A 226,637-nucleotide genomic window follows, 5' to 3' on the forward strand; every position below is an offset into this window, starting at 1 on the left:
CAAGGTCCACGTCGGGCGGGGATACAGCGAAAAGGCCAGAAGACCCGCGATAGTGCCGGCACTGCCAGCGAGGGCGAAGGGCAGGCCGTACCCCTGCGTCCACCCTGAGCCCATCATGCACATGAGTCCGGCGACGGCGACGCCGAGGATGAGGGCCGTCAAGCTCGCCCGAGCCTCCGTGCGGTACATTGACGCAGCGAGTTGACTATGTCCGGCGCCGGCGATTGCTCCGTCCCACGAGTTGACGGGTGCAAAACCGATCACTCGGCGCAGCACCATCCCGACCGCGGCGGCCAGCAGGGCCAGGGCGAGTAGTGCGACCACTATCCATATCGATCTCACGGGCCCCCCAGATTCTTATGTAATTTCTGCAATACAAGCGTGGGCAGGTTGTTGTGTCAAGACCTGAATACAAGAGCCTTGGAGCCGGGCTGACCTGCAACCCGTTCCGACGTCGCACGAAGTTGTCGACGGTCCGTGCAACTTTCCGGGTCTGGCTGGACTCCGCGGTGCGTGAAGTGTGGAGTGATCACTCCGGCGACAATACTCCGAGCCCTGTCCAGGACGAGGAGGCAGTGGTGGCGAACTGGGACTGAAGCCGGCGAACGTGCCCTAGGTTCGCTTCACGTGCTCGCCGGGGCTGCTCCGGATGCGCGCGGTGATCCCGGCGCAGGCGACGACGGCCAATCCTCCGAGAATGGTGGCAGCCGTAAGGCCTTCGCCGAGCAGCAGTGCCGCCCACGAGATGCTCAGGACCGGTTGGACGAGTTGGATCTGGCTGACCTGCGCTATGGGGCCGATGGCCAGGCCGCGGTACCAGGCGAAGAATCCGAGAAACATGCTCACGACGCCCAAATAGACGAAAGAGGCCCACTGCAGGGGAGTTCCGGCAGGAGGGTGCTGGAGGACCGACACGGTCGTCAGGGCCAACATGAGGGGCGCGGCCAGCACCAGCGCCCAGGACACGGTCTGCCAAGGGCCCAGCTCACGTGCCAACATGCCCCCTTCGGCGTACCCGATGGCGGCGCTGGCCACCGCGCCCATCAACAGCACGTCCGCCCACTGAAGGTGCCCGAATCCACCGGACTGGACGAATGCGAAGGACAGAGCTGCCGCAGCGCCGACCCCGGTGGCGGCCCAAAACGCTGGCCGGGTCTGCTCCCGTCCCCGCAGGACGCTCGCAGCTGCTGTGGCCGCGGGCAGGAGTGCGATGACGACCGCGCCGTGACTGGCCTCGGCGGTGGTCAGTGCGAAGGAGGTCAGCAGCGGGAACCCGACGACGACACCGCCGGCGACGACGGCGAGCCGGCTCCACTGGACTTTCCTCGGAAGCTGTTGCCGCGTCAGCAGGAGGGCGGCGGCGGCCAGCGCTGCGGCAAGCACTGCACGGCCCGAGCCGATAAACATTGGCGACATGCCCCCTACGGCCACCCGGGTCAGGGGCCCGGTGAGGGAAAAGGCGGCCACCCCCCACAGGGCCCACCCGAGCCCGGACGGCGCGAGGGGTAGCGGTAGGCGGGAAGGAAGAGTAGCGCTACTATATGGCTTCATGACCAACGATAGCAGTAAGGTGCTCGCGGCCCACTTGCGGAAGTGGATCGCGGGCGCCGCGCCCGGAGCACGCCTGCCCTCCACGCGGGAATTGGTGGCCGAACACCGGGTCAGCCCGGTGACAGTACAGAAGGCTCTGAGCGCGCTCGCCATCCAGGGGCTGATAGACAGCCGACCAGGGGTGGGCACCTTCGTGCGGGCGGCGCGTACGGTACGGCCCCCGGACTACGGGTGGCAGAGCGCCGCACTGGCGTCCCCGTCGTCGCCCCTGCTCCCGGCCCCGGCGGCGCTGCGCATGGCCCCCAACGATGTCATCGCCTTCCACTCGGGCTACCCGGACCGCGGCCTCCTCCCGGAGCGGCTGGTACGCGGGGCACTGGCTAGGGCCGCCCGGGGCGACGCAGCGGTTTCCCGGGCGGCGGCGGCGGGTCTTCCGGAACTGCAGTCCTGGTTCGCCCACGAGCTGGGAGCAGCAACGCCGGCCGGGATCACACCGCCGACGGCGGGGGAGGTGATTATCACCCCGGGAAGCCAGAGCGGGTTGAGCTCCATATTCCGGGCCTTGGTCGGCCGTGGCCGACCAATCCTGATGGAGTCGCCGACCTATTGGGGGGCGATCCGCGCCGCGTTCCAGGCCGGGGTGGTCATTGTCCCGGTGCCCAGTGGCCCACAGGGGCCGGACCCCGAAGGACTGGCCCGGGCGTTCCGGGAAACCGGGGCCCGGGTGTTTTACGCCCAACCCAACTACGCCAATCCCACCGGTGCCCAATGGTCCGCTCAGCGCGGCGAGCAGGTCCTGGAGGTGGTGCGCAACCACGGCGCCTTCCTCATCGAGGACGACTGGGCGCACGACTTCGGCATTACCACGACCCCGGTTCCCTTGGCAGCGGGAGAGGACTCCGGACATGTCATCTACCTGCGCTCGTTGACCAAGAGCGTCTCCCCGGCCCTGCGCGTGGCGGCGGTCATAGCCCGCGGCCCGGCCCGGGAGAGGATCCTCACCGACCGGGGAGCCGAGTCCATGTACGTCAGCGGCATCACCCAGGCTGCGGCCCTCGATGTCGTCACTCAACCGGCCTGGCAGGCTCACCTCCGGGGGCTGCGTCACCAGTTGCATTCCCGCCGGGACCTGCTGGCCACCAGCCTTCGGAAGCACGCACCGCAGATCCATGTCGCCCACCTGCCCACAGGGGGTCTGAACCTCTGGGGCCGACTGCCCGATGGAACCGATTCCGACCGGTATACCCGCGACTGCGAAAAAGGCGGCGTCATCATCGCTTCGGGCGCGGACTGGTTTCCCGCCGAACCGGCGGGGCCCTACCTCCGGCTGAACTTTGCCGGCCCCAACCCCGCGGCCTTCGAGGAAGGCGCACGCATCCTGGGCCAGATCCTCGAAGGCAGCACCCATTAGCCGGTCAGAGTGTCGTCATCCGAGCACGTCAGCGCGGGTTGGAAAAAGCCGGCAGACGTCGCTCCCAGCCCACGGCAGAGAAGGATCGTTTCCGTGGCGCCCTAAAGCCGATTCTCCATTCCCCCCGCCCGTCATGGCCGTCGCGCTGATCGTCGGATGCATGCCTACGGACTACTGGTACACCTGCCCCGCCCATCCCGGCCACGTTCCCGGTGTGGCGTCAAGGTCGATGCCGCGTAAGCGGATCAAGCAGAGCTCTTCTGATCCGGAAGCTCGGGCCACGGCCCACAGGCTGTGGGAGCGTCCGCGGGATCGCGAGGGTATCCACTGGAGCACTTCATCGAGATCAGCCTTAGAAAGCTCCCACTCTTCCTTTCCGCTTCCGTCGTCAGCCCAGAAGTAGACCCGGTACCTCGGATCAGGCACTTCCAGTACCGCATCGCGCGGGTCTATCCTCCTGGCTTCCATGGGCCGACCGTAGCGCTCGGCACCGGTTTCGTCACGCCCGGTGTCGCGGGTCCCGACTCCCCAGGGAGTGCCCGGGAGCATGAGGGGTTCTGCCCCACGTGGTCGAGAGGCGCAGGACGACCAGACCAATAACACCCCGGGATGCTGCAGGCAGCCCGGTATCCCGCGGAATGGCACCCTTCCGGAACGCTAGCCGGCGCCCCGGAGGCGTTCAGCGATGTCCAGTGGTGTGCAGATATTCGGCATGCTGTTGGCGGTGCATAGCCGGTATGGTCCGGGGCGGATGCTGTCCGGGATGAGGAGGGTGTCTGGACCCGGCCCGGCGATCCCTATGGCCTCCCAGCCTCTGTCCTCGCCGTCGTCGACCGACCACCGGATTGGGGAGCCGGAGCCGTTGTAGGCCCCGGTCGTAGCGCTCAGGTAGTAGCGGGCATGCCAGATGTCGCCGTCCCGCTCCTCAAAAACCCAGGCGATGCCGCGACCAGTTTCCTGAGGGAACCGGATCGGGATGGTTCGTCCTGCGTCGACCGGGGAAGTGGAGATGTCGAGAAGTTCAGGGCGCATCTGCGCTGCGGGGTCATGCGCCCCGGGCCGGGCCGCAACCGGCCACCAGTACACCGAGGGCAATTCCAGCGGCAGCTGGAAGCAACTGCTTCACTCGCGGTCTGGCAGGATATCCGAGCACGGAATCGACCTCCTTGGCAGGAATGCTAACCGCGCCGACGAATAACCGACGGCTTCAGGGGATAACAATCGGCACCTGTCCAATCGAGACCGTCTGAGTTCCGACCACGCGGGAATTAGCAACAGGGCGAACAAAGCAGCCCCGGCCGCCGCCATGGTCCAACGGGTTGCCTACTGGGGTACACGGGCGGGGGCGTCATTTTGAAGCCAACCCATTACCCATCGCCTCAAGGCGAAGGCGGCAGGAACGAGGGCGAGGGAGAAAAGAAGCCCGAACAGCATCGCCGGCCCGCCGACGCGCGCAACGGACCCGGCGTGTACGGAGACTCCCGCGCCGATCAGAGCCGTGACCATGAGAGATGCCGCCATGATGCCGGCCCATCGTGTGGACCGGCTAATCATCGCCCTGCCCGCCACCACAGCCGAGACCAGTTTCCAGGCTGCCAGCAATGCCAGCTCGAGAGCGATGAATGCAGCCACAAGTGCCGTGACGTAGGGCGGCGCCAATTGCGCAACCTTCGGATATGCACGGGCGTAGCTGGCACCGGCGCCTGGAATAGCGACGAGTTGAACCAGCACGGCCGCGAGCACGAGCACTCCCAGGAAGAAGCGGAGGGGTAGGGCTTCCTGCGTGGTCATATCGCCCCCAGCCTCCTTCGGTCGTTGAGCTTGCGCCTCGAACCTACGTTCCGATCATCGTCTTGGACAGAACCTGGGTCACGGCAGCACTACTTTGTAGCTGTACCCAAACAAATATCGAACGCCCGTTAGCCGGCATACCTCATCGGGTCAGTGCCTGAATCTGGTCCTTCGACAAGGACCGATCAGCGTACAAGAGCATTGTCGCCGTCGGGTCGGGGTCATGGTTGTCCTGTCCCTGCCACACCTGATGGAGACCCGCTCGCTCGACTGCCTTCCGCGATCGTGTATTGCGCGTCGCCACGACAGCCGTAATAGGCAGATCGGGTCGTAGTGCCCGCGCCTGCTCCATGCCTGCTGCGGCAATCTCCTGGGCGTATCCGCGGCCCCAGCCCTGTGGGTGCAGGCTGAAGGACAGGTTCCAGGCGGTGTTGGCCCAAAAGTTGCAGCCGCCGATTCCGACCAGTTCCCCCGCTGAAGATCCATGCAGGTGCCGTACCACCCACAGTCCTTGCCCGTGCTCGTGCCACTCGGCGATCCGCCGCTGGAGAACTGCCCTGGTATACGCAATCGAGGGGTGGGCAAGCATGGGGTCGGCCTCCGCGAGGCGGGGGTCCGAGTACATCGAGTACAGCTCGTCAGCATCGTCAGGAGTGGGACTGCACAATGCCAGCCGGCCGCTTAGGGATTGTGCACTCTGGACACGGGATCGCGCGGTGCTTTTTGCCCCGGCCGCTTCGTCGAACATTGGTTCAGTATTGCAGCTAGACACAAGCGATCAGTGAGACGTACAACGGCGCGATGCGGTGTCGAAGGGGCTTACCTCCCGGAGGGCTGGGTTTCGCAGCTCCGTTGCAGTTCGGGCGCGAGGACCCGGATGACGACCGCAGCGCCGATCAGGGTGGTCCCCATGGGAATCATCGCCCAGCGGATCAGTCCTGTGAGGAGATCCACTGCTCCGACACCGATAGCTGTCGAAGGACCAGTGGCTTCGGCAAGGAGTCCGAGCAACTGTGGGAGCAGCACGAGTACGAATCCACCGGCGACAATCAGGGCAATTCCCCACTGAATGCACTTCTTTGCTGCTGATTCCATTGTTCCCCCAATAAAAAGCAATTGTATTGTTTGCCGAGTGTAGTCATCGAACGGGTGACGGCGCGACCACCACCATTAGGCCGAGACCATCCTGATCGACATTGAAGACCGGACCGACTTTGCACGACGGCCGGGGGGTGCGTCCCTGATTGGTCGGGATCGTTACAAACCTGCTGTGCCGCCATCACCGCGCGGAAGCAAGGATGCTTCGCGCCCTGGCGCGGTCGGGTACCCGTTCGGAGGGCGCCGAGGGACCTCCGCAGTTCGGCTAGCCGCTTCTTACATCGTCAATCAACCAACGGACAGCGTCTGGTCCGAGCCCCTCGTCTGGGTAATCGCCCGTCTGGTAGGCCTCCATCACCCTCAGCCAAACCGCCCATCGGACCCATTCGACGACGTCTTTCGTCTCGGCATACGTAATCCACAGACGATCTTCAGTGCTGCCGGGAAGCCAAACGCGAGCTCCATAACGAAGGCAAGGACTACCTTCGAGGTTTTCGAACTGCGCGATCAGGAAACCATGAGTCACCTCGGCTGTGATCAGTCTTAACCCAGAGAGGTTGGGTTCAAATCCGAACACTTCGCGGATTGCATTGAGGTAGTCCTCCGCTCGAGGCCCGATCGGCGAGATAGTCACTGACGCATTGTCGCCCAGAACGGGCCTGTTGTGGGGCGGCGCTTTCGACCAAGAGGTACGCCGCATCAGGATCCCTCACCTCGACGGCGGATCCTGCTCGCCCTCTTGATTCTTGCGGGGATGCGAAGTCGCCGTGAATCTCGCTGAGGCTAGCTGTGGCAGTGGCCTCCCGAAGCCGGCGCGTTCGGTGGGACATCAAGGACAGGACTGCGGTCGAAGAAGCCCTCCGGACGAAGCTTGAAGCCAACGGTGTCCACCGGCATGATGGGCCAGTCCTCCATGCGGGGAAAATGCGTCAGACCGAAGGTGTGCCACACTACGAGGTCCTGCCCGTCGATGTCGCGATCCTGGGCCACATAGGCCGGCAGCCCGGCCCCGCCGACATGCTGGTTGACGAAGTCGCCGGTGGGGTAGCGCTCATCCTCCGCGAACCGGGTTACCCAGAGGTCCTTGGTGGCGAAAGCCGCACGCCGGGCAATCGAAGAATCCGGGTCGGCAAGGAGGGTGGGCTGCCCCTGCGCGTGCAACTTGTAGGCGACGGGTTCCCCCAACCGGTTGTGGGACTCCGGGTTGGAGATCACCCAGGTGCGGCCGTTTCGGGAGTCTGCTTCACGCACGCTCTCCGACTCTCTCGTGAGGGCAGTCCGTTTCCGGGAGAATGCGTTGCCGCGCGGATTGTCGGGCCCGACGGGTTGCCGGACAACGTCTTCTTCCTCAACCCGGTTGGTGAAGCCGTCGATCGCCATATCGAGGCGGGCGCTGAAGAGGTGCTGATGGAACGGGGCCCCCAGGCCGGGCGCGAGCTGCGACATGTTGGCGGATGCACCCTCGGTGTACGCACTGGTGAAAACGACGCCGGTGGCTTTCGCCTCGAACTCGATGGTGCCGTCCAAGTAGAGGTACCAGTAGAACCCGTAGTCGTAGTTGCCCACGGTGGTGAAAAAGGATATGACGAGGCGTCGGTTGCGACGGGTGTAGTTGATTCCGGACCAGAGGTCGCTGTGCTTGGCGAGAATGCCCCAGTCCTCCTCATGCATGCAGATTGCGTTGCGAATCTCGCGTGGGTTTCCGAAGGCGTCGCTGATCACCGGACTGAGGTAGGTGATGTCGCCCAGGCAGTCGCAACCAAGCTCCAGTGAATTGGCGTACTGACCCACGAGATATTCTCCGGTGTCGAAGTAGTTCTGCCAGGACCGGACGGGCGACGGGTCTCCGTACGGAACCACCATTTCCGCGATGGAGGCTCGCTTGATGATGGGCCGATCCTGCCCCTTGTCATTGAACGAGAGATTATGCAGCACCACCCCCTCCCGAACATCGAAGCCGACATCGACGCTCCAGTTCTCCCACTCGACGTGGTTGCCGTTCGTTACGGCGAAGCTGGGTCCGTCGGGCTGGGTGATACTGATTGGTTTCTGGCTGGTGCGCAGCGGCCCCGTCAGCTCGGGGTCCGTATAGTTTCCGTGCTCCTGCGGCACGGGCATAGGACCCAGGTCCAGGATCTGGGTGACCTCTCTACTGACGACGTCGACGTAGGCAACCAGCCCGTCAATCGGGTGCGCCCACGCGCTGTCCGTCTCGTGCTCCTGGACAAACGCGAGCCCGCGGAGGATTCGGCGACCCTTTTCTTCTGCGTATTCGTACACCCCCGCGGAGAGCGGTGCGACACGGACCTTGGAGATGTCGAGATTTCTCTCGGCGAGGGCGGCCAGCCATCGGTCATCGGTGGACAGCAGCTCCTCCACGACCGCGAACTCCTCCTCGAGTACGGGGAGTTCGCCGGTGGTCGATGTGTCCAGCTCAACCGTGGAAAGGACCTGACCGGTGGTTGTCGAGACGACCACATCCAGTGGCGCCGAGCCAGAGATGTCGTGAATAAAGACTCGGAAGCGGCGGCCGTCCTCGCCTGCAACCGATGCGCGGCCTGGATCAACCAGTCCGAGGTACGCAATCCTCCTGGTTGACGCGAGGAGGCCGTGGTCCCTAAGGATCTTCTGTGCCGTGAGGATCTCTTCGGCTGTGGCCAGCGTGTAAGAATTGGCGGTCGCTGTGGGGGACGTAGTCATGGCAATCCTCAGTCTGGGAGTTTTTCTATCTCCGTAGAATATGCGCCCTGTAGTGTGGATCACAAGGGTTCAGAGCAGGGAGAAAAGCAAGTGCCGAAGATAGTCGACCATGACCAGCGCCGGTTGGAGCTCGTCGATGCCACCTGGCGGATCATCGCCCGGCGGGGGATGGAGGGCGCGACGATGCGCGACATTGCGGTTGAAGCCGGCTTTTCCAATGGGGCACTCAAGCCCTACTTTCCCACCAAGGACGACCTGCTCACCTTCGCCTTTCGCCACGTCTTCAACCGCACCAACCAGCGGATCGCCTTGTCCACCTTCAATCAGACCGGCACAACCGCCATTCGGGCCCTAGGTTTAGAGGTACTGCCGGTGGATGAGGAAAAAGTCAGCGAAGCCCGCATCGTCATTCCGTTCTGGCAGAAGGCCATCACCGATTCGCACAAGATGGCCATCCACCGGGAGTCGATGGCGCAATGGCGACTCGCACTGATGCGCCACCTCGGGGAGGCGCGGCAGGCGGGGGCCATCACGACCGGTGTCCCGGATGACGTTGTCCGGGAGCAGCTCATGAACTTGTTTCTGGGCGCACAGATCACAGCCGCCCTAACGGGACCGGAGGAGAGCCTTCCGTCCTATGCCCATCAACTGGACGGCTTCCTGGCGAACCTGTGACGACTTAAATTCGACCGTTGTGGAAAATCCCAGTCGGGTCTACTCTGTAGCAAATGTGTCCCAGGACACATCCGCCTACGAAGTGGAGAACCATGGAAACCTACGACGCGCTTCTTGCCTCGATCACTCGGGATTCGGGCCCTACCCGCACCATTCTGGATCCGGCGACCGGTGAGGCCGTCGGCGAGGCACCCGTCCACACCGTCGAAAATCTTGAAGCCGCGATCTCCGCGGCCGAGGCCGCCCAGCCCGCATGGGCAGCGCTCGGACACGAAGCGCGCAGCGAGGCCCTGCTGAAGGCCGCCGATGCCATCGACCGCTCCGCTGAGGAACTGGCCAACCTTCTCTCCCGCGAGCAGGGCAAACCCCTCAACGGGCCCAACGCCCGTTTCGAGGTCGGCGCGTGCTCGGCGTGGCTGCGCGCCGCGGCCACCACGGAACTGGAGCCCCAGACCGTAGCCGACGACGGCGAAACCTTCGCCCAGGTCCACTACCGGCCCATTGGTGTAATCGGGGCAATCGGACCCTGGAACTGGCCGATGATGATCACCATCTGGCAGATTGGTCCCGCGCTCCGGATGGGAAACGCCGTCGTCGTCAAGCCGTCGGAGTACACGCCCCTGAGTGTCCTTGCACTGGCGCAGGTGATCAATCAGGAGCTGCCGGCCGGCCTCCTGACCGTGGTCTCCGGAGATCGCGAGGTGGGCGCCCGCATGGCAGAGCACCCGGCGATCGGGAAAATCATGTTTACGGGATCCACGACGACGGGCAAGGCAATCATTAAGTCCTCGGCCGACAGCATCAAGCGCCTGACGCTCGAACTGGGCGGGAATGACGCCGGCATCGTCCTGCCGGATGCCGACCCTACGGCGATCGCAGAAGGACTTTTCTGGGGCGCATTCATCAACACTGGCCAGACCTGTGCCGCGTTGAAGCGCCTCTATGTGCACGAGGACATTTATGACGACGTTTGTGAGGCGCTGACCGCCATCGCTGAGGTGATGCCAATGGGCGTCGGGCTTGATGAAAGGAACGTCCTCGGGCCGCTGCAGAACAAAGCCCAGTTCGACATCGTGACCCGCCTGGTGGACTCCGCAAAGGACTCGGGGGCACGCGTTCTCATTGGCGGCAACCCGAATCCGGACCAGCCAGGGTACTTCTACCCGACGACTCTGGTTGCCGACATTGACAACGAGAACCCATTGGTCGCCGAGGAACAGTTCGGCCCGGTCCTGCCGATCATTCGCTATAGCACTGTCGACGAGGCCATCACCAAGGCGAATGCCCTGGAGGTGGGCCTGGGCGCATCAGTTTGGTCCTCCGATGTGTCGGCCGCACGCGAGGTGGCTGCGCGAATCGAGGCCGGCACTGTGTGGATCAACAAGCACGGCGCAGTCGATCCCCGCGTCCCGTTCGGCGGCATCAAGCAGTCCGGCTACGGTCTGGAGTTCGGTGTTGAGGGCCTGAAGGCCGTGGCAGTCCCGCAGGTAATCAACGGATAAGAGCTCCACAAGCAAGAAAGCACGGAAGCGACGCGGAGCGGAGACGCAGAGCACCATCACGGTGCTTTGCGTGTCCGTCCCGGGCTCTCCATCGGCGGAGCGCGGGCCGGCCGACGTGACGGCGACCGATGTCCGTCCGTCATGCTCCGTCAAGCCATTCGTAGGCCGATATCCATCACCACACCAACTATCCGAGGATTGTTGCGCCTTTCACAACGTCATCGGGAAGGCTTATCGAGGAGACAGTTCATGGACAGAACCGAAACGATCGCCTCCGGTGGATCGAGCCCTACCAATGAATCAAGGACGACGCTGCGACGGGGGCGGCTTGGCGTCATCGGCGTTGTCTTCTTCGTCGTAGCCGCTGCGGCGCCTTTGGTCGGCATGACCGGGGCAGTGCCGATCGCCATCGTACTGGGAAACGGCGCGGCTGCCCCGGGCGCCTACCTGGTCGTCGGGCTGACCCTTCTACTGTTCAGCGTCGGCTACTCCGCGATGAGTCAGCGCGTTACCAATGCCGGTGCTTTCTTCGCCTACATCGGCCGAGGCATGGGAACCCACCTCGGTCTCGGCTCCGCGTTCGTGTCGCTGATCGCCTACGTCGCCATTCAGCTGGCTATCTTCGGGTTCTTCGGCGGATTGATGGCCGGGCAAATCGGTGCTCTCGGCCTTGACCTGCCGTGGTGGTTTTGGACACTGATCGCATGGGCGGTCATAACCGTCCTATCGCTGGCAAGCGTCGATGTCGGAGCGAAAGTCCTTGGAGCGCTGATGCTGCTGGAGGTTCTCTCGCTCGCGATCACCGCCGCCGCAATTCTTATTGACGGTGGTCCCGAGGGTTATGACTTCGCGGCTTCCTTCTCGCCGCAGGCCATCCTCGCAGGCGGACTGGCCGGTTCGGCCGGAATCGCGTTTGCCTTTGCGTTTGCCTCCTTCATCGGATTTGAAGCCACAGCCATCTATGGCGAGGAATCAAAAGATCCGAAGCGAATCGTCCCGCGGGCCACCTACCTGGCGGTTGTGCTGATAACGGCTTTGTTTGCTGTCACTGCTTTCGCGCTTGTGACGGGCATGGGAGCGTCCAGGGCAGTCGAGGCCACGGTGACTTACTCGACGGTGGACGCAGTTCCGCTTGCCGATCCCGCCGCGGTCCTGTTCACCCTGGCCTCCGAATACGTTGGCGGATGGATGGCCACGCTTATGGGCATTCTTGTGCTCTCAAGCCTGTTTGCCGGACTCCTGGCATTCCAGAATGCAGCGAGCCGTTACGTCTTTGCTCTAGGGCGTGGCGGGGTGCTTCCCAGCGGGTTGGCAAGGGTCAATGCCAAGGGCGCTCCCCAGAGTGCTTCGCTTTCGACTTCCGCCGTCACAGGCGTGGTTATCCTGCTCTTCATGCTTTTCCAGCTGGAGCCGATCCTCAACATGTTTTACTGGTTCAGCGGCCTGGCAGTGGTGGCGATCGTGCTGATCGAGGCGCTGGTCTGTCTCGCCGTTATCGCCTACTTCCGAAAGAACAAGGGTAAGGAAGGCATCTTCACTACAGTAATCGCGCCGGTCGTGGCATTTGTCGGGCTCATGATAGGTGAATATCTCCTCATGTCGCGCTTTGGGCTGTTGGCCGGCACAACCGCAGAAGGCGTGGATCCCTCGGTGGAGCCGTGGGGACTAAGCCCGCTGGGCTGGGTCCTGATCGCACTACCATTCGTCGTCCTACTTGCTGGCTATCTCTTCTCACGCATCACCGGACCCGAGAATGAAGAGTTTGTTCGTGACGAGCTGTCCTGAACGACGGCGGCGGTGTTAAGGGCGGGCCCGTATCCTGCAAAGAGGACCGCCGCCGATGATCAGACGGGCCTACTGCCATGGCCCGTATCGAGAAGTACACGTCGCTGCCGATAATTGCCACCGCGCATCAGAACCCGGCCCGCAAGCCTCTAAGCGGTTCTTCAGGCCGCGTTGAGGGGTGGAACCAGCGCCGTCACGACCTAAATTCCAGGCTCATTCCTTCAGCAGCACCATGAATATCGCTCGCCGAGTCCAACCGGGGCCCCCGGAATATCCTGGAACGGTGCGACCAACCTGTCACGCTGACCAGCATCTTGTCGAGGTGTGAGGGCAGTTCGGCGGATCCCAAGACTGAGCATTATCAGCGTTGACAATGTTCTCACGGGCGATAATGTGGACACATGACCGCTCTGACCCCGCAAGAACGGACACCCACGGCTTCGGAGGTCGGCACGGGGCAAGCTTGCATGCGTGGCATGTCCGCGCTGCATCAACTGCGGCCACTTCAGGCGCCCACAGGGGCAGGAGAATGATGGGCCTGCCTAAAGGGGAGGGGCACGGCGACGCGTCCCGAAGTATTGGTCTCCCGTTGCTCCGGCCGAACCCAGGCACTCCTCTGGCAGGGTCCCCGCGATCGTCGCAGGACGCCCTGTCCGCCACCGTGGCCGGCCCCGACGATGCACCGGCGTGCATCCTCCTGCACGGAGTCGGCACGACGAGCTGGATGTGGCGGGGCCTAGTTGATCGACTCGAGGGAGCTGTCCGCCTGATCATGGTCGACTTACCCGGTCATGGCCACAACGCCTCCCGGCCGTGGGTGTCGATCGACGACACGGTCGTCGCCCTGACCCAGCTCATCGACGAGACGACGGCTGACGGTACCGCGCACGTCGTGGGGCTGTCGCTGGGCGGTTACCTCGCCCTCGAGATCACAGCCACGCATCCGGAGAGGGTGGAGAGTGCCTTGGTCAGTGGCGTCAACGTACTTCCTTTTCCGCGCCCCAGGCTGATGCGGGCCACCGCTCACCTAGTGGCACCCTTCGTACGCAGCGGGGTCATGCTGCGCGCCAATGCGCGGTCGCTGGCTATACCCCCAGAGGACTACCAGGGATACGTCGCCGCCGCCCGGTCCATGGCCAGGGGCACATTCACCGCGATCGGCGAGGAACTCATGAACTATCGGCTTCCGGCCACCTCAGGCACCTGTCCCACGCGGGTCCTCGCCGCCGCCGGGGCGAACGAGCACCCCCTTATCCTTGGGTCACTCACCAAAATTGCGGCCGCTTTCCCCAGCGCTCAAGCACGAATCGCACCCGCGGTCGGACACGCCTGGAACGGCCAAAACCCGGACCTATTCGCCCGGACCGTCTTGGCACACATCACCGCCCAGCCGCTGCCAATGGAACTTGCAGCCGCACACTGACCAACCAAGGAAGCCGCGCCCGCCTAGACTTTCCTCGCGCCACCCGACTGCACTGCACTGCAATCTGGTCGACCGCCACGAGATGTTCCTTGGGTACCACCCCTCATAGAAGCCCCTCCCGGTCCTGCGGTCGAGGGCGCTCACCTGGTCAACGAACTGCTGTCGCTCCGAGGGTGGGAGGTACGCGAGCACGGCGCTGTGGAAGATGACAAAGGTGGCCTTGGGCGGTGCCTGCCGTGCCAGCCGTCCGAGTTCCTCGTTCAGGTCACCGGCTACGAGCAGGGGAGGGTCGGCGGCGATCACGGCCGCGGCCGCGCGGAGGCGCCGGCGACGGGCTTCGTGCTCGGGCCAGATCAGGGTGTCGAGCCACCGCAGGCTTTCCGGATCGGTGACGTCGATGGGATTCAGGTCGATTCCGGCGCGCCAGACCACGTCGGGAAACCGGGCCGGGGCGGTGGCACCGCCGCGCAGGTCGCACTCGAGCACCACCTCCCCGGGCCGCCGAGGACCCAGCCGGACCGCTCCGTTCGCCCGCTGGTAGGTGTAGCTGTAGTGGTCGGGGTAGACGCAGAGTCCGGCGGAGGCCCCGACTTCGAGGTCAGCGAATCGCCGGTAATTCTCCGCGATGGTCATGGCCGCCCATGCACCTCGGCGGCCCTGCCTGGTTGACCGGCATGACGGCGGCGGCGACGCAGAGGAGCACAACCGCACCCAGTGTGGTGCCAAAAGCGACCAGTATCGCCCCTACCATCCACAGGCCAGTCACATCACCGACGGCGGCCGTGCCGATCCACGCGAGGGTGAAGGAAGCGGGAAGGACCAGCGCCGCGACACCAAAGCGCAGAAGCCGGTGGGCGAACCCCGCCACCACCATGCCGCACAAGAACGCTCCCACTCCCTGCCATATTGCGTACGGTCCGGCCATTTCGCCGGTGGACGGGTCGAACTGGTACTCGGTATCCCAGGCGAACCAGCCAACCCAGAGTCCCGCGGACAGGAGTGCGATCAGGACGACGGACGCCCATTGCCGTGCTTGCGACTGATGGTCGTTCCGGGTCAGGTGCATGCCTCACTGTAAGACACCACGCCCGCTCGTCAGGGTGCACACCGCCGAAAGCTAGCGCGAACGGCACTGGTCGACCCGCCAGACGCATGCCGGTCGGCACTATAGCGGCCCGGTGATCCTTGGAACGGTCGCTGACGCACTCGCCTAGGCGTTCGGGTCGTGCTCCAGCGGATGATTCACCAGCTTCGCGGCGACGCCGTCATGGACGAGCCGTTGAGCCGCAGTGGCGGGCTTCCGCGAAGCTTGGTCCGTCACGCGCGCGGTGAATTCTTCCGCGAGCGTGAGTCGAGGATAAGTGGAGAGGACCTCTTGCACGAAGTCCCGGGGAAGGACGTCGGCTCGGGAGCCACTGATGTCCAGGCCCGTCGCGACCTCCAGTAGGTATCCCTCCACGTCAACCGCGGGATCGACCGACGGCCAGTTGTGCCGCACGATCACATCGAGTGCGCGCTGTCGTCGCTCGGGCGGCCAGCCGGCGCCAGCGGTGAGCGCGACCGCCACATGCCCGCCGGCTTCCTCGTAGGAGAGCGCAACGTTGTCGAAAGCGGGGACGATGCCGATGTCGTGCAGCATTGCCGAGGTGTACAGCAGCTCATGATCCACGTCGCGCCGTTCCTCAAGCAGAGCGAATGCCTCCGCCCACAGCCATGATCGGATTACGTGGTTGAGTAGCGCGGGCGAATGATACGAAGCTGCCAATTCGGAAGCGGCCCGGGCTGCCTGGGTGCTTGGAGCGGTGAAGTCGTGCAGACGCATAGAGACATCGTCGCAGACGAACGCAAGCGACACGGGGAAGTCAGGATGGCTTCGGAATCGGGATCAGTCTGTGCCCAGCGCCGCTTCCAGTCCGTCCAGGATCACCTCGAGGCCGTACTCGAATTCCTCGGCGTAGTCGTAGCCGGGCTTTAAAACGTGGGTATTCACGAATTCCGCCAGGTTCGGATACTCGTTGGCAGGGAAGGGCTCAAACATGTGCTGCGCCATTGCGTCCATCTCTGCCTCGCTATCGAACGGCATGTTCATCCGGGTCAGGGCGAAGCCGTAGATGTAGCCGTCCAGCAAGGAGTACGCGTGGGCCACCATGGCGATGTCAAAACCGGCCGAGCGGAGTTTGCCGATTACGGCGTCGTGGTGCCGCAGGTTTGCCGGCCCGGGCCGCATGCGGGACTCCATCAGCCCGATCGCCCACCGGTGGCGTACAAGCGCCTCGCGGAGGGAGAGGGCCCGATCCCGCATTGCCGGTTTCCAGGCGGCCCCACCGAGGGGGAGTGGGATCTCGCCGAAGACGACGTCGATCATCGCATCGATGAGGTCCTCCCTGTTCGCCACGTGGCGGTAGAGAGCCATCGGGGCAACATTCAGCGCCTTCGCGACATGGCGCATCGTGAGCCCCTCCAGCCCGGCAACGTCGGCATGCTGAACCGCGGCGTGCACGGCCCGTTCCCTGGTCAAGGGCACTCGGACGCCCTCGGTATTGGCCGCCGCTGCTGACATCGACGCTCCTTTCCCGATCGGCAGTCGGTTCTTTAGCCGCTGCGCTTATGCTGTGTACTATGTACGCTAGCAGATGTACGCTGTACGCACTGCTTGGATCCAGCCGCGTTTTCACAGGGAAGGGATCAGCCATGACGTCTCCGAACGGAATATTCTCCGAGGCTCCGGGAAGGCTGCCGCTGGCCTCCCTTAAACGCCTGGCGCGGACCGCGGGCGTGTTTTACCTGGCGGTGGGAATCCCTGGGGGCTTCTCCGCGGGCTTCGTCGATCCCTCCCTGCACGTGGCAAGGGACGCGGCGGCTACCACCGGGAACGAAATGGCCAACCCAGGGCTCGTACGGCTGGGCGTCGCCGTCGGGGTGCGTACTCCACGCCCTGCCCATCCATCACCCGCGCAGTTCGCTCCCGTCCCCGCATGAAGGCGATCACCAGCCGCGCCTATGGCGCTCCAGCGACCGTGCGCGTCGAAGATGTTCCCACCCCCGTCCCGAAAGAGGGCGAGGTATTGATCCGCACCTTTGCCACCGTCGTTTCCGGCGCCGAATGCACCGCCCGGGCCGGCCGGGACCCCTTGGCCCGGCTCTACTTCGGCCTGGTGCGGCCGCGTTTCCCGGTCCTGGGAACCGGATTCGCCGGCGAAGTGCGGGCCGTCGGAAGTGCTGTGGAGAAGTACCATATCGGCGACCGGGTCATGGGGTCGATGGGTCCGAGGCTGGGAGCTCATGCCGAGTACGTCACCGTGTCCGAAGACGGCGTCATTGCCTTGATGCCCGGGGGCCTGGCGCCTGCGGACGCCGTGGCAGTCCTTGACGGCGCCCTCACAGCGCTGCCATTCCTCCGGGACGCCGCCGGGCTGAAGGCCGGACAGTCCATTTTGATCAACGGTGCCTCCGGTGCGGTGGGTACGGCGGCAATACAGCTCGCAAGGCATTTTGGAGCAGCGGTCACCGCGGTCTGCAGCACCGCGAACCTTGAATTGGTGAAATCGCTCGGCGCCGACCACGTCATCGACTACACGGTGGAGGATTTCACACAGACCACCCGGGCGTACGACGTCGTCTTCGACGCGGTGGGCAAGAGTTCCTACGCCCGAAGCCGGCGGCTCCTGAAGCCCGGCGGCAGCTACCTGACGACGGTGCCCTCTTTGCCCATCCTGATGTGGGCTCTGACGACTCGGATTGTCGGCAGGACCAGGGCGGGTATCGCGTTCACGGGGCTTCGAAGGGCCCCGGCCATGGCGCGGGACGTCAGGTTCGTGGGCGATCTGGCGGCTTCCGGATGCTTCGTCCCGGTCATTGACCGGATCTACGGGCTGGACGACGCCGCCTCCGCGCACGCCCACGTGGAGACCGGTCACAAAAAGGGCAGTGTCGTCGTCTCCCTGCAAACTCCGGGGAGTAGGCTGCCTCAACGGCGGCAGGGGGGAACCGAGCAGCAGCACCAAGCGCCAGTACACCCACCGGATAGGGACGAATCATGAACAGTAATCGGCAGGCTCTGGTCTTCGGTGCCGCCGGCTTCATCGGGCGGTGGCTCGTCAAGGAGCTGCTCGACCAGGGCATTCCCACTACCGCCGCCGTCCGGACGGTCGCCCGGTTCGAACCCCTGCGCGATTGGCTGGCCGCCCATGGGGCCGACGTCGGATTGCTGGGCGTGGTGGAGGCGGACCTCGCCGCCGATGGAATCGGGCTGAACAGCGACACCTTCGTCCATCTCAGTGAGATCTATAACGTTGCCGGCGCGTACGCCTTCGGAATGGGCGCGGATGAGGCCCGTGCCGCGAACGTCGACACGTCACGGTCCGTGGTCGAGTTCGCGGCCGCCGTTCCGGGCGATGTCCGTCTCATCCACCTGTCCGGCTACCGGGTCGGCGGGCAGGAAGCCGCCTCGGTTCCGTGGTCGGAGCAGAAGCGCAGGCACGAGTACAAGCGCCTGGGCGCGTACGAGGCGTCCAAGGTCGAAAGCGACGCCGTCGTCCAGGCCGCAGCGCAAAAACTCGACGTGGCGCTGACCACCGCCAACCCGGCGTCCGTCATCGGCCACTCGGTCACCGGTGAGTCGGACCAGATCCTGGGCCTGGCGACCACCGTCCGTGACCTGATCGCCGGCAGACTGCCCGCCATACCCGGCGGCTCGAGAACGTTCGTGCCCGTCGTCACCGTGGACTATCTGGCCCGGTTCCTGACACTGTTGCCGGTGGATGAGGAGACCCGCGGCAAGTCCTATTGGATTCTCGACGACGAAACTCCGGTCCTCCCCGAATTGCTGCAGCTGATCGGCCGGCACCATGGGGTGCGGGTGCCCAGGCTGCGCATTCCCGTCGGAATTGTGAAGCGGCTGCCTCGAGCTATCACCCACGCCGACCCCGAGACACTGAGCTTCCTCTCGCCGGATAGGTACCCCACCGGTCCGGCCAAGCGGCTGGCGGAGCAGCACGGCCTCGCGCAGCCGGACATCACCGCGGCCCTGACCCGCTGGAGCGACTACCTGGTCGCCACTAGATTCGGGCAGGCGTCGGTCACCTCGGCGCCCAGGGGGACCTAGCACCCGGACGCGGCCGGCGCGGTGGCAGCAGGGCATCACAGGTTGCCAGGCCGACGGCTCCGGCGCCGAAGACGACATGCAGTTCCGCGCTCATGCCGCCGCCTTCGCAGTGAGCACCGGGCCGGCGGCTGCGCGGGTGGCCGGGCGGTGGGGGAGAAGCCTGTGGAGGAGGAGTCCGGAGACCGCCGCGAAAACCAAGGCACCGCTGGAGCCGAAGACAATGAACTGCGCACCGACCCGGACGCCGATCAGAGCGGTGACACCCCACCCCGGCGCCCACAGTGCGGGCAGCGCCCCGGCCCACGCCCAGCGGTAGCGCACGCCGCGGGGCAGGGCCATGGCCTGGGCGGCTGATCAAATTCTTTGTCCGGTAGCAGTCGACCGGGTTGCGGTAGGAGCCGTGAAAGCGAGGGCGGCCGGGTCGGCGACTGCCCTCGCCGGGCGGCGCAGGATGCAGACGCCCAGGGCGGCCACCCACAGTCCCCACCCGGTGCTGCCGAGAAGACCGGCCGGTTCCCACACCGGGAAGCCTGGGACGGCGGTGGCGAGGATGTCGCCCTGGTTCAGCAGGTAGATGACGCTCACGATGATCCCCGCGGAGCCGAGCCAGCGCGGCAGGACCCGCGTGCGCAGGATGACCAGGCTCAGGGCGATCGACCAGCCAACGACGAGCAGCTGGCCGAGATGTTCGCCCAGCAGAGCCCCGCCGAATTGGTGCTGGGCGGTATACGCCGCCTCAACGGCCGCCTGCGTCTGTGCATCGCCGGCGCCGTAGCTGCGGGCGAGTTGGGGCACGACGAACACCCAGCGCAGGAAACCGATCAGGGACAGCAGCACCGATGCGGCCCCCGCATAGGTCGCCGCCCGCATTAGGGAATGATTCCTCAGGCCCAGCGCGGCCGGGAGCAGAAGAACCGGTACGGCCAGCAGGGCATAGGTCCAGGCCGTCGCAAACCAGATCCAGACCAGGGCGGGCCCGCCGGCAGTGAAGGCCGGCAGGACCACGCTCGGCGGTTCGCGCAGCACATCAGGCCAGTCGAACGTAATCGACAGGATCGTTGCGGCGGCCCCGAAGGCAAGGGCGCTCCCCACCAACATCCATCCTGTCAACCGAAGAACGCTTCTGTCCTGGGTGCTGGGGTTCATGGCCGTCCGCCTGATACGAGAAGTTGCTGTACGATGTACAAATACTGTACGACGTACAGAGAGAAAGTCAACAGGCAGAAGATGAACCATGACGACAACGGCCAAGACCTCCCGCCGGGGCCCCCGTAGAGCTTTGACCGGGGACGAAATCCTTGAGGCGGCGCTGAGTCTTCTCGACGAGGGCGGCCCGGCAGCGGCGTCTATCCGCGGAATCGCCGCAAAGGTCGGGGTCGCCCCGAATGCGGTGTACACGTACTTTCCCGATAAGGCCGCTGTGGTTCAGGCCGTGGTCGAACACCTGCTGGGGCAGGTCAACCACGCCATCGCGGCGGATGAGAACCTGCCCTGGACTCAAAGAATCGAGCACCTCGCGCTTGACTTGCGCGAACGGCTGTCGGCTCATCCCGGCGCTGTGAGCCTGATGATCGGCGGACCCATGGATGGGGCAAACGCCCTCGCCCTGAACGAGCGGTTGATGGAAATTCTGGTGGATTCTGGACTCCACCCCCCGGATGCGGCCCGGGCGTCCTACCTGCTCATCGTCTACGTCTTCGGCTCAATTGCCTTGGAAGTGGCGGAACTGGGGGAGGCACGTCAGGCGCGGCCGGAAGCAGATCGCATCTCAGAACGCCGGGCGGGGTTCTCCGCCATCCCCGCGGGCCGCTATCCGTTGTCCGCGGCGGCGGCGTCGACCATGGCAGCCTATGTCTCCACCGAACAGTACGTATGGGGACTGCACAGAGTCCTCGCGGGAATCGGCGGTCCGCCCAATCCCGCCGGGCCGCCACCACACCGCTGAGGTGCTCAGCACCCTCCCGTCCTTATCGGCTGCATCCGGTGCGCGAGCGGGGTGACCGGCACCGGGAAGGCCTAGGACTCGTCCGGGTCCTGAAGCTTCCGTCTGGGCAGCCTGGTGCTCAGGTACAGGCAGAGCACCCACTGAGGGGACCTGCCAGCCGCCTAGACATTGCAGGTGTAGGTGATGCCGTTCCGCTCGTGGACTCCGTCGCCAAGTTCGGCACAGGTTTGAATGACGCTCGTGATACCGACGGTCAGGAGGGTGATCCCGGCGACGGAGAGGGCAGCTCCAATGATGATCCCGGCAAGGGCAAAACCGTTTTTCATTCCCGCTCTCCTTGACTGGACGAAGGCGATAATACTGAGGATCAGCCCGATGACGCTCAATGGCCCCAGAATCGACAGGACGAATCCAGTGATACCGAGGGACCTGCCGGGATTGGTGCGCTCCTCACCTTTCGTTGATGGTGACTGCTGGTAGCCCTGAGTCATGCAAATTCCCCCATGTAGTGATCATTCTTCGCTTTTCAATTTCGAAATAGTGCCTGCTTTTCCAGGAATTTACGGCGAGCTATCCCCAGTCCGGCGCCGGCGTTCCGCGCGCCACCTCAGCACGCCGCCAGCAACGAACACGGCGCCCCCAAGAAGGAAGACAACCGCCCCTCGAGGAATTCCCGGCAGGGTCAGCCACCACAACCCAATGAGGACGAAGACAAGCCCCAGACACACCACCCAGAAGCCTTGCCTGTCGATTTTCAAATGGTCCTCCTAATCGAGACAGGATGAAACGGGCGGAATGACTTGCACTAAATCCCCGGATAAGTTTGGTGCGCATCACGGTACGCCCAGACACTAGTCGTGGAAAGAGGAAATTCGCCGCAACACTTAATCGAGTGTTCTTTGCGGGGAAACAGGTACCGGGCGTGGAGTTCTGGCGGGAGCAGACCCAAAAAACCAGAGAAAGTCATGGCACGGATTTCGACGCCGTGTGTTCGACGTCGACGGAGTCCTGATGAAACTGCCGGGCGGCCGTCACTCCTCGGGCGTTGCACCGTCCAGGAGCTGCGCAAGGTGAATGCCCTTCCGATCGCTGAGGTCGGTCAGCTGGGTCCGGCACGAGTAGCCATCGGCGAGGATGACCGTTTCGGCGTCGGCTGAACGCACGGCGGGGAGCAGCTGCTGCTCCGCGACCGCGACCGACACCTCGTAGTGGCCACGTTCCACCCCGAAGTTGCCGGCGAGGCCGCAGCACCCGCCCAGCTCCTTGACTTGGGCGCCCGCGCGTCTGAGCAGCTGCGCGTCCGGGCTCCAACCCATGACGGCGTGGTGGTGGCAGTGGGGCTGGGCCACGACGGACGTGCCCTCCATCGGGGGCGGCGTCCAGCCGGAGACTGTCGCCAGCAGTTCGGCCAGTGTGTGGGTGGCCTTCGCGACGGCGCCGGCGTTGTCCTCGCCGAGGAGCTCCAGGGCCTCGGAGCGCAGCACCCCCGTGCAGGAGGGTTCAAGCCCGACGATGGGAATGCCGGCGTCGGCGAATCGCCCGAGTTCGGCGACCGTATCGCCCAGGATCCGCCGTGCCGCATCAAGTTGGCCGGTGGAGATCCACGTGAGCCCGCAGCACAGCGCCTTTTCCGGAAGCCGCACCTCGAAGCCTGCCTTCTCCAGGACCCGCACGGCCGCCTGCGCAACCTCGGGCGTGAAGTAGTTGGTGAAGGTATCGGCCCACAGCAGCACCGGGGGCCGTGGGGTGGCGGCCTGAGCCTCGTGGGCTCCTCCTTCGGGCAGCCGCGCCCCGGAACCGGGAGCGGGCGCCGGCCGGGTGCGGAACCAGGAGGAGAAGGTCTGGGGCGCGAAGGCGGGTATGGTGCGCCGGGAATCCACCCCGGCCAGGCGAAGCCCGGCCCGGTCGATCCCCGGGAGCCGGGTGAGGGCGTTGACCAGCCGGGGCGCGGTGGAGGCAAGGCGCGCCCACCGCGGCAGCCACCCCAGTGAGTAGTGTGAGGCGGGCCGGGGCCGTCCGCGGTAGCTCTGGTGAAGCATCTCGGCCTTGTAGGACGCCATGTCGACACCGGTCGGGCAGTCCGAGACACATCCCTTGCAGGACAGGCACAGGTCAAGTGCGTCATGGACCTCGGGGGAGCGCCAGCCGGCACCTCCCTTGTTGATCATTTCCTGGAGGACCCGCGCCCGGCCGCGGGTCGTGTCCTTCTCCTCCCGGGTGGCGAGGTAGGACGGGCACATGACGCCAGTGCCGTCGGTGTGCTCCGCACGGCACTTGCCCACCCCGGTGCAGCGGTGGACGGCCTGGCTGAAGTCGCCGCCGTCGTGCAGGTAGCGGAAGCCGAGGTGGGAGCGCAGCGGTTTGGCCTCGGCGATCCGGATGTCGGCGTCGAGCGGCCGGGGATCGACGATGACGCCCGGGTTGAGAAGGTTGTCCGGGTCGAGCAGCGCCTTGGCCTTGCCGAAGAGCCCGATGGCGGCGGGGGAGTACATGTAGGGCAGCAGTTCGCTGCGGGCCCGCCCGTCACCGTGCTCACCCGAGAGGGACCCGCCATAGCGGGCCACCAGTATGGCGGCGTCGGTCATGAAACTCCGGAAGAGGGCGCTGCCATTGGGTCGGTCAAACGGCACATCGAGGCGGATATGCACGCAGCCGTCCCCGAAGTGACCGTACGGAAAGCCCATGAGGTGGTGCTCGAGGAGCAGGGCGTCGAAGTCCCGAAGGTAGTCCCCGAGGCGCTCCGGGGGCACGGCCGCGTCCTCCCAGCCGGAATGGGCAGGCATGTTCGCAGGGGAGCGGCCCGCCAGGCCCGCCCCGTCCTCGCGGATCTTCCACAGCGCCGCAGCGTCGGCGGGATCCGTGATCACCCGCGCCGGGAGGGCCGCCGCCCGGCTGAGGCGCCGGGCGCGGTCCGCGACCTCCATGGCGTCGTCGCCGGCGATCTCGACGAAAAGCCAGGCGGCGCCCGCTGGCAGTTCCGGGACCGCATGGCCACCCCTGCGGCTACGGACGACGTCGACGATGCGCGAGTCCAGCCCCTCGCAGGCGGTGGGGCGGAAGGGCATGACGTCCATCACCGCGTCCCCCGCGGAGCCGATGTCGGCGAAGCCTAGGACCACCAGAGTGCGGTGTGCCGGGTCCGTGACGAGGCGCACCCCTGCTTCGAGTACCACCGCCAGGGTGCCTTCGCTTCCGACCAGCGCGCGGAGCAGGTCAAACCGATGCTCGGGCAGCAGATGCTCGAGCGCGTAGCCGGAGACCTGGCGTCCGAACCGGCCGAGTTCGGTCCGGATGGTGCCAAGTTCGTCCTGTACGAGGGCGCGGAGCGCATCGGTCTCCGGCGTTGAGGGTGTTCCATCGGGGCCCAGCATCAGTCGGGTTCCGGACCCGGTGACGACGTCGAGGTGCGTCACGTTGTCCACGGTGCGCCCGTAGGCCAGTGTGCGTGAGCCGCACGCATTGTTGCCGATCATCCCCCCGATGGTGCAGCGGTTGTGGGTCGAGGGGTCCGGTCCGAACCGCAGCCCCTGAGCCAGCGCCCTGCGCTGCAGGGCGGCGTGCACGGCGCCGGGCTGCACGACGGCCATGCGGGCTTCCGGATCGAGGTCGAGAACCTGGTTCATGTACCGGCTGAACTCGAGGACCACCCCGCTGCCCACGGCATTGCCGGCCACCGACGTCCCGGCCCCGCGGGAAGTCACTGACACCCCGCGCTCACGGCACACCTCCAGGGTGGCGAGGACATCGTCGGCGTCCCGGGGAAAGACGACGACGGACGGCCTCACCCGGTACAGGGACCCATCGCTCGAGTAGGCGGAGCGCGTGGTTTCGTCGTCACGGACGTCAGAGATACCCCGGCCGCGCAGGGCGCCGGCCAGGGAGCTCGGCAAGGCCAGCACTGTCATGAACAGCATGCTATCTGTTGCGGTGCGGCACCGGCCGTGGGAGTTTCCTTCCCGCACGTCCCAGTGGCGGCACTCCGTTCAAGACCGGGTGGCAGGAGTCCGGCGAACCCGGGGGATCATGGAAGGCCCCGATGACAAGAGGACGGAACCACCCAGCCGCTGGGTGACGGCCGAGCGGCGGGCGGCCGGGGTCCGCGACAACGGCATGGGCGAGGCGCTCCGGACCTACTACACCCGGTATTTTCCCGTGGGGGCATCAGGGGCACCGGCGTAGACCCAGGCATGGATCCCGGACTCCAACTGCAGCAGCACCCGCTCGTACTCGCCCACCTCATAGAGATCGGCCGCGGCGAGCTCCTCGTCGGAGACCTCAAAGACCGTCCCTTCAACGAAGTCGGCTGAAGTTGCCGAGTAGCGCAGGATGGGGTGGGAATCGGTTCCGCTCGTGGCAATCACCTGGGGGTCGGTGATGCGGAGCCACTCGATCCGGTGATGGGGCAGGCGGTCCTCCATGCCAGTGAGGAGGCGGCCGAAATGGGCGAGTTGGACGGCGGGCAGCCGGAGCGTTCCGTAGGAAAACAGCCGCTGAACCATGCCTCCCCGTTCCATCAAGATCGCGTGCGATCAGCCTGTGGAACCGCACGACCATCTTATCGGCCGAGGTTCCCGCGGCCGATCCTGTGGGAACCTATCGGCCGGGCAGGAGGCCTGCCGGTCCGGCTGACAGGGGAACCGCCTCAGCGAAGGTCGCCGTGACCGCGGTTCCGGCCCCCGGTGCGGAGCGGACCTCAAGGGTTCCGCCGGCCTGCTGAATCGTGTCCCGGAGGATCCGCAGCCCAAAATGGCCTTCGGGACAGGGGTCGCCCGGATTGAATCCGAGTCCGTCATCCAGGACCGTGACCGAGGTGCGGGGGCCGGCCCGCCGGACCCGGATGGCCACCGACTGCGCCGAAGCATGCTTCGTGGTGTTAACGAGGGCTTCACGCGCCACCCGGTACACCAGGACCGCGCTGTCCCGGTCAAGTACGAGCCCGTCCGGCAGGTCGATGCTCAGGGCGATTCCGCGCTTCACCAGCGGCGCTTCGAGCCGCATGAGGGATGCCTTCAGGCCGAGCTCTTCGAGGTCGGGCGGATACAGTTCGCTGGTCATGGCCCGTAACGTGCGGATGGTGTCCTGAAGCAGGGTTCGCGCGTTCGCAAATATCGGCCCTTGCTCAGGCGGGCCGCAGCGCTCTTCCGATTCCAAAGCATAAGCCAGCCCGGACAAGTCCTGGATCACCTCGTCGTGGAGTTCACTGGCGATTCGTCGACGCTCCTGATCCGATGCCTCGATGGCGCAGTGCAGCAATGCATTGCGGGTTGCCTGGTGCCTGCGGATCCTTCGCGCGAGGCGGACGGCCGGGACCAGCTGAGCCAGCTGTAGCACCGCCAAAGACAGCAGCATCGGCGGAACCATTCCCATCAGCACCGCGTGCTGGTCGCGGCGGACGGCCTCGCCCGATGCATACGTCTCGAAGATCATGGGCTCGCCGCTCTGGGAAACGGAGCGGACGTAAACCTCCACGAGTTCCCCGGAGTGTGCCTCGTACTCGTTTTCCTTTGCGGTCTGGGTCTCGAGGGTCGCCGTCGCCGGCCCGCCGTCCAGGAGCAGCCGAGCCCATTCCTCCTGTTCGAACTCCTGCCCAATGAGGGACTCAGCATCCGAGTACACCACGCTGCCGTGCTCGTCCCACACCTTGATCCGGGTCAGATTCCCATTGGCCAGCCACGGCGCCACTTGCTGGTCGAGTCGCTCAAGCGCCGCGGGATCGCGCGCAAGGAGACGGTCCGTGATCAATGGGCCAACCACATTGTCGGCCAGGCGTTGGGTGATATCACGCGCATTGGCCAGGGCCTGGCGTTCCGCTTCGGCCCACATCCAGGTGGCGACCGGGAGGGCAACCAAGCCGAGGGCGACGAGGCCGGCAGTGAGGAAACGGGCGACGGCGGATCTCACCGCGCGCCGCTCGGCGGCATCAGGGCCGGCGTCGCCCGGGGCGCTGGCGCCTCCCGCTTGAAATGCTGGCACGGCGGTCCTGCCTCGTCACTTTGCCGGAAGGCCGGCGGCCGATGCGGACGTGCCGCCTAATTTTGCCACCAGCGCCGGGTGCACGATCAGGTTGCCGGCTCGGGCATGCCTCAGGGTGTCCAACATGAGCCCCAGCGCACCATCCTTTGGGAGGAATCCGCAGATTCCCATCCGGGCGGCCTCCCGAAGCGCCGCAGGCGACGGATCGCCGGTCAGCATGACGATGCGGACCTCGGGTGTCTCCGAAAGGATCCGCTCTGCGGCATTGAGTCCGGATCCGTCGGGAAGGTGGAGGTCCATGAGGACGACGTCGGGTCGCGTTTCCTTGAACATGGTCACTGCCGAGGCCACCGACTTCGCAGCTCCTACACTCCTTAGATCCGGTTCCCGGTCAAGAGCTCCGGCCAAGAGGTCGGCAAAGGTGGTGTGGTCATCGACGATCAGAATACGCAGGCGCTCTGTCTTTTCCCTCGCCGCCAGGGGTGCCGGAAAACATTCTTCTCCGGTGACCTGCACCGCGGCCCGGGTTGCGAATGGCTTGTGCGTCGCCGCGGTATTCGCGAGCAATCTGTGTTGCGCTTCCTGCAGCGCCATACTCGGCAGGCAGCCCATTTCCTCGGCCATTATCCTCCGGCAGCGGTCGAAAGCCCGCAGGGCTTCGGTATTTTCTCCGTTTCGCTCGAGCCCGAGAATCAAAGCCGTCCACGCCCGTTCATTGAGGGGGTCTTCCTTTGCGGCAGCGTCTGCCCAGGCAACGGCCTGGGCAATGTTTCCCACGGCGAGTGCGGTTTCTGCGGCCAGAACCCGGGCGGATCCGACCCGCGAGGCGTGGAGGATCCGTTCCTCCTCGGCCCAGGCCGGGAGGAGTTCATCGCCGAGCAGCGGCGCGGAGGCCAGCTCAAGAGCTTCAGTGAGCATTGCCAGTGCCGCGTGGGGCACGGCCTGGCTGGCCCTCTTGACCAGCCGATCGAAGCGGTCGAGGTCCAGCTCCACCAGCGTACGGTCGATTGCATAACCGCCATTGACCGTACGGAGTGGGCCTGAGCGGCCGGTCCCTGGCTGCAGATGGCGTCGCAGGACGCTGACGTAGCTCTCTAGGGTCGGGAGTGCAACGGCTGGGTGGTTTCCACTCCACAGCAGGTCCATGATGCGGCTCTTGGAAACTGCTGATCCAAAACTCAGGAGGAGAATTTCAAGAACCTGGCGGGGCTTGGGTCCGCCGAGTTGGTTCGCGCTGAGCTCCGTTTCTCCACGGTGGACCGTCAACGGGCCAAAGACCGAAATTCGAAGCGTTGGTGTATGTCCAGACGCCTCCAACATTATTGGTGTGGCGGGCGTTCCGCTTGCGACGTCCAAAGTAAACACTGAATTTTTGTCCTCAATTTTCCGGTGCCGTGTGTCACCCATTGAAGCCCGGGGTATACAAGCGAACAACAGTGCCCGCTACTCGAAGACGATGAAGATTACTCGCCTGCCCCCTACATTTCCGCTGGGTGTTTAGGCAGCAGCGGGAAAGTACACGGGAGGTATTCAGCGTGAGCCGGAAGGAATGCGGGAATGACTGCGTGCAGCTACTTCCAGTCCGTCACCACAGTGCCTTGGATTGCGTCCAAGGACACGGCCCCGAAGTCCCTCGAATCGATGGACACACCGCGGTTGTCCCCAAGCACGAAGACGCTTCCGGCTGGCACAATCTCGGGTCCGAAATAGGTTGCGTCGATGCGGTCGTGGTCAACAAAGGGCTCAGGAACGGCGACGTCGTCGACGTACAGTTTCGAATCGCGGATCGCAACCGTCTGCCCCTCACCGGCAACGACGCGTTTGATGATCTTCCTTCCGTCAACGGGGCTGGTAAAGGCAACCACCGCACCGGCAGGAATGCGGTCCGCAGCGGCAGCAGGCTTGTAGACGAGGACGACGGACCCCGCGGGGATGGTGGGTTCCATGCTGTCCGATGAAACGGTGAGCGATTCCACCAACCAGCCGCGGATCAACAGAAGAACGAGAACAGGAAGCAATGCCGCCGCGAGGAGTCGCGGCCGGAGAACGCGCGGCGGCCGGCCTCGAGGCCACCGCATCCGGCGCTGGAGCAGCGGCGGCCTGCGGTCGCGGGTACCCCGCTCCGTCGTCAACCTGCCACGTCGTCCCAGACAGGCCTGGCCGCCGTCATGGGATCGTTCGGGTCCACGTCGGATTCCCGAAGGCCCACCCGAAACTGCACCATCATGTCGTGATCCTCGTGCGGCAGATTATGGCAGTGCATCATGTAGACGCCCTTGTGGGGGGTGAACTTCATCAGGAGTCGGACGGTCTCCCGTTCACCGATATACACAGTGTCCTTCGGGCCACGCTCCCAGGCGAAGGGTCCACGTCCGTTGCGGCCGATGATCTGGAAGTCGACCAGGTGGATATGGAGCGGATGGAACCAGCCGCCGGAACTGTTCTCGATCTGCCAGATCTCTACCGAGTTGAGCGCGGGGTTGGCGACCGCCCTTTTGTAGCCGCTGGCGATGACGTCCCGCCAGCTGTCATCGTTGATGGTCCACATGTTGGTCGCGTCGTTCCGCTTGGTCCGAAAGTACCGCGTTTTGATGGACTGGCCGGTCTGCAGCGACATGGTTTCACTGCCGGCCAGCACCGTGGGGATCCGGTTCCAGGTCGGATCCGAAGTGTCCACCGGTTCATCGGTCACATCGAAGGCCATGATTTTATGAGTGAAGTCGTAATCCACATTGTTTTCGTTGGACAGGTTCCGAAGCTCGATCCGCTGTCCCGTACTGTATTTCCGGAAGTCCACGAGGACCTCATACCGCTCCGCGCCGGCGTGTCGATAGTTCGACACGCTCTGCGCCGCCGGCATCAAGCCGCCATCGGTTGCGACAATCACCAGCGGATCGCCGGTGCTTAGGACCGGCCGCAGGGCCCGGGAGATCGAGGCGTTCAGGATCCGGAGGCGATAGACACGCTTCTGCACCTTCATGACGGGCCAGGGCTTGCCGTTGACCAAGATTACGTCACCCCAGAGACCCGAGTGGTCGTTGTCGTCGTAGCCGAGGGAACCGTCTGCCGCGAACATCGCATCGCTGATGGTCAGTGCGACGTCGTACCGGCCCTGGGGTAGCAGCCGCCGCTCGATGGGATCGTGCACGTGGTACTGCGCCGCGAGGCCGGAATAGGCGTTCAGCGAGGTGAAGTGGACCCCGTGGTCGTGGTACCACAGGGTCCGGGCCGGCTGGGCGTTGGCGTAGCGGTAGTCCTTATAGAATCCGGGGTGGGTGATGTCGCTGGCATAGCCGTCGTATTGGGGGAGGGACGCCGACCCGTGCAGGTGGGTGGACGTAGAAAGCGCGTGCCCATCCAATGCATGTCGGGCCGGCAGCTGATTGCGCACCCTCACTACGGACTTCGTGCCCCTATCGAGGCTGATTGTGGGGCCTGGAAACAGCCCGTTGTAGCCGAGGACCGGCGTGCCCAGACGCGGCAGGATATTTGCCACGGCTGCCTTCTCGGTCACACGGTAGTAGTTGACCGGCAGCCCGTCGGCTGGATCAGTGCCGGTGGCGTAGGGCGGGAGGATGGGGGCTTGGACAAAAGGTACCCGGAACGGCCGCGGCATCTGGTCGGAGCTGAGCCGGCTCACCGACTTCGCCTCAATCGATCCCGTCGGCCACATTGCCGCACCTGCACCGAGGACTCCCAGCCCTCCAATCAGCAGAACCTGTCGCCTTGTCGTTGACATTGACCGCCTCCTTCTTTCGATGCTTAGACCGTGACGCGCGCTGCTTGGGAATTTCCTGCATCCATCGCCGGGACCTTGGAAAAACCTTGAGAGTCGCTGCGGGGTCCGGCCACATCGCCGTCCCGCTACCTTCCGCTTCGATGGTGTCCAGCTCCGAGTGACAGTCCCGCTCCTCCTGGAAGATCCAGGGTCAGGTCGATGGCCCGGTCGGGGAGTTCGAAGACAAGGACGGCGTCGATGCTTTCCCCCTGGCGTGCCACCGCGGAACCCGGGGAAAACCAGACCGCTTCCCAGGTTCCTTCGCCCAGGGCGGACACCGAATAGTCGGACGAGTTGAAGGACAGCCCGTCCTCCTCCATCGCAGTCAACTCCAGCAGAATGCGGACACGGTGAACGCCCTCGCCGGGCGGGACGGCGAGCGCGGCTGCAGGTGTGGGAGGCGCCCATCCGTCGGCTTCTGTGGGAATCACGCCGTGGAGGCGTGCGAGCCCGCCGTTGAGCGGGGCTGAGGCGCCCAGCGGGACGGGAGTCGTCCGCGGGGGAGAGGTCAGGACGATCGCGAGCAGGGCCGCAACGAGTGCGAGCAATACTGCCGGCACGAGAATCCTGGTGCGGGTGGTCGGGGTTGTCGATGCCATGCCGGCCAGTGTGCCGCCGGCTCCTAGGGAATCCCTTGGAACCGGCGGTTCTGTGCACCCCGCACCTCGGGCCTAAGTTTCTCCAAGGTTTTCACGAGGGGCAGGAAACACGCTGGCGGTGTTCCATCCCTCCTAGCGGCAGGTGTGCCATGAAACTCTCAGCCCGGAAGTCCGAAAGTGCTGCGAATCCACCCGGATCAGCAGCCCCACCCGATTCACCCTCAGACCACGGGGAACAGCGCAGACGCAGAACGGCGCCGGCCCCGTTCCGACGAATCGCTGCGGTGACCACCCTCATGATGCCGCTGTCCCTGGGACTCCCAGTGGTAGCCGCGAACGCGGTTCAGGCTCCGGTGGGAGAAGGATTCACGGTCACGGTCTCCGATCTGTCCTACATCCTCAAGCAGATCAAGATTGCTGAGAACCATGTGGCGAATACAACTCCGGCGACCGGCCCCTGCGGCGCACTCATCGGGACGGGACCGAACCAGCTCTCCAGCCCGCTCCTCTCGCGCGGTCTGCGAACCGTGGACGGTAGCTGCAACAACCTCCAGCCCGGCCAAGGGCATTACGGCTCCGCGGACCAGGTGTTCCCGCGCCTGACGAAGGCGACCTACGGCCCCGCCGAGGCGAACATGTTCGCGCCCCCAGGCGGGCCGGCATCCAGCTATGGCCAGACGTCCGGTGACGTCTTCGACTCCGAGCCGCGGGTCATCAGCAACCTGATCGTGGATCAGACCTCCGCCAACCCCGCAGCTGTTGCCGCCGCCGGCCACCCGGTCCGCACCCAGGGCAACAAGGGGCTGGTGCCCTGCACCACCGATCCCCAGCCCAACGCCGACCCGCCGGTCGCCGGCGTGCCGGCGGACTGCGTTCCCAAATACGACACGATGTTCATTCCGAATGTCACGACCGATGTCGGGCTTTCACCGCCGTACAACTCGATGTTCACGCTGTTCGGTCAGTTCTTCGACCACGGTGTTGACCAGACGGTCAAGGGTGGCGGCACTGTCTACATTCCAATGAAGGCCGACGACCCCCTGATTGCCGGTCCTGACCATATCAAGGGCAACGCTGACGACCTTCCGGCACACCTGCGGTTCATGGTCATGACGCGCGGACAGAACCAGCCGGGGGAGGACGGCGTCTTGGGCACCGCCGACGACGTCAAGGACGCCCTCAATACGGACTCGCCCTGGGTGGACCAGAGCCAGACCTACAGCTCACACTCCTCACATCAGGTCTTCCTGCGCGAGTATGAAAATGCTGAAGGCCGGCCCGTCTCGACCGGCAAGCTGCTCGGCGGGACGGGCGCCAATGCCGACGGCATGGCGACTTGGGCCAGCACCAAGGCCCAGGCCGCTTCGCTCCTCGGCATCCAGCTGCTGGATAAGGATGTGCTCAACGTTCCGATGCTCGCCGCGGACGCGTACGGCAACTTCCTGCCCGGCCCTGCCCGCGGCCTGCCGCAGTTCGTCACCGAGTCTGGCCTGGTCGAAGCAGACCGCGCCGCGAACGCCGGCAAGGGAACGCTGGTCCCGGCCGACGTGAAGTACTTCAACACGCCCTTCCTGACGGACATTGCGCACAATGCCGATCCGTCGCCCAAAGACACCGATCACAACCCTCGGACGCCCGCGGTGGCTCCCGTCCCGGATGACAACACCACGGCGTCGGCCGACTTCGCCAGCCAGGCACCGGGAACTTATGACGATGAAATGCTGAACGAGCACTTCATCGCCGGTGATGGCCGCGTCAACGAAAACATCGGCCTCACCGCCATTCACCAGGTATTCCACTCCGAGCACGACCGCCTGGTCGATGACATCAAGGAGACCCTGGCGGCGAACCCCTCGGTGCTCGCCCAGTATCAGGCCGCCGGAACCTTCGACTTCGGGGAGCGGGTGTTCCAGGCCGCGCGCTTCGTCACGGAGATGGAGTACCAGCACATCGTCTTCGAGGACTTTGCCCGCAAGGTCCAGCCCGGCATCAATCCCTTCGAGCCCTTCGCCTTCACCGATACGGACGTCAACCCCGCTGTTACCGCGGAGTTTGCGCACGCGGTCTACCGCTTCGGCCACTCGATGCTGACGGACACCATCTCCCGCAAGAACGAATTCAAGCCCGGCGCTGACGGCGAGTACGGGACCGCGGACGACATCGTGGGAAGTTCGAACGATGTTTCCCTGCTCGAAGGTTTCCTTAACCCGCCGGCCTACTACGACGGCGGCGACGCCGGAGTGCTCTCACCCAAACAGGCAGCCGGCAGCGTGGTGATGGGTATGGCGGACCAGGTCGGCAACGAGCTGGACGAATTCGTCACCGATACCCTGCGCAACAATCTCCTCGGACTGCCGCTGGACCTCGCCACGGTCAACATCACCCGTGCCCGTTCCGAGGGCATCCCGTCGTTGAACAACCTGCGCAAGGAACTGCACGCCGAAACCAACGACGGACAGCTCAAGCCATACGTGAACTGGATCGACTTCGGCGAAAACCTCAAGCACCCGGAGTCATTGGTGAACTTCGTGGCGGCCTACGGCACCCATCCGAGCATCACGGGTGCGACCACGGTGGAGAGCAAGCGTGCTGCGGCACAACTGCTCGTCAAGCCGGCCACCATTGACGGCGTGACCGCAGAGGCCCCGGCCGACGCGGCGGCATTCCTGAACAGCACCGGTGAATGGGCCGCCAAGTCAACCGGCCTGAACGACGTCGACCTCTGGGTCGGCGGGCTTGCGGAACGCACCAACATGTTCGGCGGCCTGCTCGGCAGCACGTTCAATTACGTGTTCGAGCAGCAGATGACCAACCTTCAGAACGCTGACCGGCTCTACTACCTCGCCCGCACCCCCGGCATGAACCTGAGGGCCCAGCTCGAAGGCAACTCCTTCGCCGAGCTGGTCATGCGCAACACGAATGCCCAGGCCCTCAAGGCCGACGCGTTCGCGACCGCTGACTGCGAGTTCGAACTGAAGAACCTCAATGGAACCCCGGCGGGATTCGATGCTTCGGGCAACACCGTGGCCAACGATGCGGCAACCGACTGTGACGAGACGGCGCTCCTGCTCCGGATGCCCGACGGCACCATCAAGTACCGGGCGGTCAACAGTGTCGATCCTTCCGGCATCAACGGGCAGAGCGTCTACAACGGGACCGCCAACGCTGACCGCGTCTACGGCGGCAACGACAACGACACCTTCTGGGGCGGCAACGGCAACGACATCATCGAAGGTGGAGACGGTGCTGACGTCGCCCTCGGCGGCAACGGGAACGACATCATCACCGATCTCAACGGTGACGACGTGCCCAAGGGCGGACCAGGCAATGACGCCATCGATGGGGGGCCGGGCCTCGACATCCTGATGGGTGGCGACGGCAGTGACTTCACCAACGGCGGCGAGAACGCCAATGAGACGTTCCTCGGTGAGGGTGACGACCTCGCCATCGGAGGCAAGGGGATCGACGCGGTCTTCGGCGACGGCGGGAACGACTGGATTGAGGGCGGGGAAAGCCCGGATCTGCTGATCGGCGACTCCAGCAACCTCTTCTTCCAGGACGACTCGCAGAAACCCGGTCACGATGTACTGATCGGCCAGGGCGGTGACGACGACTACGACATGGAAGGCGGCAATGACGTCGGCCTCGCCGGCCCCGGCATCGAGAAGGTCGCAGGCGCCTCCGGCTACGACTTCGAAATCGGCCTGGCCGATCCGCAGAAGCAGGACGCGGACCTCGCCCTGCCCATCCTTGGACTGGATGTCCTCCAGGTCGGCGTGCGGGACAGGTACAACGAGGTGGAGGCCCTCTCCGGCGGAACCCTCGATGACACCCTGCGGGGCGATGACATCGTCCCTAAGGAGGTCGGCGGCGGCGGCTTCATCGGCTGCGACGTCCTCGACGCGGACGGCGTGGCCATGGTGGACGGCCTCGATGAGTTGATCACTTCCCTGCCGACTCCACTGGCGGAGGTCGCGGCCCGGACCGAATCCGGAGAATGCCAACTCCTCAAGGGCAATGTGTGGGGCGAAGGCAACATCCTGCTCGGCGGTGGCGGCAGTGACCTCATCGAGGGGCGTGGCGCCGACGACATCATCGACGGCGACCGCTACTACAACGTGCGTCTTAGCGTCCGGGACGCGGCCGACAGGTCCATTGAAATCGGCAGCGCCACCGGGATGACCGCGAAGTATCTCAAGGTCGACGGAGCGCTCACCGGGCAGACCCTTCAGGAGGCTGTCTTCGCCGGCAAGGTTGATCCGGGAAACATCGTGGTGGTGCGGGAGATTCTCACCGCTGCGGGCGGCTCTGACACGGCAGTATTTTCCGACGTCGAGGCGAACTACACCGTGTTGACGACACCTGCCGGTGCGGAACTGGGCTCGCCGGGCTCAGTCACCACGGTGACGCACGACGACGCCGGCGCAGACGGCACCGACACACTCCGGAACGTCGAGAACCTGCGGTTCTCGGACTCGACGACGACTCCGCCGCCGACCGCTCCGGCTCCGGGTGTCCCCGCACTGGGGGCGGTCACCGCCGGCGATGGTCGGGCAACGGTCACGTTCTCCGCATCGGCAACCGGAGGTACACCGACCGGCTTCACCGTGCGGGTGGTGGACTCGGCCAACGCCCAGGTCGGTGCCCTGCGCACAGCGCCCGCCGGTGCCACCAGCCTAGTCATCGATGGCCTGACGAACGGCGCGGCCTACCGTTTCCAGGTTCGGGCGACCAACGACGCCGGCGCCAGCGCCTACACGGCGCTGTCCGCGCCTGTCACTCCGGTCGTACCCCAGCTGACCACCGCCGTCCCGTCCATCACCGGGATAGCACAAGTGGGCTCAGTCCTGTCGGCCAACACCGGCACCTGGGGCCCGGCGCCCGTTTCCTTTACCTATCAGTGGTTGAGCGGCGGTGTGGCCATCAGCGGGGCCACCTCCGATACCTACACACCGACGGCCGCCGATGCTGGAAAGGCCATCACGGTTCGGGTCACCGGCACCAAGACGGGCTATGCGCCGGCAACGACGACATCCGCAGCGATGACTGTCGCGCCGGTGACCCCGCCCGCCAATACCAAGCAGCGCGATTTCAACGGTGACGGCCGGGGCGATATTGTGGCCCGGGACTCCAGCGGCGTCCTCTGGACGTACCTGGGCAACGGGGCGGGCGCCTTCCCGACCCGGGTCCGGGTCGGTGGAGGCTGGGGATCCCTAACGGCCATCAGTGCGGCCGGGGACCTGACCGGCGACGGCAAGGCCGACCTGGTGGCACGCGATGCCAGCGGCGTCCTCTGGACGTACCAGGGCAACGGGGCGGGCGCCTTCGCGAACCGTCTCCGGATCAGTGGAGGCTGGGGATCCATGACGGCCATCAGCTGAACACGGGGCGCCGCCCGTACCCCCGACAGGGATGCAGGCGGCGCCCTACACCCCGGCACACGATCCGGCTCCGGCAGATGGCGGCCGCGGTGTGCACCCCCAATCACCCCGTCCGGGCCTCCGCTGCAGCCGCTTGCAGTGGGAGGGCCGGATGTGGGCGTTAATGGGGTTCACCCTGCACCTTCGGAAGGCGCTGAAACAGGCGCGGGCCGCGGCGCAATACACTGGACGTTCGAGCAGCCGGCCTGTCCTGCCACAGGTTGCAGCATCTACTTCAGCCTTTGAGGACCCCGCGCATGACGACGCAGACAGCACACCAGACCAGCAGGCTCCTCTTCGGCGCCATGGGCCTCGGCGGAAACTGGACGGATGAGCCTTACGGGGAATCGGATATCGATCAGGCGGAGACCGCCATAAGGGCCGCGGCGGAGGCCGGCATCACGGTGTTTGATCACGCAGACATCTACCGCCGCGGCAAGTCCGAAGCCGTTTTCGGCGAAGTCATACGCAGAAACCCCGGCCTGCTAAACGGGGCGACGGTGCAGACCAAATGCGGCATCGTCCTGCCTTCCGGCGACCGGGGCGGATACTACGACCTCAGCGGCGAAAGCGTCTTGGCCGGCCTCGAGGGATCCCTCCAGCGGCTGCAGCTTGAGGCCGTCGATATTCTGCTGCTGCACCGCCCCGACCCGCTGCTCGACCCCCGGACCCTGAAGCCGGCGCTTCACCACCTCCTGCAGGAGGGGAAAATCAGGGCGCTCGGCGTCTCGAACATGTCGGCCGCGCAGATGGATTACCTGCAGACCGAACTGGACATCCCGATCGCTGTAAATCAGCTCGAGATGAGTTTGTCCAAGCGCGACTGGGTGGAAAGCACAGTGCTGGTGAACCATCCCGCCGGCGCGGGAACCAACTTTCCGCACGGAACAATCGAATGGTGCCGGCGTAACGGCACACGGCTCCAGGCCTGGGGCGCCTTGGCACAGGGCCTGTACTCACAGCCCCGGGAATCGCACACACCGGCCGAAGGGCACGCAACGGATCTCGTGCGGCAGCTAGCCGCCGAGCGCAGCACCAGCCCCGAGGCAATCGTCCTCGCGTGGCTCCTGAAGCACCCTGCCCGCATCGAGGCCGTGATCGGATCGACCAATCCGGAACGGATTCGGGCGTCGGCTGACGCTTCACGACAGGCTGAGCTGATGACGACCAGCGAATGGTATGCGCTGTGGACCGCTGCCCGGGGAACCCCCCTCCCATAGCTCCACCGACCTCCGGCAGGCGATGTCCCGGCAGCCGGCAGGGGAGTGGCGAGCCAGACCGTACCCGGCTCCATTCCATGCTGATTGAGCCGTCGGTGGAATGGGCACTGCTGCGGTTGCGTCAAACCCTGGTTGTGGATCGGGCAAGAATCCAGTCGCCCACGGTGTCGACCACCTGCTTGTCCGTATCCTGCTTGAGGAGTTTTTTGTAGGAGGCGAAGCTCGCAGGCTTTGGGTCGGACCGGAGCAGATGCGTGAGATCCGCGGGCCGCTGGGTTTCGACCGGGCCGCTGACGGACTCCGCGATGATCTTCAAATCATCAGGATTCACCTGAAGATCTTTCCCGCCGGTGATCGCCAGAACCGGCGCCGTAATACGGCGGAGGAGCGTTGCCGGGTCGAAGTCGAGCAGGTCACGCTGCCAGCGCGCATTGATGGTCCGGCCCTGAATGCGCACTGTATCCGTGTCGGTGGAGCGCAGCTTTGCCACTGACTTCCGCTGCTGCTTGGCGAGATCGATGCGGAGCAGTTTGATGATGGCGCCCGCGACCGGTGGCAAAGCCCGCGCCACCTGATGGGTCTGCCATTCCATGGCTTCCGCACCAGTGGTCCCGGGGGAAGCCAGGAGGATGACACCGGCCAACCGGTCGTCATCGGCGGCCAGGAGTTGGGCGATCATTGCGCCTTCGCTGTGTCCAACAAGGAAGGTCGGCAGCCCGGCCGTCGGAGTTGAGCTACGGAGCCATTGGAGCGCCGCTGAGGCATCGGCGTGGTTTTCGGCGAACCCTGTGTGGAGGTAGGAACCGGAGGAGCGCCCGACGCCGCGCTTGTCGTAACGCACCGAGGCGATGCCCCGCGCGGCAAGGGCATGAGCGAGGTGGCGGCTGGCCGAGAGGGGGAACCGGCGGTGGTCGGCGTCGCGGTTGATGTCTCCGGATCCGGGCAGCAGCAGTACCTGGGCCACGGTTGGTCCGGCCGGCTGCGTGTAGGTTCCGGCCAGAACCACGTCACCGGAGGCGAACGTGACGTCTGATTCCAGATGTTCGATGTTGGGAGCGACGGCAAGCAGTTCGACCGCGAGTTCAGGTGCGGTGTCGGTTCCGACGACCAGGCCGGAGTAGGCTTCCCCGTGCAGTCCCAGCACGATCGCCCGTTCATTGTTTCTCGCAGCGACCAGCAGTTTGCGCCCACGGGACCTCCACGTGCCTACTCGGACGAGGCGGGGAATGGCCAGCCCCGGCGCACGGATTCCCTTAGCGGCCGCGAAAGGGTCATCTGTTACGGCGATCGACGTGATTGACGCGATGGGCACAACGATGTCGTTGACCAGGCCGAGGACCTTGTCTGCTGTGTCGAAAGCCAGAATGAGGGTGTCGGTGCCGAGAGTTAGCGATGCCACGTGGCGTTCTCCTAGGTGAGCACTCCGGGCCATCCGGATACGCTAACGTTATCAAACGTGATAATGATGTCAATATGGAGAACGCTCGCTATGCGGAGGGCATGACAATCGACGTGATGAGGCGGCGTGTGCGCTCCGGAGATGCTGGATTGTCCGCATATGGGAGGATCGCGCTCCGGAAACCTTCGGCCAGCTTTCCAAACTCCTCATCGGTGAGCCAAACAGCGGTTTGCCGGTAGCCCACGCCGTCCCGGACAAGGTCTACGCCGTCGGCTTGCTCCACATAGCGGTCGAAGTTCCTGAGAAGGCCGGCCACGAATGAGGTGAAGGCTTGTCTGTGCTGTTCTTCCGTCATCGAGTTCAGCTCTTCGGGGGAGAGCTCGCTGGCTTCAATCCGCAGGGCGTACGTCCGCTCAACCGCCCCCCGAATGCGCTGCTGGCCTACGACCTCGAGGATTCCCGCCTGTGTGAGCGTGGAGATGTGGCGATAGAGGGTGGCCGGCGTAACCTCTGGTAGTTCTTCGGCAATCTGGGCGGTCGTTAGTCGACGTCCACCCAGGAGACCCTGGATGATGCCTAATCGGACGGGGTGGAGAACCATGTCCGCGGTGTTGGAGGGCTTATTCATAGCGTAATGCTTTCATACCTGCGAATAGTCGCAAGCTCCGCAGCCGGGGACATTCAACTTCGCGTGCCATGGGCTGAAACTGGACGACGTCCGGTCGTCGGGGGAGCCTCTTCTGTTGGTGAGTTGACATAATGTAGATTATCGGCGAACTAGTTCTACTGCAGAAGGGGCTCAGAATCCACGGCACTGCGCGGTACGCCGCGGGAGGCGGACACCGTTTTCTTCAGCACGGTTCCTAGTCCCGGAGGTTGTCCATCAGATAGCCGGCGCCCCATTCCTGGAGCTGGCCGGCGCTCCAGCCGGGTGCCGCGTTCATAGCGCAGCCACGAGGGACTGGCCGCGGTGTCGGACTGCCCGGTTTCCGCCGTCCGCACTGTCAATAAACTGTTTCACCCAGCGCCAGAGCGGGAATCAGGCTTTCAACCTTCCCGTCAAGGTCCACGGAATCCACTGAGCGCCCGGCCAGGAGCTGGGTGAGATGCTCCAGCGCCTGCGGCCGCTCGTCGAGGAACTCGGCCAGCGCCGCGGCCGCCTCCTGCTTCTTCATCTTCGCCTAAGACCTCATGGACAAGGGATAACACAGGTGGTGCTACTCCCCCGGCACCGCAGGTCGCGTCCGGTCCCCCGGGTCGTCCCGCGCCGCCTGCCACGAGGGCGATTTCGAGTCTTACCTCCTGACGCCCGCCCGGTGGCGGCGTCGCGGCGGAGGATCTCCGCTCAGGCGCCGACGTAGGCCGCCAGATGCTCGCCGGTGAGGGTCGGGCGCCGGGCGACGAGGTCCGCCGGCGTGCCCTCGAAGACAATCCGGCCGCCGTCGTGCCCGGCGCCCGGACCGAGGTCGATGATCCAGTCGGCATGGGCCATGACCGCCTGGTGATGCTCGATGACGATGACCGACTTGCCGGAATCGACAAGCCGGTCCAGAAGGCCCAGCAGGTTCTCGACGTCGGCCAAGTGAAGGCCGGTGGTCGGCTCGTCGAGGACGTAGATCCCGCCCTTGTCGGCCATCTGGGTGGCCAGCTTGAGCCGCTGCCGCTCGCCGCCCGAGAGCGTGGTGAGCGGCTGGCCCAGGCTGAGGTAGCCCAGGCCGACGTCGGCGAGCCGGGAAAGGATCGCGTGAGCGGCCGGTGTGCGCGCCTCCCCGGCGCCGAAGAACTCCGCGGCCTCGCTCACCGGCATGGCCAGCACCTCGCTGATGTTCTTCCCTCCGAGGTGGTATTCGAGCACCGACGCCTGGAACCGCTTGCCCTCGCATTCCTCGCAGGTGGTGGCGACGCCGGCCATCATTGCCAGGTCGGTGTAGATGACTCCGGCGCCGTTGCAGGTCGGGCAGGCGCCCTCGGAATTGGCGCTGAACAGCGCGGGCTTGACCCCGTTCGCCTTGGCGAAGGCCTTGCGGATGGGTTCGAGCAGCCCGGTGTAGGTGGCGGGGTTGCTGCGCCGCGAGCCCCGGATCGCCGCCTGGTCAACGGAGACCACCCCGTCCCGCCCGGACACCGACCCGGCGATCAGCGAGCTCTTGCCCGAGCCGGCGACCCCGGTGACGACCACGAGGACCCCCAGCGGAATGTCGACGTCGACCCCGCGCAGGTTGTGCGCGGTGGCGCCCCGGATCTCCAATGCCCCGTTCGATGCCCGGACCGACTCCTTGAGGGCGGCCCGGTCGTCGAAGTGGCGGCCGGTGAGGGTGTCGCTTACCCGCAGCCCCTCCACGGTGCCCTCGAAGCAGACGTTGCCGCCCGCGGTGCCGGCGCCGGGGCCGAGGTCCACGACATGGTCGGCAACGACGATTGCCTCCGGCTTGTGCTCAACCACCAGCACGGTGTTGCCCTTGTCGCGCAGGCGCAGCAGCAGGGCGTTCATGCGCTGGATGTCGTGCGGGTGGAGTCCGATGGTCGGCTCGTCAAAGACATAGGTGACATCCGTCAGCGAGGACCCCAGGTGGCGGATCATCTTGGTCCGCTGCGACTCGCCTCCGGACAGCGTCCCGGTCGACCGGTCGAGGCTGAGGTAGCCAAGGCCGATCTCGACGAACGAGTCGAGGGTCTCCCCCAGGGCCGTCAGCAGCGGGGCCACCGAGGGCTCATCCAGCCCCCGCACCCATTCGGCGAGGTCACTGATCTGCAGGGCGCAGGCGTCGGCGATGCTGATCCCCCGGATCTTCGACGACCGGGCGGCCCCGCTGAGCCGGGTGCCGTCGCACTCTGGACAGGTGGTGAAGGTCACCGCACGGTCCACGAAGGCCCGGATGTGCGGCTGCATGGCCTCCCGGTCCTTGGCGAGCAGGGACTTCTGGATCTTCGGGATCAGGCCCTCGTACGTGAGGTTGATGTTGTCGACCTTGATCTTGGTCGGCTCCTTGTAGAGCAGGTCGTGCAGCTCGCGCTTCGTGAACTTCCGGATCGGCTTGTCCGCGTCGAAGAAACCGGAACTGCTGAAGATGCGGCCGTACCACCCGTCCACGCTGTACCCGGGGATGGTCAGTGCGCCCCCGCTGAGCGACTTGCTGTCGTCGTAGAGCTGCGTCAGGTCGAAGTCGGTGACCGATCCCATCCCCTCGCAGCGCGGGCACATACCGCCGGTGACGCTGAAGCTCCGCCGCTCCTTCATGGTCGTTCCACCGCGCTCAAGTGTCACGGCACCCGATCCGCTGATCGAGGCGACATTGAAGGAGAACGCCTGCGGCGAGCCGATGTGCGGCTGCCCGAGGCGGCTGAAGACAATGCGCAGCATCGCATTGACATCGGTGGCCGTCCCGACGGTGGAGCGGGGATTGGCGCCCATCCGCTCCTGGTCGACGATGATGGCCGTGGTCAGTCCGTCGAGCACGTCGACGTCGGGTCGGGCGAGGGTCGGCATGAACCCCTGCACGAACGCGCTGTAGGTCTCATTGATCATGCGCTGGGACTCCGCCGCAATGGTGCCGAACACCAGGGAGCTCTTGCCCGAGCCGGAAATACCTGTAAATACCGTCAGCCGGCGCTTCGGGATGTCGATGCTGAGATTCTTGAGGTTGTTCTCCCGCGCGCCCCGGACACGGATCACATCGTGGCGGTCTGCCTGGTGGAGCGGCTGCGCGTCGGTGTTCGCCATGCTCATGCTGATTCTCCGTCTGTAAAGCGGGCCGTTGGAACGGTCTCCGGCGTCGTCTGGGTCAATCTAACCAGCCTGCTGAAGTGGGCCGGGCACCACGGGCCGGCCCTGCCGACCGGTGCCGGGCGGGTCTCCCGGGCCATCGATGCACGGGGTCAGGGGCGGACGAGCACCTTGAGCGCCTCCCGCTCCGCCATGGCCCGGTAGCCTTCAGCAATATTGTCAAGTTTCACGGTGCGGTCGAACACCCGACCGGGCTGGATCCTGCCGTCGAGCACCTCCGGAAGGAGTTCCTCAATGTAGGCACGCGCCGGTGCGACGCCGCCGGTCAGGGAGACGTTCCGCATGAATACCGACGGCATCGGCACGTCCCTGTACTGAGGCACCCCGACCCGGCTGACTGAGCCGCCGTCGCGCACCGCGGCGAAGGCCGTCTCGATGGCCGGCAGGGTGCCGACGCACTCGAGGACGGCATGGGTGCCGTCTTCCCCGGTCAGTTCCTTTACCCGGGCGGCACCTTCCTCGCCCCGTTCGGACACAATCTCGGTGGCTCCAAAGTCCCTTCCCAGATCGGTCCGCGCCTGATGGCGGCCCATCAGGATAATCTGCTCGGCACCGAGCCGCTTGGCCGCGATGACGGCGGACAGCCCCACCGCTCCATCGCCGATCACGGTCACAGTGGATCCCTTCCCGACCTTCGCCGTCACCGCACTGTGATGGCCGGTGCACATCACGTCCGAAAGCGTCAGGAGCGCCGGGAGGAGGTCCGAGTCCTCGGGGACCGGCACCTTCACGAGGGTTCCGTCGGCCTGCGGAATCCGGGCCGCCTCCCCCTGGCCGGCGTCGGGATTGCCCCAGTTGCCTCCGTGCCGGCAGGAGGTCTGCAGGCCCGCCTGGCAGAAGTCGCATGTGCCGTCCGACCACACGAACGGTGCGATCACCACGTCCCCGCGCTTGACCGAGGCAACGTCGCGGCCGGCGTCCTCTACGACCCCGATGAACTCGTGCCCCATCCGGTGGCCGGCAGTATTGGGCTTCATCGAGCCGTACGGCCAGAGGTCGCTGCCGCAGATACACGAGACCAGCACGCGGACGACGGCGTCGGTGCTCTTCTCCAGGGTCGCGTCGGGAACATTCTCCACCCGGACATCTCCGGCTCCGTACATCAAGGTTGCGCGCATGGTTTCCTTTCCGGGGCTGCCCGGCGGCGGCAGCTTCCCTTTCCTGTCTGCGGGGCCCTCGGCTGCCTGCACCTGCCGGGTGCCTGTCAAAAAGTGGGGCTTCGGTGGGGCGGACGAGGAGGCGCGTGCCCTGCCGCCGGCCGGCACGGACCGGACTGCCGGGCCGCCTCCCCGAGACTACCCGGCCGAACAGGTGGGGAACAGCCCCGCCCGCCGGAGTGGGTCGGCCAATGTGCAGCTGGTTAGGCCGTCCCGCGGCAGGCGGCGGAGGACCCTCACTCGGCCCGGTACGGCGCCGCCGGTCCCGCCTTTCGGGGTTCCGCCTTTCCTGATTCGGGAAGCGGCAGGGGGAGCCGTACACCGTCGACGGGGTGGCCGGAACGCGGGCGCCAGTGGACGCGTGCACGGGCCCACGACAGCATCGCGGTCCCGCGGGCCGCAGGCAACGCCGTCAGAAGGGCGGCCGCCGCGTGCGCGTACACCATGGAGTGAAGATCCTGCCCCGGCACCACTAATGCAGTGGACTGACCGTCCGCCCCGCCGACGGCACCGTGACCGTGGGCGGGCACAACGACGGCCGATCCGCCAACGAACGCGCTGAAGGCAAAATGCAGAAGCTGCTGGGTCAGCCCGCACAGCACCAGAATCAACCCCCCGGGCAGCTGCAGCCGCGACAGCATTGAAGCCGCGAGGCCCAGCAGGGCCGTGAGGGTCAGCAGCAGGGCCAGCGCCGGCGCCTGGCTGCCGGAGGCAGCATGCGCCGCGAGCCCGGCGGCCACGGCCAACGGACCGGATAGCCACGCGAGGAAGACCGGCGCGTTCGTTCCGCTCGTGCCCACTGCCATCCCCTCCTCAACACGTCCCGGCGGGCGGGCCCGCCGGGACGTTAGAACAGCCGCGCGGGCATCCGGACCGTCCGGAGTCCCGATCCTTCCCTCCTTGCTACCGGCACCGCACGCCGGTGGCAAGTCCGGCGCCTGCGGCACCGGGCCTTGGCTCCCCCGTGACATATACGCCCCCGATGTGCCGCTGGCACCGCAGGTCGGATAGAAAGGAACGATGTCCACCCCGCCAGGAGAAGCAGCAAACCGTCAACCACTTCGGGCGACACGGCTCATGAAGCAGCGGCAGCTGACCATGATGGGCCTCGGAAGCGCCATCGGCGCGGGGCTCTTCCTCGGGTCCGGGGCCGGAGTCCAGGCAGCCGGCCCCGCCGTCCTGATCTCGTACCTCGTGGCCGGCACGCTGATCATCCTGGTGATGTGGGCCCTCGGTGAGATGGCCGCCGCCCATCCCAGCAGGGGTGCGTTCTCGGTCTACGCGGAAAAGGCGATGGGCCCGACCGTAGGGTCGACCATCGGCTGGCTGTGGTGGTTCCAGCTCGTGGTGGTGATCGCAGCCGAAGCCCTTGGCGCGGCCGCCCTGCTCTCGACGATCTGGCCGGCCCTGCCGGTCTGGGCGATGGCCCTGGTGTTCATGATCCTCTTCACGGCCATCAACCTCACCGGCGTGCGCAACTTCGGCGGGTTCGAATACTGGTTCGCAATCTTCAAGGTCGCGGCGATTGTCGTCTTCCTCGCCATCGGCGCCGCCCTAGTCCTGAACCTGCTTCCCGGGGTGCGGTCACCGGGACTGTCCAACCTCACCACCGATTTCGCCCCCGCCGGGCTCGAGGGCGTCGCTACAGCCTTGTTCATCGTCATCTTCGCCTTCGGCGGCACGGAGATCGTCAGCGTCGCCGCAGCCGAGACCGAAAACCCCTCCCGGAGCATCGGTCGGGCCGTCCGGACCGTGGTGTGGCGCATTCTCGTGTTCTATGTCGGTTCCGTCCTGGTGATCATTCTCGTGTTGCCCGCCACCTCGCCGGCATTGGCCTCGCCGTTCAACGGGGTCCTCGACGCTGCGCGGATCCCGGGGGCGGGCACCGCCATCACCATCGTGGCGGTCCTGGCGCTGCTCTCGGCCCTCAACGCGAACCTCTACGGAGCCTCGCGGATGATCTACTCCCTGGCGGAGCGCGAGCAGGCACCCCGGTACATCCAGCATCTGAGCCCTGCCCGGGTGCCACGGCGGGCGGTGACTGTTTCGGTGGTCTTCGGTTTCGCCGCAACCGTCCTCGAACTGTTGTTCCCGGAACGCATCCTGCCTGCCCTTTTTCAGCTCCTGGGGTCAACCTGCCTTGTCGTGTGGGGTTCCGCCCTCGTGTCGCAGATCATCCTTCGGCGGCGGGCGGACCGCGCCGGCACACCCCTGCCGGTGCGGATGAGGGGGTTCCCCTGGCTCACCGGCGTCGCGCTGATCATCCTGGCCGCGATCTTCGCCGTCGGGCTCAGCGCCGAAACGAGCCGCACCCAGCTGATCAGCACCGCCCTCCTCATTGCCGCAATCGCCGCCGCGAGCACCCTGTTCCGCAGGGCCCGTTCGCGCCAGCCGGCGGCCTAGGGGCAGCAGCCGTTGTGCCCGCACCGGCCTTGCCCGTCAGTAAGACACCGGCCTATAGTGGCGGATCATTCAGGCCGCCGGGCAGGAGAGCTGACATGGCCGAGATCCTTCTGTTCCACCATGCCCAGGGGATGACCGCCGGACTGAAAGAGTTTGCCGGCACCCTCCGGGCCGCGGGCCATACCGTCCACGCGCCGGACCTGTTCGACGGCCGGATCTTCGACTCCCTCGACGACGGCCTGGACTACGCAGGCACGCTGGGCTTCGACACCGTTCTGCGCCGGGGCGCCGAGGCTGCGGCCGATCTCCCTGCCGGGCTGGTCTACCTCGGCTTTTCCCTTGGGGTGATGCCGGCGCAGCGGTTGGCCCAGACCCGCGGAGGCGCCCGGGGCGCCATCCTCCTGCACTCCTGCCTCCCGGTCGGCGAGTTCGGTGGATGGCCTGCGGGGGTGCCGGTCCAGGTCCACGCCATGGAGCAGGACCCGTTCTTCGCCGGCGGGGGTGACCTCGACGCAGCCCGGGCCCTCACCAGCGCAGCGGCCGACGCCGGCCTTTTCCTCTATCCCGGCGCCGAGCACCTCTTCGCCGACAGTTCACTGCCCTCCTACGACACCGCCGCAGCCGCACTGCTCACCCGCCGGGTGCTCGGCTTCCTCGCCGTGGCCTAGACGGCAGGGGCTTTGGTGATCCGGGACTGCGGCACACGCCCGGCTGCCAGCGGCACGGAGGTCTTCAGCTCCGGAGGGCCGACCGTTGGGAGGGCCAGACGAGGTGTACCCAGCACCGGCACAGCTTCATGGCGCATCCTAGGAGGGAACACCGCGAAGAATCCGGGACGCCCGGCTCGCCATCCCCGCCCGCGCGTCCCTGAAAGGACCCCCATGATCCTGGTGCTGATCGGCATCGACGGCGCGGGAAAAACGACGGCCGCGCACGCACTGGCCGCGCACGTGCCGCCGGGCACCGACGTCCTGGTGCTGGGCAACTACTCGGGGCGGAAGACGTTGAGCCGATGGACCCGGCGGTTCGGCGTGCAGCCGCCGGCCCGGCTGATGGACGCCGCCGAGACGGTGGTGCGCCTGCTCAACGTGCTGCTGAACTCCGTGAAGGCCGCACGCTTCGACGGCCTGGTGATTATGGACCGGCACCTTCACTGCCAGCTCGCCCTCAGGGCCGCCCGGGGCCTGCACCGCGGCGCCCTCCTGCGGGTCGTGCTGAGGCTGCTGCCACGCCCCGACGCCGTCGTGCTCCTCGACCTGCCCGCCGAACAGGCCCAGCTTCGCATCGCAGCGCGCGGTACGGACAGCGAAAACCTCGACGAACTGCAGGCGTACCGCTCGGCGTACCTGGCCCAGGCGCGGGAGGCCGGGCACCCGGTGATCGACGCCGGACGGGCACCCGAGGCCGTCGTGGCGGACCTGCGGGGCGTCCTGGCCGGACTCCGCGCTGGTGCCTCCCCGGGACCGGCCGGAACGCTTTCGCCGCCGAGCGGTGCGGGACCGGAGCTCCCCGGATGAGTTCCTCGTACGATGAGTCCATGGAGACACCGTCCGCGCCCGCTGCCAGCTACTCACCCTCCCAGCTCCACGACCTGGTGCACTCAATCCTGGGCCAGGAGCTGCCGCCGATCGTCCGGGCCGGGCACCCGGTGCTGCGGATGCAGGCGCAGGCCTTCGACGGCCAGCTGGGCGACGCGGACCTCGCGGCCCTGATCACCCTGATGCGCCGGGTGATGCACCACGCCCCCGGCGTGGGACTCGCCGCTCCGCAGCTGGGTATCCCCCTGAGCATCGCCGTCGTGGAGGACAAGGGGGTGGAGGACGACGCCGTCGCCATCGAACGCGGCCGCACTCCCCTGCCGTTCTTTGCCATGATCAACCCCCGCTATTCCGCGGCGGGCGCGGCCACCGCATCCTTCTACGAGGGGTGCCTGTCGGTCCCCGGCTACCAGGCCGTGGTGGAGCGGCACCGGGAGGTCTCGCTGGAGTACACCACGCCGGACGGCCGGGGCGTGACGACCCGCCTGGGCGGCTGGCCGGCGCGCATCGTGCAGCACGAGACGGACCACCTCAACGGCATTCTGTACCTGGACCGGGCGGAGACCCGCTCCCTGGCCGACAACCTCGAGTACACGCGCCGCTGGGCCCAGCCGTCGGTGGAAGAGGCCCGCCGGGGCCTCGGCTTCTAGGACCGGGCGGCTGCTCCCGCCGGTTTACCGCTCCGGGCCCGAGTCCGCCGGCTGGTTCCGCCCGCTGGGGAGCCAGTTTGCCCACCATCGAAGGATGTGTTCGAACCGCTGGCGGCGGTGCCAGGGGGTGCCGGAGCGGGAGAGCTCGTGGTTTTCCCCCGGGAACAGGAGGAGTTCGGTCGGTACGCCCTGTTTCCTGAGCGCCGTGTAGTAGCGCTGGGCCTGCTCGACCGGGCACCGCAGGTCCTCCTCGGAATGGATCACGAAGGTCGGTGTGTTCACAGAGCCGATCTGGGCGAAGGGGTTCTGGCCCCGCACCTTCTCGGGGTCGGTGCCCGTGTACTCGTCGGAGAAGAACCAGCCGATGTCCGAGGAGCCGATGAACGACGACGGGTCGAGATATCCCCGCTCCACGATGGCGGCGGTAAACCGGTGGTCCTGGGAGATGGTCCAGGCGGTGAGGTAGCCGCCGTAGGAGCCGCCCATAATGCCGACCCGGCTGCCGTCCATCGCGGCGTACTTGCCGAGGGCGCCCTCGAGGAACGCCAGGACGTCCTGGAGGTCGAGGGTCCCCATCGCCTCCTTGATGACCCGCCCGTGTTCCTGCCCGTATCCGGCCGACCCCCGCGGATTGCACATCAGCACGGCGTAGCCGGCGCGGGCGTAAACCTGGGCTTCGTCGAAGTAGCCCCAGCCGTACTGGGAGAAGGGGCCCCCGTGGATATTCAGCAGCACCGGGTGGGGGCCCTCCCCCTCGGGCAGGATCACCCACCCGTGCACCTGGGCCCCATCGGGCGCCGGGAAGATCTCTTCAACCGCGGGTGAGACCGTCGTGGCGCCGCGCAGTTCGGCGGAGAAATCGGTGAGGGGCCGCAGCCCGTCCGGGTCCACCAGCGCCGCATCGCCGGCCGTGCCGGGGCCCGTGTAGCTTACGAGGACGCGGCCGTCGGCGGAGGCAGCGCCGGTCACCACGACCGGTCCATCGACGAGGGTGGAGGCCGTGCCGTCCGCGCCGACCTCAAGCAGCCCGCAGGCGCCACGGGTGCGGTGAATGACCAGGACCGACGAGTCCCCGTGCGGGACCACCTCGAGGACTTCGCCGAGGTCAACGGTCTCGGCGTCCGTCAGCCGGCGGGCTTCCCCCGGTGAGTCCATCGGAGCGGCATACAGTCCGGTATTGCGCGCCACGAAGTCGAGGCCGGTGGCGGAGAGCTCACCGGCGAGGTAGAAGAGCCATCGGCCGTCCCTGCTCTGGACCGGCGCCGCGCAGTCGAGCCGCCGGGCCGCTGAGAGCCCCGACAGCTGCTCCCTGCCGGTGCCGTCCCGGCGGACCGAATACACCTCGCTGGACAGGGTCGAATCGGCGTCCGGGCTGAGGGCGGCGGTGAACAGGATCCGGGTGCCGTCGGCGGTGAACCGGGGGCTGTTGTGGTCCGCCGGGTCCGAGGTGAGCTGGACGGGCCCGGGCAGAGGGCCGGGACGGTCCGCACCCGCGTCCCTGGCGGCCCGGCCCACGGGCTCGATGAAGGGTTCTGCCTCGAGGCTTGGGACATCGACCAGGAAGAGCTGGGCGCGCTTGTCGGCCGTGTAGCCGAGCCCGTTGGCGCGGTACTGGAAGGTGGTGATCCGCCGCGGGTCCTCGGCCGAAGCGCCGACTCCCTCGACGGTGCCGTAGCGGCCGGCCTCGGGCACGCGGGCGACGAACACGATCGACCGCGAATCGGGGGCGAAGCGGAAGTCCTCAACGCCGAGGGGCTGGTCGGTGACCTGCAACGGCTCACCGCCGCGGGCGTCCATGAGGTGCAGCTGCGGCTTATCGCCCGGACGGGACCGCAGGAAGCCCAGCAGCGAGCCGTCCGGAGAGAACTGGGGGGCGGTGTCGCGGAAGCCGCGGCTGAGGCGGCGGTGCGAGCCCGACTCCGTCTGCAGTTCCCACAACTGGCCCACGTACGCGTCGGCGTCGAAATCGGGGCGGGTTACGGCGAACACCGCCCGTCCGCCGTCGGGATGGAGCGTCGGGGTGCCGACGGAGTGCAGGAGGTTCAGCTGATCAGGTTCCATCAACCCGAGACTAATGCGTCGAAGTCCGCTCCGCCTAGGATGGTGGGATGCCCGCCGCGCCCGAGACCCTGCTCCTGTGCCCCGTGTGCGGATCCTTCCTCCGGCCGGACGGGCGCGGCCTTGCCTGCGCTTCAGGGCACCGGTTCGACGCCGCCCGGCAGGGCTATGTCAACCTGCTGACCGGCAGGGGGACGCCGTTCGAAGCCGACAGCGCCGCGATGGTCGAGGCGCGGGCGAGGTTCCTCGCCGCTGGACACTACGCGCCCCTGAGGGACGCGATCGCCGGGGCGGCACAGCGGCACGCGCCCGAACCCGGCGTGATCGTTGACGCCGGCGCCGGGACCGGCTACTACCTGCGCGGCCTGGCCGACCGCTTCCCCGGAGCGCTGCCGGTCGCACTCGATATCTCGAAGTTCGCGTTGCGCAGGGCCGCCCGCGAGCTGCCCGGCGGCATCGCGCTCGTGTGGGACCTGTGGCGGCCGCTCCCCCTGTCCTCAGGCAGCGCGGACCTGCTCCTCAATATCTTCGCGCCCCGCAATGTCGACGAGTTCGTCCGTGTGCTCTCCCCGGGAGGGCTGCTGGTGGTGGCGACACCGCTGCCCGGTCACCTTGGCGAGGCCGCCCGACTGGTCCCGATGCTCGAGGTCCCGGCCGATAAGGCACAGGACCTCGCCGGGTCCCTGGAGGGGCGCCTGACCGAAGTGGAGCGCCGGGAGGTCGTCCATGAGATGCGGCTGTCCCCGGAGGAGCTCGCGGACGTGGCCGCCATGGGCCCGGCGGCACGCCACCTCGAACCCCGGCAGCTTGCGGCCCTGCTCGAGGGGCTGGACCGGGAGGTCCCGGTGACCGCCCGCTTCACCGTCCAGGCGTTCCGCCACTCCTCACCGGCCCAGCGGACCGCCGGGCCCGCCCGCTAGGCCTTCCCACCGGAGCTGCCGCGCAGTGGAACATGAAGCGCCCGCAGGGCCTGTTGCACGAGCGGACCGATGGCCAACGCGAAAACGACGGTGCCGAGCCCCACGACGCCGCCCAGCAGGAACCCCACGACGACGACCGCGAGTTCGATCGATCCCCGGACCGTCCACACGGGCCAGCCCGTCAGTCGGACCAGGCCGGTCATCAGGCCGTCCCGGGGGCCGGGCCCCATACCTGCGCCGATATACAGCGCCGTCGCAACGGCGAGCAGCACCAGGCCGGCGGTGAACATGAGCCCCTGAAGGACCAGATGGTCCGGAGCGGTGAGCAGCCGGAGGACGACGTCGGCGGCAAGGCCAACGAGGACCGTATTGGCGATCGTCCCCCAGCCGGGACGCTGGCGGATGGGAATCCACAGCAGCAGCACCCCGATGCTGATCACCACGGTCGCGATACCGAAACTCAGGCCCGTGCTCCGTGCGAGTCCCTGCCCGAAGACATCCCAGGGCGAGGCGCCCAGGTTTGCACGGACCATGAGCGCGATCGAGGCACCGTAAAGGAACAATCCGAGGTACAGCCGGAGGTGGCGCAGCAGCAGGTTTGGAGAGGTGAGGAGGCGAAGGAGCACGTTCAAGTGTCCCACCGCGCCCGCCAACACTCTCAAATCGATAACGACCGGACCGCGCGGGGCTCCGGGCCTAGGTATTGCCCGCCCACTTTGGCACAATGAGCAGCACATCCGACAGCAGCCCTGCCGCCGGAGCCGCCCGCCGTTCCGGGAGGGGAAGCGATGTTTGGTTGGCTGGTGGAGAACCCCTGGATTCTCTGGCTCGTCCTGTTCCTCGGTCTCGCTGCGGTCGAGACGCTCACGCTGGACCTGATGTTCCTCATGCTGTCGGTCGGGGCGCTCGCGGCCCTGATCGCCACCTTCGTAACCGGTTCCTTCTTCCTGCAGGGCCTGGCGTTCTGCGTCGTGGCGCTCATGATGGTCCTGCTGGTCCGCCCCATCGCCCTGAGGCACCTTCGGGCAGCCACCGGTGACCAGCGCTCCAACATCGAGCGCCTCATCGGCGAACCGGCGCTCGCCCTCGAGACCGTCACCTCCTCGTCCGGGACCGTCAAGATCGGCGGGGACACCTGGTCCGCCCGCACCCTGGACGGGATCTCGGTGCCCGCCGGTGCGCGGCTCGCCGTGGCGCGCATCGAAGGGGCCACCGCCGTCGTGGAGCCGGCGGCGGAGAGCCCCGATTCGAACGCCGACCACCTGTAATCTTCAAGCGGGCCCACCGCGGTCCCGCAGTCCACTCGATCAAAGGGGATCCATGAACGGCGACACCGGGACCATCGGACTGACAATCATCCTGATCGTCCTTGTCCTTTTCGTTCTCATCGTGCTGGTGAAATCGGTGCGGATCATCCCGCAGGCCCGGGCGGGAGTGGTGGAGCGACTCGGCAAGTACCAGCGCACCCTGCTGCCGGGACTGACCATCCTGATTCCCTTCGTTGACCGGCTGCTGCCACTGCTCGACCTGCGGGAACAGGTCGTTTCCTTTCCTCCGCAGCCGGTGATCACGGAGGACAACCTGGTGGTCTCCATCGACACCGTCGTGTACTTCCAGGTGACCGATGCGCGGGCGGCGACTTACGAGATCGCGAACTACATTCAGGCGGTCGAACAGCTGACCACGACCACCCTGCGCAACGTCGTCGGCGGGCTGAACCTCGAGCAGGCGCTGACCTCCCGGGACCAGATCAACGGGCAGCTGCGTGGCGTCCTCGATGAGGCGACGGGCAAGTGGGGCATCCGGGTGTCACGGGTTGAGCTGAAGGCCATCGATCCGCCCCACTCCATCCAGGATTCAATGGAGAAGCAAATGCGGGCCGAGCGCGACCGCCGCGCCGCGATCCTCACCGCCGAGGGCACGAAGCAGTCCGCGATCCTCACCGCCGAAGGTCAGCGGCAGGCCGCCATCCTGGCCGCGGAGGGCGACGCGAAGGCGGCGATCCTGCGCGCCGACGGCGAGGCCCAGGCCATCCAGAAGGTGTTCGATGCGATCCACCTGGGCAACCCGACACCGAAGCTGCTCGCCTACCAGTACCTGCAGACCCTGCCGAAGCTCGCCGATGGTTCCTCCAACAAGCTGTGGATCATCCCCAGCGAGATCGGTGACGCGCTGAAGGGACTTGGCAGCGTTCTCGGAACGACGACGTCGGACTCCCCCAACGGCCAGGCGGCCGACCAAAATGCGCAGATACGTGACGCCTGACGCAGGATCCGGGTATAGTTGGTGGTTTGCCGGAATTTCTCATCCCCGGCAGGAACATTCCCGCTTGATGCGGAGTTATACAGTATGCGTACTATCTCGGCCTCATGCTGCCTTCACCGGCGGTCGGGCCGTGGTGCACGCAGATCGGTGCCGGCCCAGCCGGAAGCCACTCGTTGAGTAGGAGAAAATATGAGCGATCGCAGCCTGCGCGGAATGCGCCTCGGAGCGCAAAGCATGGAAACCGAATCGGGCGTGGAGCCCGCTCCGCGCCAACGGGTTGAGTACCGCTGCGAGGACGGGGAGCGCGTCTTCGTGACGTTCGCCGCCGAAGCGGAAATCCCACCGGTGTGGGTTTCCAAGACCGGCAAGGAAGCGCTCCTGGTGGACGGGGAGCGCCCCGACACCTCTAACGACAAGCCGGTGCGTACGCACTGGGACATGCTGCTTGAGCGCCGCTCCGTCGACGAACTCGAGCAGATCCTCCAGGACCGCCTGACGATCCTGCGTGAGCGCCGCGGCGAACGCCGGTCCGCCTAACGCCGGTCCGTCCAACGCCAGGGTCCTTCCCGGCCGATGCCGGTGACGCCACCTTCGGGTGGGGTCACCGGCATTTTTTGTGCCCGGGCGACGGCCTAGCCGTCGCGGCGGGTCAGCTTCCGCCACCGGGCCGCCAGGCCCCACCGAGTGACGTTGACAATCGCCTCAAGCACGATATTGCCGCTCATCTTCGAGGCGCCCAGCTCCCGCTCCACGAACGTGATGGGCACCTCGGCGATCCGCAGGCCGAGGCGGGCCACCCGAAACGTCATGTCCACCTGGAAGCCGTACCCGACCGAGTCGACCGCCGACAGGTCGAGCTTCTCAAGGGTTCCGCGGCGGAAGGCCCGGAAGCCGGCGGTGATGTCCCGCACGGAGAGGCCGAGCATGAGGCGGGAGTAGGTGCTGCCCGCCCGGGACAGGAGCTTGCGGTGTGCCGGCCAGTTGACGACGCTGCCGCCGGGAACCCAGCGCGAACCGATCACCAGGTCAGCACCGTCGACGGCGTCGAGCAGGCTCTGCAGCTGCTCCGGCCGGTGGGAGCCATCGGCGTCCATCTCGACCAGGACGTCATAGCCGCGTTCGAGGCCCCAGCGGAACCCTGCGATGTAGGCCGCCCCCAGCCCCACCTTGCCGGTGCGGTGCAGCACGAACACCTGGGGATCCGCCGCCGCCGCCTCATCCGCGAGACCTCCGGTGCCGTCCGGGCTGTTGTCGTCCACGATCAGCACGTCGGAGGCGGGCACTGCCTCCCGTAGCCGTCCCAGTGTCAGCGGGAGGGATTCGATCTCGTTGAAGGTTGGAATGATGGTGAGAACGCGCAAGCGAGGGGGGCCTTTCCGGGGGGAGACGCAGGACCGCTGGTGCCTGCCAGGTCAAACGGCAAGTATAGGCGACCGACCTGTACGGCCCGGCGGGCGGAGGCTGCGCGGAGCCCCTTCCATCGAGCAGGCCCGCCCGCCTTCGTACCAGAAACGGTGAACCGGATCTGTTCTCTGATGGCGTGCGGGCCTGCTCTTGATGAATGCCGTCACCGCCCCACCAATGCGGCGGTTGAGCCGAACGGGAGGTGTGTTGCGCCGGTGGTCGGCCAGGTCAGTCCTCGAGGAGTTGCTCCAACCCGTAGGAACTCAGCTTACGTGCTGGGGGCGGGGTGTCAATGTGCCTCTGACCTGCGCAAACATCTTTCGGTGCAGGTCAGCGTCCGGTCCGGAGAATGGGCATTTTCGGTTTGCGGTCATCTCTTGACTGACGGGCTCGGGGCGCCTAGGCGGCGCCTCCGCCGCCCTCGGAGAACAGGGTCCGGCCGTAGTGGACGGTCTCGATGCAGCGCGGCGGATTCTCGGTGTCCAGCGCCGGCAGCAGCGGGGTCCCCGCCCGGGGATCCGTGCTCCAGGACTGCACCCGGTTGTCGGGTGTCTGAACCATGAGTTCGTCGACCCGCCAGACGGCGAAGGAGGCCGGCGAGCCCGGCGCGAGCTGGCCCAGCATCGGGTTCACCTCACCCGCCGCCCGCCAGCCGGCCCGGGTATGGGCAATAAAGGCCGCCCGCGCCGAAACCGCCTCGGCCGGGTTGCTGTGGTCGATGCAGGCCCGCACCGAGGCCCACGGGTCAAGGGGCGTGACGGGGCTGTCCGAGCCCATGGAGACCGGCACCCCGGCCGCCAGCAGGGACCCAAAGCGGTTCATGCCGACCCGGCGTCTCTCGCCGAGGCGCTGCTCATACAGCCCCTCCGGGTGCCCCCAGAGGGCGTCGAACACCGGCTGGGCGCTGACCGTCACCCCGAAGTGGACCAGGGCGGCGATGGCGGCGTCGTCGGCCATCTCGACATGCTCGAGCCGGTGGCGGGAGCGGCGCACCGCCTCGATGCCCAGGCTCCGCTCGGCCTCCCCCAGGCCGGCGAGGACGACGTCGAGCCCGGCGTCGCCGATTACGTGGAAGCCTGCCTGCACCCCCTCGGTGGTCGCGGCGGTGAGGTGCGCCCCGACCGCCGGCGCATCGAGGAAGACGTGCCCGCGGTTGCCCGGGTCGTCGCTGTAGGGATCCCGCAGCGCCGCGGTGCGCGAGCCGATCGAGCCGTCGACATTGAGGTCCCCTGCGAGCCCCGCCAGGCGGCCATCGAAGGAGGCGAGCAGGCTCCGAACCTCCTCCGGGGAGGAGACGGCCTCGGCCCAGTAGGGAATCACCCCAGGCAGGTCCGCGCCGCCGTCCGCGGTGGCGAGGGCGAGCAGGCCCTCAAGGTCCTCCCGGGGGGAGATGTGCGGAGCGGCCATTTCAACGACGGCGACGATGCCGCGGGAGGCGGCATGGGCAAGGGCCGCGCGCTGCAGGGCGGCCCGGTCGGCGGGGGCGAGGGCACGGGTGGCCAGCCGGGCCGCCGTGTGGGCGGCGCGCACCAGGAAGCCGTCGTTCCAGCCGTCGAGGGCCGCGAGGCCCAGGGAGGCCGCCAGGGTCCCGGACACAACGGCAGAATGCACATCCGCCCGGGTGAGGTAGACAGAGCGCCCGCCGGAGGCGGAATCCAGCTCGCCGGCCGTCGGCACGCGCCGCTCGGGCCAGCGTGACTCGTCCCAGCCATGGCCGAACACCGGGCCCTCGTGGGCCGCGGCCGCGGCGTGGACGCGCTCGAGCAGGTCCGCAAGGCTGGTGCAGGCGGACAGGTCGATCGAGCTAAGTCCCAGACCGGTCTCGGTGGTATGGAAGTGGGAGTCGACGAAGCCAGGGGCGATGAGTGCACCGTCGAGGTCGACGGTGCGGACGCCGGGCCCTCCGAGGTTCTCCGCGGCATGCTCACCGCCGATCCAGGCGACTGTCCCCCCGTCGACGAGCATGGCGGTGGCAAAGGGATCGGCTGGGCTGTAGACGGAGCCGTTGCGGTACAGGACGGGGCGCTGGGAATCCATGGAGTGGTAACGGGGCTTTCGCTAGGAGGCGGGAGATCGTGGGGGTGGTGCGGGCTATTCGGTGATGTTGGAGTAGGCGACGACGCCGCGGCGGATCAGGGCGATGGCCTTGACGCAGCGCCCGTGAAGGCCTTCGGGCAGGTCCCGGACCTTGGCCAGCTGATCGAGCAGGTCGATGACCTGCTTGGCCCAGCGGACGAAGTCGCCCGCGGCGAGCTCCGTGCCGCTCAGGGCGGCCTGCAGCGGGCGGCCCTGAGCCCACTTGTACATGGGCCAGACGAGTCCGAGTTCGGGCTCCCCTGTCACGGGCAGGCGGTGCTGCTCCTCGCTGTCGGTCAGGCGGGACCATTCACGGATGATGATGTCCACCGAGTTTTCGAGCCCGAAGCTCGGCAGAATCGGGCGCAGTCCCCGCTCCTCGCGCTTGGCCTGGTACACCAGCACCGAGGCGACCGCGGCGAGCTCGGCGGCGTCGAGTTCGTCGAAGGCCCCGTTTTCGACCGAAAGGGCGATGAGGAGGTCCTTCTCCCCGTAGATGCGGCGCAGTTTCTGCCCTTCGGGGGTGATCTTCAGGCCGGTTTCGGCGTCCGGTGCCACGTAGCCGTAACCGGCCAGCACCTCGGAGACCCGGTCGAAGGTCTTCGCGATGGTGTTGGTCCTGCCGCGGATCTGCCCGGCGAGGCGGTCGGTCTCCTTGCGCAGCTTCAGCCAGCGCTCGGACCAGCGGGCGTGCTGTTCCCGCTCGCTGCAGCCGTGGCAGGGGTGGGCGCGCAGGCGCCGGCGCAGGTCGGTGATGGCCCGCTCCTCGGCGGCGGCGGTCGAGGAGTGGAGCCCGTTCCCGCGGCCGGCGCCACGTCGAGGCGGCCGCTTCTCCTGCAGGGCGTTGCGCAGGGAGGAGGTGAGGTCGCGGCGGTCCTTCGGGCTGCGGGCGCTGAAGCTCTTGGGGATCCGGATCCGGGAGAGGATTTCGATGGGCCCGTCAAGGTCCTGGACGCCGACCCGCCGGATCTGCGTGTCGATGGTCAGCACGGTGGGACGCGGCTCGCGGGAAGGGTCGCTGTCGAGCACCACGGCGTACCCCTGGCTGCGGCCGCCGGGCACATCGATCACGTCGCCCGGGCGCAGCGCTTCAAGTGACGCCTCGGCCGCCGACCGCGCGGAGCGGGACCGGTCACGGGAGGCGCGCTGTTCGAGGTCGGTCAGCTCCCGCCGCAGGCTGGCGTATTCGCGGAAGTCCCCGAGGTGGCAGGTCATCGACTTCTCATAGCCGCGCAGGGACTCCTCCCGGCTGCGCAGTTGTTTGGCCAGGCCGACGACGGAGCGGTCGGCCTGGAACTGGGCGAAGGAGGTCTCGAGGATCTCCCGCGCGCGTTCCTGGCCGAACTGGGCGATGAGGTTGATGCTCATGTTGTAGGTCGGGCGGAAGCTCGAGTTCAGCGGATAGGTGCGGCGGGAGGCGAGCCCGGCGACGGCCCCGGGGTCGGTGCCCGGCTGCCACAGCACTACGGCGTGGCCCTCGACGTCGATGCCGCGGCGCCCGGCCCGGCCGGTGAGCTGGGTGTACTCCCCCGCAGTGACGTTGACGTGGGCCTCGCCGTTGAACTTGTCGAGCTTCTCCAGCACCACCGAGCGCGCGGGCATGTTCACGCCCAGGGCGAGGGTTTCGGTGGCGAAGACGGCCTTGACCAGGCCCGCGGCGAACAGTTTCTCGACGACCTCCTTGAAGGTCGGCAGCATGCCGGCGTGGTGGGCGGAGAAGCCGCGGATCAGGCCTTCGCGCCAGGTCCAGAAGCCGAGGATCTCCAGGTCGTCCCGCGGAATCTCCTGCGTGGCTTCGTCGATGGTTTCGCTGATGGTCCGGCGTTCGTCCTCGGTGGTGAGCCACAGGCCGGCGTGCAGGCACTGGGTGACGGCGGCCTCGCAGCCGTTGCGGGAGAAGATGAACGTGATGGCCGGCAGGAGGGCGGCGCGGTCGAGCGCGGTGATGACCTGCGGCCGGCTTGCCCGGCGCACGAGGGTTTCCTGCGGCCGGCGCGCGGGCGCCCGTCCCCGGCGTCCGGAGCCCCAGCCTGCGCGCTGGTTCAGCCGGACCTCGTTGCTGGCCAGTTCGAGCAGTTCGGGGTTGACCTCGTAGAAGTCCCGGGCCCCGCCGTCCGGGCCGGACGGCGCCGCCTCGTCGAAGGCCACGTCACCGGCGAAGAGGTCAAGCAGGTTCGACCCGACCATCACGTGCTGCCACAACGGCACCGGCCGGTGCTCGGAGACCACGACGTCCGTGTCCCCCCGGACCGTGTCGAGCCAGGCTCCGAATTCCTCGGCATTGGAGACAGTGGCGCTGAGGGAGACGAGTTTCACCTCGGTCGGCAGGTGGATGATCACTTCCTCCCAGACGGCGCCACGGAACCGGTCGGCGAGGTAGTGGACCTCGTCCATGACGACGTAGCCGAGGTCGTCGAGCGTTTCGGAGTTGGCGTAGAGCATGTTCCGCAGCACTTCTGTGGTCATGACGACGACGTCCGCGTCGGGGTTGATCGTCGTGTCCCCGGTGAGCAGGCCCACCCGCTCCGGGCCGTGCACCGCGGCCAGTTCGGAGTACTTCTGGTTGCTGAGGGCCTTGATCGGTGTGGTGTAGAAGGCCTTGAGGCCTTGCTGCAGCGCGAGGTAGACGGCGAACTCCCCCACGACGGTCTTCCCGGCACCGGTGGGCGCGGCGACGAGGACCCCTTTGCCGGCCTCAAGGGAGGTGCAGGCGTCGTGCTGGAAGGGATCGAGTTCGAACGAGAGCGTGTTCTTGAACGCGAAAAGCTGGGTCTTTGCCATCGCATTGCGGGTCTTGGCCGCCTGATAACGCTCTGCCGGGGTGCTCATCCTTCAACCCTAAACGCTGGGCCGGGGGGCGGCACGCATCGCCGGCGTCCGGGCGTCTGTTAGAGCCCTTCGATGGTGGAGGCCGAGTCGGCGGTGGCGTCCAATTCGGCCTCGCGGGCGGCGTTGCGCCGGGCGCGGCGCTTGTCGTTGAGCAGGCACAGGCCGATGGCGGCGAAGAAGAGCACGAGCATCGGCACGGCGAGGTAGAACATGCTCACCGCGTCGGCGCCGGGTGCGGCCATCGCGGCGAAGAGGCAGACCAGGAACACGGTGATTCGCCAGGCCTTGAGGATCTGGCGTCCGGAGATCAGCCCCACGAGGTTCAGCCCGAACAGCACCACCGGGAGCAGGAACGCGATGCCGAAGGCGAGCATCAAGCGCAGGATGAAGGTGATGAACACCGACACCGTGATGATGTTGGTGAACCCGCCCGGGGTGAAGTCCGTGAGGACCCGCACCGCGTTGGGCAGCACCAGCCAGGCCAGGTAGATGCCGGCCAGGAACAGGGGCACGGCCACCGCGATGAAGGACAGGGAGATGCGCCGTTCCTTGGCGTGCAGCCCGGGGGTGATGAACGCCCACAGCTGGTACAGCCAGACCGGGCTGGAGATGATCAGCCCCAGGAAGACCGAGACTTGGATGAGCAGGTCGAACGGGGAGGCCACTGCGTCGAAGTTCAGGGCCGCGCTGCGGCCCTCGCGCTCGTTGAGCTCCTGGATGGGCGCCGCAAGAGCTTCAAGGACGGGGTTGTAGATGAAGAAGCCGACCACCGTGCCGGCGACCACCGCCACGGAGGACTTGACCAACCGGATGCGGGCTTCGCGCAGGTGTTCCTTGAGGGCCATCCGCCCTTCGGGGTTGGCCTTGCGCCCTCGGGTCCGTGCCATGGTGCCTAAGGGGTGGAGCCCGGCGTTCCGCCCGGTGCCGGATGGGAGCCACCGGCCGTTCCGGGGGGATTGTGCGGGCCGGCCGCCGGCTCGCTCGTCGTGCCGTGGGTCGGTGCGTCGGGGCCGGAGGCGACGATATTTCCCTCGACGGGCGCGGCCGCGGTGCCGCTACCGGTGTTGTTCTCATCCTTCATCTGCTTGACTTCGGACTTGAAGATGCGCAGCGACTGGCCGGCGCTGCGCGCCAGTCCGGGGAGCTTGGGCGCACCGAAAAGTAGGATCGCGATCACGATAATAATGACGATCTGCCAGCCATCGAGCCTCATGCCAGGTTCCTCTCCTAGGTCCTCTTCAGTTTAGGTCATAGATCGGGGGCGCCGTGCAGCAGCCGGGGCTGCCGGGCGCCGGTCAGGCTCCCAGACCGCGGGATGCATGGACCGGGGCGGAACCCCTTCGTCCGGCGTCATCCGCAAGTTCATTCAATCTTCAAGCCCTTGCCATCTGGAGGCGGCTCAGAGGTGCGGAAGGTCGCGCAGCAGCTGGGGCCGCCGGTTCTCGGCACGGCGCCGGATCCGCCGCTCGCGTCGCCGCCCCTGGCGCAGCAGCCGGGCTTCGTGGTTGGCCTGGCGTACCTGGGCGGGCTGGGCAAAAACCGCGGGGACGGGGGACCCGGAGGCCTCCACCACGGCGGCACCGGAAGCATGGGCGGGGGGCGCGGCATCGAGAAGCGATGATGCCTCCCCGAACTCGTCAAGCGTCGCCATCGCCTTCCGGAACATCCGGAAGCCCACGGCAAGCAGGAACAGGGCGCTGACCGCCACCAGGGCGATCCACAGAACCAACCACATCCACCATGACATTGCTTCAGTCTAAGCCGCGGTCGACGCCAGGGCCGCCTCGAGCCAGCGCAGGACCTCCGCGCGCAGGTCCCGCGGCCCTGCCACCGCCGCCGCCCCGCCAAGCCCGGCGATGAGGCCGGGGAGCCAGGCCACCGAACCGACCCGCAGCTCCGCGGCGAGGGAGCCGTCGCCCAGTGCCTCGGTCCGCACGGCGCTGTACTGGGCCGCGATCCACCGGGCGGATTCCTTCAGCACCAGCACAACGCTCCGGTCATCCGGCGAGGGGATGTAGAGCCCCGTGGAGGGCGCAGCCTCGTGGGACGGTCCGGTCTCGCCGCCCCGGGTGACGGGCCGGTCCGTGAGGCGGACGTCCTGGATGCGGTCGAGCCGGAAGTTCCTGAATCCTGCGGAACTGGTGCACCAGGCCTCCACATACCAGCGGTCGTCCTGGGAGAAGGCACGGACCGGTTCGATGACCCGCTCTGTGATCTGGTCGCGGGCCGGCACGAGGTAGGACATCTCCACCTGGACGCCGCGCCGGAGGGCCTCCTGGAACAGCTCAAGGTGGGGCTGCACCTCATCCTCGCTGAGCCGGGTGGCGACGACAGTCCCCATCCGGGCTGCGTCCCCGGCCGCCGCGGTGAGCTTGGCCTGGGCCGTGGCCAGCGCCGGATGGGCGGCGATGCCGGGCAGGTCCCGCAGCGCCTGGAGGCCGACAATGAGGGTGCACGCCTCGTCCATCGCCAGGCGCACCGGCTGGGAGAGGTTGCGGGCGTTGCTCAGGTAGATCCTGCCGCCCTCGACGTCCACATCCATCAATCCGTCGGGGTAGTGGCGCGGACCGCTGACGAACAGCAGGTCGAGGTCCCGGGTCAGCTGCGCCTCGGTGACCTCGAACCGCTGCGCCGTCTCCTTCAGGTCGGCCCCGGGGTGCGCCAGCAGGTATGGCACCAGGTCGAGCAGGCGCAGCAGATGGTCCTGCGCCGAGGATTTCCGGCGCGGCAGCGTTCCCTGCGCTCCGGTGAGTTCGACTTCCGGGGCGGTGCGGGCGGCGTCGAGGGCACCGGTGAGCAGCTCCCGCACCCGGGCACCGAGCTCGGCGGGTTCGACGACGGAGGCGTTCGCACCGAAGCCGGCGACCTCCGCGGCAAGGGCCGGCAGTCCGGTATAGGGGACGCGGAGGCGGTCCCATTCCTCGCCGTGCTCGACGAGGGCTGAACCCCGGCGCACCCGCAGGATGTTGCAGGTGCCCGGGCGTACGAGCAGTTCGGCGGTCCCCTCGGTGTCCCGCCGGGTCAGGGAGGCCAGCGCGGCGTTGATGTCGAAGGATTCGGGCGGCTCGAAGCCGCCTTCGCGCAGGGCCGGCGGGGAGGTCATCCGGGACAGGCGGAAGAACCGTTCGGCCTGCCGGTCCGCGTCGAACCCGACAAGGTACCAGTGCCCGAACCGCGAGCCCATCCCCCACGGCCGCACCGTGCGTTTTTCCTCGCGTCCGGTGCTGGCGGCCCGATAGGTGAAGGTGATGGTCCGGCGGGCGGCCATGGCGCGCCAGACCTCGTCCCAGTACGGTTCGCTGGTGCGGATCCGCGGCTGGACCGGCAGCGGAGCGGGCGGCTCGGAGCCCGGGGTCCGCAGGCTGAGCTTCCGCATGGCCCGTGAGGGGGCGGAGTCGAGCGAGGCGGGGTCCCACATCCCTGCCGCGAGGCTGAGGAAGGTGTATTCCTCGGCGGTGAAGGTCACCCCGGTGAGCTGGTATTCCTCGGCGTTGATGCGGTAGCGCTGCACCGTGTTGTCGGTCTCGAAGAGGGGATCCTCGCTGAAGGACTCAAGCGGAATGCCCTGTTCCCGCAGCATCGCCTTGTCCCGGTCGAAGAGCTTCTCCCGGGCAGCCGGCGTGGGCGCCTCACGGTACAGTTCGATTTCCTCGAACAGTTCCTCCTTGCTGAATCCGCGTTTGCTGGACAGCAGCAGGATCACCAGGGTCAGGAGTCGTTCGGTTCGTTTTGCGGACACGGGAGTTACCTTACCTGCCTGCGAACCGCCGCCGGACCAGCCCTTTGCCTGCCCGGAAACAGCGCTGCCGCCCGGCGCCGGGGCGCGGGGCGGCAGCTGCCGGGGTGGTGAGGCTCAGCGCACGTCGAGCAGGTCGACGACGAAGATCAACGATTCATTCGGGCCGATCGCCGAGCCGGCGCCGCGGGCGCCGTAGGCAAGCTCGGAGGGAATCTCAAGCCGGCGGCGGCCGCCGACCTTCATGCCGAGCAGGCCCTGGTCCCAGCCCTGAATGACCTGGCCGATGCCGACCTTGAAGTCGAGCGGTGCACCGCGGTTCCAGGACGCGTCGAACTCCTCGCCGGTGGAAAACGCGACGCCGACGTAGTGGGTGGAGACGGTGTCCCCGGCCGTGGCCGCCTTGCCGTTGCCTTCGATGAGGTCTTCGATGACGAGTTCGGTGGGTGCGCCGTGGCTCGGAAAATCGATCTCCGGCTTGGACCGGTCGAATTCACGCTGTCCAAATGACATGGTTCTCCTTCGCAGGTGGGGGTGTTCGGGTGGTGCGGTTACTTGGCGGCTGACTTGCCCGTGATCTCCACGAAGAACACGAGCGTGCCGGAGGGGCGGCCCTCGGGTGCCGGGTCGCCGTAGCCCCAGGCGCCGGGGATGACCAGCAGCACCTGCGAGCCGACCTTCTGGCCGGCCAGGCCCTTCGTCCAGCCCTCGATGACGCCGGTCAGCGGGAATTCGGCGGGTTCGCCACGCTCGAAGCTCGAGTCGAACTGCTCGCCGTCCTCCCAGCGCCAGCCGCTGTAGTTGGCGGTGATCGTGTCGGACTCGGCGACGACTTCGCCGTCGCCCTCCTTGAGGACCTTCACCACGAGGTCCTTGGACGGCTCGTTGTCGGGGATGGTGACCTCGGGTGCGCCGTCTTTGGCGAACTTGAACGTGGGCAGCTTGCCCTCGTCGTCAAGCGTGCTGACGTCCTCAGGGGAAAGGATCTTGGGCTCCGGCGCGGGGTCCTTGGCGGAGATGATCTTCAGTACCACGAGCTGCTGCGGAGTGGCCTCCTGGCCTTCGGCAGGTTCTTCGACCGGGCGGGTGTACCCGACCTGGGCTCCGACCTTCGTGCCCACCAGGACCTCGTACAGCTCGGCGTCCTGCTCCTTGAGGGTGTCGTCAACGGGCAGCGGCTGCGGCTGGCCGCCCTCGTAGGTGTCGCCGAGCTTGCTTCCGTCTTCGGCATTGAAGAACGCGGCGTTGAAGGTGATCTGCTGGCCTGCCTTAATGGCCTTGCCGTCGCCCTCGACGAGGGTCTTCACGGCGGGAGCGGTGACCTTCAGGGGCGTGTCGAACTCGACCTTGGGGGCCTTCTTATCGCTGCCGCCGCTGACGGTGACCGACTCGAAGACGTCGGCATCACCGGCCGACTTCCCGGTCGACGCGCCGCCGCATGCGGTGAGCACGAGCAGCAGGGGCAGGAGGAACAAAAGTATCCGTCGCACAGAACTTCTTTCGCAGGAGTTGTCGGTAGTTCAGGCAGCGCCCATCCGGACGGGCATCTTCAAGCCTAACGGTTTCCGGGCGGCGTTTTCTCCCCCGGCCCGCGCCCCACGGTAGGCGCCGGTGTGGTTAGAGGTGCTCGAGGAGGGCCTCGACCCGCTCATCGACCGCTTTGAAGGGGTCCTTGCAGAGGATGGTCTGCTGGGCCCGGTCGTTGAGTTTCAGGTGGACCCAGTCCACCGTGTAGTCGCGGTTGGCTTCCTTGGCCCGCCGCACGAATTCGCCGCGCAGCCGGGCCCGGGTGGTCTGCGGCGGGGTGTCGACGGCTTCCTTGACGACGACGTCGTCGACCACCCGCAGCGCCTCCCCCCGGGCCTGGAGCAGGAAGAACAGGCCCCGGCTGCGGGAGATGTCGTGGTAGGTCAGATCGAGCTGCGATACCCGGGCGGAGTCTAGTTCGACCCCGTTGCGTTCCATGTACCGGTCGACGAGCTTCTTCTTGATCGCCCAGTCCACCTCCCGGTCGATCGCCGAGGTGTCCCCCGACTCGATGGCGTTCAGGGTCCGCTCCCACAGGCTCAGCACCGCTGGGACGTGCGCGTGGTGCGCGCCGTTGGCGTCGACGAAGGCGCGGGCCCGGGTGAGGTACTCCCGCTGCATGTCCAGGGCGGTGATGGAGCGCCCGTTGGCGAGCTTCAGCTGCTGCCGGCCCGAGAGGTCGTGGGAGATCTCCCGGATGCTGCGGATCGGGTTCTCGAGGCGGAAGTCACGCATCATTGCCCCGGCCTCGACCATGCGCAGGATCAGGTCCACGGAGCCGATCTTCAGGCGGGTCGTCGTCTCGGACATGTTCGAGTCCCCGGCGATGATGTGAAGACGGCGGAAGAACTCGGCGTCGGCGTGCGGTTCATCGCGGGTGTTGATGATCGGCCGCGACCGGGTGGTGGCCGAGGAGATCCCCTCCCAGAGGTGGTCCGCGCGCTGTGAGAACGCGTACAGCGAGCCATTCTGGGTCCGGAGCACCTTGCCGGCACCGACGAGGAGCTGCCGGGTGACGAGGAACGGGATGAGGATGTCGGCGAGCCGGCCGAATTCGAGCTTGCGCGGAATGAGGTAGTTCTCGTGGCTGCCGTAGGAGTTTCCGGCCGAATCGGTGTTGTTCTTGAACAGGTAAATATTGCCGTTGTAGCCCTCCTGGCCGAGCTTGCGCTGGGCTTCGACCACAAGGTCCTCGAGGATCAGCTCGCCGGCGCGGTCCTGGGCGATCAGCTGCGCGAGGTCGTCGCATTCGGCCGTCGCGTACTCCGGGTGGGATCCTACGTCGAGGTAGAGCCGTGAACCGTTGGTGAGGAACACATTGGAGGACCGCCCCCAGCTGACGACCTTCCGGAAGAGATACCTGGCCACCTCCTCGGGCGAGAGGGGCCGGGAGTTGGGCCCCGAGTAGGAGATGCCGAATTCAGTTTCGATTCCGAAGATACGCCGGTCCATCAGACAGGGCTTTCCCGAGAGGTGAGCATGGTTTCGAGTTCAGGGATGCCGACGCGCCGGAACGCCCGGTGGGTGCCCCGGGCCACCTCCGGGTCGCGGTCGAGCACCGCCACTTCAAGCGATTCCGGCCCAAGCTGGGGACCGGCGCCCGTTGTGCCGTCCTGCCGCAGCGAGTGCACTGCGGCGCGGACGGCCTCCGGGAAGTCGAGGTCCTCGGAGAAGCTGCTGCGCAGCACCTCCACCACGGCCTCCGCCGCGCCGCCCATCACCACGAACCCCTTTTCGTCGGCGATCGAGCCGTCGAAGGTGAGGCGGTACAGGTGGTCCGCGGCGGGATGCTCCCCCACCTCGGCGACCACCAGTTCGACCTCGAACGGCTTGCTCTCGGCGGTGAAGACGGCGCCAAGGCTCTGCGCGTACACGCTGGCCAGGCCGCGGGCGGTGACGTCTTCGCGGTCGTAGGAATAACCCCGGACGTCGGCGTAGCGGATGCCCGCCTGCCTCAGGCTCTCGAACTCGTTGTACTTCCCCACGGCGGCGAAGGCGATGCGGTCGTAGATCTCACCGAGCTTGTGCAGCGACGGCGACGGGTTCTCGGCGACGAGGGCGATGCCGTCGCGGCAGCTGAGCACGATGACCGAACGGCCGCGGCCGATCCCCTTCCGCGCGAAGTCGGCGCGGTCCCGCATGAGCTGCTCGGGTGATACGTAGAACTGCTGGGTCATGGTCTAGGCCTCCCGTCCTGCAATGGAGCGGCTCGCGATGACATTCCGCGCCGTCGTCTCAAGATCCCGGTCCGGAATCCGCCGCGTGCCCGCACTGTTCACGGTATACACGACCGGCCACAGCTCGCGGACCACGTCGGGCCCGCCGGTGGCCGAGTCGTCGTCGGCGGCGTCGTAGAGGGCCTCGACCGCCACCTGCACCGCGGAGGCTTCGTCGAGGTTGGGCTTCCACAGCTTTTTCAAGGATCCGCGGGCAAACGCCGAGCCCGAGCCGACGCTGTGGTGCTCCTGTTCCTCGTACCGCCCGCCGGTGACGTCGAAGGAGAAGAGCCGTCCCTCACGGCGGCTGGTATCGTAGCCGGCGAAGAGGGGCACTACGGCGAGCCCCTGCAGCGCCATGGGAAGGTTCTGCCGGACCATGGCGGCCAAGCGGTTGGCCTTCCCGTCAAGGCTCATGCGGGTGCCTTCGATCTTCTCGTAGTGCTCGAGTTCGACCTGGAACAGGCGGGTCAGGTCAAGTGCGATCCCGGCGGTGCCGGCGATGCCGAGCACCGAGAACATATCCGCGGGGAAGACCTTCTCAATGTGCCGGCTGGCGATGACGTTGCCCATGGTGGCCCGGCGGTCCCCCGCCATCAGCACGCCGCCGGCGAAGGTCAGCGACACGATGGTCGTTGCGTGAGGGGCGAGGGCGGGACCGGCCCCCTGGGCCGGGAAGTCAACGCGGCTGCGCGAAGCGAGCAGGTCGGGGTGATGGCGCCCCAGATGGTCCGAGAACGACGTCGATGCCGCCCGGGCGACCGATGCTGCAGCTTCTTCCGGCATCATTGCCTTTACTGCCCGCCCTTCTGGACGAAGCCCCTGACGAACTCCTCGGCGTTGGACTCAAGCACCCCGTCAATCTCGTCGAGCAGGTCGTCGACGCCCTGGGTTTCTCCGGTGTCCGAGGCGGAGGCGGGAGCGGCGGGAGGCTCCGCCGGGGTCTCTTCCTGCTCCTCGGTGCGTGCGCCTGTGGCCTTGTGATCCTGTGTTGCCATGATGAGCCCCCTTCGGTTTCGGTTCTGCTGCTTCTATGGTGCCACGCGCTGTTCCGGCCCGCTCAACAATCGGGTGAGGAAGTCTTCAGCGGTGGCGGATTCCTGAAAAAGCCGCTCGGTGAGCCGCGCGGTGCCGCGCAGCGGCTCCCGTGTCTGGACCCGCTGCAGCCGGTTCTGCGAGGGTATTTCGAAGATGATCGAGTCCCAGCTGGCCCCGACCACCTCCGCGGGGAAGTTGGCGATGCACTTGCCCCGGAAGTAGGCGCGGGTGTCCCGCGGCGGCTCGGCAACCGCCCGCTCCACCTGCGCCGGGGTGACCAGCAGTTCGACCTGTCCGCGCTGGGCCAACCGGTGGTAAATTCCCTTGCTGGGCCGCAGGTCGGCGTACTGCAGGTCGACCAGGGCGAGCCGGTGGTTGTCCCAGCCGACCGAGTCGCGGTCGCGGTAGGCCTGCAGGATCTTCAGCTTCGCGACCCAGTCGACGGAGGCGGCGGCGTCCATCGGGTCGTGCCGGAGCACCCCGATCAGCGACCCCCACCGGTCCAGCACGTCCTGCGTCTGGGCGTCGGCGCCGCCGGCGCAGGCCGCGGCGGCGGCGTCGTAGTACATCTCCTGAAGATCGAGCGCCGTCACCTGCCGGCCGTCGGCGAGCCGCACCGTGCTCTGAAGCGACGGGTCGTGGCTGATGTCCTGGAGGGCGTGGACGGGCTCGGCGAGCTCGGGCACCGGGCACAGGTCGCGTTCGATGAGGGAGAGCACCAGGGAAGTGGTGCCCAGCTTCAGGTAGTTCGACACCTCATTCAGGTTCGCGTCGCCGATGATGACATGGAGCCTCCGGTACTTCTCCGCCACGGCGTGGGGTTCGTCGCGGGTGTTGATGATGGGCCGGCGCACCGTGGTCTCCAGCCCGATCTCGTTCTCGAAAAAGTCGGCCCGCTGGCTGACCTGGAAGCCGGGCCGCTGGTGGGTGGCGCCGATGCCGACCCGGCCCGCCCCGCACAGCACCTGCCGGGAAACGAAGAAGGGGATCAGCGCCGCGGCAAGGTTTCCGAAGGGGACGCTGCGGGGCACGAGGTAGTTCTCGTGCGAGCCGTAGGAGACGCCCTTGTTGTCGGTGTTGTTCTTGTAGAGATGCACGGGTGAGAAGCCCGGGGTGGCGGCTATGCGTTCCATGGCCGCCAGCGCCACCCGGTCCCCCGCCCGGTCCCACAGCACGGCGTCGAGGGGGTTGGTCACCTCCGGGCTCGAGTACTCGGGGTGTGCATGGTCCACGTACAGCCGGGCGCCGTTGTTGAGCACCAGGTTCATCAGCACCGCGGTGTCCTGCGGGTCGCCGCCCTCCGCCAGCGCCACCTGCTCCGCCGTAAGCACGGGCGGCTCATCCGTCAGCTGGGACGGGTGGGCCGACCCCCGGTCAACGAGCCAGCCCCGGGCGTCGGTCAGGGGTGCTTCGTCGGTGTAGTCCCACCTCGTGCCGGCCAGGTTCCCGAGGCCCTCGCGCAGCGTCGCCGCGTAGGCGTTGACCACCTGGGAGGAGAGCATCGTGGGGTTCGCCGCGGGCAGCCCAGGGGCGATAATGCCGTATTCGGTTTCCGTACCCATGACCCGGTGCACCGACACCTCTGCCGTGGCGTCCGGCCCGACGGGGACCGTCCGATCCAATCCTCCGGTTGGGATCATAGATACTGGCCGGTGTTCGCCGCTGTCTCGATGGCCTTGCCCGGTTCCTGCCCGGCCTTGCCCTGGACGATGGTGCGGATGTACGTGATCCGCTCCCCCTTCTTGCCCGAGATCCTCGCCCAGTCGTCGGGGTTGGTGGTGTTCGGCATGTCCTCGTGCTCGCGGAATTCGTCGACGACCGCACGCATGAAGTGTTCGATGCGCAGGCCCTTGCTGCCTTCGAGCAGCAGGTCCTTGATCGCGTACTTCTTGGCCCGGTCGACGACGTTCTGGATGACCGCCCCGGAGTTGAAGTCCTTGAAGTACAGCATCTCGGTGTCGCCGTTGGCATAGGTCACCTCGAGGTACTCGTTCGACTTCTCGGTCGAGTACATCTTCTCCACGGTGCGCCGGATCATCTCCTGCACGGTGACGGCGGCGTTCCCGCCGTGTTCGGCTAGGTCGTCGGCGTGCAGCGGCAGGTCTTCGGTAATGTATTTCCCGAAGATCTCCGCGGCGCCCTCGGCGTCCGGGCGGTGGATCTTGATCTTCACATCGAGCCGGCCCGGCCGCAGGATCGCCGGGTCGATCATGTCTTCCCGGTTCGAGGCACCGATCACGATGACGTTCTCGAGCTTTTCCACCCCGTCGATCTCGCTGAGCAGCTGCGGGACGATGGTCGTCTCCACGTCGGAGGACACCCCGGTGCCGCGGGTACGGAACAGGGAGTCCATCTCGTCGAAGAACACCACCACCGGACTGCCGTCGGAGGCCTTTTCGCGGGCGCGGGCGAAGATCAGCCGGATATGGCGCTCGGTCTCCCCCACGTACTTGTCGAGCAGCTCGGGGCCCTTGATGTTGAGGAAGTAGCTGCGGACCTGCTCGGTGCCGGCGCGTTCCGCGGCGCGGGCGGCAAGCGAGCTGGCCACCGCCTTGGCGATCAGGGTTTTGCCGCAGCCGGGAGGCCCGTACAGCAGGATCCCCTTGGGTGGCTTCAGCCCGTGCTCGCGGTAGAGGTCGGGGTGGAGGAAGGGCAGCTCGACGGCGTCGCGGATCTGCTCGATCTGCGGCCCAAGCCCGCCGATGTCCTCATAGCCGATGTCCGGAACTTCCTCGAGCACGAGGTTCTCCACTTCGCTTCGGGCCACCTTTTCCAGCCCGTAGCCGGACTTGGTGTCCACCGCGACGGCGTCGCCGACGCGGATGCGCTGGGACTGCAGCGGCCCGCTCAGCCGGATGACCCGCTCGTCGTCGGTGCGGCCCACGACGAGTGCGCGGTCCTTGCCGAGGAGCTCCTTCACCGTGACGATCTCCCCGGCCCGCTCGTAGCCGAGGGCGGCGACGATGGTCAGGGACTCGTTGAGGAGCACCTCCTGGCCCGGGGAGAGCTGGCGCACGTTGATCAGCGGGCTCACCGTCACCCGGAGCTTCCGGCCGGACTGCAGGATGTCGGCGGTGTCCTGCACCGTGGCCTGGGTCGTGGTGCCCGGCTCGGCGGGCTGCTGGACGTTCACCTGGATCACCGTGGCGAAGCTGAAGGGCGCTGCGCCCTCCTTCTCGAGGGCGGCCTTCAGCCGCACGATCTCGGTACGCGCCGCCTCGAGCGCGCCAACGAGGCGGGCATTGTTCTGCGTGGCCGTCGCCAACTGCCTGTCGACGTAACGCAGCTTGTCCCGCAGCACGTTGAGCTGACGCTGAACAACTGAGTTCTCCGCAGCCGCGGCGGAGTGGTGCTGGCCGGTCCGGTCGGGTTGGGAAGCGTAGTCTTCAGAGTCCGACATATCGTGTCGCCACCTTCACTCGGCATTGAACTATAGTTCGACCATAGCGCAGGACCGGCGGCAAATGCCCGCATCGTTGCCTAATTGTGGCGGGCGCAGGAACCCCTTATAGGTCTGCCCGGCGACGGCTCCGGTGTCCTCCTAGGTGTCCTTTTCCGTGTCCTTTTCTGCTTCGCGGCGGGCCTGCGCCTCCTCCGGCGGGAGCGCCCCGCGCTGGATGGTGGAGGAGGCGTCCCGGGCGACCCGGCGCAGCCTCTTGTCGGAAACCTCCCGCTCCCCCACTGCCTGCGGGGTCCAGGCGTTGAGATCCTCGTCGCTGAAGTCGGTCTTGGACGGCCGCCGCTTCTGGACCAGGCCGGTGGCGCCGTCAGCCAGGCGCCGGGCGGTGAGCAGGAATCCTGTATGCGCCACCATGCGGTGGTCGGGTCGCACGGCGAGGCCCTCAAGGTGCCAGCCGCGCACCATGGATTCCCAGGCCTCCGGCTCGGTGAACCGCCCGTCGGCGCGGATGGCTTCCGCGGTGCGGGAGAGCTGGGTGACCGTCGCGACGTAGTTGATCCAGACACCGCCGGGGGCCAGCACTGTGGCGACCGCGTCGAGACATTCCCAGGGTGCCAGCATGTCGAGCACCACCCGGTCGACGCTTCCGGGCTCCTCTTCGACGAGCACCTGCTCCTGGAAGTCGCCCAGCGAGACGCGCCAGGCGGGGTGCGGCCCGCCGAAGATCGTCTCTACGTTGCCCTTGGCGATTTCGGCGAACTCCGGCCGGCGCTCGAAGGAGTGGAGGTACCCTGCGTCCCCGACGGCACGCAGCAGAGAGATGGACAGCGCGCCGGATCCGACGCCGGCCTCGACCACGCGGGCCCCCGGGAAGATGTCGCCCATGGTGACGATCTGCGCGGCGTCCTTGGGGTAGACCACCGCGGCGCCGCGGGGCATGGAGAGCACGAAGTCCGAAAGCAGCGGCCGGAGCGTCTGGTACAGCTGGCCGGTGGTGTTGGGGAGGACCGTGCCCTCGGGCTGACCGATGATGGTGTCATGCAGCAGGAAGCCCTTGTGCGTGTGGAACGCCCCGCCGGGGGTGAGGGTGACCGTGTTCATTCGGCCCTTCTCGTCGGTCAGCTGCACCCTTTCGCCCGGCCGGAAGGGGCCCCGTCGGCTCGCTGCGCCATGCGGCGGGTTTTCGGCAGGGCTGGAGGCGGGGTTGTTCATTCAGGAAGTCCTTTGGTCAATGTCAGTCGGGGTCAATGTCGGGCGGAGTCGATGTCAGGCGGTGCCGGGCGTGCGTTTGCCGGTGAGCGCGTCGATGACGGCCAGCCGGTGGAGGACCCCGGTCACGGTGCCCTGTGCATTGGTGACGGGGAATTCGAAGCCGTCCGAGGAGTCGAGGAGCTTCAGCAGTTCCGTCCCGGAGGCGGACTCGTCGATTCCGGCCGTTGAGGCGAGGGGACGGACCGAGGTGCTGGCCCGGGTGGTGCCGGCCGCTTCCTCGGGAACGTCGGCCAGGGCGCCGAAGTCGACGACGAACTCGGGCCGTCCCTCAGCGTCCAGGAGCACCGCGGCCAGGCCGGGCCGGCCGGCGGCCAGCCGGCGGAGTTCGCTGACGGTGCTCGCGGACGGGAGGCCGATGGCGGGCTGCTTGAGCATGCCCGCGGTGAGACCGGGGATCCGCAGCCGGATGCGGGCCGTCCGGATGGCCTCGCCGGCTCCGGCCCACATGAAGGTGGCGACCAGGACGCTGATGATGACGAGCGTGTACTGGGGTGCGCGGCCGGCGAGCAGCGGCAGGCCGAGCACCAGACCGACGAACAGCAGAACGAGGACCCGTCCGGCCCAGCCGGCCGCGATGGTGCCCCGATCTTGGCTTCCGGTGGCCTTCCACACGGCGGACTCCACGATCCGGCCGCCGTCAAGGGGCAGCCCGGGCAGGACGTTGAAGACGGCGAGGATCAGGTTTGCCCAAAAGAGGGTGTTGGCCAGCAGGTCCACCACGGTGCCCTGCTCGGAGACGAGGATGATGGCCCAGCTCACCAGGGCCAGGAGGAAGTTCGAGGCCGGCCCGGCCAGCGCGACGGCCAGCGAGCGGCCCGGGGTAGAGCTGAAGTGCTCGAACTGGGTGTGCCCGCCCCACAGGTTGAGTACGATCCGCCGGGTGGGCCAGCCGAAGGCCCGCGCCGAGAGGGCGTGGGCGAATTCGTGGATCAGCACCGACAGGGCAAGGAGCAGGGCATAGCCAAGGGCGACGACGTAGGCGCCGACGCCGATGCCGGGGAAGTTCGCCTCGACCCTCGGCCCGAAGAAGACAGCGATAATCACCGTGACCAGGAACCAGGGCCAGGTCAGGATGACCGGGATGCCGGCGATCCGGCCCAGCGAGACCCCCAGACGGCGCTCCCTCGGCCCGGCGCCGGGAGCAGCGGCCGGTCCGCTCATCGTCCGCGTACGGCCGTGTCGCGCACCACGGCGTTCAGGTCCTCAAGGGTCCTGCCCTCGAGGGTGGTCCAGTCGGTCCGGGCGGGATCCTTGGGCAGCGGGACGAAATGGGGGACGGCGAGGGTCACCACGCCGGCGGCAAGGGCCGAGGTGACCCCGGGGAGGGAGTCCTCGACGGCGACCACCCGGGCCGGGGAGAGGCCGGGACGGTCCTCGGCCAGCCGGTCGAAGGCGGTGCGGTAGGCCTCGGGGTCGGGCTTTCCGTGCTCGACCATGTCCCCGGTGACGAGGAACTCGAAGGTCCCTTCGGGGAGCTGGGCGGCGATCTCCGTAGCGAGGAGGCGTTCGGACATGGTGACCATCGCGCACGGGATGCCGTTGGACCGGAGCTCCTCGAGGAGCTCGCGGGCGCCCGGACGCCAGGGAACATCGACCCGGACCTTCTCGACGACCCGGGAGATGAGATGGTCGATGATCTCCCGCTCGGTCAACCCGACCCCGGCTTCCTGGAGGAGACGGGCGGAGAAGGACAGTGCCTGGCCGACCAGGGCGCTGGCCTGGCCTTCGGACCAGGTTCCGCCATGATCCTTCACGAGCTGGGTTTCGGCTTCAATCCAGTAGGGCTCGGTGTCAACGATCGTGCCGTCCATGTCCCACAGGACAGCCTGGACCCCATCGCCCGGCGAGACGTCCCCGGCCGGGTTGGAGGTGGACGGAGTCTGGAGAGCGCGGGTTGCCATGGTCCAAGTCTACGGTGGCCCGGCCCGGCGTCCGCCCGCCTCCGCTGTGCGCGAAGCGCCTTCGGCGGTGACTGACAGGTTCGCGGGGGGAGGTTTAGGGTGAAGAAGTGAACACCTTCGACGAGAGCCAGCCACGCGGCGTCCGTGACCTCTTCCAGGATGCCTCGGATCCGACCCGGCGGGTCACCATCATGCTCGCCGCTTTCGAGGGCTGGAACGATGCCGGCGAGGCGGCCAGTGACGCGCTCCGGTTCGTTGGCAGGTATCTCGGCAGCGAGAAGATCTCAACGATCGATGCCGATGAGTTCTACGACTTCCAGTTCACCCGCCCGCTGATCAAGCGCAACGCCGCGGGCCAGCGGCGGATCAAGTGGCCGACGACGAAGATCAGCCGGGCCTCGATCCCGAACTCGAACATCGACCTGATCCTTGTGCACGGCGTCGAGCCGTCCTATAAGTGGCGGGCCTACACAGCCGAGCTCGTCGCCTCGGCGAAGGAGCTCAAGGTCGACTGCATCGTCCTGGTCGGGGCGCTGCTGGCCGACGTGCCGCACTCGCGGCCCATCCCGGTGACCGTGACCTCCGACGACGACCTCGTCCGCGAGAGCCTCGACGTCGAGCCCTCGACCTACGAGGGGCCGATCGGGATCGTCGGCGTGCTTGCGGAGGTCGGACTCCTGGCGGACATTCCCACCCTGTCCCTGTGGGCGGCCGTGCCCCATTATGTGGGCCAGTCCCCCTCGCCGAAGGCACAGCTGGCCCTGCTGAACCGGCTCGAGGAGCTGCTGCAGGTGAGCCTTGAGACGCAGCTGCTCAGCGAGGAGTCCGAGGCGTGGGAGCGCGGGGTGGACGAGCTGGCCACCGAGGACCCCGAGGTGGCCGCCTATGTGCGCCAGCTTGAGGAAGCCAAGGACACCGTCGACCTGCCCGAGGCAAGCGGCGAGTCGATCGCCCGCGAGTTCGAGCGCTACCTCAAGAAGCGCCGGCGCGAGCAGTAGCCCCGGCCGGGGCCGTCACCGGCGCCGGGCTGCGCAGGCCTGCCCGCCCGGCGCCGGCCTCCCTCAGAGGCGGATGCCGAGCAGTGCGTCCAGCGCGGCCGTGACCTGCGCGGCGCCGGCAGGAGTGCCTTCGCCGGCGGTTCGGGCCTTTTCGGCCCAGCGGTCCACGGCGGCAACCGCACCGGGGGCGTCGAGGTCACGGGCCAGGGCCGCCCGGATCTCGGCAATCAGGGCGGAGGCGGACTCCTCGTCCGCCCGCGGCAGGGCAGCCCGCCAGGACTCGAGCTGCGCCGTGGCGCGGGCGAGCACTCCGGAGGTCCAGGACCAGTCGCTGCGGTAGTGGTGGTTGAGGATGCCCAGCCGGATCGCCGCCGGGTCCACCCCCTCCCTGCGGAGGACGGAGACGAGCACGAGGTTTCCCTTGGACTTGCTCATCTTCTCGCCCTCGAGGCCGACCATCCCGGCGTGGGCGTAGTGCCGGGCCAGGGGTGCGCCGCTTCCGGCCCAGGCGTGGCCGGCACTCATTTCGTGATGGGGAAAGACCAGGTCGCTGCCGCCGCCCTGCACCGTAAGCGGCGCAGGCAGGAAACGCTGGGCGATGACCGAACACTCGATGTGCCAGCCCGGGCGTCCCTCGCCGAGGGACCCGCCCTCCCAGTGCGGCTCACCCTCGCGGGCGACCCGCCACAACAGGGGGTCGAGCCGGTGTTTCTTCCCGGGGCGTTCGGGATCCCCCCCGCGCTCGGCGAAGAGCTCGGCCATCTGGTCCTCGGACAGGTGGGACACCAGGCCAAGCGCCCAGCGGGACGGGTTCTCCGGATTGAGGGCGGAGGCGGCTTCAACCGAGAAGTACACATCGCCGTCAGGGGCTCCGTCGGTGCCCGCCACACGGTAGGCCAGGCCCTCCTCCAGCAGGGACTCGATCTCGGGAACGATCCATTCGATGGACTCGACGGCACCGACGTAGTGGTCCGGGGCAAGGACGTTCAGCGCCTCCATGTCGGTGCGGAAAAGCTGGATCTGGTCCGCGGCAAGCTGCTGCCAGTCCACTCCGGTGGCGGTGGCCCGCTCCAGGAGCGGATCGTCGACGTCGGTGACGTTCTGGACGTAGTTTACGCGCGCGCCGGTGTCGCGCCAGACCCGGTTCAGCAGGTCGAAGGCGACGTAGGTCGAGGCGTGCCCGAGGTGGGTCGCATCATACGGGGTGATGCCGCAGACATACAGGCTTGGATTTTCCTCGGGGGCGAGTTCGACGACGCGGCCCTGTGCCGTGTCGAACAGTTCGACGCCGGACTGCCGGCCGGGAAGGTTTGGGACAGGGCTGGAGTTCCACGCAATCACACCTTCTACCATACGGTCTTGGCGGAGCGGTTCCGGCCGAATCCGTGCGCCGGAGGGTTAGGCGCTGATCACACCGAAGCCCAGCAGGACATACAAAACCATGCCCAGCAGGATCCGGTACCAGACGAAAACGCCGTAGCTGCGGGTGGAGACAAATTTTAGGAACCAGCCGATGATGGCGAAGCCGACCGCGAAGGCGATGACCGTCGCCAATGCCGTCTCCCCGGCACCGTAGGGCCCCTCGGTGTCCAGGCTTTTCACCAGCTGGAACACGCCGCTCCCGAACACGGCCGGGATTGCCAGCAGGAAGGAGTACCGGGCGGCGGCCTCCCTGGTGTAACCCATCAGCAGACCGGCGGTAATGGTCCCGCCGGAGCGGGACACGCCGGGGATGAGGGCTAAGGCCTGGGCGAATCCATAGAGAATGCCGTGGCGGTACGTGAGCCGGTCCAGGGTGCGCGCCTGCTTACCCACGGCGTCGGCGATGGCCAGGAACAGGCCGAAAACCACGAGCATCGTTGCGACCAGCCACATGCTGCGGAAGGTCGATTCGATCTGGTCCTGGAACAGCAGGCCAAGAATCACGATCGGCAGGCTGCCCAGAATCACCAGCCACCCCATGCGCGCATCGGGGTCATTGCGCGGAACTTTCCCGCTCAGGGAGCCGAACCACGCCCGGATGATGCGGACGATGTCCCGCCAGAAGAAGACGACGACCGCCGTCTCGGTGCCGAGCTGCGTGATGGCGGTGAAGGCCGCCCCCGGGTCCTGGGCGTTGGGTAGGAGCTCCCCCGCGATGCGCAGATGGGCACTCGAGGAGATGGGGAGGAACTCCGTTAGTCCCTGAACAAGGCCCAGGATGGCAGCTTCGAACCAATTCACATGTTAAGACCCTAAGGCACCATTCGACTTCGAGGCTTTAGGCTGGGCCTATGCATCGGCGAAACGTGGGGACGAGCGGCCTTGCCGTGTCGGTATTGGGGCTCGGCACCATGTCCTGGGGGCAGGAGGTCGACGACGAGGCGGCGCGCGAGCAGTTGCGGATCTTCGCCGACGCCGGCGGCACCCTGGTGGAGACCGCCGGGGGCTATGGGGCAGGGCGGGCCGAGGCGATGCTCGGCAGTTTTCTGGGCGACACCGTGGCGCGGTCCGAACTGGTGCTGGCAGTCCAGGCCGGCGCCGTGCGCGCGGGGACGCACCGAGCCGATGTCTCCCGCCGGGGACTCCTCGATTCGCTCGACGCGTCGCTCTCCCGCCTCGGCACGGACCACGTGGACCTGTGGCTCGCCCCGGCGCCGGATCCGCTGGTTCCACTTGCTGAAACCCTCAGTGCGCTCGAGGCGGCCTACGCCTCGGGCCGGGCCAGGTACGTCGGCGTGGCCAACCACGCCGGCTGGGAGTTCGCGCGCGCCGCAGCCACCGCCGGCGTTCCGCTGATCGCCAACGAGATTGAATATTCGCTGCTCAACCGGGGAGCCGAACGCGGCGCTGTGCCTGCCGCGACCGCCATGGGTGCCGGAGTGCTGGCCTGGGCTCCCCTGGGCCGCGGGGTGTTGACCGGCAAGTACAGGGTCTCCACCCCCGCCGATTCCCGCCGCGCCTCCGACGTGTGGGCCCCGTACGTCGAAACCTATCTCGAGGGAAGGCCGCTGCGGGTTGTGGACGCGCTCTGCACGGCCGCTCGAGGCCTCGACCTGCAGCCGCACGACCTCGCCCTGCGGTGGCTGCTGGGCCGCCCGGGGGTTGCCGCCGCCGTCGTGGGTGCCAGGACCCCTCAGCAGCTCAAGGAACTCCTGGGCACAACCCCCGATCCGGTCGCCGCCCAGATTGCCGAGGCCCTCAGTGAGGTCTCGGCGCCCCTGGTCTAGGGACTGCCCGCTCCGGCGGTTGCTTCGACCGCCCGCTTCGACTGACAGTTCCGGCGGTTGCTGGGGACGCCTCCTGCGGGCGCCACCGGTCATGCCGGGTGGGTTGGTCCCGGCTATGTCGGTCCCCGGTTATGTCAGCGACAGGCAGGTCACTCGCGGGTGGCGTTGACGTCGTCCGTCTCGGCGTCGGCGTCGTCATCGACTTCGTCGAGGTCGTCGTCCTCAAGATCGGCGTCCTCGTCGGACTCCTCGTAGATCTCCAGCGGGGTCACCTCGCCGTGGGCGTCGTAGAGGGCTTCCTCATAGGCCTCGAAGGCATCCGCGATGGCGAGATAGGCGGCTTCTACCGCGGGATCGTCGTCCATCCTGCGCGTAGCGGATGCCGCAAGGTGCTCTTCGAGAGCGGTGACAAGGGCCTGGAGCGCGACACGCGGATCTATGCTCATGAGTTAGACGTTATCGGTAAAGTGGTCGAAATTGGAGGAATATGAGAGAGCAATTTCTGAACTCAACCGCTGTCCGTAAACGGGATTTCGGCCGCCAATACGAGTACCTCGTGCTCACCGTCAACGCCGGTGAACCAGTGGGCGCGGCACGGAAGGTCCTCACTGAACACGCCGAGTACGGCAAGTGGGAACTCGAGCGCAGCTGCATCTACCTCGGCGGCAGCCGGCGCTACTGGCTGCGCCGCAAGGTGCTGCGGGTGGAGCGCACCGCCTAGCTCTCCAGCGGGCCAAGCCACGCGGTGGCCACCGTGTTGTGCGCGGAATCCTCGTTTGAGGGATGGAACTGTCCGGCGAGGGCGTCCCGGTACAGCCGCGCGATCTCGCTCGATGCCGCATATCCCGACCCGCCGGAGACCTGCAGCCCCGTCTCGGTGAGACCGCGCGCGGTGTCGACGGCCGCCGTCTTCAGGCCGACGAGCTTCGCGAACCAGAACGGGCCGTGGTCGGTCCCCGCGTCCAGGTCGGCCGTCACGGCCCTCAGCTGCGCGTCGAGCGCGTCCACCCGCATGGCCCCGGCAGCGATGCGGTGGCGCATCACCGGGTCCTGGGCCGCGCTGACGCCGCGCACCCGGGAGGTACGCCGGCGCGCGGCCTCCACCGATAACTCGAGGGCCCGGTCGGCCATGCCGGCGTAAACGGCGGAGATCAGGGTCTCGAAGGCGGCAAAGACGGCGAACACGAACGGGTCGGCGTTCGGTCCTACCGGGAGCCTGCGGAAAATTGCGCCGGAAGGCACCCGCACCCCTTCGAGCCGCGTCGTGTTGGACTGGCTGGCGCGCATGCCAAGAGGGTTCCAGTCCTCGATGATGGAGACGCCCGGAGTGCCCCGCGGAACGAAGGCGTGGACGAGTTGGCCCTCTCCGTCGACGCCGGCTCCGGAATCCTTCCCGAACACTCCGAGGCGCGTCCACGCCGGGGAAAGGCTCGTGAAGATCTTGGTGCCGGTGAAGGTGAGCGAGCCGTCCGGGCCGGGCTCTGCGGCGGTCGTGGAGTCGAAGAGGACCGCGTCGTTTCCGGGTTCCGAAAGGCCGAAGGCGAAGACCTCCCCCGCGGCCGCCTCGGAGAGGATGAAGCCGAGCGAGTCGTCCCCGCGGTCTCTCAGCAGCACGGCGATTGCCGTCCAGACCAGGTGCATATTGATGCCAAGGGCCGTCGCCGGCGCGGCGGCGGCCAGCCGCCGCTGGGCGGCGGCCGCCTGCCGCATTCCCGCGCCGGATCCGCCGTCGTCGACGGCGCAGAACAGCCGGAGGTAGCCGGCCGCCTTGAGGTCGGCCAGATCCTCCGTGAAGAAGGTGTTCTCGGCGTCGTACCGTGGGGCGCGCTCCCTGAAGCGTTCAAGCAGGGCGTCGGTCAGCAGGTCGGCGGCTTCCACGGCGGCCCTAGTAGGTGCTCAGGAGCCGGGTGAGCACCCGCGAACCGAAGCGCAGCGAGTCGGCCGGGACGCGCTCGTCGACGCCGTGGAACATGCCGGTGAAGTCCAGCTCGTCGGGCAGCTGCAGGGGCGCGAAGCCGTACCCGGTGATGCCCAGGCGGCTCAGCGACTTGTTGTCGGTGCCGCCCGAGAGGGTATAGGGCAGGACCTTCGCTCCGGGGTCCTCGCCGTGCAGGGCATCGATCATCGAATCCACGAGGTTGCCCGAGAAGGGCACCTCGAGGGACACATCCTGGTGCGCATAGGACACCTCGACGCCGGCGCCGGCGAGGTCGCGGACGATCTCCAGCACCTTCTCCTGCTGCCCGGGGAGGGTGCGCACGTCAATGAGGGCCTCGGCGGTGCCCGGGATGACGTTGTGCTTGTACCCGCTCTTCAGCATCGTGGGGTTTGCGGTGTTTTGCAGCGTCGCGCCAACGAAGCGCGCCACGGTGCCGAGCTCGGCCAGCAGCTGCTCGGGATTGTCCGGGTCGAATTCGACTCCGGTGAGTTCGGTGACGCCGTCGAGGAACTGGCGGGTGGTGGGCGTCAGTTCGATCGGCCAGGTGTACTCCCCGATCCGGGTCACGGCGCGCGCCAGCCGGGTCACCGCATTGTCCGTGTTGATCTGGGAACCGTGTCCCGCCCTCCCGTGGGCGAGCAGCCGCAGCCAGGATATGCCCTTCTCGGCTGTCTGCAGGAGGTAGGTGCGCTGACCGCCGATGGTGGCGGAGAAACCGCCGACCTCCGAGATCGCTTCGGTGGCTCCGTCGAAGACTCCGGGCTTGTTGTCAACGAGCCAGGACGCGCCGTACTTGCCGCCGGCTTCCTCATCGGCGAAGAACCCGAAGATGAGGTCCCGCCGCGGACGGGCGCCTGTGCGCTGGAGATGGCGCAGCACCGAGAGGATCATCGCGTCCATGTCCTTCATGTCGACGGCACCGCGGCCCCAGATGAGCCCGTCGCGTTCCTCGCCGCTGAACGGGTCGACGCTCCAGTCCCCCTTCTGGGCCGGCACGACGTCGAGGTGGCCGTGAACCACGAGGGCCGGCAGGGATGAGTCAGTCCCCTCCATGCGGGCGATGACCGACGCGCGCCCCGGGGCGGCTTCGAAGATTTCCGTCGCCAGCCCGACCTCTTCGATCAGCCCCGCCGTGTACTCGGCGGCTGCCCTCTCCCCCGGGCCGGCGTTGTCGCCGAAGTTTGAGGTGTCGATCTGGATGAGCTCCTGGCAGATGCGTACAACTTCGTCTTCGGGCGTGATCGCCATCGCTGGGTCCTCCTCGGGTGCGGTTGGTCCCAGCCTACCGAGGTGCCCGGTGTGCTGGTCCAACCTGCAACGGTCCGCCGCACTGTGCCGCCGCCCTGTGGTGCTCGAAATCCCCGGAAAACCGGGCCCCGGAGGGCCCACCGATCCCCCGATTCAACTTCTGGGCCGATGTCGTGTTAGAGTTTTTTTCGCCGCTTTCGAAGGTTTTCAACCGGAAAAAGCCCACCCGCGCGGGTGGCGGAATGGCAGACGCGCTAGCTTGAGGTGCTAGTCCTCTTATTGAGGGTGGGGGTTCAAGTCCCCCTCCGCGCACAGCGAAGGCCCCGGCCAGAGAAATCTGGCGGGGGCCTTTTTGTTTAACCGAACCGGACCGGACCGGACGCACAGGCGTCCCGCAGCCCGCTAGGGTGATCGTGGATCTCCTTACGATGAAGGGTGTGGAATGAGCCGCAAGACACTCGTTGACACGGTCGCCGATCAGCTGCTCGAGCAGATCATCGACGGACGGTATGCGGTGGGGGACGCGCTGCCCGCCGAAGCGGAGATCGCAGGCGAAGCCGGGGTATCACGCCTCACCGTCAGGGAGGCCCTCAAGGCCCTCCGTGCCCAGAATGTTGTCCGGGTCACCCGCGGCCGCGGCACCTACGTCAATCCTCCCGAGTCATGGACCTCGCTCGAAGCCATGGTGAAGGCATCGGACAAGTCCCAGGGGAAGGGTGCCACCTCGACACAGCTCCTTGAAGTGCGGCGGATGATTGAAACGGGAGCGGCGGCCCTCGCTGCGTCCCGCATGACCGAGCGTGACCTGGCCGGGCTGGGCCGTCATCTGCGGAACATGGAGGAGGCCGCGGCGCGCAACGAGGTCGACGCGTTCGTCGCCGCCGATATAGCCTTCCACGATGTGATCCTCCGGGCCTCGGGGAATATCTTGCTTCCCGCCCTGTACGAACCGCTCGGCCGGCTGCTCAGCGCCGCACGACGGGAAACCTCCGCGGTGCCCGACATCCAGCAGCATGCGATCCGGATGCACCGTGAGGTGATGGAGGCCCTCGCAACAGGGGATCCCGAGCTCTCCCGCGCAGCCATGGACCGCCACATGGACCAGACCTCCGACGACCTGCGCGAGTATGTCCTGAACCAACAGTAGAAATCCCTTGTATGTAACGAAGATCACCTTTAGACTCAGATATCAGACATCTGATTACAAAGGAGTTCTCGTTGCTGATCGATTCCGCCCTTGCCCCATTTCCCGCCCCCGTCGAGGTGGCCCCGGGTGACCTCGCCGCTTCCCTGCCGCGCTCGGTCTTCGTCGTCCTCGATGACGACCCCACCGGAACCCAGTCCGTCGCCGATCTCCCTGTCCTCACCTCCTGGGAGGAGGCCGACATCACCTGGGCGCTGGAGCAGTCCCCTCCGGCCTTCTATGTGCTCACCAACACCCGCAGCCTCAGCGAGGCAGACGCCGAGGCCCGCAACCGCACGATCGCCGAAAACTCCCTCCGGGCTGCCGCCCGGCTTGGCCGGGAGCTGGTCTTTGTCTCCCGCGGCGACTCCACGCTGCGCGGCCACTTTCCGCTGGAGACGGACGTCCTGGCCCGCGCCATCGTTGCGGAGACCGGCACGGCCATCGATGGGGTGATCATCGCTCCGGCCTTCCCCGATGCGGGGCGGGTGACCATCGGATCCGTACACTACATGCGCGACGGCGGGAACCTGGTTCCCGTCGCGGAGACCGAGTTCGCCCGCGACGCGACCTTCGGCTACCGCTCCTCGGATCTCCGGGACTATGTCAGCGAGAAAACCCGGGGCCGCTGGCAGGCCCAGGACGTGCTGCCTCTGAACCTCGCCACCCTTCGGGCAGGAGCGGCGGCGATTGCGGACGCGTTGGACACGGCCACCTCCTCTGCTCCCGTCGTCGCCGACGCCGTCACCGAGGACGATCTCCGGCTCCTGGCCCTCGGGTGCCGGGAGGCACAGCGCCGCGGCAAGCACTTCCTCTTCCGCGTCGGCCCGCCTTTTGTACGGGCCGCCATCGGCCAGCTCCCCCACCCTCCCCTGACCCGGCCGGAGATCTACGCCGGCCCCGGGGAGAACAACCGCGGCGGGCTCATCATCGTCGGCTCCCACGTCGGTGTCACGGGCCGCCAGCTCGAGCATCTCAAGGGCAGGTTTCCCAGCGTCCATACCGGGGTGATCGACGTCGGCCTCGTCGTCGGGGAGGAAACCCGCGAAGCACACCTGTCCCCGCTCGTTCAGGCCGCAGCCGCGGCGCTGGAGGAGGGAAACGTCATCATCCATACAAGCCGCCAGCTTGTCAGCGCGGCGACAGGAGAGGAAAGCCTGGCCATCTCCCGGCGGGTCTCTGCCGCGGTCGTCGACGTCGTCGGCCGGATCCTCGCAGCAACCCCGCCACGTTTCGTCGTAGCCAAAGGAGGAATTACCTCCTCCGATGTGGCCGTCCACGCGCTGAAGATCCGCCGCGCGATGGTCCGCGGCCCCATGCTGCCGGGAATCGTCTCCCTCTGGGAACCCACCGACGGGCCTGCGCAGGGAATCCCCTACGTCGTCTTCGCAGGAAACGTCGGATCCGACACTTCGCTCTCCGAGGTCGTAGCAACCCTGACGGCCGAGTCCCCCACCCTCACGACAGCAAAGGAAACGCAATGACCGAATCTCCCTACACGGCCGCCGTCCTGGGTCTCGGCGCCATGGGTCTGCCCATGGCGACGCGGCTCGCGGAAAAGCTTGTAGTGCACGGCTTCGACATAGCCGCCGAACGCCTCGACCTTGCGTCGCAGGCCGGCATCACCACCTTCGACTCGGCTGCAACGGCGGTCAAGGGCGTCGATGCGGTGCTCCTGGCCGTGCGCAGCGGGGACCAGCTCGTCGACGTGCTGTTCGGAACGAAGGGCATCGCAACGGCCCTTCAGCGCGGCTCGGTCGTCATTATGGCGAGCACCGTCGGCGTAGAAGCCGTCGTCCAGGTCGCAGACCGCCTGGCGGAGCTCGGCGTCGACCTCGTCGACGCACCCCTCTCCGGAGGCCCCGTCCGCGCCGGCCAGGGTGACCTGCTCATCGTTGTGGGAGCCTCGCCCCAGGCGCGTGAGACCGCAGCACCCGTTCTGGACCAGCTCGCATCGACGCTGACGGTCGTCGGCGACAAGCCAGGTGACGGCCAGGCGCTGAAGACGGTCAACCAGCTGTTGTGCGGCATCCATATCGCTGCGGCGGCCGAGGCACTGGCCCTTGCCCACGCGATGGGCCTCGAGCCGGAAAAAACCCTCGAAGCGCTGCAGGCAGGTGCTGCCGCGTCCTTCATGCTGGGCAACCGCGGTCCCCGAATCCTCCAGGCATGGGACGAGGAGGGCGCCGAAGTGCTCAGCAGGCTCGACATCTTCGTCAAGGACCTCGGCATCGTCACCAAGGCCGCCCGCGCCGTCTCGCTGCCCACCCCGCTGGCCTCCGCCGCCGAACAGCTCTTCCTGCTCGGGCAGGCCCAAGGCCACGGCGCGGCCGACGACTCCGCGGTCATCACCGTCATCGCACCGGAAAAACCCTCACCCCAACCCTGAACCCACGATCTGTCCCTCGGTTAAAGGAGACTGGCAATGAGCACCTTCCTTCTACTCCTCACGGCGGTTGCAGCCGTGGCGCTGCTCCTCGTGGCGGTCATTCGATTCAAGATTCCCGCCTTCCTGGCGCTGCTCCTGGTCAGCGTCCTCACGGCCCTTGTCACCGGCATTCCGATCGGCGACATCATCGCGACGGTCATCGAGGGGATGGGCGGGACCCTCGGCTCCGTCGCCATCCTCGTCGGGCTGGGCGCGATGCTCGGCAAGATGATCGAAGTCTCCGGCGGCGCCGAAGCGCTTGCGGGCAGATTCACCTCCATCCTCGGGCCGAAACGGGTCATCGCGGCCCTGACGGCAGCGGCCTTCGTGCTGGCCATTCCCGTGTTCTTCGATGTCGGGTTCATCATCCTTGTGCCGATCATTTACGGCTTCGCCAAGGCCGCCGGCGTCAGTCCGGTCAAATTCGGGCTGCCAGTCGGCGGCATCATGCTGGCCATCCACGTGGTCGTGCCTCCGCACCCCGGCATCGTCGGAGGCGCCGGAGTGCTTGGCGCCGACATCGGCTGGATCACCATCCTCGGCCTCGCCATCTGTGTCCCGGTGGGGGTCCTCGGCTATTTCGTCGCGAAGCGCCTCAACCGCAGGGACTTCTCAATGCTTCCGGCCACGGCCGAGCAGTTCCGGCTCTTCGGCACCGGAACCTCCGACGTCGAGCGCGAAGCGGCGGCAACAGGCGGTTCCCCGGATCCCGCGGCAGGTGCGTCCGCCGCGGGCCGCAGCACGGCCGTCAAGGTCAAGGCGCCCTCGGCCGGGATGATCATCGCCCTCATCGTCCTTCCCATCGCCATGATCATGCTCGGAACAGTGGGCAGCGTCCTCCTGCCCGAGGAGAGCGGCGCCCGGGCCGTGCTCTCGTTCATCGGCGCACCGATCTTCGCCCTGCTGGTCACCCTCTCCCTCACCTACTACTTCTTGGGCGTCCGGCGGGGCTGGTCCTCCGAGCGGACAGGAGAGGTCATGGACTCCGCGCTGGCCCCCACGGCCATCGTGATCCTTGTCACCGGTGCGGGCGGCGTCTTCGCCAAGGTGCTGACCACCTCGGGCATCGGCACCGCCCTCGCCGACACCCTCAGTGCCGCAGGACTGCCGGTCCTGCTCCTCGGATTCGTGCTGGCCGCGGTGCTGCGCGCCTCCCAGGGGTCGGCAACGGTCGCCATCATTACCACGGCGGGCCTGCTTGCGGCCTCGGTGACCGGCGGCGGATTCACGACCGTGCAGGTCGCGCTCATCGCCATCGCCATCGGGTTCGGCGCCCTCGGACTCTCGCACATCAATGATTCCGGCTTCTGGATCGTCACCCGCTTCCTTGGCCTGTCCGTGGCTGACGGCCTGCGCACCTGGACTGTCCTGACCACCGTCCTGGGCCTGGCCGGTTTCCTCCTCACGGGCCTCGCGTGGATCCTCGTGTCGGCGGTCGGCCTCTAGGCTCCAACCCTGTCGGAACCCGAGGTTAGGCTGGGACTATGCTGCCGTCCGCCACGACCCCGCCCGACCCCATCAGGGTCGACATCGTCTCTAACGGCACCCCGTGGTGGGAGGTGGTCAGCTCGTTCGGGCCGCTGGCCATCCTCCTGACGGCGGTCATCACTGGAGTGTTCGCGTGGCGGAACGTCCGGGACCGCCGGGAGGCGGACCAGCGCTCCCAGTGGTGGGCCCGGGCCGAATGGGCGCTTGACGCGGCCATGTCCGAGGACCCTCCGCGCCAGGAGATCGGCCTGGGCGTCCTGGACAGCCTCGCCGCCAGCGACCTCGCCGGCCCCGAGGAGGTGGCGATCCTCGAGGTCGCGTGGGCGCGGTTCCTCCCGTCGGAAGTGGACGGGGTTGACGGCGTGGGAGAGAATGGAGCAGCAGGGGAACCGATCGTGGAGGAGGCAGGGCAATGAGCGCAACCGCAAGCCGCAATGTGAACGCGGGACGCCGCCAGCCCGCCGACCACCCCGCCCAGGGCGACGAGCAGCGGGTCCGGATCCGTGCAGCACGCCTGCGGCTGACCACCGACCGGAAGCTGGGCAAGGAAACGCCCTCCTGGGTGAAGCAGCTGGCGAAAAAGCCGTTGTAGGACGCACCCCGGGCGGACCGGGCAGCACGTCGTCTGTGCTTGGATGATTCAATGGCTTTCACACCCCTGACACTCACCGGTTCCCGGGTTGTCCTCGAACCCCTCGCCCACCGTCATTACCAAGGGCTGATTAATGCCGTCCGTGACGGTGAGCTGTGGAATCTCTGGTACACGAGCATTCCCTCCCCCGAAGGCATGGCGGAGGAAATCGACCGCCGGCTTGCGCGTCAGGCGGAAGGAGAGATGCTTCCTTTCACGACCTTGGACGCGCGGACCGGCGAGGTGCTGGGGATGACGACCTTTTGCGACATCGACAGGGCGACGCCACGCGTGGAGATTGGCTACACCTGGAACCGGCTGTCGACCCAGCGGACCGGAACCAACGCCGAAAGCAAGCTCCTGCTGCTGACCCACGCCTTCGAAACCGAGGGCTGTGCCTCCGTGACCTTCACGACCCACTGGCACAACCTCCAGTCGCGGGAGGCCATCGCCCGGCTTGGGGCCCGCCAGGACGGTGTGCTCCGCGCCCACAGCCGCATGGCCGACGGCACCCTGCGGGACACCGTTGTCTTTTCGATCACTGCCCCCGAGTGGCCTGCGGTCGCATCCGGTCTTCGTCACCGCCTCGATCGGGCCCGCTGACACTCTTCTGGACCCGAAGGCTGTCCGCCGGCTCCATCGTCACCGCCCTGGGAATCCCGTGGCTGCGTTTGACGGGGCCGTCCAGCTCGCGTTTCACGAATTCCCGGCCACCGCACAACTGGGCGTTGAGCCCCGAGTTCAACGCTTCTTGCCCCCGACACCCGGAACGGATGCGACCTGTTGCATCCACGCCGCGATCTGCCGTTCATCGAGGTCATCCACGGATTCAAGCTCCACGCCCCGCGTCGACTTGCCCATTCCCACCGGCGTCACCGGCGGTACAGGCTTCAGCGCCGCGCCACCGATGAACATGAGCTTGACGTGGTCGGCGAAGCCACCGCAGCTGAAGCACCAGCCGTCGCCGACGCCGTAATACGCCATGCCCCACTTCACTGAGCGCTGGAGGTCGGGCAGCGTCTTGGCAGCCAGCGCATCCACTGCTGCGGCGATGCCACGCTGCGGCTGGGGAAGACTGGCGATGTACGCGTGGACCGGCTTGTCCCCGATCGCCGCTTTTGCCGGGCTTGCCCGGCCTGTCATGGCTTCCGGCAGGGCCCAAACGGCGTCGCCGGGTGCCGAAGCGCCCGTGGCCAATTTCCGAACATCGCTCTCCCCGATCTCCTGGCCGTCCATGGCGAGATGCTAGTCCTTTCAGTTCGCGGATGGGGCGGCGCAACCGGCGCAACTGGCGACGCACGTTCGCGTCGTCGGCGGTGTACCGTCCTGGGACTCGAACAGCAGCGCATCGAAGCCGCTACTGGCGACTTTGGCAAGCCGCAACGTGAACGCGGGGCACCGCCAGTCGGCCGACCACCCCACCGGGCTCGCGTGGATCACGGAACCTGCGCCCGGCTTCAGCTGCGTGCGGTAAGCCTCTGGCGGAGCCAGCCGAGGACGGCATCCCCCTGCTGCCGCTGAAAGGTCCGCAGCGTGGGCAGTCCGGCCGGTGGCGGCTGGCGGGCGGCGTCGGTGAAGTAGGCGCCGAACCCCGAAAGGACACCGTCGATGCTCTGCGGCGCAACCCCGCCGAAGATCGGGTGGCTCCCCAAAATGGGCTCCACCTCGAAGGCCGGATCGAAGACCCGGATGTTGATCAGGACGCTCAGCGCGTCGAACCACCCGGCACCGACACACGCCCAAGGCCAATCCACAAGCACCGCCGCGTCGGCCGGGGTGATCAGGATGTTGTCGGCCCGCAGATCGGTATGTACGAGGCACTCGCCCCGGAGGTCCTCCACGCCGCGTGCCGCCAGCCGTTCGAGGAAGTCCAGATTCTCCAGAACCCAGCCGTCGGCGTCCTGCGGCGGATCGGCCCGTACGCGCTCCCAGCCGGCGAACTCGGGGCCGACTTCCGAGGCCAGGTCGGGAAGGTGGCCCAGCGCCGGGAGGACCGGTGTCCAGGCCACCGTCAGCAAGGCATCGAGGACCAGTCCCACCTCGTCGGACTGCCAGGGAAGGTGGGGGTGGCGTCCATCCACGTCGGTGAGCACGAGGGCAATCCATTCGCCGTCGTCGAACGCGCCAATCAGGGACGCCGTGGGCAGGTTCCCGGGCAGGACGGCGGCGACAGCAGCTTCCTTCCGGTGAATGCCCGGTGAGGCGGCGTTCAGGGCAGGGCCCACCGCCTTGACGAACGCCCGCCGGCCGGTGGCGGTCACCACCCGGTCCGCGCTGCCGGGGGAGAATCCTCCCTGCTGGCCGGCAAACTCGGCCACGGGTTCCCCAAGGACTCCTTCGACGCCGGCCCGGACGTGCGCGGGCAGGTCGTTCCAGCCGATCCGGGGACTCCACTGTGGCTGCATGGGCCTCATTATGCCTGCCGGTTCTTGGCGGGTGGGCACTGTCGACGCGTAGCATCACCGCGAGCCCACCGAAAGGGGCTAGGTTGTGCCAATGAGATTCGAAGCGGGGGCGGACTCGATCCAAGGGTGCGGTCAGCCCTGGACGCCGCTCTGCCTCCGGCGCGGCCGAAACACCGGGCTGGCTCCGGCGGAACGGGCGCGTCGGAGTGATGCCGGTCAGGGCGCAAATGTTAGGGGATCCGGGACCGGAAGGGCAGCGATGGCCTCGACCTCCACCAGCTGGTCCGGGTATCCGAGTACCGCGACGCCGAGAAGCGTACTCGGCACGTCCCGGTCCCCCATCCTTGCCCGAACGACGTTCCAGACCCCGGCCAGGTCCTCACGGTCGCTCGATGCCACGAGGACGGTCGTCTTAACGAGATGGGAGAAGTCGGCGCCGCCGGCGGCGAGCGCCAGGTGAAGGTTGTCCATCACCTTGGCCGCCTGCCCGCGGTAGTCGCCGAGGGCGGCCGTCGATCCGTCAGGATTCAGCGGACACGCCCCGGCCGTGAAGATAAGGTGCTCCCCGGTGGGCACTCGTGCCGCCGCCGCATACTGGGCTCCCGTATAAAGCAGAGGGCTGCGCAGGAAGGTCGTTTCGCTCATCGCCCTACAGTACAAGTGCCTGCGGAACGGCCCGACGTCCCCGCCTCCTCACATGAGGGAGAGGACGAAGGACAGCAGGAAGCCCGCGGCGGTGCTCAGCGCCACGGCGGGCCCGCCGTTCTCATAGGCCTCGGGCATCAGGGTGTCGGCCAGGGAAGCGATCACCGCGCCGGCGGCAAAAGCAAGCGGAATGGAGATGGTCTCGGGGTCGCTGCCCGACAGCGGTCCGGCCCCGATGAGGACGGCGATCACCAGCAGCGCGGCACATCCCACCCACAGGCCGACGATCGCAGCCGAGGACCTCCCCTGGTCGCGCATCGAAGACGCGCCCACCAGGGCCTCCGGGAAGTTCGACACGAAGATGGCGGCAAGCAGAGCCAGCCCGCCGGTCCCCTCCCCCAGGGCGACGCCCAGGGCCACGTTCTCGGGGACGCCGTCGAGGGTCACCGCCGCCAGCAGCGCCAGGCCCGCTGCCCCCTTGGTCGAGGCCTTCGAGGGCGCATGGCCCTGGGCGGCGGAGTCGGTGTCGAGCTTGGCGCTGCCCTGGTATTCGTCCGCCGGGGTATCCTGCGACCCGGCCTGGGCCCAGCGGTCGAGCAGCGCGCTCAGGACAGTGAAGACGATGGCCCCTGCGGCGAGCCCGATCGCGGCCCGCCAGATCCCGCCGTGCTCGAACGCGTCCTCGAACAGTTCGAAGGCCAGTGCAGTGATCAGCGAACCGGCGGCGAAGGACAGGAGGATGGCCAGCAGCCGCTTGGGGAGGTTGAAACGCACTCCGATGAGCGCCCCGATGACCAGGGCGCTCGATGCCACGACACCGAACAGCAGCGACATTGCCACACCGAAAGTATAGAAGCCGCCCGCAGAAGCGGTAGGACGCACACCTATTGACTTCCGGGGAAGATCCGGGTTACTGGACTTCGCCTCGGACGGCCCCGGCGTGCCCCGGAAGGCCCGGGAAGCAATGGATGCAATGAAGGCGCGCCCCACCGCGCCGCCCTGAGAAGAGGACGGTGCAGGAGCACGCCCTGCTGGGTGTAGTGTCAACGCACGGAACCCCACGGTTCCTCCTAGGGAGCAACGATGATCCAGACCTGCCCACACTCGGTTTCACCGATGCCCTGCACTCCGTCCCCACCGGGAACGCGGGAGCCTGCGCCTGCGGCCTCCGCCGGAACCGGGAGGGCGTGAACCATGACGAAACTGCGCCTTGGTGTCCTTTCCCTCTCGAGCAAGCCTGACGAACGACGGCTTCCCCTCCACCCTCGCCACTTCGAGCGGATCGACGCCGAGATCCGAGGGCGGATGCGCGTTGAGCAGGGCTACGGTGTCCAGTTCGGTCTCTCCGATGCGCAGTTGGAGCCGCTGGTCGGGCCCCTGCTGAGGCGCGAGGAGATCATTGCCTCCTCCGACGTCGTTCTGCTTCCCAAGCCGCAGGCGTCCGACCTCGTCTCCCTGGCTGACGGCCAGGTGCTCTGGGGATGGCCCCACTGCGTCCAGGATCATGAGATCACCCAGTTGGCCATCGACAAGCGGCTCACGCTGATTGCCTTCGAGGCAATGAACCACTGGACAGAGGACGGCGGGTTCTCCCTCCATGTCTTCCACAAGAACAACGAGCTGGCCGGGTACTGCTCGGTCCTGCACGCGCTGCAGCTCTCCGGCCTCACCGGGGACTACGGCCGCAGGCTCACCGCGGCGGTCATCGGCTTCGGTGCAACCGCCCGGGGCGCCGTCACCGCCCTGAACGCCCACGGCGTCAGCGACGTGCAGATCCTGACGAACCGGGGCGTGGCGGCCGTCGGTTCACCCATCCACTCGGCCCGCATCGCCCAGATCGAAGCCACCGCCGGGGAGCCGCAGCTGAGCGAGGTCCTGACTGAGGATGGCCGGGTGCCCCTGGCCCCCTACCTGGCCCGTTATGACCTGGTGGTGAACTGCACCCTGCAGAATCCCAACGCGCCGCTGATGTACCTCCAGGAAGCCGACCTTCCCCTGTTCTCCGCTGGCAGCCTCATTATCGATGTCTCCTGTGACCGGGGCATGGGCTTCAGCTGGGCCCGGCCCACCTCGTTCGCCGAACCGGTGTTCGAGGTCGGGGACCACGTCCGCTACTACGCCGTCGACCACACCCCGTCCTACCTGTGGGACTCGGCCACCTGGGAGATCAGCGAGGCGCTGCTGCCGTTCCTCGGCCCGGTTCTGGAGGGGCCGGCGGCCTGGGATGCCAACGAGACGCTGAGGCGCGCCATCGAAATCCGAGACGGAGCGGTAATCAACCCGGCCATCCTCGACTTTCAGGGCCGCGGGGCGCAGTACCCGCATCAGGTCCTTGCGGGACGTGGCTGACCCGGGGCAGGAGCCCGGGCGCGGCTAGACCTCGAAGTGGGTTTTCGGCGTGGACTTCCCGGTCGAGGCCACGATGGCGGTGGCGACGTCGCGCAGCTTCATGTTCCGCGTGTTTGAGGCCGACTGGAGGATTCCGAACGCCTCATCCTGGCCGCAGCGGTTCTGGCCCATGATGATCCCCACGGCGAGGTCGATGGTGGTCCGGGATTCCATCGCGGCCTTGAGGTCGTTGGCGGATTCGGTCAGCCGGGCGATGCGCACGGCCAGCCGCAGGGCCTTCGACGCTTCGTCCGCGAAGGTTTCGGCCGCAGCGATGGCGTCGTCATCGAACGCGTCGACGTGGTCCGAATAGAGGTTCAGCCCCGCGTTTGCGTCACCGTCAAGGAGGATCGGAACTCCGAGGATCGAGCGGATGCCGTGCTCGGCGATGGCGTCCCGGTACTCCGGGAACCGGCTGTCCTGGGTGATGTCCGGGACGTGGACCAGCTTCTCCTCCCGGGCGGCGCGCAGGCACGGCCCATCCTCGAAGTTGTACTGGATTTCGTCCATGTTCCGGGCGTGCTCGCTGCTGCTGGCCACGGTGCCCGCCCGTTTGGGACGCAGAAGGGTCACACCGCACAGCATCTCCCCGTGCCGCCCCTCGAACGTTGCGGCCGCGAGCTTCACCAGTTCCGTCAGGAACTCCTCGACATCGGTGCTGTCGAGCACCATGTCCTGGAGCAGGGTACCTACCCGCTGGGTGGATGGATCGCCCACGTCCTCAGCCATGCCCTTGCCTCCACTTGTCCGCACTGATCAGCCGCCCCCTTCAGGGCGCCCGGCGCCGGTCCGGGCAATAGCCCCACAATAGTCCGTGTAGGTCAACGAACGACAGGCCCGGCCCTTTTCGCACCCATTTTGTCGGCGATGGCGAGGATCCCGACCAATGTCTCCTCGAATGTCGTGGTCAGCGGGGACAGGCCCAGCCGGATGCCCGAGGGGTTCCGGTAATCGGGGATGATGCCCTGCTCCCAGAGGCCGGGCACCATGGTGGCGAACTTCGGATGGTCAATGGTGATGTGGCCGCCGCGCTCACCCGGCACACGCGGCGAGGCCACCACCACTCCGGCCGGGCCCAGGAGGGCGTCGACGGCCTCGATGGTGAAACCGGTCAGGGCCACCGACTTCTCCCTCACCGCCCCGATGCCGGCCTTCTCCAGCACATCGAGCATGTCCTGCAGCGCGAGCATGCCGAGGATGGGCGGAGTGCCGGACACGATCCTGCGGATCCCCGGCGCCGGTTCGTAAGACCCGCCCATGGCGAAGGGATCGGCGCTGCCGAGCCAGCCCTGGATGGGCTGGTCGAAGGAATCCAGGTGCCGTGCGGCGACGTACGCCCACGCCGGGGCGCCGGGGCCGCCATTGAGGTACTTGTAGCTGCAGCCGGCCGCGTAATCGACTCCCCAGGCGTCGAGTTCGAGGGGCACCGAACCCACCGAGTGGCTCAGGTCCCACAACACCAGGGCCCCGGCGTCGTGGACCACCGAGGTGATGCCGGGAACGTCGGCCGCGTGGGCGGACCGGTACGCCACGTGGCTCAGCACCACGAGGGCGGTCGAGGGCCCGACGACGCCGGTGACGGCCTCGGCGCTCGCCCCGCCGTCGTAGGGAACCTCAAGCCACCGAACGGTGAGGCCGCGCTCGCGGGCGATGGACTCCATCAGAAACCGGTCGGTGGGGAAATTGTCACGGTCGATCACAATTTCGGTGCGGCCAGGCCTGGCGGAGACCGCGGCGCGCCCCAGTTTGTACAGCAGCACGCTCGTGGAGTCGGCGACGATGCACTGCCCGGGGGCCGCGCCCAGGACAATGCTCCCCAGCCGGTCACCGATCCGTTCGGGCAGTTCGAGCCAGCCCTCATCCCAGCCGCGGATCAGGCGGGATCCCCATTGGTGCCGAACGAAATCGGCAAGGCTCTGTTCGGTTGCCGCGAGGGGGCGGCCGAGGGAGTTTCCGTCGAGGTACGCGGCAATGCCGTCGGCGTCGTCCGAGATGAAGAGGTCACGGTACCCGGCCAGCGGGTCCTTGTCGTCGAGTTCGCGGGCGCGCTGCATGAGCGGATCGTCAACCATGGGCCTAGTCTAGGGCGACGCCGGGTCCACCGCCTGCGCAGTGACCCATCCGGTGAAGGACGGCCGCTTCGCTCCTGGCGTCCAGCCGATGACCTCGGTGCGCCCGACGGATCCGCCGGAGGCCTCCCCGGGACGGACGGCGACGGCGAGCGTGCCCGGGAGGAGGGCCGGGGACAGGAAGTTCACGCGCCACGACAGCGCGTCCGGCGCCGCCGGCTCCGCCAGTTCCACCATGCGCGCGGCAAGATATACACCGTGTGCGATGGCGCGCTTCATTCCCAGCAGCCGTGCCGAGGGCGCGCTCAGGTGGATCGGATTCCAGTCCCCGGACACGGCGGCGTAGGCCCGGCCGGTGTCGGAGGCCAGGTGCCACTGTGCCGTGGGCACCGGCGGGGTGAAGGTGTCCCCGCTCCCCGGCAGGGCCGCGTCCCGACTGTCGGCACCCGCCGCCGGGCCCGCCCCCGGGGATCCGTCCGGTGCGGGCGCCGGATGTTCCTCCCGGCCGGAGACGGTCCGGACGCCGCGGGCGAGATAGACCGAGCGGCCCGTCCAGATCCGTTCGCCGTCCACCGACACCTCGGTGACGAGCTCCACCGTGGTTCCGGACCGGTGTGGGCTCAGCTTTTCGGCGTAGGCCACCGATTCGAAATTCTCCCCGACGCGCAGCGCCCGGGTCTGCACCACCGTATTGCTCAGGTGGACCATTCCCAACAGCGGGAGCGGGAAGTCCGGGCGGGCCATGACGCTCATGGCGACGGGGAAGGCAAGCGTGTGGACGTGGGCCGAGGGGACGACGTCGCGCGCCGCCTGTCCGACAAGATGCTGGAAGGCGGTGAGCCGCTCCCGGTCCACGGGGCCGCCGGAGGCACGGTGGCGGACTCCCGGCAGCGCCGACGCGGGGCTGCGCCGGCCGGCCCGCCGCAGCACCGAGCCGAGGGCCGCCTGCCGGTAAAGGCCCGCCAGCGCCGGCATGGCCGGCAGGACGACCTCGTTCATGCTCCCACCAGGTTCTGTCCGCAGACCCGGATGACCTGGCCGTTGATGCCGCCGGCCGGGCCGGAGGCAAGGAACGCGATGGTCTCGGCCACATCCACCGGCTGCCCGCCCTGCTGCAGGCTGCTGAGCCTGCGGGCCGCCTCACGGGTGAGCACCGGCATCTTCGCGGTCATGTCGGTTTCGATGAACCCGGGGGCGACGGCGTTGATCGTGCGGCTCGACCCATCGAACGAGGCGGCGGTGGCACGGACCATGCCGATCACCGCGGCCTTGGAGGCAGCGTAGTTGCTCTGTCCGCGGTTTCCCGCGATGCCGCTGGTCGAGGCGAGGCTGATGATCCGGCCCTCGGGTGAGAACACCGGGGAGGCAAGCAGCTCGTCGTTGATGCGCAGCTGCGAGGAGATGTTGACGGCGATGACCGCGTTCCACCGTGCCGGGTCCATATTGGCGAGGAGCTTGTCGCGGGTGATGCCCGCGTTGTGCACGAAGATGTCGAGGGTGCCGTGGCGCTCCTTCACGTGGGCCAGGATCCGGGCGGCGGCGTCGGCGGCGGTGATGTCCGCTTGGAGTGCCGTTCCCCCGACCCGGTTGGCGACCGCCGCAAGCTGCTCACCTGCCGCGGGCACGTCGACGACGACGACCTTCGCCCCGTCCCGGTGCAGGACCTCGGCGATCTTCGCCCCGATGCCCCGCGCAGCGCCGGTCACCACGGCGGTCCTGCCGGCCAGCGGAGCACCGGCGTCGGCCGGCTCCTCCGGCGCGGGCACAGCGGAGACCCGCAGGAACTGGCCGTCGACGTAGGCGCTGCGGCCGGAGAGCAGGAACCGCAGGGCCCCCAGGGCACCTGGGCTGTCCGCCGCCGCCCCGTCCCTAAGCACGATCCCGTTGGCGGTGGCACCGGCCCGCAGCTCCTTGGCAACCGAACGCACGGCGCCGTCCACCCCCTGGCGGGCGGCGGCGGTGGCCGGGTCCCCGGCTTCCTCCGCCGGCCGGGCAAGGGAGACGACCCGCCCGCCGGGCAGCAGGGCGCGGACCGCCTGGCCGAGCTCGAGCAGGGGCGCACCCAGGTCCTCCGGACGCGACACCGCATCGAGGGCCACGACCACCGCTCCGAGCTTCTCCCCCGGGCGCAGGTGCCGGCGGACGTCCTGGTCCCAGCCGAGCAGGGCCTCCGCGAGGGTGTCGGCACCCGGGCCGCTGCCCAGGATCAGCACCGGGCCGGGGACGAGCGGGCCGCCGGGGGTGTAGCGGCGCAGCACCGCCGGGCGCGGCAGCCCCAGCGTCTTGGCCAGCTTGCCCGGCAGCGGCGTGTTGACGAGGCCGAGGTAGGTATCCGCCACCTCAGCGCGCCTCGAGAATGGCAACGACACCCTGCCCGCCGGCGGCGCACACGGAGATCAGGCCGCGGCCCGAGCCCTTCTCAGCCAGCGCCTTGGCCAGGGAGGCCACGATCCGCCCGCCGGTGGCGGCGAAGGGGTGGCCGGCGGCCAGTGAGGAACCGTTGACGTTGAGCTTGGATCGATCGATCTTGCCGAGCGCTCCGTCGAGGCCGAGCCGGGTCCGGCAGAACTCCTCGCTCTCCCACGCGGCGATGGAGCTGAGCACCGTTGAGGCGAAGGCCTCATGGATCTCGAAGAAGTCGAAGTCGTCGAAGTGCAGCCCGTTGCGCTGGAGCAGCCGCGGCATCGCGTAGACGGGGGCCATCAGCAGGCCCTCCTGGCCGCTCACGAAGTCCACGGCGGCGGCTTCGGCGTCGACGACATTCGCGAGCATCGGCAGGTTGTTGGCCCGGGCGTAGTCCTCCGAGCCGAGCAGGACGACGGCGGCGCCGTCGGTCAGGGGCGTGGAGTTGCCTGCCGTCATGGTGGCCGGCGTATCGAGCCCGGCGCCGAATACGGGCTTCAGCTTCGCCAGCTTCTCGAGCGACGTGTCGGCGCGCAGGTTCGCGTCCCTGGTGAGCCCGCGGTAGGGGGTCATCAGGTCTTCGAAAAACCCGCGCTCGTAGGCCGCGGCGAGGTTGGCATGGCTGGCAAAGGCCAGCTCGTCCTGGGCCTCGCGGGTGATACCCCAGGCCGCGGTGGTCAGCGCCTGGTGTTCGCCCATCGAGAGCCCCGTGCGGGGTTCACCGGTGGTGGGGGCGTTCGGTGCAAGGTCCCGGGGGCGCAGCCTGCTGACCGCGGCGAGCTTCTGCTTGGGCGTGCGGGCCCGGGAGAGGTCGAGAAGCACCCGGCGCAGGCCCTCACTGACCACGATCGGCGCGTCGGAGGCCGAATCGACGCCGCCGGCGATGCCTGAGTCGATCTGGCCCAGCTTGATCTTGTTGGCGAGGCCCACAACGGTCTCAAGGCCGGTGGCGCAGGCCTGCTGAAGGTCGTAGGCAGGGGTGTGCGCGGAGAGGGCGGAGCCCAGCACCGCCTCGCGGGTGAGGTTGAAGTCCCGGGAATGCTTGAGGACGGCGCCTGCTGCCACTTCGCCGACGCGTTCGCCCTGCAGGCCGAACCGCGCGACGAGGCCGTCGAGGGCCGCAATGAGCATGTCCTTGTTCGACGAATGGGCGTAGGCCCCGCCCGAGCGCGCAAAGGGAATGCGGTTGCCGCCGATGACGACGGCGTTGCGGACGGTGGTGGTGCCCGCGCCTGCTCCTGGCTGGTTCGACATGAGGGATCTCCTGGTGGTGGTGGTGGATTACCGATACCCAGCGTACCTGATACGCTGAGTATCATGAACACTTCGTCAACGGTTTCCGCCGTGCCCGCCGGAACGGGGACGGTGCCCGACGGGCGGTCCAGCCGGTGGGAGGAACACCGTGCCGAGCGCCGGCGCGCGCTGATCAGCACCGCCCGCCGCGCCGTCGACACCCTCGGCCACGGTGCGTCCATGGAGGACATCGCGGCGGCGGCCGACACCTCCAAGTCCGTGTACTACCGCTACTTCGGTGACAAGACCGGCCTGCAGCAGGCCATGGCCGAGGTCGTCACGGGCCAGATGCAGCAGAAGATCCTTGCGGCGGCACGGCAGGCCCAGACGCCGCGCGAGGGCCTGCGCGCCATGATCTCCGTCTACCTGCAGATGGCGCAGACCTCACCGAACGTGTACGCGTTCGTCACACGGGTCGGTCCGGCAGACCTCGCCGCCGGCCCTGCCGATGAGGCCCGGCCCGCCGACCCCCTGACCCATTTCCTCGAGGCTGTCACCGAGATGCTGGCCCGCCCCATGCGGGCCTACCTGCGGTCTTCTCCCCACCTGAGCGGCCCCGCCGACCCAAGGCTCGTGTACTGGCCCCGGGCCGCCATCGGCATGGTCCGCTCCGCCGGTGAGCTGTGGCTCGCGACCCCCGCCGGCCCGGGCAAGCCCGGTGTGGAGCAGCTCGCCGACCAGCTGACCGACTGGCTCTTCGAAGGCATCAGCCACCAGGTGCCGACCGGGCAACCGTCCCGCCCGGCACCGGACTCCACCACCTCCCCTGCAAAGGACAACTCATGACGCAGACAGCAGCCGCCCTCCGGCGCGAGGTTCCCGCAGCGGGCACCATCACCGACAACGACGCCGCCGTCCTCGACCCCGCCGTGCTCGGGGAGCTGCTCCTCGGGAAATGGGCGTCGGTACGCCGGACCGCCCGGGAGCTCGCCGGGCGCCCCGAAGTGCACAAGATCGAAGGGCTCACCTCGGCCGAGCACCGCAGCCGCTGCTTCGACCAGCTCCACTACCTGGTGAAGAACCAGGCGGTGCACAGGGCCTTCCCGACCTCGCTCGGCGGGCACGACGACCACGGCGGCAACGTCGCAGGGTTCGAGGAACTCGTGGTCGCCGATCCCTCCCTGCAGATCAAGGCCGGCGTCCAGTGGGGCCTGTTCGGCGCCGCGGTGCTCCACCTGGGCACCGAGGAGCACCACGAGGCGTGGCTGCCCGGCATCATGAACATGGAGATCCCGGGCTGCTTCGCCATGACGGAGACCGGGCACGGCTCGGACGTGGCAAGCATCGCCACGACCGCCGTCTACTCCCCCGAGGATGAATCCTTCACCCTGAACACCCCCTTCCGCGCGGCGTGGAAGGACTACATCGGCAACGCCGCCGTCGACGGCCGCGCCGCCGTCGTCTTCGCCCAGCTCATCACCCTGGGAGTCAATCACGGGGTGCATGCCTTTTACGTCGAACTGCGCGACGCCGACGGCGCCTTCCTGCCCGGGATCGGCGGCGAGGACGACGGCCTCAAGGGCGGCCTGAACGGCATCGACAACGGCCGGCTCCACTTCGAGAATGTCCGGGTGCCCCGGACGCACCTGCTGAACCGGTACGGCAGCGTCGCCCCCGACGGCACCTACAGCTCACCCATCGCCTCGCCGGGCCGCCGCTTCTTCACCATGCTCGGCACACTCGTTCAGGGCCGCGTGTCCCTGGACGGCGCGGCTGTCGCGGTGAGCAAGCTCGCGCTGAAGACCGCCATCACCTACGCCTCAGAGCGGCGCCAGTTCAACGCGTCCTCGGACCTCTCCGAAGAGGTCATCCTCGACTACCAGCGCCACCAGCGGCGCCTCCTGCCGCGCCTGGCCGCCACCTACGCGGCGTCGTTCGCCCATGAGGAGCTGCTTGAGAAGTTCGATGGCGTGTTCTCGGGCACCTCCGACACCGACGCCGACCGTCAGGACCTCGAGACCCTCGCCGCAGCCTACAAGCCGCTGTCCACCTGGCTGGCCCTTGACACGCTGCAGGAGTGCCGGGAGGCCTGCGGCGGCGCCGGGTTCCTCACGGAGAACCGCTTCACCTCGCTGCGGGCGGACATGGATGTCTACGCCACCTTCGAAGGTGACAACAACGTCCTGCTCCAGCTCGTCGCCAAGCGCCTGCTGACGGACTATGCCCGCGAGTTCAAGGGCATGGACTTCGGCGTCCTCGCGCGCTATGCGGTCTCCCAGGCCGCGGGGCGGACGGTGCACCGCTCCGGGCTCCGCCGTGTGGTGCAGACCGTCGTGGACACCGGCTCCGAAAAGAAGTCGGCGATCGCCCTGCGCGACGAGGCAACCCAGCACGGGCTGCTCTCGGACCGGGTCGGCACCATGGTGGCCGAACTCGCCGGCGCCCTGCGGGGGGCCGGGACTCTGCCGCAGGCCAAGGCTGCCGCCCTGTTCAATGAACACCAGCACGAACTGATCGAAACGGCCCGCGCGCACGCCGAGCTGCTGCAGTGGGAGGCGTTCACGGCGGCGCTGCACCGGGTCGAGGAGCCCGGAACCCGGCAGGTGCTGACCTGGCTGCGCGACCTGTTCGGGCTGTGCCTGCTGGAGCGGAACCTCGCCTGGTACCTGATGAACGGCCGGCTCTCCTCGCAGCGGGCCCGGACCCTCACGCCCTACATCAACCGGCTGCTCGCCAAACTCCGCCCGCACGCCCTGGACCTGGTCGAGGCCTTCGGCTACGGACCCGAACACCTCCGCGCCGCAATCGCCACCGGAGCCGAGAAGCAGCGCCAGGACGAGGCCGACGCGCACGCGCGGGCGGTGCGGGCAAGCAGCGGTTCCCCGATCGAAGAGAAGACCCTGCTGGCCCGGCAGGCGGAGCAGGCCAAGACGCGGGGCAAGAGCTCACCGCGCAAGGCACGGCAGGTGCCGGAGAAGTCCTCAGCCTGACCGGCCGGTTCCGCCGGAAGTCGAAAAGCCCCTGTCCGCCCGGCGGACAGGGGCTTTTCGACTTCACAGCACGCTGCGGTACACCTCGAGGGTCGCCTCGGCGATGGAATTCCACGCGAAGTGCTGCTCGGCGCGGGTCCGGCCGGCCTCGCCCATCCGGCGCGCCGTCACCGGGTCGGCGACCAGCGCGGTCAGCGCGGCGGCGAAGTCCGACACAAAGCGTTCGGGGTCAAGGGGCGTCCCGGTGCCGTCGGAGACCTGTTCGAGCGGAACGAGGGTCCCGGTGACGCCGTCCTCGACCACCTCGGGGATTCCGCCGGTGGCGCTGGCCACGACGGCCGCGCCGCAGGCCATCGCCTCGAGGTTCACGATGCCCAGCGGCTCGTAGATGGACGGGCACGCGAACACCGTGGCATGGCTCAGGATTTGGACCACTTCGCGCCTCGGCAGCATCCGCTCGATGAGCACCACCGAGCCGCGCCGGTCCCGGAGTTCGTTGATCAGCTTCTCTGTCTCGGCCGCGAGCTCCGGAGTGTCGGCCGCGCCGAGGACCAGGACCAGCTGCACGTCCGCAGGCAGCTGTGCGGCCGCCCGGAGCAGGTAGGGCACGCCCTTCTGGCGGGTATTGCGCCCCACGAAGACCACGCTCGGACGGTCCGGGTCGATGCCGAAGGCCCGCACGGCGTCGTCGTCCTCGTCGCGCACCCACTCGGAGACGTCGATGCCGTTGTGCACCACGTGCACCTTCGACGGGTCGACGGCGGGATAGCTGCGCAGGATGTCGGCGCGCATCCCCGCCGACACGGCGATCACCGCCGCGGCGGCCTCATACGAGGTCTTTTCCGCCCAGGAGGACAGCGCGTACCCACCGGCGAGCTGCTCGGCCTTCCAGGGCCGCAGCGGCTCAAGACTGTGGGCGCTGAGCACATGCGGGATGCCGTGGAGCAGGGAGGCGAGGTGCCCGGCCATGTTCGCGTACCAGGTGTGGGAGTGGACGAGGTCGGCGCCGCCGATGTTCCCGAGCATCTCCAGGTCCGTTCCGAGGGTCTGCACGGCGGCGTTCGCCCCGGCCAGCCCCGGGGGCACGCCGTAGGTGCGCACCCGCGCCCCGTGGTAGTCGGAGGGCCGTTCCGCGCCGAAACAGTGGACGTTCAGATTCACCTGTCCGGCCAGCACGCGGCTCAGTTCCGCAACGTGGACACCTGCCCCGCCATAGATTTCTGGGGGGAATTCCTTGGAGACAATATCTACTCGCACTCCCCCAACGTAGTGCAGGAGGCCGCAGTCCTCTAGTGTGAACAGAATTGGACCGACACGTTGGAATACTCAAAGGGGGTTACCCGTGGCACTTAAGAAAGTTCTGGCGGTTGTACTGGCAGGTGGCGAGGGCAAACGCCTGATGCCCCTCACTGCGGACCGGGCCAAGCCGGCCGTGCCGTTCGCCGGGAGCTACCGGCTGATCGACTTTGCCCTCTCGAACCTGGTGAACTCCGGCTACCTGCAGATTGTGGTGCTCACGCAGTACAAGTCGCACAGCCTCGACCGGCACGTCTCCGAGACGTGGCGGATGTCAACCCAGCTCCAGCAGTACATCGCCTCGGTGCCGGCGCAGCAGCGCCGCGGCAAGAGCTGGTTCCTCGGCAGTGCCAACGCGATCTACCAGTCCCTCAACCTCATCCACGACGCCCAGCCAGACATTGTCGTGGTCATCGGCGCCGACCACGTGTACCGCATGGACTTCGAGCAGATGGTCAACGCACACGTCGAATCCGGAGCCTCCGTCAGCGTCGCCGCGGTGCGCCAGCCCATGAACCTCGTGGACCAGTTCGGCGTCATCGAGGTCGACCAGCAGGATCCGACCCGCATCGCCGCGTTCGTCGAGAAGCCGAAGACCACCCCGGGCCTGCCCGATGACCCCAACAGCTTCCTCGCCTCGATGGGCAACTACGTCTTCACCGCCGACGCGCTGGTCAAAGCCCTCGAGGAGGACGCCGCCCGGCTCGACACCAAGCACGACATGGGCGGGGACATCATTCCCCACTTCGTCGACCGCAACGACGCCGCCGTCTACGACTTCACCACCAACCTCATCCCGGGTTCGACCGACCGGGACCGCCAGTACTGGCGTGACGTGGGGACGATGGATTCCTACTACGAGGCCAATATGGACCTGATCTCTCCGCTGCCCCTGTTCAACCTGTACAACCTGCAGTGGCCGATCTACACCCGCCAGAGCGTGTCGCCTCCGGCGAAGTTCGTGCGCAGCGCCACCGGCCGGTCCGGGGCTGCCCACGACTCGATCGTCTCGGCAGGCGTCGTCATCTCGGGCGGCACCGTTCAGGGTTCGATCCTCGCCACCGACGTCTTCGTGGAGGAGAACGCGGAGGTGAGCGATTCGGTGCTGATGGACAAGGTGAGCATCGGCCCAGGCGCCATCGTTCGCCGCGCGATCATCGACAAGAACGTGAAGATCCCGGCCGGGGCACGCATCGGCGTGGACCGTGAACTCGACCTCAGCCGCGGCTTCGCCGTGACCGAGTCCGGGCTGACCATCCTGAGCAAGGGCCAGATCATCCCCGCGGACTGAGCCGCGGACCACGCAGTTCCCCGGGGCCGGTCAGCTGTTCCGGCCCCGGGCGGCGACCACCCAGCGGTCGATGACCGCGCCGTCCCGGACCACCTGCACCTCGTCCACCAGGTTCACCGGCAGGCAGACGTGGTTGGGGACCACGCGCAGCCGGGTGCCGCGGGCCGGCAGGGGCTCACCGGCCGGCCACTGCACCGTGGCGTGGTGCTCGGAGAGGGCGACGATCCGGGCCTCCGGGTGCTCCAGCAGCCTGCCGTAGCCGGTGGCCCAGGCCGCCCGGTCGCTGCCGAGGACCTTGCTGCCGGCATCGAGCAGGAGGTGCCCCGGCTCCCCCGGGGTACGCCGGTGGTGGCTGACCACGGTGGCCGCCACGGTGAGCGCGATGTCGCCGGGGCCGGTCGTGCCGAGCTCCCACTGCTGCGCATCGCCGAACACGTAGACCCCCGGGCGCAGCTCGGTGGCGGTGCCTCCTCCCATCAGTGCCGAGGGGGTCGAGCCGCCGCTCAGCTCCGCGGCGGCGAAGCCCTCGGCACGGAGCCCGGCGGCCGCCACGCCCAACGCCGCGTCCTCGTCCCGTGCCGCCGTGAGGGGCATTCCGGGGGCATAGCTGTGGCCGGGGAAGGTGAAGGCTCCGGTCACCTCGAGTCCGGCGTCCGCGGCGGCCACGGCCACGGTAGCGGCGTCCCCGGGCGCCACGCCGCTGCGGTGGTGGCCGCTGTCGACCTCAACGCGCACGGCGACGGCGCCGACGGCCGAACCGAGGCTGCGTGCCAGGGCGGTGGCGCTTTCGGCGGAATCCACGCCCACGGTGATCCGCGCCGCCGACGCGAGCCGGCGCAGCCGGTCGCCCTTCGCCTGGTCAACCCACAGCGGATAGGCGATGAAGAGATCCTCCACCCCGGCCCCGGCGAAGACCTCCGCCTCGCCGACGGTGGCCACGGTGAGCCCGACGGCGCCCGCCGCCAGCTGGAGCGCGGCGATCTCGGCGATCTTATGTGTCTTGGCGTGGGGACGCAGCGCCACCCCGCGGGCCCGCGTGGCCGAGGCCATGGCGGTGATGTTCGCCTCCAGGCGGTCGGCGTCGATCTGCACGCTCGGAGTGGGTTCGTCCCCGGGAATTGTGGTGTCCATGCGTCGATTCCACCACGACCCGCCGTGCCTGCCGGTGCGCGGCGCGTGATTGAATAACCGGATGCGCAACGAGAACCTGCTCCGTGACGAGGCCGCCGCCCGCTCCCAGCTGATCCGGGTCGAACGCTACGAGGTGAGGCTCGACCTCAGCGGCGCCGAAGACCCCGCGGTGGAGGGGTTTCCCAGCGAGTCCACCGTGGTGTTCCGCTGTGGCACCCCGGGCGCGTCCACGTTCCTCGACTTCATCCACGGCGGCGTCAACGAAGTGCTCCTCAACGGGAGGACCCTCGACGTGGCCGCCGCCGTCGACGGTTCACGCATCCACCTTCCGGACCTGCTCGAGACGAACACCGTCACCGTGCGCGGCACCGCGCTCTACAGCCGCAGTGGCGAGGGGATGCACCGTTTCGTCGACCCCGCCGACGGCCGGACCTACCTCTACACCCAGTACGAGCCCGCCGACGCCCGCCGGGTCTTCGCCAACTTCGAGCAGCCCGACCTGAAGGCCGCCTTCACCTTCACCGTGACGGCGCCGGAGGCCTGGACGGTCGCCTCCAACGCCCCGGCGGTGGGTGCCCCCGCCCCGGTGTCCGCTGGGGCGCTGCGCTGGGAGTTCGCGCCCACGGAGCGCATTTCGACCTACATCACCACGGTGCTCGCCGGCCCCTACCACCACGTCGCCGGATCCTGGACCGGCGCGGACGGCACCGGCTCGCCCGAAATTGCGCTCGGGCTCTACTGCCGCCGGTCGCTGGCGTCCGCCTTCGACCCCGAGGCGATCTTCGACACCACGCGCCGCGGGCTGGACTTCTTCCACGGCCTCTTTGACTACCCCTATCCATTCGGCAAGTACGACCAGGCCTTCGTTCCCGAGTACAACCTCGGGGCGATGGAGAACCCGGGCCTGGTGACCTTCACCGAGAACTACGTGTTCCGCTCCGCGGCCACGGCCGCCCAGTACGAGGCGCGGGCGAACACCATCCTGCATGAGATGGCGCACATGTGGTTCGGCGACCTCGTCACCATGACCTGGTGGGACGACCTGTGGCTCAAGGAGTCCTTCGCCGACTACATGGGTGCCCTCGGCGTGGCCGAGGCCACCGAGTGGAAGACCTCGTGGGTGAGCTTCGCGAACAAGCGCAAGGCCTGGGCGTACGTTCAGGACCAGCTTCCGACGACCCACCCCATCGTGGCGGACATCCCCAACCTGGAGGCGGCGAAGCAGAACTTCGACGGCATCACCTACGCCAAGGGCGCCTCGGTGCTCAAGCAGCTGGTCGCCTACGTCGGCTTCGACGCCTTCACCGAGGCGGCCAGGAAGTACTTCCGGGCGCATGCCTTCGGCAACACCACCCTGGCGGACCTGCTCGGCGCCCTCAGCGAGGCCTCGGGGCAGGACATGACGGCCTGGGCCCGGCAGTGGCTGCAGACCTCCGGGGTGCCCGCGCTCACCGCGGAGGTATCCGTCGTGGACGGCGTCTACACCGCCGCGGCGATCCAGCAGGACGCGCTCGACCCCATCACCGGGGTGCCCGAGCCCCGCCCCCACTCCCTGCGCGTCGGCTTCTACAGCTACGACGGCGACGGCTCACTGGTCCGCACCGAGTCGCACGCCGTCGAGGTGACGGGCGCTTCGGCCCCGCTGGACGGGCTCATGGGCCGGACCCAGCCGGACCTGCTGCTGGTCAACGACGAGGACCTCACCTACGCCAAGCTGCGCTTCGACCCCCGCTCCCTGGCCACGCTGCTGCGGTCGGTGGACCGGATCTCCGACCCGCTGGCCCGCGCCATCTGCCTCTCCGCCCTCTGGTCGAGCACCCGGGATGCCGACCTGGCCGCCGCCGACTACCTCGGCGCCGTCGAACTGGCCGCACCGGCCGAACCGGGCGTCGGGGTGCTGCAGGTGCTGCTGCAGAACGCCGGCACCGCCGTCGAACGCTACACCGCACCCGACGGACGGGCGGCGCTGCGCGAACGCTACGCCCGCTTCCTGGAGCAGGGCCTGCGGGACGCCGCGGAGGGCTCGGACCTGCAGCTGGCGTGGGCGCGGGCCCTCGCCGCGGCCGGGCGGAGCACCGGCTCCGCTGCTGCCGTGCTGCGCGGCCTGCTCGACGGCACCGACAGCGTCCCGGGGCTGGTCCTTGATGACGAACTGCGCTGGATGTTCTTTGCCGCACTGGCCGCGCAGGGCCTTGCGCCCGTCGACGAGCTGGAGGCCGAGCTGGCCCGCGACAAGACGGCGTCGGGCAAGGCGGCGTTCACGCTGGCCTGCTCGGCCGTGCCGGACGCCGCGGTGAAGGACCTCGCCTGGCGCGAGGCGGTGTTCGGGACCCGGCTGTCGAACGAACTGCTCAGTGCCACCATCGAGGGATTCACCCTCGGCGGGCCGGAGCTGACGGCTCCCTACAACGGACCGTACTTCGAGGCGCTCAGGGAGGTATGGGAGGCCCGGGGCATCGAGATGGCCACCCGCGTGGTGCGCGGCCTCTACCCCGGCCGCCAGGACCTCCAGGGGCGCCCGGAGGAGCACCCGGTGCTGCTGGCCACGGACGGCTGGCTCTCTGCCAACCCGGACGCCCCGGGTGCGCTCCGGCGCATCCTGGTGGAGGAGCGCGACCACCTGCTGCGCTCCCTGACCGCCCAGGCCTACGGCACCCGGTAGAGCCACTCCTCGGTGCCGAACTTCTCCTCGACAAGTTCGGCACCGCGCCGCAGCTCGTCCTCGCTCAGGCCGGCGTCGACGGCGCCGAAGCGGCGGCGGAAGGTTTCGATCATCACTGCGATGATCTCCTCGCGGGCCAGCCCGGTCTGGCGCCGGAGCGGGTCGACGCGCTTCTTGGCGCTCTTGGTGCCCTTGTCGGAAAGCTTTTCCTTGCCGATGCGCAGCACCTCGAGCATCTTGTCGGCGTCGATGTCGTAGCTCATCGTGACATGGTGCAGCATCCCGCCGTTGGCGAGCCGCTTCTGCGCCGCCCCGCCGATCTTGCCCAGGTCGGTGGCGATATCGTTGAGCGGCTGGTACCAGGCCTTAATGCCGAGGGTGGCCAGGGCCTCCATCACCCAGGCGTCGAGGAACGGGTACGAATCAGCGAAGCTCATGCCGTCGACAAGCGTCTGCGGGATGTACAGCGAATAGGTGATGGCGTTGCCGTGCTCCATGAACATGGCGCCGCCGCCGCTGATCCTGCGCACCACGCTCACCCCGTGGCGCGCGACGCCGTCGGGGTCAACCTCGTTGCGCACCGACTGGAAGCTGCCGATCACGACCGAGGGCGACTCCCACTCCCAGAACCGCAGGGTGGGGTTGCGGCGCCCGTCCCCGACGTCGCGGGTGAGCACTTCGTCCATGGCGACGTGCATGGCGGTGCTCAGCGGCGTCGGTGGGACGATCTCCCACGTGTGGTCGGCAATGCCCGTGGAGCGTCCCAGAGCGCGGCGCACGGCGGTGGCCACGGCCTCCGGGGAGAACCCGAAGAGCCGGGCCGAGGGGTCGAGCCCGGCCCGGACGGCCTCCGCCAGTTCGGACGGGGGCGTGTCGACCGGCAGGCCCTCGAGGGCGGCGTTGATGTCGTCGAGGGCCTCGTCCGGCTCGAGGAAGAAGTCGCCGTTCACCGACACCTGGGCCAGGCGCCCGTCCACCACCGCGAGGTCGACGGCGGTCAGCTTGCCCCCCGGCGTCTTGTACTCGCCGTGTCGGCGGCCTCCGCCGGTCGTGTCCTGACCCTGTCCCATCGCGGGTTCCTCCTGCTTGGTTGGCTTAACGCAGTGAAGCCACGGCGTCGTGCGCGCGTGGCTTCACTGTCGAAACTGAGGTGCTGAGAAGAGCCGGAACTACTTCTTGCCGAAGCCCTTGAAGCGGGCGTTGAAGCGCTCCACGCGGCCGGCGGAGTCCATGATCCGCTGCTTGCCGGTGTAGAACGGGTGGGACTCCGAGGAGATTTCCACCTCGATCAGCGGGTAGGTGTTTCCGTCTTCCCATTCGATGGTCTTCTTGGACGTGGCCGTCGACTTCGTCAGGAACGACTTATCGGAGGCGAGGTCGCGGAAAACGACGGCGTGGTACTGGGGGTGGATATCAGACTTCACAGGAATACCTTCTCTGGTTGCCTGGATTTTGCCAGGCACTGGGATTGAAAGCGGAAACGGTCCATCGGGACCAGCTAGTAATCCTAGCGCAAACCGCCCAGCTGCGCTAAAGCGGGGGGCGTAACGACCTGGGGGGTGCCCCATTTGGAGAATCCGACCTCCACCGAGGTGAGGATCTCGTGTTCGAAGCCGCTGACGCTCAGGTGCGCCGGGCGCATCAGTTCGTCGAGTTCTATGTCCAGGGTGGCCATCTTGACGCCCTGCAGTTCGGGCCCGGACACGGCCGAAAGCCGGGTGTAGAGCATGCCGTCCCTTTCGCTGCGCGGCGTCACCAGGAACTCTCCGGAGTCCGCCAGCAGGGCGCCGACGGCTGCGGGGTCGGCGGTGGCCGAGGCCGCCTCCACCAGGACCGCGGCGAAGCGCTCCTCCGGCCCGCCCTCGGGGTCGGCCGGTGTTCCGCCCTTCGGGGTGAGCAGGTACCCCTCGCCGCCGCTGACGATGACCTCCACCCCATGCTCCTCGTTGCGCAGGTGCAGGCCGAACTCGGGCGCCGTGCTCAGTGCCGCGGTGTGTTCTCCGGCGGGAAGGCCGGTGGCACGGGTCGACAGGCTCTGCAGTGCACCGGTGCCGGCCCGCATCGAGGCTTCGACGCAGGCACCCGCCTCCGCGGCGGGCAGCCGTTCCGGGAGCGTGCCGGTCAGCATGCTGCCGCAGGCCTTCACCACCTCGGCCGGCAGGGACTGCTGGCTCTGGGTCAGGGAAAGCTCGGGGGCCTTGGTCGGCACCGGCGTCGGCGGGGGTGCCGGAGCCGACGACGGTGCGGCTGCGGACGTCGCCGGCACCGGCGACGGCGACGGCACCACCGGAGCGGTGGCCAGCGGGCCGGCGGCGGGAGCGGTCGGGGGCTGGGATTCCGCGGCGTCGATCTGTTCGGCGAGCCGGCCGCATCCGCTCAGCGCAACGGCCGCGCCGAGGAGGAGCGCTGCGGCCACGGGGACGGTCCGTGCGCCGGGAGCCTTGATGCGGGCCGGTGGAGCGGTCACCCTCCCAGTGTTCCATCGCGTACCGGTGCCCGCTACTGCCGTTTTCCGGCGCCTCCCTCCGCTAGGGGTTGCGGTAGCGGCACTCCCAGAAGGCGACGGCGGCCGCCGCCGCCACGTTGAGCGAATCGACCCCGGCATGCATGGGGATCTGAAGCGACAGGTCGGCCTCGGCGAGGGCACCGGCGGAGAGGCCCTCGCCTTCGGTGCCAAGCACCAGCGCCAGCCGCTCGTGACCCGCCGTTCCAACGTCCTGGACGGGCACCGAGTCCGGCCCCAGCGCCAGCGCCCCCACGGTGAACCCCGCCTTCCGGAGGGCCGCCAGCTGCCCGGGCCAGTCCGTAAGGCGGACCCAGGGCACCTGGAAGACGCTGCCCATGCTCACGCGGATCGCCCGGCGGTAGAGCGGGTCGGCGCACCGGGGGCTGATAAGGACCGCGTCGATGCCCAGCGCCGCGGCGGAGCGGAACAGCGCCCCCAGGTTGGTGTGGTCGACCATGTCCTCGAGCACCGCGACCCTGCGGGCGCCGGCGAGGACCTCGTCGAGGGTCTTCGGGGCCGGGCGGTTCATGGCGGCCAGGGCGCCCCGGTGGAGGTGGAAGCCGGTGATCTCCTCGAGCGTGGCCTCGTCGCCGATGAACGCCGGAACCTCCGGGAACCGGTTCAGGACATCCGAAAGGCCCGGCAGCCACTTTTCGGCGAGGAAGAAGGACCGGGGTGAATGTCCGGCATCGATGGCGCGCCGCAGCACCTTGGAACTCTCGGCGATATAGAGGCCATTGGCCGGTTCGAGGCGGCGGCGGAGCTGGGTGTCGGTGAGGTTGCGGTAGTCCGAGGTGCGCGGGTCCCCCGGGCCCTCAAGGTGGATCAGGCCCACGCGCCCGCTCCCGGCGGAGCCGTGCGGTGCTGCGCCCCGGCCTCCCGCCTACGCGGAGCGGGCGACAGCACTGTAGCGGCCGTCAGCGCGGCTGACCTTCAGCGGCAGGCCGAACGCCTCGGACAGGTGTTCCTCGGTGAGGACGTCCCCAAGCGGTCCGGCGGCGACGATTCCGCCGTCGCGCATCAGCATCGCGTGGGTGAACCCGGGAGGAACCTCCTCCAAGTGGTGGGTGACCAGGACGGTGGCGGGGGCCTCCTCATCCTGGGCGAGTTCGGTCAGCCGGCGGATGAGGTCCTCACGTCCGGCCAGATCGAGGCCGGCGGCCGGCTCGTCGAGCAGCAGCAGTTCGGGATCGGTCATCAGCGCCCGCGCGATCTGCACCCGCTTCCGTTCGCCCTCGCTGAGTGAGGCGAAGGGTCGGTTCAGGAAGGTCGACATGCCCCAGGTGTGGAGCAGCCGGAAGGCGCGGCGCTCGTCGAGCTTCTCGTACTGCTCGCGCCAGCGGCCCGTGACACCGTAGGAGGCGGTGACGACGACGTTGAGGACCGTTTCGTGCTCGGGGATCTGCGAGGCCAGGGCCGCCGAGGCGAGTCCGATCCGGGGGCGCAGGTCGAAAACGTCGACGGCGCCCATCACTTCGTCGAGGATCCCTGCCACGCCTGTGGTGGGGTGCAGGCGCGCTCCGGCGATCTGGAGGAGTGTCGTTTTCCCGGCTCCGTTGGGGCCCATGATGACCCAGCGTTCGCCCTCCTTGACCTGCCAGTCGACGCTGTTCAGCAGCGTTTTTCCACTCCGAACGAGGCTCACCCCGGCCAATTCAAGAACGTCACTCATAGCACTAGACACTAGGCTAAGACCGGGCTCGTTGGCGAAATCAGCACCGCCGTCCGGCCCCGCCCGTGGCACCCGTCCCGGCCCACCGGGCACCCCTGCATCCCCTGGAGGTTTAATGACCGCGCCGTTCCGAGTCGTCAGCTACGGTCTGGACGAGTCCGACGCAGGCTTCCGGGTCGTCGAGGACGCCGTCCGTGCCGCCGGCGCGGGCATCCTGGCGGCTGGCGACGGCGGTGACTCCCGGTACCGGGTGCGGACGCTCACGGTGACGTACCCCGGTCCGGCAGCGGACCTGCGCGCTGCCCTGCCGGGAGCGGGCGATTCCGCCGCCGGAACGCCGGTGCGGTCCGTCGGGACCGCGGTGGTCCCCGCTGCGGTTTGCGGCCCGGGGCCCAAGCTGCTGGTGCTCGATGTCGACTCGACGCTGATCAAGCAGGAGGTCATCGAACTGCTGGCCGCTTATGCGGGCCGCGAGGCGGAGGTCGCCGCGGTCACGGAGGCCGCGATGCGCGGTGAACTGGACTTCGCCCGGAGCCTTCATGCCCGCGTCGCCGTACTGGCGGGACTCCCCGAGGCGGTGCTGGACAAGGTCGGTGCCCAGATCGAGCTGAGCGAGGGTGCCGAGGTGATGGTGGAGGCGTTCCTCGGGGCAGGCCACCTTGTGGCGGTGGTCTCCGGCGGGTTCAGCCAGATCCTCGACCCGTTGGCCGCGCGACTGCGACTGACCCACGCCAAAGCGAACCTGCTGGAGATCCGCGACGGCCTCCTCACTGGTCGGGTGTCGGGCCCGGTCATCGACCGGGCGGAGAAGGAGCGCTCCCTGCGGCGGTGGGCGCAGGACGCCGGCATTCCGCTTGAGCGGACCATCGCGGTGGGCGACGGCGCGAACGACCTCGACATGCTCGGTGCCGCCGGGCTCGGGGTAGCGTTCAACGCGAAGCCCGCCGTGCGGGCCGCTGCGGACGCCGCCATCGACCTGCCCTACCTCGATATCGTGCGGCACTTCGCAGGGATCTGAAGCCCGGACCGGCACCGTTCCGGGGATGCGCGCGGCGGCGCGCAAATGGTCCTGGCGGCGCGGCGACAGTGTCGGTGCCGGTCACTACACTGGGACGCATGACCGGCCACGAACCGGCCCAGCCCCGGGCCGCTGCGGATCCCCTCGACGGCACGCGCGTGGACGCAGCCGCCCCCTCCCCGCTGGTCGGGGAGGATGTTGCTTCGCCGCCCGCGGACGGCGATGCCATCGACACCTCGCTTCGCACCCCGGCGGAGCGGTCCCGCACCTTCGCCGGGATCCTGGTCAACACCGCCCTCGCCAACATCACCACCAGCTACCTGTGGTTCGCGCTGACGTTCTGGGTGTACCTGGAGACCCGCAACGTGATCGCCACCGGTGTGGTGGGTGGGGTGTACATGCTGCTCATCGCCCTCTCCAGCATCAGCTTCGGCACCTACGTGGACCGCTACCGCAAGCTTTCCGTCATGCGCTTCGCCGCCGGCTTCACCCTCGGGATGTTCGTGCTGTCAGGGGTGATGTTCGCACTGACGCCCACGCCCGCGCTGCTTGACCTGACCAGGCCCTGGTTCTGGATCTTCACCCTGATCATCCTGATCGGTGCGGTGGTGGAAAACCTGCGCAACATTGCCCTCTCCACGACGGTCACCATCCTCATCGAGCCGGACCGGCGGGCCAATGCCAACGGACTGGTGGGCATGGTGCAGGGCCTGATGTTCATCGTCACCTCGGTGCTGTCCGGGCTGTCGGTGGGGCTGCTGGGCATGGGCTGGACGATCGTCGTCGCCCTGGTGCTCACCGCGCTGGCCTTCGCGCACCTGCTGACGCTGCGCATGCCCGAGGAGGTGCGTGCTGCGGCCACCGACGCGCACGGCGGCTTCGACTTCCGCGGCTCCCTGGCCGCCGTGCTCGCCGTCGCGGGCCTGTTCGCGCTGATTCTGTTCTCCACCTTCAACAACTTCGTCGGCGGCGTCTATCTGGCGCTGATGGATCCCTACGGCCTTGAGCTTTTCCCCGTGGAGCTGTGGGGCACCTGGTTCGCGGTCGGTGCCACCGGGTTCATCGTGGGCGGCGCGCTGATCGGCAAGTTCGGGCTGGGAGCCAACCCGCTGCGCACCATGCTCCTCGCGGTGATCCTGATGGGGGTCCTCGGCGCGGTGTTCACCCTGCGGGAATGGGCGTGGCTGTACGTCGCGGGCATCTGGGCGTATCTGGTCCTCGTGCCCTTCGTCGAGGCGGCCGAACAGACGGTCATCCAGCAGGTGGTGCCCCTGCAGCGCCAGGGGCGGGTGTTCGGATTCGCCATGGCGTTCGAGTCCGCGGCCGCGCCGGTCACCGCGTTCCTCATCGCACCAATCGCCCAGTTCTGGATCATCCCGTACGCGCGGTCCGAGGAGGGCGCCGCCCAGTTGGCCCCGCTGCTGGGTGAGGGCACCTCCCGCGGCATCGCCCTGGTGTTCCTCATCGCCGGAATCATTCTGATCCTCGCCGCGCTGGCGGCCTTCCTGACCCCGGTCTACCGCCGGATTTCGGCCTCCTATGCGCAGACTGCCGCGGAGGCGGAGGCGAAGGCGGCCGCGGACAACACCTCCCCGGCCTCCCGGTAAGCGGGGAGCCACGCTTGTTGAATGTCCCCCATCCGGTGAGGGTGGCCAATAGCGCGGTCGACGGAAAGGCCCGCTGCCGGTGATCCGACAGCGGGCCTGGGGCAGCTTTGGAGACGATTGTGCGGTCAGCCCTGCGGCACGAAGCCGCGTGCTCCTCCGACCAGTTCGGTGTGGCCGGTCGGCACGTCGGCGGTGACCATCTTCACGATCTCCGCGGCGAACTCCGCCACCGAGTAGAGCTTGCCCGCCTCGCTGCGCCGGGCCTCGATCGCACCGGGCGCGGCACGGTCAAGCAGTGTTGCCGTCACTGTGCCCTCGATCATGTCGCCGGAGACGACGACGAGGCGGATGCCCTTGTTCTCGAGCATCGGGATGAGGTCGCGCAGGGCGTCCTCGCCGGCGCGCTTGCTGCGGGCTACGGGCTCATAGGCGTCCATGGTGGGCACGGTGTCGATGAAGTGCGCCTGGTGGCTGGTGACGAACACCACGCGGGAGCCGGCGGGCATGACCTCGGCAGCGGCCTTGAGCATATTGACCTGGGCGTCCCGGTTGAGCTTCAGGGCGTAGTCCTCGCCGACGCCGCTCTCCATCCCGCCCGAGGCGTTCAGCACCAGCAGGCCGAGCCCGCCGAAGTTGCTCACCGCGGCGTCGACCAGGGCGGCCGGGCCCTCGGGGGTGGTCAGGTCCGCGCCCACGGCGACGGCGCGGCCGCCGGCGGCCTCGATCCCGGCGGCCACCTTGTTGGCCCGGGGGGCCTTCTGCCGGTAGTTCACCACGACGGCCGCGCCTTCGGCGGCGAGCAGCTGGGCCACATCGGCCCCGATGCCCCGTGATGATCCGGTGACGATTGCTCCAATGCCGTCCAAAGCACCCATGACTACTCCTTCTTGGCGCGGGCTGGTTCCCGCGCATCGTGACTTCGCGTTTCCGGTCCGGCGGCAGCGGACGCTGCCGCCGGAATGCTGATAGGGATTAGTGGCCCATGCCGAGGCCGCCGTCGACCGGGATGACGGCGCCGGAGATGTAGCCTGCCTCCTCGCTGGCGACCCAGCGCACCACCTTGGCCACCTCGTCCGGGGACGCGAAGCGCCCGGCGGGGATGGTGGCGAGGTAGCTCTTGCGGGTGTCCTCGGGAAGCTCGGCCGTCATGTCCGTGTCGATGAAGCCTGGCGCGATGACGTTCGCGGTGATGCCGCGGGAGCCCAGTTCGCGGGTGAGCGAGCGGGCAATCCCGACCAGCCCGGCCTTGGAGGCGGAGTAGTTGATCTGGCCGGGGGCGCCGTAGAGGCCGGTCACCGAGGAGATCAGCACGACGCGCCCGCGGCGCAGCCGGATCATGCCCTTGGAGGCGCGCTTGATCACCCGGAACGCGCCGGTGAGGTTCGTGTCGATGACGTCGGTGAAGTCGGTTTCGCTCATGCGCAGCAGCAGCGTGTCGCGGGTGATGCCGGCGTTGGCGACGAGCACCTCGACGGGCCCGTGGGCGGCCTCGACCTCGGTGAAGGCCGCGTCGAGCTGCTCCTCGCTCGTCACGTCGGCCTTCACGCCCAGCAGACCCTCGGGAACCTCGCCGCTGCGGTAGGTGATTGCCACCTTGTCCCCGTTGGCAAGGAACGCATTCGCGATGGCAAGCCCGATGCCCCGGTTGCCGCCTGTGACGAGGACGCTGCGTCCGGGCTTGTCTTCATCGCTGGGATTAGTTGCCTGCACAGGGATCCTCCGCTTTCAGTTACGCGTTCTAACTAGACGAGCTATGTCAAAGTGTCCCGTCGATCCTAGCCGTGAGGCAGCCAAGTTTAACAACGGGCAGTGGGATGAGATAATGGACGAAGCCCCTTGGGAGTGGAATGAGCAAGCAGACCAGGCACAGCAGGCACGACACCGACGTTCACAGCATTTCCGACGCCCGGGAGTCCCACACCGACGAAATGCGCTCGCGCATGATCAAGTACTCGATCTCAATGGGCATTAGGATGGTCTGCCTCATCCTCGTCTTCTTCGTCGAAGGGTGGATGATGTGGGTCGTGATTGCAGGGGCGGTGCTCCTGCCCTACTTCGCCGTCATCCTCGCCAACGGGGGCAGTGACACCAGCGACATCCGCCACACCGACGCCCTGCTCGACCGCGCGCCGGTGCGCGAGATTGAAGCCCCGACCGCCCCGGTGGAGACAGAGGCGCCCGGTCCGGACATCCTGGCCGGGGAGATCATCGAGGAGGAGCGTTTGGCACCCACCGATGACAACAATGAAAACGACGATCCGCTGCGCGGAAGGACGGACACCGCCGCGTGAGCACACCCGGATTCAACATCTTCGACTCCCTCACGGGCGCCCCTCAGCAGGCGGCCGAATCGACGGTCTGCTCCCGGAAGGGCTGCCGCGAGGCCGCCGAGTGGCAGCTGCTGTGGAACAACCCCCGCATCCACACCCCTGAGCGCCGCAAGGCGTGGGCCGCCTGCTCCGCCCATGTCGACTGGCTGCAGGACTACCTCCAGGTCCGCGGGCTCTGGAAAGAGACAGTAACGCTGGCCGGCGGTGCGTCCTAGGTGTACCGGTTCCTGATCTCCCGCCGCTGGCTCGCCTGGTTCGCGCTGGTGACGGCGCTGGCGGCGGCCTGCGCCTCGCTGGGCATGTGGCAGCTGGAGCGGCGCAATGCCGTGGTGTCCGACATCGGACGCATCAAGGCGAACTACGAGCAGTCCCCCGTGCCCTACGAAGAAGGCACAATCGACTTCGCCACCTACGATCCCCTGCAGGAATGGACTCCGGTGAAGCTCACCGGGGAATACGACACCGCGGGGCAGGTCGTGGTGCGGAACCGCCCAATGAACGGCCAGCCCGGCTACGAGGTGCTCACTCCCCTGCGCCTGGCCGACGGCTCGGCGGTCATCATCGACCGGGGCTGGCTGCCCATCGGCAATGACAAGGCGGGGCGGCCGGATTCCATTCCCGCGCCACCGGGGGGAACCGTCACGGTCACCGCGCGCATCAAACCGGGCGAGCCGGCGGTGAACCGGGGCGCCCCCGCGGGCCAGGTCGCCTCGATCGACCTCGAGGGGTACGCCGCGAAGCTCGGCTACCCGGTACAGACGGGTGCGTACGGGCTGATGGCTGCCGAGGATCCCGCGCCGGCCGTGGCCCCCGCGCAGTTCCCCAAGCCGTCACTGAATGAGGGACCGCACCTTTCCTACTCCCTGCAGTGGTTCGCCTTCGGCGTGCTCCTCTTCGTCGGGCTCGGCTATGCCGCCCGGCAGCAGGCCCGCCTCGACCGCGAGGAAGCGGGAGGCCGGCCGGAGGCCGCTCGGCGTCCCGGGCGGCGCCCAACGGCCGAGGAGGCCGAGGACGCGCTCCTGGACGCCCAGGGGTACCGCTGAGCCGCTAGGCCAGCGTCACGAGGTCGAGGTAGTCCTCGTTCCAGAGGTCCTCGACGCCGTCCGGCAGCAGCACGACCCGCTCGGGCTTGAGTGCTTCGACGGCCCCCTCGTCGTGGCTGACCATGACGACGGCGCCGGTGTAGTTGGCCAGTGCCCCGAGGATCTCCGCCCGGCTGGCGGGGTCGAGGTTGTTGGTCGGTTCGTCGAGCAGCAGGACGTTCGCCGAGGACGCAACGATGGTCGCCAGCGCCAGGCGTGTCTTCTCACCGCCGGACAGCACCCCGGCGGGTTTTTCGACGTCGTCGCCCGAGAACAGGAACGACCCCAGGATGCCGCGCACCTCGGCGTCCTTCATGTCCGGTGCCGCGCTCTTCATGTTCTCGAGAACCGTCCGCTCGGTGTCGAGCGTCTCGTGTTCCTGCGCGTAGTAGCCGACCTTGAGGCCGTGGCCCGGGATCACCCGGCCCGTGTCGGGGGTGTCGACTCCGGCGAGCATCCGCAGCAGGGTCGTCTTTCCCGCACCGTTGAGCCCGAGGATGACCACCTTGGATCCGCGGTCGATCGCCAGGTCCACGTCGGTGAAGATCTCGAGGGACCCGAAGGACTTGCTGAGGCCCTCGGCGGTCATCGGCGTCTTGCCCGAGGGTGAGGGGTCAGGGAACCGCAGCGCCGCGACGCGGTCGTTGGCGCGGACCGCGTCGAGGCCGCCCAGCAGCCGCTCGGCGCGCTTGGCCATGTTCTGGGCCGCAACCGCCTTCGTGGCCTTGGCGCGCATTTTATTGGCCTGGTCCATCAAGACCTGGGCCTTCTTCTCGGCGTTGGCGCGCTCCCGCTTACGGGCGCGCTCGTCGGTCTCACGCTGCTGCTGGTACCGCTTCCAGCCCATGTTGTAGATGTCGATGGTGGCCCGGTTCGCGTCAAGGTGGAACACCTTGTTCACCGTGGCCTCGAGCAGATCGACGTCGTGGCTGATTACGATCAGCCCGCCCTGGTGGGTGCGCAGGAATTCGCGCAGCCAGGTGATGGAATCGGCGTCGAGGTGGTTCGTCGGTTCGTCAAGGAGCATCGTCTCGGCGCCCGAGTACAGGATGCGGGCCAGTTCCACACGGCGGCGCTGGCCGCCGGAGAGCGTGCGCAGCGGCTGGTTCAGGATGCGTTCGGGCAGGGCGAGGTTGGAGGAGATCGCCGCGGCCTCGGCCTCGGCGGCGTAGCCGCCGCCGGCGAGGAACGCCGCCTCGATCCGGTCATAGCGGTTCATCGCCTTGGAACGGACCGAGGTGTTCTCGCTGGCCATGTCCTCCTGGGCCTGTCGGAGGTCGCGGACTACGGTGTCGAGGTTGCGCGCCGAGAGGATCCGGTCGCGGGCAAGCTGGTCCATGTCGGGTGTGCGGGGGTCCTGCGGCAGGTAGCCGATCTCCCCGCTGCGTGAGACCGAGCCGGCCGCCGGCAGGGATTCGCCGGCGAGGACCTTGGTCATGGTGGTCTTGCCGGCGCCGTTCCGGCCGACGAGGCCGATCTTGTCGCCGCGGTCCACGCGGAAGGACACCGACTCCATCAGCAGCCGGGCTCCTGCTCGCAGCTCCAGGTTCGATACGGTAATCAATTCCGTGGCCTTTCGGTGTCCCTGTGCGCTGCACAGGGACATTTTTGTCGATAATCTACAAAGGAATGTTGCGGGTGCGGGGCTATTCTCAGGATGAAACGCAATGCGGTTGTCGCATTGCCACAAGGCCGCATCCATTCCGGATGCTGCCTCGATCCGATACCGCGAGGAAGAAACCCATGAGCCAGGCCCACCCGAGTTCCTCCGGGGCAGCTGTCGCATCCCGTCGGCGCGCCCGGAAGCGGTGGAATTCCACCGATCTGTCGTTGATCGCAGTCTTCGCCGCGCTTATTGCCGCCCTCGCAATCGTACCCGGTATCCCGGTCGGCGCGCTCGGGGTGCCGATCACACTGCAGACGCTCGGGGTGATGCTCGCCGGGGTGGTCCTCGGTCCCGGCCGGGGTGGAGCCGCCGTCGGGCTGTATGTCCTGGCGGGGCTGGCCGGCCTGCCGATCTTCAGCGGCTTCCGCGGCGGCCTTGCCGTCCTCGCGGGACCGTCCGCCGGCTACCTGATCGCTTTCCCGCTGGCCGCGATGCTCGCCGGTTTCCTCGCCGCCGCGCTTCTCCGCCGGACCCGCAGGTTCCGTGTGGGTGTGCTGTTCCTTGCCTGCTTCACGGCGAGCCTCCTTCTCATTCACCCGCTCGGAATCACCGGGCTGGTGGTGAACGGCGGGTTGAGCGGAAGAGATGCGATCGCCGCCGACGCCGTGTTCCTGCCGGGAGACGTTATCAAGAACCTGCTCGCGGCCGGTATTGCGGCTGCGGTGCACAGGGCGTTCCCCCGGCTGCTGCCGCGGGCAGGCGCCGAGGGAGCCACACGCACGGCATGATCCGTTTCACCGACGCGTCAGTCACCGCCCCCGGGGAGGACGGCGGCAGCCGAACCATCCTGCACCCGACTACCCTCGAGCTGGGCGAGCACCGCATCTCGGTGATCGGCGCCAACGGCTCGGGGAAATCGACGCTGCTCAAACTGATCAACGGGCTGACGCTGCCCACCTCGGGCGGCGTCAGCGTGAACGGCCTCGACACCGCCCGGCGTGGCAGGGAGGTCCGTCGCAAAGTCGGCTTCGTATTCACCGATCCCCTGTCACAGCTGGTCATGCCCACGGGCCGCGAGGACGTCGAGCTGTCCCTGCGCGGCCGGATCCGGCGCGCGGATGAGCGCCGGGCCGCCGGCATGCGGGTGCTTGAGTCCTACGGCATCGGCCACCTTGCGGACCGCTCCATCTACGATCTCTCCGGCGGTGAGCGCCAGCTCCTGGCGATCGCGGTGGTCGCGGCCGTCGAGCCTGCGGTGCTCGTCGCCGATGAGCCAACCACTCTGCTCGACCTCCGCAACGAGCAGACCATCCGCGCCGTCCTCCGCGCACTCCCCCAGCAGGTTCTCTTCACCACCCACAACCTGTCCTTCGCCCAGGACAGCGACCGCACGCTCGTGCTCGACGGCGGCCGCGTGGAGTTCGACGGCGATCCGGCCGAGGCCGTCGCCTTTTACCAGGAACTGTGCCTCCGGTGAGGGGCCATGGCCAGCTTCTCGGGCTCTACGTTCCCGGGCAGTCGCTGCTCCACCGGACTCCGCTGGTGCTCAAGGCCCTTCTCTGCGTGGGGGCCAGCACTCCGGTGGTGCTGATCCGCCAGCCGCTCGCCACCGGCGCCGGGCTCGTTCTCTTCCTGCTTCTGATGACCCTTGGCGCCCGGCTGCCGCTGCGAAAAGTGCTCGGCGCCCTGGTGCCCGCCCTGCCCGTGCTGGCCCTGCTCGCTCTCTATTCCGGGTTCACGCGCGGCGTGGAGGCGGCCTTCGTGGTGCCCGGTGGCATCGCCGTGTGCATCCTTGCGGCGAGGCTGCTGACCGTCACCACACCGGGGCAGGAACTGCTCGACGGGCTGGTTCGCCTCGTGCGCCCGCTGCGGCGGCTGGGGGCCGACCCCGAACGCTTCGCCCTCGCCCTGTCGATCATGGTGCGCAGCATCCCCTACCTGGTGGGTTCGCTGTCGGATCTGCGGGACGCCGCGAAGGCCCGCGGCCTCCAGCGCAGCCCGCGGGCCGTGGTGGTCCCGGTGGCGGTCAACGCCGTCGCCTACGCCCAGGCCACCGGACAGGCCCTGGCCGCCCGCGGCCTCGGCGAGCATCAGCACGGGGAAGACGATAAGGAGGACGGGCCCGACGCCGTGGGCCAGGGCCGGGCCTGAGCCGGCGCGGACCGCCTCCTTGGCTCCTTCGTGGAGCCCGTAACGGCCGGAACTCATAACAGCCGGTACGCAGCAGGGTCAGGACGCAGAAAAGGGGCGGCTCCATGGGAGCCGCCCCTTCTTGCCAGTCTGCGCATTCTGCGCTGGCACTACCGCGTGAACTAGATGTTGAACCCGAGGGCGCGCATCTGGTCGCGGCCGTCCTCGGTAATCTTCTCCGGGCCCCACGGCGGCATCCATACCCAGTTCAGCCGCCAGTCATCCACGACGCCGTCGAGGGCCTGGCCGACCTGCTCCTCGAGCACATCGGTCAGGGGGCACGCGGCCGTGGTGAGCGTCAGGTCGATCAGCAGGGCACCGTCCTCGGCATACTTCAGCCCGTACAGCAGGCCCAGGTCAACGACGTTCACCCCGAGCTCGGGGTCGATGACATCCTTCAACGCCTCTTCGACGTCTTCGAGCGCTGTCTGCGCTGCTTCTACTTCACTCATCGCATTTTCCTTTCCCGGGCGCGGACGACAGGTCCTACGCTTCGACTGCTGGGGTGGCCGCGGCGAAGCGGTCGTAGCCCTCTTCCTCCAGCCGGTCGGCCAGCTCGGGGCCGCCCTCCTCGGCGATGCGCCCGTCGACGAACACGTGCACGAAGTCGGGCTTGATGTAGCGGAGGATGCGCGTGTAGTGGGTGATCAGGAGCGTACCCATCTCGCCCTTGGCGTGCTCCCGGTTGACGCCCTCGGAGACGACCTTGAGGGCGTCGACGTCGAGGCCTGAGTCGGTCTCGTCGAGGATCGCGAAGCGGGGGCGGAACAGTTCGAGCTGGAGGATCTCCACGCGCTTCTTCTCGCCACCGGAGAAGCCCTCGTTGACGTTGCGCTGGGCGAAGTCGGCGTCGATGCGCAGCTGGGACATCGCCTGCTTGACGTCCTTGGTCCAGTGGCGCAGGCTCGGAGCCTTTCCGTCAAGGGCCGTCTTGGCGGTGCGCAGGAAGTTGGTCATGGTCACTCCGGGCACCTCGACCGGGTACTGCATGGCCAGGAAGAGCCCGGCGCGGGCGCGCTCGTCGACGCTCATGGCAAGGACATCTTCGCCGTCGAGGGTGATGGAGCCGCTGTCGACGGTGTACCGGGGGTGGCCGGCGATGGTCGAGGCCAGGGTGGACTTGCCCGAGCCGTTGGGGCCCATGATCGCGTGGGTCTCGCCCGTGTTAATGGTGAGGCTGACGCCTTTGAGGATCTGCTTGGAGCCCTGCTCCGTCACGATGCTGACGTAGAGGTCCTTGATTTCAAGGGTGGACATCTGTTTTCCGTTCTCCTTTGCCCTGGCGGCCAGGGCGTCGTCTAAGTGTGCTGGTGCCGGGCCGGTCAGCCGAGCTGGGGGGTGGGTGCTCCGTTGGTGACCGTGGTGATGTCCACGTACACATTGTTATCGCGGATCTCCAGGGCGAACACCGGAACCGGTTCATAGGCCGGCAGCTGCAGGGGGGCGCCGCTGCGCAGGTCGAACTGGGAGCCGTGGCCCCAGCATTCGATGGCGCAGCCTTCGACGTCGCCCTCAGCGAGGGAGATGTCGGCGTGGGAGCAGGTGTCCCCCAGGGCGTGGATGTCGCCCATGGAGTCCCGCACGATCGCGACGGGGTAGTCATCGATGAGCACGCGCAGGGCCTGCTTGACCTCGATGTCGTCGACGCTGCAGATCAGTTCGCCCCGCGGGGCGGCCTCCGCGCTCACAGGTTGCCTGCCGCGAGCTCGTTCTCGAGGGCCAGCGCGAGGCGCTCCTCAAGGGCGGGGACCCGAATCTGCTGGATGACCTCGGTGAGGAAGCCGCGCACGACGAGGCGGCGGGCGTCCTGCTCGGGGATACCGCGGGCCATCAGGTAGAACAGGTGCTCGTCGTCGAACCGGCCGGTGGCACTGGCGTGGCCGGCACCCTCGATCAGGCCAGTCTCGATCTCGAGGTTGGGCACCGAATCCGAGCGCGTCCCGTCGGTCAGGAGCAGGTTCCGGTTCACCTCGTAGGTGTCGGTGCCTTCGGCTTCCTTGCGGATCAGGACGTCGCCGACCCAGACGGTGTGGGCACCCTGTCCCTGGAGCGCGCCCTTGTAGGTCACGCGGGACTTGCAGTTGGGCACCGCGTGGTCCACCAGGAGGCGCTGCTCGAGGTGCTGGCCTGCGTCGGCGAAGTACAGTCCGTACATCTCGACCTCGGCGCCCGGCGCGGTGAACACCGAGGACGGGGTGAGGCGGACGAGGTCCCCGCCGAGGCTGACGACGACGTGCTTGAAGCGGGCGTCGCGTCCGATCTTCGCCTGCTGCGAGGAGACGTGGACGGCGTCGTCGTCCCACTCCTGCACGCTGACGACGGTGAGCTGGGCGCCGTCGCCGACGACGATCTCGATGTTCTGCGCGAGCGTCACCGAACCGGAGTGGTCAAGGACCACCACGGCGGTGGAGAACGCCCCCGCCTCAATGATCAGGTGCTGGGCCGCCGGTGCCTTGTCGGCGCCCAGGACCGTGACGGTCACCTCGGCGTCGGCCACGGTGTTGGCGGGGATGGTGACGACGGTGGCGCCGTCGGCCGCGGCCCAGGCCGCCGCCGAGATGCGGTCTTCAGGGGTGGCAGCGGAGCCGATCCGGGCGTCGGACCCCCCAACGGTCTCCACCTGGATGTTGGAGGCGCCGGAGACCTGCACGGAGGGGCCGGTCCCGGTGAGGGGTTCGGTATGGAGCCCGCGCAGGCGGTTCAGCGGGGTGAACCGCCAGTCCTCCTCGCGTCCGGTGAGCGGGGCGAAGTCCGAAAGGTTGTAGGACTTCAGCCGCTCCCCGCGGGAGGCCTCCGGGACGACCGGGGCGTTGCCGTGGCTGTGCTTCTTCAGGCCGTGCTGAATGGAGCCCGTGTTCAGCTCCGAGAGGCTCTCGCCCTCCTCGCTGAAGCCCGCGATCGCTGCGGGAGCCGAGGAGGGGGCGCCGATCCGGGCCTTTTCGTCGGCTGCGGCGCCGGCCGGTCCTGTCGTTGACGCTTCGTGGTTCATCTTGGTCGCTTCAGCCATTGCTAGCCTACGGCCCCTTCCATCTGGAGTTCGATCAGGCGGTTCAGTTCGAGCGCGTACTCCATGGGGAGCTCGCGGGCGATCGGCTCGATGAATCCGCGCACGATCATGGCCATGGCCTCGTCCTCGGGCATGCCCCGCGACATCAGGTAGAACAGCTGCTCTTCGCTGACCTTGGACACCGTGGCCTCGTGGCCCATCGTGACGTCGTCCTCGCGGATATCGACGTACGGGTAGGTATCCGAACGGGAGATGGTGTCCACCAGCAGCGCGTCGCAGCGGACCGTGTTGGCCGAGTTCTTTGCACCCTCACGCACCTGGACCAGGCCGCGGTAGGCGGCCCGGCCGCCGCCGCGGGCCACCGACTTCGAGATGATCGAGGACTTGGTGTTGGGGGCGATGTGGACCATCTTCGACCCGGTGTCCTGGTGCTGACCCTCACCGGCGAACGCGATGGACAGTGTCTCGCCCTTGGCGTGCTCGCCGACGAGGTAGACCGCCGGGTACTTCATGGTGACCTTGGAGCCGATGTTGCCGTCGATCCACTCCATGGTGGCACCCTCGTGGGCCACGGCCCGCTTGGTGACGAGGTTGTACACGTTGTTCGACCAGTTCTGGATGGTCGTGTACCGGACGCGGGCGTTCTTCTTCACGACGATCTCGACCACGGCCGAGTGAAGCGAGTCGGAGGTGTAGATCGGGGCGGTGCAGCCCTCGATGTAGTGAACGTAGGAGCCCTCGTCCGCGATGATCAGGGTCCGCTCGAACTGGCCCATGTTCTCGGTGTTGATCCGGAAGTAGGCCTGCAGCGGGATCTCGACGTGGACGCCCTTGGGCACATACACGAAGGAACCGCCCGACCAGACAGCGGTGTTCAGCGACGCGAACTTGTTGTCGCCCACCGGGATGATCGAGCCGAAGTACTCCTTGAAGATCTCCGGGTGCTCGCGCAGCGCGGTGTCGGTGTCGAGGAAGATGACGCCCTGGCGCTCGAGGTCCTCGCGGAGCTGGTGGTACACCACCTCGGACTCGTACTGGGCCGCGACGCCGGAGACCAGGCGGGCACGCTCCGCTTCGGGGATGCCGAGCTTCTCGTACGTGTTGCGGATGTCCTCGGGGAGGTCCTCCCACGTGTTGGCCTGCTTCTCGGTGGAGCGCACGAAGTACTTGATGTTGTCGAAGTCGATCCCGGAAAGATCCGCGCCCCAGGAGGGCATGGGCTTCCGGTCGAAGTACTTCAGGCCTTTCAGGCGCAGGTCGAGCATCCACTCGGGCTCGTTCTTCTTCGCCGAGATGTCGCGGACGACCTCTTCGCTCAGGCCGCGGCGGGCGTTGGCGCTCGCCTCGTTCTTATCGGCCCAGCCGTACTGGTAGGTGCCGATGCCCTCGAGTTCCGGGTTCTTTTCCAGGATGTCGCTGATGACCGACTCCGGGACGGGGGTCGGGGTCAGTGGCTTCTGGTCTACTTGATCCGTCATCACGGCCTTCCTTGCTGATGGTTTGGCAAATTCGAGGAGCGGGGTGCGGCGCCGGGTTCTGCGCGGGAGGCACCCGCCGGGGGCGCGGCTGTTGTGCGCCCGAGGGGAATGTGGGTGGTGCAGACATGGCCGCCGCTGGCCAGGGTGGAGAGCCTGCGCACGTCGACGCCGAGCAGCCGTGAGAACGCTGCCGTCTCCTGGTCGCAGAACGCGGGAAAATCGGCGGCGAGCTGCTGCACCGGGCAGTGGCCCTGGCAGAGCTGGACACTGAGCATGGTGCCGCGCGGGGCCGATCCCCCGGCGGCCGGCCGGCCGGGGCCGGCCGAGCCGACGACCCGGGCCGAGCCGACGAATCCATCGGTGCTCAGTGCCTCGGCCAGCGCGCGTGCGCGGGCCTCGAGGTCGGGCCCGGCGGCCTCGATCAGCGGGCGGTAGCGCTCCTCCATACCGGCGAAGCGGGACCGGGCGAACTCCGCCACCGCGTCGGGGCCGGCGGCCGCGCCCAGCTGCTGAAGGGCGGCGCGGGCGATGTCGAGGTAGTCGTTGCCGAGCCGGCTCTGCCCGCGCTGGCTGAGCACGTACCGCCGCGCGGGCCGTCCGGCGCCCGTCGCGGTGCTTCCGCCGCGCTTGACTTCGATGAGCCCGTCACGGGAAAGGGCGTCGAGGTGGCGCCGGACGGCGGCCGGGGTGAAGCCGAGCCCGCTGCCCAGTTCCGCGGCGCTGACCGGTCCGCGCTCGAGCACGGCCGACAGGACCCGGTCGCGGGTGCGCTCGTCGGTATCGCCCGCGTTGGGGGAAAGCCCCGCCCGCCCGGCGGTATGGTCAACCACACTCATGGCGTCGTCCCTCCCGCCCGCGTTAAAAAATACACAACACAATCATGACGTAATGTGCACTCCGGTGCCAGTAAGGGCAGGCTTCCCCCGCCGTCGACCTCTACAAGGGCGGTTACTACGTACCGTAGAATAGCCGGGTGCACCATACAGCCGCCGCCCTGGTGATCGAGGGCCTCACCAAGGATTTCGGGCCGGTCCCCTCGCTCGACGGCCGGATGGTCCGGGTGCTCGACGGGGTCCACCTCGAGGCGGCGATGGGCAGCGTCACCGCGATCCTCGGCGCAAACGGGGCCGGCAAGACCACGACGCTCGAATGCGCGCAGGGCCTACAGCGCCCCACCGCCGGCACGGTCCGGCTACTCGGCGAGAACCCGCACCACGCGAGTCCCCGACTGCGCGCCCGTGTCGGCGTCATGCTGCAGGACGGCGGGCTGCCTCCTTCGGTGAAGCCGATGGCACTGCTGCGCCATGTCGCCTCCATGTACGCGGACCCGCGGCCGGTCGACGAGCTCGCCGGACGGCTGGGCATCGACGACTTCGGGGGCACGGCCATCCGCCGCCTCTCCGGCGGCCAGAAGCAGCGGCTCGCCCTCGCCTGCGCCTTGATCGGACGGCCCGAGGTACTCTTTCTGGATGAGCCCAGCGCCGGGCTCGACCCCCAGTCACGCACCATCGTGTTCGAACTGATTCAGGAACTGCGCGCCGCGGGACTCGCGATCATCCTCACCACCCACCTGCTCGACGACGCCCAGAAGCTTGCAGACTACGTCTACATCATGGAGGGCGGCCGCACCGTGGCCGAGGGCACTGTGGCCGACCTGACAGCCGGAGCCGCCCCGGAGAACTTCCGCGAACTGCGCTTCCAGACCGTGCCCGGCCTCGAGATTCCGCCCGGGCTGCTGCCTCACCTTCACCGCGCGGAACCGGAGCCGGGCCAGTACCTGGTCAGCGGCGCCCTCACCGCGGGCGACTTCGCGGCACTGGCCCAGTGGTGGGACGCCGAGGGCATCCTGCCCGTATCCGTCACCATGGCCCCCCGGTCCCTCGAAGACGTTTTCCTCGACATCGCCGGACGGAGCATCCGATGACCTCTGCCGCCCCACTCGCCCGCAGGGTGCTGCGTCACGGCGGTTACGAGGCCGCCGCGATGCTCCGCAACGGCGAACAGCTCGTGCTCGCCGTCGCCCTGCCCCTGCTGGCCCTGGCCGGTCTCGTCGCCACGCCCCTCCTTGACGGCTTCGGTCCCAGCAGGATCGACACCGCGGCCCCGGGAGTGCTCGCGCTGTGCGTCATGTCGACGGCATTCACCGGCCAAGGCATCGCAACCGGCTTCGACCGCAGGTACGGGGTGCTCCGGTTCCTCTCGACCACCCCGCTGGGCCGCTCCGGCCTGGTCTTCGGCAAGGCCGCGGCCGTAGCCGTGGTGCTCGCCCTGCAGGTGGTGCTCATCGGCGGCGCCGCGGTGCTGATGGGCTGGCGCCCGGACCTGGCAGGGCTGCCCTGGGCGGTCCTTACCTTCGCCCTCGGCGCGGCGGCCTTCACCGCCCTCGGCCTCCTCGTGGCCGGGACGCTGCGCCCGGAGGCGACCCTGGCGGTGACGAACCTGCTGTGGATCGTGCTGGCGGCCGCCGGAGGAATCATCCTTCCCGCCACAGGCCTTCCCGCCGCAGTGGAGCCGTTCGTGCGGATCCTGCCGTCCTCCGCCCTGGGCGACGGACTGCGCGCCGCCTTCCTTGAGGGATCCTTTCATCCCCTGTCCTGCCTGATCCTGCTGGGCTGGGCCGCGGCGGCCAGTGCCGCTGCCGTCCGCTGGTTCCGATGGAGTTGAGAACATGCCGTCTTTTGCCCTGACCCGCCTGCGCTCCCGGCTCCCGGCCACCGAGACCCCCCTCATCCGCCGGCTGGCCATCGCCTCCCTGGTGTCCCAGATCGTCATCGTCGTCACCGGCGGTGCGGTGCGCCTCACGGCCTCGGGCCTTGGCTGCCCGGAGTGGCCGCGGTGCACCGCGGACTCGATCGTGAGCACCCCGGAGCTCGGCCTGCACGGGGTCATCGAGTTCGGCAACCGCCTGCTCACCTTTGTACTGGTGGTGATCGCGGTCGCCATGCTGGTGTCCGTGCTCAACCTGCGCCGGCCGCGCCGTGACCTCTTCCGCCTCTCGGTGGCGCTCCTGGCGGGCATCCCCGCGCAGGCCGTGATCGGCGGCATCACCGTGTGGACCGACCTGAACCCCTGGGTGGTCGGCTGGCACTTCCTGGTCTCCATGGCCCTGGTGACCGTCGCGACGGTGCTGGTGAACCGGACCCGACTGACCACCGCCCAGAGCCGGGAGCGCCTGCCTCAGGCGGCCCCGCGAATCCTGCGCCAGCTCCTGGCGGTGATCGCCGGACTGACCGGGCTCGTCGTCGTCCTCGGGGTGATCGTGACCGGGTCGGGGCCCCACGCCGGAGACCATGGAGCCGCCCGCAACAACCTCGACCCGGAGCTGATGACCCGCATCCACGCCGCGCCGGTCTACCTCCTGGTCATGACCGTGGCCCTGGCCGTGGCGCTTGCCTACCGGTACCGGGTGGCGCCGGCCCTGCGCCGGTCACTGGTACTCCTTGCCGTCGTGGTCCTGGCCCAGGGCGCCGTCGGGTATGCCCAGCATTTGCTTCACCTGCCGGTCGGGCTGGTGGCCCTGCACCTGCTCGGCGCTTCCCTGCTGACAGCAGCGGCCGTCCACGCCGTCTACACGGGGTACACCCGGCAGCCGGCCGGCGCTGGCGCCGGGGCCCTAGGGCAGGTCAGGACACCGGTCCACTGAGGGCCAGCGCCTCCTCAACCACGTCGACGAGCCGGGCCAGTTCGCGCTGTTCGCTGCCCGGAACCGGAAGCAGCGGCAGACGGGGATCCCCCGCGTCGATGCCGCAGACGCGCGCGAGCAGGTGCAGCCCGCTGATCTTGCGCAGGTTCACCACGTGCTGCACCACCGGCAGGAGCACCCTGCGGCATTCCGCGACACCGGAAGCGTCCCCCGCGGTGACCGCCGCGCGGAACCGGGCGTAATACGCCGGAAGCAGCGCGGCCGGGCCGGTGTGCCAGGCGTCAGCCGCGAGCTCCCCCGAGGCGATCAGCAGGTCGCCGCTCAGGCCGTGGCTGAAGGTGGCGTCCGTCAGGGAGCGGAGGCGGTCATACCGCTGCCGGAAGGAGGCGACGTCCGCGGCGGTGTCCTTGAACGCCACCACCGAAGGCAGCGCGAGGAGTTCCGCCACCAGCTCGAGTCCATAGCTGAACTGGGTGGTGCGGGGATTGTTGTAGAGGCAGATCGGCAGGTCGGTCGACTCCGCGACGGTGCGCACCTGGAAGGACACCTCCTCCTCGGTCAGCGGCACGTAGGAGACCGGTGAGAGGACCAGGCCCGACGCCCCGGCGCGTTCTGCGGAACGTGCGGCCGCCAGCACCTCGCGGGTTCCCACCGAACTGATGCCGACCACCACCGGCACGGCGCCCGCAGCCGCCTCGACGGCGGTGCGGGCCACCGCATCGCGTTCGGCCGAACTGAGGAAGGCGAAGCTCCCGGAGGAACCCAGGACCGCGATGGTGTCGACACCGGAGACCGCCAGGGAGGAGATCAGCGCGGCAAGTTCGGGGGTGTTCACCCCGCCGTCGGCCGTGAAGGGCGTGATGGGATAGGCGACGAGCCCGGCGAAGGTCATGCCCCCATGCTAGTGGCGCAGGTCTCCCCCCGGCGCCGGCGCCGCCGGGGCCGGGGTCCGCTTTGAACCCGGCACGAAGGCAGGCTAGAAGACGGGGCCGCCGACGAACGGGTCGATCGCCAGGGCGAGGAAGAGCACTGTGAGGTAGCTGATCGAGCCGTGGAAGACCTTCATGGCCGCCCGGTTCTCAAGGGTGCCCCGGCGGGCCTTGGCATGGAGGCGGTGGGTCTCCCGGATGAACCAGGCACCCGCGGCCGCGGCGGCCACCGTGTAAACCCAGCCGGCTCCGGCCGGCACCAGCAGCAGTGAGCACGCGACGGTCGCCCACGCATACAGGACGACCTGGACGGACACGACGCGCGCCCCGGCAATGGCCCCGAGCATTGGGACGTTCGCGGCGTTGTAGTCGTCGCTGTACTTCATCGACAACGGCCAGTAGTGCGGGGGCGTCCAGAGGAAGATGATGAGGAACAGCACGACGGCCGGCCACTCGACCGAGTTCGTCACCGCCGCCCACGCGATGAGGACCGGCATACAGCCGGCGGCACCGCCCCAGATGATGTTCTGTGCGGTCCGGCGCTTAAGAATCAGCGTGTAGACAACGACGTAGAGGAAGATCGCGGCGACTCCCAGCCAGGCCGCCAGCGGGTTCGCGCCCCACCACAGGATGCCGATGGCTGCGGCGCCGAGCACCCAGGCGAAGACCAGCGCCTCCCGGGGGGTGACCTCCCCGGTCACCAGGGGGCGGTTCGCCGTGCGGTGCATCACCTTGTCCATGTCCCGGTCGATGTAGCAGTTGAACGCGCCGGCGCTGCCGGCAGCAAATGCCCCACCCACCATGGTGGCGAGGATCAGCCCCGGGTGCGGGAACCCGCCGTGGGCGAAGATCATCGTGGGAAGCGTCGTCACCAGCAGGAGCTCGATCACCCGCGGCTTGGTCAGGGCGAGATAGGCCCTGGCTTTGCGCCCGACGCCCCCTCGGGCCCGGGGCGGCCGTGCCGGCGCAGAAACCTGCTGGGTCTTCACAAGGCAACACTTTCATTTCTTTTGGGGCAAAAGACAGAATCATCATACCCTTTTACGCCGCGTAGAAATCGGGCCCTAATTACCCTGCCGCGCGAGCCGGGGCCGGGAGCGGCCGCCCGTGACATTGCTCACCCGCCTTTCGGGACTTTTTGGGAATGGACGGCAACATCTCTGACTTGTTACCCAGTGAACTTCCTTTGATGCGAGGAAGGGATATGGTTGGTTTTGAAGCCCAAGTGGCCCTCCTGCGGGGGTGCCTGCATCACTGGGAATACACGGAAAAATGCAGGATTCAACGGTGAACGGCCAGCAGGCTGTGGGTGCCTCCGCGTACCCCTGCCCCCAGCTCCCCACGGCGCCGTGGCGCTGGCCGACCTGGACAGAGAAAGGCCCGGTCAACGTGGCACAGATGCAAGAGCAGGAACTTAACTGGAGCGAACTGGACGACAGGGCGGTGGACACTATCCGCGTCCTCGCCGCGGACGCAGTGGAGAAGGTGGGCAACGGCCACCCGGGTACCGCGATGAGCCTTGCTCCCGCCGCCTACCTGCTCTTCCAGAAACTGATGCGCCATGACCCGTCGGACCCGGAGTGGACCGGCCGCGACCGGTTCGTCCTCTCCCCCGGCCACACGTCGCTGACGCTTTACATCCAGCTGTTCCTGTCCGGGTACGGACTGGAACTCGATGATCTCAAGGCGCTGCGCACCTGGGGCTCGCAGACCCCGGGGCACCCCGAATACCGCCACACCAAGGGCGTGGAAATCACCACCGGCCCGCTCGGCCAGGGCCTCGCGACCTCCGTCGGTTTCGCCTTCGCCCAGCGCCGGCAGCGCGGCATGTTCGACCCCGAGGCCCCCCAGGGCGAGAGCCCCTTCGACCACACCATCTGGGTCATCGCCTCCGACGGCGACCTCCAGGAAGGCGTCACCTCCGAAGCCTCCTCGCTGGCGGGCCATCAGGAACTCGGCAACCTCGTGGTGCTCTACGACGAGAACCACATCTCCATCGAGGACGACACCGACATCGCCTTCACCGAGGACGTGCTGAAGCGCTATGAGGCGTACGGCTGGCACGTCCAGCGGGTCGACTGGACCAAGACCGGCGAGTACGTCGAAGACGTTGCCGAACTGTATGCCGCCCTGGTCGCCGCGAAGAACGAAACCTCAAAGCCCTCGATCGTGTCCCTCCGGACGATCATCGGCTGGCCTGCCCCCAACAAGCAGAACACCGGCAAGATCCACGGCTCGGCACTGGGCAAGGACGAGGTGGCCGCACTGAAGCAGGCCCTGGGCTTCGACCCGGAGAAGCACTTCGACGTCGACCCCGAGGTCCTGGCGCACGCCCGCAAGGTCGTTGAGCGCGGTGCCAGCGCCCGTGCCGATTGGGACACCACGTTCGACGCCTGGCGTGGAGGCCACCCGGACGAGGCGAAGATGCTCGAGCGCATCGCCTCCCGCACCCTCCCCGAAGGCTGGGAGGAAGCACTTCCCGAGTTCCCCGCCGGCAAGGACATGTCGACCCGCGCCGCCTCCGGCAAGGTCCTCACCGCGATCGGCCCGGTCCTTCCCGAACTGTGGGGCGGCTCCGCCGACCTCGCCGAGTCGAACAACACCACCATTGAAGGCTCCCCGTCCTTCGTTCCGGAGAGCCGCCAGACCGAGGCCTGGTCGGGCAACCCGTACGGACGGGTGCTCCACTTCGGCATCCGCGAACACGCCGCCGCGGCCATCGTCAACGGCATCGTCATGCACAGCAGCACCCGCGCGTTCTCGGGGACCTTCCTGATCTTCAGCGACTACCAGCGGCCCGCAGTGCGCCTCGGAGCCCTGATGGGCGTGCCGGCCATTTACGTCTGGACGCACGACTCCATCGGCCTGGGCGAGGACGGACCGACCCACCAGCCCGTCGAGCAGCTCACCTCGCTGCGCGCCATCCCAGGCCTCGACGTGGTGCGCCCCGGTGACGCCAACGAGGTCGCCGTGGCCTGGCGGACCATCCTGGAGAACACTCAGAACCCCGCGGGCATCGTGCTGACCCGGCAGAACATCCCCACGTACGAGCGCGGCGAAGGCGCTGCCACCGGTGACACCTTCGGTTCGGCCGAAGGCGTGGCCAAGGGCGCGTACATCCTCGCGGAGGCCCGTAACGGTGCACCCGAGGTCATCCTGATGGCCACCGGTTCCGAGGTTCAGCTGGCCGTCTCGGCCCGCGAAACCCTCGAGGCCGAAGGCATCGCCACCCGCGTTGTCTCGGTGCCCTCGCTCGAATGGTTCAACAGCCAGGACGAGGCATACCGCGAGTCGGTCCTGCCGCGCAGCCTGCGCGCCCGGGTCTCTGTCGAAGCGGGCGTGGCCCAGAGCTGGCAGGGCCTGCTCGGCGACGCCGGCCGTGCCGTGTCCCTCGAGCACTACGGCGCCTCGGCAGACTACAAGACCCTCTACCGCGAGTTCGGCATCACCGCGGAGGCCGTTGTGGCCGCCGCCCGCGACTCAATCAGCGCCGCCGCCGGCACCCCGCTGGCAGCCAACGGCACCCCGGCGATGCCGTCGGGTGCCCGCGCCACCGAGACCGGTGACCACCAGTAGCCCGTCTGCTTCCGTCCGACACAAGTGTCCGTGAACGCGGACCCAAAGGAGAACACAATGACTTCCAACCCAACGGCCGACCTTTCCTCCGCCGGCGTCTCGATCTGGCTCGATGACCTGTCCCGCGAACGCATCAACTCCGGTGCCTTCAAGCGGCTCATCGAAGAGCTCAACGTCGTCGGTGTCACCACCAACCCCAGCATCTTCGCCGCAGCGCTGAAGAAGGGCGAGTCGTACGCCTCGCAGGTCGGCGCCCTGGCCCAGGCCGGTGCCTCCCTCGACCAGGCTGTCTTCGACATCACCACCCACGATGTCGCCCAGGCCTGCGACATCTTCGCCGAAGCAGCAAAGCGCACGGGCGGCTTCGACGGCCGCGTCTCGATCGAGGTCGACCCCCGGCTGGCCCGCGACACCCAGGGAACCATCGAGGAGGCTAAGCGCCTCCACGCCAAGGTGCAGCGCACCAATGTCCTGATCAAGATCCCGGCGACCGTTGAAGGCCTTGAGGCGATCACGGAGACCATCGCCGCCGGGATCAGCGTCAACGTCACCCTGATCTTCTCGCTCGAGCGGTACCGCGAGGTCATCAACGCCTACCTGGTCGGCCTCGAGAAGGCGAAGGAAAACGGACACGACCTGAGCAAGATCCACTCCGTCGCCTCCTTCTTCGTCTCCCGGGTCGATGCCGAGATCGACGGACGCCTCGACGCCCTGGGCACACCCGAAGCCAAGGCGCTGAAGGGCAAGGCCGGGCTCGCTAACGCCCGTCTGGCCTACCAGGTGTACGAGGAGCAGTTCGCCACCGAGCGCTGGCAGGTCCTCGCCGGTGCCGGCGCGAACCCCCAGCGTCCGCTGTGGGCCTCCACCGGAGTCAAGGACCCGTCACTGCCTGACACGCTGTACGTGACCGGACTTGTCGCTCAGGGTGTCGTCAACACGATGCCGGAGAAGACCCTCGAGGCGACCGCCGATCACGGCGTCATCGAAGGCGACACGGTCACCGGAACCTACGAGGAGTCCAACGCCATCCTCAACGACCTCGATGGCCTGGGCATCTCCTACAAGGAGGTCGTGGAGCAGCTCGAGACCGAAGGGCTCGACAAGTTCGTCACCAGCTGGTCCGAACTCCTCGAGACCGTCCAGACCGCACTCGACACCGAAGGACGCTGATACCGATGGGTTCATTCGAGCTCGCCGCCTCTGGCGCGGCCGCGGCCGCCATCGACGCATCACTTTCCACCTTGGTCGAGGACAAGGTCGCCTCCCGGCTCATGGCCAAGGACGCCACCCTGTGGGGCCCGGACGCCGAGCCTGAAGCCTCCATCCGCCTCGGCTGGATCGACCTGTTCGACGAGTCACGGGCGCTCATCCCGCAGATCGCACAGCTCCGGGAGGAGCTTGCGGCCGAGGGTGTTTCCCGGTTCGTGCTGTGCGGCATGGGCGGGTCGTCCCTGGCCCCCGAGGTCATCACCCGGACCGCCGGGGTCGACCTCGTGGTCCTCGACTCGACAGACCCCGACCAGGTCAGCGCCGCCCTCGCGGAGCGCCTCGCCGAGACGGCGATCGTGGTGTCCTCCAAGTCGGGCTCCACCGTCGAGACGGACTCGCAGCGCCGGGCCTTCGAGAAGGCATTCACCGACGCCGGCATCGACGCGAAGTCCCGCATCATCATCGTCACCGATCCCGGTTCGCCGCTTGACGGTTCGGCGAGGGAAGCCGGCTACCGCCAGGTCTTCAACGCCAACCCGCAGGTCGGCGGACGCTACTCGGCCCTGACCGCGTTCGGTCTGGTCCCCTCGGGCCTTGCCGGCGCCGACATCGAAGCCCTCGTGGCCGATGCCGAGGAGATCTCCGAGTTCCTCGGTGAGGACGGCCCCGACAACGCCGGCCTGCGGCTGGGCGCCGTGCTCGGCGGCACCAAGCCGCTGCGCGACAAGATCGTCTTCGCCGACGGAGGCTCCGGCCTGCCGGGCTTCGCCGACTGGGCCGAACAGCTCATCGCGGAGTCCACCGGGAAGCTCGGTACGGGCCTCTTGCCCGTCGTGGCCTCCCTGGACTCCCCCGAGGTCGCCACGGTGGCCGACGACGTCGTCCCGGTCGTCCTGGCCGGTTCCGACGCCGAGGTGTCCACGGACGGGCAGACCCGCGCGGTGGTGAGCGGATCGCTGGGAAGCCAGATGTTCGTCTGGGAGTTCGCAACCGCGGTCGCGGGCCGGCTGCTGGGGATCAACCCCTTCGACCAGCCCGACGTGGAAGCGGCGAAGAAGGCCGCCCGCGGCCTGCTTGACGCCCAGCCCGCTCCGGCTCCGGCGAACTTCGTCGACGGCGCCATCGAGGTCCGCGGCGACGCGGAACTGCTCGGGAACGCCACCACCGTCGGGGACGCCCTCCAGGCGCTCCTGGGCACCCTCGAACCCACCGGTTACCTGTCGGTCCAGGCCTACCTGGACCGGCACGCCCAGGCACCGCTCGAGGAGCTGCGCAGCCCGCTGGCCGCCCTGACCGGCCGGCCCGTCACCTTCGGGTGGGGCCCGCGGTTCCTTCACTCGACCGGCCAGTTCCACAAGGGCGGACCGGCCTCCGGGGTGTACCTCCAGATCACCGGCGCCGCCGGCTCGGACCTGGAGATCCCGGGACTGCCCTTCACCTTCGGGGAACTGATCTCGGCCCAGGCGGCCGGGGACGCCCAGGTGCTCGAGGCCCACGGCCGGCCCGTGGTCCGCCTGCACCTGACAGACCGCGCGGCGGGGCTGAGCCAGCTCAGCGGCGTCATTGACTTCCTGGCCGGAGCCGGCCGGGAATCCCAGCAGAACGGCTAGACATGCACGAGACCCTTCCCCCCAAACAGGCAAATCCCCTGCGGGATCCCCGCGACCGGCGCCTGAGCCGGATCGCGGGGCCGTCGTCGCTGGTGCTTTTCGGAGTCACCGGCGACCTCGCCCGCAAGAAGCTCATGCCGGCCGTGTACGACCTGGCCAACCGCGGCCTGCTCCCGCCCAGCTTCGCCCTCATCGGGTTCGGCCGGCGCGAGTGGACGCACGAGCAGTTCGCCGAGGAGGTCCGGAACTCCGTCAAGCAGTATGCGCGCACCCCGTTCAATGACACGGTGTGGGAGCAGCTCGAGGCGGGAATCCGCTTCGTCCAGGGTAATTTCGACGACGACGACGCCTACGTCCGCCTCCAGGAGTCGCTGAGCGAGCTTGACGAGACCCGGGGAACGCGCGGGAACCACGCGTTCTACCTCTCGATCCCGCCGAAGGCCTTCGAGATCGTGTGCCAGAAGCTGTCCGAGCACGGGCTCGCCGAGCCCCGTGACGGCCAGTGGCGGCGGGTCGTGATCGAGAAGCCGTTCGGACACGACCTGGAGTCGGCCCGGGAGCTGAACAACATCGTCGAGCAGGTCTTCCCGCCCGACGCCGTGTTCCGGATCGACCACTACCTTGGCAAGGAGACGGTCCAGAACATCCTGGCCCTGCGCTTCGCCAACCAGCTGTTCGAGCCGCTGTGGAACGCCAACTACGTCGACCACGTGCAGATCACGATGGCTGAGGATATCGGCATCGGTGGCCGCGCGGGGTACTACGACGGCGTCGGCGCCGCTCGGGACGTCATCCAGAACCACCTCCTGCAGCTGCTCGCCCTCACGGCGATGGAGGAGCCCATCTCCTTCAACGCCGAGGACCTGCGCGCGGAGAAGGAGAAGGTCCTCGCCGCGGTGCGGCTTCCCGAGGACCTGACCTGCTACTCGGCCCGCGGCCAGTACGACAGCGGCTGGCAGGGCGGCGAGGAGGTCAAGGGCTTCCTCGACGAGGACGGCATCCCGGCCGATTCCACGACGGAGAGCTTCGCCGCGATCCGCCTGGACATCAACACCCGGCGGTGGAGCGGTGTGCCGTTCTACCTGCGGGCCGGCAAGCGCCTCGGCCGCCGCGTCACGGAAATCGCGGTCGTGTTCAAGCGCGCTCCGAACCTGCTCTTCCTCGACCACAACGAGGACGACTTCGGCCAGAACGCCGTCGTCATCCGCGTGCAGCCGGACGAGGGGGCAACGATCCGGTTCGGGTCGAAGGTCCCGGGCACGCAGATGGAGGTCCGCGACGTCACCATGGACTTCGGGTACGGCCACTCCTTCACGGAGTCGAGCCCCGAGGCCTACGAGCGGCTCATCCTCGATGTGCTGCTGGGCGAACCGCCGCTGTTCCCGCGCCAGCAGGAGGTCGAACTGTCCTGGCAGATCCTCGATCCCTTCGAGAAGTTCTGGGCGTCACTGGACGAGCAGCCCGAAAAGTACAGGCCGGGCAGCTGGGGTCCATCCTCCGCCGATGAGCTGCTGGCCGCCGATGGCAGAAGCTGGAGAAGGCCATGATCGTAGATCTTCCGAACACCACCACCTCGAAGGTCTCCAAGGAGATCACGAGCCTGCGCGACCGGGGCGGCGTCGTCGCCCTCGGCCGGGTCCTCACCCTCGTGGTGATCACCCGCGCCGGGGCCGAGGAGGAGGCGATCCGTGCGGCGAACGAAGCGAGCCGGGAGCACCCCTGCCGTATCATCGTCCTGGCCCAGGGATCGCCCGAGGACCCCACGCGCCTCGACGGCCAGATCCGCGTGGGCGGTGACGCCGGTGCCTCCGAGGTGATCGTGCTCCGCGGCTCCGGGGATCTGGCAAACGAGAACGAGTCACTCGTGTCGGCCCTGCTGCTGCCGGACGCCCCGATCGTGGCCTGGTGGCCGCACCACATGCCGGCGGCTGCGGCGCAGACCTCCATCGGGGCCATCGCCCACCGCCGGATCACCGACTCCTCCAACGAGGCGGACCCGGCCGCGGCACTGTTCAATCTGCAGAAGACCTATTCCGCGGGTGACACGGACCTGGCCTGGACGCGTCTGACGAACTGGCGCATCCAGCTCGCGGCCGTCCTCGACCAGGCCGAGCCGTCTACGATCACCGAGGTGACGGTCGAAGGCGCCGAGGATTCCCCCAGCACGGTCCTCCTGGCCGCCTGGCTGACCCAGGCCCTGGATGCGCCGGTGACGATTGCCGCCGGTCCCGCCGGTACCGGCCTGCACCGGGTGCGGCTCTCGCGGGACAACGGAGACATCGAGCTGTACCGTCCGGGCCGGGATGTGGCCGAGCTGCACCAGCCCGGCCAGCCGGTCCAGCGGATTTCGCTGCCGCGTCGCAGCCTTGAGGAGTGCCTCGCCGAGGAGCTTCGTCGACTTGACCCGGACGACGTATTCGGGGAAGTTATCACCGAAGGCCTTGCGAAAACGAACCTAAGGAGCGTACAAACCAGTGAACGCTGAGCCAAAGATCAGTATCCACCCCGGCCCAACCCTGCTTGCCGCCTCGGTGGCGTCTCGCCTGATCACCCGCCTCGTCGATGTGCAGAACGAGCGCGGGACGGCCACGGTGGTGCTGACCGGAGGCTCCATCGGCACGGCGGCCCTGAAGGCCGTGTGGGAATCCCCCACCTGCCGGACCGTGGACTGGTCGCAGGTGCATTTCTGGTGGGGCGACGAGCGGTTCCTGCCGGCCGGTCATCCCGACCGCAATGCGGTCCAGGCCCGCGAGGCGCTGCTTGACCGCCTTGCTGTGGATCCGGCGAAGGTCCACGAGTTCGGCTCCAGCGACCAGTTCCCCGACCAGTACGCCGCTGCCGCCGATTACGCGGCGCGGCTGCAGGAAGCGGCCGATGCGGAAGCGTTGGACGGCGCCGCCGACCCGCGGCTCCCGCGGTTCGACGTGCTGATGCTCGGCGTCGGCCCGGACGCCCACATCGCCTCGCTCTTCCCGGAGCTGGCGGGGATCCGGACGAAGGGCTCGACCGTCGTGGGCGTCGCCGACGCGCCCAAGCCGCCGCCGGAGCGGATTTCCCTCACGCTGGAGAGCATCCGCTCGGCGGAGGAGGTCTGGCTGGCGGTGGCCGGTGAAGACAAGGCGGGAGCGGTGGGCCTGGCCCTTGCCGGTGCCGGCTCTGTCCAGGTGCCCGCCGCCGGTGCCCGCGGCCGGAACAAGACCCTGTGGCTGATCGACCAGGAGGCGGCTGTGCAGCTCCCCGGCCGCCTCATAAACCGCGAGGACGCAGAGCAGTAGACCCTCGAGCGGGTGGCGCGGGCTGCGCCACCCGCTCGACGGGAAAGCATCGTTGGACGACAAGCACCGCTCAACGACGAACACCGCTCAACGATAAAGCCCCGCCGCTTCCGTACTGGAAGCGGCGGGGCTTTGTCGTGGTGGCTGGCTTGCTCTGGCGGAGCCTCCGCTCCTTGCGGCGTCCGGCGGGCTTACTGTGCCCGGGACGCCGGCGCGGAAGGAAACTTCGGTGCCGGAGGGATCAGGAATCGCCGAGGAACCGCTGGATCAGTCCAAGGGCAATGATCACGGTGCCCCAGGCCAGGCCCAGCGCCACGGTAAAGCGGTTCAGGTTGCGCTCGGCAACCCCTGAGGAGCCCATGCTTGAGGACATGCCGCCGCCGAACATGTCGGACATGCCGCCGCCGCGGCCCTTATGCAGCAGGATCAGCAGCGTCAGGAGCAGGCTGGTGATGCCCAGCAGTACGAGCAGGATGATTCGGAGAATTTCCACGGGGCCCTTTCAAGGCTGAGAACCCGCCGTTGGCGGGGAGGCGCGACTAGCCTGTGACCAGGTGCTGTTCGAACCTGACAATACTAGCAAACTCGGACACATCGAGGCTCGCACCGCCGACGAGCACGCCGTCGACGTCGCGTTCCTTGAGGATCGATCCGGCGTTGGCGGCCTTCACCGATCCACCATAGAGCAGGCGGATCTTCGCGGCCGTGTCGCCGTCGAAGAGCTCGCCCAGTTCGGCGCGGATCGCCGCGCACATCTCCTGGGCGTCCTGCGGTCCGGCCACCTCGCCGGTGCCGATCGCCCAGACGGGCTCGTAGGCCACGACAAGCCGGGCGGCCTGACCGGCGTCAAGGCCGGCCACGCCCCGGCGGAGCTGTTCGAGGGTGTGCTCCACATGGGTGCCGGCCTGGCGGATCTCAAGGCCCTCCCCGACGCAGAGCACGGGCACCAGGTCGTGCCGGTACGCGGCGTGCACCTTGGTGTTGAGCAGTTCGTCGGATTCGGCGTGGAGGGTGCGGCGCTCCGAATGGCCCACCAGCACGTACGCGCAGCCGAGGCGCTTGAGGAACTGCCCGGAAATGTCCCCGGTGTAAGCGCCGGACTCGTGTGGGGAAAGGTCCTGCCCGCCGTACACCACGGGCAGGTCATCCCCCTTGACGAGGGTCTGCACACCGCGCAGGTCGGTGAACGGCGGGAACACCGACACCTCAACCCTGCCGAAGTCGTGGTTGGCATCGTCGAGGGTCCACGCGAGCTTCTGCAGGAAGGTGATGGCCTGGACGTGGTCCAGGTTCATTTTCCAGTTGCCGGCGATCAGGGGGCGCCGGTCGAAGACGCCGTTCGTCGAGGTGGTCATAGCGAACTCTCTTTCAGTCGTCAGGAGCCGCAGGACCCGCCCGTGTGGGCGGGCCCTGCGGCGGAAATGTTCCCGGGCCGGTGGCCTCAGGCGCGCTCGAGCGCCGTCAGGCCGGGGAGCTCCTTGCCCTCGAGGTACTCGAGGCTTGCCCCACCTCCGGTGGAGATGTGGCCGAACTGGGCGTCCTCGAACCCGAGGCCCCGGACCGCTGCGGCGGAGTCGCCCCCACCGACCACCGTCAGGGCGCCGTTGCGCTGCGCCTCGACAAGGGCCTGCGCAACCACGCGTGTACCCTCGGCGAAGGCCTCGAACTCGAACACGCCCATGGGCCCGTTCCAGAACACCGTCTTCGCCTGCGCGATGTGCGCCGCGAAATCGGAGCCGCTGGCCGGTCCGATGTCGAGGCCGATCCCGCCGGCGCCGTAGGGGCCGGATTCGATCGCATCGGCCGCCAGCACCCCGTGTCCGGCGTCGGCGGCGAACTTCTCGGCGACCACGATGTCCGTCGGGAAGACGAACTCCGTGCCCGCCTCCGCCGCCCGGTCGAGGTAGCCGCGCACCGTGTCCAGCTGGTCGGCCTCAAGCAGGCAGGCGCCCACCTTGTGCCCCTGGGCGGCGAGGAACGTGAAGACCATTCCCCCGCCGATCAGGAGCCGGTCGGCCTTGCCCAGCAGGTTCTCGATGACCGCCAGCTTGTCGGAGACCTTTGACCCGCCCAGGACCACCACGAAGGGCCGCTCGGGGTCCGTGGTGAGCCGCTGGAGCACCTCGACCTCCGCCTTCACCAGGTCGCCCTGGTAGGACGGGAGGATCGCGGCGAGGTCGTACACGCTTGCATGCTTGCGGTGCACGGCACCGAAAGCATCGTTGACGTACGCCCCCGAGCTGCCGGCCAGCCCCGCGAACTCCTGTGCGAGAGCTGCGCGTTCGCTCTCATCCTTGCTGGTCTCGCGCGGATCGAACCGCACGTTCTCGAGCACCAGGACCTCGCCGTCGGACAGGGCCCGGGCCGCTGCCCTCGCCTGCTCGCCGGCGGTGTCCCCCGCGAGCGTCACGGGGAAGTCCGCAAGTTCGGCCAGCCGGTCAACGGCGGGGCGGAGCGAATACTTCGCCTCGGGCGCACCCTTGGGGCGTCCGAGGTGAGCCATCACGATGACGGCGGCTCCGGCCTCGCTGAGCTTGCGCAGCACGGGAAGCGACGCCCGGAGGCGTCCGTCGTCGGTGACCCGCTGGGAGTCGTCGAGGGGAACGTTCAGGTCCGAGCGGACCAGGATCCGCCGGCCGCGGACCCCTTCCGCCAGGAGGTCGTCGATCGATGCGTAGCCCACTGGGTCAGGAGAGCTTGGAGGCGACGATTTCGGTGAGGTCGACGAGGCGGTTCGAGTAACCCCACTCGTTGTCGTACCAGGACACGACCTTGACCTGGTTGCCGATGACCTTGGTCAGCCCGGAGTCGAAGATCGAGGACGCCGGGTCCCCGACGATGTCCGAGGAGACGATCGGATCCTCGGTGTAGGTCAGGTAGCCCTTCAGGGGGCCTTCGGCGGCGGCCTTGTAGGCGGCGTTGACCTCGTCGACCGTGACCTCCCGGCCGACCGTGACGGTCAGGTCGGTGGCCGAGCCGGTGGGCACGGGGACGCGGATGGCGTACCCGTCAAGCTTGCCCTTGAGCTCGGGCAGGACCAGGCCGATGGCCTTGGCGGCCCCGGTGGAGGTCGGCACCATGTTGACGCCGGCTGCGCGCGCCCGGCGCAGGTCCTTGTGCGGGCCGTCCTGGAGGTTCTGGTCCGCCGTGTAGGCGTGGACGGTGGTCATCAGACCGCGTTCGATGCCGAAGGAGTCCTGCATGACCTTCGCCAGCGGGCCCAGGCAGTTGGTGGTGCAGGAGGCGTTGGAGATGATGTGGTGGTTGGCCGGGTCGTAGTCGCCGTCATTGACGCCCAGGACCACGGTGATGTCCTCGTCGGAGGCCGGGGCCGAGATCAGGACCTTCTTCGCACCGGCGTCGATGTGCTTCTGCGCATCGGAGGCCTTGGTGAAGAATCCTGTGGATTCGATCACGATGTCGACTCCCAGATCCGCCCACGGCAGGTTCGCCGGGTCGCGCTCGGCCAGGACCTTGATGCGCTTGCCGTCGACCACGAGGTCCCCGCCATCGGCCTCAACGCTCACACCCAGGCGCCCTGCCACGGAGTCGTACTTGAGCAGGTGGGCCAGGGTCTCGGGGCTGGTGAGGTCGTTGACCGCCACGATTTCCAGGTCCGCGCCCTGATCGAGCGCCGCCCTGAAGTAGTTACGGCCGATCCGGCCAAAGCCATTGATTCCAATACGGGTAGTCACTGGTTTCCATCTCCTTATTAAGTGATGCTGCCAGGGCCTGTTCGGCCGGTCCGGCAGCTGCTTGCGCTGCACGCCGTTGTGCGGGTCCGATGTTCCTTTTCGGTTCATCAGGTTCTGCGGTGCGTCGGGGCGGGGGCCTGTGCCCCCACCCCGACACGCGTGCCCGTCCCGCGGAGGCGGGCACAGGCGGAACGCAACCGGGCGTTAGACGCCGGGGACGACCAGGCTCGATGCGCCGGACCGGGCACGGTCAAACCGTGCCGCGACGTCGGTCCAGTTCACAATATTCCAGAAGGCCTTGACGTAATCGGCCTTGACATTGACGTAGTCGAGGTAGAAGGCGTGCTCCCACATGTCGAGCATGAGCAGCGGGATGGTTCCGACCGGAACGTTGCCCTGCTGATCGTAGAGCTGCTCGATCACGATGTTGCCGCCGAGCGGCTCGTACGCGAGGACCGCCCAGCCGGAGCCCTGAAGACTGATGGCGGCGGCATTGAAGTGGCTGCGGAAGGCCTCGAAGGAGCCGAACGCGTCGTCGAGGGCGGCGGCCAGTTCACCGGTGGGGAGGTCCCCTCCGTCCGGTGAGAGGTTCTTCCAGAAGATCGAGTGGTTGGTGTGGCCGCCGAGGTGGAAGGCCAGGTCCTTCGACAGCTTGGGAATGTTCCCGAACTCACCCTTCTCGCGGGCCTCCGCCAGCTGTGCCAGCGCGTCGTTGGCACCCTTGACATAGGTGGCGTGGTGCTTGCTGTGGTGCAGCTCCATAATTCGCGCGGAGATATGCGGTTCAAGGGCCGCATAATCATAATCAAGGTCGGGCAGCGTGTACTGGCTCACGAATTTCCTCCATCTAATGGTGTACCTTTCCGGGGCCGTTTCCGGGCCGGTAAGGGCCGGAGAAGAACCGCCGGGGTCCCGCCGCCGAAGCGGCAGGCTTGCCCTCCCATCCTATGCAACGATTCACTCGTCCAGCATGTCGGCGGTGACATTGGCGTCGGTTCCCGGAATTCCGATCTCCTGCGCCCGCTTGTCGGCCATGGCCAGCAGGCGGCGGATCCTGCCCGCGATGGCATCCTTGGTCATCGGAGGATCGGCGAGCCTTCCCAGTTCGTCGAGGCTGGCCTGCTTGTGGCCGACCCGCAGCTCCCCCGCGTACCGGAGGTGCTCCGGGACGGACTCCCCGAGGATCTCCAGCGCCCGCTCCACGCGGGCGCCGGCGGCCACCGCGGCCTGCGCGGACCGGCGGAGGTTGGCGTCGTCGAAGTTTGCCAGCCGGTTCGCCGTGGCACGGACCTCCTTGCGCATCCTGCGTTCCTCCCACACCATGAGGGCGTCGTGGGCACCCATGCGGGTCAGCAGGGCAGCAATGGTGTCCCCGTCGCGGATCACTACGCGGTCCACGCCCCGGACCTCCCGCGCCTTCGCGGCGATGCCGAGGCGGCGGGCCGCACCCACGAGGGCCAGCGCGGATTCCGGGCCGGGGCAGGTCACTTCGAGGGAGGACGAACGACCCGGCTCGGTCAGGGACCCGTGGGCCAGGAACGCGCCGCGCCAGACGGCCTCGGCATCGGCCGCGGAGCCGTTGACGACGGCGGAGGGCAGCCCGCGCACCGGCCTGCCCCGGGTATCGAGCAGGCCGGTCTGGCGGGCCAGGGACTCGCCGTCGCGCACCACCCGGACCACGTACCGGTTGCCGCGGCGCAGGCCGCCGCCGGAGACAACGATGATTTCGCTGTTGTGCCCGTAGACCTCGGCGATGGCCGAGCGGACCCGGCGTGCCGTCGACGCCAGGTCGACCTCCGCTTCGATCACGATCCGGCCGGAGATGATGTGCAACCCGCCGGCGAACCGCAGCAGGGCGGACACCTCGGCCTTGCGTACCGAGGACTTTTTAACTTCGAGGTGCGAGAGCTCCTCTTTGACGTCCGCAGTCAGCGCCACCAGTTCACTCCTAGTTCTCCCCAAACATGTCTTTGTACGCCGTTGCGAGGCGAAGCGGATCATGGACGGGTTTTCCGGTTGAGGATCCCACTTTACCCAGAACGGCGCGGCCACCCATCCCAGCGACCGCCGCTTCGAACTGCGCACGGTCTCCCACGACCGCCGGATCGGCCAGCACCACGTCCACGGTGAACTCCGGCGCGTAGCGCTTGATCACGGCGAGGTGGTCCACGGCGGTCATGCCCTGGGTCTCCTTGGTGTCATTCGTCATGTTCATCGTCAGGCAGCGTCTGGCGGAGGTGCGGCAGAGCGCGTCGCGGAGCTCGGGAAGCAGCAGGTGCGGCAGCACGGAGGTGTACCAGGAGCCCGGGCCGAGGATCACCCAGTCGGCCAGTTCGATCGCCTCGAGGGCGTCCTTGCAGGCCGGCGCCGCCTCCGGGAGCAGCCGGACGTTGCTGACGTTCCCCCCCTCCGCGGCGACCGCCAGCTGGGCCTGCCCGACGATGGTCTTCACCCGCAGCCCTCCCCCGGACTCGGTGAGGATGTCCCCTTCGATGGTCAGCGGCACGCTGGCCATCGGCACGACCTTGCCGCGGGCGCCCAGCAGCGCTCCGGCCCACTGCAGGCCCGCCACGGGGTCGCCAAGCAGTTCCCAGAGGGTCACGATGAGCAGGTTTCCCAGCGCGTGGTTATCGAGTGATCCCTCGACGCCCTCGGTCGAGGTGAAGCGGTGCTGCATGACGTCGCGCCAGGTGCGGCCCCAGTCCGTGTCGTCGCACAGGGCAGCAAGCGCCATCCGCAGGTCCCCGGGTGGAAGCACCCCCAGTTCCCTGCGCAGCCGGCCGGAGGACCCGCCGTCATCGGCGACGGTGACCACAGCGGTGAGGTCCTGGGTCAGCAGACGCAGGGCGGACAGCGAGGCGGACAGCCCGTGGCCGCCGCCGAGCGCCACCACGGAGGGCGTCTTCTCGACCGGCTCGCCGTCGCGCCGGTTCGCCGTCGGAACCGGGATCAGGGGCAGCGGCCCCGAAAAGAGTGCCACTATTCCCGTCCCAGGTCCCGGTGGTGGGCGGCCACCTGCACCCCGGGCAGCTGGGCGAGCCGCTTGGCGATCTCCTCGGTCACCGCGACGGAGCGGTGCTTTCCTCCGGTGCAGCCGACCGCGATCGTGGCATAGTGCTTGTTCTCGCGCCGGTAACCGTCGAGCACCGGCACGAGCGCGTGGACGTAACGGCTGACGAAGTCCCCGGCGCCCGCGGCGGCCAGCACGTACTCCCGCACCGGCTCATCGAGCCCCGTCTGTGGGCGCAGCTGCGGCACCCAGTGCGGGTTCGGGATGAAGCGGACGTCGGCCACGAAGTTCGCGTCGACGGGCAGGCCGTACTTGAAGCCGAAGCTCATCACATTGAGCCGCAGCACGATCGGGCCGGACTCGGAAAACAGCTCGGTCACGGCGGTGGCCAGGGCGTGGACATTGAGGTCCGTGGTATCAACGACAATGTCCGAGGCGTACTTCATCTCCTTGAGGACATCACGCTCGGCGGCGATACCATCGAGGATCCGTCCGTCTCCCTGCAGCGGGTGGGGGCGCCTGCCCTGCTCGAACCGGCGCACCAGCACGGCGTCGTCGGCGTCGAGGAAGAGCACCCGGTAGTTGACCCCGGCCGCCCGCAGCCCGGCGAGGGCGGCCTTGATGTCGTTGAACAGTTCCTTGCTCCGCACGTCGATCACCACGGCGAGCTTCGGGATGGACTGGGGCATGCGGGCCACCAGCTCGGTCAGCGTCCCGAGCATCTGCGGCGGGAGGTTCTCAACGACGTACCAGCCGTGGTCCTCCAGGGCGTTGGCCGCCGTGCTCCGTCCGGCACCCGACATGCCGGTGACGACCAGCAGCTCCGATTCGGTGGGTTTGACCGGGGTCAGGCTGTCAGCCTCAGTCATGTATGCGTCCGTTCCGGCGTAGGTGGTGCGGAAATGCTGCGCCGCAGGCAGCGGGCGCCATCCTCAGCCTAGCTAAGAATCGAGGATCTCGCCCGTGGTCAGGTTCACAGCGGGAGCAGCGTCCTGCACCGCCCCGCCGGCCAACCCGTTCCGGATGGCTTCGGCCAGGGCCGGACCGATGCCCGGGACCTCCAGCAGGTCCTCCACCGAGGCGGCCTTCAGCTTCTTCACCGAGCCGAAGTGCTTCAGCAGGGCCTTGCGTTTCGACGGCCCAAGCCCCGGGATTCCGTCGAGGGCCGACTCGGTCATCGACTTCCCGCGCTTCTGCCGGTGGAAGCTGATGGCGAAGCGGTGGGCCTCATCACGGATCCGCTGCAGCAGAAACAGTCCCTCGGATGCCCTCGGCAGGATGACGGGGAAGTCGCTGCCTGGCACCCACACCTCCTCGAGGCGCTTGGCGAGGCCGACCACGAAGACGTCGTCGATGCCGAGGTCCGCCAGCGCGCGGGAGGCCGCGGCCACCTGGGGCGGGCCGCCGTCGACGACGACCAGGTTCGGCGGGTAGGCGAACCGGTTCTTCGTCGTCGCCGTCGTGGTGTCCGCCAGCGGAACGGTCTCCGCCGCGGCAGCCGCGCCGCTGCCCACCGGGGAACCGGTCCCGTCCCCGACGGCCGGGGAGCCGGTGCTGTTGCCGGTGTCCTCCGGCACGCGGCCGGCGAGGTAGTTCCGGAACCGGCGGTAGATCACGTCGTACATCGAGGCGGTGTCGTCGCGGGCGGCGTCCCCGGTGATGGAGAAGCGGCGGTACTCCGACTTGCGCGGCAGGCCGTCCTCGACCACGACCATTGAAGCGACGACGTTCGTGCCGGAGACGTGGGAGATGTCGAAGCATTCGATGCGCATCAACGGCTGCGGCAGTTCCAGGGCCTCCTGCAGCTCGGTCAGCGCCGCCGACCGCGTCGTGAGGTCCCCGGCCCGCCGGCTCTTGTGCAGGCGCAGGGAGTCGGCGGCGTTCTGCTGGACGGTGCCCATCAGGGTGGCCTTGTCACCGCGGACCGGTACCCGCACATCGACGCGGGCCCCGCGGAGCCCGCGCAGCCACTCAAGGACCTGCTCGGCGTTGCTGGGCATCACGGGCACGAGCACCTCGCGCGGAATCCGGTCATTGCCCGCGCCGTCCTCGCCGTACACCTGCTGCAGGAGGTGCTCCACCAGGTCGGGGGTGTCCATGTCCTCGACCTTCTCCACGACCCAGCCGCGCTGGCCGCGGATACGCCCGCCGCGCACGTGGAAGACCTGCGCCGCGGCCTCGAGCTCGTCCTCGGTCAGGGCGAAGATGTCGGCGTCGGTGTCCTCGCTGAGGACGACGGTATTGCGCTCGAAGACCCTCCGGAGGGCGGCGATGTCGTCGCGGGTCCGCGCCGCGGCTTCGTAGTCGAGTTCGGCGACCGAGGCGGCCATCTTCGCTTCGAGCCCGGTGATGAACCGCTTGGCCTCACCCGACATGAAGGCAACGAACTCCCCGGCGAGGGCCTTGTGGTCCTCCGGGGAGATCCGCCCGACGCAGGGCGCCGAACACTTGTCGATGTAGCCCATGAGGCAGGGCCGGCCGGAGCGTTCGGCACGCTGGAAGACGCCGGTGCTGCAGGTGCGCACGGGGAAGACCCGCAGCAGCGTATCGACGGTCTCCCGGATCGCCTTGGCTGGGTAGAAGGGCCCGAAGTACCGGGTGTCCTTCTTCTTGTCGCCGCGCATCACCTGCACGCGCGGGAACTTCTCCCCCATCGTCACCGCGAGGTACGGGTAGGACTTGTCGTCCCTGAACATCACGTTGAAGCGCGGGTTGAATTCCTTGATCCAGGTGTATTCGAGCTGCAGGGCCTCGAGTTCGCTTCCCACGACCGTCCACTCCACCCCGGCGGCGGTGTGGACCATGGCCCGGGTGCGGGGCATCAGCCCCTGCGGGTTCGCGAAGTAGGAATTGAGGCGGGAGCGCAGGTTCTTGGCCTTGCCGACGTAGACGACCCTGCCGTGCTCGTCGCGGAACCGGTACACGCCGGGGTCCTGCGGTATTTCCCCCGTCTTGGGGCGGTAGCTTGCTGGGTTTGCCACAGCTCAATCCTATGTTCTTTGACCGGGCGGCCCTGACGCTTCAGCTTCGCGCGCGCGGGTGCCGCGGTGCGGGTCCGCCGGGCGTCGGCCCGGCGGGGGCCCGCTATTCCGCGGGCGCGCCCTTGTTGTAGCTGGCGGAGCGCTGCTGCCCAGTGAGCGCGGCGATGGAGTCCATGATGGTGTCGGTGGCACTGCGCCGGGCCGGCAGCGGATGGCCCGGTCCGGTCTTCTCGAAGTACAGGGGCGCACCGATCCTCATGGTGAAGTGCTGCGGCCGGATGCCGTTGCTGCCCGCCGGCTGCAGGGCCTCGGTCCCGATCAGGCCCACCGGCACCACCGGGGCTCCGGTGGTCAGCGCCAGCCAGCCCACGCCGGTCCGTCCCCGGTAGAGCAGCCCGTCGCGGGACCGGGTGCCCTCCGGATAGATGCCGACGCCGCTGCCCTCCTCGAGCAGGTCGAGGAGGGTCTTCAGGGCCTGCACGCTGGCCGCCTGTTCGCCCCGCTGCACGGGAATCGAACCGACACCCTCGAAGAAGGAGCGCATCATCGCCCCCTTGACGCCGGTGCCGGTGAAGTACTCGGCCTTCGCGAAGAACGCCACCCGGCGCGGCATCAGGGCCTGGATGAGGACGCTGTCGAGGAAGGAGAGGTGGTTGGCCGCGACGATGAACGGACCCTCGGTGGGCACATGCCCGAGCCCTTCAACGGTGGGCCGGCAGAGGCCGGCGATGAGACCGCGCGTGGTGCTGCGGGTGAGGTCATAGATTCCCACGCAGCACCTCCAGGAGTTTGTCTGCGGTGTCGACGACCGCAATCGCGCCGGCCTCCTCGAGTTCGCCGGGAGAGGCGAAGCCCCAGGACACCCCCACGCAGCCAAGCCCATTATCGGCCGCCCCCAGCACGTCGTGCGAGCGGTCTCCGACCATGATCGCGCTGCCGTAGCGGCCGGCGTGTTCCGACAGCGCGGCAGCGATAATGGGCTTCTTTCCCGGCAGTGCCGCAGCGGCGCGTTCGTCCCGCGGTGCCCCATGCACCGAGTCGAACAGGCCGGTCATCCCCTGGGCCGTCAGCAGTTCCTCGGCCAGCCACTCGGGTTTCTGGGTGGCGACCGCCACCCTGGCCCCGTCCGCGCGCAGCGCACGCACGCAGTCGGCGATCCCCGGGTAGGGGCGGCTTTGGGCCATGCCGATGGTGCGGTAGCCGGCGCGGTAGGCACCCATCACCGGGTCGATGAGGTGTTCGGGTACGCCGGCGATGTTCCGCAGCGAGGTGACCAGCGCGGGGCCCACCATGCTCTGCAGCACGCGCGGGTCCGGCACGGGCAAACCGTGCTCCCGCAGGGCCGCTTCGATACCTCCGGTGATCGACCCGGCGGGGTCGATCAGGGTTCCGTCGAGGTCGAAGAGAACGAGCGCCTGCGAATTAGTCACCGGGCAAGTTTGCCACAATGCTCCCCGCCCGCCGCACTCCTATTCCCCACAGGGAATGTTCAGGAGGACGCCGGGAGGATCTCCGCGAGGAAGGTGCCGGTGTGGCTCCTCTCGCTGCGCGCCACCTGTTCCGGGGTGCCGGTGGCGATGACCTCGCCGCCGCCGGAGCCGCCGTCGGGCCCGAGGTCGATCACCCAGTCGGCGCTCTTGATCACATCGAGGTTGTGCTCGATGGTGATCACGGTGTTCCCCTTGTCCACCAGGCCCTGCAGGACCAGGAGGAGCTTGCGGATGTCCTCGAAGTGGAGGCCCGTGGTCGGCTCATCGAGGACGTACACGCTGCGGCCGTTCGAGCGCTTCTGCAGCTCGCTGGCGAGCTTGACGCGCTGCGCCTCGCCTCCCGAGAGGGTGGTGGCGGGCTGGCCCAGCCGGACGTAGCCAAGGCCGACCTCGACGAGCGTGTTCAGGTGCCGGGCGATCGGGCTGAACGCGGCGAAGAACTCGGCTCCCTCCTCGATCGGCATGTCGAGCACGTCGGCGATGGTCTTGCCCTTGTAGTGCACCTCAAGGGTTTCCCGGTTGTAGCGGGCCCCGTGGCAGACCTCGCAGGGCACGTAGACGTCGGGCAGGAAGTTCATCTCGATCTTCAGCGTGCCGTCACCGGAGCAGGCCTCGCAGCGCCCGCCCTTGACGTTGAAGGAGAACCGCCCGGGCAGGTAGCCGCGGACCTTCGCCTCGGTGGTCTCGGCGAAGAGCTTGCGGATGTGGTCGAACACCCCGGTGTAGGTTGCCGGGTTGGACCGGGGCGTGCGTCCGATCGGGCTCTGGTCGACGTGGATCACCTTGTCGAGGTGGTCGAGGCCGTCGATGCGCTTGTGCCGCCCCGCGACCTGCTTGGCGCCGTTGAGCTTGTTCGCGAGGACCTTGTACAGGATGTCGTTCACGAGCGTCGACTTGCCGGAGCCGCTGACCCCGGTGACCGCGGTCAGGACGCCCAGCGGGAAGGAGACATCGAGCTTCTTCAGGTTGTTCTCGCGGGCGCCGACGACCTTCAGCTGGCGCGACTTGTCGATCTTCCGGCGCTTGGCCGGGATCTCAATCTTCCGGCGGCCCGAGAGGTAGTCACCGGTGATGGACTTCTCGTTGGTGAGCAGGTCCTTGAGCAGGCCGGAGTGGACCACCTCGCCGCCGTGTTCACCGGCGCCGGGGCCGATGTCGACGACCCAGTCGGCTTCGTGGATGGTGTCCTCGTCGTGTTCGACGACGATCAGGGTGTTGCCGAGGTTGCGCAGGCGCGTCAGGGTCTCGATCAGGCGGCGGTTATCGCGCTGGTGCAGGCCGATCGAGGGCTCGTCGAGCACGTAGAGCACGCCGACGAGACCTGAGCCGATCTGGGTGGCGAGGCGGATCCGCTGGGCCTCTCCGCCGGAGAGGGTTCCGGCGGCGCGCTCGAGGTTGAGGTACTCGAGGCCGACGTCGAGCAGGAAGGTCAGGCGGGCCTGGATCTCCTTGAGGACCTGGTTGGCGATCTGCGCCTCGCGCCCGGTCAGGACGAGGTTGTTCAGGAAGTCGCTGCAGTCGCGCATGGGCATGGCCGCCACCTCGGCGATGGACGCGCCGTTGATGAGCACCGACAGGGACGCCGGGTTCAGCCGCGCACCGCCGCATTCGGGGCACGGGATCTGCCGCATGTATTCCTCGTACCGGTCGCGGGCGTGGTCCGACTCCGTTTCGAGGTGCTTGCGGTGGATGTACTGCACGGCCCCCTCGAAGCCGGTGCTGTACTTGCGCTCCCGACCGAAGCGGTTGCGGTACTGCACGACCACCTTGTGGTCCTTGCCGTACAGGGCCGCCTCGCGGGCACGGTCCGGAAGCTTGCGCCACGGGACGTCCATGCTGAAGTTCAGTTCCTTCGCCAGGCCTTCGAGGAGCCGGGTCCAGTATTCGAGGGTGGCGGTGCCGAGTGACCAGGGGGCGATGGCGCCTTCGGCGAGGCTGAGGTCGGGGTTCGGGACGACGAGTTCCTCGTCCACCTCGAGCTTCGTTCCGATGCCGGTGCAGACCGGGCAGGCACCGAAGGGGTTGTTGAAGGAGAAGGACCGCGGCTCGATCTCGTCGATGGCCAGGGGGTGCTCGTTGGGGCAGGCGAGGTGCTCCGAGAACGCGCGGACCCGCTTGGCGTCGTCGTCGGGCAGGTCGACGAAGTCTGCCAGGACGCGCCCCTCGGCGAGCTTCAGTGCGGTCTCGACCGAATCGGTGAGCCGCTGGGAGATGCCCTCCTTGACGACGAGGCGGTCGATCACCACCTCGATGGTGTGCTTGAACTGCTTGCCCAGCTTCGGCGGGTCGGTCAGCTGGATGAGGTCGCCGTCGACTCGGGCGCGGGAGTATCCCTTGGCCGAGAGCTCCTGGAACAGGTCGACGAACTCGCCCTTCCGACCGCGCACCACGGGCGCGAGGATCTGGAAGCGCGTTCCCTCGTCGAGTTCGAGCAGCTGGTCGACAATCTGCTGGGGGGTCTGCTTGGCCACCGGCTCGCCGCAGATGGGGCAGTGGGGGCGGCCCACGCGCGCCCAGAGCAGGCGCATGTAGTCGTAGATTTCCGTGATGGTGCCCACGGTGGACCGCGGGTTCTTGCTCGTGGACTTCTGGTCGATCGACACGGCCGGCGAGAGGCCCTCGATGAAGTCGACGTCGGGCTTGTCCACCTGGCCCAGGAACTGGCGTGCGTAGGCCGAGAGCGACTCGACGTACCGGCGCTGGCCCTCGGCGAAGATCGTGTCGAACGCGAGGGATGACTTCCCCGACCCGGAGAGCCCGGTGAAGACGATGATGGCGTCCCGGGGCATGTCGAGGTCGACGTTTTTGAGGTTGTGCTCGCGCGCACCCTTGACGACGAGGCGTGACAGGTCCGGGTGCGGAATCAAGGGATTGGAAGAGTGCTGTTCCAGGGAGTGGGCTATAGACACCGTTCCACTGTAATTCAATCCCGCTTCGAAGACATATTCGAATACGGTTAAATTCGCGCCACACCGGTGCGGCGCGCCGGACCAGTTCACGCTCGGCGCAATGCCGCCCGCAGATAGGCTACGGCCTCCTCCTCCTTGAGCCCACTGGCCTTGACGATGCGGGCGTAATCCGCTGCCCCTTCGGCGGCCCGTCGCCGGGCCTCATCCCCCGCCGCGGCGATCACCGTTCCGGCGCGGGATCGGGTCACCACGATCTGCGCACGCTCCAGCTCGCGGTAGGCGCGGGCGACGGTGTTCGCCGCGACTCCGAGGTGAGCCGCCAGGGTCCGCACCGGGGGCAGGCGGACGCCGACGGCGATGCGCCCGCTGTTCGCCGCCTCGACGATCTGCTGACGCAGCTGCTCATAGGGCGGATAAGGGCTCGAGGGATCGAGTGTCAGCCACTCGGGTATTTCACTCTCCACTGCTGCCCCTTCCGCCGGGCGTGGCGGCCCCTGATGGGCCGCGTATGCCGAACCGCCCCGCCGGGGCCCTGTTACGTGCACAATACCGCGAACGCGACCGTGCCCGAGATGCGCGGCCGCTATGCGCCCGAAGGTGAAGCCCGCCCGCGCCGGGGCGGCCCGGCGGCGCGCCTGCCCTAGGGTGGGTCCATGATCCTTGCCGAGCTTTCCTCAGTGGTGATCCGCCGGCTCGCGGTGGGCGGAATGGACAACAACGTGTACCTGCTCACCGCCCGCGGTTCCGGGCAACAGGTGCTGATCGATGCGGCCGACGACGCGCCCGCCATCGCCGGCCTGCTGGCGGAGGGTACCCGGGACACACCCGCCGCCGCCTGCCTTGTCCTCGTGGCCACGACACATTCGCACTGGGATCATGTGCGGGCGCTGGCCGCCGTCGTGGAGTCGACCGGAGCACGCACCGCCGCCGGCGCCGCCGACGCCCCCGCCATCGAGGTACCGACCGATGTGCCGCTCGAGCACGGCGACGTCGCATCCTTCGAGGGGTTCGACCTGGAGGCCATCCACCTGCGCGGGCACACGCCCGGTTCTGTGGCCCTGCTGTACCGGGACCCGCAGGGCCCGGCGCACCTGTTCACGGGCGACTCGCTCTTCCCGGGCGGGCTGGGCAACACCCAGGGTGACCCCGCCCGGTTCGCCTCGCTGTTCGCCGATGTGTTGGAGCGGGTGTTCGACTATCTTCCCGATGACACATTGGTCCATCCGGGCCACGGGAAGGGGACGACACTGGGCGCCGAACGGCCGCACCTCGCCGAATGGTTCGACCGCGGCTGGTAGCGCCGCGGCCTGCCACGCGGACCGCCGAACGGCGCACGGCGACAGGGGTCGCCGAACGCGCCCGGAGTTCAATCTAGGGGCGGAGCCACTCCAGCCGGCGGGGGCTGAACCCGAACTCCTCCCGTGCCCTTCGGTTGCTTGCACCCCTCATCTTCGTCGCGTAGAACACCCCGTCAGCGTCGGTCTCCTCGGTGATCGGATACTCGGCCGGTTCGACACCTCCCGCGAAGGCACTGAAGGCCCGCATCACGTCCCGCATGGGAAGGGGGTCGCTGTCGGTGACATTCACGACTCCGGTCGCCTGGGACTCGACGGCGACCCGCGCCGTAAACTCCGCCGCGTCCTCCAGGTGGACGAAGGACCAGACCCCGTCACCGTCGCCGAGCACACCGAGCTGGCCGGCCCGTGCCTGCTGGCCCATGTCACCGTCCGAGGAGTACCAGGTACCGGGGCCGTAGTAGAACCCGTACCTCAGGATGAGCCCCGTTGTGCCCTGCGGAAGGCCGGTGATCCGGTCCTCGACCTGTTGGAAGGCTTCGACGTTGCCGGCGACCAGGGGTGGGCCACTCGACACGAAGGGCTCTGATTCTTCGGCAAGCCCCTCACCCGGCGCGTAGAAGTAGCACCCGGATTGTCCGAGGAAGCGCGTGGCTCCCGCCGCGAGGGCGGCGTCCTGGACGTTCGCTCCCCCGACCACGCGGACCTCGGAGGTCCGCGCGAGGCTTTCGCGCATGGCCTGCGGCGTGTAATGCCGGGGCAGGGCGGTGAGCTGGTCGATGACGACCTCGGGCCTGGCGCCCGCCATTGCCTTTTCGACCTCGTCGGGCTTGAGCACGTCGGCGACGAACGGTGTTCCCCCATCCGCCGAGATGCGCGCCGCCCCCTCGTCCCCGCGGGCAATGCCCGACACTTCATGGCCCAGGGACACAAGCCGACGGACGATGGGGCGTCCAATGGCGCCTCCGGCGCCGGCCACGAGTACGCGCATGTTTCCTCCAGGCATCCCGGCGCCCGACCCGGATTCGGGCGCTCCGAGATTTAAGTCTGCACCCGCCTGGTGGGGCTGCCAATCGAGCGGGACGATGTGACGGCTTCATTTCACCGCACCCGCCGCGCGTTCACGGGCCCGGTGGAGAAGCAGCGGGATCCCTGTGAACGCGAAAGTCCCGGCCCCTCACGGGACCGGGACTTTTACCTTGGTTGCGGGGACAGGATTTGAACCTGTGACCTCTGGGTTATGAGCCCAGCGAGCTACCGAACTGCTCCACCCCGCGGCGTAGTAAGAACGCTACAGGCCTGCGGTCGAATAAGCGAATCCGCCCGGTGCGTCCGAGGGTTCACAGGGCAGCCCTCGGCAGGGCTCAGGCACGGGCCTCCGGTGAGAAGCGCAGCCACAGCACGCGATGGGGCTCGAGGCCGAGCCCGGCGGACACGGTCACCTTGCGGCCCGAGAGGAGTTCGACGGCGGAACCGGGCAGGCCTGAGAGGGTCTCCGCGGTCACTTCCTGCCGAGTGTCGGCGAAGTTTGCAAGGACCAGGATCACTGAGGGCTTCGCGCCTGGCGCACTTGGCCGCTGGTAACCCAGGACGGAGCGGTTGTTCGTGCCAAAGGGCACCAGCCTGCCGCCGGTGAATTCGGGGGTGGCGGCCCGGACACGGATCAGGTGCTGCAGGCCCTTGAAGATCGCCCCCGGAGGGGTGGCCGGATCGTCCTTCAACGCGTAGCGGGCCGCCGGGTAGGCGGGTCTCCCGACCCACCGGCTGTCCCCGGCCTTGCCCGGGTCCTGCGCGTACCCGTAGTCGTTGAGCTGGCCCACTTCGTCTCCCAGGTAGATCAGCGGGATGCCCCCGGTGCTGAGGACGATGGCATGGGCAAGCAGGATCCTGTCCACGGCGCCGGCGTCGCCGGCCTCCAGTCCGGCCAGCGACGCCGTCGTGCCGGAGATGCGGCAGTCCCCGGTGCGGGGGTTCTCCTGGAATGGCACGCCGCGGGCGAAGCTGCCCGGGAAACGGTTGACGAAGAATGCGTTGAGGAAGCGCCGGTGGTCGTACCCGCCGATGCCGAACTCTGCCGCATCCTCATCGGAGAAGGTCCAGCCGATGTCGTCGTGGCTGCGCACGTAGTTCACCCAGGCGGCGCCGTGCGGAATGGCGTGGCGCCGCTCGAGGGCCTGGGCAAGGAGGAAGACCTCCCGGGTGGCGAGACTGTTCCAGATCAGTGCCATCTGCAGGGGGTTGTAGCTCAGCTGGCACTCCCCCGGGCTGATGTACTGAACCACCTCGTCCGGGTGCACAATGGCCTCGGATTTGAAGAGCAGAGACGGCGCGGCGAGCCGGCAGACCGCGTTGAACGCCTGGAGGAGGAGGTGCGCCTCGGGCAGGCTCTCGCAGGCCGTGCCCAGCTGCTTCCATACGAACGCGACCGCATCCATGCGCAGGACCTCCACGCCCTGGTTGGCGAGGAAGAGCATCTCCTGCGCCATCGCCCGGAACACCGCGGGGTTGCGGTAGTTGAGGTCCCATTGGAACGAATGGAAGGTGGCCCAGACCCAGCGCCCGTCGGGCAGCGGCACGAAGGACCCGGGGTGGTCGTCCGGGAAGATCTCGCGCACGGTGCGTTCATACGCATCCGGCATCTCCCGGTCCGGGAAGATCCAGTAGTACTTCTCGAATTCCGGGTCGCCGGCGAGCGCCTTCCTGGCCCACACGTGTTCGTTCGACGTGTGGTTGAAGATGAAATCCACGACGAGCGAGATGCCGTTCGCCCGGAGTTCGGCAGCGATCGAGGCGAGTTCCTCAATGGTCCCGAGGGCCGGGTTCAGCTCCCGGTAGCTGGAGACCGCGTAGCCGCCGTCGGAGTTCGACTCCGGCGCGAGGAACAGCGGCATGAGGTGAAGGTAGGTGAGACCCAGTTCGCGGAAGTACGGGATGCGCGCCCGAAGCCCGGAGAGGTCGGTGGCGTACAGGTCCACGTAGCAGACACCGCCCAGCATCGCGTTGGACTGGAACCAGTCCGGCGCCGTGGCCCGGTCGGCGTCGAGCGCCTTGAGCCCGGCGGGCCGCTGCTGCCATGACTCGGCCGCCTCCACGGCCAGCAATACCAATTCGTCGTCGGCGCTCCCGCCGTAGATCCTGCGGAACAGGGACCGCAGGCGGGGGAATTCGCAGCGGAACTGTGCCTCGAAGGAGTCCCAGTCGGCGTCCGAGGTCCCCGGACGCCGGGCCGCCAGGACCTCCGCGGGGATGGACTCTTCACCGAGGTGCTTCCGGAAAACCATGGGCACAGCCTATGGCAGGCTCGCTGCCGGCAGGGCCGGCGGCCAGGGCACGCGCGGCGCCGTCTTGACGGGCAGCCGGAGGCGTGCCCTGCGCGGGTGCCGCCTTGTGCCGGGACCGCGCCCGGGTACCGGGACCCCGGCCCCGGACGGGACCCGGGAAGCGGCCCGTCCCACGCCGCCCCGCGTTAGGGTGAGGCATGCCATTTCGAGCGCCCTGGCTGCGTCCCGCCGTCTTCGGTGGAGCGCTCCTGCTCACCGGCGGCTGCGGTGCGCCCTTCGGTGCAGGGTGTACTGCGGTCGGGGCGGTCGATGGCGTCTCGACAACCGTTACCGACGACTCTGTCCGCGGGCTCGAAGCGCTCGAGCTGGAGGTGTGCCGGGAGGGCCGGTGCACGAAAGCCGAAGTGGCGCTGAGTGCGGGAACGGTGTCCGTCGACCAGGGCTGCGACGACGGAATCTGCGTGGCGTCGGCCAGCCCGGATGGCACCCTCGTTGGCTTCGCGCCGTTGGACCTTCCCGGCGGCGAGGTGGAGATCCGGGCAACGGTCACCAATCGGGAAGGGCAAACGCGGGTGCTCGTTCCTGTCCGCGCCAGAGCGGAGGTCGTGCGCCCCAACGGCCCCCAGTGCCCCGGAGAGGCGCACCAGCTCGCCCTCACCATCGACAGCGAAGGCCTCTCAACGCGCTGATCGTGTCCGGATCGAGTCTCCCCTACGGCGTGACTTCATGCTGCGCGGCCTCGGCCAGGGACCGCAGCACGCGCCGGTCCTCATCGGTGAACCCCCTCGGATTCTGGTCGATGACGCAGATGGTGCCGATGGTCCACCCGCCCGGGCCCAGCAGCGGGTGCCCTGCGTAGAAGCGGATGTGCGGCTCGCCGACGACGAGCGGGCTCGACCTGAATCGCTCGTCGGACAGCGTGTCACACACGACCATCGGCCCCGCGCTGCGGATGGTCTGGTTGCAGAAGGTGCTCTCCCGCTCAAGGTTTTGGCCGAGTGTGCCGATGACCGATTTGAGGAACTGCCGGCGCTCGGCGATCAGTGCCACGATCGAAGAGGAAACCCCGAAATGTTCGCGCGCCCGCCGGGTGATGCGGTCGAAGCGCTCCTCCGGCGGCGAATCAAGCAGGCCCGTTTCATGCAGGGCCCGCATCCGCTGGGCCTCGGCCTGCTCGGCTGTGAGGAAGACGGCACCCGCCGCGCCGAGTGATTCGAGCGGGTCACCGGTAGCCGTCCGGCCCGCTCCGCTCCGGGCCTCCGCCCACCCGCCGCCTTCGTCGAGACCCGGCAGCTTCCGGCCGGTCTCCTCGAAGGCCTCACGCAATGCGGAGGTGAGGATGTCCCGTTCAAGGGAAGGAATCGTCTGGAGCCCCTGCAGATAGGCGTCGATCTCGATCTGGGCGAGCGAGCCTCCGACGGCGAAGTACCGGATCCACAGCTCCTCGGTGTTGAGTCCCGCCTCGGAGGCCGCTCGGGACACCAGCTCTCGCTGCCTCTGCTCATCCACCGAAGAACCTCGAATGTGTGCGCGGGCTCGGCTGCGGTGCCGGACCCTGGAATCAGGACCGCGGACCGCTAGACGGTCCACGACCGAGGCTATTTGACGGGCCGGTCCCAGAAAAGCCAAAGGTCCACTGGACGGGATCCGGAAAAATGCTTTAGGTAACGCTCCGGATGAGCTAAACAAGGGCTCCTAGCCCTAAGCTGATCCAATGCGGAAAGATGCGGGAAGCGATTCGGTGGCGCGTCAGCTCCAGCAGCTGATTCTTGAGTCCGAGAACGTTGAACTGTTCCTCGAGGCGTTTGCCTCACACACCGCGACCATCCTTGCACCCGAGGTCAAGACCCACTGCGGCATCACGCTCAAACGCAATGACCGGGCAACCACCGTGGCCAGCAGCAGCGTCGCCGCAACCGAACTCGACGAGGTCCAGTACGGCTACGGCGACGGGCCCTGCCTGACAGCGATCCGGACCGGGAAGACCGCCGTCGTGCAGGATGCGCGGACCGATCCCAGGTGGCCCGACTATCTCGACGCGATCAAGGACCGCGGGTTCTATTCCGTCCTCGGGGTACCCCTGATGACGGGTCGCGACGGCGGCGCCGCGGTGAACCTGTACGCCGAGGAGCCCGGTGTCTTCAGCGCCGGCATCGTGGGCCGTGTCGAGGAGTACGCGGCGGAAGCGGCAAGCACCCTTGAACTCGCCCTGCAGCTTGCCGCACACAAGGACGCGGCCGCGAACCTGCAGGCTGCCATGGAGTCCCGCACCAACATCGACATCGCAGTGGGCATCATCATTGCCCAGAACCGCTGCACGCAGGAGGAGGCCATCCAGATCCTCCGGCGCGCCTCAAGCCACCAGAACGTCAAGCTCCGTGTCCTCGCCGAGCAGCTAGTGCAGTCCGTCGCGACGGCGCCGGCCACCACCCACTTCACCAACTAGACCCGCGCCGGTCTGGCTGATGCCACTGCCGTGCCTCCCGAAAGCGACCCCGTGCCCCTGCCGCGTCCCGTCACCGCCGCGCTCGGCCATGCCCCGGGGCTTCTCGTCATGGCGGCCGCCGTCGCCCTCGCCGTCCTTCTGGCGAACCTCCAGGGATTTGCCGGGGCCCTGGTCATCGCCCTCGGCCTCGGCCTGCTCGTACGAAACAGCGGGCTCTTCCACCCGCGCCTGAACCCGGGCATCCGCGCGGCCACTAAACGGTTCCTGCGTCTGGGCGTGGTGGTGCTGGGTCTTCAGCTTTCCCTCCCGGAGATCGTGGGCCTCGGCCTGCCTGTGCTCGGTCTTATCGTGGCCTCCGTATTCATCAGCTTTTTCCTCACCCGGTACCTCGGCGAGCGCCTGGGCCTGAGCCGGGCCGCGTCCACCCTGATGGCCGCCGGGTTTTCCATCTGCGGCGCCTCGGCGATCGCCGGCATGCAGAGCATCGTTGACGCCGACGACGATGAAGTGGCCAGTGCCGTGGCCATGGTGACGCTGTACGGGTCAGCGGTGATCCTCGGGCTTCCGGTGGTGGGCGGCCTCCTGGGGCTTTCCGGGGAGACCTTCGGACTGTGGTCGGGCCTGGCCGTGCACGAGGTGGCCCAGGTGGTGGCCACCGCCAGCACAGGGGGCGCCGCGGCCCTGGCGGTGGCCACGGTCGTGAAGCTCGGCCGGGTTGTCCTCCTGGCGCCGGTGGCCGCCCTTGTCTCCTTCGGGATCAGCCGCTCGACAGCCCATCCGCGTAAGGCCGGCGCCCGATCGGCGCCCGCTGTACCCCTGTTCGTCGTCGGCTTCCTCGTTCTGGTCCTCGTCCGCTCCACCGGCCTTGTCCCGGCCCCGGTGCTGCAGGGCGCCTCGGTCACGGCCACGCTCCTGCTGGCGGCCGCGATGTTCGGCCTCGGCGTCGGGATCCATATCCCTCAGCTGGTCCGCACCGGCGGGCGCAGTCTGATCCTGGGTGGCGTTTCAACGGTCTTCCTCGGGGCGCTCACCCTTGCCGGCGCGGTCCTGGTCACCGCCTAACCGCCCTGCTAGGGAGCCCTGCGGGCTGGACACCGCAGGGATCGGCGGACCGCCTCCCGGCGTCAGATGCCCTCCTGGTAGCCCCGCAGTAGAGTGTCGTTCGGGTTCGTGGGCCGGTCCTCGGCGGGGAGCGTGTGGTGGTCGTGCCGGTCGGCATAGGTTCGGGGCCTTCTCATTCCCGCGGCGGATCGGCGGCGTCCGACGATCAGGACCGCCGCGCCTGCCAGCAGGGCGACGGCGCCGAGCCCGAGCAGGGTCAGCGCTTCTGCCGAATTGCCGCCGCCGCCGTACGTGGCCCGGTTGAGGGCATCGATGCCCGGCACCAAAAGGGCCGCGGCGAGGATGAGGATGCCGCCCCCCGCCACGGTAAGCCACTGTCCGGGTCTGTCCGCCCGCTTGTTGCTGGTCATTGGATCCCCCTCGCGGCGGGCCGCCGAGGCCGCACCTGCGCCAAATGTACCTCCGGGAGGAGCTCCCGAACAGTGCGGCCGGGCAGGGCCGAGGCGCCCCGCCACTGCGCTGCCGCGTGGACGGCGGCCCCTGAATCCCGGCCCGGCGGACGGTGCCCGCTCGACTGAGCGTGAATCTTCCGCTGCTCGCCGCCGTCCCGTCCCCGGAGCGATTGGTAGGGTCGGTCCATGGCTGACTACGATCCGCGGCTTGTGCGGCTCTACGACGCCGACAATCCCGGCGGCCCTGATCACGACTTCTTCCGCTCCCTCGCCGATGAGGTGGGCGCCCGCACGATTGTGGATCTGGGGTGCGGAACCGGCCTGCTTACCGTAGCGCTCGCCGCGCCCGCGCGGACGGTGACCGGGATCGATCCCTCGGCGTCGATGCTTGCACTCGCCCGTTCCCGCCCCGGAGCGGAGCGGGTGACCTGGCGCGTGGGCGACTCGGCGGCCATCGGTGCGGCCCAGGCCGACCTCGTGGTGATGAGCGGCAACACCGCCCAGCACATTATCGGCGAGGCCTGGCACCGGGCCCTGGCCGACATCTACCGCGGCCTCCGCCCCGGGGGGTCCCTCGCGTTCGAGCGGCGCAACCCGGCCGCCAGGGAGTGGGAAAACTGGACGAGGGACAAGAGCTACAGCACCCGTCAGACCGCGGTAGGTGAACTGGTGGAGTGGTACGAGGTCACTTCCGTTGGGGAAACAGGCGACGTTTCCTTCACCAGCCACAACCTTCTGACCGCGCCGGGTCAGCAGGTACCCGAGGCGATTACGGAACATGCGACCCTGGCCTTCCACGGGATTGACGAGGTCACCGCCGATGTTGGAGCAGCAGGTCTGGAACCGGTGGGGACCTGGGGCGGGTGGCGCCGCCAGCCGATGACGGCAACGAGTCCTCTGATGGTCTTCCACGCCCGGCGGCCGGTGGACGGCATCCGCGGCACGGTGAACCGGCGCTGTCCCGGCTGATCCGCACGCAGGTTTAGTAACGCCTGGACACAAACCCGGCTGGTCCCCCTCCGTGCGCCCATCCTGCCCGTTCTACCCGCTCAGCGCCGCAAGGAGCTCCCGTTCCTCGTCGCGGGTGAGTCCGGCCCGCCGGGGCCGGTCGGGCCCCTGGGCCTCCTCCCACTCCAGGGCCGCCTCCAGCGTTTCCTCGAGGGGGCGCAGCACCAGGCCCGCGTCCAGTGCGCGCTTGTTGGACCGGGCGTTCATCCCCTGGCAGTCCGGATCGCTGAGCCACAGGGGCAGCGAGCGGGGACCTGCCCACTCGCCCACTCCCCGGGCGTGCAGCCACTGCGCGTCCGCCGTCACCAGGGGTCCCTCGTGCCGGGCGACCCGGCGGGCCGCGGCGAGATGGTCGGCGAAGGACCTGCTCTCACCCATGGCGTTGTACACCCCGCCGCGCTGTTCCTGGCAGCAGGTGACCACCCATGCCGCGAGGTCCCGGACGTCGATGACCTGCGTGGGCAGATCCGGCCCTTCGGGGATCAGCACCGCTCCGCTGGGGTCGGAGGGGTGCGCAAACCGCAGCGGCCAGTACCCGGTGCGGCCGGACCCATCGCCGGGTCCTCCGATGAGTCCGGCGCGGGCGATCATGCTGCGTGCGGGGCCGAAGGCTTCCACCACGGCCTGCTCACATGCCACTTTGGCGGGCCCGTAGGCCTCCATGGTGTCCATGATGTCGGCGTCGAGGGGCGGCAGGAGGGGCGCGTCCTCGTCCTGACCGGCCGGGCCCTGGTCCGCATAGGCGCTTCCCGAGGAAATGAAGAGGTAGTAGCGGGCGTTCCGGAGATCCCGGACGGCACGCCGGACCTGGCCGGGCTGCAGGGAGACGTCCACGACGGCATCCCAGCGGCCTCCGGCCACCCGCCAGAGCCCTTCCCTGTCGTCCCGGTCGATGTCCACGAAGGACGCCCCGCCCGGAACCGCACCCGAGCGTCCCCTCGCCGCGCAGGTCACGTCATGGCCGCGCTCCACCGCGTGCCGGGCGATCTCGTGGCCGAGCCAGGCGGTACCGCCGAGGACGAGTAGTTTCATCAGGCCATCAAATCAGGTGGGCCGCCCCGGCGGAAGGCCCTATCACCATGACGTGCTGTAGGGCTCCGACCAGAGAATTGCCGTCAGGGTGACGCCCTTGAACCAGGCGCCGTACATAGCGTCAAGTTCCTCGGGATCCGAGGTTCCTTCGGCGAGGAACGGGCGCATCGTGGCCGTCAGGGGGACGATGAACCCGATCAGGTACCGCAGCTTGATCTCGGCTGCCGGAGACTCCACCGCATCGGTGAGGTTCTTCTTCGCCGAGGTGTGGCGCAGGCCCACTTCGTGCTGGTAGTTCAGCCACTCCTGATCGTGCTCGCGTGAACACAGATCGACGACCCAGATCTTGAAGCGCTCGCGCACCGCCGCAAGGTAGTCCGGATCGGGGTTTCCGTCGGCACCGGCGAAGCTTTCGATGAGGAACGGGTGGTCGCCGACGTAGCCGTACCAGACGTCGAGGATCTCATCGGTGCGCGGTTCAAGGATCGGTCGAGCCCGGAGGAGAGCCTGCCGGTCGGCGTCCGTCCACAGGATCGTTTCTTCGATCTTCCGAAGGTCGTCGAGCGAAACGGGGCTGGTTTCGAGATCCGCACTGCCATAGGTGTAACCGCGGGGTCCGGTCATGGCGGCCCTTCCTGAGTAGCGGGGGAGGCCGGTCCGCGGCGGTGGCCTGCAGCGAGTGGGAACCGGACCGGCCGGGGTCTGTGCCCGTTGGGGCGGGCGGGTCGTGCACCCGCGGGTCCTCCCGCTGAGGATGCAACCTACGTCTCCGGCCCGGGCTGAACTTCGCGCAGGTGGAGGGGCGCGTCTGCCGTGGTTTGCGCGTCGGCGCTGACGGCCCTCGTAGTCTAAATTCGCGTTCAGTGGAAATCAAAGAATGACAGTGCGTCGGAGCCGGCACGCACCTGCTCAGGTGCCGAACCGGTCCAGTGCGACGCGGTAGTGCGGCCAGAACCGGGGACCGGAGGGCAGCAGCGGAAGGGTACGCCGGGTCGTCCACTGAAGGGCGCACAGGGCGGTCCGGTCGCGGTGCCGCCACGGAAGCCCGTAGGCGTCCCGCACGGCGGGCGGGAGCACTCCGGCCGCAAGCACCGTGGCAGCGGCCCGTGCCGGTGGCGCCAGGATCGGCGGCTCGGGTGCGAGGATCTGGCGTGCGAGGGCCGACGCCGTCGGCCCAACGCTGAGGACGTCGCGGACCTGGCCGTCCACGTACCGGGCCAACCCGGAATAGTCCTCAGGAAGCACCCGGGCGGGGATGCCGAACTGGTGCGCCAACCTTGCCATGTCGCGGTAGTAGGCATCCCGTTCGGCGTCCGGGACCGGCCGGGCGAAGCCGTCCGTGACGGAGACCGCCGTCCAGACGAGCGTCGCGAACACCCAGAGTGCCAGCGTCGGATCGTCCGCGCGGTACGGCGTTCCTGCCGGCAGGGGACCGTCCGCGTCCGGCAACGTGCCGTGCACCGGGCGGTGCCTGCGCTGGACATGCCGGGCGGCGTCCCGCACCTGGTTCTGGTCGCCGAAGGTGATGGTCAGGACGGCGTCGAGGGTGCCCCGCAGCCGGCGCAGCGGGTCGGACGAGAAATTGCTGTGGGCCCGAACCCCTTCCGCGACCAGCGGGTGTGCGAGCTGCAGCAGGAGGGCGGCCGGGCCGGCGGCCAGCAGGATCCGTTCCCTGCCGATCCGCCACGCCGCCGACGCCGGCCCGAAGAGCCCGGGGTCGCCGGGTTGTCCTGGGGGCGGGGCCGGCGGGAAGAATGCATCCAACTTAGGCATTGAGTTCCCCTGGGCAGGTGCCGCAATCCCGCGCGGCCCGTGCCCCGGCCCTGGTCACTGGCCTTTTATCGGCTTCGGGGCGGCATCGAGGGGCTCGGAGGCGCCTGGTGCTCCGGGGTCGTCGTCGACCCACTCCAGCAGGTCACCAGGCTGGCATCCGAGCACCCTGCACATGGCCTCGAGGGTGGTGAACCGGACCGCTTTGGCCCGGCCGTTCTTCAGCACCGCCACATTCGCCGGCGTCAGGCCGATCCTCTCGGCAAACTCGCCCACGCTCATTTTCCGCTTCGCCAGTTCGACATCGATCCGCACCACAATAGCCATCAAATCACCTCGTCAAGCTCGGTGCGGAGCTTCCGCGCCTCGGCATCCCGGTCCACAGCCTGGGCAAGCAGTGCCCTCAGTACCAGGACGATCAGGGCGACGGCGGCGATCATGACCGCCACTCCTCCGATCAGCAGAACCACGCCGGGGGCGACGGCTTCCCCGGGAGCGAGGGCAACACCCAGCCCGAAGGTCAGCAGGGAGGCCACCGCAAAGGCGCCGATGACGATGTCGACGAGCCGGAAGGCGCTCGAGGAGAACACGGTTCCCCGTCGAACCATCGTCAGCAGCCCCCACACACAGACCACCGCCGCCTGAAGTGCGAGGATGGTCAGCACCGTGAGGACGACGAGCGGAGTGCGGATCGCTGCCACGTCGGGATCGGCTTCGCGCAGGTCCACCCCGAGCAGCGGAACCATCACAATCTGCACGAACACCGACCCCGCGAACATCATCACAAGCACGACGCGCAATGCAATGACCGTTAGATTTCCCATTTTCATCTCCCTTAGCCGTTCAACAATCTAAATATATCGATATTCAATAGAAAACGCAACCAACGCAGTAGATACGTTTTTTCTGCGCGTCGCCTCCCGAAGGGCCGCGCGGCTCAGCGGACCAGGTTCGGCACTGGAGGAGGTCCGGCGGGACGGGCGCCCGCCACGGCAGTCACCGGGGCCTGCCGCGTGCCACCCTAGGAGGCGAACGGATGTTCACCGAGCGGAGAGGCGGAACCGCATGGCACGGAACCATGAAGGAACAACGGCGCACATCACGGGAGCCAGCTCCGGGCTCGGTGAGGAGTTCGCCCGGCAGCTGGCCCTCCGTGGAGCGGACCTCATCCTCGTGGCCCGCCGCGCCGACCGGCTAGAGGCCCTGGCGGAGGATCTGCGCGGGGTGACGGGAGTGCTCGCCCTGTCACCAGGGGCCACGCGCACCGAGTTCTTCGACGTCGCCGGCGAGGACACGCAGGTGGGATCGATGCAGGCTCCCTCCGAGGTCGTTACGCTCGCGCTGAGAATTCTCGACCGGCGCAGGTCCGCACCGAGCGTCATCTCCGGAAAAGTGGACCGGCTGACCGCCTCCGCTCCGCGGCTCCTTCCGCGCCGGGCCGTTGCGCGCCTGGCCGGGGCGGTCACCGGACGGAGGTAGGGCCCGGTTCCCCGGGCGGGATCCGCACCGGGCGCTGACAGGCCCGGGTCAGGTCTGCGGTGGAGCGTGCCGCCGGTTGATTCGGTCCCCCTCGGAGGTCAGATCGGAACCGGGATCCACACCGAGGGCCTCGAGGACGGAGTCGGCCAGCACCGCGTCGATGAAGGCTCGCGTCCCGCCGACGATCGTGGAATCGAAGTCGATCTCCGAACTGACGAACCAGGCCCGGTCACCGGGCCAGATGAGCTGGGGCATCGGACCGGGGATGCCGCCGGACCAGCCGATGCCTGACCGCAGCGGCCAGGCGGGATCGGTCAGCTCGTCGGCGGTGGCGTCGAGCAGGATGTAGCGCCGGCCGGGCAGCTCAAGGTACGGGCCTCCGGCCAGGGCAAGGGCGACCGCGGGGTCAACCGCCGCGGCGTGGGCGGATTCGACCTCGTCGCGGTCCGCCCTTCGTTCCCGGTCCGAAGCGCCTGCCCGGGTGAAAGCCACCAGATCCACACCGGCCACGTCCCAGCCGGACCACAGCCCGAGGGTGAGCGGCCCCGCTGGCGTGGCCGCCCCGCGCGCCACTGTCATCAGCACGGCCAGGAGCTCCGGTTCCAGGTACCCGAGGGCGGGCGCGTCGAGGTCCCAGCCTCCGGGGAGTCGAACGGTGTCGTCCGTGCCGCCTGCAATGCCGGCCCACTGCACCTCCGGGTGCATCACCGCCCCCGTGTACGCGGCAACTCGCGCCCAGGACCATCGGGCGGGCCCGGCAGGAAGCCCCGCACGGGAGCTGGTGGAGGCCGGTCGCCCGTAATGGGTGGCCCGGGGCGGGTGGAGGATCCGCGCATACGCCTCGAAACCGGCGGGCACCACACTGCCGACCGAGCCCGCCCGTCCTGTCAGCCGGGGGCCGATCCAGCCCCCGCGCCCTGTCTCCCCCGACCACTGCATAGGGAGATCGTGCCATACGGATGACTTCCCGCCCCGGACGCGGAGGGGTTGGCTCCACTTCAAATACGTAACACGTCTATCGAAGTAGAACGACCTGTCTGTATAGTGGACACCAGAACGCAGCTCAGAATTTCCCTGCCGTTTACTGAGGGTCTCACTGCTGAAGGATTTTCCATGGATGCCACCGGCTTCCACACAGCACCGCAGCTTCCAGTGCGCCACGGGCCCGGACCGCTCCCCCGCAGTGCACCAGCCCGGACGGGCACGGCACGGCCATGAAGGCCCTCTATTCCTGGGCAGACGCATCGGCGGTGCTGTTCGACCTCGATGGAGTCCTCACCCCCACCGCCGAGGTGCACGAGACCGCCTGGCGTGAGCTGTTCGAAGGCTATCTGGCCCGCTGGCCGGATCGCCGGCCCTACAGCGGCAGCGACTACTTCGACCACATCGACGGGAAGCCCCGTTTCGACGGGGTGCGCGACTTCCTCGCCTCCCGCAGGATCGTTCTGCCCGAGGGCGCCGCCGACGACGACCCGGCAATGAACACCGTCTCCGGGCTGGGCAACCGCAAGAACAGGCTCTTCAACGACATCGTCGCCTCCCGCGGGGTGCGCCCCTTCACCGGGTCGGTGCGCTTTGTTCAAGCAGCCCAGCAGCGCGGCCTTCAGCTCGCGGTGGTCTCCTCCTCACGGAACGCCGCCGCAGTGCTCCGGGCTGCCGGACTTGAGATGTATTTCCCGGTCGTCGTTGACGGGACGGTCGCGGCCGGGGCGGGGCTCCCGGGCAAGCCCGATCCTGCGACCTATGAATTCGCCGCCGCCCTTCTGGGGCTGCCCACGGCGTCCTGCGTTGTGGTCGAGGACGCCGTCTCCGGCGTCCGCGCCGGCAGCGCAGGCCGCTTCCATTCGGTGATCGGCGTCGAACGCGGAGCCGGCAGGCAAAACCTGCTCGACGCCGGCGCCACCCTGGTGGTTGATGACCTTGACCAACTCCTCTAGCACCGCGCTCCCCCGCCCACCGATACCGAAGGACTGTCGATCATGGCACTGATTAACGCCGACCGCGACCGTTTTCCCTGCCACCCTTGGCAGCTGGTGGAGACCTCCTCCCGGGCGGGCGACACCGGCGCGCTCGAGACAATCTTTTCGATCGGCAACGGCTTCCTGGGTGTGCGTGGAGCCCACTGGTCCGCGGCGGACTCGGAGCTGCCCGGCAGCTTCATCAACGGTTTCCATGAGACCTGGGACATCCAGCACGCGGAGAACGCCTTCGGTTTCGCCCGCACCGGGCAGCGCATCCTGTACGTGCCTGACGCCAACAACTTCACGGTCGTCATCGACGGCGAAACGCTCACGCTCGCCGGCTCCGCGGTCGAGGACTACCGGCGCACCATCGACTTCACCACAGGCCTCTACGAGAGCCGGGTGACCTGGGCCTGCCGGTCCGGGGCCACGGTCACCACCGTGGAGCGCCGGGCTGTGGGACAGCAGACGCGCGGCGGCCTGGCCATCACCCTCGAACTGACGACCGACCGGCAGGTCTCGGCGGACATCACCTCCTCCATCGTGAACCGGCAGGACCAGCCGGCCGAGGACCATTCAAGCCACGATCCGCGCCGGTCCGGCCGGCACGCCGAACGGGTGCTGCTGCCGTTGCGGCTGGAGGGCAGCAACGGCTCCCTCCGGCTCGCCTGGGAGACATCCGAGTCCAAGCAGAAAATCGGCGTCGCCGTGGACCACCGGATCTCCGGGCCCCAGCAGCCGTTCACCACCCAGGCCGACCAGGACGAAAGCGCCGTCCGGTACGTGTTGGCGGTCGACGAAGGCGCTCCCCTCCTGCTTGAGAAAAGCGTCGCTTACGCCTTCACCGCCGCCGGTGACGGTTCCGACATCGAGGAGGCGGCGGAAGCGGCCCTGAAAAGCACGGCGGCGATCTTCGCCGAGAGCGAGGCCCACTACCGGCGCTACTGGTCCACGGCCGATATCCGCATCGGTGGGCAGGAGGAACTCCAGCAGGCCGTGCGGTGGAATCTGTTCCAGCTGGAGCAGGCCACGGCGCAGGCGGGAGTCGCCGGAATCCCGGCCAAGGGCGTGAGCGGGTCGGGTTATCAGGGCCACTATTTCTGGGACCAGGAGATCTACCTACTTCCCTTCCTCACCTATTCGAACCCCCGCGGCGCGCGGCAGGTGCTCGAGTTCCGCCACGCTCTCCTTCCCGAAGCCCGGATGCGCGCCGATGAACTGAACGTCGACGGCGCCCTGTTCCCCTGGCGCACCATCAACGGGCTGGAGGCCAGCGCCTACTACGCCTCCGGCACGGCCCAGTTCCACATCGGTGCGGCAATCGCCTTTGCCGCCAACCGGTACAGCTGGGCGAGCGGCGATACCGCCTTTCGACAGTCCGAGGGGGCCGACCTGATTATCGAGACGGCGCGGATGTGGATGTCCCTCGGATTCTTCGGCAAGCGCGGAGCCTTCCACATCCACGGCGTCACCGGTCCCGACGAGTACACGGCGGTGGTGAACGACAACCTGTACACGAACGTCATGGCTCGATTCAACCTCCGCGCCGCCGCTGACCTTCAACACCCAGGCGTTGACGAAGGCGAACGGGAGTTGTGGCTGCACGCCGCCGCGCGCATGCAGATGCCCTACGACGACACCCTCGAGGTGTACTCCCAGGACGCCGACTTCATGACCCTCGAGCCGTGGGACTGGTCCACTCCCCGCTCGCAGTATCCGCTGCTGCTTCACTTCCACCCCCTGGTGATCTACCGCCACCAGGTGCTCAAGCAGGCGGACACGGTGCTCGCCATGTTCCTGCAGTGGCAGGACTTCACCGCCGAGGAGAAGCAGCGCGCGTTCGACTTCTACGATCCCATCACGACCGGGGACTCGACGCTGTCGGCCTGCGTCCAGGGCATTATGGCCGCGGAGGTCGGCTACGGCGACGTCGCACTGGCCCACTTCACCGATGCCGCCTTCATCGACCTTGACGACTCCCATGCGAACACCATCGACGGCGTCCACATCGCTGCCGCCGGTGGCGTGTGGCTGTCACTGGTCAACGGTTTCGCCGGTTTCCGCGATCAGGGTCCGGTACCCTACTTCGACCCGCGGCTGCCCGCGGCGTGGACCTCCCTGCAATTCCATCTGAAGCTCCGCGGCGGCACGCTGCGGGTCGCGCTGGTCCGGGGATCGATCACCCTGAGCTTCGACGGCGACGGCCCCCTCGACGTCCAGGTGCGGGACGAACTGGTCTCCGTGGGCGCGCGGGAGGTGACGGTGATGCTGCCGGCCCGGGAGGCGCCGGTGCCCTCGGTGTTCCGCAGCAGCTTCCCGACTGCGGGCATGCCCATCGTGCAGGCGCGCCCCGCCGGCCAGGAGGTACCGTCAACCGGCCAGGAGGTACCGTCAACCGACCAGCAGGTACCGTCAACCGACCAGCAGGCTGCCCGCTGACGCAGAAATCAGAGGCTCCCGGACGCTTCGGCACGTACAATCGCAGATAGGAGCAAAGGCGGCCCATCGGGGCCGCGGACCGGATCGTCCGTAGAGCCCCAACCGCCGCCGCAGCCCCTCCTCCACGGGTTAGGAAATGCCATGGCAATGCAGGTGGAGCTCGAGGAGCCCCGCGAACGAATCCTCTCTGCTGCGTACCGGCTCTTCATGAAGCGCGGCATCCGGGATGTGGGCGTCAATGAGCTGATCCGCGAGGCGGGCATCGCCAAGGCGACCTTCTACTACCACTTCCCGTCGAAGGACGACCTGGTCCTCGCCTTCCTCGCCCGCCGGGAGGAGCTTTTCACCGACGGCTACCTCGTCGCCGAATCAACGCGGCGGGGGACCACCCCCGAGGAGCGGCTGCTCGCCATCTTCGACGTCCTCGACGAGTGGTTCCACCGGCCGGACTATGAGTCCTGTTCCTACATCAAGGTCCTGTTCGAGCTGGGATACAGCCACCCGCTGGGCCGCGCCAGCGCCGAATACCTTGCGAAGATGCGGGTGGGTGTCCAGACCCTCGCCGGGGAGGCCGGCCTGACCGACCCCGAGGGCTTCGCCCATGCCTGGGTGTTGCTGATGAAGGGCGCCGTCGTGGCGGCCGCCGAGTCCGACCTTCGCGCCGCCCAGCGGGCCATGCCGCTGGCGCGGTGGCTGATCGACCAGCACCAGTTGGCCGTCCGGGTCTGAGCGGAAACGCCCCTCCGGCGCCCCGGTAGGCGCCGTGGCGGAGCACCATGCCCTAGCAACGGCTCCCGGGCGAATGTATAGTAAGCATACTGACGAATCGTCACCGATTCGTCACCGCCCGTTCCGATCGAAGGAGACACTATGAGCACGAAGGTCGAAAAGCGCATCCTGGTAAACGTGCCGGTGAGCACCGCCTACAACCAGTGGACCCAGTTTGAGGACTTCCCCCAGTTCATGGGCGGCATCAAGAGTGTGACGCAGCTGAGCGACGACCGACTCGAATGGGTGGCCGAGATCGGCGGAATCCGGCGCCAGTGGGAGGCAAGGATTCTGGAGCAGGTGCCGGACCGCAAGGTCTCGTGGGCGGCCACCGAGGGAGCCACCAACGCCGGTTCAGTCACCTTCGAGGACGTCGGAGGTGGCCAGACCTCCGTCACCCTGTTCCTTGAGTACGAACCCGAAGGAATCGTGGAAAAGGTCGGCGACAAGCTGAACGTCGTCGAGAAGCAGGCAGAAGGCGACCTTGAGCGGTTCAAGGCCTTCATCGAGTCCGAAGGGTATGCAAGCGGCGCCTGGCGCGGATCCGTCAATGAAGGCGGCGCCGTCGGGACCCCCGGCGTTGAGCACGCGGCCGAATCCCGCGGCGACTCCGGCAAGGCAGGTGTCTCGGGCAAGGTCGTGGCCGGAGCCGTGGGTCTTGCCGCCGCCGCAGCGGTCGGTGCTGCCGCGGCCGGGCGCAGCAAGGACTCCGAAACGGAGGTGGACCAGACGGCCACCCCGGTCACGCCGGTCACTACGACTCCCGTCACCGGGAGCGTGGGCGCTCCGACCGTGGTTTCCTCTGATGAGGTCGCCGACCGGGACGTGTCCACGCCCTTCGACCAGACCAACGGCCTGGCCGATGTGGACGGCGACTCCGACGGGACCGCGCAGAGCGACACCACAAGTGCGGCGGACCGCCTGACGGACCGCGGCGACGATCCGCTCCGTGGGGACGGTCCGGTCCGCTGACCGAGCTCCCGCCCTCCAGGGGGAGACACCATGAAGCCCGCGGCCGCCCGGCCGCGGGCTTCTTGTGTCCGCGGGCCCGCACCGCCTAGGCTGACGCCACATCGACCCCTGAGAAAGCGCGGGCGCACACGCCATGGCAGAGAACAAGACCCAGCCGACCGACATCGATCCGGCGGCCTTCGTTGAGGGCGTTCCGAACGCCTCCCGCCGGCGCGACGGACTGGCGCTGCTGGCCCTCATGCAGGAGGTGACCGGCGCCCCGCCTGTCATGTGGGGGCCCTCGATGGTGGGCTTCGGCCGGTACTCCTACCGCTATGCCTCGGGCCGCGAGGGTGACGCGCTTGCCGTCGGGTTCTCGCCACGCAGTTCGGCCCTGGTCCTCTACGGGTTGACCGACGCCCCGGAAGCGGCCGGGCTGCTGGAGCGCCTCGGGCCCCACCGCACCAGCGTGGCGTGCCTCTACGTCTCCTCGCTGGCCAAAGTGGACCTGGGCGTCCTTGAGGAACTGATCCGCATTGGATACACCCACATGACCACTACCGATTTCACCGTTCCGCCGGCCTGAGCCGACCCGGAGCGCACTGCGGCGGCCGACCGGAGCCTCAAACCACCACGGCGGACCGCGGCAGATCCGGGTTCGTCAGGAGGGACGCTACGGCGCGCGCGATCTTTGCCCCGCCCTGGACCGACGGCTCGATCGGGTTGGCGTAATCGGCGTCCTCGTCGCAGATCAGGCGCAGATCGATCAGGGGCACCCGGCGCGAGAAGGCCGCCCGCGTGATGCAGTCGTTGAACACTGCAAGCGCGGTGCGGATGACCGGCTGGTTGGGCTCACCCGGGGGCGTGTCATAGATCGTGCACACCGCCACGGGAAGGTCCACCGCCGTCACTGCCTCAAGCATCGCGTCGTAGGCGGCGGCGAACTGCCGCTGGGCAGCGCTCAGCCGCACCAGCGCGGCGGCAACGGTGGCCACCTTCTCGTCGAGTAGGTAGGCGGACTGAAGCGCGTCGTTGCCTCCAACGCTGACCACCAAATGCGTGGCGTCGGACGGCAGGGACCGGAGCTGGCGCTTGACGCCGGCGATCACCTCCCCGTCGACCGCCAGCAGGGAAGCCCGCCAGTCCGGCGGGAGGGCACCGCGGAGCTGCCGCACCACATCCGGGCCGCCCGGGACATAGGCGGCGTTGTCGAAGATCGAGTCACCGAGCAGTACGGCATGACCCGCCGAACCATGCGTATTCCTTGCCGGCATGCCGCCAATCTATCAAGAAGGCCCGGCCGCGGTGGCGCGAATCGGGCGGCGGCCGGGTGGCGCACCAACGCCTGACCCTGCGGCTGAAATCCCTGCGGCCGTCACCCGGGCGGGCGCCATCCGGCCGGGTCCCCGGGAGCCAGAGGACCCGGGAATTTTGTGTATGGGCAAATAGTTAGGACACTAAGTAAACCAGGACGCCGCGGTTCCGCCGCGGGATGGCTGATTGGAAGGATTCGAGGATGGCGCGCAGAGACGGTTTTGCTGTTCGGTTCATGGGAATCACGGGAAAGCTGCGGATGTTCTTCGGGCCGGCGCAGCAGGGCTCGGTGGCCGGGCCCGTTGTGTACCGCGACGACGCCGCCCAGCAGCAGCGCCAGCGTCAGCTCCAGCAGTGGGAAGTGGTGCGCAACCTCGACGGGTCCACCTACCTGGTGAACCGCTCCCCCGAAGACTGAGGCAGCTCTGCCGCTTCCCCTTGCTGCGCCGCTCAAAGCGGCATAGGTTCCCCCCATGGAACGAGTGAGTGGTATCGGTGGATTCTTTTTCGCTTCGTCCGATCCTTCGGGGTTGGGACAGTGGTACGAGGAGCACCTTGGGGTCACCCCGCCGCCGCAAAGCTACGACACACCGCCGTGGTGGCAGGAGCAGGGGCCGACCGTGTTTGCCGGCATGGCTCACAATTCTCCTCCACTGGCCCCAGGCCGGGTCTGGGCCGTGAACTTCCGGGTGCGGAACCTCGATGCCATGGTCGCCCAGCTCGAGGCGGCCGGCATCCACGTTGAGCGCGACCCCGAGGAATACCCCAATGGAACCTTCGCGGGTCTTCATGACCCCGAGGGGAACTCAATACAACTCTGGCAGCCAGCGGGAGCCGATCTTGGCCGCCCGGTGGCCGGCGAGGGGTAAGCCGGCAGTCTGCTGGCCCGGCCGGCGCAGGGAGTCATCTCGAGTGCACGGACACGTCGACCCTCGGGGAAACAGACCGACAAGAATTTTCTCCTTGACGATTTATTTTGTCGGTGGGAGACTGGTCCCATGATCTCGATCCAGGCCATCGACGACCGGAGCGCTGCCGTCGCCTCGCTCGACCCGATCAAGTCGCGGCTGCTTGAGGAACTTGCCGAACCCGGCTCGGCGTCCTCCCTGGCCGCGAAGGTGCGGCTTCCTCGACAGAAAATCAATTACCACCTGCGAGCGCTCGAAGCCGTCGGGCTCGTCTCCCTCGTCGAGGAGCGCCGGCGCGGCAACATGACCGAGCGCCTGGTACAGGCGACGGCCGCCTCCTACGTGATCTCCCCGTCGGTGCTCGACCCGGTGGCGCCGGACCCCGCCCGGTTCTCCGACCGGTTCTCGGCCTTCTGGCTCCTCGCCCTCGCCTCGCGCATGGTCGGTGAGCTGGGTCAGCTCATTGCCGGTGCCGCAAAGGCGGACCGACAGCTTCCCACGTTCGGCATCGACGGCGATCTTTCCTTTCGCTCCGCCGCCGACCGGACCGCCTTCGTCGAAGAACTCGGCACCGCTGTGGCCCGCCTCGTGGATACCTACAGCTCCCCCGCAGACACCCCCGGAGGGCGCCGCCACCGGCTGATCGTTGCCCTCCACCCCACCCCGAAAGAAAGCACATCCCACCCCACTTCAAAGGAGAAGCACAGTGAGCACTGACCGGTCCTTCGAGATCACTGTCGACACCACGCTGGGCGCCCCGCCGGAACGGGTCTGGAAGGCCGTGACGGAGGCCGAGTCGGCGTGGATGTTCCCCACTGACGACTGGGAGGCGGGGCGGATCATCAACGAGTTTCCGCGGCACCACATCAGCCGCATGGAGGGCCCGGACGGCTGGTTCAACCAGCTCGAACACGTCCTGACTCCCCTCGGCGAGGACGGCTGCCGGCTGCATTACGTGCACAGCGGGATCTTCGTTGACAACTGGGATGAGCAGTACGACGGCGCCTCCGCCCACACCGCCTTCTACCTCCACACCCTCGACCAGTACCTGCGCTACTTCGACGGGCTCGAGGTCGCGTTCACTGACATCCAGGCACCCGCGGCGTCGCAGGCCCCGGAGGGCTTCACCCGGCTCCTCGACGCCCTCGGGCTCGACGGCACGGCCAAGGGCGACCGGCCCGTGGTGAACCTGCCCGGTGAGGGGCCGACGGAGGTCGAGGTCGACTACCGGAACGAACACTTCCTCGGGCTGCGCTCCACCGACACCCTGTACCGGTTCTTCGGCCGCAACGCGTGGGGGGCTACGGTCGGCCTGACGGTCCACCGCTTCACCACCGGCGGGGCCGCGCCGGCGGAAGTCCAGCCCCACGAGTGGGAGGCCTTCTTCGAGGAGGCCTACGCCTGAGCGTGCCGAACCGCCGACGGGAAACCCTGCCACCTGCTTGTCCGGCGCCCGCCCCGGTGGCAGGGTTCCCTCATGGACTCCCCCGCCGATCCACGCGTCGACGCGTATATCGCCGCACTGCCGCAGTGGCAGCAGGACATCCTCACAGAGGTCCGCGCGCTCATCCATGAGGCTGACCCGGAGGTCACCGAGACCATCAAGCGGCGGGTCCAGCCGTACTTCGTCCTGCAGGGCAATGTCTGCGCGTTCCTGGCGGCAAGGGACCACGTCAACGTCTTCCTCTACGACGGGGCGATCGTGCCCGACCCTGAGGGAATCATCACCGCCGGGCACGGCAATGCCACAGCCCGCACCGTGGCCTACCGCCAGGGTGAAACGGTCAACGCACCGGCCCTGACCGCCATGATCCGCCAAATCGTCGCCAATAACCGGGCCGGCGGCTGGCGCCGGATCAAGGACTCCCGGTAGCCGCCGCTGCGGCGGGCGGTTTCACCGCCACGGCGAAGATCCGCCGGAAAGGGAACACTGTGCCGAAGGGCTCGGCCGGGTAGGCCTGCCGCAGCAGGCGGGCGTAGCCCTCTTCGAATTCGGCTGCCTCGGCCGCGGGCAGGGCCGCCAGGACCGGGCGCAGCCCCGTGCCGCGAACCCACTCGAGCACTGGGTCTTCCCCTTGCAGCACCTGGTGGTACACCGTCTCCCAGGCATCGACCTGCAGCCCCTGGCCGGCAAGCAGGCGCAGGTACCCGCCGGGTTCGTCCACCGCGTCGGCGTGGCGAAGCACTCCGCGCAGCGCGGAGTCCCAGCGGGGCGAGGCGGCATGCCGGCGCATCAGCGCGTGCGAGGGCGCATCGAAGTTTCCCGGCACCTGGAAGGCCAGCCACGCGCCCCCGCCCATCGCGGCCGCCCACTCCCGCAGCAGCTCCCGGTGCCCGGGCACCCACTGCAGCAGCGCATTCGAGACGATGACGTCGTCCTCCGGCCCGGGCCGCCAGGTGCCCGCGTCGCCCGTGGCGAAGGTGAGGTTGACGGGCCGCTCGGCGCCGTCCCGCGCCCGGGCGATCATCTCCGGCGAGGAATCGATGCCGAGCACCTCGGCCCCCGGCCACCGGCGGGCAAGGGCCGCGGTGAGGTCCCCGGGCCCGCAGCCCAGGTCGACGACGCGCCGCGGGGCGGGGTGGCCGATGCGGGAGACCAGGTCGAAGAACGGCCGTCCGCGCTGGTCGGCGAACTCGGCGTACTTCCGGGGGTCCCATCGCATAGCTCACCCTAACCACACCACGGGTAGGCTGAAAGCACCATGAGGATCCAAGAGCATCTCCCCGCCCACCCGTCCGGCGTCCAGGCGGACGCCGTGTACGAGGCCTTCACCGCCTGGGCTGGCTCCCGCGGGCTGTCGCTGTACCCCGCGCAGGACGAGGCGGTGCTCGAGCTCGCCTCGGGAAGCAATGTCATCCTGGCCACCCCCACCGGCTCCGGGAAGTCCCTCGTGGCCATCGCCGCGCACCTGCTCTCCTTCTCCGAGGGCCGGACCAGCTACTACACCGCGCCGATCAAGGCACTCGTCTCGGAGAAGTTCTTCGCCCTCACCGAGATCTTCGGAGCCGAGAACGTCGGCATGGTCACCGGCGACTCAAGCGTCAACTCGGACGCCCCGATCATCTGCTGCACCGCCGAAATCCTGGCGAACCTCGCGCTGCGGGAGGGCGCCGCCGCGGAACTGGGAACCGTCGTCATGGACGAGTTCCACTTCTACTCCGACCCCCAGCGCGGCTGGGCCTGGCAGGTGCCGCTGCTCGAACTGCCGCAGGCCCAGTTCCTGCTCATGTCCGCCACCCTCGGCGATGTGAGCCTGTTCGAAAAGGAGCTCACCACCCGGACGGGACGGCCCACCGCCACCGTGACCTCGGTGGACCGGCCCATCCCGCTTCACTTCTACTACGTCGAAACCCCGGTGCAGGAGTCGATCGAGGAACTGCTCTCGACCAACCAGGCCCCGGTCTACGTGGTGCATTTCAGCCAGGCCGAAGCCATCGAGCGGGCGCAGAGCCTGATGAGCGTGAACGTGTGCAGCCGGGAGGAAAAGGACCGCATCGCCGAACTTATCAGCACCTTCCGGTTCTCCTCGGGGTTCGGCAAGACCCTCAACCGGTTCGTCCGCCACGGAATCGGCGTGCACCACGCGGGCATGCTCCCCAAGTACCGGCGGCTCGTGGAGCAGCTGGCCCAGGCCGGCCTGCTGAAGGTCATCTGCGGCACCGACACCCTCGGCGTCGGCATCAACGTCCCCATCCGCACGGTGCTCCTCACGGCGCTCAGCAAGTACGACGGCGTCCGGACCCGCCTGCTCAACGCCCGGGAGTTCCACCAAATCGCCGGTCGGGCCGGCCGGGCCGGCTACGACACCGCGGGCACCGTCGTGGTCCAGGCCCCGGAACACGTGGTGGAGAACACCAAGGCGATGGCCAAGGCCGTCTCCAAGTTCGGCGACGACCAGAAGAAGCTGCGCCAGGTGGTGCGGAAGAAGCCGCCCCAGGGCTTCGTGTCCTGGGGCAAGCCGACCTATGAGCGGCTCGTCGACGGCGTACCGGAGCCGCTGACCTCCTCCTTCACGGTCAGCCATTCAATGCTGCTGAACCTGCTTGAGCGCCCGGGCAACCCCTTCAAGGCGGCCCAGCGGCTGCTCGGGGAGAACCACGAGTCCCGCTCCTCGCAGCTGCGGCTGATGCGCCGGGCCATCGGGATCTACCGGGAACTGGTGGCCGCGGGCATCGTGGAGAAGCTGCCCGAGCCGGACGCCGACGGGCGCCAGGTCCGGCTGAAGGTGCACCTGCAGGCGAACTTCGCCCTGAACCAGCCGCTGTCCCCCTTCGCGCTCGCCAGCCTTGAACTGCTCGACCCCGAGGCGCCGGCCTACGCCCTCGACGTCGTCTCGGTCATCGAGGCGACGCTGGAAAAGCCCCGGCAGGTGCTCTCCGCCCAGGAGAAGAAGGCCCGGGGCGAGGCGGTCGCCGCGATGAAGGCCGACGGCATCGACTACGACGCCCGGATGGCGCGGCTTGAGGAGATCAGCTATCCGCAGCCCCTCGCCGAGCTGCTGCAGCAGGCCTTCGACGTCTACCGGGCCGCCGCCCCGTGGCTCGGGGACTTCGAGCTCGCCCCGAAGTCCGTGGTGCGGGACATGTACGAGCGGGCGATGAGTTTCGGGGAGTACGTGGCGTTCTACGCACTCACCCGCTCCGAGGGAATCCTCCTGCGCTACCTCGCCGACTGCTACAAGGCGCTGCGCCAGACGGTGCCGACGGACGCGCTGCGCGAGGACCTCAGTGACATCATCGAATGGCTGGGCGAACTCGTCCGGCAGGTCGACTCGAGCCTGCTCGACGAATGGGCGCGGTTGAGCGCCGGCGAACCGACGGGAATCGACACCGGTCCCGAGGTCGACCTGCCCGAGGAGCCGCCGTCACTGACCTCGAACGAGCGCGCCTTCCGGGTGATGGTGCGCAACGAGATGTTCCAGCGCGTCCAGCTGTTCGCGGACGAGCGCGACGAGGCGCTGGGGGCACTCGATGCCGACTCCGGCTGGACGGCGGACCGGTGGGCCGAGGCTCTGGACGGATACTTCGAGGAGTACGAGGACATCGACGACGGGCCGGAGGCGCGCGGGCCGAACCTGCTCATCATCGAGAAGCTGCCGGGTGTATGGAAGGTCAGGCAGATCTTCAAGGATCCCGCCGGAAACAATGACTGGGGCATCAACGCCGTCATCGACCTCGCCGCTTCCGACGCCGCCGGCACCCCCGTGGTGGAGGTCACCGGGGTGGGCGCGCCGTAGGGTACGGTCCCCGCGGCGGCACAGGCCCTCGATAGGCTTGGAGGATGAACACCGTCCGCGAAGCCCGTCCCGGCGACGTCCCCACCATCCTCCAGCTCATCCACGACCTGGCCATCTACGAGAAGGAACCGGATGCCGTGAAGAACACGGTCCCCCGGCTCCAGGAGGCCCTCTTCGGCGCCAGCCCCTCCGTGTACGCCCACGTCGCGGAGGCGGACGGCGAGATCCAGGGCTTCGCTCTGTGGTTCCTCAACTACTCGACGTGGGAGGGCGTGAACGGCATCTACCTCGAGGACCTGTACGTACGCCCCGATGCCCGCGGCGCCGGACACGGCAAGGCGCTGCTGCGCCGGCTCGCGCAGATCGCCACGGAACGCGGCTACGCCCGGGTGGAGTGGTCGGTGCTCGACTGGAACGAGCCCTCGATCCGTTTCTACGAGAGCCTCGGTGCCCGCCCGCAGACCGGATGGTCGACCTTCCGGCTCACCGGTGCCGCCCTCAGCGGCTTTGCCGGAACGGCGGCACAGTGAGGGCCGCGGCCGGTGACGGCTTCTCGAGCGGGCCCACCTTCGTAATGCGGGGCCTGCGCGCCACCGGCCACACCTTCACCGTCCCCCTCGACCACAGCCGGCCCGGCGGCGAGTCCATCTCGGTCTTTGCCCGGGAATACACCTCCACCGATCACGACGACGCCGCCGTCGCGGCCCTGCCCTGGCTCTTGTTCCTCCAGGGCGGCCCGGGCGGGCGCGGAAACCGCGCGACACAGCTGGCGGGCTGGATGAAGGCGGCCGCCGAGCGCTTCCGCATCCTGATGCTCGACCAACGCGGCACCGGCTTGTCCACCCCCGCCGACGGGTTGACCCTGGCCGCCCGGGGCGGCCCGGCCGAGCAGGCCGAGTACCTGACCCACTTCAGGGCCGACTCGATCGTCGCGGATGCCGAACTCGTCCGCCGGCGCCTGGTGGGAGCCCCCTGGACCATCTTCGGGCAGAGCTACGGCGGGTTCTGTGCGCTGAGCTACCTCTCCTTCGCCTCGGAGGGGGTCGAGCGGGCGCTCATCACCGGCGGCCTGCCGCCCCTTTCGGGCTCACCCGACGAGGTGTACGCCGCGACGTACGCACGGGTGGAGGAACGCAACCGGGAGTACTTCGGCTGGTACCCCGGCGACCGCGGCCTGCTGACGCGGATCGCCCGGCACCTCGAGGGGGTCGAGGAGCACCTGCCGACCGGGGAGCGGCTGACCGTCCGCCGGCTCCAGATGATCGGATCCTTCCTCGGCGGCAATACACGCGTCGACGCCCTCCACTACCTGCTCGAGGACGCGTTCGTTTCGACCCCCGGCGGGCCGAGGCTCTCACGGGTCTTCCTCGATCAGGTGGGCGCCCTCGTCTCCCGCAGCTCCAATCCGCTCTACGCCGTGATGCACGAGTCGATCTACTGCCAGGGCGGTGCCTCGGCGTGGTCGGCCGACCGGGTGCTCGGGCGGTATCCGCAGTTCCGTCCCGACGCCGCCGACCCCCTGCTCACCGGAGAAATGATCTACCCCTGGTACTTCGAGGAGGATCCGTCCCTGGCTCCCCTGCGGGAGACCGCTGAGCTGCTCGCCCGGAAGGAGGACTGGGGGCCGCTCTATGATCCCGGGGCGCTGCGGCGCAACACGGTGCCCGCCGCAGCGGCCGTCTACCGCGACGACATCTACGTTGACCGCAGCCTCTCCCTCCGGACCGCCGCGGCGGTCAAGGGCCTGCGGGTCTGGGAGACCGCCGACTTCCACCACGACGGCATTTCCGATGACGGCGAGGCGATCTTCACCCGGCTGCTGGAGATGACCGGGGAACACTAGGAGCGGGTATCCGCCCCGCCCCGCTCCGTGTCCGGGCAGGCTGGCGGTCGGCAGTCCTTCCGGCGCCGGGCTGTCGCCCGTCAACCGGTGGTGCCGGACCGCTCCGGGGCTGCCGGTCCGCCGGGACGCCCGGGGGCGGTGACGAGGAAACTGCTTGTCGCAGCGGCGAGGGCGTCACCGGCACTGTTCGTGATCTCCCCCTGAGCGAAAATCACGCGCCGACCGGCCTTCATTACCCGGGCAGTCGCTGTGACAGGAGCATCCCCCGGTGCCATCGAACGGAAGTACTTTACGTCGATCTCGATCGAGGTGTACGAGGTGCCGGCCGGCAGCGTTGTATGGGCAGCACAGCCTAGGGCGGTGTCCAGCAGGGTGCAGGCCAGGCCGCCATGGATCACCCCCAGTGGATTCAGGTGGGCCTCCTGCGGGCGGTAGGTGAACACCGCAAGCCCCGGCTGTACCTCAAGGATCTCGAACCCAAGCACGGCCGCCATCGGTGGAGCCGGGAGGGAACCCTCCATCACCCGGGTCAGGTACTCAAGGCCGCCCAGCGCGGTGAGGCTGGGCAGGGCGGTGCGGGGATCGGTCCAGGAGGTGGAAACCGTGCGGATGTCGTCCATGGTCGCCTTTCAGTGGAGTGAATAAAGCAAAGCGGAGGTGCAGCAGCCACGGCATCCCCCAGCCGGCGTCGGAGGGCCGCCCGGGCTGCTTCACTGTGAAAGTCACCGTAGGAAGGATACTTCGAACGGGCAAGGTCAGGGCCGACCTTCTGGCAGTGCCCGCATCGTTCGTCAAGGGTTTCATTGCTTTTCCCGCACGTTTACTTGGTACAGCCCCGAAGTTAGGTTGGTGCGATCGGCGGCGCCTCCGCCGAACGGACGCCGCAGCGGCCTCCGTCCCAGCCCGACACCGTGCCCGGGAAGCACCCGGGCCGCGAAGGAGCGACAGCGATGACTTCAAACGCAGAACAGCCGATGACGGACGACAGCATCCAGGTACGCCAGCTCAGCCACTACCAGTTCTCGTGGATCGCCGGGGAAGCAGGGCAGCCCGGCACCTACACCCTCCAACTTGTCCTCGATCAGGGCGCCTGGGAGGAAGTCCTGACCCTCGACCCTGACGACGCAGACAACCTGCAGGACCTGCTGTCCACCGCCAAGACCGTCTACTACGACGTGCGCCGCCGCACGCTCATGTTCGGCACCACCCGCACCGGCGAAAGCTAGGAGCGCGGCCCGGCGGACGACGTCACGCAGCCGCAGGTCCCTGTTCAACCCGGCCAGGCCTCAGTACCCTGTGAACCAGGGCTATCGAGGAGGAAACCATGTTGGACGACCAGGATATTCTCGGGCGCATCAAGGCTCTCGTGGAGGAGGAACACGACCTCCGGAGCGCAGGGGACGACAGCGCCCGCGGTGGGGCGAACGCCGCCCGGCTGCAGCGCCTTGAGCAGAACCTTGACCAGTGCTGGGATCTGCTCCGGCAGCGCCGCGCTCGGAGCGAATTCGGCGACGACCCGGACAAGGCAGCGCCGCGGCCTATTTCACAGGTTGAGGGATACCTGCCGCGGAAGTAGTTGAAGCGCCGGGATCCAAGCGACAGAGTTCGAGGCCCCCACCGCTCCGGCGGTGGGGGCCTCTTGCGCGTCCACCGCCCGCCGCCACCGGCGGCGGTCAGGGAAAGCTGCCGCCGGGTCTTCGAGGGGTGATGTTGACCACCGAACCGTCATAATCCGGCTCTCCCACCAGAGTCCCCCGTAGGCTTCAGTTCGACGTCTGCCGAGCACCCGGTGTTCACCCACGGCTGCGGCGGGCCAATACCACGGGCACTGACCCCTCCAGCGGGACCGCCCAGAACGAAGGATTCGGATGACCACCCCTCAAAAACCACTTCCCTCCGGCTTCGGCTTTGGAACAACGGCCGCCGACATCGTCTCGGGCTCGGACCTCACCGGCCGCACCGTAATCGTCACCGGCGGGTCCGCCGGACTCGGCCTGGAGGCGGTCCGCGTCCTCGCCGAAGCCGGCGCGACCGTGATTGCCGCCGTCCGGAACCCGGCGAAGGCAACCGAAACCCTCGCCCAGCTCAATGGCGTCGAAACGGAACAGCTGGATCTCGCGGACCCCGCATCCATTGACGCCTTCGCCGACCGTTTCCTGGCCACGGACCGCCCGCTCCACGTCCTGATCAACAACGGCGGCTTCATGGCGGCACCCTTCGCCCGGGACGCCCGCGGCATCGAATCCCATTTCGCCACCAACCACCTCGGCCATTTCCAGCTCACCCAGCGCCTGTGGCCTGCCCTGACGCGGGCAGGCGGCGCCCGGGTCATCAGCCTCACCTCGCTCGCCCACCGCTTCTCCGGCGTCGACTTTGAGGACCCCAACTTCGCGGACCGCCCCTACGAGAAGTGGTCCGCCTACGCCCAGTCAGTGAGTGCGAAGTCCCTGTTCGCCGTTGCGCTTGACGCACGCGGGAGGGACTTCCACGTCCGCTCCTTCGCCGTCCATCCGGGCACCATCCCCACGGGGATCGGGCGACACCTGAGCCTCGAGGACCTCCAGGGCCTGGGCGCACTCGATGAGCACGGGCAGCCTGTCGACAACCCTGCCTACAAGAGCATTCCGCAGGGAGCGGCGACCACGGTGTGGGCCGCCGTGAGCCCGCAGCTCGACGGACACGGCGGGGTGTACACGGAGGACTCGGACATCGCCGTCGTGGTTCCCGCCGATCACCAGGGCCCGTCGGGGGTGCACACCTGGGCGATCGACCCCCGGGCCGCCGACCGGCTGTGGGAGCTGAGCGAGCGACTGCTGGGACGCTCCTTCACCATCTGATCCGCTTCTGTCTGCTTCCTGCCGTGCGGCCTTAAACGAAAGGGCCCGGTACCTGCGCGCTGCGCAGGCGCCGGGCCCGTTGCGGCCGTGCTAGCTCTCGAGGTCGGAGTTCCGTGCCTTGGCCTCGGCGGCGGCGAGGTCCTCGTCAACCTTCTCGCTGCGCCCGCGCGAACTGATCAGGCTCGCGACGACGGCCACCACGATGGTGGAAATGATGACGGCGAGGGAGACGAACGTCGGAATCTCCGGCGCCCACTCGATGTGCCGGCCCCCGTTGATGAAGGGCAGTTCGTTGACGTGCATGGCGTGGAGCACGAGCTTGACGCCGATGAACGCAAGGATGACCGACAGTGCGTGCTTGAGGTACACCAGCCGGGTCATCAGCCCGCCGAGCAGGAAGTACAGCTGCCGCAGGCCCATCAGGGCGAAGATGTTGGCGGTGAAGACGATGAAGGCGCTCTGGGTGAGCCCGAAGATGGCCGGGATCGAGTCGACCGCGAAGAGCAGGTCGGTCAGGCCGATGGTGACGAACACGACGAGCATCGGGGTGAACACCTTCTTGCCGTCCACCACGGTGCGGACCTTGCCGCCGTCGTAGTGATCCGACATGGGCAGCACGGAGCGCAGCTTGGCGACAAGCTTGTTGTCCCCGGCGTCCTCCTCGTCCTCGCCCGTGTCCTTTGCCTGCTTGTACGCGGTGTAGAGCAGGAACGCGCCGAAGATGTAGAACACCCAGCTGAAGTTCTCGATGACGGCGGCGCCGAGGGCGATGAAGATGCCCCGCAGGATCAGCGCGATGATGATGCCCACCATCAGCACCTCCTGCTGGTATTTCCGTGGGACCGAGAAGCGCGCCATGATGATGATGAAGACGAACAGGTTGTCGATGCTCAGGCTGTATTCGGTGACCCAGCCGGCGACGAACTGTCCACCGTACTCAGGGCCGGTGAAAATGAACATGATCGCCGCGAAGATCAGCGCCAGGGAGACGTAGAAGGCCACCCAGAGGCCGGCCTCCCGCATTGAGGGCACATGCGGGCGCTTCACCACGAGCAGGAGGTCGAACAGCAGGACAAGTCCGAGAACGACGAAGGTGCCGATCTCAAATGCAAGAGGTAATTCGGGCATGGAGCGCCTTTCGGGGATCACGACTGAGGTCCGTAAGTCTCTCCGCCGTGGCACTCTGCCAGCCGACCGCTACGCCCGGCGGGGCGTCACTGCTCCGCGTGTTGACGTTCGTAGCGCATGGGATACTCCCCTACGTGGGGTCAATCCTACCGGCGGGGTGCTGATATGGGGAATTGCGTCCGCCTGCGGCGACCGCCGCCACATGCTTGATCACCTCGGGGGCGTTCCAGTACCCTCCGTGGCCCTGCACGGTGCCGGTGCTGTCGGGGTCGGGGAGCTCGAGGTTCGCCGCTCCGGGCACGGGGGTGCCTACCGGGTCGGTGGCGCGCCAGAAGTTCGCCCACCCGGTGGAACGGACGGCTACGCGCCGGAACCACCCGGGGGTGAAGTAGGCCGGGAAGAACGCGGCGTACAGGGACACCAGCGGGGAGCCGGTGGTGACCAGATGAAGCTCCCGGCAGCCCTCGAGCGCCCTGGTCTCCGCCACCAGCCAGGCGCAGATCACGCTCCCCTGGCTGTACCCCACGAGCGCCACCCGGGACGGTCCGAGCCGGGCCGCTTCCTCCTCGATGCCGGCGATGACCGCCTCACGGTAGGAGGCGCCGGCCAGCGGGTGATCCCGCACCGGCCAGAAGCCGGCGGCATCGGCGGCCCTGCCGAGCACCTCCTGCACCGGGCGAAGCTGCCCGAGCAGGAGGGTGAGGACCACGGCGGCGCCGGCGAGCTGGAGCAGCAGGACGGTAAGGGCGAGCCAGGGCCCGCCGAGCCGGCCCTCCCCTAGGACCATTGCGACGCCCATCCCCGCTGCACCCAGTGCCGTGCCGGCGGGCAGGACGCGAGGAAGGAGCGTGGGGGCCTCCTCGACGACGCGGTGCCACCAGCGCAGCCGCGCCTCCCGGGCGCCGAAGAGTGGCCCGAGTCCGAGCCGCCGGTCCAGCAGGAGCACCCCGGCGGCTGTGAGGGCAAGCCCCACCAGCGCGATGAGGGCGAGCAGGGGGAACAGGTCGAGCCGGCTGTCACCGGCATCGAGCGGGTCGTCCCAGGCCAGCAGCACGCGGGCGGTGCGCGCGTCGTACTCCTGGCCGCCGAACAACCGCACGACGTAGCCGAGCAGGCCGTCAAGGAGCATCCGGACCAGTGCATTGACCGAATGCATGAGGAAAAGGGCGAGCAGCAGCAGGCCGAACGCGGCACCCTCCGGGGCCGCGGAGCGGCGGGTTGCCCCCGCCCCGGCGGGCCGGCGCAGCGCGGGGGCGGCGGCGAGCAGGATCAGGGCCCCGAGACTCACGACGATCCACAGGGCCATGGCGTCAAGCCGGTGGACGGCGTCCGGTCCGGCCGTCGAGGGCCACGCCCGCACGGTGGTTTCCGCCGGGAGGGTCAGCGCCAGCAGCGTCCCGGCGCCGAGGAGGGCACCGGCGTGGAGGAAGGCCACGGGGCGGCCGCGCCGGTGGGCCTCCCGCTGGACCCGGATGACCCGCATCCAGCGGTACGCAATGAATGCGGCCAGGGCCGTTGCCGCGGCGACGGGGATTCCCCGGGCGGGACCGTCGGCGGATCCCGGCACGCCGAGGGGACCGGCCAGGTGTTCGAGGACCGTCTCGCCGAGGACCACGAGCCAGGCCAGCTGGCTGAGCGTGAGCAGCAGGGAGCCGAGCTGCAGCAGCACCCCGGAGGAGGCGGGGGTCGAATGACCGGGGCGTTCGAGCATGCGCCCGGCCACGTTGGCCAGTGTGAAGGGAAAGGCCAGGTACCACAGGAAGCCGGTCCGCCTGCGGTTCGACCGCGACCAGTTGATCAGGCTCAGGCGGTGGCGCGGAAGCAGCGGCGGGTCGACCGCCTCGGCCCAGGGGTTGAGCCGGGTCACCCGCGCACTGGTGATGCTGCTCAGGTACTCCTGCTCCCCCACTCCGTGCACGCGGATCTCCGCGAACCCGTCCCCCCGCGCCGGCATGGTGCTACGCGTGCCCGGCCGTCTGCATCTGCCGCAGCTCCTTCTTCAGGTCACCGACCTCATCCCGGAGCCGGGCCGCGAGCTCGAACTGCAGCTCGGCGGCCGCCGTGTGCATCTGGTCGGTGAGCTGCTGGATGAGGTCGGTGAGGTCCTCGGCCGGCACCGCGGCCAGCCCCTCGCGGTGCACGCCCTGGCCCGGCTTCTTCTTGCGACCCTTCGCCGCGGCCTCAAGGAGTTCGCGGGTGTCGGCGTCCTCCCGGTTGATGGTGTCCGTGATGTCGGCGATGCGCTTGCGCAGGGGCGTCGGGTCGATCCCATGCTCAAGGTTGTGCGCCACCTGGATGGCGCGGCGCCGGTTGGTCTCGTCGATGGCGCGTTCCATCGAATCGGTGATCCGGTCCGCGTACATGTGCACCTGGCCCGACACGTTACGGGCGGCACGCCCGATGGTCTGGATGAGGGAGGTTGAGCTGCGCAGGAACCCTTCCTTGTCGGCGTCGAGGATGCTGACGAGGGACACCTCGGGAAGGTCGAGACCCTCCCGCAGCAGGTTGATGCCGACCAGGACGTCGAAGGTCCCCAGCCGGAGCTCACGCAGCAGCTCCACCCGGCGCAGGGTGTCGACGTCGGAGTGCAGGTACTCGACCTTCACTCCGTGCTCCAGGAGGTATCCCGTGAGGTCCTCCGACATCCGCTTGGTCAGAGTCGTCACCAGGACGCGCTCGTCGCGCTCCACGCGGGTCCGGATCTCGTGCAGCAGGTCGTCGATCTGCCCCTTGCTCGGCTTCACCACGATCTCCGGGTCCACCAGCCCGGTGGGCCGGATGATCTGCTGGACGAACCCGTCGGACTTCCCGAGCTCGTACTTACCCGGCGTCGCCGAAAGGTAGACCGTCTGGCCGATGCGCTCGAGGAACTCGTCCCACTTCAGCGGCCGGTTGTCCATGGCGGACGGGAGGCGGAACCCATGGTCGACGAGGGTGCGCTTACGCGACATGTCCCCTTCGTACATGGCCCCGATCTGCGGGATGGTCACATGGGATTCGTCGACGACGAGGAGGAAGTCGTCGGGGAAGTAGTCGAGCAGGCAGTGCGGGGCGCTGCCCTGTCCCCGGCCGTCGATGTGCCGTGAATAGTTCTCGATGCCGTTGCAGAACCCCATCTGCTGCATCATCTCCAGGTCGTAGGTGACCCGCATCCGCAGCCGCTGCGCCTCGACCAGCTTGTTCTGCGACTCCAGCTCGGCAAGGCGCACCTGCAGCTCGTCCTCGATGGCCTTGATCGCGCGGTTCATCCGATCCGGCCCGGCGACGTAGTGCGAGGCGGGGAAGACGTACATCTCCTCCTCCTCGCGGATGACGTCGCCGGTGAGCGGGTTGAGTGTGTAGATGTTCTCCACCTCGTCGCCGAAGAACTCGATCCGCAGGGCCTGCTCCTCGTACATGGGGATGATCTCCACGGTGTCCCCGCGCACCCGGAAGGTGCCGCGGTGGAAGTCCATGTCGTTGCGCGTGTACTGCATGCCCACGAACTGGCGCAGCAGGGCGTCCCGGTTCATTTCCTGACCCTTGCGGAGGGTCACCATCTTGTCGATGTACTCCTCGGGGGTGCCCAAGCCGTAGATGCAGGAGACCGTGGCGACAACGATGACGTCCCTGCGCGTGAGCAGGGCGTTGGTGGCCGAGTGCCGGAGCCGTTCCACCTCCTCGTTGATCGAGGAGTCCTTCTCGATGAAGGTGTCCGTCTGCGGAACGTAGGCCTCGGGCTGGTAGTAGTCGTAGTAGGACACGAAGTACTCGACGGCGTTATTGGGCAGCAGCTCGCGGAACTCGTTGGCCAGCTGCGCCGCGAGGGTCTTGTTCTGGACCATCACGAGGGTCGGCCGCTGGACCTGCTCGATCAGCCAGGCCGTCGTCGCGCTCTTTCCGGTGCCGGTGGCTCCAAGGAGGACAACGTCCTTCTCCCCTGCCTTGATCCGGGTACTCAGTTCGGCGATGGCCGCCGGCTGGTCGCCTGCCGGCTGGTATTCGCTGATGACCTCGAAGGGAGCTACGACCCGCTTAATATCCTGGGCAAGACTCATACCTAGTACGTTAGCGCGTGATGCGGACAATCAGCTTCCGCTTTGCTGGAAGCGGAACCGCAGAACTCCCCGGCACCGCATCGACCGCCCCTACCGCGGGTCGGGGCCACCGGAGGGAGCCACCGGCGGGCCGGCCAGTTCGAGGTGGACCTCCGCGGCCCGTCCTGGATCGGCGCTGGAGTGGAATCCCAGTCGGCCGCGGGCCGCGGGATGTCCGGCGCCCGGCCCTCCGGCGGCCGGCGGGAACCCCGCCGCGGTGAGCAGCGGCCGCAGTGCCGCCGCGTCGGCCGGGGTGGACACCGCCAGCCGAAACTCCAGCACATCCGGGGCCCGGCGCCCGGGCACCGCGGTGGGCCCGATGTGTGCAACGTCCAGCACCCGCGGGTCGACGCGCCGGAGCCGGGCGCTCAACCGTGCCGCCTGCGCCGGCCACGTCGGGTCGGGCTCCGCGGGGTCAAGGGGACCCCGGAGCGCGGGGACCCCGGCCAGGAGGTTGGCGTTGAAGGGCAGGATCCGGTCGTGCCAGAGCGCCTCGAGGTGCGCGAGCGTATCGGCCTCGCTGCCGGCGTTGTTAATGACGACGTCGGCCGCGGAGTTCCGCTCGTCCGGGCCGAGCTGGGCCCGCAGGCGGCTGAGCGCCGCCTCCGGGGTCATTCCGCGCAGGCGCACCATCCTGTCGATGCGCTGGTCCTCGGGGGCATCGATCACCACGACGAGGTGGAAGCGGGCCACCTGGCCCGTCTCGACGAGCAGGGGCAGATCCTCGACGACGACCGCGCCCGCGGGGGCCTGTTCGGTGCGGGCCTCGGCGAGCGCGCGGATACGGGGGTGGAGGATCGCGTTGAGGCGTTCCCGCGCCCCGGAGTCGCCGAAGATGATGTCTCCGAGGGCCCTGCGGTCCAGGGCGCCCTCCGGCGTGGCCAACTGCCTCCCGAAGGCGTCGAGCACCTCGGCGAGCCCCTCAGTGCCGGGCTCCACCACCTCGCGGGCGAGGGCGTCCGCGTCGATGACAACGGCACCCAGTGCTCGCAGCCGCCCGGCGGCAAGGGACTTGCCGGCGGCGATCCCTCCGGTCAAACCAACTCTCAGCATCCGCCAAGGGTAGCGCGGAGCAGCACCCCGCCTGTCAATCCCCGGATCCGGCACCGCGTCGGCCGCCCGCCCCATTACGCTAAGTAGGCTTACTACATTCCAAGGGGAGGCCATGACACCAGTACTTTCGGACCTCGAGGAGACGGCCTCCTCGGTCTTCGGATGGGACCACCTCCGCTCCGGTCAGCGGCAGGCGATGCAGGCCCTTTTGGAGGGCAGGAACGTCCTCTGCGTGATGCCGACCGGTTCCGGGAAGTCGGCAATCTATCAGGTGCCCGGGCTGGTGATCCCGGGCGTCGTTGTCGTCATTTCACCGCTCATCGCCCTGCAGCACGACCAGGCCGAGGCTCTCAACGCCAGCGCCGGTGCGGGCCGTGCGTACGTGGTGAACTCGGGGCTGAGCCGGTCGGACACCGACGAGGCCTGGGAAGCGGCCGGGGAACCCGATGAGGATCGGCGGGCGAAATTCCTGTTCCTCGCCCCGGAACAGGTGGCCAAGGAGGAGGCCGCCGAACGGCTGCGGAACCTCGATGTGTCGCTGCTGGTCATCGACGAGGCGCACTGTGTATCCGCATGGGGGCACGACTTCCGGCCCGATTACCTGCAGCTGGGTACCCTGACGGACTCGCTGTCGTGCCCCGTCCTGGCCCTCACGGCGACCGCGTCGGCACCCGTCCAGGAGGAGATCACCGGGCAGCTGCACCTCGGAGACCCGGTGGTCCTCGTAGAGGGTTTCGACCGGCCCAACCTGTTCCTGGAGGTGGTGCCCCACGTGCAGGAGGCCGACAAGCACCGGGCGGTGGTGGAGCAGGTGGAGGGGCTGGAAAAACCCGGACTTGTCTATGTCGCCACCCGGAAGGCCGCCGACACCCTCGCCGAGGAGCTGTCCGCCCTCGGGATGAAAGCCGCCTCCTACCATTCAGGCCGGCGCGCCAGCGACCGGGAGGAGGTCCACGAGGGTTTCCTGGCCGGCCGGCTCGACGTGGTGGTAGCGACCACGGCGTTCGGCATGGGCATCGACAAGCCCGATGTCCGGTTCGTGGTGCACGAGGCCGTGGCCGATTCCCTCGACAGCTACTACCAGGAGATCGGGCGCGGCGGACGCGACGGCGGGCCCGCGGCGGCCACCCTTCACTACCGGACCGAGGACCTCTCGCTGCGCCGGTTCTTCGCCGCCAAGACCGCCGATCGGGACGGGCTCGAGCAGCTCTTTGCCGTGCTTCGGGCGCAGGAGCGCCCCACCGACCTCAAGGAGCTGCGCGCCCTGACCGGCCTGAGCCAGCGCAAAGCGGCCGGCCTGATGAACCTCCTCGAGGCCGCCGGCGCCGTTCGAGCCGGCCCGGACGGATACAGCGCAGAAAATTTTCCTCCGCCGGAGGCCGCGGAGCGCGCCGTGGAGCAGGCTCGGATCCGCGAAACCATCGACACCTCGCGGGTGGAGATGTCCCGCCGGTACGCGGAAACGCGGGGATGCCGGCGGCAGTTCCTGCTCGCCTACTTCGGCGAGGAGTTCGACGGGTCCTGCGGGCACTGTGACAACTGCGCCGACGCGTCCTCCGTGGACTGTGAGCAACAGCCCGAAGCGGAGGTGCCCTACGCGGTTCAGTCGAAGGTGGAACACGCTGAATGGGGTCCCGGCACCGTGATGAGCTACGAGGAAGGCACGGTGACGGTCCTTTTCGAAACCACCGGGTACCGGACGCTGTCCCTCGACCTCGTGGCCGAGAAGGGGCTGCTGCGCGCCGCCGGCTGAAGCGGCCGGCGCGCGGCCGGGTCAATCGTGGCGGACTGGACCTACCTGCTTGGACGTACCGGACTAGGTGAGCCGGACGCTGTCCCTCGACCTCCGCCCGGCCGCCTCAGCGCGGCTGCGCGGGGTTGGTGGGGTCGCCATGCGACGGTGGGTTGATCGGCGGCCCGGACGTCGCGGGGCTCACACGGGAGCCGGCCTGCCTCTGCCCCATCTCGGGCATGCTCTGCGCCGATTCGTCAGCCAGCTCCGCGCCGCCGCGCACCGCCTCCAGCCGGCGCTCAAGGACCTGGGTTACCGGCAGCCGGTTCCCGTGCTCCCGCTCATAGGCAAGCAGCGCCTCCAGGCCGCCCTCGTCCAGGGACGTGATCCTCGAAGGAAGGGTGCCCAATGGGATGTGGTCGTAATCAGGCAGCGGCAGTTCGCCGCGTGCAGGGGACTCGCTCATTTCTCCTCCGTTTTTCGCCGTGCCGTCAGCGTATAAAGGCCCGAACGTCTCCGGCAAGGAAGTGGAGAAGCCCACCCGGAGCGGCCGGTTTGCCTGTTGCCAACGCTGCCTCCGGCCCATACTCTGAGAGAGGTTGAGCAGTCGGCCATGGAGCCTTTCGTGGAGCGCCATGGAGCACAGTCTGACGATTATCGGGTGGAGAAGTACCACCCGCACGGCCGGCCAACCGCAGTGAGCCCCCTCGTCGAGCCCGCGCACGCCGGCACACCAGCCTTCCTGCCTTACCGGCCGCCCGCCGCTTCCCACCGGTCATCTCCGGTAGCGGGGCAGGGCACTTCCCACTTTCGCAGCGGGCCCCGCCCCTGCCTCCAGAATCGGTGGCACGACCGCCGCACTCCGCAAGGAACACGTCATGACCCTGGACTACCTCAAATCACTGGCCGTCGCCGCAGCTCAGCTTGAGTCGGCCGAATTCTCCCGGGACCAGGCGGCAGCCCAGCTGCAGTTGACGGTCATCGAGGCGATCAACAGCGGTGGGAGCGTCACCGCCGTGGCCGAGGCCGCCGCACTGTCACCCCAGACCGTCTTCACCCTGTGCGATCAGGCCGACAGCGACTTGAAGGGTCTTCTGGTGATCTGATCCCGCCCCGGGAGCCTGATCGCGCTGGCTGCCCCTGTGTATGCTGAATTCGCTGCCGAACAAAGAATCCAAGCCGCGTGGAGCGCCGACAATGAATGTACCGCTTGATGACCTGACCACGGTTTTCGCGCGGCTCAAGGGCCTGCTCCTGACCGAGAGCAAGGCGGGAACGGCCATCGGGGCGCTCGCCGAAGCGGTCAAGAAGTCGGTGGTGGGATCCCTGGGTGCGGGTGTCAGCCTGATCGACCCCCAGGGCCGCGCGCGCAGCACCGGCTACACCGACCAGATCGTTGCGCGGGCCGATGAGCTTCAATACGACCTCGGGCAGGGGCCGTGCCTCACGGCCTGGGCCGCGGGCTCGACCGAGCAGATCGACGACATTTCGACCGAGACGCGGTGGCCCGAGTGGTGCGCCGCCGTCGTGGACCTCCCCCTGCGCTCGACCCTCAGCACGGCCCTGATCCACGATGGGACCGCCATCGGCGCCCTCAAGGTGCACTCGCCGCTGCCCAACGCCTTCTCAGAGCAGGACCGGAAACACCTCGCACTGCTGGCGGCTCCGGCGGCCGTCCTGCTCGGCAACGCCCAGCCGGACCAGACGCCTGCCCAGCTCAGCCGAACCCTCCGGGAGGCACTGCACAGCAGGGACAGCATCCACACCGCCCGCGGGATCCTGATGGAGCGGTGGGGCGCCGGCCCGGATGAGGTCATGCGGAGCCTGGTCAATGCGTCGGTCCGCAACGGCACCGATCTACTCACCCTTGCCGCCGGCGTGATAGACGGATCCGCCGACGTTTCCCGCTGAGGAGTCCCGGTGGAAAATCCCTCAGACCACGAGCACCAGCGGCTGCTGCTCCTTCGGGCCATCCGGCATACGCAGATCAGCCTGGGCGAGCTGTGGCTCCACTACTTCGCCATCGGCGGTGATGCCGGAGAATACGAGGTGGAAGCCTACCTGCACGGCTCCTTCACCCTGCCGCCCCTCCAACGGGACCTGCTCGCGCATGCAGCGAATGAACTGATCGACGACAGGCCGCCTCCGCCGCGGGCGCCCTACAGCACCGACGTGCCCGAGTCGGAACACAACCCCCGCCCGGCTTCCGGGCCGGGCGGGTACGGCCCGGCCATCGCCTACGCCACCGATGACGGGGGTGACGACGCGGCGCCCAGTGCACCGGGAAACGGCCGCACCGGCTCCGGGAGCGCCGGTGACAGCTTCGGGACCGAGGAAAGCCGGGACGGTGGAATGGGGTGGGCGTGGAACGAAGGCGCCCGCGGTGACGGAAGCGACTCCCCGTAGGCAACGCCCCAGTGCCCGGACCCGCCGCCCGGGCGGCCCCACCGTCTAGGATTACAGGAATGACTGCTCCGCACCGGCACCCGACCGCATACTCAACGGTTCGCGGCGAGCACCGGAACGAGCTCGAGATCCGCCGGTCCCGATTCATCACCGTCCTGCGCAGGGTCGGAACCGAAACCGAAGCGACCGGCCTCCTGGCACAGCTGCGCACCGAATTCCCGACGGCGCGGCACCACTGCAGCGCCTACCTCATCGGAGCGGGGCGCACCATCCAGCGCGCCCACGACGACGGCGAACCCGCCGGCACCGCCGGAGCACCAATGCTCGAAGCGCTCAGCCGCCATGGCGCGGCAGACCTCAGCGACACCGCTGCCGTCGTCGTGCGGTACTTCGGAGGCGTCCTCCTGGGCGCGGGCGGGTTGATCCGCGCCTACTCCCAGTCGGTCACCCGGGCCCTGGACGGGGCACCCCTGCTCCGCCGACGCCTCCTCAGCCTCTACACCGTGCCGGTGGCGCATGCGGAGGCCGGGCGGGTCGAAAACGAGCTGCGCGCCGCCGCCACGATCATTCGGGGCACCTCGTACACCCCTGAGGAGGCGCTCATCGAGGTAGCGCTCGAAGCCGACGCCGACAGCTATGAGGATTTCAAGCGGCGGCTCGCCGCCTCGACCGCCGGTGCCTCGGTGTCGCGCCCTGCGGGTACCACGTGGGTTGACCTTGACTGAGTTCGACTTCGACCGCCTGAGCCGCAAGCCCGACGTCGAGGCGCCGAACCTGCAGGCCTACGACGCCACCGATCGGCTGCTGCTGGACTCGGCGGCCGGCAGGCTCGCCGCGCAGCCCTCCGGCGTCGTGGTGCTCGGCGACCGTTACGGCGCCCTCACGCTCGGAGCGGCCTTGCTGCACGGGGTCCTCCGTCCGCGCGTCTACCAGGATCCGCTCTCGCACGAACTGGCGCTGGCCCGCAATGCCCGGACGGTGGGCGCCTCCGGCCGGTATGAGCGGCACGGACTGGGCCCGGACCTCCTCCGGGATGCGTGCACGGTGCTGCTCCAGCTTCCCCGCTCCCTCGACGCCCTGGAGGAGGCCGCCTGGAACATCGCGGCCTATGCCGATCCTTCGGTCACGGTCTACGCCGGCGGGCGGCTCAAGCACATGAGCCTGGCCATGACCGCGGTGCTGCAGAAGTACTTCGGGTCCGTCACCGCGGGGCTGGCCCGGCAGAAGTCCCGGGTCCTCACCGCCTCCGGGCCACTGCCCGCCGGCAGCCCACCGTTCCCGGTCACGCAGCGGCACGACGTAGGGCTCCCCCAGCCGCTGATCCTGCGCGCGTTCGGCGAGACGTTCGGCGGGGCGGCACTGGACCCCGGAACGCGGTTCCTCCTCCCCCACCTCGCGTCCACGGCGGCGACGGATTTGGCCATCGATCTCGGCTGCGGCAACGGTGCCATCGCTGCCTACCTGGCGCTGACCCGGCCCGGGCTGCGGGTGATCGCATCGGACCAGTCGGCCTCCGCCGTAGCCTCCACCCGGGAGACCGCGCGCGCGAACGCCGTCGGGGACCGGGTGGACGTGGTGCGCGACGACGCTCTGTCATCCCGGCCAAAGGGGTCGGCGAACCTGATCATCCTGAATCCTCCCTTCCATATCGGTGCCACAGTTCATGCGGGCATCGCCGTGAAGCTGTTCACCGATGCCGCCCGGGTGCTCGCCCCCGGCGGGGAACTGTGGACCGTCTGGAACAGCCACCTCGCGTACCGGCCGGCCCTGTCCCGGATTGTCGGACCGACCCGCCAGATCGACCGTAACCAGCGGTTCACGATCACCTGTTCGGTCCGCCGCTGACCCACGCCGCACGGCGCCGGCTCATCGAGGACGCACAACCGACGCCGAAACCGCCGACCCACCGGTCATTACCGCCCCCTCGACGGAGGGGGTTCTCCGGCCCATCGAGGACGCAGCACTTACTGCCCAGGCCCCTCCACCGGTCAATACTGCACCCTCGATGAAGACCGCCCACACCACCGCCCCGGCCGTCCCGGAGCAAAAAGAAGGACCCCCGCCAGACGGCGGGGGTCCTTCTCAGTGTTCGGCGGAAGCCGGAGGGTTTAGGCTCCGGTCAGCTTCTCGCGGAGAGCCGCAAGCGCCTCATCCGAAGCGAGGGTGCCTGAACCGGTCTCGGCGGCGACGGGCTCCGAAGAGTAGCTCGTAGCGTTCGACTCGACGGGCTCGTTGGCGGCGGCGGCGTCGTCGGACGCGTGCTGCACAACCTGCTTCTTGTGGGACTCCCAGCGGGCCTGGGCCTCGGCGTACTGAGCCTCCCAAGCGGCGCGCTGGTTCTCGTACCCTTCGAGCCATTCGTTCGACTCGGGGTCGAAGCCCTCGGGGTACTTGTAGTTGCCCTCTTCGTCGTACTCTGCGGCCATACCGTACAGAGCCGGGTCGAACTCGGTGCTGTCGGCGTCGACGCCCTCGTTGGCCTGCTTGAGGCTGAGGGAGATGCGGCGGCGCTCGAGGTCGATGTCGATGACCTTGACGAAGAGCTCGTCGCCAACGGAAACGACCTGCTCTGCAAGCTCAACGTGGCGGACTGCCAGCTCCGAGATGTGGACCAGGCCTTCGATGCCGTCTTCGACGCGTACGAACGCACCGAACGGAACCAGCTTGGTGACCTTACCGGGAACAACCTGGCCCAGCGCGTGGGTCCGGGCGAAGGTCTGCCAGGGATCTTCCTGCGTTGCCTTCAGCGAGAGCGAAACACGCTCGCGGTCCAGGTCGACTTCGAGAACCTCGACGGTGACTTCCTGGCCGACCTCGACAACCTCGGACGGGTGGTCAATGTGCTTCCAAGACAGTTCGGAGACGTGAACCAGACCGTCGACGCCGCCGAGGTCCACGAACGCACCGAAGTTGACGATCGAGGAGACAACGCCCGGACGGACCTGGCCCTTTTCGAGCTTGTTGAGGAAGGTCGAGCGGACCTCGGACTGGGTCTGCTCCAGCCAGGCGCGACGCGACAGCACAACGTTGTTGCGGTTCTTGTCGAGCTCGATGATCTTCGCTTCGATCTGCTGGCCGATGTACGGAGCCAGGTCGCGCACACGGCGCATCTCGACGAGCGACGCGGGCAGGAAGCCGCGCAGGCCGATGTCGAGGATAAGACCACCCTTGACGACCTCGATGACGGTACCGGTGACGACGCCGTCTTCTTCCTTGACCTTTTCGATGTCGCCCCAGGCACGCTCGTACTGAGCGCGCTTCTTGGACAGGATCAGACGGCCTTCTTTGTCCTCCTTGGTGAGCACCAGGGCCTCGACCTGATCGCCGACGGAGACGACATCTCCGGGATCAACGTCGTGCTTGATGGAAAGCTCACGGGAAGGGATGACACCCTCGGTCTTGTAACCGATGTCGAGCAGGACCTCATCGCGGTCGACCTTGACGACGGTACCTTCGACGAGATCTCCGTCGTTGAAGTACTTGATCGTCGCGTCGACTGCTGCGAGGAAGTCCTCAGCGGTGCCGATGTCGTTGATAGCGACCTGCGGGGCACCTTGCTTCTCGGTGGTGGTGATGGTCATGTAGTTGGGGCTCCGTTGTGGAAGTTTTCTTGATCCGGAAAGCGGACGCTGGAAATACCGGCCGAAAAAGCCGGGCCATCCAGGGGAATCCGATGTCCGGAAGCGGACAGATTGGATAAAACCTAAAGAGCGGTTCTATTGGTATTGCGCCGGAACTCGCACGGCGGATGCCGGCCCGAACCACAGCGCAATACGCGCCCGTCTAGTCTAACGGCGGGAGCCAACCCCGTCAAAGCGGACCGGCCGGGCCGGCCCTTGGTGCCGGAGCCTAGAAATGCGTGATGCAGTAGGGGTTCTGCGCGTCCCGGAACAGGTCGTTGAGCAGCTCAATGGCCCCCTCGGTGAGCGGCTCCACGAGCCCGGCACCTACCAGTGCCGCGGGGCTGACCCCGCCCAGGTAAAGCGAGCCCAGCGCGCCGATGTCCAGGACCACGTCGACGTCCGAGTCGGAATCGACCCGCTCCACCCGCCCTCGGCCACCGGCCACGGTGAGCTGGTAGGTCCCGCCCGCGAGCCCCAGCGCGTCGGACACCTCGAGCACGAGCCGCCCCGAACTGCGGTAGCCCCGGCCCTCGAGCGCCTTCGCGACGTCTAGCAGGCGCACCCACAGGACGTCCTCGTGGCCGTTCACCCGGTAGCAGCGGCGGTCCGCAAGCGCCCAGGGCAGCGGATCGTCCACGGCCGCGCCGTCCCAGGTGATCTCCTGGATGAGGTCCAGTGCCCCGAGGTAGCGCCAGAGGGCGAGGTAGGACTCCTCGGTGCCGGCGACGAGGTCGATGACGCTGACGGTGTAGGGCTCCTTGGACCACCCGTCGAACCGGTAGGCGACGTAGCCGACGGCGTCCCCGGCGTCGTCGTAGTGAACCGCCGTGCGCACCGCCTTGTCTTCGACCGGCCGCTCGCGGCCCCACTGGCCGGAGACGCGGCGGGCGTAGGAGTACTGGCGTCCGACCGAGCCGCGCGTGCGCGCGTGGAAGCGGGCAAAGACCTCCGCGGAGAGCGCGGGGACCTCGTCGGGCTCCGCCAGCTCCGTGCGCCCCGTGGGGGTGCCGAGGATGGCGAACCGCTCCCGCACGTCCACGGTCACGCTGGTGGTGAAGGTGGCGCAGCCGAAGCCGAACCGCCCGTAGATGGTGGCCTCGGACGCCGTCAGCACCGCCACGGGCACCCCGGCGGCGGCCGCGCCCTGCAGGTCATCGGTCATCATGCGGCGCAGCAGGCCACGCCGCCGGTGGGACGGCCGCACAGTGACGGACGTGATGAGGTGGGCCGGGAGCGGCTCCAGGCCCCCGGCGTTGAGGGTGTTTCGCATCGAGGCGTACGTCGCGACCGGCACGGACCCGTCGACGGACAGCGCGCCCGGCGCGTCATCGTGTACACCGACCAGCACGCGCCCATCAGCGGTAAAGGCCCTCACGTAGGCCGGGTAGTCCTCGGCGTCGGCGCGCGGCTCGAAGAAGCCGACCCGGACGGCGTAGTGCCAGTTGGCGAACCGCCCGCCCGGCGAGGGGTCCTCCTCCGCCGTCACCTGAAATTTCTCAAGGCGCAGTTCGGTGGAGGTGCCCGGCGTCGTCGTCTGTGTGCTCACGCTCCAAGACCCTAGCCGGATTGCACGCCCTCCACCACAGGCCGGGGAGGATTCGTCAGTGTGCCGCCTCGTGCCAGCTCAGCCCGGTGCCGACCGAGACGTCCAAGGGAACGGACAGGTCGGCCGCTCCGGCCATCTGCTCGCGCACCAGCGCCTCCACGACGTCCTTCTCCCCCTCGGCGATTTCGAGGACCAGTTCGTCGTGCACCTGCAGCAGCATGCGCGAGGACAGGCCCTTGGCCTTGAGCGCGCCGTCGACGCCGAGCATCGCCTTCTTGATGATGTCGGCCGCCGAGCCCTGGATGGGCGCATTCAAGGCCGCCCGCTCCGACATCTCGCGCAACTGCCGGTTGTCGCTGGAGAGGTCCGGGAGGTACCGGCGCCGGCCCTCAATGGTCGAGGTGTAGCCGTCCTTGCGCGCCTGCTCGACAATGCCGCGCAGGTAGTCCCGCACCGCCCCGAACCGCTCGAAGTAGTCCCGCATCAGGGTGCGCGCCTCGTCGACGGAGATGGCCAGCTGCTTGGAGAGCCCGAAGGAGCTCAGCCCGTACACCAGGCCATAGGACATCGCCTTGACCTTCGAACGCATGGCGCTGGTGACCTCCTCCGGGGCGACCCCAAAGATGTGCGAGCCGACGAACCGGTGAAGGTCCTCCCCCTCGCGGAACGCCGAGATCAGGCCCTCATCCCCGGAGAGGTGGGCCATGATGCGCATTTCGATCTGGGAGTAGTCAGCGGTCATCAGGGTCTCGTAGCGGGTGCCGTCGGTGCCCTTCCCGACGACGAACACCTCGCGGATCCGCCGGCCCTCGTCCGAGCGCACCGGGATGTTCTGCAGGTTCGGGTTGATCGAGGACAGCCGGCCGGTCGCGGCGACCGTCTGGGCGTAGGTGGTGTGGATGCGCCCGTCCTCGGCCACGGACTTGCGCAGGCCCTCGACGGTCTGCCGGAGTTTCGTGGCGTCGCGGTAGGCCAGGAGCTGCTCAAGGAACGGGTGGCCGGTCTTGACGATCAGGTCGGTCAGGGCGTCGGCGTCGGTGGAGTACCCGGTCTTGATCTTCTTGGTCTTCGGCAGCCCGAGTTCCTCGAACAGCACCGTCTGGAGCTGCTTGGGTGAGCCGAGGTTGATCTCCTTGCCGATGATGCGGAACGCCTCGGCCCCGGCGGTGCTGATGGTCTTGGAGAAGTCGTCGAGGAGCCGGTCGAGGCGTTCGACGGAGACGGCGACGCCGGTGAGCTCCATCTCTGCCAGGACCTCGGACAGGGGCAGCTCCAGCTCTCCGAGGAGCCGGTTGGCGCCCTTCTCAACGAGCTGGCCCGCGAAGTGCTCGCTGAGCTGCAGGGCCGCGAAGGCGCGCATCACGGCGGGACCGGCGACGTCCTTCTCCCCGAGTTCGAGGGCGAGCTGGCCCGAGGCGTTGCCCGGTGCCGCGCCGAGGGACAGGCGCAGGTGGTACTGGCTCAGGTCGGCCAGGTCGTAGCTGCGGCGGTCAGGCTGGATCAGGTAGCCCGAGATCGCAGTGTCGTCTACCTCGCCGGCCAGGTGCAGCCCGCGCGGGGCGAGCAGCTTGTAGGCCTCCTTGAAGTCGTGAACCACCTTGGGTGCGTCGAGGTCGGCCAGCCAGTGCGCGAGCACCTGCTCGGCCTCGGCGTCGAGCCCCTCGAACGGGACGAAGGCGGCCGCGGTGGACGTGACGATGGCGATCCCGGTGACGTCCGTTCCCCCGGCGGTTGCCTCCGTGGCGAGGTGGACGGCAGCGGGGGCCTGGTTGGTGGACTTCAGCCACGCGGTCAGGGGCGCGGCCTCGGTGAGCACGACGTGCGGCGGCGGGGTCATCTCGTCGCCGGTTTCCTCGGCTTCCTCCTCGCCGAACAGGTCGAACAGCCGCTTACGCAGAGTGTTGAACTGCAGGGAGTCAAAAAGGTCCTCAACGGCGGAGCGGTCGGGGTGCTGGGAGACCATCGCGTCGAGGTCAACGGGCAGGTCGAGGTCGGTGAGCAGCCGGTTCAACCGGCGGTTGCGGCGGACGTCATCGGCGTGGGCCCGCAGCGCGTCGCCGACCTTGCCGCCGATCGAGTCGAGGTTCTCGAGGATCCCCTCGAGCCCGCCGTAGAGCTTAATCCACTTGGCGGCGGTCTTGGGCCCGACGCCGGGCACGCCGGGCAGGTTGTCGGCGCTCTCTCCGACGAGCGCGGCGAGGTCGGAGTACTGGTGCGGGGGCACGAAGTACTTCTCCTCGATGGCCTGAGCGTCCATCTGGGGGATGTTGGTGACGCCCTGCTTCGGGTACAGGACGGTGACCCGGTCGTTGACCAACTGGAAGGCGTCGCGGTCACCGCTGACCACCTGGACATCCCAGTCCTCGGCCGCTGCCTTGGTGGCGAGCGTGGCCAGGATGTCGTCGGCCTCGTAGCCGTCCAGGGAGATGGTGGGGATGCGCATCGCCTCCATCACCTTGATGATCAGGTCGACCTGCCCGTGGAACTCCTCGGGCGTCCGGGACCGGCCCGCCTTGTACTCGGTGTACTCCTCGGAACGGAAGGTCGGGGTATCGAGGTCGAAGGCCACGGCCACGTGTGTGGGCTTCTGGTCCTTGATGAGGTTGATCAGCATTGCGGTGAACCCGTACACCGCGTTGGTGTGCTGACCGGTGTCGGTTGAGAAGTTTTCGGGGGGCAGGGCGTAGAACGCCCGGAACGCCATTGAGTGTCCATCGATGACCAGGAGGCGGTTGCGCTGCCCCTTCGCTGTTCTCGGGGCGGGCAGGGTGGATCCAGGTTTGGTTGTTTCACTCACAGGTGCCAGCCTAGTTCCCATGGTCGACAATTTCACTCAGCCGCCCGCGGGCCGCTCCGCGAACAACCCGTATGCCGAGGAACTCACCGCCGCGGGGGTCCCCCCGGAGATGCACGACTGGCTGGGCCGGCACGGGATCGGGCGCCTGACGGTGAAGATGGGCATCACCTTCTCGGAGATGAGCGCCGAGCGCATGGTGGCTTCGATGCCGGTCGCCGGCAACGAGCAGGTGGCCGGAATCCTGCACGGCGGTGCCCACCTGGTACTGGCCGAGACCCTTGGGTCCTTTGCTGCCGGAATCCATGCCGGCCCGGGACGGCACGCCCTGGGGATCGAGATCAGCGCCACCCACCACCGCAGCATCTCGGCCGGGACGGTTACGGGGACGGCCACCGCCATCCACCTTGGGCGCACACTGACCACGCACGAGGTGGTGATGACCGACGAGGAGGGCCGCCGACTCTCCACGGCGCGGATCACCAACCTGATCCGCGACGCCCGCTAGGGGGCTAACACGGGAGGCCGAAGCCTGCCAGCGCTCTCTGCTGCCGGCCGTCCGGCTCAAATCGTTTCCCCGCTGCAGCCCGCCGTCCTACGGTTTAATTACACGCAGGTGGTCCAAAACGGAGAGAAGTGAGAACGGTGGCAGCCGACGCACTTAGGAAATACCCGCTCATCCTCGCCCTCGGCGCAATGCTCCTCGTGGGCTGTGATGACCCCGGGAACCAGGACGGCGGAGGTTCCTCACCGGAGGAGACCTCGCAGTACGACGACAACAACGGCATCGATACCGACCAGGGTGACGACGCCCGCGGTGAAGACAACGACAACCAGTGACACCCGGCCGGGGCGGGCGTCCGCCGTCGGCCCCGCCGGCAGGACAGGAGTGCGCAAATGAAACGGCGTAAGAGGCGGGTACAGAATTCGACCGGGGTGCGGCTGACCCTGATCCTGGGGTCCGCGGTGCAGGGGGCCTGCGCGGGCCTCGTGGGCGCCGCCGCCATGACCCTCGGCGAGAAAATCGAGCAGGCGCTGACCAAGCGGCCCGACTCGTATGTTCCGGGACGCACGCTGCGCACCCTGCTCGGCCGGCCGGTGTCGGACCGGGCGAAACCGGCCGCGGCCAATGTGGCGATGCACTGGGGAACGGGCGCGCTGCTCGGGGCGCTCCGGGGCATCTGGGCCATGACCGGCATCCGCGGGGGCGCCGCCAACGCCACCCACACCGTGGTGCGCCTCGCCTTCGACCAGACCCTGGAGAACGCGACGGGCGCCGGTGCGCCGCCGTCGCTCTGGCCGGTCGGGGAGAAGACGGTGGACTACCTCCACAAGGCGGTCTACTCCCTCGTCACGGGAGCTGCGGCCGACCGGTGGATCGCCCCGCGGCTGATCTCACGGCGGGGTGTCCGCAGCCACTGAGCAGACCCGGGATGGTTGCTGCCTAGGACGGGACCGGCACGTTGCGTTTGTCCAGGCCGTCCTCAATGCGCCGGCGCAGCTCCGCAGGGCGGAAGGGCTTGGTGAGGTATTCGTCGGCCCCCGCCTCCGCGCCGCGGGCCTCATCGCGGGGGTCGGCGCGCGCGGTGAGCATGACGATCAGGGTTGAGGAAAACCGGCGGATCCGCCGTGCCACCTCAAACCCGTCGATGTCGGGCAGGCCGACGTCGAGAGTAACCACCTGCGGGGCGATCCGCCGCACCATCTCGACCCCCGCCTGGCCCGCGGGCGCGGTGTGCACGGTGAATCCGAATCCCGTGAGCACCGCGTGGAGGAGGTCGCGGACGTCGTCGTCGTCTTCAATGACCACCGCGGCACGCGCTGGTTTATCGTCTTGCATTCGGCAAGTCTACTCAACGCGGGGCCGCGGGATGGCGGCGCCCGAAGAGGAAGTAGGCGATCGGCCCGGCGACGTTGAGGAGACACGCTGCGGCCCATGCGGCCCTGCGGCCCCGGACCGCGGCCGCAGGGCGCCTGGCGAGGTCGGTGAGCGCAACGGCCATCAGCGTCGCCTGCACCGTTCCCAGCGCCATCACGGCTCGGCGCTGGTCAGGGTCGAGATCCTTCCACGACTTTCTGCGGGCCTCGCGGCCCCGGATGCTTCGGCTCATCCTGAATCCTTTCGGTCGGCGGCGCAGGGCGCCCGTGGCGCCGGCTCCGGCTGAGCGGTGTTACGAGGAATGAGCCGCCTGGGGGGCCGTGACCGCGACCAGGCCGACCCGCAGCTGCGGATCGGGGCGGTGCGGCACATCGGCGGTGATCCGCAGTTCCCAGCGCACCCGGAACCTCCCGGAATCCAGCGACGGCGACGGCAGGAAGCGCGGAGTGGCGACCTCGAACGGGATCACGGCCTCCGCTCCGGCGGCGGGCAACCCCTCCGTCACGGTGGTCGTGACGATCGTGTTTTCGGTGTGGCGGGGATGCTTCTGGGGGCGTTCACCGGACTGGCCCGCCGGCGTGGGCCCGTAGGCGACCGCCTCAAGCATTACCAGCTCCACCCGGACCGAACGCAGGGCTCCGTGGCGCGGTGCCACCCGGAGCCGCCCGGTGATCGGCGTCGCGTTGGTCAGGATGCGCCCCGAGAGTTCGACCAGCTCGAGGGACGCCGTCCACTCGACGGTGGTTTCCGGATCCTGGGCGGCATCGGAGCTGCAGCCCGCCGCGGCCGACTGGACGGTGAACATGCCCTCGCCTACGGATTCCGAGTCGTCCTGGGCGGACATGCGCACCCGAAGGATCCAGGAGATGCTGATCAGCTCCCCCCGCACGGAGGGAAGGTTGAGCGCCGGGACGGTGACGACGGCGCGGGTCCGATAGGTCTCCCCCGCCATCACCCTGCCGGCCGGCGGCAGGGGCTGCTGCGAGATGACATGGGTGGAGCGGTCCCGGGCGGTGTAGATCACGCCGTGGAGGTTGGTGCGGCCGTACCCGTAGTCGATCACCTGGACTACCTCGAGGACCACCTGATCGGCCACCACGTCGCGTTCGGCGACGGCCTCGATGTCGACGGCGAAGCTTTCGCCCTCCACCACGGCACGTTTGGCCGGAAGCGGACGGATATCGATATCCAAGGGGGGTGTTCTGCGCTGCTGCATCGGCCGGCCTTTCCTACCCCTGAGGGAGCGGCGGATTCAACGGCGCCGCCAGCTGCTGTCCGGCGGCTTCATCGGACTTCCGCGCAATGAAGCGCAGGTCCTCGGGGGTCAACTCCATCTGGCCGTGCTGGCTATCGCTCTCCGGGTGGCCTGCGGCCCGACGGACAGCCCCGGCCACCGTCCGCGGAAGCACCGCACATCCGCGGTTCGTCGTGATCCATCGGCGGGTGGGCTGGTCAAGCTTGTCCCAGGTTTCCTCAAGGCTCATTAAATGCTCCGATCCGTTGGAGATGGTGCGCCGTCGCCACAAGTAAAGCGCAAGTTCCGGCCCCTGCACAGGGGCTTTCGTCCTCCACCGGCCCTTACCGCGGAAGAGGCACCGTCCACGAGAGCCTCGTTCCATGGCCCGGGGCGCTCACGGGGACAAACGTTCCCCCGACCGCCGCCGCACGGTGCTGCATATTGGAGAGGCCGCTGGTGCGGCCGGGGTCCCGGAAGCCCTTCCCGTCGTCCTCGATCAGCAGCTTCACCTGCCCTCCCCGCACCGAGACGGTGATGGTGATGTGGAGCGCCCCCGAGTGCCGCAGGGCATTCGACAGGCCCTCCGAGAGCACGGCCAGCAGGTGACCTGCCACCGGTTCCGGTATGCCGTCCACCGGGCCGCGCATCTGCAGCTCCGGCGTCGTGCCCGCCTGCCAGGTGCCGTCCTGCACCGCCCGGACGATCCGTGAGCTAAGCCGCTCGCGCCCGCCGTTGTCGCCGAGGGCGTAGATGGTGTCCCGCAGCCCCCGGATCGTCTCATCGAGTTCCCCGGTGATGGAGTTGATACGCTGCTGCGCGACCGGGTCCGTTGTGTGGCGGCGCAGGCTCTGCACGCTCAGTCCGGCGGCGAAAATGCGCTGGATCACCAGGTCGTGGAGGTCCCGCGCGATGCGGTCCCGGTCGGAGAAGACGATCTGCTGCTCGCGCATGAGGTGGGCGTGGGCCAGCTCCAGGGCCAGCGCCGCACGCGAGCAGTACACCTCGTTCATCTCGACGTCGACCTGCCCGTACCCGGGCGCTCCGAACGGGCGGGCAAGGATCAGGATTCCGGCGTGGGTACCCTTGTGGCCCAGTGCCGCCACCAGGACGGGACCGAGTTCCTCAGCGGCCGCCGCCCCCGCCCAGAGGTCAGGGGCCCGGCACAGGACGGAATCCCCGGTGGTCAGCAGGTGCGCGATGGGAGTGCTGTCGGCGGCGATGGCGTGGCCCTTAACCAGGTGGCTGTCGCCGACGGCCGTGCCGCAGCGCAGCACGCGGCCGCCCGGATCGGGGAAAGCGATCATCGCCACTGCGGACTCGGACTGCTCGAGGGCGCCTTCGGCAATCAGGTCGAGGCCCGCGGCTTCGGCCGTGGGGTTGCCCATCAGTCGTTCGCTGACGTCCATGCCGGCCTCGAGCCACCGTTGGCGCCGCGTGGCGTCCTCGAACAGGCGCGCGTTTTCGATGGCGACGCCCGCCGCTGCGGCCAGCGCCACGGCGAGCTCCTCATCTTCGGCCGTGAAGTGCTCCCCGCCCTCCTTCTCGGTGAGGTAGAGGTTTCCGAAGGCAACTCCGCGCACCCGCACCGGAACGCCGAGGAACGTGCGCATGGGCGGGTGGTGTTCGGGGAAGCCGCTGGCCTGCGGGTGCTCGTTGAGGTCGGAAAGGCGAATCCGCCGGGGGTCCCGGATCAGGTGCCCCAGCACCCCGCGGCCCTGGGGCATCTCCCCGACGCGGCGGGCCTGGTCCTCCTCCATGCCGACCGTGACGAAGTGGGTCAGGGCGTCGTCGGGTCCGATGACCCCCAGCGCCCCGTAGCGCGCCCCCACAAGCTGGCAGGCGGAGGTCACCACCCGGTCAAGCACCGCCTCGAGGCTGAGGTTCTCCGCGAGGGACATGACCGCGGAGAGCAGGCCCTGAAGCCGTTCCTGGGTGTGGAGGAGGTCCTCGGTGTGCGGCAGGAAGTCCTTGAGCACCTGGTCCGCGCCGGCCAGGGAGGACTGCGCCACGGACGCACGGCGGGGGCCCGGCGCCGACGCCGTCACCATAGTCCACCGCCCGCGGCCCGGCCCGGCCCGGCAGGGGGCGCCTCCAGGCGTCCGCCCTCCGGCGGCCGTTCCACCGGCTGCGCGTAGATCGCATCGATTCCGGCCATTGCACTCCCCCGACTTCGGCAAACCCACTTGGCAGCGGAAGGATCCCCTTCCGCCGGTCAGCACCCCAGCCTGCCCGCATCGCGACCTTCAGCGGGAGGCGCTCCTTCGCCCCGCCGCATCCTAAATAATCCTGCGTCTTTCCTAAAGTTTTCCTCTATTTTTCCTACACTGTCCATTCTGCGGGTGTTTTCCCGCCCAGCGCCACCCCGCGTGTCCTCCGGCGTCACGCGCGGGAGGCCGCTACCCCTTGGCGCGCGCCCGGCTTGGCTGCACGCGCGGGGGCTCGCCGGGCATCTTCGGGTAGTCCGGGGGAAAGGGAAGCTCGCCGAGGCCGGCCTCCACGTCCCGCTCCCACCAGCCAAGCAGCGTGTCGATGGTGCCCGGTTCGGAGTGCATGTCCGCCCACGGATCCCCCCGGTCCGCCAGCCGCGCCGGCACTGTCACCACCGTGAAGCTGCGGGGGTCAGCGGTGCCCAGTTCGTCCCAGGCGAGGGGGCAGGACACCGGGGCGTGGGGCAGGGGGCGCGGACTGTACGCCCCGGCCATGGTGCGGTCCCGGTTGGCCTGGTTGTAGTCGACGAAGACGAGCCGGCCGCGTTCCTCCTTCCACCACGCCGTCGTCACCTTATCGGGCATGCGCCGCTCGAGTTCGCGGGCGGCGGCGATGACGGCGTGCCGAACCTCGAGGAACTCGTGCTCCGGGCGGATTGGAGCGAAGACATGGAGTCCGCGGTTGCCCGAGGTCTTCACGAAGGAGGTCAGTCCGGCCTCCGCAAGCACCGAGCGCAGTTCAAGAGCGGCCGGAACTGCCTCATCGAAACCGGTGCCCGGCTGCGGATCGAGGTCGATCCTCAGCTGGTCGGGGTTGTCCGGGTTGCCGGCACGCGAAGCCCAGGGGTGAAACACGAGGGTATTCATCTGAGCGGCCCACACCACGGCAGCCGGCTCGTCGAGGACCAGCTGCGGGTGGGACCGGCCGCTGGGGTACACCACCGGCACGGAGCGAACGAAGTCGGGTGCGCCCTTGGGGGGATTCTTGGAGAAGAACTGCTCGCCGTCGATGTCGCCGGAAAACCGCTGCAGGGACACCGGCCGGTCGCCGTTCGCGGCGAGGAACGCCTCCTGTACCCCGATGAGGTACTGCACCAGGTCGAGCTTCGTCAGGCCGAGCTCGGGCCAGAGCACCCGGCTGGGACTGGAGACGCGTACGTCGCGGGCGCCATGAGGGCCGGGGACGGAGACGGTGGTTTCTTCGCGGGCCATGGGAGCACCCTACTCCGGGGGGCCCGCCCCGTCAGGGCCGGTCCTACGGGAAAAGGAAAACGGTGCCGGATCGGGAAGTACCTGTGACGGCGGCAAATTCCGCGACCGGCCCAGGGGGATCAGCCACGGCCGGTCAACGACGGAGAACATTGTGCCGGAGGTGCCACGGAATATATTGGAGATCGATTGCTCAGTCTTTGTTCCAGGTTTACCCTTTAAGGCAGCTCACATTACGCCTTCGTTGTTCTCGGTCGACGCTGGCTCCGGGCAGCTGGATACATCAGATTCCTAGTAGGAACAGCGATCAACATGAAGGCTACGAGCGTTCAGGCGTTGCGAACCCGGCAAAACCGATATGGCATGCAGTTCCGGCTTAGATGCGCAGCGGTCGCATCGTCAATTCTGATGATCTTCGCAATCATCACTCCGACAACCGCAAGCGCCGCGGCCACAACCTCGTTAGTCATGGACTCCTACGTTCAGGCGGACAGGGCGACTTCAAATTTTGGGACCAGCACCCGTTTATCTACAGAAGGCCGCGCGTATATCTGGCGGAACTCGCTCCTACGGTTCTCCGTGCAGGTTCCCGCTGGCGAGCACGTTGTTTCAGCCAAACTTCGGGCGTATTCCGAGGCATCTGCAACTTCCACCGAGTTTGTGGATGTCTTCACTACATCCGGCGGCTGGACAGAGAAGGGCGTCACGTGGAATAACGCACCGGCACGCGGGACATGGCTTGGGAAGGCCGGCGGATTCGCCACCGGCTCCTGGGTGGAATGGGATGTAACCAAGGGTGTCAACCCGAAGGGCGGCGAGCAGAACTTCAAGCTGGAAAGCAACGCGAAGAAGTGGATCGCGTTCAAGTCAAAGGAATCGTCAAACTCCGCACTGCGCCCAAGACTGGTGGTGACGACTGCGCCCGACACGATAACTTCCACCGAGGCGGCCGTAGTCCATGGGTGGGGCGCGAGGGTGGCCGGGGACGAGTTCAATTACACCGGCGCGCCCGATGCCACGAAGTGGAATGTCTACAACAGTGCCGGCCACGCGGGCAATGGTCTCCGGAGCCCTCAGCAGGTTACCGTGGACGGTTCCAAAATGGTTATGACTGGAACCCCTGACGGCACGACTGCTGGAATGGGCGCGAAGTTTTCAAACCAGAAGTACGGGCGTTGGGAAGTCCGGGCGGCCGGGTCCGGTGACAACGAATACCACATGGTGTCCATCCTGTGGCCCGATAGCGAGAATTGGCCGTGTGACGGCGAGATTGACTACGCGGAGACGACCGGCGACTGGAACGTCATTAAGTTCTTCCACCACTATGGGTGCTCAAACTCGCAGACTTATGCGATTAGGCCTCTCGACGTAAAGCAGTTCCACAACTACGCGGTTGACTGGTCTCCGCGCGGAATCGTGGGCTACGTCGATGGCGTGAAGTGGTTTGAAGACACCGACCCCGCGCATCAGCCTCCCGGTCCGATGCACCAGACCCTGCAACTGGACTGGTTCCCTGACAGCACTGCCAATGGCGCCGGCGAAATGCGGGTGGACTGGGTCCGCGTGTACGCGGCGGGCTGAACATCCACCATTTCCACGACCCGTCATAGTCGCCCACCTACCTTGACGGGTTAACCAACCGGCCCGAGAAGTGAATATTCCGGAAGATAGCAGGACCCATCATTCACGAGCTGTGGCTCACTACGTGGTTCACCGCGCAATGCGCAAGAGGTGGCCCCTCATTTCTTCGCCCCGAGATGTCAGCGCCAGCTCCTGCGGCAAGGGACCGCCCTGTAGATCGCTGGTGCATGCGGATGGATCTGGCGGATATCGCACTCATGCGGCCGGGTCAGCGGATGATGGTGAGCGGCTTGCGCCGCTCCGCACAGGACGCCCGCTCCAGGTCCGCGGCGCCTTGTACCCGGTTGTTTGTGCCGGTGTCGTCGCACCAGTCAACTTTGTGCGGGGTCGCCGTGACGGCCGCTTCTCCGACCGCCATCTGGGCCGGGACGCGGAAGGTAAAGGTGAACGCGCCGGCATCTGTCATCGGAGCCGTCGTACTGATGATCTCGACGCCCCGTTCATCGGCGATGACGACCTGGATCCGGGCGTTCTTCCCGTACCGGGGATTGCAGTCGGCCTCTGGTGCTGCGACAGTGACCAGCGATCCCGGCTTCGCCTCGCTCGGAGTGACGGAGTACTCGGGCGGGAAGCAGGGCGGTTCGGCGGATAGGTCGGAGGAGCATCCGCCGACGGCGGAGATCAACGCGGCCCCGATGACGGAGGCAAGGGCGAACCGCCCCCCGGTCCTGCTGCCGGAACACCTGAGCGGGAACTTCATGACCCCTATTGTGGTGCGGATTGCTCGAAGTTCCCCCGGCAACCGGCATTCGTTCCCGTACCGTTGCCTTACCCGCCGGCCAGGTGGCGCCTCGTCAGCGACGGCCCGCGCCGCGTACCGGCGGCACCGCCACGCCCTTGCAGCACTTCCCGTTGAATTTCCGCAACGGCCAATGAGAGGGAGGGACCCTCCCGGGAGCAGCAGGTTGGACGGACTCTGTTGTCAGGCGCGCCCCGACGCTAAGCTCCCCCTATGGGGGAACAATCAACGCCGCTTGCGAGCGCCTTTTTCAGGATGGTCATCTTCGGCGGCGCAGTCGGGGTTGTGACCAGCCTCGGCCTGCATATCATCGGCTTTTTCAACTCGGGTCTTCCACACCCCATGACCGTGCTGGGAAACGCCGGAATGGCGTTCCTGACCGGCTTACCGGCCGCCGCGTCGGCAGCGGCACCGGCCCTGGGGATGCACCGACTCGTTGAAGCCAGAAAGCCCGCACTGCGGATTCCTGTCGCCGCCCTCGGCGCTGTACTGGGCCCGTTGGCCGCAATCAGCCTGCTCACAGGGGTGCCGCCGTTCGAGGCGCCGGTACCGACGCTGGGATGGGCCTTGTTCCTCCCGGCCGCCGCAGTGGCCGCTGTCCACTTCACCAAACCTCTCCGGCAGAGCCGCGTATTACAAGCCTCTGCGGGAGGCGCCCCCCTGCTGCGCTGAACCCGCCCGCGAAACCGCCCGGTGGAGGATCGGGTTGTGGGAGAGCTTGGGGCCACGGAGTAATGGCCTTCGACCCACCTCAGCGTCATCTCGATGGCCGGCTACCGGATCCTCACCGCCGGTCAAGCGGTCGCTTCAACTGGAGACCGGGCGAGGAGGACGGCTACGCCCACAGTGCATCTGACGTCCGGCCGACAACCGCCTGACCCTCCGCTGACCCACTGTGCTGAGTCGTCCAATACAGGCTCCCAACCGACAAAGCGGGCGCGACCGGAAGACCTGGGCCGGCATCGGCCAAACGGGTGATCTTCAGCCAAGAGTACTGAAGGTCGTGGGGGCGGGGTGATGAGCACGGCATAGGGGTGCTCACCGATCAAATCCTGCGGCAGGTCACCGATAGTGGTGACGGTTGCCGCACCGGATTGAGGTGAAGGAGGGGCATCACCCGTCGTGGGTGCTGCCCCTCATTCTCCGCGCCGGCTTGTTATGCCACCTTCTTCAGCGCCTCAGCGTTTTCGGCCGCCCAGGTGCGGAAGTCCTTCAGACCAGGAACGAATCGGCGGAGCCACTCCAAATCCCGAGCGCCGGTGAACTCCTTGTCGAAGTCCCCGTAGTACTGGAACATGTTGCCAGCCTCTTCTGCGCCGGGGAAGCCGAGGCCTCGGAATGTGTCGTAGGGCACGGACTGGAAACGCACGGGTTCGCCAATGACTTCGGCGAGTTGGCTAGCGTACTCCGCGCCGGTGAGGTGATCGCCTGCGAGGCTGACAGTCTTACCGATGTACTCTCTGCCGGCCGAGAGGATTGCGACCACAGTGCGGCCGATGTCCGTGACATCAACCCCCGCGAGAAGCCGGCCTTCTTCGAAGGGGATTGTCAGCGTCAGGACGCCATCGTCTCCCCGCTGGGGGGCCATATTCGACATGAAGTTCTGGAAGTAGAAGGTCGTGTTCAGGTAGGTGGTCGGCACTCCGGCGTCGGCGAAGAGAGCGTTGCCTTCGCCCTTCGCGTCAAAGTGCGGCACGTTGTATTGATCCTGCAGCACCGGCATGCGCGCGTCATCGAGGGGAAGCAACTCGCGGGTGTCCTCGAGGGTTGACCAGACGACATGTGCCACATTGGCCGCTGCGGCTGCACGGGCAAGGACGGCAGTCTCGTCAAGCTCCCGGCGGGCGGAACCGTGCGCCCAGAAGTTTGTTACCAGGAACGCGCCGTATACACCCGTGAGTGCTGCAACGACGCTCTGCTCGTCCTCGAAATCCGCGCGGACAACATCCGCGCCAAGCTGGCGCAGGGCTTCCGCCGATGCAGAATCCGGGTCCCGGGTCAAGGCACGGACTGCGAAGCGCTTCTGCGGATCGGCCAGAAGGGCTCGGACGACACCACCTCCCTGGGAACCGGTCGCTCCGGCCACTGCGATGATTTTCTGCTCACTCATGACTTACCACCAATCACTATGTTGTTGATGTGTCAATCGTATCGTTGTTTGATTGATGTATCAACAAGGTGTGGATCACCCAGGTCCTGGTCGGTTGCCGCTTCAGACCTGGGAGGTGGGCATCGCCCAGAGTTCGGCGATGGAGGATCGGCGGGGCTGGGTCACCATGAACGCGATCCTCTCGGCGAGGTCCTCCGGTTCCAGCGGCTTCCGGATGGCCCTGGCCCCGGAGATCATGTCCTTGACTGCAATAGCGGAAACCCGGCGGTTCAACACCGAGCAAGCACGCCAAGGCCGAGGCGGCAGCGCCGCTGCGGACACGGCCCCTCCCGCCCCTACCTTCATTTCATTTAGGGTAGGCACAGTCGTTGACACCCCCAGTGGGCGCATTTTAAGTTGTGGTGCCAAAGGAAAGTGCGGCTAGGGCCGCCGCCGCGAAGTATCTTGTCGCCGAGCAGGCACCGTTTTTTCAGTTATTCATGACAGGGCTGGCATCCATCGCAAGGCCCTGCCTCCTATCGGAGAACAATCATGACCAAACCTGTCCGCCGACAAAACTGCGAGGGCACCCCCATGCGTTTGCTGCGCCTTTTCATTGCTCTGCTAGTCGCGGTGGCCGTCACTGCCGCGCTCCCCATCACCGTCCAGGCGGCCGATCTCGGAAAGCCTGGGCAATCATACGCAGGTGACGGCGTCACAACCCCGACTGCGGACAAGGCCCAGAGCAAGCTGTGGGTCCAGGATGGGAGTTGGTGGGGCCTGTTATGGAGCGCGTCCGCAAATGCAACGAAGATTCACAGGCTCGACGCCGCAACGCAGGTCTGGCAGGAGACGGGAACGGTTGTTGACGCGCGGCCTAGTGCGCGCGGCGACGCGCTCTGGGACGCGAAGGCCGGCAAGCTCTACGTTGTGTCGGGCACGACTGTGCGCTCGGAGTGGGGTTTGCCACCGTCACTCTCGGAGGTGAGTTTCGCACCGTCCCAGGCGGAGGTGACCTCCGGGTCCGCAGAGCTTCACCGGTTCAGCTACAACGCGTCGACGAAGACCTACTCAGAAGACGCAGGATTCCCCGTCACCCTTCACAGTGGGAGCTCGGAATCGATTACGGTGGCCAAGGACTCCGTCGGCAAGCTGTGGGTCACCTACACCGTCGTCGCGCCCGACAACACCAACCGCGTTTACGTTAACCACTCGACGACGAGCGACACCGCGTGGGGGACCCCGTTTGTCCTGCCGACAGACAACGCCGAGGCGCACCACGACGACATCTCCGCAATCACGTCCTTCCAGGGCAACAAGATCGGAGTCATGTGGAGCAATCAGCGGGCGGAGCATAGGAGGTTCTACCTCGCCATCCACCAAGACGGCCAGCCGGAGAAATCGTGGCAGACAGAGGTCGCCTTCGGGGGAGGAACCAACTGCAGTGGAGGATGTGCGAACGACCATCTAAACCTCAGGCAGTTGACAAGTGACGGTAGCGGCCGCCTGTACGTAGCGATCAAAACAGCCGCTCAGCAACGCGGTCAAACGTTTGTGGCGCTCCTTGTGCGGGACAGTAAGGCCAAGTGGACCAGCGCGCAGTTCGGCGCTGTCGAGGACGCCCACACCCGGCCCATGGTCATGATCGACGAGGAAAACCGTCAGGTCTGGATGTTCGCGGTCGCCCCGGAGGCGGGCGGCACCATCTTGTACAAGAAGGCGCCGCTTGACAACGTTTCCTTCCCGCGTGGCGCCGGTACGCCCATCATCAGCAGCAGTACCGACAAGGACATCAACGACCCCACAACAACGAAACAAAACGTCAACGGCCAGACCGGCCTGGTGGTGTTGGCCGCCTCGAGAACCAACGCTCGGTACTGGCACGCCGCCATAGATCTTCGAAACTAGTCCACCCCTCCACCGTGACAATGAAGAACACCGCCGCCGCGGCCAGCGGATCGGCGGCCCTAGCCGCGGCCCAGCAGCTTCTCGCGGTCTGTGGCCATCTGCTCCCGCAGTGCGCGAACCACGGCGGCCACCGCAGGACGCCGCATCGAGTCGGGGCGGAGCACCATCCAGTAGGGCAGTAGTTCGGCGACGTTGGCAGGCAGCAGGCGGACGAGGTCGTCGTGGAGGTCACCCATGAAGCAGGGCAGGAAACCTATTCCGGCTCCTGCACGGGTGGCTTCCACATGGACAAAAACGTTCGTGGACGTGAACCCGTCCCGCATCTCGGGCACCAGCCGCCGCGGGGCGTCCAGGGCATCCACCTGCAGCATCGAATCCACAAAGTAGACGAGCGGATGCTCCTTGAGATCGGCCATGGTGGCCGGGATTCCATGCTCCGCCAAATAGCCCCGCGAGGCGTAGATCCCCAGCATGTACTCGCCCAGACGGACCGCTTCGGCCCGGTGCACCTGAGGTTCACCGACCACCACCTCGATGTCGAGTCCGGAACGCTGCTGCAGGGCACGCCGGGTCATGGTCACAACCTCCACGCTCAGCCCCGGATGTTCGCGCCGCAGCCGCGCTACGGCCGGCGCCGCGATGTAGGCGCTGAATCCGTCCGTGGCGGTCATCCGCACGACGCCGGTGATCGGGTCGGGTGCCCGTCCAGCGGGGCCGAGTGCGCCCACTGCCGCCTCCACCTGCTCCGCCACCAGCACCGCCTGGGCTCCAAGAGCCGTCAGCTCCCAACCGCTGGTGGCCCGTGCCAGAACCCGGCCGCCCAGTGCCTTCTCCAGGGCGGCGATCCGCCGCGCGACGGTGGTGTGGTTCAGTCCTAGGGCCTGGGCCGCCGCGGTGAACTTGGCGGAGCGGGAAACCTCGAGCAGGACCAGCAGGTCGTCAGGACGGGCGATCATATCTGCAATTATGCACAGTTATGGTGCTGTACTCGCCATGGACGGGACCGATCTGTGCAGTAAAGTCCATCGGAGCATTAGTGCTGAAGATCACAGCATGCCATTCCATGTTCAAAGGAGAACCCCATGAGCGTCGAGCAACGCCCGCCGCGTAAGGCAACCGGAACCGCATCCCAAGGTTCCGGACTCAAGAAGATCGTCGCCGCCTCAATGGTGGGCACCGTAGTGGAATGGTACGAGTTCTTTCTCTACGCCACGGCCGCCACCCTGGTTTTCGGCAAGTACTTCTTCCCTGCCACCGGGAATGAGCTGGACGGCATCATCCAGGCCTTCCTCACCTACGCCGTCGGGTTCGTAGCACGCCCGCTGGGCGGCATTGTGTTCGGGCAGATCGGTGACAAGCTGGGCCGCAAGCCCACGCTCCAGCTGACAATCGTGATCGTAGGCGTGGCAACGTTCCTGATGGGCTGCCTGCCCGGCTTCGCCGAGATCGGCTACCTGGCGCCGGCGCTGCTGGTCGCGCTGCGCTTCATTCAGGGCTTTGCCCTGGGCGGCGAATGGGGTGGGGCCGTCCTGCTGGTTGCGGAGCACAGCCCCGCAAAGTCCCGCGGGTTCTGGTCCAGCTGGCCCCAGGCCGCCGTTCCGGTGGGCAACCTGCTGGCCACGCTCGTGCTGTTCATCATGTCGTCAGTGCTCAGCAGCGAAGAGTTCCTCAGCTGGGGCTGGCGCGTGGCGTTCTGGCTTTCAGCGGTGATCGTCTTCGTTGGCTACTACATCCGCACCCATGTCACCGAAGCGCCGATCTTCTTGGAGGCCAAGGCTCTGGTGGAGAAGGAGCAGGCCGTCAGCTACGGCGTCTTCGAAGTGGTCCGCAAGTACCCCAAGGGAATCCTGCAGGCCATGGGGCTCCGTTTCGCCGAGAACATCATGTACTACCTGGTGGTCAGCTTCTCGATCGTCTACCTCAAGACCGTCCACCAGTACGACACGTCCTCGCTCCTGCTGGCGCTCTTGATCGCCCACATCGTGCATTTTCTGGTCATACCGCAGGTAGGACGTCTCGTGGACAGTTGGGGCCGGAAGCCGGTCTACCTTGTCGGAGCCGTCCTCGGTGCCAGCTGGCCGTTCTTTGCCTTCCCCATCTTCGACACGCGCAATGCCGCGGCCATCGTTGCCGCCGTCACCGTTGGGCTGTGCCTGCACGCGTTCATGTACGCCGGGCAGCCGGCCATCATGGCCGAACTGTTCCCCACCCGCATGCGCTACTCCGGTGTATCGCTCGGTTCCCAGGTAACCTCCATCTTCGCCGGTTCGCTGGCTCCGCTGCTCGCCACCCAGTGGCTGAAAGACACCGGCTCCTGGGTGCCCACCGCGGTCTACCTGATTGTGGCGTGCGCCATCACCTCGGTTGCCGTGCTGAGCCTGAGGGAAACGAAGGGCATCGCGCTGGAGGAAGTGGACAGGGCAGACGCCGCCCGCGAAGGAGTAGTCCCGGCCGGAACGCGCTGAGCTGCTGGTGAGACAGTCCGTTCGTACAACAGAGGAAGCCGGGATGGACATGGAAGACGCTTTGAAGGGCCGCAAGGCATTGGTAACCGGAGGTGCCAGTGGAATCGGTGCTGCGTGCGTCCGGGAACTGGCGGGGCGGGGCGCGGAAGTGGTGGTGGCCGACGTCGACTCTGCCAGCGCCGCCGCTCTCGCCGATGAGGTCGGCGGCACCTCATGGACAGTGGATCTGCTGGACGTGGACTCGCTCACCACCGTGAGTCTGGACTGCGACATCCTGGTGAACAACGCAGGAATCCAGCGGATAAGCCCGATCGAGGAGTTTGATCCGGCGGAATTCCGCAGGATCATTGCCCTGATGCTGGAAGCACCGTTCCTGCTGATCCGGGCCGCGTTGCCCTCCATGTACGCCAACGGCTTCGGACGCATCATCAACGTGTCCTCCGTGCACGGACTCCGCGCTTCGGCGTTCAAGAGCGCCTACGTTTCCGCCAAGCATGGCCTGGAAGGGCTGAGCAAGGTGACGGCACTCGAAGGGGGCGGACACGGCGTTACCTCCAACTGCATCAATCCCGGCTACGTCCGAACCCCTCTTGTGGAGAAGCAGCTGGCAGAGCAGGCCCGCGTTCATGGCATCCCCGAAGCCGAGGTCCTGGCCAAGGTGATGCTTACCGAATCGGCGATCAAGCGCCTGGTGGAGCCGACGGAAGTAGCGTCACTGGTGGCGTGGCTGGCATCGGACGACGCCGGAATGGTGACCGGCGCCAGCTACACCATGGACGGCGGCTGGTCCGCGCGGTAACGGCCACGGTCCGGTAGACAGAGTGACGCATCCCACGTGGCGGCCGGCGGCTGGATGGCGGAGGGATGGCAAGCGGCGTCTTCACCGTCGGTTCATGGCGCGTTCACTTCCTCGTGGAAGCCTTGGAACACATCGATCATGCGGGGCGGAACAGGAGGGCGGCGTGTCACAGGCAGCTGACGGGCACGACAGTGCAGCGGGCGTCGGGTCACCGGAAACCGGGATGAACTGGAAAGACCTGCGCCGCGGGCAGGCTGTGACCGTCGAGCCGGTCGATGGCCACAGCCTCCCCGGGTGGGTCGACGATCTCGCCGAGGACCGCAGCATGCTGTGGATCCAGCTCGGTGAGGGACGGGGACGCCGTCTGATCCACTATCAGGACGGTGTCGCCATCCGGGCCCGCCGGCGGGGATAGGGTCACTGGCTGCTGGCGCCAGGAGCGGCAGCCGTCGAACGGATCAATATGCTTCAACTCATGGGTAAGGGGCGGCGTGGATGACGCGAAGGGTAACTTTCCTTCCTCCCCGCGGGTGGCGCGAGACCCGGCGCATAGTCTGAGATCAGTTGCACACCGATCCTCGAAGGAAGCCCATGCCCGTCTCCCCCCGCCCGCTACGCAAGCTCGGATTCCTTACGATCGGTTTGTTCGACCCGGCGGATCCGGCCGCAGGGCATGAGTCGACCCTGCAGGTCATCGAACTCGGCGAGCGGCTGGGGTTTGACAGCGCCTGGCTGCGCCACCGCCACCTGCAGTTCGGCATCTCCTCGCCGGTTGCGATGATGGCCGCCGCCAGCCAGCGCACCTCCCGGATTGAGCTTGGGACTGCCGTGACACCGGTGGGCTGGGAGAACCCGCTGCGCCTGGCCGAGGATCTGGCCACGGTCGATCTCCTTTCGGGCGGGCGAATCAATCCGGGCCTGAGTGTTGGGGAACCGATGCACTACGACACGGTGAAGGACGAGCTGTACCCGAATTCGTCGGCGTCGGAGGACTTCAGCTACGCACGCGTGGAACGGTTCGCCCGCTTCGTCGCCGGGGAGCCGATACGGGCCTTCTCCGGAAGGCAGGGCGTGGTCGAGGAGTTTTCCGACCGTGTCGAGCCGCACTCCCCCGGGCTCCGGCAACGCCTGTGGTACGGGGCAGGGAGCAGGAGGTCGGCCGTCTGGGCCGCAGCGAATGGGTTCAACCTGCTCTCCAGCAGCGTGATCTTTCCTGACGAGAACCAGGACCCTGTCTTCGACCAAATCCAGCAGTCCCAGATCCGCGCCTACCGTGAAGCAGCGGCGGCATCGCCCGAAGCGCCCGGAGGGGCCCGAGTCTCGCAGGGCCTGGTGGTGATCCCGACCGATTCGGCGTCGTCGAGCCAGCGGGAGAAGTACACACAGTATGTGAAGGAACGCCTACCACGCACCCGGGCACCGCAGGGGCCGCGGGGGATGCTGTTCGCCCCGGATCTTATCGGCACCAGCGACCAGATCGCGGAACAGCTCTACGCACACGCCGGCTTCCAGGAGGTCGATGAGGTGGCCTTCGCCTTACCGTTCAGTTTCGATCATGAGGACTATGTCCAGATCCTCACGGACATCGCCACCATCCTGGGTCCCGCCCTGGGATGGTCCCCGGCGGAAGCCGTCCAGGACCCGCAGTAGGAGCCGCGTCCCCTCATCGCCGGGCACAGTGTGGGGCGGGCTGGAACGAGCCGGACCGAGGTGAGTCCTGATGGCGGCTCCAGTCACCTGTCCCGGTCGTGTTGCGAAGCCGAGGACAGTGGAAGAGTCACGTCGAGGTCCGTGCCGGATCCCGGTGGGCTCGTGATGGTGATCGTTCCACCGGCGGCCTCGATGCGGTCGGTCAGTCCGGTGAGTCCGGTTCCCATGTCAGGGTCGGCGCCGCCCACGCCGTCGTCGCGCACCCGTAGGTGAAGCTCGTCGCCTGCTTCCGAGAGCCAGGCGGCGACGTCGACATGCTCTGCGTGTGCGTGCTTGATCGCGTTCGTGATCGCCTCGGCGGCGGTGAAATACCCTGTCGTCTCTACCGTCCCGGGAAGCCTGGGCAGCAGCAGGTGCAAGGTGACGGGCACCGGCAGGTCGGTGACGAAGGATTCAATGCCGGCCACGAGACCTCCTCGGGTAAGCGCGACGGGCAGGATGCCCCGCACCAGGTCCCGCAGTTGCCGGTTGGCTTCCTCGGCGTGCATCAACGCTTCCTGAATGAGGGCGGCCGTGGACATGCCGTGCGCGCCCCGGTCGCGGGCGAGCTTCAGCGCCAGAATGGTGTGTACCAACCGCTGCTGCGCTCCGTCGTGCACATCGCGTTGCAGCTGGTGCCGTGCGTCGTTTGCGGCTTTGACCATGCGCTCCCTGGATGCGATAAGCGCCTCCCTGGCCCGGGCGTTGGCAAAAGTGGCCGCAGCGAGATCAGCAAAGGCTTCCAGATCGGTTCCGGCAGGGTCCGCCGTCGAATCCGGACGGGGCGCAACGAGCAAAGCGCCGGACAACTGGTCTGCGACGGTGACGGGTACCCCGGCGTGGGCTTCTGCGTCGCCGCCGAACACCCAACGCGCGGCGGAAGTAATCTCGTCGAGGTGCCTTGAGCCGCGCTGGCTCCGCTCGACAGGTGTTTCTTTGACCGCGGGGAGTCTTGTTCCTGCCGCGATCCCGCTTTGACAGGCCGCCGCGATCACCGGTCCGTCCGCGTCGAATCGCACGAGCACGACCGGCGAGTCAGCGAGCAGGCGGGACAGTTCTGCCGCGATGGAATGGAAGACGTCCGACGGCGCTGCGCCGCTTGCAATGAGCTCGGCAATCCTGCGAAGTGCTGCCTGCTCCTCGGCAAGGTGACGCAGGTGCAGGCGGGTCAGGATCGCGGACACGACCTGGCCGGCGACCTGCGCGAGGTTCCCTAACCGCGCACTGGTCGTATCGGGTAACTGGTGGGCCTGCGCTTCAATCTCGAGGTAAGCCCACGTGCGCTCGTGGGTCTGGATGGGGTAGGACAGGGATAAGTGATCCTCCGCCGTCGAGGTCGGGCTTTCTGGAGGTGACGAAAGCGTCATCGGGTCGGGATTGATCGATGCCCGCGCGACGCCTCGCAGGGTCAGCGCGTGAGCCACTGTCATCGCCACCGCGGTTTCGGATGAGGTGCCCGTTACTGATTGCTCGGCCAAAAGCCGGATTGCGAGATCGTGCTGGGCAATAGCGCTCAGTTCCTCCCGGGCTTCGATGTTGGCGATCGTCGTCACAACGAGTTGAGCGAAGCTCTCGAGTCTGTCTTCAGTGCGCCTGGGTAGGGGCCCGGTGAGTGAGGTGGCTGAGAACGCACCCCAGACGACGCCTTCGATGATCACCGGTACTGAAACGCACGCCCGAAGCCCATATTTCTCGGCGAGCGCGGCGTTGACCTCGAGCCTGAAGTCATCAACACGCACGCTGGATTTCTGATGGCGTACTCGATACGGCTGGGTACCCGGTCCGAACTTTATGCGGGTGCCGATCGGCGTCGGGCCGGCATGGGCGGCCACGACCGTGATTTCGTCGCCAGCGGTGTATCGAGTGATCGTGACCGCGTCACCGTCAAGCTGCCGGGATGCCTCAATCGCTGCCAACTGAAACACATCTTCAGTGCGGCTCGCTCTCGCAACGAGGTCAGCGATGTCGCGGAGAGAGCGCCCTTCGCTGGCTAGTCTCTGTAACCCTTCGAGGTCATGATCGGGAACCGGAAGCTCGGAAGGGCTCATGATCAGGGACCCTGAGCGGCGAGGTAGCGGAGCACGGCCTGCACCCGGCGGTGGCCATCGGTCAGCTGGGCGAGCCCGAGCTTCCGGAACGTCGCCGTGACGTGCTTCTCGACAGCCGCTTCGCTGATGAGAAGCGCACGGGCGATGCCTCGATTCGATAAGCCTTCTGCCATGCAGGCCAGGACACTGCGCTCGCGGTCGGTGAGATCAGCGAGCTCGGAGGGGACAGTGCGCGGCCGCAGCATCCGTGTGACAACCTCGGGGTCCAGGGCACTTCC

At 67.9% G+C, this 226,637-nt stretch carries 215 protein-coding genes and 2 tRNA genes (2 of these 217 running past the window's edge); 90 read left to right on the forward strand and 127 right to left on the reverse strand.

Annotation, left to right across the window (positions count from 1 at the left end; translation table 11 throughout):
- Together E2F48_RS02410 and E2F48_RS02415 are read right to left on the reverse strand one after the other, a co-directional pair.
- Positions 1–324 carry the beginning of a hypothetical protein gene (locus E2F48_RS02410; RefSeq protein ID WP_133402390.1) on the reverse strand. It extends 702 nt beyond the left edge of the window, so the window shows 324 of its 1,026 coding nt (coding positions 1–324); the start codon lies at positions 322–324; the stop codon falls past the left edge of the window.
- Between the two features lie 288 nt (positions 325–612).
- Complete coding sequence (locus tag E2F48_RS02415; RefSeq protein WP_133402391.1) at positions 613–1,551, reverse strand: DMT family transporter; 939 nt, start codon at positions 1,549–1,551, stop codon at positions 613–615.
- Here E2F48_RS02415 and E2F48_RS02420 point away from each other — a divergent pair.
- The gene (locus E2F48_RS02420) at positions 1,550–2,962 is read left to right on the forward strand and encodes an aminotransferase-like domain-containing protein (protein ID WP_133402392.1); all 1,413 of its coding nucleotides are present in this window, start codon (positions 1,550–1,552) and stop codon (positions 2,960–2,962) included. The genes E2F48_RS02415 and E2F48_RS02420 overlap by 2 nt on opposite strands.
- A 657-nt stretch (positions 2,963–3,619) precedes the next feature.
- Here the strand turns inward: E2F48_RS02420 and E2F48_RS02425 are convergent.
- The 6 genes from E2F48_RS02425 to E2F48_RS02455 all read right to left on the reverse strand — a co-directional run bounded on the left by E2F48_RS02425 (position 3,620) and on the right by E2F48_RS02455 (position 8,551).
- The gene (locus E2F48_RS02425) at positions 3,620–3,994 is read right to left on the reverse strand and encodes a hypothetical protein (RefSeq protein WP_133402393.1); all 375 of its coding nucleotides are present in this window, start codon (positions 3,992–3,994) and stop codon (positions 3,620–3,622) included.
- 291 nt (positions 3,995–4,285) lie between these two features.
- Positions 4,286–4,753: a DUF2975 domain-containing protein gene (locus tag E2F48_RS02430; RefSeq protein ID WP_133402394.1), complete on the reverse strand. Its 468-nt coding sequence runs from the start codon at positions 4,751–4,753 to the stop codon at positions 4,286–4,288.
- Between the two features lie 142 nt (positions 4,754–4,895).
- Positions 4,896–5,501 (reverse strand): GNAT family N-acetyltransferase, encoded by a 606-nt coding sequence (locus E2F48_RS02435; protein ID WP_133402395.1) that lies wholly within the window; start codon positions 5,499–5,501, stop codon positions 4,896–4,898.
- 71 nt (positions 5,502–5,572) lie between these two features.
- On the reverse strand, positions 5,573–5,848 hold the full coding sequence (locus tag E2F48_RS02440; RefSeq protein WP_133402396.1) for a hypothetical protein: 276 nt from the start codon (positions 5,846–5,848) through the stop codon (positions 5,573–5,575).
- 268 nt (positions 5,849–6,116) lie between these two features.
- On the reverse strand, positions 6,117–6,485 hold the full coding sequence (locus tag E2F48_RS02450) for a hypothetical protein (protein ID WP_133402397.1): 369 nt from the start codon (positions 6,483–6,485) through the stop codon (positions 6,117–6,119).
- 149 nt (positions 6,486–6,634) lie between these two features.
- A complete protein-coding gene (locus tag E2F48_RS02455) occupies positions 6,635–8,551 on the reverse strand; it encodes a primary-amine oxidase (protein WP_133402398.1) in 1,917 nt (638 codons plus the stop codon).
- Between the two features lie 90 nt (positions 8,552–8,641).
- Here E2F48_RS02455 and E2F48_RS02460 point away from each other — a divergent pair, with 90 nt between their 5' ends.
- The 4 genes from E2F48_RS02460 (at position 8,642) to E2F48_RS02475 (ending at position 13,936) form a co-directional block, all read left to right on the forward strand.
- Complete coding sequence (locus E2F48_RS02460) at positions 8,642–9,226, forward strand: TetR/AcrR family transcriptional regulator (RefSeq protein WP_133402399.1); 585 nt, start codon at positions 8,642–8,644, stop codon at positions 9,224–9,226.
- A 92-nt stretch (positions 9,227–9,318) separates the two neighbouring features.
- On the forward strand, positions 9,319–10,728 hold the full coding sequence (locus E2F48_RS02465; RefSeq protein WP_133402400.1) for an aldehyde dehydrogenase family protein: 1,410 nt from the start codon (positions 9,319–9,321) through the stop codon (positions 10,726–10,728).
- 249 nt (positions 10,729–10,977) lie between these two features.
- The gene (locus E2F48_RS02470) at positions 10,978–12,513 is read left to right on the forward strand and encodes an APC family permease (RefSeq protein ID WP_133402401.1); all 1,536 of its coding nucleotides are present in this window, start codon (positions 10,978–10,980) and stop codon (positions 12,511–12,513) included.
- A gap of 661 nt (positions 12,514–13,174) precedes the next feature.
- Positions 13,175–13,936, forward strand: coding sequence for an alpha/beta fold hydrolase (locus E2F48_RS02475; protein ID WP_165968667.1), 762 nt, complete (start codon positions 13,175–13,177; stop codon positions 13,934–13,936).
- On the opposite strand, the gene E2F48_RS02480 is transcribed toward E2F48_RS02475, so the two are convergent.
- From E2F48_RS02480 to E2F48_RS02495, 4 genes are all read right to left on the reverse strand, one after another.
- Positions 13,865–14,569, reverse strand: coding sequence for a DUF2332 family protein (locus E2F48_RS02480; protein WP_133402403.1), 705 nt, complete (start codon positions 14,567–14,569; stop codon positions 13,865–13,867). The two genes, E2F48_RS02475 and E2F48_RS02480, sit on opposite strands and share 72 nt — an antisense overlap.
- On the reverse strand, positions 14,535–15,002 hold the full coding sequence (locus tag E2F48_RS02485) for a hypothetical protein (protein WP_185149773.1): 468 nt from the start codon (positions 15,000–15,002) through the stop codon (positions 14,535–14,537). Before E2F48_RS02485 ends, E2F48_RS02480 begins: the two co-directional genes overlap by 35 nt.
- 144 nt (positions 15,003–15,146) lie before the next feature.
- Positions 15,147–15,758 (reverse strand): HD domain-containing protein, encoded by a 612-nt coding sequence (locus tag E2F48_RS02490; RefSeq protein ID WP_133402404.1) that lies wholly within the window; start codon positions 15,756–15,758, stop codon positions 15,147–15,149.
- A 63-nt stretch (positions 15,759–15,821) separates the two neighbouring features.
- Positions 15,822–16,496 carry a TetR/AcrR family transcriptional regulator gene (locus E2F48_RS02495; protein WP_133402405.1) on the reverse strand — a complete coding sequence of 225 codons (675 nt, stop codon included), beginning with the start codon at positions 16,494–16,496 and terminating at the stop codon, positions 15,822–15,824.
- A gap of 131 nt (positions 16,497–16,627) precedes the next feature.
- Here E2F48_RS02495 and E2F48_RS02500 point away from each other — a divergent pair, with 131 nt between their 5' ends.
- The 3 genes from E2F48_RS02500 to E2F48_RS02510 are packed head-to-tail and all read left to right on the forward strand — an operon-like array spanning position 16,628 to position 19,040.
- On the forward strand, positions 16,628–16,915 hold the full coding sequence (locus tag E2F48_RS02500) for a DUF4386 family protein (RefSeq protein ID WP_133402406.1): 288 nt from the start codon (positions 16,628–16,630) through the stop codon (positions 16,913–16,915).
- Positions 16,912–17,976, forward strand: coding sequence for an NAD(P)-dependent alcohol dehydrogenase (locus E2F48_RS02505; RefSeq protein WP_133402407.1), 1,065 nt, complete (start codon positions 16,912–16,914; stop codon positions 17,974–17,976). The genes E2F48_RS02500 and E2F48_RS02505 overlap by 4 nt, the downstream gene beginning before the upstream one ends.
- Complete coding sequence (locus tag E2F48_RS02510; RefSeq protein WP_133402408.1) at positions 17,973–19,040, forward strand: SDR family oxidoreductase; 1,068 nt, start codon at positions 17,973–17,975, stop codon at positions 19,038–19,040. Before E2F48_RS02505 ends, E2F48_RS02510 begins: the two co-directional genes overlap by 4 nt.
- 90 nt (positions 19,041–19,130) lie before the next feature.
- Here E2F48_RS02510 and E2F48_RS02515 read toward each other — a convergent pair whose 3' ends face one another.
- Together E2F48_RS02515 and E2F48_RS02520 are read right to left on the reverse strand one after the other, a co-directional pair.
- The gene (locus E2F48_RS02515) at positions 19,131–19,379 is read right to left on the reverse strand and encodes a hypothetical protein (RefSeq protein WP_133402409.1); all 249 of its coding nucleotides are present in this window, start codon (positions 19,377–19,379) and stop codon (positions 19,131–19,133) included.
- Positions 19,380–19,394: 15 nt separating this feature from the next.
- Positions 19,395–20,138, reverse strand: a complete 744-nt coding sequence (locus tag E2F48_RS02520; RefSeq protein WP_246018484.1) for a DUF4386 domain-containing protein — start codon at positions 20,136–20,138, stop codon at positions 19,395–19,397.
- 136 nt (positions 20,139–20,274) lie between these two features.
- Between E2F48_RS02520 and E2F48_RS02525 the strand changes: the two genes are divergently transcribed.
- Entirely contained in the window at positions 20,275–20,985 is a 711-nt protein-coding gene (locus tag E2F48_RS02525) for a TetR/AcrR family transcriptional regulator (RefSeq protein WP_133402411.1), read from the forward strand.
- A 161-nt stretch (positions 20,986–21,146) separates the two neighbouring features.
- On the opposite strand, the gene E2F48_RS02530 is transcribed toward E2F48_RS02525, so the two are convergent.
- The 8 genes from E2F48_RS02530 to E2F48_RS02565 all read right to left on the reverse strand — a co-directional run bounded on the left by E2F48_RS02530 (position 21,147) and on the right by E2F48_RS02565 (position 31,335).
- A complete protein-coding gene (locus tag E2F48_RS02530) occupies positions 21,147–21,476 on the reverse strand; it encodes a DUF4190 domain-containing protein (RefSeq protein ID WP_133402412.1) in 330 nt (109 codons plus the stop codon).
- Positions 21,477–22,016: 540 nt separating this feature from the next.
- Complete coding sequence (locus tag E2F48_RS02535; protein WP_133402413.1) at positions 22,017–24,890, reverse strand: FAD-binding and (Fe-S)-binding domain-containing protein; 2,874 nt, start codon at positions 24,888–24,890, stop codon at positions 22,017–22,019.
- Between the two features lie 228 nt (positions 24,891–25,118).
- Positions 25,119–25,484 carry a gamma-glutamylcyclotransferase family protein gene (locus E2F48_RS02540; protein ID WP_246018485.1) on the reverse strand — a complete coding sequence of 122 codons (366 nt, stop codon included), beginning with the start codon at positions 25,482–25,484 and terminating at the stop codon, positions 25,119–25,121.
- Between the two features lie 94 nt (positions 25,485–25,578).
- Positions 25,579–26,958, reverse strand: a complete 1,380-nt coding sequence (locus E2F48_RS02545; RefSeq protein WP_133402415.1) for a sensor histidine kinase — start codon at positions 26,956–26,958, stop codon at positions 25,579–25,581.
- 15 nt (positions 26,959–26,973) lie between these two features.
- A complete protein-coding gene (locus E2F48_RS02550; protein ID WP_246018486.1) occupies positions 26,974–28,323 on the reverse strand; it encodes a response regulator in 1,350 nt (449 codons plus the stop codon).
- 206 nt (positions 28,324–28,529) lie between these two features.
- Entirely contained in the window at positions 28,530–29,036 is a 507-nt protein-coding gene (gene lepB, locus E2F48_RS02555) for a signal peptidase I (protein WP_133402702.1), read from the reverse strand.
- 50 nt (positions 29,037–29,086) lie between these two features.
- The gene (locus tag E2F48_RS02560) at positions 29,087–30,697 is read right to left on the reverse strand and encodes a multicopper oxidase family protein (protein WP_133402416.1); all 1,611 of its coding nucleotides are present in this window, start codon (positions 30,695–30,697) and stop codon (positions 29,087–29,089) included.
- Between the two features lie 125 nt (positions 30,698–30,822).
- A complete protein-coding gene (locus tag E2F48_RS02565; protein ID WP_133402417.1) occupies positions 30,823–31,335 on the reverse strand; it encodes a hypothetical protein in 513 nt (170 codons plus the stop codon).
- A 284-nt stretch (positions 31,336–31,619) separates the two neighbouring features.
- Between E2F48_RS02565 and E2F48_RS02570 the strand changes: the two genes are divergently transcribed.
- Together E2F48_RS02570 and E2F48_RS02575 are read left to right on the forward strand one after the other, a co-directional pair.
- Positions 31,620–36,716 carry a peroxidase family protein gene (locus tag E2F48_RS02570; RefSeq protein WP_133402418.1) on the forward strand — a complete coding sequence of 1,699 codons (5,097 nt, stop codon included), beginning with the start codon at positions 31,620–31,622 and terminating at the stop codon, positions 36,714–36,716.
- 296 nt (positions 36,717–37,012) lie between these two features.
- A complete protein-coding gene (locus tag E2F48_RS02575; RefSeq protein WP_281274782.1) occupies positions 37,013–37,975 on the forward strand; it encodes an aldo/keto reductase in 963 nt (320 codons plus the stop codon).
- A 121-nt stretch (positions 37,976–38,096) separates the two neighbouring features.
- On the opposite strand, the gene E2F48_RS02580 is transcribed toward E2F48_RS02575, so the two are convergent.
- From E2F48_RS02580 to E2F48_RS02600, 6 genes are all read right to left on the reverse strand, one after another.
- Positions 38,097–39,374, reverse strand: coding sequence for an alpha/beta hydrolase (locus E2F48_RS02580; RefSeq protein WP_165968668.1), 1,278 nt, complete (start codon positions 39,372–39,374; stop codon positions 38,097–38,099).
- Positions 39,375–39,462: 88 nt separating this feature from the next.
- Positions 39,463–40,002, reverse strand: a complete 540-nt coding sequence (locus E2F48_RS02585) for a helix-turn-helix domain-containing protein (RefSeq protein ID WP_133402421.1) — start codon at positions 40,000–40,002, stop codon at positions 39,463–39,465.
- Between the two features lie 376 nt (positions 40,003–40,378).
- Positions 40,379–40,549 carry a hypothetical protein gene (locus E2F48_RS17235; protein ID WP_165968669.1) on the reverse strand — a complete coding sequence of 57 codons (171 nt, stop codon included), beginning with the start codon at positions 40,547–40,549 and terminating at the stop codon, positions 40,379–40,381.
- 170 nt (positions 40,550–40,719) lie between these two features.
- The gene (locus E2F48_RS02590; protein WP_133402422.1) at positions 40,720–43,101 is read right to left on the reverse strand and encodes an ATP-binding cassette domain-containing protein; all 2,382 of its coding nucleotides are present in this window, start codon (positions 43,099–43,101) and stop codon (positions 40,720–40,722) included.
- A 149-nt stretch (positions 43,102–43,250) separates the two neighbouring features.
- A complete protein-coding gene (locus tag E2F48_RS02595) occupies positions 43,251–44,276 on the reverse strand; it encodes a zinc-dependent alcohol dehydrogenase family protein (RefSeq protein ID WP_133402423.1) in 1,026 nt (341 codons plus the stop codon).
- 275 nt (positions 44,277–44,551) lie between these two features.
- Complete coding sequence (locus E2F48_RS02600; RefSeq protein ID WP_133402424.1) at positions 44,552–45,121, reverse strand: hypothetical protein; 570 nt, start codon at positions 45,119–45,121, stop codon at positions 44,552–44,554.
- Positions 45,122–45,392: 271 nt separating this feature from the next.
- Here E2F48_RS02600 and E2F48_RS02605 point away from each other — a divergent pair, with 271 nt between their 5' ends.
- The 4 genes from E2F48_RS02605 to E2F48_RS02620 all read left to right on the forward strand — a co-directional run bounded on the left by E2F48_RS02605 (position 45,393) and on the right by E2F48_RS02620 (position 48,906).
- Positions 45,393–46,718 carry an amino acid permease gene (locus E2F48_RS02605; RefSeq protein ID WP_246018487.1) on the forward strand — a complete coding sequence of 442 codons (1,326 nt, stop codon included), beginning with the start codon at positions 45,393–45,395 and terminating at the stop codon, positions 46,716–46,718.
- 95 nt (positions 46,719–46,813) lie between these two features.
- Complete coding sequence (locus E2F48_RS02610) at positions 46,814–47,386, forward strand: dienelactone hydrolase family protein (RefSeq protein WP_133402425.1); 573 nt, start codon at positions 46,814–46,816, stop codon at positions 47,384–47,386.
- A gap of 213 nt (positions 47,387–47,599) precedes the next feature.
- Positions 47,600–48,235 carry an AAA family ATPase gene (locus E2F48_RS02615; protein WP_133402426.1) on the forward strand — a complete coding sequence of 212 codons (636 nt, stop codon included), beginning with the start codon at positions 47,600–47,602 and terminating at the stop codon, positions 48,233–48,235.
- A 20-nt stretch (positions 48,236–48,255) separates the two neighbouring features.
- A complete protein-coding gene (locus E2F48_RS02620) occupies positions 48,256–48,906 on the forward strand; it encodes a peptide deformylase (protein WP_133402427.1) in 651 nt (216 codons plus the stop codon).
- A gap of 24 nt (positions 48,907–48,930) precedes the next feature.
- Here the strand turns inward: E2F48_RS02620 and E2F48_RS02625 are convergent, their stop codons facing one another.
- Positions 48,931–50,967, reverse strand: coding sequence for a S9 family peptidase (locus E2F48_RS02625; RefSeq protein WP_133402428.1), 2,037 nt, complete (start codon positions 50,965–50,967; stop codon positions 48,931–48,933).
- Between the two features lie 47 nt (positions 50,968–51,014).
- On the opposite strand from E2F48_RS02625, the gene E2F48_RS02630 reads away from it, so the two are divergent.
- On the forward strand, positions 51,015–51,884 hold the full coding sequence (locus E2F48_RS02630; RefSeq protein ID WP_133402429.1) for a putative RNA methyltransferase: 870 nt from the start codon (positions 51,015–51,017) through the stop codon (positions 51,882–51,884).
- Here E2F48_RS02630 and yczE read toward each other — a convergent pair.
- Entirely contained in the window at positions 51,881–52,510 is a 630-nt protein-coding gene (gene yczE / locus E2F48_RS02635; protein ID WP_133402704.1) for a membrane protein YczE, read from the reverse strand. The two genes, E2F48_RS02630 and yczE, sit on opposite strands and share 4 nt — an antisense overlap.
- Before the next feature lie 162 nt (positions 52,511–52,672).
- Here yczE and E2F48_RS02640 point away from each other — a divergent pair, with 162 nt between their 5' ends.
- From E2F48_RS02640 to E2F48_RS02650, 3 genes are all read left to right on the forward strand, one after another.
- Positions 52,673–53,152: an NfeD family protein gene (locus tag E2F48_RS02640; protein ID WP_133402430.1), complete on the forward strand. Its 480-nt coding sequence runs from the start codon at positions 52,673–52,675 to the stop codon at positions 53,150–53,152.
- A 52-nt stretch (positions 53,153–53,204) separates the two neighbouring features.
- On the forward strand, positions 53,205–54,149 hold the full coding sequence (locus tag E2F48_RS02645) for an SPFH domain-containing protein (protein ID WP_133402431.1): 945 nt from the start codon (positions 53,205–53,207) through the stop codon (positions 54,147–54,149).
- 189 nt (positions 54,150–54,338) lie between these two features.
- The gene (locus tag E2F48_RS02650; protein ID WP_120168085.1) at positions 54,339–54,686 is read left to right on the forward strand and encodes an RNA polymerase-binding protein RbpA; all 348 of its coding nucleotides are present in this window, start codon (positions 54,339–54,341) and stop codon (positions 54,684–54,686) included.
- A gap of 95 nt (positions 54,687–54,781) precedes the next feature.
- Here the strand turns inward: E2F48_RS02650 and E2F48_RS02655 are convergent, their stop codons facing one another.
- The 18 genes from E2F48_RS02655 to E2F48_RS02740 all read right to left on the reverse strand — a co-directional run bounded on the left by E2F48_RS02655 (position 54,782) and on the right by E2F48_RS02740 (position 75,548).
- Positions 54,782–55,510 (reverse strand): polyprenol monophosphomannose synthase, encoded by a 729-nt coding sequence (locus E2F48_RS02655; RefSeq protein WP_133402432.1) that lies wholly within the window; start codon positions 55,508–55,510, stop codon positions 54,782–54,784.
- Between the two features lie 442 nt (positions 55,511–55,952).
- Complete coding sequence (locus E2F48_RS02660; protein WP_133402433.1) at positions 55,953–57,590, reverse strand: amidohydrolase; 1,638 nt, start codon at positions 57,588–57,590, stop codon at positions 55,953–55,955.
- A gap of 54 nt (positions 57,591–57,644) precedes the next feature.
- Positions 57,645–60,458: a DEAD/DEAH box helicase gene (locus E2F48_RS02665; protein ID WP_133402434.1), complete on the reverse strand. Its 2,814-nt coding sequence runs from the start codon at positions 60,456–60,458 to the stop codon at positions 57,645–57,647.
- Between the two features lie 59 nt (positions 60,459–60,517).
- Positions 60,518–61,345: a twin-arginine translocase subunit TatC gene (tatC, locus tag E2F48_RS02670; RefSeq protein ID WP_133402435.1), complete on the reverse strand. Its 828-nt coding sequence runs from the start codon at positions 61,343–61,345 to the stop codon at positions 60,518–60,520.
- Between the two features lie 5 nt (positions 61,346–61,350).
- The gene (tatA, locus tag E2F48_RS02675) at positions 61,351–61,671 is read right to left on the reverse strand and encodes a Sec-independent protein translocase subunit TatA (protein ID WP_133402436.1); all 321 of its coding nucleotides are present in this window, start codon (positions 61,669–61,671) and stop codon (positions 61,351–61,353) included.
- A 186-nt stretch (positions 61,672–61,857) separates the two neighbouring features.
- Positions 61,858–62,205 carry a hypothetical protein gene (locus tag E2F48_RS02680; RefSeq protein ID WP_133402437.1) on the reverse strand — a complete coding sequence of 116 codons (348 nt, stop codon included), beginning with the start codon at positions 62,203–62,205 and terminating at the stop codon, positions 61,858–61,860.
- Positions 62,206–62,214: 9 nt separating this feature from the next.
- A complete protein-coding gene (locus E2F48_RS02685; RefSeq protein ID WP_133402438.1) occupies positions 62,215–64,197 on the reverse strand; it encodes a helix-turn-helix transcriptional regulator in 1,983 nt (660 codons plus the stop codon).
- A gap of 114 nt (positions 64,198–64,311) precedes the next feature.
- Positions 64,312–64,707 (reverse strand): FKBP-type peptidyl-prolyl cis-trans isomerase, encoded by a 396-nt coding sequence (locus E2F48_RS02690; RefSeq protein ID WP_133402439.1) that lies wholly within the window; start codon positions 64,705–64,707, stop codon positions 64,312–64,314.
- 38 nt (positions 64,708–64,745) lie between these two features.
- Entirely contained in the window at positions 64,746–65,684 is a 939-nt protein-coding gene (locus E2F48_RS02695) for an FKBP-type peptidyl-prolyl cis-trans isomerase (RefSeq protein WP_133402440.1), read from the reverse strand.
- A 127-nt stretch (positions 65,685–65,811) separates the two neighbouring features.
- Positions 65,812–67,173 (reverse strand): Pup--protein ligase, encoded by a 1,362-nt coding sequence (gene pafA, locus E2F48_RS02700; protein WP_133402441.1) that lies wholly within the window; start codon positions 67,171–67,173, stop codon positions 65,812–65,814.
- Positions 67,173–67,898 (reverse strand): proteasome subunit alpha, encoded by a 726-nt coding sequence (prcA, locus tag E2F48_RS02705; RefSeq protein ID WP_133402442.1) that lies wholly within the window; start codon positions 67,896–67,898, stop codon positions 67,173–67,175. Before prcA ends, pafA begins: the two co-directional genes overlap by 1 nt.
- 3 nt (positions 67,899–67,901) lie before the next feature.
- A complete protein-coding gene (gene prcB, locus E2F48_RS02710; protein ID WP_133402705.1) occupies positions 67,902–68,723 on the reverse strand; it encodes a proteasome subunit beta in 822 nt (273 codons plus the stop codon).
- A gap of 8 nt (positions 68,724–68,731) precedes the next feature.
- On the reverse strand, positions 68,732–68,935 hold the full coding sequence (locus tag E2F48_RS02715) for a ubiquitin-like protein Pup (RefSeq protein WP_133402443.1): 204 nt from the start codon (positions 68,933–68,935) through the stop codon (positions 68,732–68,734).
- Between the two features lie 33 nt (positions 68,936–68,968).
- Positions 68,969–70,537 (reverse strand): depupylase/deamidase Dop, encoded by a 1,569-nt coding sequence (gene dop / locus E2F48_RS02720; protein ID WP_133402706.1) that lies wholly within the window; start codon positions 70,535–70,537, stop codon positions 68,969–68,971.
- A gap of 74 nt (positions 70,538–70,611) precedes the next feature.
- Positions 70,612–72,375 (reverse strand): proteasome ATPase, encoded by a 1,764-nt coding sequence (gene arc, locus E2F48_RS02725; RefSeq protein ID WP_133402444.1) that lies wholly within the window; start codon positions 72,373–72,375, stop codon positions 70,612–70,614.
- A gap of 141 nt (positions 72,376–72,516) precedes the next feature.
- Entirely contained in the window at positions 72,517–73,587 is a 1,071-nt protein-coding gene (locus tag E2F48_RS02730; protein WP_133402445.1) for a tRNA (adenine-N1)-methyltransferase, read from the reverse strand.
- A gap of 54 nt (positions 73,588–73,641) precedes the next feature.
- Entirely contained in the window at positions 73,642–74,808 is a 1,167-nt protein-coding gene (locus E2F48_RS02735; RefSeq protein ID WP_133402446.1) for a site-2 protease family protein, read from the reverse strand.
- On the reverse strand, positions 74,805–75,548 hold the full coding sequence (locus tag E2F48_RS02740) for an HAD family hydrolase (RefSeq protein WP_133402447.1): 744 nt from the start codon (positions 75,546–75,548) through the stop codon (positions 74,805–74,807). The genes E2F48_RS02735 and E2F48_RS02740 overlap by 4 nt, the downstream gene beginning before the upstream one ends.
- 107 nt (positions 75,549–75,655) lie before the next feature.
- Between E2F48_RS02740 and E2F48_RS02745 the strand changes: the two genes are divergently transcribed.
- Entirely contained in the window at positions 75,656–76,546 is an 891-nt protein-coding gene (locus E2F48_RS02745) for a PAC2 family protein (RefSeq protein ID WP_185149774.1), read from the forward strand.
- Positions 76,547–76,609: 63 nt separating this feature from the next.
- On the opposite strand, the gene mshC is transcribed toward E2F48_RS02745, so the two are convergent.
- On the reverse strand, positions 76,610–77,887 hold the full coding sequence (mshC, locus tag E2F48_RS02750) for a cysteine--1-D-myo-inosityl 2-amino-2-deoxy-alpha-D-glucopyranoside ligase (protein WP_133402448.1): 1,278 nt from the start codon (positions 77,885–77,887) through the stop codon (positions 76,610–76,612).
- Between the two features lie 57 nt (positions 77,888–77,944).
- On the reverse strand, positions 77,945–78,769 hold the full coding sequence (locus E2F48_RS02755) for an undecaprenyl-diphosphate phosphatase (RefSeq protein WP_133402449.1): 825 nt from the start codon (positions 78,767–78,769) through the stop codon (positions 77,945–77,947).
- Positions 78,770–78,819: 50 nt separating this feature from the next.
- Here E2F48_RS02755 and E2F48_RS02760 point away from each other — a divergent pair, with 50 nt between their 5' ends.
- The gene (locus E2F48_RS02760; RefSeq protein WP_133402450.1) at positions 78,820–79,755 is read left to right on the forward strand and encodes an aldo/keto reductase; all 936 of its coding nucleotides are present in this window, start codon (positions 78,820–78,822) and stop codon (positions 79,753–79,755) included.
- 149 nt (positions 79,756–79,904) lie between these two features.
- On the opposite strand, the gene E2F48_RS02765 is transcribed toward E2F48_RS02760, so the two are convergent.
- Positions 79,905–80,201 carry a hypothetical protein gene (locus E2F48_RS02765; protein ID WP_133402451.1) on the reverse strand — a complete coding sequence of 99 codons (297 nt, stop codon included), beginning with the start codon at positions 80,199–80,201 and terminating at the stop codon, positions 79,905–79,907.
- Between the two features lie 41 nt (positions 80,202–80,242).
- Here E2F48_RS02765 and E2F48_RS02770 point away from each other — a divergent pair, with 41 nt between their 5' ends.
- Positions 80,243–80,476 (forward strand): DUF5703 family protein, encoded by a 234-nt coding sequence (locus tag E2F48_RS02770; RefSeq protein WP_133402452.1) that lies wholly within the window; start codon positions 80,243–80,245, stop codon positions 80,474–80,476.
- Here E2F48_RS02770 and E2F48_RS02775 read toward each other — a convergent pair.
- Positions 80,473–81,633, reverse strand: a complete 1,161-nt coding sequence (locus E2F48_RS02775; protein WP_133402453.1) for an acyl-CoA dehydrogenase family protein — start codon at positions 81,631–81,633, stop codon at positions 80,473–80,475. The genes E2F48_RS02770 and E2F48_RS02775 overlap by 4 nt on opposite strands.
- A 7-nt stretch (positions 81,634–81,640) precedes the next feature.
- Positions 81,641–82,942 carry a M20/M25/M40 family metallo-hydrolase gene (locus E2F48_RS02780; protein ID WP_133402454.1) on the reverse strand — a complete coding sequence of 434 codons (1,302 nt, stop codon included), beginning with the start codon at positions 82,940–82,942 and terminating at the stop codon, positions 81,641–81,643.
- 228 nt (positions 82,943–83,170) lie between these two features.
- Between E2F48_RS02780 and E2F48_RS02785 the strand changes: the two genes are divergently transcribed.
- The 8 genes from E2F48_RS02785 to E2F48_RS02820 all read left to right on the forward strand — a co-directional run bounded on the left by E2F48_RS02785 (position 83,171) and on the right by E2F48_RS02820 (position 89,275).
- Positions 83,171–83,254, forward strand: a tRNA-Leu gene (locus tag E2F48_RS02785).
- A 130-nt stretch (positions 83,255–83,384) separates the two neighbouring features.
- A complete protein-coding gene (locus E2F48_RS02790) occupies positions 83,385–84,089 on the forward strand; it encodes a FadR/GntR family transcriptional regulator (RefSeq protein WP_133402455.1) in 705 nt (234 codons plus the stop codon).
- Between the two features lie 71 nt (positions 84,090–84,160).
- Positions 84,161–85,609, forward strand: a complete 1,449-nt coding sequence (locus tag E2F48_RS02795; RefSeq protein ID WP_425455743.1) for a four-carbon acid sugar kinase family protein — start codon at positions 84,161–84,163, stop codon at positions 85,607–85,609.
- On the forward strand, positions 85,606–86,514 hold the full coding sequence (locus E2F48_RS02800; protein WP_133402457.1) for an NAD(P)-dependent oxidoreductase: 909 nt from the start codon (positions 85,606–85,608) through the stop codon (positions 86,512–86,514). The genes E2F48_RS02795 and E2F48_RS02800 overlap by 4 nt, the downstream gene beginning before the upstream one ends.
- Positions 86,515–86,550: 36 nt before the next feature.
- Positions 86,551–87,999, forward strand: a complete 1,449-nt coding sequence (locus E2F48_RS02805) for a GntP family transporter (protein ID WP_133402458.1) — start codon at positions 86,551–86,553, stop codon at positions 87,997–87,999.
- 38 nt (positions 88,000–88,037) lie between these two features.
- Entirely contained in the window at positions 88,038–88,457 is a 420-nt protein-coding gene (locus E2F48_RS02810; protein ID WP_133402459.1) for a hypothetical protein, read from the forward strand.
- Positions 88,454–88,633: a hypothetical protein gene (locus E2F48_RS02815; RefSeq protein WP_133402460.1), complete on the forward strand. Its 180-nt coding sequence runs from the start codon at positions 88,454–88,456 to the stop codon at positions 88,631–88,633. Before E2F48_RS02810 ends, E2F48_RS02815 begins: the two co-directional genes overlap by 4 nt.
- A gap of 51 nt (positions 88,634–88,684) precedes the next feature.
- Complete coding sequence (locus E2F48_RS02820; RefSeq protein WP_133402461.1) at positions 88,685–89,275, forward strand: GNAT family N-acetyltransferase; 591 nt, start codon at positions 88,685–88,687, stop codon at positions 89,273–89,275.
- A gap of 138 nt (positions 89,276–89,413) precedes the next feature.
- Here the strand turns inward: E2F48_RS02820 and E2F48_RS02825 are convergent, their stop codons facing one another.
- From E2F48_RS02825 to E2F48_RS02840, 4 genes are all read right to left on the reverse strand, one after another.
- Entirely contained in the window at positions 89,414–89,908 is a 495-nt protein-coding gene (locus E2F48_RS02825) for a DUF1801 domain-containing protein (protein ID WP_246018488.1), read from the reverse strand.
- 221 nt (positions 89,909–90,129) lie between these two features.
- Positions 90,130–91,077, reverse strand: a complete 948-nt coding sequence (locus E2F48_RS02830) for a phosphotransferase (protein WP_133402462.1) — start codon at positions 91,075–91,077, stop codon at positions 90,130–90,132.
- Between the two features lie 216 nt (positions 91,078–91,293).
- Positions 91,294–91,722 carry a RidA family protein gene (locus tag E2F48_RS02835; protein ID WP_133402463.1) on the reverse strand — a complete coding sequence of 143 codons (429 nt, stop codon included), beginning with the start codon at positions 91,720–91,722 and terminating at the stop codon, positions 91,294–91,296.
- 48 nt (positions 91,723–91,770) lie between these two features.
- On the reverse strand, positions 91,771–92,556 hold the full coding sequence (locus E2F48_RS02840) for a ZIP family metal transporter (RefSeq protein ID WP_165968683.1): 786 nt from the start codon (positions 92,554–92,556) through the stop codon (positions 91,771–91,773).
- A 360-nt stretch (positions 92,557–92,916) separates the two neighbouring features.
- On the opposite strand from E2F48_RS02840, the gene E2F48_RS02845 reads away from it, so the two are divergent.
- The gene (locus tag E2F48_RS02845) at positions 92,917–94,071 is read left to right on the forward strand and encodes a N(5)-(carboxyethyl)ornithine synthase (RefSeq protein WP_133402465.1); all 1,155 of its coding nucleotides are present in this window, start codon (positions 92,917–92,919) and stop codon (positions 94,069–94,071) included.
- A gap of 24 nt (positions 94,072–94,095) precedes the next feature.
- On the opposite strand, the gene E2F48_RS02850 is transcribed toward E2F48_RS02845, so the two are convergent.
- The 5 genes from E2F48_RS02850 to E2F48_RS02870 all read right to left on the reverse strand — a co-directional run bounded on the left by E2F48_RS02850 (position 94,096) and on the right by E2F48_RS02870 (position 99,836).
- Entirely contained in the window at positions 94,096–94,839 is a 744-nt protein-coding gene (locus E2F48_RS02850) for a GAF and ANTAR domain-containing protein (protein WP_133402466.1), read from the reverse strand.
- A 92-nt stretch (positions 94,840–94,931) separates the two neighbouring features.
- Positions 94,932–96,182, reverse strand: a complete 1,251-nt coding sequence (locus E2F48_RS02855; RefSeq protein ID WP_133402467.1) for a kynureninase — start codon at positions 96,180–96,182, stop codon at positions 94,932–94,934.
- A 9-nt stretch (positions 96,183–96,191) separates the two neighbouring features.
- Positions 96,192–97,178, reverse strand: coding sequence for a MaoC family dehydratase (locus E2F48_RS02860; protein WP_133402468.1), 987 nt, complete (start codon positions 97,176–97,178; stop codon positions 96,192–96,194).
- Positions 97,175–98,518, reverse strand: a complete 1,344-nt coding sequence (locus tag E2F48_RS02865) for a 3-oxoacyl-ACP reductase (protein WP_133402469.1) — start codon at positions 98,516–98,518, stop codon at positions 97,175–97,177. The genes E2F48_RS02860 and E2F48_RS02865 overlap by 4 nt, the downstream gene beginning before the upstream one ends.
- Before the next feature lies 1 nt (position 98,519).
- Positions 98,520–99,836, reverse strand: a complete 1,317-nt coding sequence (locus E2F48_RS02870) for an acetyl-CoA C-acetyltransferase (protein ID WP_133402470.1) — start codon at positions 99,834–99,836, stop codon at positions 98,520–98,522.
- A gap of 63 nt (positions 99,837–99,899) precedes the next feature.
- Between E2F48_RS02870 and E2F48_RS02875 the strand changes: the two genes are divergently transcribed.
- Both E2F48_RS02875 and E2F48_RS02880 read left to right on the forward strand, forming a co-directional pair.
- Positions 99,900–100,661 (forward strand): TetR/AcrR family transcriptional regulator, encoded by a 762-nt coding sequence (locus E2F48_RS02875; RefSeq protein WP_133402471.1) that lies wholly within the window; start codon positions 99,900–99,902, stop codon positions 100,659–100,661.
- Positions 100,658–102,805 carry an acyl-CoA dehydrogenase family protein gene (locus tag E2F48_RS02880; protein WP_133402472.1) on the forward strand — a complete coding sequence of 716 codons (2,148 nt, stop codon included), beginning with the start codon at positions 100,658–100,660 and terminating at the stop codon, positions 102,803–102,805. Before E2F48_RS02875 ends, E2F48_RS02880 begins: the two co-directional genes overlap by 4 nt.
- Positions 102,806–102,868: 63 nt before the next feature.
- Here the strand turns inward: E2F48_RS02880 and glgA are convergent, their stop codons facing one another.
- Positions 102,869–104,062 (reverse strand): glycogen synthase, encoded by a 1,194-nt coding sequence (glgA, locus tag E2F48_RS02885; protein ID WP_133402473.1) that lies wholly within the window; start codon positions 104,060–104,062, stop codon positions 102,869–102,871.
- An 85-nt stretch (positions 104,063–104,147) separates the two neighbouring features.
- Here glgA and glgC point away from each other — a divergent pair, with 85 nt between their 5' ends.
- On the forward strand, positions 104,148–105,392 hold the full coding sequence (glgC, locus tag E2F48_RS02890) for a glucose-1-phosphate adenylyltransferase (RefSeq protein ID WP_185149775.1): 1,245 nt from the start codon (positions 104,148–104,150) through the stop codon (positions 105,390–105,392).
- A 30-nt stretch (positions 105,393–105,422) separates the two neighbouring features.
- Here glgC and E2F48_RS02895 read toward each other — a convergent pair whose 3' ends face one another.
- Entirely contained in the window at positions 105,423–106,523 is a 1,101-nt protein-coding gene (locus tag E2F48_RS02895; RefSeq protein WP_133402474.1) for an alanine racemase, read from the reverse strand.
- Positions 106,524–106,584: 61 nt separating this feature from the next.
- On the opposite strand from E2F48_RS02895, the gene pepN reads away from it, so the two are divergent.
- Positions 106,585–109,185, forward strand: a complete 2,601-nt coding sequence (gene pepN, locus E2F48_RS02900) for an aminopeptidase N (protein WP_133402475.1) — start codon at positions 106,585–106,587, stop codon at positions 109,183–109,185.
- Here the strand turns inward: pepN and lplAB are convergent.
- The 5 genes from lplAB to E2F48_RS02925 form a co-directional block, all read right to left on the reverse strand.
- Positions 109,170–110,255 carry a lipoate-protein ligase LplAB gene (lplAB, locus tag E2F48_RS02905; RefSeq protein ID WP_133402476.1) on the reverse strand — a complete coding sequence of 362 codons (1,086 nt, stop codon included), beginning with the start codon at positions 110,253–110,255 and terminating at the stop codon, positions 109,170–109,172. The two genes, pepN and lplAB, sit on opposite strands and share 16 nt — an antisense overlap.
- 99 nt (positions 110,256–110,354) lie before the next feature.
- Positions 110,355–110,609 (reverse strand): type B 50S ribosomal protein L31, encoded by a 255-nt coding sequence (locus E2F48_RS02910; RefSeq protein ID WP_120168169.1) that lies wholly within the window; start codon positions 110,607–110,609, stop codon positions 110,355–110,357.
- Between the two features lie 83 nt (positions 110,610–110,692).
- Positions 110,693–111,652 (reverse strand): hypothetical protein, encoded by a 960-nt coding sequence (locus E2F48_RS02915; protein WP_133402477.1) that lies wholly within the window; start codon positions 111,650–111,652, stop codon positions 110,693–110,695.
- 61 nt (positions 111,653–111,713) lie between these two features.
- Positions 111,714–112,526, reverse strand: coding sequence for a TrmH family RNA methyltransferase (locus tag E2F48_RS02920; protein ID WP_133402478.1), 813 nt, complete (start codon positions 112,524–112,526; stop codon positions 111,714–111,716).
- Between the two features lie 48 nt (positions 112,527–112,574).
- Complete coding sequence (locus E2F48_RS02925; protein ID WP_133402479.1) at positions 112,575–113,363, reverse strand: ABC transporter ATP-binding protein; 789 nt, start codon at positions 113,361–113,363, stop codon at positions 112,575–112,577.
- A gap of 115 nt (positions 113,364–113,478) precedes the next feature.
- On the opposite strand from E2F48_RS02925, the gene serB reads away from it, so the two are divergent.
- Positions 113,479–114,381: a phosphoserine phosphatase SerB gene (serB, locus tag E2F48_RS02930; RefSeq protein ID WP_133402480.1), complete on the forward strand. Its 903-nt coding sequence runs from the start codon at positions 113,479–113,481 to the stop codon at positions 114,379–114,381.
- Positions 114,382–114,479: 98 nt separating this feature from the next.
- A complete protein-coding gene (locus E2F48_RS02935; RefSeq protein WP_133402481.1) occupies positions 114,480–115,988 on the forward strand; it encodes an MFS transporter in 1,509 nt (502 codons plus the stop codon).
- Between the two features lie 125 nt (positions 115,989–116,113).
- On the opposite strand, the gene E2F48_RS02940 is transcribed toward E2F48_RS02935, so the two are convergent.
- On the reverse strand, positions 116,114–116,863 hold the full coding sequence (locus E2F48_RS02940; protein WP_133402482.1) for an SDR family oxidoreductase: 750 nt from the start codon (positions 116,861–116,863) through the stop codon (positions 116,114–116,116).
- Between the two features lie 97 nt (positions 116,864–116,960).
- Complete coding sequence (locus E2F48_RS02945) at positions 116,961–117,698, reverse strand: beta-ketoacyl-ACP reductase (RefSeq protein ID WP_133402483.1); 738 nt, start codon at positions 117,696–117,698, stop codon at positions 116,961–116,963.
- A gap of 137 nt (positions 117,699–117,835) precedes the next feature.
- On the opposite strand from E2F48_RS02945, the gene E2F48_RS02950 reads away from it, so the two are divergent.
- The 3 genes from E2F48_RS02950 to E2F48_RS02960 are packed head-to-tail and all read left to right on the forward strand — an operon-like array spanning position 117,836 to position 119,361.
- Entirely contained in the window at positions 117,836–118,279 is a 444-nt protein-coding gene (locus E2F48_RS02950; RefSeq protein WP_133402484.1) for a DUF3099 domain-containing protein, read from the forward strand.
- The gene (locus E2F48_RS02955) at positions 118,276–118,533 is read left to right on the forward strand and encodes a hypothetical protein (protein ID WP_133402485.1); all 258 of its coding nucleotides are present in this window, start codon (positions 118,276–118,278) and stop codon (positions 118,531–118,533) included. The genes E2F48_RS02950 and E2F48_RS02955 overlap by 4 nt, the downstream gene beginning before the upstream one ends.
- On the forward strand, positions 118,534–119,361 hold the full coding sequence (locus E2F48_RS02960) for an SURF1 family cytochrome oxidase biogenesis protein (RefSeq protein WP_133402486.1): 828 nt from the start codon (positions 118,534–118,536) through the stop codon (positions 119,359–119,361).
- Positions 119,362–119,365: 4 nt separating this feature from the next.
- On the opposite strand, the gene E2F48_RS02965 is transcribed toward E2F48_RS02960, so the two are convergent.
- Positions 119,366–120,964, reverse strand: a complete 1,599-nt coding sequence (locus E2F48_RS02965) for an ABC-F family ATP-binding cassette domain-containing protein (RefSeq protein WP_133402487.1) — start codon at positions 120,962–120,964, stop codon at positions 119,366–119,368.
- A 179-nt stretch (positions 120,965–121,143) separates the two neighbouring features.
- On the opposite strand from E2F48_RS02965, the gene E2F48_RS02970 reads away from it, so the two are divergent.
- Genes E2F48_RS02970 through E2F48_RS02980 form a run of 3 tightly spaced genes read left to right on the forward strand, consistent with a single transcriptional unit; the run spans position 121,144 to position 123,157 of the window.
- Positions 121,144–121,794 carry a biotin transporter BioY gene (locus E2F48_RS02970; protein WP_133402488.1) on the forward strand — a complete coding sequence of 217 codons (651 nt, stop codon included), beginning with the start codon at positions 121,144–121,146 and terminating at the stop codon, positions 121,792–121,794.
- Positions 121,791–122,483: an energy-coupling factor ABC transporter ATP-binding protein gene (locus E2F48_RS02975; protein WP_133402489.1), complete on the forward strand. Its 693-nt coding sequence runs from the start codon at positions 121,791–121,793 to the stop codon at positions 122,481–122,483. Before E2F48_RS02970 ends, E2F48_RS02975 begins: the two co-directional genes overlap by 4 nt.
- Positions 122,480–123,157, forward strand: a complete 678-nt coding sequence (locus tag E2F48_RS02980) for a CbiQ family ECF transporter T component (RefSeq protein WP_133402490.1) — start codon at positions 122,480–122,482, stop codon at positions 123,155–123,157. The genes E2F48_RS02975 and E2F48_RS02980 overlap by 4 nt, the downstream gene beginning before the upstream one ends.
- A 161-nt stretch (positions 123,158–123,318) precedes the next feature.
- Here the strand turns inward: E2F48_RS02980 and E2F48_RS02985 are convergent, their stop codons facing one another.
- The 6 genes from E2F48_RS02985 to E2F48_RS03010 form a co-directional block, all read right to left on the reverse strand.
- Positions 123,319–123,648, reverse strand: coding sequence for a metal-sulfur cluster assembly factor (locus E2F48_RS02985; RefSeq protein WP_120168199.1), 330 nt, complete (start codon positions 123,646–123,648; stop codon positions 123,319–123,321).
- A gap of 34 nt (positions 123,649–123,682) precedes the next feature.
- A complete protein-coding gene (gene sufC / locus E2F48_RS02990) occupies positions 123,683–124,453 on the reverse strand; it encodes a Fe-S cluster assembly ATPase SufC (protein WP_133402491.1) in 771 nt (256 codons plus the stop codon).
- Between the two features lie 65 nt (positions 124,454–124,518).
- Positions 124,519–124,884 carry a non-heme iron oxygenase ferredoxin subunit gene (locus E2F48_RS02995; RefSeq protein ID WP_133402492.1) on the reverse strand — a complete coding sequence of 122 codons (366 nt, stop codon included), beginning with the start codon at positions 124,882–124,884 and terminating at the stop codon, positions 124,519–124,521.
- The gene (gene sufD / locus E2F48_RS03000; RefSeq protein WP_185149787.1) at positions 124,881–126,185 is read right to left on the reverse strand and encodes a Fe-S cluster assembly protein SufD; all 1,305 of its coding nucleotides are present in this window, start codon (positions 126,183–126,185) and stop codon (positions 124,881–124,883) included. Before sufD ends, E2F48_RS02995 begins: the two co-directional genes overlap by 4 nt.
- A 20-nt stretch (positions 126,186–126,205) precedes the next feature.
- Positions 126,206–127,681, reverse strand: a complete 1,476-nt coding sequence (gene sufB, locus E2F48_RS03005; RefSeq protein ID WP_120168205.1) for a Fe-S cluster assembly protein SufB — start codon at positions 127,679–127,681, stop codon at positions 126,206–126,208.
- Positions 127,681–128,517, reverse strand: a complete 837-nt coding sequence (locus E2F48_RS03010) for a helix-turn-helix transcriptional regulator (protein WP_133402493.1) — start codon at positions 128,515–128,517, stop codon at positions 127,681–127,683. Before E2F48_RS03010 ends, sufB begins: the two co-directional genes overlap by 1 nt.
- A 215-nt stretch (positions 128,518–128,732) precedes the next feature.
- Here E2F48_RS03010 and E2F48_RS03015 point away from each other — a divergent pair, with 215 nt between their 5' ends.
- Genes E2F48_RS03015 through E2F48_RS03025 form a run of 3 tightly spaced genes read left to right on the forward strand, consistent with a single transcriptional unit; the run spans position 128,733 to position 131,324 of the window.
- Positions 128,733–129,605 (forward strand): ABC transporter ATP-binding protein, encoded by an 873-nt coding sequence (locus tag E2F48_RS03015; protein WP_133402711.1) that lies wholly within the window; start codon positions 128,733–128,735, stop codon positions 129,603–129,605.
- Positions 129,602–130,345, forward strand: coding sequence for an ABC transporter permease (locus tag E2F48_RS03020; protein ID WP_133402494.1), 744 nt, complete (start codon positions 129,602–129,604; stop codon positions 130,343–130,345). The genes E2F48_RS03015 and E2F48_RS03020 overlap by 4 nt, the downstream gene beginning before the upstream one ends.
- A 4-nt stretch (positions 130,346–130,349) precedes the next feature.
- Positions 130,350–131,324: a COX15/CtaA family protein gene (locus E2F48_RS03025; protein WP_133402495.1), complete on the forward strand. Its 975-nt coding sequence runs from the start codon at positions 130,350–130,352 to the stop codon at positions 131,322–131,324.
- Here the strand turns inward: E2F48_RS03025 and E2F48_RS03030 are convergent.
- The gene (locus E2F48_RS03030; protein WP_133402496.1) at positions 131,305–132,216 is read right to left on the reverse strand and encodes a dihydrodipicolinate synthase family protein; all 912 of its coding nucleotides are present in this window, start codon (positions 132,214–132,216) and stop codon (positions 131,305–131,307) included. The two genes, E2F48_RS03025 and E2F48_RS03030, sit on opposite strands and share 20 nt — an antisense overlap.
- Positions 132,217–132,300: 84 nt before the next feature.
- Entirely contained in the window at positions 132,301–133,242 is a 942-nt protein-coding gene (locus E2F48_RS03035) for a heme o synthase (RefSeq protein ID WP_133402497.1), read from the reverse strand.
- Between the two features lie 409 nt (positions 133,243–133,651).
- Between E2F48_RS03035 and tkt the strand changes: the two genes are divergently transcribed.
- From tkt to pgl, 6 genes are read left to right on the forward strand one after another with little or no spacing between them, the layout of a single operon-like run.
- Complete coding sequence (gene tkt, locus E2F48_RS03040; protein ID WP_133402712.1) at positions 133,652–135,829, forward strand: transketolase; 2,178 nt, start codon at positions 133,652–133,654, stop codon at positions 135,827–135,829.
- 57 nt (positions 135,830–135,886) lie between these two features.
- The gene (gene tal / locus E2F48_RS03045) at positions 135,887–136,999 is read left to right on the forward strand and encodes a transaldolase (protein WP_133402498.1); all 1,113 of its coding nucleotides are present in this window, start codon (positions 135,887–135,889) and stop codon (positions 136,997–136,999) included.
- Positions 137,000–137,004: 5 nt separating this feature from the next.
- Positions 137,005–138,648 carry a glucose-6-phosphate isomerase gene (locus tag E2F48_RS03050; protein ID WP_133402499.1) on the forward strand — a complete coding sequence of 548 codons (1,644 nt, stop codon included), beginning with the start codon at positions 137,005–137,007 and terminating at the stop codon, positions 138,646–138,648.
- A 2-nt stretch (positions 138,649–138,650) separates the two neighbouring features.
- Complete coding sequence (gene zwf, locus E2F48_RS03055) at positions 138,651–140,195, forward strand: glucose-6-phosphate dehydrogenase (protein ID WP_133402500.1); 1,545 nt, start codon at positions 138,651–138,653, stop codon at positions 140,193–140,195.
- Positions 140,192–141,133 (forward strand): glucose-6-phosphate dehydrogenase assembly protein OpcA, encoded by a 942-nt coding sequence (locus E2F48_RS03060; protein WP_133402501.1) that lies wholly within the window; start codon positions 140,192–140,194, stop codon positions 141,131–141,133. Before zwf ends, E2F48_RS03060 begins: the two co-directional genes overlap by 4 nt.
- A complete protein-coding gene (pgl, locus tag E2F48_RS03065) occupies positions 141,123–141,923 on the forward strand; it encodes a 6-phosphogluconolactonase (RefSeq protein WP_133402502.1) in 801 nt (266 codons plus the stop codon). Before E2F48_RS03060 ends, pgl begins: the two co-directional genes overlap by 11 nt.
- Before the next feature lie 241 nt (positions 141,924–142,164).
- On the opposite strand, the gene secG is transcribed toward pgl, so the two are convergent.
- The 13 genes from secG to E2F48_RS03130 all read right to left on the reverse strand — a co-directional run bounded on the left by secG (position 142,165) and on the right by E2F48_RS03130 (position 156,472).
- Positions 142,165–142,416, reverse strand: a complete 252-nt coding sequence (gene secG / locus E2F48_RS03070; protein WP_133402503.1) for a preprotein translocase subunit SecG — start codon at positions 142,414–142,416, stop codon at positions 142,165–142,167.
- Between the two features lie 46 nt (positions 142,417–142,462).
- Complete coding sequence (tpiA, locus tag E2F48_RS03075) at positions 142,463–143,278, reverse strand: triose-phosphate isomerase (RefSeq protein WP_133402504.1); 816 nt, start codon at positions 143,276–143,278, stop codon at positions 142,463–142,465.
- An 86-nt stretch (positions 143,279–143,364) separates the two neighbouring features.
- A complete protein-coding gene (locus E2F48_RS03080; protein ID WP_133402505.1) occupies positions 143,365–144,606 on the reverse strand; it encodes a phosphoglycerate kinase in 1,242 nt (413 codons plus the stop codon).
- Between the two features lie 4 nt (positions 144,607–144,610).
- Positions 144,611–145,618: a type I glyceraldehyde-3-phosphate dehydrogenase gene (gene gap, locus E2F48_RS03085; protein ID WP_133402506.1), complete on the reverse strand. Its 1,008-nt coding sequence runs from the start codon at positions 145,616–145,618 to the stop codon at positions 144,611–144,613.
- A 204-nt stretch (positions 145,619–145,822) separates the two neighbouring features.
- Positions 145,823–146,452, reverse strand: coding sequence for a superoxide dismutase (locus tag E2F48_RS03090; protein ID WP_133402507.1), 630 nt, complete (start codon positions 146,450–146,452; stop codon positions 145,823–145,825).
- Between the two features lie 123 nt (positions 146,453–146,575).
- Positions 146,576–147,556, reverse strand: coding sequence for a DNA-binding protein WhiA (gene whiA, locus E2F48_RS03095; RefSeq protein ID WP_120168237.1), 981 nt, complete (start codon positions 147,554–147,556; stop codon positions 146,576–146,578).
- Positions 147,557–147,566: 10 nt separating this feature from the next.
- Positions 147,567–148,598, reverse strand: a complete 1,032-nt coding sequence (locus E2F48_RS03100; protein ID WP_133402508.1) for a gluconeogenesis factor YvcK family protein — start codon at positions 148,596–148,598, stop codon at positions 147,567–147,569.
- On the reverse strand, positions 148,598–149,497 hold the full coding sequence (gene rapZ, locus E2F48_RS03105; RefSeq protein WP_133402509.1) for an RNase adapter RapZ: 900 nt from the start codon (positions 149,495–149,497) through the stop codon (positions 148,598–148,600). The genes E2F48_RS03100 and rapZ overlap by 1 nt, the downstream gene beginning before the upstream one ends.
- A 72-nt stretch (positions 149,498–149,569) precedes the next feature.
- Positions 149,570–151,609, reverse strand: a complete 2,040-nt coding sequence (gene uvrC / locus E2F48_RS03110; RefSeq protein ID WP_133402510.1) for an excinuclease ABC subunit UvrC — start codon at positions 151,607–151,609, stop codon at positions 149,570–149,572.
- Between the two features lie 103 nt (positions 151,610–151,712).
- The gene (locus tag E2F48_RS03115; protein WP_133402511.1) at positions 151,713–152,381 is read right to left on the reverse strand and encodes a lysophospholipid acyltransferase family protein; all 669 of its coding nucleotides are present in this window, start codon (positions 152,379–152,381) and stop codon (positions 151,713–151,715) included.
- Positions 152,368–153,039: an HAD hydrolase-like protein gene (locus E2F48_RS03120; RefSeq protein ID WP_165968670.1), complete on the reverse strand. Its 672-nt coding sequence runs from the start codon at positions 153,037–153,039 to the stop codon at positions 152,368–152,370. Before E2F48_RS03120 ends, E2F48_RS03115 begins: the two co-directional genes overlap by 14 nt.
- 59 nt (positions 153,040–153,098) lie before the next feature.
- Positions 153,099–156,008, reverse strand: a complete 2,910-nt coding sequence (gene uvrA / locus E2F48_RS03125; protein WP_133402513.1) for an excinuclease ABC subunit UvrA — start codon at positions 156,006–156,008, stop codon at positions 153,099–153,101.
- An 86-nt stretch (positions 156,009–156,094) separates the two neighbouring features.
- Positions 156,095–156,472 (reverse strand): GntR family transcriptional regulator, encoded by a 378-nt coding sequence (locus tag E2F48_RS03130; RefSeq protein WP_221411600.1) that lies wholly within the window; start codon positions 156,470–156,472, stop codon positions 156,095–156,097.
- A gap of 189 nt (positions 156,473–156,661) precedes the next feature.
- Between E2F48_RS03130 and E2F48_RS03135 the strand changes: the two genes are divergently transcribed.
- On the forward strand, positions 156,662–157,306 hold the full coding sequence (locus E2F48_RS03135) for an MBL fold metallo-hydrolase (protein WP_133402514.1): 645 nt from the start codon (positions 156,662–156,664) through the stop codon (positions 157,304–157,306).
- 73 nt (positions 157,307–157,379) lie between these two features.
- Here the strand turns inward: E2F48_RS03135 and E2F48_RS03140 are convergent, their stop codons facing one another.
- The 3 genes from E2F48_RS03140 to E2F48_RS03150 all read right to left on the reverse strand — a co-directional run bounded on the left by E2F48_RS03140 (position 157,380) and on the right by E2F48_RS03150 (position 160,584).
- Entirely contained in the window at positions 157,380–158,294 is a 915-nt protein-coding gene (locus E2F48_RS03140; RefSeq protein ID WP_165968671.1) for an NAD-dependent epimerase/dehydratase family protein, read from the reverse strand.
- 209 nt (positions 158,295–158,503) lie between these two features.
- A tRNA-Met gene (locus E2F48_RS03145) sits at positions 158,504–158,580 on the reverse strand.
- A gap of 87 nt (positions 158,581–158,667) precedes the next feature.
- Positions 158,668–160,584, reverse strand: coding sequence for an alpha-amylase family protein (locus tag E2F48_RS03150; RefSeq protein WP_133402516.1), 1,917 nt, complete (start codon positions 160,582–160,584; stop codon positions 158,668–158,670).
- A 197-nt stretch (positions 160,585–160,781) separates the two neighbouring features.
- On the opposite strand from E2F48_RS03150, the gene E2F48_RS03155 reads away from it, so the two are divergent.
- Entirely contained in the window at positions 160,782–161,273 is a 492-nt protein-coding gene (locus E2F48_RS03155; RefSeq protein WP_133402517.1) for a hypothetical protein, read from the forward strand.
- A gap of 22 nt (positions 161,274–161,295) precedes the next feature.
- Here E2F48_RS03155 and E2F48_RS03160 read toward each other — a convergent pair whose 3' ends face one another.
- Positions 161,296–162,093 carry a GAF domain-containing protein gene (locus tag E2F48_RS03160; protein ID WP_133402518.1) on the reverse strand — a complete coding sequence of 266 codons (798 nt, stop codon included), beginning with the start codon at positions 162,091–162,093 and terminating at the stop codon, positions 161,296–161,298.
- A gap of 205 nt (positions 162,094–162,298) precedes the next feature.
- On the opposite strand from E2F48_RS03160, the gene E2F48_RS03165 reads away from it, so the two are divergent.
- Positions 162,299–163,030: a GAF and ANTAR domain-containing protein gene (locus tag E2F48_RS03165; protein ID WP_133402519.1), complete on the forward strand. Its 732-nt coding sequence runs from the start codon at positions 162,299–162,301 to the stop codon at positions 163,028–163,030.
- 30 nt (positions 163,031–163,060) lie between these two features.
- Positions 163,061–164,092, forward strand: coding sequence for a YeiH family protein (locus E2F48_RS03170; RefSeq protein WP_221411601.1), 1,032 nt, complete (start codon positions 163,061–163,063; stop codon positions 164,090–164,092).
- A gap of 62 nt (positions 164,093–164,154) precedes the next feature.
- Here the strand turns inward: E2F48_RS03170 and E2F48_RS03175 are convergent, their stop codons facing one another.
- Positions 164,155–164,502, reverse strand: a complete 348-nt coding sequence (locus tag E2F48_RS03175) for a hypothetical protein (protein ID WP_133402520.1) — start codon at positions 164,500–164,502, stop codon at positions 164,155–164,157.
- 228 nt (positions 164,503–164,730) lie between these two features.
- Here E2F48_RS03175 and E2F48_RS03180 point away from each other — a divergent pair, with 228 nt between their 5' ends.
- Positions 164,731–165,513 (forward strand): class I SAM-dependent methyltransferase, encoded by a 783-nt coding sequence (locus E2F48_RS03180; protein WP_133402521.1) that lies wholly within the window; start codon positions 164,731–164,733, stop codon positions 165,511–165,513.
- A gap of 72 nt (positions 165,514–165,585) precedes the next feature.
- On the opposite strand, the gene E2F48_RS03185 is transcribed toward E2F48_RS03180, so the two are convergent.
- The 5 genes from E2F48_RS03185 to E2F48_RS03205 form a co-directional block, all read right to left on the reverse strand.
- Positions 165,586–166,584 (reverse strand): NAD-dependent epimerase/dehydratase family protein, encoded by a 999-nt coding sequence (locus tag E2F48_RS03185; protein ID WP_133402522.1) that lies wholly within the window; start codon positions 166,582–166,584, stop codon positions 165,586–165,588.
- A 42-nt stretch (positions 166,585–166,626) separates the two neighbouring features.
- Entirely contained in the window at positions 166,627–167,208 is a 582-nt protein-coding gene (locus E2F48_RS03190; RefSeq protein WP_133402523.1) for a protoglobin domain-containing protein, read from the reverse strand.
- A gap of 285 nt (positions 167,209–167,493) precedes the next feature.
- Entirely contained in the window at positions 167,494–168,357 is an 864-nt protein-coding gene (locus tag E2F48_RS03195) for an oxygenase MpaB family protein (protein ID WP_133402524.1), read from the reverse strand.
- 54 nt (positions 168,358–168,411) lie between these two features.
- Positions 168,412–168,681 carry a helix-turn-helix domain-containing protein gene (locus E2F48_RS03200; RefSeq protein ID WP_133402525.1) on the reverse strand — a complete coding sequence of 90 codons (270 nt, stop codon included), beginning with the start codon at positions 168,679–168,681 and terminating at the stop codon, positions 168,412–168,414.
- Positions 168,681–169,178: a DUF2975 domain-containing protein gene (locus tag E2F48_RS03205; RefSeq protein WP_133402526.1), complete on the reverse strand. Its 498-nt coding sequence runs from the start codon at positions 169,176–169,178 to the stop codon at positions 168,681–168,683. The genes E2F48_RS03200 and E2F48_RS03205 overlap by 1 nt, the downstream gene beginning before the upstream one ends.
- A gap of 241 nt (positions 169,179–169,419) precedes the next feature.
- On the opposite strand from E2F48_RS03205, the gene E2F48_RS17750 reads away from it, so the two are divergent.
- A complete protein-coding gene (locus tag E2F48_RS17750; RefSeq protein ID WP_133402527.1) occupies positions 169,420–169,833 on the forward strand; it encodes an SDR family NAD(P)-dependent oxidoreductase in 414 nt (137 codons plus the stop codon).
- 48 nt (positions 169,834–169,881) lie between these two features.
- Here the strand turns inward: E2F48_RS17750 and E2F48_RS03215 are convergent, their stop codons facing one another.
- Positions 169,882–170,772, reverse strand: coding sequence for a hypothetical protein (locus E2F48_RS03215; protein WP_133402528.1), 891 nt, complete (start codon positions 170,770–170,772; stop codon positions 169,882–169,884).
- 275 nt (positions 170,773–171,047) lie between these two features.
- Here E2F48_RS03215 and E2F48_RS03220 point away from each other — a divergent pair, with 275 nt between their 5' ends.
- From E2F48_RS03220 to E2F48_RS03240, 5 genes are all read left to right on the forward strand, one after another.
- Positions 171,048–171,770: an HAD family hydrolase gene (locus E2F48_RS03220; RefSeq protein ID WP_133402529.1), complete on the forward strand. Its 723-nt coding sequence runs from the start codon at positions 171,048–171,050 to the stop codon at positions 171,768–171,770.
- A 42-nt stretch (positions 171,771–171,812) separates the two neighbouring features.
- Entirely contained in the window at positions 171,813–174,233 is a 2,421-nt protein-coding gene (locus E2F48_RS03225) for a glycoside hydrolase family 65 protein (protein WP_133402530.1), read from the forward strand.
- A gap of 141 nt (positions 174,234–174,374) precedes the next feature.
- Positions 174,375–174,962: a TetR/AcrR family transcriptional regulator gene (locus E2F48_RS03230; protein ID WP_165968672.1), complete on the forward strand. Its 588-nt coding sequence runs from the start codon at positions 174,375–174,377 to the stop codon at positions 174,960–174,962.
- 141 nt (positions 174,963–175,103) lie between these two features.
- A complete protein-coding gene (locus E2F48_RS03235) occupies positions 175,104–175,973 on the forward strand; it encodes an SRPBCC family protein (RefSeq protein WP_133402531.1) in 870 nt (289 codons plus the stop codon).
- Between the two features lie 133 nt (positions 175,974–176,106).
- On the forward strand, positions 176,107–176,538 hold the full coding sequence (locus E2F48_RS03240) for a DUF1801 domain-containing protein (protein WP_133402532.1): 432 nt from the start codon (positions 176,107–176,109) through the stop codon (positions 176,536–176,538).
- A 37-nt stretch (positions 176,539–176,575) separates the two neighbouring features.
- Here the strand turns inward: E2F48_RS03240 and E2F48_RS03245 are convergent, their stop codons facing one another.
- Positions 176,576–177,226 carry an SGNH/GDSL hydrolase family protein gene (locus E2F48_RS03245; protein WP_133402533.1) on the reverse strand — a complete coding sequence of 217 codons (651 nt, stop codon included), beginning with the start codon at positions 177,224–177,226 and terminating at the stop codon, positions 176,576–176,578.
- A gap of 242 nt (positions 177,227–177,468) precedes the next feature.
- Between E2F48_RS03245 and E2F48_RS03250 the strand changes: the two genes are divergently transcribed.
- The 5 genes from E2F48_RS03250 to E2F48_RS03270 all read left to right on the forward strand — a co-directional run bounded on the left by E2F48_RS03250 (position 177,469) and on the right by E2F48_RS03270 (position 180,047).
- Positions 177,469–177,684 carry a hypothetical protein gene (locus E2F48_RS03250; RefSeq protein ID WP_133402534.1) on the forward strand — a complete coding sequence of 72 codons (216 nt, stop codon included), beginning with the start codon at positions 177,469–177,471 and terminating at the stop codon, positions 177,682–177,684.
- Positions 177,685–177,739: 55 nt separating this feature from the next.
- Positions 177,740–178,135 (forward strand): VOC family protein, encoded by a 396-nt coding sequence (locus E2F48_RS03255; protein ID WP_133402535.1) that lies wholly within the window; start codon positions 177,740–177,742, stop codon positions 178,133–178,135.
- Between the two features lie 129 nt (positions 178,136–178,264).
- Positions 178,265–178,891, forward strand: coding sequence for an ArsR/SmtB family transcription factor (locus tag E2F48_RS03260; RefSeq protein WP_133402536.1), 627 nt, complete (start codon positions 178,265–178,267; stop codon positions 178,889–178,891).
- Complete coding sequence (locus E2F48_RS03265) at positions 178,881–179,579, forward strand: SRPBCC family protein (RefSeq protein WP_133402537.1); 699 nt, start codon at positions 178,881–178,883, stop codon at positions 179,577–179,579. The genes E2F48_RS03260 and E2F48_RS03265 overlap by 11 nt, the downstream gene beginning before the upstream one ends.
- 72 nt (positions 179,580–179,651) lie before the next feature.
- Positions 179,652–180,047 carry a DUF1801 domain-containing protein gene (locus E2F48_RS03270; RefSeq protein ID WP_133402538.1) on the forward strand — a complete coding sequence of 132 codons (396 nt, stop codon included), beginning with the start codon at positions 179,652–179,654 and terminating at the stop codon, positions 180,045–180,047.
- On the opposite strand, the gene E2F48_RS03275 is transcribed toward E2F48_RS03270, so the two are convergent.
- Positions 180,031–180,837: a trans-aconitate 2-methyltransferase gene (locus E2F48_RS03275; RefSeq protein WP_133402539.1), complete on the reverse strand. Its 807-nt coding sequence runs from the start codon at positions 180,835–180,837 to the stop codon at positions 180,031–180,033. The genes E2F48_RS03270 and E2F48_RS03275 overlap by 17 nt on opposite strands.
- 39 nt (positions 180,838–180,876) lie before the next feature.
- Between E2F48_RS03275 and E2F48_RS03280 the strand changes: the two genes are divergently transcribed.
- From E2F48_RS03280 to E2F48_RS03290, 3 genes are read left to right on the forward strand one after another with little or no spacing between them, the layout of a single operon-like run.
- Entirely contained in the window at positions 180,877–183,411 is a 2,535-nt protein-coding gene (locus E2F48_RS03280) for a DEAD/DEAH box helicase (protein ID WP_133402540.1), read from the forward strand.
- 44 nt (positions 183,412–183,455) lie between these two features.
- Positions 183,456–183,941, forward strand: coding sequence for a GNAT family N-acetyltransferase (locus tag E2F48_RS03285; protein ID WP_133402541.1), 486 nt, complete (start codon positions 183,456–183,458; stop codon positions 183,939–183,941).
- Between the two features lie 44 nt (positions 183,942–183,985).
- Entirely contained in the window at positions 183,986–185,254 is a 1,269-nt protein-coding gene (locus E2F48_RS03290; RefSeq protein WP_133402716.1) for an alpha/beta fold hydrolase, read from the forward strand.
- 80 nt (positions 185,255–185,334) lie between these two features.
- On the opposite strand, the gene E2F48_RS03295 is transcribed toward E2F48_RS03290, so the two are convergent.
- Complete coding sequence (locus E2F48_RS03295) at positions 185,335–185,874, reverse strand: PaaI family thioesterase (RefSeq protein WP_133402542.1); 540 nt, start codon at positions 185,872–185,874, stop codon at positions 185,335–185,337.
- A gap of 330 nt (positions 185,875–186,204) precedes the next feature.
- On the opposite strand from E2F48_RS03295, the gene E2F48_RS03300 reads away from it, so the two are divergent.
- From E2F48_RS03300 to E2F48_RS03310, 3 genes are all read left to right on the forward strand, one after another.
- Positions 186,205–186,480, forward strand: a complete 276-nt coding sequence (locus E2F48_RS03300; protein ID WP_120168307.1) for a hypothetical protein — start codon at positions 186,205–186,207, stop codon at positions 186,478–186,480.
- Between the two features lie 101 nt (positions 186,481–186,581).
- Complete coding sequence (locus tag E2F48_RS03305; protein WP_133402717.1) at positions 186,582–186,830, forward strand: DUF2630 family protein; 249 nt, start codon at positions 186,582–186,584, stop codon at positions 186,828–186,830.
- A gap of 292 nt (positions 186,831–187,122) precedes the next feature.
- Positions 187,123–188,091, forward strand: a complete 969-nt coding sequence (locus E2F48_RS03310) for an SDR family NAD(P)-dependent oxidoreductase (protein WP_133402543.1) — start codon at positions 187,123–187,125, stop codon at positions 188,089–188,091.
- 90 nt (positions 188,092–188,181) lie between these two features.
- Here E2F48_RS03310 and E2F48_RS03315 read toward each other — a convergent pair whose 3' ends face one another.
- The 4 genes from E2F48_RS03315 to coaE form a co-directional block, all read right to left on the reverse strand.
- A complete protein-coding gene (locus tag E2F48_RS03315; protein ID WP_133402544.1) occupies positions 188,182–189,219 on the reverse strand; it encodes a TerC family protein in 1,038 nt (345 codons plus the stop codon).
- Between the two features lie 130 nt (positions 189,220–189,349).
- Positions 189,350–191,173 carry a hypothetical protein gene (locus E2F48_RS03320; RefSeq protein WP_133402545.1) on the reverse strand — a complete coding sequence of 608 codons (1,824 nt, stop codon included), beginning with the start codon at positions 191,171–191,173 and terminating at the stop codon, positions 189,350–189,352.
- A gap of 4 nt (positions 191,174–191,177) precedes the next feature.
- On the reverse strand, positions 191,178–193,256 hold the full coding sequence (gene uvrB / locus E2F48_RS03325; RefSeq protein ID WP_133402546.1) for an excinuclease ABC subunit UvrB: 2,079 nt from the start codon (positions 193,254–193,256) through the stop codon (positions 191,178–191,180).
- Positions 193,257–193,346: 90 nt separating this feature from the next.
- Positions 193,347–194,348, reverse strand: coding sequence for a dephospho-CoA kinase (gene coaE / locus E2F48_RS03330; RefSeq protein WP_165968673.1), 1,002 nt, complete (start codon positions 194,346–194,348; stop codon positions 193,347–193,349).
- Positions 194,349–194,460: 112 nt separating this feature from the next.
- Between coaE and E2F48_RS03335 the strand changes: the two genes are divergently transcribed.
- Entirely contained in the window at positions 194,461–196,101 is a 1,641-nt protein-coding gene (locus E2F48_RS03335; protein ID WP_133402548.1) for a RecQ family ATP-dependent DNA helicase, read from the forward strand.
- Between the two features lie 106 nt (positions 196,102–196,207).
- On the opposite strand, the gene E2F48_RS03340 is transcribed toward E2F48_RS03335, so the two are convergent.
- On the reverse strand, positions 196,208–196,546 hold the full coding sequence (locus tag E2F48_RS03340; RefSeq protein ID WP_133402549.1) for a DUF8129 domain-containing protein: 339 nt from the start codon (positions 196,544–196,546) through the stop codon (positions 196,208–196,210).
- Between the two features lie 412 nt (positions 196,547–196,958).
- Here E2F48_RS03340 and E2F48_RS03345 point away from each other — a divergent pair, with 412 nt between their 5' ends.
- The 5 genes from E2F48_RS03345 to E2F48_RS03365 all read left to right on the forward strand — a co-directional run bounded on the left by E2F48_RS03345 (position 196,959) and on the right by E2F48_RS03365 (position 200,331).
- The gene (locus tag E2F48_RS03345; protein WP_133402550.1) at positions 196,959–197,186 is read left to right on the forward strand and encodes a hypothetical protein; all 228 of its coding nucleotides are present in this window, start codon (positions 196,959–196,961) and stop codon (positions 197,184–197,186) included.
- A 91-nt stretch (positions 197,187–197,277) separates the two neighbouring features.
- Entirely contained in the window at positions 197,278–197,991 is a 714-nt protein-coding gene (locus tag E2F48_RS03350; RefSeq protein WP_165968674.1) for a GAF and ANTAR domain-containing protein, read from the forward strand.
- Between the two features lie 9 nt (positions 197,992–198,000).
- The gene (locus E2F48_RS17755; RefSeq protein WP_185149776.1) at positions 198,001–198,486 is read left to right on the forward strand and encodes a hypothetical protein; all 486 of its coding nucleotides are present in this window, start codon (positions 198,001–198,003) and stop codon (positions 198,484–198,486) included.
- A 59-nt stretch (positions 198,487–198,545) separates the two neighbouring features.
- Positions 198,546–199,211, forward strand: a complete 666-nt coding sequence (locus E2F48_RS03360) for an IMPACT family protein (RefSeq protein WP_133402552.1) — start codon at positions 198,546–198,548, stop codon at positions 199,209–199,211.
- On the forward strand, positions 199,204–200,331 hold the full coding sequence (locus E2F48_RS03365) for a class I SAM-dependent methyltransferase (RefSeq protein WP_246018489.1): 1,128 nt from the start codon (positions 199,204–199,206) through the stop codon (positions 200,329–200,331). Before E2F48_RS03360 ends, E2F48_RS03365 begins: the two co-directional genes overlap by 8 nt.
- 263 nt (positions 200,332–200,594) lie before the next feature.
- On the opposite strand, the gene rpsA is transcribed toward E2F48_RS03365, so the two are convergent.
- The 3 genes from rpsA to polA form a co-directional block, all read right to left on the reverse strand.
- Positions 200,595–202,067 carry a 30S ribosomal protein S1 gene (gene rpsA, locus E2F48_RS03370; protein ID WP_133402554.1) on the reverse strand — a complete coding sequence of 491 codons (1,473 nt, stop codon included), beginning with the start codon at positions 202,065–202,067 and terminating at the stop codon, positions 200,595–200,597.
- A 268-nt stretch (positions 202,068–202,335) separates the two neighbouring features.
- Complete coding sequence (locus E2F48_RS03375) at positions 202,336–203,655, reverse strand: GNAT family N-acetyltransferase (protein ID WP_133402555.1); 1,320 nt, start codon at positions 203,653–203,655, stop codon at positions 202,336–202,338.
- Between the two features lie 55 nt (positions 203,656–203,710).
- The gene (gene polA / locus E2F48_RS03380; RefSeq protein WP_133402556.1) at positions 203,711–206,473 is read right to left on the reverse strand and encodes a DNA polymerase I; all 2,763 of its coding nucleotides are present in this window, start codon (positions 206,471–206,473) and stop codon (positions 203,711–203,713) included.
- On the opposite strand from polA, the gene E2F48_RS03385 reads away from it, so the two are divergent.
- The 3 genes from E2F48_RS03385 (at position 206,472) to E2F48_RS03395 (ending at position 207,871) form a co-directional block, all read left to right on the forward strand.
- Entirely contained in the window at positions 206,472–206,957 is a 486-nt protein-coding gene (locus E2F48_RS03385) for a PaaI family thioesterase (RefSeq protein WP_185149777.1), read from the forward strand. The genes polA and E2F48_RS03385 overlap by 2 nt on opposite strands.
- Before the next feature lie 137 nt (positions 206,958–207,094).
- On the forward strand, positions 207,095–207,289 hold the full coding sequence (locus E2F48_RS03390) for a hypothetical protein (RefSeq protein WP_165968675.1): 195 nt from the start codon (positions 207,095–207,097) through the stop codon (positions 207,287–207,289).
- Between the two features lie 57 nt (positions 207,290–207,346).
- Entirely contained in the window at positions 207,347–207,871 is a 525-nt protein-coding gene (locus E2F48_RS03395; protein WP_133402559.1) for a hypothetical protein, read from the forward strand.
- Positions 207,872–207,893: 22 nt separating this feature from the next.
- Here the strand turns inward: E2F48_RS03395 and E2F48_RS03400 are convergent, their stop codons facing one another.
- The 6 genes from E2F48_RS03400 to ligD form a co-directional block, all read right to left on the reverse strand.
- Complete coding sequence (locus tag E2F48_RS03400) at positions 207,894–208,289, reverse strand: response regulator transcription factor (protein WP_133402560.1); 396 nt, start codon at positions 208,287–208,289, stop codon at positions 207,894–207,896.
- Positions 208,290–208,302: 13 nt separating this feature from the next.
- Positions 208,303–208,560 (reverse strand): PLDc N-terminal domain-containing protein, encoded by a 258-nt coding sequence (locus E2F48_RS03405; protein WP_133402561.1) that lies wholly within the window; start codon positions 208,558–208,560, stop codon positions 208,303–208,305.
- Positions 208,561–208,620: 60 nt separating this feature from the next.
- Positions 208,621–209,520 (reverse strand): hypothetical protein, encoded by a 900-nt coding sequence (locus E2F48_RS03410; RefSeq protein ID WP_133402562.1) that lies wholly within the window; start codon positions 209,518–209,520, stop codon positions 208,621–208,623.
- Positions 209,521–209,557: 37 nt separating this feature from the next.
- A complete protein-coding gene (locus E2F48_RS03415) occupies positions 209,558–209,812 on the reverse strand; it encodes a hypothetical protein (RefSeq protein ID WP_133402563.1) in 255 nt (84 codons plus the stop codon).
- A gap of 94 nt (positions 209,813–209,906) precedes the next feature.
- A complete protein-coding gene (locus E2F48_RS03420) occupies positions 209,907–211,613 on the reverse strand; it encodes a GAF domain-containing sensor histidine kinase (RefSeq protein ID WP_133402564.1) in 1,707 nt (568 codons plus the stop codon).
- Between the two features lie 348 nt (positions 211,614–211,961).
- Complete coding sequence (gene ligD / locus E2F48_RS03425) at positions 211,962–212,984, reverse strand: non-homologous end-joining DNA ligase (RefSeq protein ID WP_133402565.1); 1,023 nt, start codon at positions 212,982–212,984, stop codon at positions 211,962–211,964.
- A gap of 405 nt (positions 212,985–213,389) precedes the next feature.
- Between ligD and E2F48_RS03430 the strand changes: the two genes are divergently transcribed.
- Positions 213,390–214,562, forward strand: a complete 1,173-nt coding sequence (locus E2F48_RS03430) for a CBM96 family carbohydrate-binding protein (protein WP_246018490.1) — start codon at positions 213,390–213,392, stop codon at positions 214,560–214,562.
- Between the two features lie 268 nt (positions 214,563–214,830).
- Here E2F48_RS03430 and E2F48_RS17560 read toward each other — a convergent pair whose 3' ends face one another.
- Positions 214,831–215,322 (reverse strand): hypothetical protein, encoded by a 492-nt coding sequence (locus E2F48_RS17560; protein ID WP_246018491.1) that lies wholly within the window; start codon positions 215,320–215,322, stop codon positions 214,831–214,833.
- Between the two features lie 252 nt (positions 215,323–215,574).
- Between E2F48_RS17560 and E2F48_RS03440 the strand changes: the two genes are divergently transcribed.
- Positions 215,575–216,033, forward strand: coding sequence for a hypothetical protein (locus E2F48_RS03440; protein WP_133402566.1), 459 nt, complete (start codon positions 215,575–215,577; stop codon positions 216,031–216,033).
- A gap of 484 nt (positions 216,034–216,517) precedes the next feature.
- On the opposite strand, the gene E2F48_RS03445 is transcribed toward E2F48_RS03440, so the two are convergent.
- Entirely contained in the window at positions 216,518–217,471 is a 954-nt protein-coding gene (locus tag E2F48_RS03445) for an NmrA/HSCARG family protein (RefSeq protein WP_133402567.1), read from the reverse strand.
- Between the two features lie 102 nt (positions 217,472–217,573).
- Positions 217,574–217,708, reverse strand: coding sequence for a hypothetical protein (locus E2F48_RS17710; protein WP_281274784.1), 135 nt, complete (start codon positions 217,706–217,708; stop codon positions 217,574–217,576).
- A gap of 336 nt (positions 217,709–218,044) precedes the next feature.
- On the opposite strand from E2F48_RS17710, the gene E2F48_RS03450 reads away from it, so the two are divergent.
- Positions 218,045–219,358 (forward strand): hypothetical protein, encoded by a 1,314-nt coding sequence (locus E2F48_RS03450; RefSeq protein WP_133402568.1) that lies wholly within the window; start codon positions 218,045–218,047, stop codon positions 219,356–219,358.
- A gap of 59 nt (positions 219,359–219,417) precedes the next feature.
- On the opposite strand, the gene E2F48_RS03455 is transcribed toward E2F48_RS03450, so the two are convergent.
- Positions 219,418–220,314 (reverse strand): LysR family transcriptional regulator, encoded by an 897-nt coding sequence (locus E2F48_RS03455; protein ID WP_133402569.1) that lies wholly within the window; start codon positions 220,312–220,314, stop codon positions 219,418–219,420.
- A 126-nt stretch (positions 220,315–220,440) separates the two neighbouring features.
- Between E2F48_RS03455 and E2F48_RS03460 the strand changes: the two genes are divergently transcribed.
- The 4 genes from E2F48_RS03460 (at position 220,441) to E2F48_RS03475 (ending at position 224,272) form a co-directional block, all read left to right on the forward strand.
- Complete coding sequence (locus E2F48_RS03460) at positions 220,441–221,823, forward strand: MFS transporter (protein WP_133402570.1); 1,383 nt, start codon at positions 220,441–220,443, stop codon at positions 221,821–221,823.
- Positions 221,824–221,872: 49 nt separating this feature from the next.
- Positions 221,873–222,622, forward strand: a complete 750-nt coding sequence (locus E2F48_RS03465; RefSeq protein ID WP_133402720.1) for a 3-hydroxybutyrate dehydrogenase — start codon at positions 221,873–221,875, stop codon at positions 222,620–222,622.
- A gap of 163 nt (positions 222,623–222,785) precedes the next feature.
- Positions 222,786–223,037, forward strand: coding sequence for a hypothetical protein (locus tag E2F48_RS03470; protein WP_133402571.1), 252 nt, complete (start codon positions 222,786–222,788; stop codon positions 223,035–223,037).
- Positions 223,038–223,213: 176 nt separating this feature from the next.
- Positions 223,214–224,272, forward strand: a complete 1,059-nt coding sequence (locus tag E2F48_RS03475; protein ID WP_133402572.1) for an LLM class flavin-dependent oxidoreductase — start codon at positions 223,214–223,216, stop codon at positions 224,270–224,272.
- A gap of 83 nt (positions 224,273–224,355) precedes the next feature.
- On the opposite strand, the gene E2F48_RS03480 is transcribed toward E2F48_RS03475, so the two are convergent.
- Positions 224,356–226,359 carry a GAF domain-containing sensor histidine kinase gene (locus E2F48_RS03480; protein WP_133402573.1) on the reverse strand — a complete coding sequence of 668 codons (2,004 nt, stop codon included), beginning with the start codon at positions 226,357–226,359 and terminating at the stop codon, positions 224,356–224,358.
- Between the two features lie 2 nt (positions 226,360–226,361).
- On the reverse strand, positions 226,362–226,637 hold the final stretch of the coding sequence (locus E2F48_RS03485; protein WP_246018492.1) for a response regulator transcription factor. The gene runs 402 nt beyond the window's last position; only the last 276 of its 678 coding nucleotides appear in the window; its start codon lies off the right edge, out of view — the gene reads right to left on this strand; its stop codon occupies positions 226,362–226,364.

The sequence above is a fragment of the Arthrobacter crusticola genome, from assembly GCF_004357995.1.
Lineage (GTDB): Bacteria > Actinomycetota > Actinomycetes > Actinomycetales > Micrococcaceae > Arthrobacter_D > Arthrobacter_D crusticola.

Coding starts and splice junctions, on each gene's coding strand:
- E2F48_RS02420 (WP_133402392.1), top strand. CDS start 1,550: ATGACCAACGATAGCAGTAAGGTGCTCGCGGCCCACTTGCGGAAGTGG.
- E2F48_RS02415 (WP_133402391.1), bottom strand. CDS start 1,551: ATGAAGCCATATAGTAGCGCTACTCTTCCTTCCCGCCTACCGCTACCC.
- E2F48_RS02425 (WP_133402393.1), bottom strand. CDS start 3,994: ATGCGCCCTGAACTTCTCGACATCTCCACTTCCCCGGTCGACGCAGGA.
- E2F48_RS02430 (WP_133402394.1), bottom strand. CDS start 4,753: ATGACCACGCAGGAAGCCCTACCCCTCCGCTTCTTCCTGGGAGTGCTC.
- E2F48_RS02435 (WP_133402395.1), bottom strand. CDS start 5,501: ATGTTCGACGAAGCGGCCGGGGCAAAAAGCACCGCGCGATCCCGTGTC.
- E2F48_RS02440 (WP_133402396.1), bottom strand. CDS start 5,848: ATGGAATCAGCAGCAAAGAAGTGCATTCAGTGGGGAATTGCCCTGATT.
- E2F48_RS02455 (WP_133402398.1), bottom strand. CDS start 8,551: ATGACTACGTCCCCCACAGCGACCGCCAATTCTTACACGCTGGCCACA.
- E2F48_RS02465 (WP_133402400.1), top strand. CDS start 9,319: ATGGAAACCTACGACGCGCTTCTTGCCTCGATCACTCGGGATTCGGGC.
- E2F48_RS02470 (WP_133402401.1), top strand. CDS start 10,978: ATGGACAGAACCGAAACGATCGCCTCCGGTGGATCGAGCCCTACCAAT.
- E2F48_RS02480 (WP_133402403.1), bottom strand. CDS start 14,569: ATGACCATCGCGGAGAATTACCGGCGATTCGCTGACCTCGAAGTCGGG.
- E2F48_RS02485 (WP_185149773.1), bottom strand. CDS start 15,002: ATGCACCTGACCCGGAACGACCATCAGTCGCAAGCACGGCAATGGGCG.
- E2F48_RS02490 (WP_133402404.1), bottom strand. CDS start 15,758: ATGCGTCTGCACGACTTCACCGCTCCAAGCACCCAGGCAGCCCGGGCC.
- E2F48_RS02495 (WP_133402405.1), bottom strand. CDS start 16,496: ATGTCAGCAGCGGCGGCCAATACCGAGGGCGTCCGAGTGCCCTTGACC.
- E2F48_RS02500 (WP_133402406.1), top strand. CDS start 16,628: ATGACGTCTCCGAACGGAATATTCTCCGAGGCTCCGGGAAGGCTGCCG.
- E2F48_RS02505 (WP_133402407.1), top strand. CDS start 16,912: ATGAAGGCGATCACCAGCCGCGCCTATGGCGCTCCAGCGACCGTGCGC.
- E2F48_RS02510 (WP_133402408.1), top strand. CDS start 17,973: ATGAACAGTAATCGGCAGGCTCTGGTCTTCGGTGCCGCCGGCTTCATC.
- E2F48_RS02515 (WP_133402409.1), bottom strand. CDS start 19,379: ATGGCCCTGCCCCGCGGCGTGCGCTACCGCTGGGCGTGGGCCGGGGCG.
- E2F48_RS02520 (WP_246018484.1), bottom strand. CDS start 20,138: ATGTTGGTGGGGAGCGCCCTTGCCTTCGGGGCCGCCGCAACGATCCTG.
- E2F48_RS02525 (WP_133402411.1), top strand. CDS start 20,275: ATGACGACAACGGCCAAGACCTCCCGCCGGGGCCCCCGTAGAGCTTTG.
- E2F48_RS02530 (WP_133402412.1), bottom strand. CDS start 21,476: ATGACTCAGGGCTACCAGCAGTCACCATCAACGAAAGGTGAGGAGCGC.
- E2F48_RS02535 (WP_133402413.1), bottom strand. CDS start 24,890: ATGACAGTGCTGGCCTTGCCGAGCTCCCTGGCCGGCGCCCTGCGCGGC.
- E2F48_RS02540 (WP_246018485.1), bottom strand. CDS start 25,484: ATGGTTCAGCGGCTGTTTTCCTACGGAACGCTCCGGCTGCCCGCCGTC.
- lepB (WP_133402702.1), bottom strand. CDS start 29,036: ATGCGGTGGCCTCGAGGCCGGCCGCCGCGCGTTCTCCGGCCGCGACTC.
- E2F48_RS02560 (WP_133402416.1), bottom strand. CDS start 30,697: ATGTCAACGACAAGGCGACAGGTTCTGCTGATTGGAGGGCTGGGAGTC.
- E2F48_RS02565 (WP_133402417.1), bottom strand. CDS start 31,335: ATGGCATCGACAACCCCGACCACCCGCACCAGGATTCTCGTGCCGGCA.
- E2F48_RS02575 (WP_281274782.1), top strand. CDS start 37,013: ATGACGACGCAGACAGCACACCAGACCAGCAGGCTCCTCTTCGGCGCC.
- E2F48_RS02585 (WP_133402421.1), bottom strand. CDS start 40,002: ATGAATAAGCCCTCCAACACCGCGGACATGGTTCTCCACCCCGTCCGA.
- E2F48_RS17235 (WP_165968669.1), bottom strand. CDS start 40,549: ATGAAGAAGCAGGAGGCGGCCGCGGCGCTGGCCGAGTTCCTCGACGAG.
- E2F48_RS02590 (WP_133402422.1), bottom strand. CDS start 43,101: ATGAGCATGGCGAACACCGACGCGCAGCCGCTCCACCAGGCAGACCGC.
- E2F48_RS02595 (WP_133402423.1), bottom strand. CDS start 44,276: ATGCGCGCAACCTTGATGTACGGAGCCGGAGATGTCCGGGTGGAGAAT.
- E2F48_RS02600 (WP_133402424.1), bottom strand. CDS start 45,121: ATGGCAGTGGGCACGAGCGGAACGAACGCGCCGGTCTTCCTCGCGTGG.
- E2F48_RS02605 (WP_246018487.1), top strand. CDS start 45,393: ATGAAGCAGCGGCAGCTGACCATGATGGGCCTCGGAAGCGCCATCGGC.
- E2F48_RS02610 (WP_133402425.1), top strand. CDS start 46,814: ATGGCCGAGATCCTTCTGTTCCACCATGCCCAGGGGATGACCGCCGGA.
- E2F48_RS02615 (WP_133402426.1), top strand. CDS start 47,600: ATGATCCTGGTGCTGATCGGCATCGACGGCGCGGGAAAAACGACGGCC.
- E2F48_RS02620 (WP_133402427.1), top strand. CDS start 48,256: ATGGAGACACCGTCCGCGCCCGCTGCCAGCTACTCACCCTCCCAGCTC.
- E2F48_RS02625 (WP_133402428.1), bottom strand. CDS start 50,967: ATGGAACCTGATCAGCTGAACCTCCTGCACTCCGTCGGCACCCCGACG.
- E2F48_RS02630 (WP_133402429.1), top strand. CDS start 51,015: ATGCCCGCCGCGCCCGAGACCCTGCTCCTGTGCCCCGTGTGCGGATCC.
- E2F48_RS02640 (WP_133402430.1), top strand. CDS start 52,673: ATGTTTGGTTGGCTGGTGGAGAACCCCTGGATTCTCTGGCTCGTCCTG.
- E2F48_RS02645 (WP_133402431.1), top strand. CDS start 53,205: ATGAACGGCGACACCGGGACCATCGGACTGACAATCATCCTGATCGTC.
- E2F48_RS02650 (WP_120168085.1), top strand. CDS start 54,339: ATGAGCGATCGCAGCCTGCGCGGAATGCGCCTCGGAGCGCAAAGCATG.
- E2F48_RS02660 (WP_133402433.1), bottom strand. CDS start 57,590: ATGGATTCCCAGCGCCCCGTCCTGTACCGCAACGGCTCCGTCTACAGC.
- E2F48_RS02665 (WP_133402434.1), bottom strand. CDS start 60,458: ATGAGCACCCCGGCAGAGCGTTATCAGGCGGCCAAGACCCGCAATGCG.
- tatC (WP_133402435.1), bottom strand. CDS start 61,345: ATGGCACGGACCCGAGGGCGCAAGGCCAACCCCGAAGGGCGGATGGCC.
- tatA (WP_133402436.1), bottom strand. CDS start 61,671: ATGAGGCTCGATGGCTGGCAGATCGTCATTATTATCGTGATCGCGATC.
- E2F48_RS02680 (WP_133402437.1), bottom strand. CDS start 62,205: ATGTCATGGTGGATGTGGTTGGTTCTGTGGATCGCCCTGGTGGCGGTC.
- E2F48_RS02690 (WP_133402439.1), bottom strand. CDS start 64,707: ATGTCATTTGGACAGCGTGAATTCGACCGGTCCAAGCCGGAGATCGAT.
- pafA (WP_133402441.1), bottom strand. CDS start 67,173: ATGGACCGGCGTATCTTCGGAATCGAAACTGAATTCGGCATCTCCTAC.
- prcA (WP_133402442.1), bottom strand. CDS start 67,898: ATGACCCAGCAGTTCTACGTATCACCCGAGCAGCTCATGCGGGACCGC.
- prcB (WP_133402705.1), bottom strand. CDS start 68,723: ATGCCGGAAGAAGCTGCAGCATCGGTCGCCCGGGCGGCATCGACGTCG.
- E2F48_RS02715 (WP_133402443.1), bottom strand. CDS start 68,935: ATGGCAACACAGGATCACAAGGCCACAGGCGCACGCACCGAGGAGCAG.
- dop (WP_133402706.1), bottom strand. CDS start 70,537: ATGGGTACGGAAACCGAATACGGCATTATCGCCCCTGGGCTGCCCGCG.
- arc (WP_133402444.1), bottom strand. CDS start 72,375: ATGTCGGACTCTGAAGACTACGCTTCCCAACCCGACCGGACCGGCCAG.
- E2F48_RS02730 (WP_133402445.1), bottom strand. CDS start 73,587: ATGAACAACCCCGCCTCCAGCCCTGCCGAAAACCCGCCGCATGGCGCA.
- E2F48_RS02735 (WP_133402446.1), bottom strand. CDS start 74,808: ATGAGCGGACCGGCCGCTGCTCCCGGCGCCGGGCCGAGGGAGCGCCGT.
- E2F48_RS02740 (WP_133402447.1), bottom strand. CDS start 75,548: ATGGCAACCCGCGCTCTCCAGACTCCGTCCACCTCCAACCCGGCCGGG.
- E2F48_RS02760 (WP_133402450.1), top strand. CDS start 78,820: ATGCATCGGCGAAACGTGGGGACGAGCGGCCTTGCCGTGTCGGTATTG.
- E2F48_RS02765 (WP_133402451.1), bottom strand. CDS start 80,201: ATGAGCATAGATCCGCGTGTCGCGCTCCAGGCCCTTGTCACCGCTCTC.
- E2F48_RS02770 (WP_133402452.1), top strand. CDS start 80,243: ATGAGAGAGCAATTTCTGAACTCAACCGCTGTCCGTAAACGGGATTTC.
- E2F48_RS02780 (WP_133402454.1), bottom strand. CDS start 82,942: ATGGCGATCACGCCCGAAGACGAAGTTGTACGCATCTGCCAGGAGCTC.
- E2F48_RS02790 (WP_133402455.1), top strand. CDS start 83,385: ATGAGCCGCAAGACACTCGTTGACACGGTCGCCGATCAGCTGCTCGAG.
- E2F48_RS02800 (WP_133402457.1), top strand. CDS start 85,606: ATGACCGAATCTCCCTACACGGCCGCCGTCCTGGGTCTCGGCGCCATG.
- E2F48_RS02805 (WP_133402458.1), top strand. CDS start 86,551: ATGAGCACCTTCCTTCTACTCCTCACGGCGGTTGCAGCCGTGGCGCTG.
- E2F48_RS02810 (WP_133402459.1), top strand. CDS start 88,038: ATGCTGCCGTCCGCCACGACCCCGCCCGACCCCATCAGGGTCGACATC.
- E2F48_RS02815 (WP_133402460.1), top strand. CDS start 88,454: ATGAGCGCAACCGCAAGCCGCAATGTGAACGCGGGACGCCGCCAGCCC.
- E2F48_RS02820 (WP_133402461.1), top strand. CDS start 88,685: ATGGCTTTCACACCCCTGACACTCACCGGTTCCCGGGTTGTCCTCGAA.
- E2F48_RS02825 (WP_246018488.1), bottom strand. CDS start 89,908: ATGGACGGCCAGGAGATCGGGGAGAGCGATGTTCGGAAATTGGCCACG.
- E2F48_RS02830 (WP_133402462.1), bottom strand. CDS start 91,077: ATGCAGCCACAGTGGAGTCCCCGGATCGGCTGGAACGACCTGCCCGCG.
- E2F48_RS02835 (WP_133402463.1), bottom strand. CDS start 91,722: ATGAGCGAAACGACCTTCCTGCGCAGCCCTCTGCTTTATACGGGAGCC.
- E2F48_RS02840 (WP_165968683.1), bottom strand. CDS start 92,556: ATGTCGCTGCTGTTCGGTGTCGTGGCATCGAGCGCCCTGGTCATCGGG.
- E2F48_RS02845 (WP_133402465.1), top strand. CDS start 92,917: ATGACGAAACTGCGCCTTGGTGTCCTTTCCCTCTCGAGCAAGCCTGAC.
- E2F48_RS02850 (WP_133402466.1), bottom strand. CDS start 94,839: ATGGCTGAGGACGTGGGCGATCCATCCACCCAGCGGGTAGGTACCCTG.
- E2F48_RS02855 (WP_133402467.1), bottom strand. CDS start 96,182: ATGGTTGACGATCCGCTCATGCAGCGCGCCCGCGAACTCGACGACAAG.
- E2F48_RS02860 (WP_133402468.1), bottom strand. CDS start 97,178: ATGAACGAGGTCGTCCTGCCGGCCATGCCGGCGCTGGCGGGCCTTTAC.
- E2F48_RS02870 (WP_133402470.1), bottom strand. CDS start 99,836: ATGTCGAACCAGCCAGGAGCAGGCGCGGGCACCACCACCGTCCGCAAC.
- E2F48_RS02875 (WP_133402471.1), top strand. CDS start 99,900: ATGAACACTTCGTCAACGGTTTCCGCCGTGCCCGCCGGAACGGGGACG.
- E2F48_RS02880 (WP_133402472.1), top strand. CDS start 100,658: ATGACGCAGACAGCAGCCGCCCTCCGGCGCGAGGTTCCCGCAGCGGGC.
- E2F48_RS02895 (WP_133402474.1), bottom strand. CDS start 106,523: ATGGACACCACAATTCCCGGGGACGAACCCACTCCGAGCGTGCAGATC.
- pepN (WP_133402475.1), top strand. CDS start 106,585: ATGCGCAACGAGAACCTGCTCCGTGACGAGGCCGCCGCCCGCTCCCAG.
- lplAB (WP_133402476.1), bottom strand. CDS start 110,255: ATGGGACAGGGTCAGGACACGACCGGCGGAGGCCGCCGACACGGCGAG.
- E2F48_RS02925 (WP_133402479.1), bottom strand. CDS start 113,363: ATGAGTGACGTTCTTGAATTGGCCGGGGTGAGCCTCGTTCGGAGTGGA.
- serB (WP_133402480.1), top strand. CDS start 113,479: ATGACCGCGCCGTTCCGAGTCGTCAGCTACGGTCTGGACGAGTCCGAC.
- E2F48_RS02935 (WP_133402481.1), top strand. CDS start 114,480: ATGACCGGCCACGAACCGGCCCAGCCCCGGGCCGCTGCGGATCCCCTC.
- E2F48_RS02940 (WP_133402482.1), bottom strand. CDS start 116,863: ATGGGTGCTTTGGACGGCATTGGAGCAATCGTCACCGGATCATCACGG.
- E2F48_RS02950 (WP_133402484.1), top strand. CDS start 117,836: ATGAGCAAGCAGACCAGGCACAGCAGGCACGACACCGACGTTCACAGC.
- E2F48_RS02970 (WP_133402488.1), top strand. CDS start 121,144: ATGAGCCAGGCCCACCCGAGTTCCTCCGGGGCAGCTGTCGCATCCCGT.
- E2F48_RS02975 (WP_133402489.1), top strand. CDS start 121,791: ATGATCCGTTTCACCGACGCGTCAGTCACCGCCCCCGGGGAGGACGGC.
- E2F48_RS02985 (WP_120168199.1), bottom strand. CDS start 123,648: ATGAGTGAAGTAGAAGCAGCGCAGACAGCGCTCGAAGACGTCGAAGAG.
- sufC (WP_133402491.1), bottom strand. CDS start 124,453: ATGTCCACCCTTGAAATCAAGGACCTCTACGTCAGCATCGTGACGGAG.
- sufD (WP_185149787.1), bottom strand. CDS start 126,185: ATGAACCACGAAGCGTCAACGACAGGACCGGCCGGCGCCGCAGCCGAC.
- sufB (WP_120168205.1), bottom strand. CDS start 127,681: ATGACGGATCAAGTAGACCAGAAGCCACTGACCCCGACCCCCGTCCCG.
- E2F48_RS03010 (WP_133402493.1), bottom strand. CDS start 128,517: ATGAGTGTGGTTGACCATACCGCCGGGCGGGCGGGGCTTTCCCCCAAC.
- E2F48_RS03015 (WP_133402711.1), top strand. CDS start 128,733: ATGGTCCGGGTGCTCGACGGGGTCCACCTCGAGGCGGCGATGGGCAGC.
- E2F48_RS03020 (WP_133402494.1), top strand. CDS start 129,602: ATGACCTCTGCCGCCCCACTCGCCCGCAGGGTGCTGCGTCACGGCGGT.
- E2F48_RS03025 (WP_133402495.1), top strand. CDS start 130,350: ATGCCGTCTTTTGCCCTGACCCGCCTGCGCTCCCGGCTCCCGGCCACC.
- E2F48_RS03030 (WP_133402496.1), bottom strand. CDS start 132,216: ATGACCTTCGCCGGGCTCGTCGCCTATCCCATCACGCCCTTCACGGCC.
- tkt (WP_133402712.1), top strand. CDS start 133,652: ATGCAAGAGCAGGAACTTAACTGGAGCGAACTGGACGACAGGGCGGTG.
- tal (WP_133402498.1), top strand. CDS start 135,887: ATGACTTCCAACCCAACGGCCGACCTTTCCTCCGCCGGCGTCTCGATC.
- E2F48_RS03050 (WP_133402499.1), top strand. CDS start 137,005: ATGGGTTCATTCGAGCTCGCCGCCTCTGGCGCGGCCGCGGCCGCCATC.
- zwf (WP_133402500.1), top strand. CDS start 138,651: ATGCACGAGACCCTTCCCCCCAAACAGGCAAATCCCCTGCGGGATCCC.
- E2F48_RS03060 (WP_133402501.1), top strand. CDS start 140,192: ATGATCGTAGATCTTCCGAACACCACCACCTCGAAGGTCTCCAAGGAG.
- tpiA (WP_133402504.1), bottom strand. CDS start 143,278: ATGACCACCTCGACGAACGGCGTCTTCGACCGGCGCCCCCTGATCGCC.
- rapZ (WP_133402509.1), bottom strand. CDS start 149,497: ATGACTGAGGCTGACAGCCTGACCCCGGTCAAACCCACCGAATCGGAG.
- E2F48_RS03135 (WP_133402514.1), top strand. CDS start 156,662: ATGATCCTTGCCGAGCTTTCCTCAGTGGTGATCCGCCGGCTCGCGGTG.
- E2F48_RS03140 (WP_165968671.1), bottom strand. CDS start 158,294: ATGCGCGTACTCGTGGCCGGCGCCGGAGGCGCCATTGGACGCCCCATC.
- E2F48_RS03150 (WP_133402516.1), bottom strand. CDS start 160,584: ATGGTTTTCCGGAAGCACCTCGGTGAAGAGTCCATCCCCGCGGAGGTC.
- E2F48_RS03155 (WP_133402517.1), top strand. CDS start 160,782: ATGCCATTTCGAGCGCCCTGGCTGCGTCCCGCCGTCTTCGGTGGAGCG.
- E2F48_RS03165 (WP_133402519.1), top strand. CDS start 162,299: ATGCGGAAAGATGCGGGAAGCGATTCGGTGGCGCGTCAGCTCCAGCAG.
- E2F48_RS03175 (WP_133402520.1), bottom strand. CDS start 164,502: ATGACCAGCAACAAGCGGGCGGACAGACCCGGACAGTGGCTTACCGTG.
- E2F48_RS03180 (WP_133402521.1), top strand. CDS start 164,731: ATGGCTGACTACGATCCGCGGCTTGTGCGGCTCTACGACGCCGACAAT.
- E2F48_RS03185 (WP_133402522.1), bottom strand. CDS start 166,584: ATGAAACTACTCGTCCTCGGCGGTACCGCCTGGCTCGGCCACGAGATC.
- E2F48_RS03190 (WP_133402523.1), bottom strand. CDS start 167,208: ATGACCGGACCCCGCGGTTACACCTATGGCAGTGCGGATCTCGAAACC.
- E2F48_RS03195 (WP_133402524.1), bottom strand. CDS start 168,357: ATGCCTAAGTTGGATGCATTCTTCCCGCCGGCCCCGCCCCCAGGACAA.
- E2F48_RS03200 (WP_133402525.1), bottom strand. CDS start 168,681: ATGGCTATTGTGGTGCGGATCGATGTCGAACTGGCGAAGCGGAAAATG.
- E2F48_RS03205 (WP_133402526.1), bottom strand. CDS start 169,178: ATGGGAAATCTAACGGTCATTGCATTGCGCGTCGTGCTTGTGATGATG.
- E2F48_RS17750 (WP_133402527.1), top strand. CDS start 169,420: ATGGCACGGAACCATGAAGGAACAACGGCGCACATCACGGGAGCCAGC.
- E2F48_RS03215 (WP_133402528.1), bottom strand. CDS start 170,772: ATGCAGTGGTCGGGGGAGACAGGGCGCGGGGGCTGGATCGGCCCCCGG.
- E2F48_RS03220 (WP_133402529.1), top strand. CDS start 171,048: ATGAAGGCCCTCTATTCCTGGGCAGACGCATCGGCGGTGCTGTTCGAC.
- E2F48_RS03225 (WP_133402530.1), top strand. CDS start 171,813: ATGGCACTGATTAACGCCGACCGCGACCGTTTTCCCTGCCACCCTTGG.
- E2F48_RS03230 (WP_165968672.1), top strand. CDS start 174,375: ATGGCAATGCAGGTGGAGCTCGAGGAGCCCCGCGAACGAATCCTCTCT.
- E2F48_RS03235 (WP_133402531.1), top strand. CDS start 175,104: ATGAGCACGAAGGTCGAAAAGCGCATCCTGGTAAACGTGCCGGTGAGC.
- E2F48_RS03240 (WP_133402532.1), top strand. CDS start 176,107: ATGGCAGAGAACAAGACCCAGCCGACCGACATCGATCCGGCGGCCTTC.
- E2F48_RS03245 (WP_133402533.1), bottom strand. CDS start 177,226: ATGCCGGCAAGGAATACGCATGGTTCGGCGGGTCATGCCGTACTGCTC.
- E2F48_RS03250 (WP_133402534.1), top strand. CDS start 177,469: ATGGCGCGCAGAGACGGTTTTGCTGTTCGGTTCATGGGAATCACGGGA.
- E2F48_RS03255 (WP_133402535.1), top strand. CDS start 177,740: ATGGAACGAGTGAGTGGTATCGGTGGATTCTTTTTCGCTTCGTCCGAT.
- E2F48_RS03260 (WP_133402536.1), top strand. CDS start 178,265: ATGATCTCGATCCAGGCCATCGACGACCGGAGCGCTGCCGTCGCCTCG.
- E2F48_RS03270 (WP_133402538.1), top strand. CDS start 179,652: ATGGACTCCCCCGCCGATCCACGCGTCGACGCGTATATCGCCGCACTG.
- E2F48_RS03275 (WP_133402539.1), bottom strand. CDS start 180,837: ATGCGATGGGACCCCCGGAAGTACGCCGAGTTCGCCGACCAGCGCGGA.
- E2F48_RS03280 (WP_133402540.1), top strand. CDS start 180,877: ATGAGGATCCAAGAGCATCTCCCCGCCCACCCGTCCGGCGTCCAGGCG.
- E2F48_RS03285 (WP_133402541.1), top strand. CDS start 183,456: ATGAACACCGTCCGCGAAGCCCGTCCCGGCGACGTCCCCACCATCCTC.
- E2F48_RS03290 (WP_133402716.1), top strand. CDS start 183,986: ATGCGGGGCCTGCGCGCCACCGGCCACACCTTCACCGTCCCCCTCGAC.
- E2F48_RS03295 (WP_133402542.1), bottom strand. CDS start 185,874: ATGGACGACATCCGCACGGTTTCCACCTCCTGGACCGATCCCCGCACC.
- E2F48_RS03300 (WP_120168307.1), top strand. CDS start 186,205: ATGACTTCAAACGCAGAACAGCCGATGACGGACGACAGCATCCAGGTA.
- E2F48_RS03310 (WP_133402543.1), top strand. CDS start 187,123: ATGACCACCCCTCAAAAACCACTTCCCTCCGGCTTCGGCTTTGGAACA.
- E2F48_RS03315 (WP_133402544.1), bottom strand. CDS start 189,219: ATGCCCGAATTACCTCTTGCATTTGAGATCGGCACCTTCGTCGTTCTC.
- E2F48_RS03320 (WP_133402545.1), bottom strand. CDS start 191,173: ATGCCGGCGCGGGGGGACGGGTTCGCGGAGATCCGCGTGCACGGAGTG.
- uvrB (WP_133402546.1), bottom strand. CDS start 193,256: ATGAGTCTTGCCCAGGATATTAAGCGGGTCGTAGCTCCCTTCGAGGTC.
- coaE (WP_165968673.1), bottom strand. CDS start 194,348: ATGCTGAGAGTTGGTTTGACCGGAGGGATCGCCGCCGGCAAGTCCCTT.
- E2F48_RS03335 (WP_133402548.1), top strand. CDS start 194,461: ATGACACCAGTACTTTCGGACCTCGAGGAGACGGCCTCCTCGGTCTTC.
- E2F48_RS03340 (WP_133402549.1), bottom strand. CDS start 196,546: ATGAGCGAGTCCCCTGCACGCGGCGAACTGCCGCTGCCTGATTACGAC.
- E2F48_RS03345 (WP_133402550.1), top strand. CDS start 196,959: ATGACCCTGGACTACCTCAAATCACTGGCCGTCGCCGCAGCTCAGCTT.
- E2F48_RS03350 (WP_165968674.1), top strand. CDS start 197,278: ATGAATGTACCGCTTGATGACCTGACCACGGTTTTCGCGCGGCTCAAG.
- E2F48_RS03360 (WP_133402552.1), top strand. CDS start 198,546: ATGACTGCTCCGCACCGGCACCCGACCGCATACTCAACGGTTCGCGGC.
- rpsA (WP_133402554.1), bottom strand. CDS start 202,067: ATGACCATCACCACCACCGAGAAGCAAGGTGCCCCGCAGGTCGCTATC.
- E2F48_RS03385 (WP_185149777.1), top strand. CDS start 206,472: ATGGTCGACAATTTCACTCAGCCGCCCGCGGGCCGCTCCGCGAACAAC.
- polA (WP_133402556.1), bottom strand. CDS start 206,473: ATGGGAACTAGGCTGGCACCTGTGAGTGAAACAACCAAACCTGGATCC.
- E2F48_RS03395 (WP_133402559.1), top strand. CDS start 207,347: ATGAAACGGCGTAAGAGGCGGGTACAGAATTCGACCGGGGTGCGGCTG.
- E2F48_RS03400 (WP_133402560.1), bottom strand. CDS start 208,289: ATGCAAGACGATAAACCAGCGCGTGCCGCGGTGGTCATTGAAGACGAC.
- E2F48_RS03405 (WP_133402561.1), bottom strand. CDS start 208,560: ATGAGCCGAAGCATCCGGGGCCGCGAGGCCCGCAGAAAGTCGTGGAAG.
- E2F48_RS03415 (WP_133402563.1), bottom strand. CDS start 209,812: ATGAGCCTTGAGGAAACCTGGGACAAGCTTGACCAGCCCACCCGCCGA.
- E2F48_RS03420 (WP_133402564.1), bottom strand. CDS start 211,613: ATGGTGACGGCGTCGGCGCCGGGCCCCCGCCGTGCGTCCGTGGCGCAG.
- ligD (WP_133402565.1), bottom strand. CDS start 212,984: ATGGCCCGCGAAGAAACCACCGTCTCCGTCCCCGGCCCTCATGGCGCC.
- E2F48_RS03430 (WP_246018490.1), top strand. CDS start 213,390: ATGATCTTCGCAATCATCACTCCGACAACCGCAAGCGCCGCGGCCACA.
- E2F48_RS17560 (WP_246018491.1), bottom strand. CDS start 215,322: ATGAAGTTCCCGCTCAGGTGTTCCGGCAGCAGGACCGGGGGGCGGTTC.
- E2F48_RS03440 (WP_133402566.1), top strand. CDS start 215,575: ATGGGGGAACAATCAACGCCGCTTGCGAGCGCCTTTTTCAGGATGGTC.
- E2F48_RS03445 (WP_133402567.1), bottom strand. CDS start 217,471: ATGAGTGAGCAGAAAATCATCGCAGTGGCCGGAGCGACCGGTTCCCAG.
- E2F48_RS17710 (WP_281274784.1), bottom strand. CDS start 217,708: ATGATCTCCGGGGCCAGGGCCATCCGGAAGCCGCTGGAACCGGAGGAC.
- E2F48_RS03450 (WP_133402568.1), top strand. CDS start 218,045: ATGCGTTTGCTGCGCCTTTTCATTGCTCTGCTAGTCGCGGTGGCCGTC.
- E2F48_RS03455 (WP_133402569.1), bottom strand. CDS start 220,314: ATGATCGCCCGTCCTGACGACCTGCTGGTCCTGCTCGAGGTTTCCCGC.
- E2F48_RS03460 (WP_133402570.1), top strand. CDS start 220,441: ATGAGCGTCGAGCAACGCCCGCCGCGTAAGGCAACCGGAACCGCATCC.
- E2F48_RS03465 (WP_133402720.1), top strand. CDS start 221,873: ATGGAAGACGCTTTGAAGGGCCGCAAGGCATTGGTAACCGGAGGTGCC.
- E2F48_RS03475 (WP_133402572.1), top strand. CDS start 223,214: ATGCCCGTCTCCCCCCGCCCGCTACGCAAGCTCGGATTCCTTACGATC.
- E2F48_RS03480 (WP_133402573.1), bottom strand. CDS start 226,359: ATGAGCCCTTCCGAGCTTCCGGTTCCCGATCATGACCTCGAAGGGTTA.